The organism is Candidatus Tectomicrobia bacterium (assembly GCA_016192135.1).
Lineage (GTDB): Bacteria > UBA8248 > UBA8248 > UBA8248 > UBA8248 > 2-12-FULL-69-37.
In genome coordinates this window covers 56,406-281,982 of record JACPUR010000041.1, presented here as the reverse complement: position 1 = coordinate 281,982, position 225,577 = coordinate 56,406, and the positions used below count along the sequence as shown (strand labels likewise).

Sequence of the window (225,577 nt, the reverse complement as noted above, 5' to 3'; positions counted from 1 at the left end):
CTCGTGGCCCCGTGGCGCTTGGAGAGGCGCTTCTTGTCCTCTCCCAGGATCATCGAGATGTGGGCGAACTTGGGCGGCACCTCACCCAGCGCCCGGTAGACCAGCACCTGCTTGGGCGTGTTCGAGAGGTGGTCGTTCCCCCGGATGACGTGGGTGATCCTCATCTCCACGTCGTCCACCGCCACGCAGAAGTTGTAGGTCGGCGTCCCGTCCGTGCGGACGATGACCATGTCGTCGATCTCCGCGTTCGGGAAGCGCACCAGCCCCGCGAGCATGTCCTCCACCTCGGTCTCCCCCTCGTCCGGGGCCAGGAGGCGCAGGCAGTAGGGCCTGTCCGGGGGCTTGCCGTAGCGGCCCCGGCAGGTGCCGTCGTAGCGGGGGGTGCGGCCCTGGGCCCTCGCCCGCTCCCGCATGGCCTCGACCTCCTCGGGGGCGCAGGTGCAGGGGTAGGCCGCCCCCGAGGCGAGGAGGCGCTCCGCCGCCGCCCGGTAGAGCTCCATCCGGTGGGTCTGGCGGTAGGGCCCCTCGTCCCACTCGATTTCCAGCCACTTGAAGGCCTCGAGGATGGCCTCGTAGAACTCCTCGGTCGAGCGCTCCCGGTCCGTGTCCTCCACCCGGAGGATGGCGGTGCCCCCGTGGTGGCGGGCGAAGAACCAGTTGAAGAGCGCCGTCCGCGCCCCCCCGATGTGGAGGTGCCCCGTGTTCGAGGGCGCGAAGCGGACCCGGACCTTCCCGCTCATCGTTTCTCCTTCAACCCTGCGGTGATCCGTCCCGGCCGTCATGGGCGAGGCGGGGGTCCGATTCTAGGGGCGGGGGAGGAGGGAAGCAAGGCGCGCCCGGAAAAATGGGGAACTATCCGTTATTATCGGCAACTAACGGCAACCAAGCGGGAAATGAAGATTCTTAAGCCTCAGCCCTCCCCCCGGACGTCCTGCGCTCGCAAAAAACCGTTAATACCGTTTTTTATCGTTCAATAGCCGCGACGCGCGGCCCGGACGCCGGGAGGCGCCGCAACCCGCCCCCGGGCGGCCCGAAGACAATATACGGCGGGGGGAGGGAAGACGCGCAGCCGCAAATGACAGCAATTTCGTGGCACGCGAAAAATCGCAAAATTCGGCACGTTTTGAGCCGTTTTTGGATAAAAAACGCGCGTTTTGGAATGGGTCTGATTTGGTTTTGGGCGGGCCGGCGGGGGGGGAACGGGCATCGGCGGGATGGGCTAACGAGGACATGCGGCTTGACCAAGTGCTGTCAGATATGACAGCATCTCCCCATGAGCCGCCGGACGCGGGAGATCTCCTGGGTGAAGCAGGCGCGGAAGGCGTTCGAGGCCTTCCCGCTTCGCGCCCAGGACATCGTGCTGGACGCCCTGACCATCGCCGCCGAGGGAGGCAAGGCCGACATCGCCAAGCCGATGACCGGCCTGGGCGCCGGCGTCTTCGAGATCGCCCTGGCCCATCGCGGCGAGGCATACCGTGCCGTCTACGCCCTTTACCTGCATGAGGCCATCTGGGTGGTGCACGCCTTTCAGAAGAAATCGAAGCGGGGCATTCAGACCCCGAGGCAGGAGATTGACCTCATCCGCGAACGCTTGAAGCGCCTGAAGGAGCAGCTGCGATGACCCGAAAGCTCGAAACCGTGCACGGCAGCGGGAACGTCTACCGAGACTTCGGCCGGCCCGACGCCGACATCCGGCAGGCCAAGGCCCTCCTGGCCGCGCAGATCATCAAGATACTCGACGACGAGGGGCTCTCCCTCCGCCAGGCCGAGAAGCGGAGCGGGGTGAGCAACGCCGACTTCTCCCGCATCCGCAACGCCGACCTGGGCCGCTTCACCATCGACCGACTGATGGCGATCCTCAACCGGCTCGACCGCCGCGTCGAGGTGCGGGTGAAGGTGACGGCGGCGGGGTGAGGGGAGTACAGAGGAGGCTGGCGAATGATTGCTCATTCCACCGTAACAATCTCAGGTGACCTAATCAGAGATGCGAAAGAATCCTTTAAATTGTCATTAGATTACGTTCTCAAGGGACAAGGAGTACGGCACGGCACGAATGCATACACTCCCCATGCTTTTACGGCCTATGTGGCCTCCGTTGCGTCTATAGAGGCATTCATAAATGAAACTTTATTAGGAAATTTGCCTCGGACAATTTTTCCCGATTCTTCCCTTTGGATCTTTGGGGATAAGACGCTGGAGAATTTAAATATTCAAGAGAAATTAATAATCGTTCCGAGGCTTCTGTTTGACATTACCTTCTCGCGGGACACTCAACCGTACCAAGATTTCAGCCTTCTGGTGAAGGTACGGAATGCAATTGTGCATTTTAAAATGGGGTTTGATGCACCCAAGTGCCTCCCCCACCTTTCTCAACGCGGTATCGCTTTAACCGCAGAGAACAAAGTCAATGCAGACTACTCGTGGCCTCACAAGCTAAGTTGCACAGAAGGAATTCGCTGGGCACATAACACAGCCTGCAAAGTTGTCCAAAAACTTATTGAATTTGTTCCCGAAGAAAAATTTCCCATTCCCAAAAGTATGGCTGGCAACTTTATTGAAATATCAGATCAGTTTGTCCAAGAGTGGTTCAAAAAGAATGGGCTTATGTGAAAGAAATATCCCCCCCCTCACCTCCCCCCGAACACCCTCCCCAGCAGCAAATGCATCGGCACATAAATGAACAAAGGCACCACGATCAGCCACAAAGCAAGATAGGCCAAGGGGCGGATGGCGGTCTGGGGGCCGGCGGGGCCGAAGACCCAGTTGATGTTCTCCTCGGCGGGGGAGAAGCGGTAGCAGAGGGGCATGACGGCGAGGGCCAGGGCGATCTGGGCGGGGAGCGCCCGGCGGTCGTAGCCGTGGCGCATGAGCATGAGGAGGATGACGGGCGGCAGCGCGAGGTGGAAGAGGGAGAGGGCCCGGAGATAAAGCGGCAGGTTCCCCTTCCCGAACATGTAGGCGGCGATGCCCAGGAGCTTGCCCCCGGCCAGGAAGTCGGCGAGCCAGGCGATCTCCATGGGGAGGACGCCCACGGCCATCATGCTGGCGAGGAGGCGGCTCTCCAGCCAGAGCGCGGCCGCCATGGACAGCAGGGCGATGTCCGAGAACCACAGGAAGTTGACGGGGCCGTAGGCGCGCCAGTAGGCGGGGACGATGACGGCGGTCATGAGGGTGTAGCCGATCTTGAGCCAGAGGGGGATGAGCGCTTCCTTCATCCGCGGGTCCTCCCGCCCGGGCGGCCGTCCCTCCGCGATCGCGCGGCTAGATCTCGATCCCTTCCCGCTCCGCCTCCCGCACGATGGGCGACTCCTCGCGGAGCTTCTGGAACTCCTCGGGGGTGTAGCAGAGGAAGTCGACGGGATGCCTTGTGTCCCAATGGTCGTACATCTTGGCCCCGCGCTTGAAGAAGTTCATCCTGCGGAACGAAGGGCTCACGACGAGGAGATCAACATCGCTGTCGGGATGCGCCTTGCCTTCGGCGTAGGAGCCGAAAAGGAGCATCCTTTCTATGGGGATGTCCTTCGAGATGTTCTCTTTATAGCGCTTCAGCAGCTTCACAATTGCTTTTCGGCCCACTTCAGTACCTCTCCGGCCACTTGGATGAAATTCGAGGACAGCGTTTTCATTTCCCGGACGCTGATGCCGATTGGATATCTGGAATATATGTAGGTCATTGTAAGTTCCTTGGCGGATTCAAGCAGTTCTTCCGGCAGATTGACATCCTTCCCGAGCGCAACCAAATCGTGGATTTTCCGGATGTCCCCCTTTGTCTCCAGCATCACCGCCTTGAGCGCCTTCTCGGCGCATTGCTGGCAGTAAAAGGATGCCTCCATGTAGAACTTGCCATCGAACAGGTACTTCGCCGTCCTCAAGTCGCTCCCGGCTTGGCGCATCCACCGCTGGGTTCCTTCCTTCATCCGGGTTTCCTTGGGATGGGATGCGCCAATGGGGCCGTTCGCGGGCGGTGACGGTGGTTTAGGATATCACATGAAGCCGGCGGCCGGCGGAAGCGGAATCCTCACTCCTCCTCGAAGAAATCCAGATCATCCAGCGGCCGCTCCCGGCCCTCCAGGGCGTCGAGGACGGCCTGGCGCAACGCCCGCACGGCGCGGTCGCGGGCGCGCCGCTCGATCATCTCGTAGACCACGTCGGCCGCGCCGTCGCCCCGGGATTCGATCATGCGGCGCGCGTTCTGCTCGGCCCACTCGCCGGCGAAGCGCTGGAGGATCTGCCGGGCGCCCGCGCCGAAGGTGCGGCTGTCGAGGGCCCGCCCGAGGAGATGGTCGAGGTCGGCGGCGAAGGCCTGGAGGCTCTCCGGCGGGACGTCCGCCCCGCCCAGGCGCACCCGCAGGCGCTCGATGATCTGGTCGCGGAAATTCATGGGCGTGCCTCCGGGCGGGGCGCATCTTGTCTGTAGGGGCGACCGGCCGGCCGCCCCTACGGGAATTTCCACGGACGAAATTCCATCCGTAGGGGCATATCGCAATACGCCCCCACACCACCCACCGTACCTTCTGGTTCAGTCCCCGGCAATGGCTTCTCCGCCCGCCTCCCCGGGCTCGGGCACGGTCCAGAGGAGGGCGCCGCCCGCGAGGAAGAAGAAGAGGACGGAGAGGATGGCGAGCCGCTGGCTCCCGGTCGCGGCCGAGACGCCGCCGAAAGCGAGGGGCCCGAGGATGGAGCTCATCTTCCCGCACACCCCGTAGAAGGAGTAGGTCTGGGCCGTCCCGCCCGGCGGGATGTAGAAGGCGAGGAGGGAGCGGCTCGCGGACTGGCTGGAGCCGAGCGAGATCCCGGCCAGCAGGGAGATGAGGAAGAAGGCGTCCTTCGAGGCGGCGAAATAGGCGAGGATCACCACGAGGCACCAGTTGAAGAGGGTCAGGAGCACGGTCTTGCGCGCGCCCCAGGCGTCGGTCAGGTAGCCGAAGAAAAACGCCCCCGCGCCGGCCGATAGCTGGACGGCGATGAAGAGGTTGAGGGTCTCTCCCATGGTGAAGCCCAGGGTGGTGACGGCGTAGATGGAGCTGAAGGAGATGACCGTCACGATCCCGTCGTTGTAGAGGAGGAAGGCGAGGAGGTAGCGCAGCGCCCCCTCCCGCCGGCGCAGGGCCTGGAGGGTCCCCCACAGCTCGCGGAAGGCGTCGCGCGCCGAGGCCGGGGCGCCCGCGGGTTTCTTCCCCCCGGCGCCGGGCCGCCGGGGCAGGGGAGGCCTCTCGCGCAGCCACAGGACGAGGGGAATCGTGAAGAGGGCGTAGAAGACGGCGGTGGCGGCGAAGCTCAGCCGGAAGCGGGGGAGATTCGCGGGCTCGAGCCCTCCGCTCAGGAGGGGCTTCACGAGGAAGAGGCAGAGGAGGCCCCCCAGGTAGCCCAGCCCCCAGCCCCATCCGCTCACCTTGCCGATGGTCGCCCGGGTCGAGATCTCGGGGAGGAAGGCGTTGTAGAAGACGAGCGAGCCCTCGAACCCGACGACGGCCAGGATGAAGAAGATCATCCCGGCGGCCACCCTCCCGGGCCCCACGCCCGAGAGGAGAGCCGTCGCGGCGACGCACGCGCCGGCGTAGAGGAGGAGCATCCGCTTGCGCGAGCCCTTCCGGTCGGCCCGGGCGCTCAGCGGCGGGGTGATCAGGATGGCGAGGACCATCGCGAGGGAGAGCGAGACGCCCCAGAGGAAGTCCCCGCGCCCCCCGCCCCCGGCCACGGCGTGCTTGAAGTAGACGCTGTAGGCGACCGTCACGATGAGGGTGGGGAAGGCCGAGTTCGCGAAGTCGTAGAGGCACCAGGCGAAAATCTCCCGGCGGCCGGCCGGGGCTGCCGGAGAAGCCGGGGCGGGCGGGGATGTCTCGCGCATGGGCCTCCGCCTGGGCGCGGGCGAAAAATGGGAACTGCGGCCGTCATATTAGCGGAAAACGCGCCCGGGAGAACCGGCGTTGGCCCTCCGGCCGGGAATTCGGTAGAATTTTCGCGGCTCTCACAGCAGACCGCGCCTGATGCGGTTCGTGCGGAAAGGCTCCCCCCATGTACCGGTGGCTGAAGTGGGCGGCCCTCACCCTGGCCGCTCTCGTCCTTCTTGCGGCGGGGGGGGCCCTGGCCGTCCGCTTCTTCCTCTCCTCCGATCAGATGAAGCGCCTCGCCGAGACCCAGGGGCAGATCCTTCTGGGCCGCAAGGTGACGGTCGAGACCCTCTCCATCGGCCTCTTCAGCATCGAGGCGGGCGGCCTCACCGTGGCGGGGGGCCCGGCCGAGCCCGCGCCGCTGCTCAAGGTGGCCCAGGTCCAGGTGCTGCTGAACCCGGCGGCGCTCCTCTACAGGCGGGTGAGCCTCCTCAAGGTGACGCTCGACGGGGTGGCGGCCTCGGCCTACCGCGACTCCGCGGGGAGGTTCAGCTTCCAGGACATCCTGGACCGGCTGGGCGTCCCGCCGGCCGCCCGGGCGCCGGGGAGGGGGGGCGCCCTCGCCCTGCTCTCGGCGGGCGAGGCGGAGGCCCAAGAGCCGAAAGAGGCCCAAGGACCGAAAGGGGAAAGCGCGGGCTTCGACGTGGTGGTCCGCTCGCTCGAGATGCGCTCCGTCCGCCTGACCTTCGCCTCGGCCCCCGTGGGCGGCGCCCCCGCCTACCGCGCGGCGTGCTCGTTCGCCTCGATCCAGGGGGGCGGAATCCGCCTGGGGGCGCCCCTCAACCTGACGGCGGAGGGGAGCTGCACCGAGCCCGGGCTGATCCGTTTCACCGCCGGCCTGTTCGCCGATTTCGCCGGGGGGCAGTACTCGGGCTGGGCCGCCGCCGATCCCTTCGAGGTGTCTCCCTTCTTCCGCCTCGCCCCGGCCCCCGGGGACGTGCGCGCGCTGAAGGGGACGATCGGCGGCAAGGCGGCGGGCTCCTACTCCGGGGGCGTCCTCGAATGGGACGCCAGCCTCCGGGCCAGGGACCTCTCCGGCGAGATGCGCCCCGGCCCGCAGGAGGCTTGGCGGGAGGTTTCCCTGCCCGCCGCCTCCGCCGCCTCCAAGGGCCGCTTCGACTGGAACGCCGGGTCGGGCCAGGTCACCCTGCTGGAGGTGGAGCTCCCCTTCGGCAAGGGCCGGCTGGGCGAGCCCGCGGCGTGGAACGCCGCGGGCCGGGACGAGATCCACCTCCTGGCGGACATCTCCGACGTGGCGGGCGCCTCCCGCTGGGCGGCCGATCTGTTCCGCATGTCTCCGCCGCAGCTCACCCGGACGGGAAAGCTCTCCCTCGACCTCCGCATGTCGCGCGGGCGCGGCCCGGGGCAGGGCCTCGCCGTGCGCGCCGCGGCGGCGTTCGACCCCCTGGACATCGCCCCGCTCGCCGCGTGGGTGGCGGTGCTCGGCACCGCCCCCCTCGAGGGCTTCGAGCCCCAGCGAGGCGTCCTCGGGGGGAAGATCGAGGCATCCTGGTCGGGCGAGAACACCGTCCGCTGGAAGCTCGACCTCAGGGCCGAGGACTTCGGCTTCCGGGTACGGGGCGGGCAGGGCCAGCCCTGGCGCCCCGCGCACATCGCCCGGGCCGGCGTGCGGACGGAGGGCCGGGTGGACATCGCCCGGGAGGAGGCGGAGGTGGAGCGGCTCGAGATCGAGCTCCCCTTCGCCGAGGGCCGCCTCCTGGAGAAGGGCGGGTGGAACCTCGGCGGGCGGGACCACCTCAAGCTGCGCGTCCAGGTGGCGGACTCGGGCGCCCTCTTCCGCCTGGTGCGCGACCTGACGGGGATGCGCGTGGGCGACCCCGGCCAGGGCGGGAAGGCCGAGGCGGAGGTGGCCTTCTCCCGGGCGCGGGCGGAGAAGCGCGTCGCGGCCTCGGTGCAGGGAAGGCTGGACCCGGTGGACCTCTCCATCCTCACCCGGCTGGTGCCCATGCCGGCCATGGTGAAGGGCCTGGGAGGCCTCGCGGGCGGGGTCTTCGAGGTGGACTACGCGACGGGCCGGCCCGTCCGCTGGAAGGCCGACCTCTCGGGCCGCGCCCTCACCGCCCAGATCGAGCCCACCCCCAACAGCACCTGGCGGTGGGTGGAGCTGGCCTCGCTGGGGCTGGCCTCCGAGGGCTGGTACGACCCCGCGGCGGACGCCGCCGAGGTGGCGCGGCTGGAGGCGAGGCTCCCCTTCGGGAGCTTCAAGCTGAACAAGCCGGCCCGCTGGAACGTGAAGGGGACGGACGAGATCGATCTCCGCCTGGCCATCGACGACCTCGGCGCGGCCGAGGTGTGGGTGGGAAGCATCGTCAACCTGCCCGTCCAGGTGAGCCAGCAGAAGGAGACGCTGACCGCCTCCCTCACGGCATCGCGCGCGCGGGCCCGGGAGAAGGAGTTCGGCTGGGCCGTCGACATGCGGTTCGACCCCCTCGAGGCCGCCCCCCTCGTCCAGCTCTGGCTGGAGGCCTCCCCCACCCTCTCGGGCGCGGGCGGCGAGATCGGCGGGAAGCTGTCCGTGACGTATTCGCCCGCCGGCAGCGTCCGCTGGGAGGCCGACCTGAGGGGGGAAGGCGTCTGGGTCACCCCGCGCGCGCCGCGGAAAGAGGACGAGGTGCTCGTCCCGGTGGGGAAGACGGCGCTGCGCTCCCGGGGCGGGTACGACATCCGCCGGGGCTCGGCCGAGGTGGCCGCGCTGGACGCGGAGTTCCCCTTCGGGAGCATCCGGGTGTCCCGGCCCTCCGTCTGGAACCTGAAGGGGCGCGACGAGCTGCACCTCTCGTGGCAGTTCTCGGATCTGGGGCCCGCGCTGGCGGTCGCCGGGGCGGTGGCGGGGGAACCCATCCCGGGGCTCCAGCTCACCGGCGCATCGAGCGGCAGCCTCGCGCTCTCGCGCGACCGGGCGAAGCCGGCCTCCCTCGCCGCCCGGGGCGGGGCCTCCCTCGACGTGCGGAAGGTCCGCCTGGCGGACTACCCGAACCTCGAGACCGAGGTCCGGGGCAAGGCGGACCTGGACGGGAAGGAGGCCCGCCTCGCGCTCGGCCGGGTGCTCGTGCGGGATCTCGCCCGGCCGCAGGACCCCCCCGCCGTGCTCCTGGAGGGGCTCGCCGGGGCCTTCGGCCAGGCCGACCTGATGCTGGGGAGAGTGGCCTCGAGCCGAATCGCGGCGAATTCCCTCACCGTCCACTTCTTCATGGACCCCGAGAACCGGAGCACCTTCGACTCCCTGACCGAGCGGAAGGGGGGGCCGTCCCCGGCGGCCCCCAAGCCCCAGGAGGCGAAGCCGGCGCCTCCTCCCCCGGCGCCTCCAGCCCCGAGGCCGAGGAGGGACCCGGCCCCCTCCAACCCGTACGATGAGAGCGGGATGAGGTCCCCGCAGCCCCCGGCGCCCGCCTCTCGCGCGGACAAGCGGCCCCTCCCCCCCGAGCGCCCGAACGAGGACCTGCCCGACATCCGCGTCGGCCGGCTCGAGATCGAGCGGGTGGGTTTCCACTTCAGGCACGAGGTGGAGAAGGGGAAGCCCCCCGCCGTGGCGGACCGCCGCGGCATGCGCCTCACCGCCGAGAACGTGGACACCCGCATGCCCCCCGGCCGCATGGACACCCGGCTGCGCCTCGAGGAGCCCGGCCAGCCCGCGCCCCTCCTGTTCGAGGGGCGGGCGAACCTGGGGGTGCGGCCCTTCCCGGCGGCGGGGAACCTCACCCTGCGCAAGTACGACCTCAAGCCCCTCTCCCCCTATGCGCGCCAGGTGCGCGGCGCCGAGATCGAGCGGGGCGAAATGGACGTGGACGCCGCCTTCACCCTCCGGCGCGACTACCTCCAGGCCGAGGCCAAGGGAAAGGTGTACAACCTCTCGCTCCGGCCCGTGGGCAAGCGCCACCTCGCCACCAAGGCCCAGGAGGTCGCGGAAGGGGTGGCGCTCGACCTCCTCAAGCGCCGGACGGGCGAGATCCCCATCAGCGTGCGCATCCAGGGCCGCCTGGACGACCCCCGCACCACCATCTACGGCCTGGCGATGGACTCCCTCCTGGTGGGCGTGTTCGCCAAGGTCATCGACCTGGCCGGCGCCCCCATCCGGGGGCTCGGCGGCGGGGTGGCGGACATCCTGCGCGGGGTCATCGAGGGCTTCGGCGTCCCCCTCCCGCCCAAGAGCCCGCCCGCCCCCGAGAGCAAGGCGTCTCCCCCGGCCCCGGCCGCTCCCGCCCCGGCCGAGCCCCAGCCCGCGCCCCCGTCCGAGCCCCCGCGGGAGCAGAAGAAGCCCGACCTCAAGCAGCTCGAGCGCGACCTCAAGAAGGGACTCAAGGACTTCTTGAGGAGGTGAGGGGTTGCTTTCGTTCCCTCCGGAAATATTGTTGATTTTTTCAGATGGGATTGCCAAATTGATTCCTGAGTGAGATATTTAAGCACAAGACCCGCCGCCTGAATTCCCGCCGCCCCAGGAAGACCCGCTCGTTTCCCCCCAGAGACATGGAGCCGCTCCCCAGCGCCGGCGAATGACGCGCTTTCATCCGGTCACATCCGAAGCGCCGACGAAACGAGGGAAGTCGCCATGGGCGGGGAGAAATCGAAAGTCGAGACCATCAAGGAGCAGAGCGGTTTCCTGCGCGGGACCATCCGGGAGACGCTCGGCCAGGACACGGACCACTTCTCCAATGAGGATTATCAGGTCCTGAAGTTTCATGGGATCTACCAGCAGAACGACCGCGACCTGAAGCGCCAGCTGAAGCGCCAGAAGGAGAAGCGCTACATCTTCATGATCCGCTCGAAGGTCCCGGCGGGGCGCCTCACGGCGGAGCAGTACCTGGTCCACGACTGGCTGGCCGATCGCTACGCCAACGGGACCCTCCGCATCACCACGCGGCAGGACTTCCAGCTTCACGGCGTGCTCAAGTCCGGCCTCGAGCCCACGCTGCGCGCCATCAACCGGGCGCTCGTCACCACGCTCGGCGCCTGCGGCGATCTCGAGCGCAACGTCGTGTCCTGCCCCGCCCCCGCGCCGGGCGGCCTGCGGGACGAACTGGCCCGGCACGCCCGGCGGATCTCGGATCATCTCCTCCCCCGCACCCGGGCGTATCACGAGATCTGGCTGGACGGCGAGAAGGTCCACACGACCCAGCAGGACATCGAGCCGCTCTACGGCCCGGGCTACATGCCCCGCAAGTTCAAGACGGGGATCGGCCTGCCCGGGGACAACTGCGTGGACATCTTCACCCACGACATCGGGCTCCTGGCCTTCGCCGAGGGGAACAGGCTCCACGGCTTCAACGTCCTGGCTGGCGGCGGGATGGGCATGACCCACGGGAAGGAGGAGACCTATCCCCGCCTGGCCTCTCCTCTCGCCTTCGTCCCCGCCGGGGAGATTCTCCCCGTCGTCGAGGCCATCCTCACGATCCAGCGCGATCACGGGAACCGCGCCGACCGGAAGACCGCCCGGCTCAAGTACCTCCTCGACGCATGGGGGTTCCCCCGCTTCCGCGAGGAGGTGGAGCGCCGCGCCGGGAGAAAGCTGGCGGCTCCCCTCGCGTTGCCCATCCAAGACGTCCATGATCATCTGGGCTGGAGCGAAGAGGGCGGCGGGCGGTGGTACGTGGGCACCCCCGTGGAGAACGGCCGCATCAAGGACGAGTCCGGCCCGCGTCTCAAGGGCGCTTTGAGAGAGGTCATCGGGCGCTACCGGCCCTCGGTCCGCCTGACGCCCCTGCAGAGCATCCTCCTTTGCGGTATCGGCGAAGGGGACAGGGCGGGGGTGGAGGCGATCCTGCGCGATCACGGGGTGCCCTCTCCCGGGGAGATCTCCCCGGCGAGGCGGTGGGCGATGGCCTGCCCGGCGCTGCCCACCTGCGGCCTGGCGCTCACCGAAGCCGAGCGCGTCATGCCGGATCTGGTGAAGCGCCTGGAAGACGAGCTGCATTCCATCGGGCTCGGGAACGAACGGATCGTCGTCCACATGACGGGCTGCCCCAACGGATGCGCGAGGCCCTACTCGTCCGAGGTGGGCGTCGTGGGCCGGACCGCCGACACCTACAACATCTACCTCGGGGGCGGCTTCGAGGGCACGCGGCTCAATCATCTCTACGCGGAGAAGGTGGCGCTCGACGAGATCGTGCCGGCCTTGTCGCCCCTATTGGCGGGATACGCGACGAACCGGCGCCCGGGCGAGCGGTTCGGCGACTTCTGCCACCGCCTGGGAATGGAGAACCTGAGGCGGATGAGCGGCGCCTACCGGATGACGGGCGTGGGATGCTGAGCGGGCCTTTCGCCCTGGGCCAAGGAGGTGGCCTTGAGGTAGCTGTACATCGCGCCGAGGGGTTCGCAGGGGCGGCCGGCCGCCCCTGCGGAAAAGCCGCAACGCCGCGGGGATGTCATCCTGAGGGAGCGCAGCGACCGAAGGATACCGGTTTGGCCCTTCCGAACACCGAGATCCTTCGCTTCGCTCAGGATGACAACCAAAGCTTTGGCCCAGCCAACGGCAACGTTTTCTTTACTTTCCCCGGATGATCTGATATGGTTTCGAGGTTTTCTCTCCTCCGCCCGAGGTGAGCCGCCCCGGCCCGCGTTTCCGCGGCCGGGGGCCGCAGAGGTTCCCTATGCCTTCCCGCCGCTCGGGCGCGCCCCCGAAGTTCGCCGTCACCCAGCGCTTGGACGAGATCGTGGGCCTCTTCCTCGTGGCCTTCGGCGTCTTCCTCGCGCTGGCGCTCTGGACCTACCACCCGGACGATCCCTCCTGGAGCCGCAAGGTGAGCGCGGGCTGGGCCGTCCGCAACTACGGCGGCCGGGTGGGGGCCTACCTCGCCGGGGCCTTCGTGCAGCTCGCCGGGAGCTTCTCGGCCCTGCTCCCGCTGGGCTTCGTGGCCTGGGGGGTGACGGCCTTCGCGGGCCTCCGCTCCTGGCGCCCGGGATGGCGGGAGCTGGGGGGGCTCGTCATCCTCCTCAGCGCGGCGGGGATGCTCTACAAGGGCTTCGCGGGAGATCCCCTGTTCGGCCCCGGCGCCCTGGCGGGTGGGGTGATCGGCTACGGCGTGGGCGTCCTCCTCCAGTCCTACCTGGGCGGGGCGGGGAGCTGGGTCATTCTCCTCGCTTCCTTCCTGGCCTCGGTGGTGGCCACCACGGGCATCTCGATCGGCAGGCTGACGGCGCTCGCGCTGCGCGGCTCGGCCTGGGCGGCGGCCCGGCTGGCCTGGCTGGCGGGCTTCGCCGCGGCGGCCGCGGCGGAGAGGGGCGTGCCGGCGGTCCGGCGGTCGGCCTGGGCGGCGCTCTCGGCCGCCGCCGCGTGGCCCGGCCGGCTGGGCGGCCGGAGATCCGCCAGCGGGGCGAACGGCGCCGGGCACGAGGACGCCATCGGGCTCCTGGAGGCCGAAAGAAGCGGGCCGCCCCTCCTGCCGGGCCCGGCGGAGAACGGCGGCTCCGGGCGGAGGCCCAAGCCCCTGCCCGCGGGGCCGGTGCTCCCGATGGGCGCGGAGGAGGAGGAGACGAGTGGCGAAGGCCCCTCGCTCTTTGGGGGGCGGAAGGCGCCGGAGGCTCCCTTCGTCCTCTCGGGCCCGGCGGCGGAGGCGGAGGAGCCGAAGGGCGCGGCGCCCGGCCTCCCGCCCCGGCTGAACGGCCGGCACGGCGCGGATGAAAACGGCGGCGGCGGGCCGGGGGACGGCCCGGTCCTGTTCTTTCAGAGAGAGAGTCAGAGAGACGGCGCGCCCGAGGGCCCGGCGCCGCGGCTGCTTCCTTCCGCCCCTTCGGGGGAAAAGCGCCCCGCGGGGGGGCTCCGGATCGGGCGCGGCCGCATGATCGGGAGCGAGCCCTCGGTCGCGCCCATGCCCGCGGCCTCCCCCGCCAATGGGAAGGCCGGGGCTCCCGCCCTTTCCGGCACGGGAGACAAGGGCGCGGGGGATAAGGGAAAGGAGGCTCCGGCCGGGCCGGAAGTTCCGGCGGCCGCGAAGGAAACCGGGACGCTCGAGGCGTCCGGGGTGGTGGTCCGCCGGGCGGGGGTGGACGGGGAACCCGAGATCGTCCGGATCGAGGACGACGCCCTGGTGCCGGAGGCGATCGCGGCGCCCGTCCCCGGCCCGGAGAGGCGCCGCCCGCGCGCCCGGGCGGGCTACGCCCTCCCCGGGCTGGACATGTTCGCCGACTCGCCGGGCGGGGCCATCATCGTGGACGAGGAGGCGATCCGGGCCAAGTCGCGCCTTCTCGAGCAGACCCTGCGGGAGTTCGGCGTCGAGGGCGGCATCACCGAGGTCAAGACCGGCCCCGTCATCACCATCTACGAGTTCTCGCCCGCGGCGGGCGTGAAGGTGTCGAAGATCGCGGGCCTCTCGGACGATCTCGCCCGGGCCCTCTCGGCCCTCAGCGTGCGCATCGTGGCGCCCATCCCGGGCCGCTCGGTGGTGGGCATCGAGGTGCCCAACCTCAGGCGCAACGCCGTCTACGCGAAGGAGATCCTCGCCTCGCCGGAGTTCCAGCAGGCGCGGGAGAAGCTCACCATCGGCCTGGGGAAGGACATCCTCGGCCGGACGGCGCTGACCGACCTCGCGAAGATCCCGCACCTCCTCATCGCGGGCACCACGGGCTCGGGCAAGAGCGTGGCCCTCAACATGATGATCTGCAGCCTCCTCCTGCGGTGCCACCCGCGCGAGGTGCGCCTGCTGATGATCGACCCGAAGATGCTGGAGCTCTCCATCTACGAGGGGGTGCCGCACCTCCTCGTCCCGGTAGTCACGGACCCCAAGAAGGCCGCCTCCGCCCTGCGCGGGGTGCTCGTCGAGATGGAGCGCCGCTACAAGATGATGAGCGAGGCGGGGGTGCGGAACATCGAAGCCTACAACCAGCTCGTGATGGAAGGCCTGGGGGCGAAGGAGGCCGAGCGGCGGCTGCGCCGGCCCCTGGGCGGCGAGGAGGAGTTCCCGGGGGGCGGCCCCGACTTCATGCCCTACATCGTGGTGGTGATCGACGAGCTGGCCGACCTGATGATGGTCTCCTCGCGCGACGTGGAGGAGTCCATGATCCGCCTGGCCCAGATGGCGCGGGCGGCGGGCATCCACCTCCTCGTGGCCACCCAGCGGCCCTCGGTGGACGTGCTGACCGGCCTCATCAAGGCGAACTTCCCCTCCCGCGTGGCGCTCCGGGTCGCCACCCGCACCGACTCGCGCACCATCCTGGACGCCAACGGGGCCGAGCGCCTGCTGGGGAAAGGCGACATGCTCTTCATCCCGCCGGGCGGGGGCGCCACCGTCCGCATCCACGGCGCCTACGTCTCGGACAAGGAGATCGCCTACCTCGTCGCCCACTGGAAGGGGCAGGGGCCCGCGGCCTACCAGGAGGAGATCTTCGTCGAGAAGGAGGAGCCCTCGGGCGCCTTCCCCGGCGAGGAGGACGAGCCCGACGACCGCTACGACGACGCCGTGGCCCTCGTCGTCCGCACGGGCGAGGCCTCCATCTCCCTCATCCAGCGCCACCTGCGCATCGGCTACAACCGCGCCGCGCGCATGATCGAGCGCATGGAGCAGGAGGGCGTCATCGGCCCCTCCGACGGCATCAAGCGCCGCCAGGTCCTGCTCCGGGGGATCCCGGGGGAGGAGTAGGGGAGGGAGAGCGGCTCCGGGGCCCTAATCTTTCCAGGGATTCATGAGCAGGACCCCCGCGGGCTCGAAATCGGCGTCGTTGCGGGTCATCACCCGTAGGCCGTGCCGCAGGGCCGTCGCCGCTATCAGGCCGTCGACGGCGGAAATGGTCTTGCCCCTCTTCTGCGCCGAAGCCGTCAGCTCCCCCCATATCTGCGCCGTTTCCAGGTCGACGGGCAGGAGCTGTTCGGTGTAATGGCGCTCAAGCGCCTGCACCCAGCTTTGAAGCTCGCGCTTCCGCCGTCCATCCTTGAGAAGCGCGATTCCTTTGACAATCTCGCCTATCGAGACGACGCTGAGATACAGGTTTTCGCTGGGGATTTCCTCGACGGCCCGGCGCACCCCGGCGTGCCCGTCCGGCTTCCGCAGTTCGGACAGGACGCAGGTGTCCAGCAGGACCCTCACAGCCTGACGCTCCGCATGCCCGAGCGGTCGCGGGCGAGGTCGAGCCCTTCAAAGCTCGGGCCGCCTTTCATGAGAAAATCCTTGAAGCTCGGGCGCTTCCCCGACAGCTTTTCATAATCGCGCTGCGCCAGGACGACGACGGCGTCATCCCGCCTCCGAACGCGCTGCGGTCCTTCCTCCAGGGCGCGGGTCACGAGCTCGCTGAATTTGTTCTTCGCGTCCGCCAGCCGCCATTCCATCTCCAGCCTCCTTTTGTCTAGCCAATCTAGCTAAATTATGGCACAAAAAATGACACGTGCCAAGCATCCGCGCCGGGATGGAGCAGGAGGGCGTCATCGGCCCCTCCGGCGGCGTCGAGCGCCGGCAGGTCTTCATCCGGGAGATCCCGGGGGAGGCGGGCGCCGAGGCATAATACGCGCCGTGGCCCGCCCGGGAGCATGGGGGTGGTTTCGGCTAATACCCCATGTCCTTGGCGGGCACGTCCGAGGCCGCTTGGATGACGATCCCCTCGGTCTCCGAGGGGTCGAGGAAGATGATCTCGTAGCCCCGGGGGGTGTAGGTCCCGGGGCCGAATCCATCGAGGAACTTCACCCCCTTGTCCGCGAAATGCTTCCCGGCGGCGCCGGTGTCGGGCACGGAGAGGGCGATGTGGGAGAGGCAGGGGCCCCCGTTGCGCTGAAGCATCTTGGTGTAGTGGTTGTTCGGGTCGTAGGGCTGCATGATCTCGATCTCGACGTCTCCCATGCGGAGGAACGTGGCGTGCGCCCAGCCCGTGTCGGCCACCTGGACGCGGTTGGGTTCGCAGCCCAATTTCTCGGTGAAGAGCTTCACCGTGCGCTCCATGTCATCCGTGATCAAGCCGACATGATGGATCTTCTTGAACATTTTCCACCTCCCTTGGATGAAGAAGCCGATCGAGGCATTCGCGTGTATCCGGCCCGAGCCGGCGCGGATGCGCCCGCCATCTATAATGACCGGCAGGTCCCCGATATTCCTTCGCGGAGCCGATCTGCCCGGAAAGGCCGCGCGTGCCGCGCGCTGGGAAAAGAGGTGTAAGAGGGGTTGCGCCGGACTCAGGAGCCGTTGGTGAGCGATCGAGCGCGCCTGTTGGCGGGGCCGGGCGCCTCACCTCTCCCACGGCTTCAGGGCCAGCTCGCTCCGGGCGCGGGTGAACTCGCGCTCGAGGGATTCGACCAGGGCGGGCGCCTCGCCGAGCTCGCCCCCGACCCCCAGCTTCTCCAGCCGGTCGCAGAGGTCCCCCATCTTCCAGGCCCCCATCGCGTAGCAGGAGCTCTTGAGGGCGTGGGCCAGCTCCTCGGCGGCCTTGCCGTCGCTCCGGCCCACGGCGTCGCGGAGGGAGGAGAGCTTCGGGGGAGTGAGGGAGAGGAAGAGCTTGACCATGTTCTCGATGACGCCGCCTTCCCCGGGCTCGCCTTCCATCCCGATGAAGGAGACCAGCGTCTCGAGGCGCAGGACCGGCTCCTCCCGGGGAGGAGGGGCCGGGGGGACGGGCGGCGGGGGCGCGCCCGCCGCGCTGAGCCAGCGGGAGAGGACGGCCCCCACCGCCTCGGCGGTGATGGGCTTGGGCAGGAAGTCGTCCATCCCCGCCTCGAGGCACCAGCGGCGCTCGTCCAGGGTGGTCTCGGCCGTGAGCGCCACGATGGGGGTGCGGCGGGCCTCCCCGCCCTCCCGCTCGCGGATGGCCCGCGCCACCTCGTAGCCGTCCATGCCGGGCATGCGGCAGTCGAGGAAGACGAGGTCGAAGGCGCCGCCTTCCCAGAGGACCAGGGCGTCCTCCCCGCTCTCGGCCACCTCCACCTCGCAGCCGAAGATCCCCAGGAGCTTCCTGGCCACCATCTGGTTGACCGGGGAATCCTCGGCCAGGAGGACCCGGCCGCGGTAGCTGGGGAGGGCGGGCCTCCCCTTGCCGGGGGCCGGGCCGGGCTTCGGCTGGCGTGGTTCGTCCATGGGAGAATCCCGTTTCCTGGAATCGGATGGGGCGCGCCGCCCCCGCGCTCGCCGTTGAATCTGAACGTCTTTCCGGCGCGCACGCTATCGAATCCGCATGGGGAATGCAAACGGAATCTCCCGCGGCGGGATCTCCGCCGCGCCCGGTTGAAGCGGCCGCCGAATCCGGGGGATGATTCGGGCCGGCCCGCTGGCGGGACGGAGGGGGCATGGAAGCGCGGGAGCGGGGGAACCATTTGATCTCCGATCTCATCCGCCGCGCGGATGAGGACGCGGAGCTCTTCGAGCGCCTGAGGGCCCTCTGCCAGGAGGAGATGGGCTGCCTCGCCCGGCCCGGGCTGGCGGGCATGGACGCCGTCCTCGCCGGGAAGGAGAGCCTCATTCGCCTCATCGACGCGCGGGCGGCCCAGGCGGCCCCGCTGTGGGACCGCCTCTGGGGCGGCGGGGGAGAGGAAGCGCGGAAGCCGGAGCTCCTGGAGCGCGTGGAGGGCATCCGCCGGAAAATTGAGGAGATCCAGCGCCTCGAGGCCGAGATCGCGCGCGCCGTCGCCGGCCGCAGGAAGGGGGCGCGCGAGTCCGTCTCCTCCCTCGGGCGGCTCGGGCAGGCGATGGACGCCTACCGGCCCGCCCGTGTCTACGACCCCCGGTTCGTGGACCGGAAGGAGTAGGCGCGAGCCCCCCGCGCACTTGTTCCCGGGTCCCGGCTGTAGAACAATGGGGCTCTCGCGGGCGCTTCCGCGAGTGGAGTTGCCGCCCCGGTCCCTGTCGTCGGAGGAATGCGAATGGCGGGCAAGGTACTGGAATTCAGCGATCAATCCTTCGAGAGCGACGTCCTCGGCTCGGACGTCCCCACCCTGGTGGACTTCTGGGCCGAGTGGTGCGCCCCCTGCAAGATGATCGCCCCGACCGTGGAGGCCCTGGCCTCCGAGTACGAGGGCAAGCTCCGCGTGGGCAAGGTGAACATCGACGACAACCCCTCGACCCCCACCAAGTACGGCATCCGCGGCATCCCCACCCTGATCCTCTTCAAGGGCGGCAAGCCGGTCGAGCAGATCGTGGGCGTGCGCTCCAAGGCCGACCTCAAGGCCGCCATCGACCGCTCGCTCTAGCGAATCTCGCAGTTCCGGAGCGGCCCCGCCAAGATAATGTTTCCCCCCTGCCGGACAGTCACGTCTCCCCCTCCCCCCGGGAGGGGGTTGGGGGCCACCCCAAAAATCGGAAGGTTTTTGGGGTGGCGGTGCCCGCCACCGCCCGGGGGGAGGGAAGGCGTTGCATAGGAGCCCAACCCTCTCCCGGTGGGGGAGGGAGAAAAACGCGGAGCTTCCGGTTGATACTTGGCCGGAATGTTCGGGGAGCGACTCCTGTCGCCCGAGAGGGCGTTCGGCTTGAACCGGGCGGCCGATGGAGCGGTGGAGGCGGCGGGGCGGCGTCTGACATTCACGGAGGATGGCCCGCCCCAGGCATCCCCGCCGGTGGTCTTCGTCCACGGCGCCGGGGGCACCCGCGGCGTCTGGGCCCGCCTGGGGCATCATCTCGCGCGCAAGGGCCGGCGCTCGCTCGCCCTGGACCTCCCCGGCCACGGCGGCTCGGAGGGCCCGGGCTGCGGCCGCATCGAGGCGTACGCCGGCTGGGCGCTCCGCTTCCTGGAGGCCCGGGGCCTCCGGCGGCCCGTGCTGGCGGGCCACTCCATGGGGGGAGGAATCGCCCTGGCCTGCGCCTTGGCCGCCCCCGGCGGGCTGGGCGGGCTGATCCTCCTCGGGACGGGCGCCCGGCTCCGGGTACTCGACTCCATCCTCCAGGGCATCCGCACCGATTTCGAGAAGACGGTGGACGCCATCGTGGGCTACGCCTTCGCCCCCGGGGCGCCGCCCGCCATGGCGGAGGAGAGCCGGCGGGAGCTGCGGGCCTGCCCGCCCGAGGTCCTGGAGGGGGATTTCCGGGCCTGCGACGCCTTCGACGTGATGGAGCGGCTCGGGGAGATCTCCCTGCCCACTCTCGTCCTCTGCGGCGAGGACGACGCGCTGACCCCGCCCAAGTACGCCCGTTTCCTGGCCGGGCGCATCCCCGGCGCGCGCCTGGAGCCGATCGCGGGGGCGGGCCACATGCTCATGCTCGAGCGCGCGGCTCCCGTGGGGGAGGCCATCGCGGCCTTCCTGGACTCTCTCCCGTGAGAGGGGACGCGGGCGGCCCCTCGCCGCCGCGGGTCTACGGCTGCCTGGCGGCGGGGGTCCTGGTCCTGGGCTGGTCGGCCGTCCTGATCCGCCTGGCCGAGGCGCCGCCCCTCTCCATCGCCGCCTGGCGCATGGCGGGCGGGGCGGCCTGCCTGCTCCCCTTCGCGGCGGGCGCCCTGCGCGCGGAGTGGGGGCGCCTCGGGCCGCCCGAGCGCGCCCTCTGGCTCGCCTCGGCGGTCTTCCTGGCCCTGCACTTCGCGCTCTGGATCGAGTCGCTGCGCCACACCTCGGTGGCGAGCTCGGTGGTGCTGGTCACGACCAACCCCATCTTCGCCGGCCTGGGGGGCTGGCTCCTCCTGGGAGAAAAGGAGCGCCCCGCCTTCTGGGCCGGGGCGGCCTGCGCCCTGGCGGGGGGCCTCCTCCTGGCCTGGTCGGACGCCCGGGCCTGGGAGGGCAGCGCCTGGGGGAACCTCCTGGCGCTCGGGGGCGCCGTCCTCGCCTCGGCCTACCTCCTCTGCGGCCGCAGGCTGAGGGGAAAGGTGCCGCTCCTTCCCTACGTGACCCTCTGCTATGGCCTGAGCGGGGCCCTCCTGACGGGATGGGCCTGGCTGGCGGGCCAGCCCCTGGCGGGATTTTCCCTGGAAACCTGGCTTCTTTTGGCCGCCATGGCGGCCGGGCCCACCCTCGTCGGCCACACGGCGGTCAACTTCGCCCTGGCCCACCTGCCGCCGGGCCGGGTGGCCCTGGCCATCCTGGGGGAACCCGTGGCGGCGGCGGCCCTGGCCTGGTGGCTCCTGGCCGAGCCCCCGACCCCCGCCCGGGCGGCCGCCGGGGGCCTGATCCTGGCCGGGATCGCCTGGGGCTCCCGGGCCCGGGCGGAGGGGGGGAGGCCCTCGCGAAAGGTTCATTGACGGGCGCCCCCCGCTTCCGATACCTTCTAGTGCGATAATTTTGTCGCCCCTCCGGATCGTGCGTCCCCGAGCACCATTCCGCCCGTGCGCCGGGAGAGGGGCCGGAAGCGCCCAGGTTGGAGGTCCACCCGATGAACGACATCCCCATCACCTCCGCTGACCGGTACTCCTCCGAGGAGGACCGCCTGACGCAGCTCATCGCGGCCTCGGCCGAGGAGCGCCAGCGGCTGGAGAAGCTGGTGGAGTTCGTGAGCCTGAAGATGGACGAAGTGGCCTCCAAGCGGAACGCCCTGGAGGACGTGGAGGGCCGCCTCGCCTCGCTCGAGGGCAAGGTGGCCCAGGCGGAACGCCAGTCGGACGCCGCGGCCAAGCTGGACGGGCGCATCGCGGAGTCCGAGCGCCACCTGCACCAGTTCGAGGACTTCATCCGCAAGACGAAGATGGACATCGACTCCCTCAACGTGCTCTCCGAGCACGTGATGGCGAAGACGCGGAGCCTGCAGCAGCAGCGCGAGATCGTCGAGAAGTCGAACGAGGAGGCCGGCAAGCTCAACGTCCTCCTGTGGGAGATGGAGTCGAAGATCAAGAACCTCCAGGAGGAGAACAAGCTCGTCAAGCGCACCGAGAAGAGCGTCGCCAAGCTCGAGAGCCTCTACGAAGGCGTGCGCGCGAACATCCAGGAGGCCTTCCGGCTGCGCGAGATCATCGACGACGCCAACGCCAAGGTGGCCCAGCTCGCCGATTTCTCGCGCGACTTCGACGAGAAGCTCCAGCAGGTGGACCGCGAGAAGGTCATCTTCGAGAACTTCGCCAAGCGCAGCACCAACTTCCGCCGCTCGTTGAACGAGATGGAGCAAGCCCTCAACGCCCTGATGGAGCGGGTGGCCCAGGTGGAGGCCCTGCGCGGGGAGCTCGACCAGGTGAAGCCGGCCCTAGAGAGCGTCCGCATCGAGAGCCAGAACATCCTGGCCAAGAACGAGGCCCTGCGCCGCACGAGCGAGCGCATCCGCAGCCTGGAGGATCAGACCTCGAAGCTCGACCGCGAGATCGACCGGGTGCGGGGCGAGCGCCGCGAGGTGGGCGAGGTGTGGGAGCAGGTGCAGTCCCTGCGGGACTACCTCGCCAACGAGGTCGAGCGGCGGGCCGAGCGGCTCAAGCGCGAGCTGGACGAGTCGGCTTCCCTCCGGCGCATGATCCAGGAGTCGCAGACCATGGCCCGGGAGCTCGAGGAGCGGCTGAACCGCATCCCCGAGGGCCTGAAAGCCGCCGCGCAGGCCGAGGAGCGGTCGGCCCAGATCCGCGCCATCTCGGAGGATCTCGACCGCAAGCTCGAGGATGTGGAGAAGCGCCAGCGCCTGGTGGACCACGTCGAGGACCGCATCCGCGACCTCACCTCCAACATCGTCCAGCTCGACGACCGCATCGAGAAGCAGCTCGAGCGCCGGGGCGAGGTGGAGCGCATGGAGAAGCGCCTCGAGGCGCTCCAGTACTTCATCGAGGAGGCCGACCTCAAGATCGACAAGCTCCAGCGCCGCGGAGAGTACGTGGACCGCGTCGAGGGGCGCCTCGACCAGCTCCACAACCTCGTGGACCATGTGGAGGAGCGCATCCTGGACGTCACCAAGGAGCGGGCCGGCATCGAGGCGCAGGAGAAGCGCCTGCAGCACCTCATCGCCCAGTTCAGCGAGTCCCACGAGCAGGGGCAGGCCCACCTGGCCAGCGTGCGGGAGGCCCACCGCACCATGGAGGAGGTGAAGGGCTTCCTCACGAAGATGGACGAGAGCCTGCGGGAGCTCAAGGTGGGCGAAGCGCGGATGGACGTCATCCGGGGGCGCATGCGGGAGATCGAGGACGAGGTGGATCACATCCGCGTCATGGCGGTCCAGGTCCAGCAGCACGCCGACCACCTGGCGCAGGAGGAGGAGCAGGTTTCCCAGGCGGAGAAGCGCCTCTCCGTGCTCGAGCACCAGGCGGAGGGCCTCGAGGCCAGCATCCATCAGCTCATCCGGAACAAGTCCGAGGTCGCGGCCGCGCACGAGGAGCTGAGCGCCCTCAAGCTCTCGGTCAAGGAGATCCACACCCACATCCGCGACCTGGTGAGCGACCGCCAGACGCTCAAGGACATCGAGCTCCAGATCGACGAATTGCGGGAGATCTTCCAGGAAGTCGAGGAGCGCGGCGGCAAGGTGGCCGAACAGCTCGACAAGGTGGTCCACGTCGAGGCCCGCGTGAAGGACCTCGGCCTCCTCGTCGAGGACGTGCGGGCCAAGTACGAGGCCCTCTCGGGAGAGCGGGAGGTGCTCGACCGCGCCAACGCCCGGATCAACGAGTTGCGGTCCGTCCTCCATGAAGCCGAGCGCCGCCTGGAGCGAAGCAGCAGCTAGCGGGCGCATCGGCGGGGAGCCAGGATGCCGGGGAAGCGCCGCCCTTCCTCCGCCTACGCCTTCTTCGTCGGCTCCACGCTGCGGAAGAAGGTTTCCCGCGTCGTCCGGCTCGCCTGGACGGCCTTCGTCCTCTTCGGCCTCCCGCTCATCGGCGCATTCGCCGTCCTCGTGTGGGTCAGCGACGACATCCCCCGATCGGCCGCCATCCTGGACCACCGGCCCAGCCTGACCACCTTCGTCCACGACGCCGGCGGCCGCCTGGTCGGCAGCTTCGCCGCCGAGCAGCGGAAGCTCCTGCCCCTGGCCGAGATATCCCCGGCCATGCGGCACGCCGCCGTCTCGGTCGAGGACGAGCGCTTCTACCGGCACTGGGGCGTCGACCCCTGGGGCATCCTGCGGGCGGCGGTGAACAATCTGCGCTCGGGGGGCATCTCCGAGGGTGCCTCCACCATCACCCAGCAGCTGGTGCGCCTGCTCACCCTCCAGCGCGAGAAGAGCCTGAAGCGCAAGGTGGTCGAGGCCATCGCCGCCGTCCGGCTCGAGATGTCCCTCACGAAAGACCAGATTCTCGAGCGCTACCTCAACCAGGTGTATTTCGGCCAGGGCGCCTACGGGGTGGCGGCCGCGGCCCGCACCTACTTCAACAAGGAGGCCTCGGAGCTCACCGTCCCCGAGGCGGCGCTCCTGGCCGGGCTCATCCAGGCGCCGGGGCGCTTCCGCCCCTTCGACAATCCCGGCCCCGCCCTCGAGCGGCGGGCGCACGTGCTGTGGCGCATGGAGGTCGCGGGCTACCTGAAGCCGGGCGAGGGCGGGCGCCTCGCCCGCAGCCCCCTGGAGCTGCGCGCGCCCGAGCCCATCCGGGTGGGCGGGCACTTCCTCGAGCACGTGCGGCGGCAGCTCGAGGAGATGTACGGTTCCGAGACCCTCTACCGCGGCGGCCTGCGCGTGCACACCACGCTGCGCCTCGACGCCCAGGAGGCGGCCGAGAACGCCGTCCGGGAGGGAGTCCGCAAGCTGGTGGAGCGGCGCTGGCCCCAGCGCTCGAAGGAGCCCGGGTGGCGCTCTCCCGAGGCGGCCCTCCTGGCCCTGGACGTCCGCTCGGGCGCCATCCGCGCCATGGCCGGCGGGACGGACTTCGGCCAGAGCAAGTTCAACCGCACGGTGCAGGCCCTGCGCCAGCCGGGGAGCTCCTTCAAGCCCATCGTGTACGCCGCGGCGGTGGACATGGGCTTCACCCCCGTCGACTCCGTCCTGGACGCCCCCATCGTCATGGAGGGCGGGGGCGGGGGCCTCTGGAAGCCCGAGAACTACAGCCGCAACTTCTCCGGCCGGCTGAGCCTGCGCGAGGCCCTGGCCGAGAGCCGCAACACGGCGAGCATCCGCCTCGTGGGGGCGCTGGGCATGGGCCGGCTCATCCGGTTCGCCCGCAGCCTGGGCATCCGGAGCGAGATTTCGCCCACGCTCTCGAGCGCCCTGGGGGCCTCGGCCGTCACCTTGCAGGAGATGGTCTCGGCCTACTCGGTGTTCGCCAGCGGCGGGATACACCGGACGCCCTACGCCATCGAGCGCATCGAGGACGGGGAGGGGCGCGTCATCTACCGCCACGAGGACCGCCCCGAGCCGGCCATCCGGCCCGAGGTGGCCTATGTCCTCACCCACATGCTCAAGACGGTGGTCGAGGCCGGGACCGCCCGGGGCGCCGCCGTGCTGGGACGTCCCCTGGCCGGCAAGACGGGCACCACCAACGAGTTCCGCGACAACTGGTTCATCGGTTTCACCCCCGACCTCGCGGCGGGCGTCTGGGTGGGCTTCGACCTGCCCCAGCCGCTCGGCCCGGGGGAGACGGGGGGCCGGAACGCCGTTCCGATCTTCGTCGATTTCTTCCGGGCGTCGGGCCTGGAGGCTCCCATGAGGGACTTCATCCCCCCGCCTGGGGTAGAATTCGTGCGGGTGGACAAGGAAACGGGTCTTCTCGCCACGCGCGCCACCCGCAAGACGGGCTTCGAGGTGTTCGTCCGCGGGACGGCCCCCACCCAGTACGCCGACGCCGGGCAGAGGGGAACGGATGCGTTTTTCCGGGAGGAAGGCCTGCCTCAGCGCATGGCGCCGGCTTCCGCGCGCTGAGGCGGGGGAGGGAAGGGACCGGGTGAAGACCGCCGGGGGGTTGGGCGCCTGGCTCCCGGCCGCCCTGGCGCTGTGGGCCGCGCTCTCGGCCGCCGGGTGCGCGGCCCGGGGGGGAGAGGCGAAGTTCGTCTCCTTCCGCCACGCCTTCCAGGTGACGCCCGTCCCGGACGATCCGTGGCGCCGGACGCCCGACGTGGCGAACATCCTGGCCCTGAACGACCCCTCCACCTCGGTCCTCTACTACGACAATCCCTATACCGGCGGCGTCATCTCGCTCCAGGTCGTCCCGCGCCACTACGGCGAGGAGGCCACCTTCCTCGACGAGGTCCGCTACATCTACCGCCGCATGCTGGCGACGCCCCACACCGACATCCGGGTCGTCTCCGGGGGGAGCTTCATCCCCCTGGATCGGGCGGTCCGCCTCGGGCGGGAGAAGGACGCCGAGCGGGCGGAGTTTCACCTGAGCGGCAGCATGGGGCGGCGGCCCTCGGCCCGGGCGCGCGAGATCGAGCGCGATCTCCTCGATGAGCGGCAGCCCTTCGCGGGCCCGAGGACGCGGGAGGAGGTGCGCGATGAGAGGCAGTACCGCGCCGAGCGCCTCACCCCCGCCTTTACGGGCAACTACCGCGGGAAGGTCGTCGTCTTCCTCCGGGGCGGGAAGCTCTACGAGTTCTACTACGTCGATCACGCCCTGGCCTTCGAGGCCGGGCTGCCCTACTTCGACGCCTTCGTCGCCAGCCTGGAGTTCCTGCCGCTGGGGCTCTTCCCGCGCGCCGCCGCCGTCCTCGGCGGAGGCAAGGACCGCTGAGGCCTGGTTCCGGCATCATCGCGCTCATTCCCCCCCGCCTCCATTCCATCTCCGCCGGCCGGATTGCATGATCCCCCTGGGAGAGAACCGGGGCAGGGTCGAGCCTTGTGTTCCCGAATGGCATCGCCCGCCGGTTGAGGTAACATGGAGCCCCTGTCGAATTCCGGGAGAGGGACGCGATGAGCGATCCGGCCTTGAGCAAGCCGCGCACCCGGGGCGAGGTGCTCTGCCGCGAGGTGGACGACGGCTTCATCCTCTACGATCCCCGGACGCACAAGGTCCACTCGCTGAACGCCTCCGCGGCCTACGTCTGGGACTGCCTGGACGGAAGGCAGGCCCTCGCCGATATCGCCGAGGGCCTGAGGGAATTCCCGGGCGCCGGGGGCCGGGACCTGCTGAGGGACGTCCTGGACGCGGTGGAGGGCTTCCGCCGGGAGGGCCTTCTTCTCCCGGAGGGGGAAGGCGGCGGATGACTCCCGAGCCCCTTGTTGTGGAATCCACACACGTTGTTCACTCTTTGGAGCGATCTTTCCCTCTCCCCTCGGGAGAGGGCGGAGCATCCAGGCGGCTTGCCGCCTGAATGCTCCGGGTGAGGGAGGCCTTTGCGCCTTCGCCCCCCTCACCCCCTCCCCTCACCCCCCTCCCGAACCGGCGGGCCGGTTCGGGGACCCAAAAAGACAGGGAGAGGGGAGCAGAACCTGCCGAGAGCACGCTGAGGAACAGGCACATGGGCGAACAACCTGTTCAGACTTCACCCCTCGCGGCCCTCCAGGTCCGGCTCTACGGATACCGCCTCCGCGTCGCCGGCGCCGCCCCGGATGTCGATCCCCTGCGCCCCCTTTTCTTCTCCCGGTGCCAGGAGCCCCCCGCCGCCCCTCCCGACGACCTCATGGAGATCCGCCGCGCCGATTCCGCCTACGAGGTGCACCGCGAGGGGGAGGGCAAGGCCTTCGAGGGGGAGGAGTGGAGCGATGTGTTCTGGTGGCTGGACGAGTGGTTCTTCGAGAAGGCGCTGGCGCGCGCTGACGCCTGCCTCCACATCCACGCCGCGGCCGTCGCGCGGGAGGGCAGGGCCATCCTCCTCATCGGGGACTCCCACGCCGGCAAGTCCACCCTCGCGCTGCACCTCCTGCTCCGGGGCTGGCGGTTCCTGACGGACGAGACGGTGCTGGTGGACCCGGCGAGCCTCTCGCTCCGGCCCTTCCCGCGCAACCTCGTGGTGCGGGAGGACACGGTGACGGAAGATCCCTCCGCCGCCCGCCTCCGCCGGGGCTGGGATGCGTGCCGCCTCGAGGGCAGCGGCTACGCCCCCCGGTGGTTCGTGGACCCCGCCCTCCTCGGCTCTCCCGACATCCCGGAGACGGCCGAGGTCGAGCGGATCGTCTGCCTCCGGAGGAAAGAGAGCGGCCCGGCCGTCATCGAGGAGGTGGGGGCCCGGGCGGCGGTGGAGGACATGGTGCGGCAGCAGAGCAACCTCCGGTGGTACGGCGCGGCCGCCGGGGTGGACACGATGATCCGCCTGGCGGGGCTGGGGCGGAACTTGCGCCTGAGCGCCCTCCATCCGGGCGAGGCGTGGGAGGCGCTGCGCGGCGAGCTCGGCTTGGCCCGGGCGGCGGGCGTGGAGGCCGCCCGGTGAAGCTGACCGAGTATGCCTGGATGCTCGAGGACGCGGACCGCATCCGCGCCTTCCGGCGCGCGATCCTCCAATGCGTGAAGCCGGGGCAGGTGGCCGCCGAGGTGGGGGCGGGGCTCGGCACCTACAGCTTCTTCGCCTGCCAGGCCGGCGCCGCCCGCGTCTACGCCATCGAGGACTCGGCGGCCGGCGCCCTGGAGGAGCTCGCCCGCCGCCAGGGGTTCGGGGACCGCCTCCGGGTCATCCGGGGGAACTCTCTCGGCGCCGTCTTGCCCGAGCGGGCGGACTGGATCATCTTCGAGGACTTCAACAGCGCCTTCCTGGGCGGAGGCCTCGCCCCCGTGCTCCGCGACGCGCGGGAGCGCCTCCTGGCGCCGGGAGGGGGGTGGATACCCGCCGCCGTGGAGGTCTGGGCGGCCCTGCTGGAGGTCCCCGAGAGCTGGGGGAACCTCGCCCGCTGGCGCCGGGAGGCCGAGCACCTGAAGGGGCTCGACTACGGGCCGCTCTCCGGCTGGATCCTTAACTCCGCCCACAAGGGGCGCTGCGCGCCCGAGTCGCTCATCACCGCGCCGCGCCTCTTGCGCCGCTACCGGCTGGGCGATCCGGCCGAGGCCTACGACCTGAGCTGCGAATGGGAGGACGCGGCCCGGCGCGCGGGCCAAGTCCACGCCCTGTGCGCGTGGTTCCGGCTGGAGCTGGCCGGGGGCGTGTGGCTGGACAACGGCCCCGGCGCGGACGAGACGGTCTACGAGCAGCAGATGTTCCCCTTGCCGGAGGCCCTGCCGGTCGAGGCGGGGGGGGCCGTGCGGGGGTCGCTCCAGTGCATCCCCGAGGGCGGGGGCGGGGAGGTGTGGTGGAAGTGGTCGGCGGAGGCGGGCGGCCGGGCCTGCGAGGGCAACACCTTCGCGGGCATTCCGCTGAGGCAGGAGTCGCTCGCGGAGCGATCGGCCGAGAGAATCCCCCGGCCGGGCCGGAGGCAGGAGATCATGCGTTTCGTGCTGGACTGCGCGGACGGGCGGAGGACGCAGGGCGAGATCGCCCGGAAGCTGCTCGCCGCCTACCCCGGGGACTTCGGGACCGAGCGGCAGGCGCTGCGCTATGTCGCGGGGATCCTTGGGGGTTGAAAAGAAAACGCCGCCCGAGGCGGCGCGGCGAAGCGGAGAGAGGAAACCGAAACGGCCAGGCTACTTCCACATGTTGCCGGAGTTGCCCATCCGCATCATTTCATTCATCGCCATCGGGCTCATCATCCGCATGGGGCTCATCGGGCTCATGGGGCTTCCCGTCATTTTCGCCTGGCCGGGAGGAGTGCCTCCGCTGCTTCCCGGGTCGGCGGGGGTGCCGGAGGCGACGCCGCTGATCGAAAGTGAGACGATGGCGGGGGCCGCGTAGGCCGTGGTGAGGAGGACGCGGCGGATGAACTCGCGGCGCGTATGGAGCACGGGCTGGCCCGCATCGCCTTCGGGTGCCATCGGCTTCTCGCTCATTTCGCCGCTCCAGGTTTTCCCTTAGCAGCTTAAAATATCTTGCATTAAAGATACGCCATTCCCACGCCGCCTGACAACTTCCTATAATGCCGAAGCCGGTATGAAATGAGGATTTTTGGGGCAATCTATGATCTGGGTCACACTTTGAGAGAAGCTTCGGCTGGACGGGCCGGAACATCGTGCGGCGGTGAAAAATCCAACAGTGTGCGCTCAAAACGGACACGCCGGGTGAAAGAATGGCGCTAGAAGCCAAGGAAATCCGAGAGGCGGGGCTCGATCCCGTAGCCATCCTCCTTTCGCTGGCCTCCCGCCACCGGCTCGCCCCGGAGGAGCGGGACATCCTGGCTTGGGCGGCCCGGGCGGCCTCCCCCGCCCAATGGGAGGCCGTCGCCGGGGAAACCCTCTTCCGGTGGACGGCAGGAGTCCTCTGCCACCATCTCCGGAGCGCGGGGGTGGAGCCTCCCCGCAAGCTCCAGGAGGAGTACCGCCGCGTCGCGATGCGGGCCGTCCAGGACGAGGCCGAGCTGCGGCGCCTGGCCCCGCCGCTCCGCGAGGCCGGGGTGGAGGTCCTCCTGATCAAGGGGGCGGCCCTCAAGGGCCTGATCTATCCGAATCCGGGCCTCCGCCCGGCGGATGACTCGGACTGGGTGGTCCACTCGCCCGGAGACTGGGAGGAGGCCTGCCGCGTCCTGGCGCGCGAGGGCTACCAGGGGGCGGAGGGAGAAGGCGGGGCCGCCTGGGAGCGGGGAGAGTCCGTGGTGGAGCTGCACCGGAACGTGCTCGGGGACGAGCGCGTCCTGGCCCGCCTCCCGGCGGCGGACGAGGCGGAAACCGATGCGGCCGTCTGGGCCCGCTCCCATCCCTCGCCGCTCGGCCCCCCTTTCCGGGTTCCCGCGCCCGGGGACCATCTCATCATCCTCTGCACCCACCTGATGAAGCACAATTTCGAGCCGGGCATCTGGTTCACCGACATCGAGGGGCTGCTCCTCTCGGAGCCGGGCCTGGACTGGGAGGCGGTGCTCTCCCGGGCGCGCGCGTGGGGGCTCGCCCGGCCGTTGGCGTACGCGCTGCGGAGTCTGGGCCTGCTCGGCGAAGGGAGGTTCGGCGCCCCCGCGCTCGCGCTTCCGCCGGGCGTCCGGGCCGCGCTGGCGGAGATGCGCCCTTCCTTCCTGGAGCGCCTGCTTCTCTCTCTCGCGCACACGCGGCTGAGCGGGGAGAAGGAGGAGTGGGAGCGCCCGCCCGTGGGGAACCTCCTCTGGCTCTCGAGCCGGCAGGGGGCGGGGGCCAAGCTCGCTCTGCTGAGGGAGGCGGCCTTCCCCCGGCACGAGGTGATGGCCCAGATCTATCCCGGCTACCGGCCCGCCCTGCGCGGGTGGTACCTCCTGCGCCGCGGGGCGGACCTGCTCCGCCTGGCCCTGCGCCTGGCGGCCCGCCTGGGCCGGAGAAGCTAGCTTGGCCCGGTTCAGGGCTGTGATCCTATCCGACACCCACGGGCGGCTCCCAGAGGAGGTGCTGCGCGCCTGCCGGAGGGCGGACCGCATCATCCACGCGGGAGACGTGGGCTCGGACGCCATCATCCCGGAGCTCGGGGCGCTGGCGCCCCTCACCGTGGTGGCGGGGAACGTGGACCCGCCGGGCCTGGCGCCGGAGCGGGCGCGCGCCGAGGTGGGCGGCTGGCGCCTCCTCGTGCAGCACATCGTGTGGGAGCGGGGAGGGCCCTCGCGCGAGGCGCGGGACCTCCTCGCCCGGCAGGCGGCGGACCTGGTGGTCTTCGGCCACACCCACGAGCCGCTGTGCGTGGAGAGGGAGGGCGTCGTCTTCCTCAATCCCGGGAGCTGCGGCGCGCGGCGCTTCTCCTTTCCCCGTTCCTACGCCGAGGCGGTGGCGGGCCGCCGGGGGCTGGGAATCCGCATCCTGGACCTAGACCGGCCGGGGGCGGCCATCGCGGAGGTGCGGTTTCCGCCCCGCCCGGGAGCAGAGAGCTAGCGCGGAGCCCAGCGTGCGTTGCTCACCCAGGGATGCGGGGCCATTCTCCCTCCCCGCCGGGGGAGGGGGCCAGGGAGCCGCCCGGACGCTTGACCACGATGGGATTTTCCCACTGAACAATCTGCCTCGGTTTCACACCCGGCGGATTTTGAGTCCGCCGGGCCTTGGGGTCGGGTCCGATATGGCGCGGTCCGTTGCGGAGGCCACGCGGGGAGGTTAGACTCCCGGCCTGGGTATGGAATTCCGCCCCGCCTGGCCCCCGCGTCCGGCCGAGCCTCCAAGGAGCTGAAATTTGAGGGTGAAACTCGCCAAAACCGCCGGCTTCTGCTGGGGTGTCGAGCGCGCGCTCGACATCGCCCTCGACACGGCCAACGAGGCCTCCGGGCCCGTCTTCACCCATGGGCCCCTCATCCACAACCCCCAGACCGTCGAGTTGCTGAAAGAGAAGAACGTCCACGTCTCGGACCCCGCCGGCACCCCCGGGAGCGGCGGCCTGCTCGTCATCCGGGCCCACGGCATCTCGCCCCAGGTGCGCGAGCGGCTGCGCGGATCGGGCGCCGCCATCCGCGACGCCACCTGCCCCCTGGTGGCCAAGGTGCACGGCATCATCCGGAAGCACTCCCGCCAGGGCGCCTTCACGGTCATCATCGGCGAGAGGGGCCATCCCGAGGTCGAGGGCCACACGGGCTACGCCGAGGCGGGGAGCCGCCTGGTGACCTGCCTGGAGGACGTGGAGGAGCTCCCGCCCTTCGGCGGGGAGGTGGTGGTCGTCGCCCAGACCACGATCAACATGGGCGAGTGGGGCCACGTGGTGGACGCCATTCAGGCGAAGTACCCCCAGGCCCAGATGTTCAACACCATCTGCGATGCCACCGAGGTGCGCCAGGAGGAGGTGCGCAAGCTGGCCCCCGATGTGGACCTCATGGTGGTGGTCGGCGGGCGAAACAGCGGCAACACCAACCGGCTGGCCGAGGTGGCCCGCGAGGCGGGGGCGGAGGCGGTCCTGATCGAGACCGAGGCGGAGATCGACCCCGGCTTCATCCAGCGCTTCAAGCGCATCGGGGTGACGGCGGGGGCCTCGACGCCGGACTGGATGATCCGCCGGGTGGTGAACCGCATCGAGGCGATCCCCGACCCGCGCGCGAGCCTGCGGGACCGGCTCTCCCAGGGGCTCAAGGTCCTCTCTCGCGCGAACGTGCTGCTCATGCTGACGGCGGGGCTGGGGGCGGTCGCGGCCCAGGCGCTCGGCGGCTTCCCGCGGAGCGGCGCCCTGGTGGCGGTGGCCGCGCTCTATCTCTTCTGCCTGCACACCCTGAACCGCTGCACGAGCTACGAGGCGGACCGCTACAACGAGCCCAACCGGTCCATGTTCTACGAGCGCCACCGCGGGCTCCTGATCGGGGCCAGCGCCCTGGCGGGCGCGGCGGCCCTGGGGCTGGCGGCGTGGGTCTCCCCGCCGGCGGCGGCGCTCCTGGCGGCGGGGCTCGTGCTGGGTCTCTTCTTCAGCCTCCGCCTCGAGCCCCGGGCGCTCAAGATGGGCCGGGTGCTGAACTTCCCGGCCTCGAAGACGATGGTGGTGACGGCCGGCTGGACGGTGACGCTGGCGCTCCTGCCCGCCGCCGCCTTCCCGGACCGGGCGGGCCCCGGCGCGGCGGTGGCGGCGCTGTTCGTGTTCGGCCTCGTCCTCTTCCGCGCCGGGCTGGTCGAGCTGCGCGACATCCAGGGGGACCGCATCGTCGGCAAGCGCACCCTCCCCATCGTGCTGGGCAAGGAGCAGACCGAGGCTTTCTTGGGGGCCGTCTGCGCGGCGCTGGCCGTGCTGCTGTGGGCGGGGGCGGCGAACGGGCACGTCGCGGCGCCCGTCGGGTGGGCCATGCTGGCCCCGGTGGCCTACTCGGGGCTCTCCCTGTGGCTCTTCAAGCGGCGGATCCTCGGGCACGGGGGCCTGACCGAGGCGGCGGTGGACCTCCACCTGGTCCTGGCGGGACTACTGGCCCTCGCGATCGCCTGGTAGCGGGGCGGAAATGAAAAAGGCCCGGGGAAACCCCCGGGCCTCTCGTTTTTGGAACTGGGGGATCAGCCGCCGCGGGCGGCGCGCTTCGAGGCCTTGAGCGGGTTGAGCTTCTTCTCGAGGGGCGCCTCGAAGTCCACCTTCAGGTGGGTGGCCAGGGGGCAGCGGCCCCGCTCCCAGCGGCTCGCCGGGTTGGGGAACTTGCCGCAGAACTTGCCCTTCGGCATCTCGATGATATGGGTGCAGGCCTTGCCGTCGTCCCCGTTCAGGCACTCGTCCACCACGGAGACGCAACTCGAGTCGTTGTAGCCGCAGCCGTTCTGGCCGGCTTTGCCGTTCCCCAACTTGAAGGCGAAGTGGCAATCGATCGGTGATCCCAGGATGGTGCATCGCATGGCGAAAAAGCCTCGCTGAGTGATTTCCGGGGCCCGGGGCGGCTCCTCTCGGCCGTGCCTTCCCCGCGCGGACGGGCAAGTCTAGGAGATCGCCGCGCCGGATGCAAGCGCGGGCGGGAGAAGCTCAAGACCTTGAATTAATGGCCAAGAAACAATCGCGTAACAACCACGAAACAATGCGCGGGTACAAGACAAGAGCCGCTTCTGGGGGCGAGGGCCCCTGATTGACCTGGGTCGGCGGCGTGCTATAGTCGGACCCGGACTCCATCCATCCCGGATGCAAACTTCGTTACGGGAGAAACGCGCATGCGACTGATCGTGGCCATCATCAAGCCCTTCAAGATGGACGAGGTGAAGGAGGCGCTGGGAGCCGTCGGGGTCGCCGGAATGACGGTGTCCGAGGTCAAGGGCTTCGGCCGCCAGAAGGGCCACACCGAGCTCTACCGGGGCAGCGAGTACGTCGTGGATTTCCTGCCGAAGATCAAGCTCGAGATCCTGGCCGAGGACGGCAAGGTGCGGGGCATCGTGGACACCATCATGAAGGCGGCGAGGACGGAGAAGATCGGCGACGGCAAGATTTTCGTCCTGCCCGTGGAAGACGTCATCCGGATCCGGACCGGAGAGCGCGGCGAGGAAGCTATCTAGCTGCTTTTCCGATGACTCAATCTCTTCATCTCCTTGGTCAGTTGACCCGCGATCTGCACGAGACGGTGCCTGCGGTGGGCCGGTGGGAGCGGGGGGCCTTCCTCCGCCAGCTGAAGGACCAGCACGCGGCGGGGAACTCCCTCATCGTCCAGTCCCACCGCGAGGGGGCGGGCGGGCTCTCCCTGTGCGCCGCGCGCGCTTCCTTGATGGACGCCATTCTCAAGCAGGTATGGGAGCACGCCGTCCGGGCGGAGGCTCCCTCCGCGGGGGGCGAGGGGCCCTCGTGCGCCCTGCTCGCCATCGGCGGCTACGGGCGGGCGGAGCTGTCCCCCGCCTCCGACATCGACCTTTTGTTCGTCCTGCCGAAGCGGTCGGCCGGGGTGAGCCGGTTCGTGCGCGCGGTGCTGTACCTGCTGTGGGACGCCGGCCTGATCATCGGCCACAGCGCCCGGACCATCGCCGAGTGCCTGCGCATCGCCCGGGACGACTACCAGAGCGAGACGTCGATGCTCGAGCACAGGCTCGTCGCGGGGAGCGAGGCCGTCCACGCGGATTTCTCGCGCCGCTTCGCCTCCCATCTCGAGCGGGTGGGGAAGACCTCCCACCTCAAGCGCCGGTTGGTCGAGCGGACGGAGCGCTACCGCTCCTGGGACCCTTCCGTCTACGTCCAGGAGCCCAACGTGAAGGAGAACGCGGGGGGGCTGCGGGACTTCCACGCCGTCCTGTGGCTGAGCCGGGTCTTCGGGGCGAAGGGCTTCGGCGAACTCCGGGAGCGCGGCTGGATCCCCGAGGAGGAGTGCAGGTCGGCCCGCGACGCCTACGATTTCCTCCTCCGGCTGCGCGCCCAGCTCCATATCCAGGCCGGATCGAAGAACGACATGCTCACCTTCGCCGCGCAGACCGAGGCCGCGCCGGCGCTGGGGTACGAGGACACCGAGAGCGCGATGGCGGGGGAGAGCCTCATGCGCGACTATTTCATGCGCGCCCGCGCCCTGCACACCTTCTGCCGGGACTTCTTCGAGGTGCTCGAGGAGCAGATCCGCCAGCGCCGCTGGGTGAACCGCCGCCCCCGGATCGAGCCCATCGAGGGCGGGCTCGCCCTCCAGGAGTACCATACCCTGGTGCTCCAGAACGGCGGCAAGGACGTGCTCGCCCGGCCCCAGGGGCTCATGGGGGTGTTCGAAGCCCAGTACCGCTTCGGCTGCCGCCTCTCGCCCGAGCTGCGGGCCTTCGTGCGGCGAAATCTGGACACGGTGGACGAGCGCTTCCGTACCTCCCCCGAGGTGCGCGAGAGCTTCTTCCGTATCCTGGACGGCAAGGCGGGCGTGGCCCGCGTCGTCCACGAGATGCACGCCCTGGGCTTCCTCGGGCGCTACATCCCGGAGTTCGAGCCCCTGACCTGCTTCGTCCAGTACGACCACTACCACCGCTACACCGCCGACGAGCATACGCTGCTCACGCTGGCCAACCTCGACGGCCTCGCCTACACCAAGGAGCTTCCGCTCCAGAACCTGGCGCACATCCACCGCGAGATGGAGCGCACGCACATCCTGCGGCTCGCGCTCCTCTTCCACGACATCGGCAAGGCCCGGGGCCCGCGTCACGTCCACAAGAGCGCCGCGGCGCTGCCCGAGATCATCCCCCGGCTGGGGATCCCGGCCGACGAGGGAAGGGTCATCGAGTTCCTTGTGGTCAACCACATGGAGATGTGCTACACGGCGGAGCGCCGGGACATCGAGGACCCCGCCCTGATTCAGCGCTTCGCCGAGAAGATGGGGACCGTCGAGCAGCTCCGGATGCTCTACCTGCTCACCTACGCCGACGTGTCCTCGGTGGCGCCGGGCATCTGGAACGAGTGGCGGGGCACGCTCCACCACGACCTCTACCGCAAGACGCTCCGGCTGCTGGAGTCGGGCGAGGAGCTTCACCGCAAGCGCCAGGCCGACGAGGTGGGCGAGCAGGTGGTGCTCGAGGCGCGGGCGGCGGCCATCCGGGTGGCGCCGGCCGTCATCCGCCAGCACGTGGAGGGGATGCCCGAGCGCTACCGCGCGGGCACGCCCCCGCAGGAGATCCTCCGCCACATCCAGCTCGCCCAGCGGCTGGGGAGCGAGGCCGTCTCGTGCGTGGTGGACGTCACCCACCGCCGCCGCCTGGGGAACACCCTGCTCACCATCGTCTGCCGCGACCGGCTGGGGCTCTTCGCCATGATCGCGGGCACCCTGGCCGGCTTCGACCTGAGCATCCTCGACGCTAAGGTTTACACCCGGGCGGACGGCCTCGTGGTGGACAGCTTCCAGGTGGTGGACGCGGAGGGGAAGGTGGTGGCGGATCCGGCCCTTTGGCAGCGCTTCGGCGAGGTGATGGATGACCTGCTGGCGGGCCGCACGACGCTGGACGAGGTGCTGGACAAGAACCGCCGCTTCCTGCGGCTCAAGCAGCGCGTCCACTTCGACCTGCCCACCGTCGTCGGCTTCGACCTCATGGCCAGCGAGGACGCCACCGTGCTCGAGGTCATCACGCCGGACCGGCACGGGCTGCTGGCGCGGATCGCGCGCCTGCTCGCCGCCGAGGGGGTGTCGATCTCGCGGGCGAAGATCTCGACGGAGGGCCCGCGCGCGGTGGACGCCTTCTACGTCACCGACGCCGAGGGGCGCAAGGTCGAGGACACGGAGCGGCTTCGGGAGCTTTGCGATTTGCTCACCTCGCTCCTGAGCGAGGATCGCTCACGGGCGGCCGTGGCCTGAGAGGGCCGCGGCGCGGTTTCCATTTCAAGCGGGCCGAAAGGCATTTTTTCCAGGGGGGCAGCAACATGGCGAGTGGAGCGAAGAAGAAGACGGCAACGAACGGGGCCGCCGCGACGAAGACGCCCGCGGACGTCCTCAAGCTGGCGAAGGACACCGGGGCCAAGATGGTGGACTACCGCTTCTGCGACATGCCCGGCATGTGGCAGCACTTCACGTCGCTGATCCACACCCTCGAGGAGGATACCTTCAAGGAGGGCGTCGGCTTCGACGGCTCCAGCATCCGCGGGTTCCAGGCCATCCAGGAGAGCGACATGCTCCTGATGCCGGACCCGAAGACGGCCTTCATCGACCCCTTCCTCGAGGTTCCGACCCTGATCCTGCTCTGCGACGTGAAGGACCCGGTCACGCTCCAGCTCTACAGCCGCGACCCGCGCCACGTGGCCATCAAGGCCGAGCGCTACCTCAAGTCCACCGGGATCGGAGACACAGCCTACTTCGGTCCCGAGGCCGAGTTCTTCATCTTCGACAGCGTCCGCTACAACCAGGCCGAGAACCACGCCTTCTATGAGGTGGACTCCTCCGAGGCCGCCTGGAACACCGGCAGCGAGGACGGCGGCCCCAACCTCGGCTACAAGGTGCGCTACAAGGAGGGCTACTTCCCCGTCCCGCCCACCGACACCCTCCAGGACATCCGCTCCGAGATGGCCATGCTGATGGAGGACATGGGCGTCAGCGTCGAGGTGCACCACCACGAGGTGGCCACGGCCGGCCAGTGCGAGATCGACATGCGGTTCGACTCGATGGTGGTCATGGCCGACAAGCTCCTCAAGTACAAGTACGTCGTCAAGAACGTGGCCCGGCGCCACGGCAAGACGGCCACCTTCATGCCCAAGCCCATCTTCAAGGACAACGGCTCGGGCATGCACGTGCACCAGAGCATCTGGAAAGGCGGCAAGAACCAGTTCTTCCACGCGGGCTCCTACGGCGACCTGAGCCAGACGGCGCTCTACTACATCGGCGGCCTCCTGCACCACGCCCCCGCGCTGCTTGCCCTCACCAACCCGACGACGAACAGCTACCGGCGGCTCGTGCCGGGCTACGAGGCCCCCATCAACCTCATGTACAGCTGCCGCAACCGCAGCGCCTGCGTCCGCATCCCCATGTACTCCCACAGCGAGAAGTCCAAGCGCATCGAGCTGCGCTGCCCGGACGCCACCTGCAACCCCTACCTGGCCTTCGCCGCCATGCTCATGGCCGGCATCGACGGCATCCAGAACAAGATCCTGCCGCCCAGCCCCATCGACAAGAACCTCTACGACCTCGCCCCCGAGGAAAAGGCCAAGGTCCAGCAGACGCCGGGCAGCCTCGACGCCGTGCTCGACCGCCTCGAGGCCGATCACGACTGGCTGCTCAAGGGCGACGTCTTCACCAAGGACGTGATCGAGACCTGGATTGCCTACAAGCGCGAGATGGAGGTGGACGCTATCCGGCTCAGGCCGCACCCCCACGAGTTCGCCCTCTACTACGACATCTAGCCTTCCGCCGAGCGGAAGCGGCGCCCCCGGGCTCAGGCCCGGGGGCGCTTTTTTTGTGGGGGATTGGCAAGAATCTCATGCAGGGGCATTCAATTGAACGCCTCTGTGCATATCTCTGGCCGGCCACGTCTGTAGGGGCGGGTCTAAACCGCCCCTACGGATGCACGCGGCACAGGTGGCGTACATCCCGCCCCTAAGGATTTAGTCTAGCCGTTTTTCTATGCCACGCCCCGCGGCAGCAGGATGGCGTAGACCTCCCGGGGGCCGTGGACGCCCCGGATAAGGGTGAGGGCGATGTCGGCCGAGCGGCTGGGCCCGGTGATGAGGGAGACGCAGCTCGCCCCGGCGCCCCCCACGATGGCTCCCTGGATGCGCGGCCCGAGCGCCGAGAGGTGGGGGACGATGTCTTCCTCGCGGACGAGGGCCAGGTGGGCCTCCGGCAGGAGCGAATGCAGGCGGGGGCGGCCCGCGCCGCTCGGCAGGACGAGGGTGCCCGTCTCGGCCACGGCCCAGGCGCAGCCCGTCACCCCGAGCCCCGCGGCATCGAGGCGCCCGCGGTCGTCCCCTTCGGCGGATTCCAGCACCTCGTGCCCCGCCTCCCGCAGCCACCCGGCGGCGGGCAGGGGGAGACCCCCGCTCACCGCCACGGGGCGGTCCTTCCAGCGCGAGGCCAGCTCCAGGAGCCGCGCCTTGGCCTCCTCGATGGAGGCGGCCCGGAAGAAGCCTCCTCCCACCGCCTCGAACTCCCGCCGGAAGCGCTCCGCCGGATCGGGAATCTCCACCTCGGGCAGGGCGCCCGAGGGCGATGGGACGTGGCCGTGCGCCAGCCCCTCGCCGAGCGCCGCCTGGCGCCTGATGTGGTCCAGCATCCCCTCGGGCGTCCGCTCCTGGGACGCGGCCGGGGGGACGGCGGAGAGGGCCTTGCCGGCCCCGCGCTGGCGCTCGCGCCAGCGGTCGCGGAAGCTCCGGCGGGCCGGGAAGGGCAGCTCCCGCCCCCTCGCCCAGGCCCCGGCCGCCCCGGGCAGCCACCCCGCCTTGAGGCGCGGGCCAAGGACCCGCCCCAGCAGGGAGAGCCCCCGGAAGGAGAGCGCCCAGGCGGCCGGCCGGCGCATGGCCCAGGCCGCCGCGCGGAAGAGGAGCCGCTCCGTCCGCGAGATGTTCCGCTGGGCCACCCGCGCCCCGCGCATCTCGATGAGCATCCGGGGAATGTCCACCAGCACGGGGCAGGCCTCCTGGCAGGCCCCGCACAGGCTCGAGGCGGCGGCCAGCTCGCCCGAGGCCTCGAGCCCCCGGAACATGGGGCTCAGGATGGACCCGATGGGCCCGCCGTAGACAGAGTCGTAGGTGTGGCCCCCGACCGTCTGGAAGACCGGGCAGGCGTTCTGGCAAGCCCCGCAGCGGATGCAGTGGAAGGCTTCCTGGAAGGGCCCCCCGAGGTGGCGCGAGCGCCCGTTGTCGAGGAGCACGAGGTGCACCTCGTCGGGGCCGTCCGCCTCCCCGGGCCGCCGGGGGCCGGTCAGCATGGTGAAGTAGGTGGTGAGCTTCTGGCCCGTGGCGCTGCGGGGGAGGACGGCGAGCAGGGTCAGGGCCTCCTCCACCGTCGGCACCACCTTCTCGAAGCCCATGAGGGCGATGTGCACCTTGGGGAGCGCGGTGACGAGCCGGCCGTTCCCCTCGTTCGTCACGAGGCAGAGGGTGCCCGTCTCGGCGATGGCGAAGTTCACCCCGCTGATCCCGATGCCGGCGGCGAGGAACTCCCGGCGCAGCGCCTTGCGCGCGAGGGCGGTGAGGGCCTCCGGGTCGGAGGGGGCGCCCGGGTCCACCTTGCGGCGGAAGAGGTCTACCACCTGTTCCAGCGTCTTGTGGAGGGCCGGGGCCACGAGGTGGCTCGGCGTCTCCTCGGCGAGCTGGAGGATCCACTCCCCCAGGTCGGTCTCGACCGGGCGCACCCCCGCCCGCTCGAGCGCCGCGTTCAGGTGGATCTCCTCCGAGGCCATGGATTTGCTCTTGACCGCGAGGGTGGCCCCGCGGCGCCGGGCGATGTCCAGGATGACGCGGTGCGCCGCCCCGGCGTCGGGCGCGGCGTGCACCTCGACCCCCGCGCGGCGAAGGCTCGCCAGGAGGGTCTCCAGGTGGCGGCCGAGGTCGTCGAAGGTGCGGCGGCGGATCTCCCGCGCCCGGGCGCGCAGGGCGAGGGGCGCGGCCGCCGACTCGAAGGCCTTGAGACGCATCTCCCCCATGCGGCCCGTGCCCGTTCGCAGGGCCTGCCGGAGCTGGGGGTCGGCCAGGGCGAGGCCGGCCCGGCGGTTGAAGGGGGATTTCACGCCTTGGCCTCCTCGGGCCAGCCGGGGGCTCCCGGCCCGGCGAGGGCCTGGGCCAGGTGCAGGAGCCGCACCCGCGAGCCCCGGCGGGCGAGCCCGCCCCCGATCTGGAGCATGCAGCCCGCGTCCGCCGCGACGAGCCAGTCCGCCTCCGCGCCCTCGGCGGCGTCGAGCTTCTGCTCCAGCATGGCGCAGGAGACCTCGGGGAACTTGACCGCGAAGGAGCCCCCGAAGCCGCAGCAGCGGTCGCAGCCGGGCAGCTCCTCGCGCCGCCCTGCGGCCTGGTCCAGGAGGCGGCGGGGCGCCTCCCGCTCGCCGAGGCCCCGGAGCAGATGGCAGGAGTCGTGATAGACGGTCTTGCCGGGCAGGACGGGGTTTTGCGCCGCGGGAGCATGCCTGCCGAGGTACTGGGAGAGCTCCAGGACGCGCGAGGAGACAGCCTCGGCCCGCTCGCGCTTCCAAGGGTCGTCCGGGAAGAGGGTGGGGAGGACGCACTTGAGCATCCAGCCGCAGGAGCCGGAGGGGACGACGATGGGGGCGTCCCCTTCCAGCAGCCTGAGCTGGGGCTCGAGCACCTTGCGGGCCTCTTCGCGGAAGCCGTTATTGAAGTGAGGGAGGCCGCAGCAGGTGAGGCCCTCGGGGAAGTCCACCTCGGCGCCGGAGCGCTCCAGGAGGTGCACCGCCGCCTCGCCCACCTCCGGGAAGAAGTGGTCCACGAGGCAGGTGGCGAAGAGGATGACGCGGCGCGGCGCGGGGCCGCTGGAAGGCGGGGCGGAATCCCTCATGCGATCTCCTGTTCAATGGGCCTGCGGCATCTTATCATTTGCGGGACGGAAGGGTGGACCGTGCTGCACCAAGGTGGTAGTGGGTCAGTTTGTGGTAACGGGTGCCGATACTCCCCCTCACCCCGGCCCTCTCCCAAAGGGAGAGGGAGAAGCGCCCCATTCATCCAAGACAAAGGTTCTCGCGGCTCCGCGCCCCTCTCCCCTTGGGAAAGGGGATGGGGGTGAGGGAACGCCGCGTTCGGAATGAAGGCAGAATCATCAAACTGGCCCACCATCCGCCAGGTTTGCGGCCCCCGGGCGATGTGCTAGCCTCGCTCCTGTCCGTTTCCATTGTCTTCATTTTGGGAAGGGAGCCCCAGCATGTTCCGGAAGAAACGCTACCTGCTCGTGTGCCAGAACCGGCGGGAGCCCGGCCACCCGAAGGGATGCTGCTCGGACTGCGGCTCCGAGGAGCTCCGGGAGCGGCTCAAGGCGCTCGTCGAGGAGAAGGGCCTGAAGGGGAGGTCGCGGGTGCTGGGCACCACCTGCCTGGACGTCTGCGAGCACGGCGCCGCCGTGTGCGTCATGCCGGATAACGTCTGGTACGGGGGCGTGCGGCCCGAGGACGCGGATGAGATCGTGGAGTCGCACTTGGCGGCGGGGAAGCCCGTGAAGCGGCTTCTCATCCCCGAGGCGCCGAAGGGGCTCTCGCTGATGTAGCGCGCCGCCTGGGAGCGGGGACCTTGGGGATTTACGGAGACTGCCTGTTCCCCTGGCTGATGGACTGGTCGGTGAGGGGGAAGAAGTTCCAGCGGGAGCGCGAGGCGGCCCTCGCCGAGGCGGAGGGGGATGTCCTCGAGTTGGGCTTCGGAACCGGCCTGAACCTCGCCCACTACCCTCCCGCCGTCCGCACGATCACGGCGGCCGACCCCGTCCGGATGCTCCCGCGGCGGGTGGCCCGGCGCGTGGCGGCCTCCCGGGCCGAGGTGAGGCGGGTGCTCTGCGTGGCCGAGGCGCTCCCGTTCGGGGACGGGCGCTTCGACTGCGCGGTCTCCACCTGGACTCTGTGCACGGTTTTCGATCCGCTGGCCGCCCTGCGCGAGATCGCCCGGGTGCTGCGGCCGGGGGGCGGCTTCTTCTTCCTCGAGCACGGCCGGAGCGGCCACCCGGGCGTCAGCCGCTGGCAGGACCGCCTGAACCCGCTGCAGAACCGCGTCGGGCGCGGGTGCAACCTGAACCGCCGGATCGACGAGCTCATCCTCCAGGCGGGGCTGGACTTGGTGCGCCTCGAGCGCTTCCGGCTGGAGGGCGTCCCCCGGCTGGTGGGGGAGATGTACCGGGGGATGGCACGCCCGGCGTAGGCGGCCCGGAGGCGGAGGAGGAGCGGGAATGGACGGTCAGCTCACCGAGTTCCAGCGGGCGCTCCAGGCCGGGGTGCGCCAGTTCGTGCAGCAGGAGGTCATTCCCGCCGCCAGCCGCTACGACCACGCGGACGAGTACCCCCAGCCCCTCGTGGACCGGATGAAGGAGCTCGGCTACTTCGGCGCGGTCATCCCCGAGGCGTACGGCGGGGCCGGGATGGACGCGGTGAGCTTCGTCGTCCTCACCGAGGAGCTGGCGCGGGGCTGGATGAGCCTGACCGGGACGCTCGGCGGCCACTCGATGGTCGCGTGGATGATCCACCGCTACGGCACGGAGGAGCAGCGGCGGGAGTGGCTCCCCCGGATGGCGCGCGGGGAGGTGCGCTGCGGAATCGGCATCACCGAGGCGGACGGGGGCTCGGACGTGGCGGCCCTGCGCACCTCGGCCCGCCGCGAGGGGACGGACTACATCGTCAACGGCTCCAAGATGTTCATCACCAACAGCGAGCGGGGCACCCACTTCGGCGTGATGGTCCGCACCAACCCCGCGGCCGACAAGCCCCACCGGGGCATCAGCTGCCTGCTGATGAACCGCGACCTGCCGGGCTTCCGGGTGAGCCGCCACCTGGACAAGATGGGCTACCGGGGGATCCGCACGGGGGAGCTCGTCTTCGAGGAGTGCCGGGTGCCCGCGGCCTGCCTCATCGGGGAGGAGAACCGGGGGTTCCAGCAGCTCATGGCGGGGCTCGAGCTGGGGCGCATCCAGGTGGCGGCCCGGGCACTGGGCATCCACCGGGCCTGCCTGGAGGACTCCCTCCGCTACGCCCAGCAGCGGCGCACGATGGGCAAGCCCATCGCCGAGCACCAGGCCATCCAGATCAAGCTCGCCGACATGGCCACCTCGCTCGAGGCGGCCCGCCAGCTCACCTACCACGCGGCGCGCCTCAAGGACGCCGGCCGGCGCTGCGACCTTGAGGCGGGGATGGCCAAGCTCTTCGCCTCCGACGCCGCCCAGCGCGCCACGGAGGCGGCCATCCACATCCACGGGGGCTATGGCTACATCAAGGAGCTGCCCGTCGAGCGCTACTACCGCGACGCGCCCGTGCTCCAGGTGGGGGAGGGCACGAACGACATCCAGCGCATCGTGATCGCCCGCCGGCTGGTGGAGAAGTACCCGGCGGAGTGAGCTCGCATGCACCATCTGGTTCCGGAATTGTCATCCTGAGCCCTTCGCTTTCGCTCAGGACAGGCTCCGCGAAGGATATCGGTGGTTAGAACCGAGATTCCTCGCTTCACTTCGTTCCGCTCAGAATGACATCTTTTGCACCGGATTGTTATGTGTAGGGGCGTGCGGCCGTACGCCCCTACAAGTGCATGAGGCGCGGCTATTCACAGGTGGCTGCCGCCGCTAGACGATGTTGATCAGCGACTCCAGCACGTCGTTCGCGGCCGTGATGACGCGGGAGTTCGCCTGGAAGATCTGCTGCTGGAAGATCATCTCGCCGAACTGCTCGGCGCTCTCGACGTTGGAGCGCTCGAGGCTCCTCGCCAGGAGGCGGCCCGCCCCGTTCACGAGAGGGGCGGTGACGACGGCCGTCCCGGCCGCGTCCGTGCGCCGGAAGAGGTTGTTCGAGATGGCGGTGAGTTCGTCCTCGGCCGGGAAGAGGGCGAGCGGCAGCAGGGCGATGGCCTCGTCGCGCCCGTTGGAGAAATCCACCCGGATGAACCCGTCGTCGCCGATCCGGAAGCCGGTGAAGGAGCCGCCGGGTTCTCCGTCGGAGATGACGGTGGTCAGGGTGAGGACGTTCGCGCCCCGCCCCCCCTGGGAGGCAGGGAGGATGGAGGATTCATACTGGGAGATGCCGGCCAGGCCCGTCCCGCCCGCCTGGATGGCGTCGCCGAAATCGAAGGTGATGAGCTGGTTGGGCGCCGGGACCGCCCCTCCGCTCACGGCGCCGAAATTGAATACGCCCGCGCCCGGGGTGATGGTTTCGCTGAGGAGCTTTCCCAGCGTGTCGAAGCGGACGCGGCCGCTGGCCACCTGCTCGAAGAAGCCGTCCGGCGTGGGCCCCGTCAGGCTCTCCCCCTTCAAGGCCGCGTGCCAGTCCCAGGCGTTGTCGCCGATCTTGCGGATGAAGATGGTGAGGGGGTGCTGGTTGCCCAGCCTGTCCACGATCTGCACCACCGTGCTGGAAGAGCTGGTCGCGAAGGGATCGGCGATGTCGAAGAAGCCGGTCCCGTCCGCGGCCGTGCCGGCGGCCAGGCCCGTCGTCTGGGCGAGGGTGCCGCCGGTCACGGAGATCTGGGCGGCGGCGACGGAGATGGACGGATTCGCCGTGTTCGAGGGCTGGTTGATGGTGTGCGCGCCGCCGGTGACCGGCCCCTTGATGACGAACTGGTTGAAAGCGTTGCCCACGCTGTACGTGACCTGAATACCCACGTTCTGCGCCGAGGCGGCCCGCAGGGCGGCCTCCATCGCGAAAGCCAGCTCCTGGCCCGTGTAGTTGTCGGCGGCGATGGTGACGCTCGTCGCCGCCCCGTCGATGAGGACGGAGAGGGTGTCGTTCACGCCCGCGACCACGTTGAAGGCCACCCCGAGGTCGCTCTCCTCCCGGCTGTTCGGGGCGATGGGCTCTGAGTTCGAGGCGGCGAAGCCGAGCAGGGCGGATGCCGTCGAGGCCGCGTCGCCGTGCCGGAAGGCGATGGTGTTCGTGTTGGATTGCAGGTTCGTGATGCTGAAGAGATCCGTGGCCTGATCGTAGGCGACGCCGTAGGTGTCGCCCGTGCCGTTCTGGGTTTCCAAGGCCTGCTTGAGGGCGGCCGCGAGGGCGGCTCCGGTGGCCGGCGCGCCCGAGACGAGGCCGCCGTCCGTCACGAGGCTCGCGGTGATGGCCGTTCCGTTCTGGTTCATCTCGAAGACGATCTGATCGTTGACGCCCTGGACGACGGTGAACTCGTCCATCTTGGCCGCCGATGTGAAGGCGGGCGGGACGCCCAGGACCGAGGCCGAGGAATTGAGGTTCCCCTTGAGCTGCACGAGAGTGGTGGGCGCCCCGAGCGAGCTCAGCGAGGTCACTGCGATGTCGCCCAGGGCATTGCCGGTCACGCCATTGGTGACGGCGAAACCCTGGACCCGTTTCCCGTCGGGCTCCACCAGGAAGCGGTTCTCGTCGAGGCGGAAGTTGCCCGCCCGGGTGTAGAGGAGCTCGGTGCTGGCGGGGGCCTTGACGATGAACCAGCCGTTCCCGTCAACGGCCACGTCGGTGTCGATGCCGGTCCGCTCGTTCGCGCCCTGGGAGGTGATCCGCTGGGACTGGATGCCCAGGGCGCCGTGGCCGATCTGGTTCCCGGGAGAGCCGCCCGTCAGGAGAGAAGAGAACGCGGTGGACTGCACTCCGCGGCTCCGCTTGAAGCCGGACGTGCTCAGGTTGGCGAGGTTGTTCCCGACGATCTGGAGCGCGTTCGCCGCGTTCTCCATGGAGGAGGCGCCGATCGAAAGCCCCGGGAATACGCTCATGATGCGCTCCTCGCCAAAGAGGCCGGCATTGCCCCGCCGCCCGGATGGGCAGCGCCCGAAAGGATCGAAGCAAGCTCCGTGCCGATGCGGGACGTTCCGCCTACCGCGTTGAATTATATTGACTTATCAGAAAGATCGCTTCGCCCGAGGTGACTTCGGACCGGGGACGGGGGAAGAAATTTCCCGGAAGACGGGGAAACAAGAACCGGGGCGGGCGAGGCCGGGCGCCGTGAGGAAAGGGAGGGTGAGGAGGCGCGCCGGGAGGCGCTTCATTGGCTCCAGGTCCGGTAAGTGCGCTCCCTGACGAGGTACTCGAGGATGCGGTGGTTGTTCGTGTCCACCATGAAGACGCGCTCCGGAGTGTCCACGGCCGCCCCCGCGGGCTCCCCCGCCGGGAGGCAGACGGGGTCGGCGCAGTCGAAGCCGTCGTCCAGGTCGCTCGCCCACTGCCGCCGCAGGTCCACGACGCGCAGCGCGCCGTTATAGCTGTCCGCGACGAGGAGCCGTCCGCCCCCGCCCTCGAGCCAGGCGATCCCCAGAGGGTGCTGGAAGAGCGCCCGGTCGAGCGGGCCGTTCTCGTGGCCGAAGTCGAAGAGGCCCTTCCCCGCCAGGGTATGCACCTCGGGCCTCCCGTTCAGGGAGACATAGCGGACGGAGGAGGTCTCGCTGTCCACGAAGTAGAGCCTCTCCCCGTGCGGGTCCAGCGCCAGGCCGCTCGGCTGGGCCAGCGCGGCCTCGGCGGCCGGACCGTCCACCAGGGCCTCCGCCCCCGAGCCGGCCAGCCGCTCCGCCGTCCCCCGGGCGAGGTCCACGACGCCGAGCTGGTGGGTGCCCGCGTTGGCGAAGAAGAGCCGTGTCCCGCGCACTTCGAGGTCCCAGGGGGAGGCGAGCGCGGTCTGGAGGCCGGGCGCGGGGCCGCCGAGCGCGAGGCCGCGGGCGCCCGTCCCCGCCAGGGTGGTGACCCGGCCGCTCTCCCGGTCGATGCGGCGGATGCGGTGGTTCCAGGTGTCGGCGACGTAGATCGCGGCGTCATCCGCCGCGAGGCCCTGGGGGCTCTGGAACCGCGCCTCCCCCATCTCCCCGTCCCGCCAGCCCGGCTCGCCGCTGCCGGCGCGGCCCCGGTCGCGGCCGGCGTCGTCGAGGACGGCGATCTGGTGATGGCCCGAGTCGCAGAGGGCCCAGGCCTTCTCACCCCCGCGCAGGGGCCTGAGCTTGCCGGGGAAGGCGAACCTCCCCCCGGCCGGGGGGACCGGCGCGAGCGGGAGCGCGCCGGGCGCGGCGTGCCCCGCGCTCCGCATCTGGTCCACCACCTGGGAAAGCCCCCGCAGGAGGGCGTCCGGGTCGGGTTCGCCCGAGTGGGCGCCCAGGACGTAGCCGTCCGGCGAGACGAACACAAGGGTGGGCCAGGCGCGCACGGCGTAGCTCCGCCAGATGCGGCACTCGGGGTCGTGCACCACCGGATGGACGATGCCGTAGCGGGCGATGGCCCGGGCCACGTTGTCCGGGTCCTTCTCGGCCGCGAATTTGGGCGAGTGGACGCCGATGACCGCCACCTCGCGCGGGAAGGCTTCCTCCACCCGCCGGAGGATGGGCAGGATGTGCATGCAGTTGATGCAGCAGAAGGTCCAGAAGTCCAGGATCACCAGCCGCCCCGCGAGATCGCGCAGGGAGAGCGGGGCCGGCACGTTGAACCACCGGAGCCCCGGATGGGCGACATCGGGGGCGCGCACCTGTTTTTCCATGCGGGCCCTCCCAGGCGCCGGGACGGCGCCGCCTCACGGAGAGAAGACGCTCAGGAACCCGCCGCGATCTCGGCCAAAAGCCCGCTCAGGGCGATCAGCAGCTCGTCCCGCTCGCCCTCCTCGAATTGGATGGCCAAGCCGGCGGCCCATGTGCGGGGTGGGCTCGCCTCCTCGCGCGTCCAGGCCACCCGCGCCGAGATGCCGCTCAGGGTGACGCCCCCGATGTGGAGGGTGCACGAAACCGTGGTGCCCAGGAGGGGGCACCGGGACAGCTTGAGCCCGAAACCGCCCGAGCTGAAATCCACCGGCTCGATGGGACCCTCCGATAATTCGGGCGCAATGATGAAAACGGAGGAAGCCGTCCGCTTGTGGTGGCGCGGGTCCTGCCGCTTCTCTTCCATGATCCCCTCATCATCGCCCGTTCCCGGCGGTTCCCTCGGCGCCAGGATGGGAAGAAGCCCTGGAGGCGCGCGGGAATGCCTACCAGAGCGCTTTGAGCCTGCCCCCGTCGAGGTTGAGGGAAACGCCCGTGATGTAGCTCGCGCGCTCGGAGCACAGGAAGACGATGGCGTCCGCCAGCTCCTCGGGCCTCCCAAAGCGGTTGAGGGCGTTCCGGCGGGCGGCCAGGCGGCGCGCCTCATCCTCGCTCTGGGCCCCGAGCTCGGCGGCGAGGCCCCGGGCGTTCCGGCGCCAGAGGGCGGTGTCCACCCAGCCCGGGCAGACGGCGTTGACGTGGATGCCTTCCTCCCCGAACTCGGCCGAGAGGGACTTCGTCAGGTTCAGAAGGGCGCTGTTCGTCATCCCGCTCCCGAACATGTAGGGGTCGGGCTCCTTTCCGGCCCCGCCGATGATGTTGACGATGCGCCCCCACCCCTTGGCCCGCATGTGGGGGACCGCCTCCCGGATGAGGCGCAGGAAGCCGAAGAGCTTGGTGTCGAGCTGGAGCTGGAGGGCCTCGTCCGTCAAGGCATTGAAGCGGCCCGAGCTCATGGTGCCTGCGTTGTTCACCAGGATGTCCAGCCCCCCGAAGCGCTCCACGACGCCCCGGACGAGCCGGGGGATGTCCTCCGGCCGCGACGTGTCCGCCTGGACGGCCAGCACCTCGCCCCCCGTGCGCTTCGCCAGGTCCTCCCGGGCCTCTTCGATGGTCTCCTTCGTCCGGCCGCAGATGGCCACCCGGGCGCCCTCTTCCATGAAGCGCAGGGCGGTCATCCGCCCGATCCCCCGGCTGCCGCCCGTCACGAGTGCCGTCCGCCCCCGGATTCCCAGATCCATTTCATCCCCTCATCCGAGCCAAACGGGGCCGCCTCACGAACCGCCGAGAGTCCCGGCCTTTCATTTCGGCTCGAAGAACATGGTGAGAAGGAACACGAGTCCCTTCCCCCCCGGCTCGGCCCGGACGGCGTGGGGCAGGCGGGCCGGCATGTGGAATAGGGCGCCGGGCGCGGCGGGATGGACCCCGCCCTCCATCTCGAACGTGCCGGAGCCTTCGAGGATGTGCACCGCGGCCGGATGGGCCGCCGTGTGTTCGAGGAGCTCCTCCCCCGGCGCCATGCAGAACAGGATGGCCTGGCCGCGCTCGTCCTTGAAGACGGTCCGGCTGGAGATGCCTCCCGGAATGAGATGGATCATCTCGCCGAGATTCACGGCGAGGGCGCGTCTTCCCTCCGGGGCTCCTTTCGCGCCCATGGCCTCACCCCCGCCTGCGGCTCCGCCAGGCCTCGGGGTTCACGAGGCAGGGGGGCCTCTTGCCCGCCAGGGCGGCGAGGCAGTTCTTCGCCGCGAGCAGGCCCATGGCCGTCCGCGTCTCGAGGGTGGCGCTCCCCAAGTGGGGCAGCAGCACCACGTTCTCGAGCTCGAGGAGATCGGGATGCACCGAGGGCTCCTTCTCGTGGACGTCCAGCCCCGCCGCCGCGATCTGGCCCGAGCGCAGGGCGGCCGCCAGGGCTTTCTCGTCCACGATCGGGCCCCGGGCCGCGTTCACCAGGATGGCCGTCCGCTTCATCCGCCGCAGCACCGAGGCGTTGATGAGGTGATGGGTCTCCGGCATGAGGGGGGCGTGCACGGTGACGATGTCCGCCTGCCGGAGCAGGGACGCCATGGGCACGTACCTCACTCCCAGCTCGCGCTCGAGCCTGGCTGGGGCGCGCCGCGCATCGGTGTAGAGGGCTTTCATGGAGAAGCCGCGCGCGCGCCGGGCGACGGCCTGTCCGATGCGGCCCAAGCCGATGATGCCGAGCGTCTTGCCGTACACGTCCCAGCCCAGGAGTTGGGTGGGCTTCCACCCCGTCCACCGGCCGGCCCGCACATAGCGCTCCCCTTCGCCCAGGCGGCGGCTCGCCGCGAGGATGAGCGAAAAGGCCAGATCGGCCGTCGCCTCGGTGAGCACCTCGGGCGTGTTGGTCACGGGGAGGCCGCGTCCGGTCGCCGCCTCGACGTCGATGTTGTTGTAGCCCACCCCGTAGTTGGCGATGACCCGGAGATTCGGGGCGGCGTCCATCACCTCGGCGTCGATCCGCTCCGTGACGGTGGGGATGAGGCCATCCACCTCCCGCACGGCCCGCAGCAGCTCCTCGCGGCTGATGAGGTCCTCCCCGGGATACACCTCCAGCCGGGTGCGGGCGCGGAGGTAGCGCTCCGCCTCGTCCGGAATCCGGCTGCAGAGAAAGACGCGGGGCTTGGCCGTCATCTCGGGTCCTCCGCTGTGAAGTCGAGCCGATGGGATGCTCACGGGGTGCTTGAAATTATCATCAAAGCCTCCCCTCCGCCACAGCGAAGCGTGCGGGACGGGCGAAGGCAAGAGCCTCTAATCCGCCGAGACGAGTGTCAGGATGAGAGTGCGCGCCGGGAGCGCAGCGTTTTCAATGTCCTGGGCGCGCGCCCCTCCGCCCCCCTTGGCGCGCGGACCTCCGCCCTGCTATAAATCGGGGGTCCGCCTACCCTCCTCTTCCGTCTTGAGAGCGCCGAGCCCCCATGGAGCACCGGACGATCCTCTTCATCGCCGCCCATCCCGACGACCTCGAGTTCCGCAGCGCGGGCTCCGCCGCCGTCTGGGCGGGCCAGGGGCGCCGCGTGGAGTACTGCCTCTGCACCAGCGGCGAAAAAGGCTTCAACGGGAACGGCTCCCGCGGGCTCTCCCTCGAGGAGCGCTGGACCATCCGAGAGGCCGAGCAGCGGGCCGCCGCCGAGGTGCTCGGGGTGGCGGACGTGCATTTCCTCCGCCATCCCGACGGGGAGCTGGAGAACACTCCCGACCTCCGCCGCGATCTGGTGAGGATGATGCGCCGGGTGAAGCCCGACCTCGTGGTGAGCGGCGACCCCGCCATGGCCTCCTTCGACAGCTTCTACGGCTACCACCGCGACCACCGCAGTGCGAACCAGGCCATCTTCGACGCCCTCTACCCGGCGGTGGGGAACCCCAACTTCTTCCCCGAGCTCTTGGCCGAGGGGCTGGAGCCCCACCACCCCAAGGAAGTCTACTTCAGCCATCCCGCCAAGCCGGACGTTTGGGTGGACATCGCCCCCGTCTTCGAGATCAAGATGCGCGCTCTCGCCTGCCACAAGAGCCAGATCGGGGACGTCGAGGAGCTCATCTCCCACATGCGCGACTGGAGCAAGCGGATGGCCGAGGGAAGCGGCCTAGAATGCGCCGAGTCCTACCGGCGGCTGGAAGTGCCGGGCTAGTCCCCGCCCCGCAAAGGCCTGCCCGCCGAGGCCTTTCGGGCCAGGCCTGAGCGCCTTTTCAAGGCCGCCGAATCCGATATAATCGCAGCGGACTGGCTCGTCTCTTTTCTCATCGCGATGGATAGGGAGCACCCATGCTCGGATACCAAGGCAAGATTCTGCACATCGACCTGGCGGCCCGGACAGCCCGCGCCGAGGAATTCGGCGAGGCCTTCGCCCGGAACTACCTGGGCGGCAACGGCTTCGGCGCGCGCCTCCTCTTCGACCTCCTGCGCCCGGGGGTGGACCCCCTCTCCTCCGAGAACGTCATCGCCTTCGCCGTGGGTCCCTATACCGACACGGCCGTCCCCAGCGCGAGCCGGGCCTGCATCGCGGCCAAGAGCCCCCTCACCGGCCTCTTCTTCGACAGTACCTTCGGCGGCGCCTGGCCCACCACCCTCAAGCGCACGGGCCACGACGCCATTGTCCTGCACGGCACGGCCAGCGGGCCGGTCTATCTCGTGATCTCCGAGGAGGGGGCGGTCTTCCGGGACGCCTCGGGCCTCAAGGGAAAGTGGATCCGCGAGACCTGCGAGACCGTCTCCTCGCGCGAGGGGGGCGCCGACGTCATCGCCATCGGGCCGGCGGGGGAGAATCGTGTCCGTTTCGCCGCCATGACCCACACCTGGCGCAAGAGCCGCGACGGCATCAGCGGGCGGGGCGGCATGGCCGCCGTCCTCGGGAGCAAGAACGTCAAGGCCATCGCCGTGAAGGGCAAGGCCAAGACGGAGGTGGCCGACGCCAAGGCGCTGCGCGATTACGTCAACGCCACGGCCGAGGGGGTCCGCAAGGGCACGGCGGCGCTGAACAAGTACGGCACCCCCATCCTCGTCAACATGATCAACAAGATGGGCGCCCTGGGCACCCGGAACTTGATGACCGAGGTGTTCGAGAGCTGCGAGCCCATCAGCGGCGAGTACATGCTCGAGCACTACCTGGACAAGGACACCACCTGCCTCAAGTGCCCCGTCGCCTGCGGCAAGGACTACCTGATGAAGGGCGGGGAGTTCGACGGCCTGAAGTGGAAGATGCCCGAGTACGAGAGCATCTTCGCCCTGGGCACCATGCTCGGCGTCGGGGACGCCGGCGCCCTGATGCGCGGCAACATGCTCTGCGACGAGCTGGGCCTCGACACCGTCTCGGCGGGCGTCACCCTCTCGCTCGCCTTCGAGTGCTACGAGCGGGGCCTCCTCAAGAAGTCCGACACGGGCGTCGAGCTGCGCTGGGGCGACGCCAAGACCATGCTCCAGCTCCTCGAGGACATGGCCCACCGGCGCGGCTTCGGCGCCCGGCTGGCCGAGGGCGGGCAGCGTCTCGCCGAGGAGATCGGGGGGGACGCCCCCAAGTTCCTCTACGCGGCGCGCGGGCTCGAGCTCCCGGCGCACAGCGCCCGGGCGCTCAAGGGCATGTCCATCGGCTACGCGACTGGCACCCGGGGCGGCAGCCACCACGACACCCGGCCTACCCTCCAGTACGCCGCCGACCACGACAACACCAGCCCCGAGGGCAAGCCTCTCTTCGCCATCAAGACCCAGAACTTCACCGCGATGGGCGACTCCATCACCCAGTGCCGCTTCACCGCCGAGCGCGGCTACGGCGCGATGATCAACGAGAAGTACGCCGAGATGCTCAACATGATCACCGGCTGGGACACCACGGCCGAGGAGCTGGAGCGGACAGGCGAGCGCATCGTCAACCTCGAGCGGGCCTTCCAGGTGCGCGAGGGAGTGGACCGCTCGCGCGACATGCTGCCCCACCGCGTCATGCACGAGCCCATCCCGGAGGGCCCCCACAAGGGGATGCACTGCCCGCCGGCCGAGCTCGAGGCCATGAAGGACGAGTACTACCGGCTGCGGGGCTGGAGCCCGGAGGGCGTGCCCACGGCGGCCGCCCTTAAGCGGCTGGGATTGGAAGACGTGGCGGCGAAGGCCGGCGCCAACGGCGCCCGTTAAGCGGCATCCGGCACATAAAACCGGTGCGGGCCTCCCGGCCCGCCGGATTGGAGCGGTAGGGGCGGTGGAAACCGTCCCGAGGCGAGGCTGCGCCAGGCCGCCCCGCACATCGAGCTGCCGCGCCGGATGCGCTTCAAGGAAGCCCCGCGCGCCTTCTCTCCCGCGTGGTGCGCCGCTTTCACGCCGAGTGTCTGAGCCCTGCCGGACGGAGGGCCGATCGGCGGGACCGCGCTTCATCCTTCTGATATGCTGGCGCCTCGCAGTCCCATATGTCCTCATTCCGCTTGGAGGCACCCATGGCCGTCAAGGCAATCCGCAAGCGCCCCTGGTTCGCCATGTTCCCGAACGACTACCGCTGGTCCTTCATCGTCTCGATCGCCTTCCGGCGCACATTGATGGGGGCGGCGGATCCGGCCGAGATCTGGGAGGTGTGCAGCCGCCTGGAGAAGAGCGTGGGGGACGACAAGGCGTGGACGCGTGAGTGGAAGGCCATGGGAGAGCGGGTCTACGCCATGGGCCAGGCCGAGGAGCGCGCCTGCCACAAGCTCTCGGCCTCGGGCCACTACAACCGCGCCACCCACTACCTCCAGATGGCGGACCGCTTCGACTTCCCGAAGACGGCGGCCTCCAAGGCCTACTACAAGAAGTCCATCGACAGCTTTGGCCGCTATCTGAAGTTCACGGACTGGCCCCGGGTCGAGCGGGTCGAGATCCCCTTCGAGAAGGGGAAATCGCTGCCCGCCTACTTCATCCCGGCCATGAACACGAAGAAGGCCAAGCCGCCGGTCGCGCTCTCCTACACCGGCTTCGACGGGACGAAGGAGACCTCCTTCCTCCTCTCGGGCATCGCCCTCGCCCAGCGGGGGATGAGCGTGGTCGTGCCTGATTGCCCGGGGGTGGGGGAATCCATCCGCTTCCGGGGCATCCACCTGCGGCACGACTACGAAGTGGCCGCCACGGCCATCATCGACTGGCTCGAGAAGCGCAAGGATGTGGACGCCAAGAGAGTCGGCCTTCTGGCGTCGAGCCTGGGCGGCTACTACGCCCCGCGCTCGGCCAGCATGGAGCCGCGCATCAAGGCCTGCGTCGCCTGGGGGGCGCAGTGGGACTACTACGCCATCTGGAAGCGGCGCATCGAGGCGGCCTTCCGGATCGCGCTCCCCTCGCCGGGCCACCACCTGGCCTGGAGCTTTGGTGTCAAGACCGCCGAGCAGGGCCTGAAGAAGCTCGAGGGCTTCCGCCTCGACGGGGTGGTGCAGAAGATGAAGTGCCCCTTCCTCATCGTGCACGGAGAGGACGACCAGCAGATCCCCCTCTCGGACGCCAAGAAGCTCTACAAGGCGGCGGGCTCGAAGGACAAGGCCCTTCGCGTCTACACCGGAAAAGACGGCGGTGCCCAGCACTGCCACATGGACTACCTTTCCCCGGTCATCCCCCACATGACGGACTGGATGGCCGAGAAGCTGGGGGCGTAGGGGGAGGGAAGGTGTCATTCCGAGCGAAGCGAGGAATCTGCTTTTATTTTTGAAAATTCGAAGCAGATTCCTCAGTCGCTATGCTCCTTCGGAATGACAGCGCGAACCATGTCCGGGGGATTTGGCTCATCCTCACCCCAGCCCTCCCCCAGGGGGAGAGGGAGCATCGAGCGATTCCTCGGAGGCGGGAGGCATGAATCCTTTGGTCTTCCGGCTCACTTTGGATTGGGAGCGCTGGCCATGAAAGAGCTCCTCGCCCTCGCCGGCCTCCTCCTCGCCTCGGCCCTCGCCGCCGAGGGGGCGCAGGAGGGCGGGGAGGACGCCCTCGCGCGCATCGGGCGGGCGGACCCCCTGCTCGCCGCCATGCTCGAGCTCATCGCCGTCCCCAGCCCCTCGGGGCAGGAGGAGAAAATCGGGGAGCTCATCCTCTCCAGGCTCCGCGCCCTGGGGCTCGAGGCCCGGAGGGACGAGGCGGGCAACGTCACGGCCCGCATCCCCGCCAGCCCGGGGATGGAGAGCGTCCCCGCCCTCCTGATGACCGCCCACATGGACATGGTGCCGGGGGACAAGAAGGAGCCCCTGCGGCCGGTGCGCCCCCGCGCCGCCATGATCGGCGGCAAGGAGTGGATCGCCACGGACGGCACGACCACCCTCGGGGCGGACGACAAGGCGGGCGTGGCCGTCATCCTGGATGTGGCGGCCCGGCTCATGGGCAAGCGGGGCGCGCCCGTCCCCCACGGCCCGGTCGAGATCGCCATCACGGTGGAGGAGGAGACCTCCATGCGCGGGGCGTACTCCCTGCGCACCGAGGAGTTCCAGGCGAAGTTCGCCCTGGTGATCGACGGGGAGAACCTCTACGAGGTGGTGTGGGAGCTGGCGGGGGGCGCGGAGGTCGTCATCCGCGCCCACGGGGCGAGGGGAGGGCACTCAGGCCTCGACATCCACCGCCCCGACAACGTGAACGCCATCAAGGCGCTGACCGAGATCGACCGGGAGATTCCCCAGGGGGTGGTCGAGAAAAACGAACGGGGCGTCGTCCTCTCCATCAACGCGGGGCTCATCGAGGGCGGCACGGCCCGGAACGCCATCGCCTCCGAGGCCAGGGTCACCTACCTCCTGCGCAGCACCGACCCCGAGGCGGAGAAGCGGCTCATCGAGCGCATCCGGGCCATCGCCGCGGCGGCGGAGAAAAAGCATCAAGCCCTCCAGCCGGACTTCCGCGCCGAGGTGAAGGCGGATTCCTTCCTGCCTCCCTGGAAGGCGGCCACGGACTCGCCGCTCATCCGGTGGGTCCAGAAGGCGGGCGAGCGGGTGGGCGCGAAGGAAGTCCGCCCCATCTCCATGCACGCGGGGGCCGAGTCCAACGTCTTCGCCAGCAAGAAGAACGCGAAGGGCGAGACCCTCCTGCCGCTGCTTATCGGGGCCGCCAACCTCCACGGTATCCACACCACCGCCGAGCGCCTGGACTGGCGCTCTCTAATCCAGGGCCGGGACTGGGTGCTCGAGATCATCCGGGTGATGGCCGAGGAGAGGAGATAGGGGGAGAAGGGATTGTTTCCGGGGCTATTTCGATACGCCTATTCTTTGCCGTCATTCTGAGCGAAGCGAAGAATCTGCTTTTTATTTTTTCCAACGAGAAGCAGATTCTTCGGTCGCCCTCTTTCAGGGTCCTCAGGCGGCAAGCCACCTGGACGGGCTCCCTCAGAATGACGGCCAATCACGATGGCTCCGCCTCCCCCTCCCTCGTCACGATGCTGATCTCGCTCTCCAGGGTCCGGTGGACGGGGCACTTTTCGGCGATCTCGATGAGGCGCTTGCGCTGCTCGCCGTCGAGATCGCCGGAGAGGGCGATCTCGCGCTCGATGCGGTCCACCTTCCCCTCCTTCGTCTCGCACGTCTCGCAGTCCTCGGCGTGGATCTTGGCGTGCCGCAGGACCACCCGCACCCCTTCGAGAGGCCACTTCTTCCGATCGGCGTACATGCGGATGGTCATCGAGGTGCAGGCGCCCAGCCCCGCGAGGAGGAAGTCGTAGGGCGAGGGGCCCGCGTCGTCCCCGCCCGAGGAGCGGGGCTCGTCCGCCCGGAGGGAGTGCTTCCCCGCGCGCACGCTCTGGGTGAACTTCCCCTCCCCGGTCTCGGCCACGATGACGACGCCCTCCCCGGCGGGCGGGGCCTCCTCCTCGGGAATTTCTTTCCTGCCGCCCACGAAGCGCCCCGCCCAGGCGGCCAGGACCGAGGCGGCGTAGTCCGCGTCCTCGCGCCGGAGGAGGAGGTGGTCCGCCCCGTCCAGGGAGACGAAGCTCTTGGGGTGCCGGGCGGCGGCGAAGATGCGCCCGGCGTGCTCGATGGGCACCACGTCGTCCTGGGGGGAGTGGAGGACGAGCAGGGCCGCGGCCAGCCTGCGGATGGCCTCCTCCAGCCGGTGGGAGGCGATGTCCTCGAGGAATTCCCGCCGGACGCGGAAGGGCTGGCCTGCGATGCTGACCTCGGTCTCGCCCCTCCGCTCGACCTCCGCGAGGTCCCCCTCCAGGGCTCCGCGCACGAAGGCGGGCTCGGCCGGGGCGGCGATGGCCGCGACGGCCTTCACCTCGGGGATGCGCCCCGCCGCGGCCAGCACGGCCGCCCCTCCCAGGCTGTGCCCCACGAGGAGAGAAGGGGCGGCGCCGCGCCCGCGCAGCCAGGCCGCCGCGGCGACGAGGTCCTCGATGTTCGAGGAGAAATCGGTGTGGGCGAAGTCCCCCCCGCTCTCCCCCAAGCCGGTGAAGTCGAAGCGCAGGACGGCGAACCCCCGGGCGGCCAGGGCGCGGCTCAGCCGGGCGGCGGCCAGGGACTGCTTGGAGCAGGTGAAGCAGTGGGCGAAGAGGACGTGGGCGAGGGGAGGGCCGCCGGGCAGCTCGAGCCGCCCCGCGAGCTGGGCTCCCTGGGAGCCGGGAAAGGTGGCCTTCTCGAAGGTCGGGGGCATGGGGTTCCTCCTCGGCGGTCTGTTCGCCCTCCCGTTGTTGTATAGTGCCCGGATGATTTTGTCCTCCCTCGGCCCCGGCGAGCTGTTCGCCATCGGCACGTCCCTGACCTACTCGGGCACCCTCATCTGCGTCCGGCAGGGGATGCGGAACGCCACCCCGGCCGCCGGGCTCCTCGTGATCGGGGTGGTGGTCTCCGCCGCCGGCCTCGCCGCCTCGGCCCTCCAGGGCCACCTCTGGAACCTCTCCTGGAAGGCGTTCCTCTGGTTCGTCGCGACGGGCACCCTGGGGATGGGGATGGGCAATCTGTTGGCCTTCATGGGCGTCCAGCGGATGGGGGTGAGCCGCGCCACCCCGGTGGCGGACTCCGCTCTGGGGCGCCGTCTTCGCCGTGACCTTCCTCGGCGAGCGGCCGGGGCCGCCCGTCATCGGGGGGACGGTGCTCATCGTGGCGGGCGTGGCGCTCCTCTCCCTGGCCCGGGAGGAGCGCGCGCGGGAGAACTGGTTCCCGGGTGCGCTCGTCTTTCCTCTCTCGGCCTCCTTCATCCTGGCCTTCTCCCCCATCCTGGCGAAGTGGGACTACGCGCACCATCCCCACGCGATGACCGCGATGGCGGTGGCCTTCGCCGCGGGGACGGTGACCATCCTCGCCGGCCGGCCCCTGCTCGGCGTCTCGGGAAGGCTCTCCCTCGACCGCCGGGCGCTGGGCTGGTTCCTGGCGGCGGCCGCCTTCAACCTCCTGGTCTCGATCTGCATCTGGAATTCCTTCCTCCTCGGGGAGATCAGCAGGGTGCTGCCGCTGAGTCGGCTCACCCCGGTCTGGGTGGTGGTCTGGATCTATCTCTTCCTGGGGACGCTCGAGCGCGTCACTTGGCGGGTGGTGCTGGCGGCCGCCCTGGTGGTGGGCGGGGGCGTGCTGGTGACGGCGTTCCGGTAGATTCGGCACTGTCATTTCTCTATGAAGGCCCGGGGAATCTACGGGTGGTGCAAAAGCAGATTCTTCGCTGCGCTCCGAATGACGTCCAGGATACGTCCTCTGCCTTGACAGGGGCGGCCGGCGGGCCGCCCCTAACCGGATTCCGGGGAGGAGCCTCCGGCTCTTTCTTACCTTCCCGGCCGGGGCTATAGTCCCGGCCGATGAGCGGCCTCCTCTCCCCCCTCGGATGGGGAATCGTCCTCCCCATCTTCACCTCCATGGCCTATGCCTGCACCCTGGTGTGCATGCGCCAGGCTCTGCGCTCCGGAACGCCCGTGGCCGGGCTGGTCGTCCTCAACCTGATCATCGCGGCGGCGGGCTTCGCGATCTCCTTCCTACGGGGGACGCACCTCACCACGACGTGGGAGGCCCCGCTCTACTTCATGGCCGCGGGGGCGATGGGCCAGGGCCTGGGCCAGATCGCCTTCTACCTCGGCATCGAGCGCATGGGGGTGAGCCGGGCCACCCCGATCCAGTCCTCGACCCCCATCTGGGCGGCGCTCTTCGCCGCGGTCTTCCTGGCGGAGCGGCCGACCCTCGCGGTGTGGGCGGGCACGCTGCTGATCGTGTTCGGCGTCTCCCTCCTCTCGCTGGCCGAGGTGAAGGAGCGGAGCCGCCCCGGAGGCGGGGGGCGCGGCGCCCTCGTCTATCCGGTCCTCTCAAGCGTTCTCTACGCCCTGGTGCCCATCTTCATGAAGCAGGGCTTCGCCATCCAGAAGACGCCCTTCCTGGGGATCGGCTGCGCCTTCCTGATGGGGACGCTGGTCGTCCTCGCCGGGCGGTCGATCCTGCCGGGCGGGGGCCCCATCCGGGCGGACGGGCGGGCGCTGGGTTTCCTCCTCGTCGCCGCCTTCGCGAACACCCTGGCGGCGTTCGGCTTCTGGACGGCCCTCACCTTCGCCGACGTCTCCTTGGTGTTGCCCCTGAGCCGCCTGGTGCCCCTCTGGGTGGTGGTGCTGAGCTACTTCTTCCTGGGCCACCTCGAGCGCCTCACCTGGCGCGTCGTCTTCTCGGCGGCCCTGGTGGTGGCCGGGGGAGTGCTGGTGTCGGCGTTCCGGTAGGGCGCGCCATGCGCCTTGGCGGGGGCGACCGGCCGGCCTTCGCCGGACGAAAGTCGGCTTCGGCCGACTGAAGGCCGGTCGCCCCTACGGAGAATCGGACCGCAGCGGCGGTCCCCCTCCCGTCCTTCCCACCCTTCCCGGTGAGGGGCTATAGTCCCGGCCGATGAGCGGCCTCCTCACCCCCCTCGGATGGGGGATCGTCCTCCCCATCTTCACCTCCATGGCCTATGCCTGCACCCTGGTGTGCATGCGCCAGGGCATGCGCTCCGGCACGCCCCTGGCCGGGGTCGTCACCCTCAACCTGATTACATCGGCGATGGGTTTCACGGTCGCCTGGCTGCGGGGGACGCTCTCCGCCACGACGTGGGAGGCCCCTCTCTACTTCATGGCGGCCGGGGCGGTGGCGCAGGGGATGGGCCAGCTCGCCTTCTACATGGGCATCGAGCGCATGGGGGTGAGCCGGGCTACCCCGATCCAGTCCTCGACCCCCATCTGGGCGGCGCTCTTCGCCGTCCTCTTCCTGATGGAGCGGCCCACCCTCGCGGTATGGGCGGGGACGCTGCTGATCGTGTTCGGCGTCTCCCTCCTCTCGCTGGCCGAGGTGAAGGAGCGGGGCCGTCCCGGGGGCGGGGGGCGCGGCGTGCTGCTCTACCCGGTCCTCTCGAGCGTTCTCTACGCTCTGATGCCCATTTTCATGAAGCAGGGCTTCGCCATCCAGAAGACGCCCTTCCTGGGGATCGGCTGCGCCTACCTCGCCGGGACCCTCGTGGTCCTGGCCGGGAGGCCCCTCGTGCCGGGCGGGGGCCGCATCCAAGCCGACCGGAGGGCGATGGGCATCTTCCTCGCCGCCTCGGTGACCAACATCCTGGCGGCAAGTCTCTTCTGGACGGCGCTCACCTTCGCCGACGTCTCCTTGGTGCTCCCCCTGAGCCGCCTCGCGCCCCTGTGGGTGGTGGTGCTGAGCTACTTCTTCCTGGGCCACCTCGAGCGCCTCACCTGGCGCGTCGTCTTCTCGGCCGCCCTGGTGGTGGCGGGGGGCGTGCTGGTTTCGGCCCTCCGGTGAGGGAGTGGTGAGCGCCGTCGGCTGGCCCGAGCTGTTCGCGCTGATTTCATCGGCCGCTTACTCGGTGACGCTCGTGGTCCTGGCGGCGGGGATGATCGTGGCGGGCGGGGTGATGATCACCTTGCTGCGGTGAGGGATCAGGCTGTCACGTTGACGTTCTGCCCCCGCAGGGCGATGACGGCGGGGGTTTCTCTTTCCGCCTGATCGATGAAGTTGCTGGGCGGCAGCGAGAGCTGGATGAGGGGGGGCCGGAAGAGGCCCAGCCCGGCCGGATGGGGGAAGCGGAAGCTGCCGTCGCCCGTGACGCTTGGCGCGGGGAGGGGGCGCGGCTGGGCGCTGGCGCGCTCCACGCTCGGCGGGGGGGCCGGGCGCCCACCGAAGGAGGGGGGCAGAGTCCCCCCGATGGACAGGGAGGGGCCGAACTGGACGCTCACGGCCATCGCGGCCTCCGGCGAGGGGACGGGGAGAGCAGGATAGCCTCTTCTTCATCTTTTCTCCAATATCGCTCCCTTTCCCTTCGATTTCCTCGGAGAAATCGGAAAAAATCACCCTGCCATGAAAGTGCGTGAAATTGGTGCAATGAGCGCCGTCGGTTATGGCATTACATTGACTCCCGCCGGGGGGCCGGTCCCCGGAGCCGCCGCCGTAACCATCCGGAAACCCGTTTCGGCTAAAATCCGTGGGAATTTCGTCTTTTCCCGCGGCGCGGGAGCCATTTTGGGAGGTTTTCTGATGCCGGTTCGTCCTTCCGCTCCCGCCTGGGCCGTGCCGGCCGGGGCGCTACTCGCGGCCCTGCTCGCGGCCTGGCTGGGCGCGACGGTGATGGTCTGGTGGTCGGCCGCCGGAACCTTCCAGGCGCTCTCGCCCGCGCGCAACCCCGGGCTTGCCCAGCGGCTCGCGCCCCTCGAGCCCGCCCGGCGGGAGGCCTTCCTCCGCTTCGCGGCCGGGGAGGTGAACCGCCGCATGTTCCGGGGATGGGCGCGGGCCCAGGCGGTCCTGGCCGCTCTCGCACTCGCCGCCGCATGGGCGGCGCCCCGGCTCGCGGGAGGAGGGACGGGGCTTCGGATTTGCCTGGCCCTCCTGGCCCTTACGGCGGCCCTCCAGGCCCTCTGGCTCTCCCCCGAGATCGAGCGGCTGGGGCTTGAGCTGGACCGGGCGCGGGAGGAGGCGGCGCTCCGGCGGTTCGGGCTTCTGCACGCGGCCTTCTCTGTGACGGATCTGGTCAAGGCGGCGCTGCTCGCCGCGGGGATCTGGATGAGCCGGAAAAGAGAGAGTCCCATCGGAATTTCGGCATGAGGGCAAGGAACGAAAAGGTGAATGGTCTTGTTTGAACCCAATGGGAGCATGGTTTCCCGGCGCGGCTCTCCGGGGTAGAATGGGCGCCCTCGAAAGCCGCCAAATCATGGGGTCCGTTGTGCGGCAGCCACCGCGCTTCCCGAAGCCGGCCGTGATCGAAGCCGCGCCCCCCTGGCGGACGAGGGGGGAATTGCGTTTGGCGCCGGCTTTTTTTCTGTTTTTCCTCTTCGCTTTCCTCTGGGTCCCATTCGCCGCGAAAGCCGCCTCCACCCTGTGCAGGCCCGGCATGGTGCACCGGGACGGGAGCGTCACCCCTGTCGCCTGGGCTTCCCCCCTGGCTCAGGGCGGGGCGCCGTCCGGCCGGGCGGTCCGGCTGCGCTACGTCGCCCACTCGAGCTTCCTCATCACCTCGCCCTCGGGGGCGAGGGTTTTGACCGATCCCTACGCGAACCCGCCCATCGTGCCGGTGCCGGACGCCGTGACGGTGAGCAATTTCCACGTGACGCACTCGGTGACGGGCCCCTACGAGGGAAAGACCACCATCCTCTACGGGCTGACGCACGACGGGAGGCCCACCGTCCTCGACCGCATGATCCGGGACATCCGGGTCACCAATTTCGCCCAGGTGCCGGACGGGACCTCCGCCGTCGTCAACACACTGTTCGTCTTCCAGGTGGAGGGTGTCTGCATCGCGCACTTCGGCAACACGCGCTTCGGCCCCTCGCCGCAGCAGTTCGCCTCCCTGGGGAAGGTGCACGTCCTCCTGCTCCCTATAGACGGGATGGGAAACGTGCCCCATGAGATTGCGGCCCAGATCGTGAAGCGCCTGGGGCCGAACATCGTCATCCCCATGCACTATTTCGGGCCGGAGCTGCTCATGCAGTTCGCCGAGGCCCTGCGGATCGAGGGCATCACGCGGATGGAGCGGGCGCCCTCGGCCGAAATCGAGCTTTCGGCGCGCCGGATGCCGGCCCCCACGGTTTACATGGTGATGCCCAGTGAAGAAATCCCCTAAGAGCACCCTGAGCCGGCGTGCCTTGCTGCGCTGGACGGCCGGCGCGGCGGCGGCGAGCGTCCTCGGCGCGGCGGCGGGCGCCCGGGCCCAGGGGCCGCCTCCGGACGGCCCGGCGGCGCCTCCCGATTTCACACCAGGGCACCTCCGCTACGCGGGCGGGCGCTGGCAGGAATACCCCACCGCTCTTTCTTCCCTCCTGGATGAGGTGCGCAAGCGCACGAGCATCGAGGGGGCCCAGGACGGGCAGACCGTGGATCTCGCCTCGGACCAGATATTCGAGCACCCCTTCCTCTACCTCTCGGGCCGGTACGAGTTCGAGATGCCCCCGCCCCCCGCGATCGAGCGGCTGAGGCGCCACCTGACCTACGGCGGCTTCATGCTGATCGACGACGGGCTGGGCTCGAACGAGGACGGCTTCGGGCGCGTGGCCCGCGCCCTGATCGAGCGGCTCTTCCCGCGTCATCCGCTGGAGCCGCTCTCCCGGGAACACCCCGTCTTCCGGAGCTACTACCTGATCCGGTCGGTCGGGGGCCGGCAGGCGGTGAGCCAGGACATCGAGGGGATCCAGATGGGCATCTTCACGCCCGTCGTCTACTGCCGGAACGACCTGGGCGGCGCCTGGGCCGTCCGCCCGGACGGGGGTTGGGTGGAGGAGTGCTGGCCGGGCGGGGAGCCCCAGCGTCGCAGCGCGTTCCAGCTGGGCGTCAACATCGCCCTGTATTCCATGACCGGGAACTACAAGCAGGACCTGATTCACCATCCCTTCATTCAACGCCGCCTGAACCAGAGCTGAGCGATGGACTGGAGCAGCCTGCATTGGCCGGGCGGGGCCCCCTGGTGGGTGCTCGTGCCGGTGGCCTTGCTCCTCGCGGATTCCCTCCGCCGGCGCCGGCGCGCGCTGCTCGAGCGGCTCTCCCCCCTGCGCGTGAACGTCCTCACCGCCCTGCGCGGCCTGCTCTACGCCGCCATCGTCTTCTTCCTCTCGGGACCCACGCTGATCCAGCGGACAGAGCGGAACCTCCCGCCGCGGCTCCTCGTCCTGGTGGACGGCTCGGCGAGCATGGGCGTGAAGGACGGCGCGAAGGGCGCCACCCGTCTCGGGCAGGCGGTGGAGTTCCTCCTCGGGAAGCTTTCGGCGCGGCCCAAGCCGGGGGGGGAAGCCCCCCAGGCCTTCCTGGACCGGCTGTATCAGTCCTATGACGTCCAGCTCATGTCCTATGACGCCGCCTCATCGCTGCTCTCGCGCGAGGCGCTCTACGGCCTGGAGGCGAAGGGCCTGGGGAGCGATCCCCTGCGCACCATCCGCGCCGTCTCCGGCGAGCCCGGGAAGGCGGGCGTGGCCGCCGCTGGCAGGATGGTCCTGCGCGACGACCGGCCGGCGGGCATCCTCCTCCTCTCGGACGGGGGCGACACCACCGATGGCGCCTGGCCGCCCGTGGACGCCCGCAACTTCCCGCCTGTCGTCTCGGTCGGCTTCGGGAACCCCCGGGACTTCCGCGACGTGTCGCTGCACGAGGTGCGGGCTCCGCGCATCGCCTTCCAGGACAAGGAGGTGCAGCTCGAGGCCACCCTCTCCGTGCGCGGGTACTCCGGGGTAAGGCTCCCGGTGGCGCTCACGCGGGAGGGCCGGGTGGTGCGGACGCAGACCGTGGACATCCAGGGCGATCCGGCGGCCCAGAAGATCGAGTTCCGCTTCACACCCAGCGAAGTGGGCAGCCTCCGCCTCTCCATCGAGACGCCGGTCCAGCGCGGGGAGCTGGTGGAATCGAACAATCGGGTGGAGATCCCCCTCGAGGTGCGCCGGGACAAGATCCGCGTCCTTACCATCTCCGGCGCGCCCTCCTGGAACTACAGCTTCCTGCGGGCCGCCCTGAAGCGCGACCCGGCCATCGATCTCGTCTCCTTCGTCTTCCTGCGCACCTCCGAGGACGACCCGGGCGTCCCCACGCAGGAGCTGAGCCTCGTTCCCTTCCCGGTGGACCGGCTGTTCCTGGAGGAGCTCAAGAATTTCGAGATCGTCGTCTTCGACAACTTCTCGGCCCAGGAATACTTCAGCAACTACTACCTGGAGCGGGTGAAGGACTACGTCCGCAAGGGCGGCGCCTTCTGGATCTTCGGCGGGCGCGGCTCGTTCGGCGCGGGCGGCTACGCCCGCTCCCCCATCGAGGAGCTGTTGCCCGTCCGCATCTCCACGAGCAGCGACTACGCCGGGTCCGTCCGCGCGCCGAGCCGGCTGACCGAGGCGGGAGCGCGCCATCCGGTCACCCGCCTCTCCCCCGACGCCGAGACGAACGCCCGGATGTGGGAGAGCCTCCCCCCCCTCCGGCGGCTGAACCTCACCGCTCCGAGCGAGGACGGCCAGACCCTCCTCGCCGCGGAGGGGCCGTCGGGAGGGGTTCCCCTCATCGCGGCGCGGCGGATGGGCGAGGGCAGGATTCTCTCCGTGCTCAGCGACGACATCTGGCGGTGGAATTTCGGGATGGTGGCGGCAGAGAAGAGCAACCAGCTCTACACCCAGCTCATCGCCCAGATGACCCGCTGGCTCTCGGGCGACGCGGCCAGCTCCCAGGTCCAGATCCTCCCGGACGCCGAGCCGGGCCGGGACGGCCTCTACGTCGCGCGGGTCCAGGTGCTCGACGACGACTACAAGCCCGCCCAGGGGGCCGCCGTTCGGGTGACCCTCCGGGATCCCTACGGCGCGGTCCAGACCCTCACGGCGGAGTACCGGCCCGACACGGGTGAGTTCGAGGCCCGCTTCCGCCCCAGCGGGCGGGGCGGCTACCGCGCCGAGGTGAACGCCATGCTGGGCCAGCGGCACCTGGGCCGGGCCGTGCGGACGCTGAGCGTGGGCGGCGGCGCGGGCGGGGCGGAGTGGACCGACGTCAGCCCGCGGTGGGACCGCCTGCGCGGGCTCTCCGCGACGACGGGCGGCGTCTTCCTCGAGGCGGGGGAGGAGGACTCCCGGAGGCTGGAGAAGAGGGTGCTGGACGCCCTCCAGGGGAAGGTGCCCTCCAAGATCCTCGAGATCCGCGACGTCCGCCTCTGGAGCATTCCCTGGGTGGGTTTCGTGCTGATCCTGCTACCGGCCTGCGAATGGACGCTCAGGCGGCTGTGGGGGCTGGCATGATCCTCGCGCGCCTGCTGCTCTGCCTCCTGGCGCTGGCGGCGGCGTGGACCTGGCCGGGGAGGGCCGAGGGGCGGTGCAATCCAGAGGTGGTGCGGGGCGGCCGAGGGGTCCGCCTGGTTTCGCTTCTCGCGGTTGGGAAGAAGAAGCCGCGCCCCCTAGCCGTCGAGTGGTACGGCCATTCGGCCTTCCAGATCATCTCGCCGGGCGGCACCCGGATATTCACGGACCCCTTCGGGCCGGGGCTCGGGCTGCCCATTCCACCGGCCCGGCCCCATGCCGTGACCATCGGGCGGGAGCATCCGCACCACAACTCGGCCTGGACCCTCCAGGGGAAGCCGCAGGTTATCCGGGGCCTGCGCGAGGACGGGATGGAGTGGGCGGAAGTGCGCAAGACCGTGGGGGATGTTTTGATTTACAATGTCCCCGTGACCCAGCGCACCTTCGAGGTGCGCACCAAAGGGTCCGCTTTCGTCTTCGAGATGGGGGGGCTGTGCGTCGCCCATCTGGGAGACGTTGCCGAGCCCTTCACCCCTTCGCAGTTGCGCCGCCTGGGAAAGGTCCACGTCGCCATGGTTCCCATCGGTGGAACCTTCACGGTGGACGGGAAGGGCGCGCTCGAAATCGTGCGCCAGCTCCGGCCCAACATCGCCATCCCCATGCACTACTGGGACGATGAAGAGCGCCTCAACCGCTTCCTGAGCGGTGCGCGGGACGTGCGCCGGATGGAAGAGGGCGAGCTGTTCGTGACCGCGGAGAAGCTCCCCCGGCCGACGAGGGTGGTGGTGATAGGGCGCAAGCGCATCGAGTAAGGCAGAGCGAGGCGAGGGGCGGTCCCTCGGCCTTTTTCCCCCGTAGCGGGCGAGGCTCAGATGGCGGATATCTCCTACCAAAGAATCCTGGATTTCCTCGGGCGGGTGCTCGAAGGACGCCTGAAGGTCCGCCGGCTGGAGGCGGTTCTCGGCCTCGTCCTCTCGCTGCTGGGGATTTTGCTGCTGGCTCCCGCGGCCGTCGCCCTGCAGCCCCTGTTCGGCTACGCGGCCCTCCTGTACCTGGTCCTGAGCGTGGCCCTGCTCGGAGGCGGGATCGCGTGGGCCTTCATCCGGCTGCGCCGGCGCGTCGGGCGCGAGAGCCTGGCCCTGGAGATCGAGGGGGAGCGCCCGGACCTGGGCAGCAACCTCATCAGCTCGCTCCAGCTCTTCCCGCGCAAGGGAAGGCTCGGGGCCGACGACCCCACCTCGCCCGAGCTGATCGATGCCCTGGTGGAGGAGACGAGCGCCCAGGTCAGGAACCTCCGTCCTGAAACCTTCATCTCCTACGAGGCGCCGCGCGGGATGGGGCGCCTGGGGGGCTGGCTTGCCGCGGCCGCCGTGGCGTGCGCCCTGCTGTGGCCGGGCCTCTACCCGCGAGCCGGTTTCCTGCTGGCCAACGCCTTCGACCTGATGCCATCCCGCATCACTCATGTGTACCTCACCGCGTCGGCTGGCCGCGTGCTGCCGGGCTCCCCGGTCGCGTTCGAGGTCCGCACCGAGGGCCGCCGGCCGGGCGAGGTGACGCTCGAGTTCACCCCGCCGGGCGGGGGCCGGAATTCCGCCGGGCGCCTGCCGATGGAGAAGGCGGAGGAAGATCGCTACCGCGCCACCTGGGCGGGCGGGGAAAGCGACGTGTGGGTGACGGCCTGGGCGGGGCGCTTCCGGTCGGTGCCGGTCGAAGTGAAGGTGATCCAGCCGCCCCAGGTGGAGTCGGTGGACGTGGTCCTCTTCCCGCCCGAGTACACCGGCCTGAAGCCCAGCCGGGGCGAGGACGGGGGCCACATCCGCGGCTACCTGGGGTCGTCGGTGCAAGTCCGCATCCGCGCCGACCGGCCGCTGACCGAAGCCGTCCTCGCCATGGCGGACGGGTGGCGGGTGCCCCTGAAGCAGGCCCCGGACGGCGCCCTGGAGGGCGTGCTCCTCCTGTCTGGCCCGGGCTCCTACCAGGTGCGGCTCAAGGACACCAACGGCTTCGCGAACTCGGCGCCCTCGCGCTACCGGATCGACATCATCCAGGACGCCCCGCCCCAGGTCGAGGTGACGGAGCCGGGCAAGGACCTCACCGTGGAGGCGGACGAGCAGGTGGGCGTGCGCTTCCGCGCGTCGGACGACTTCGGCGTCCGCGGCGTGATGCTGGAGGTGCGGGCGGGGAATTCGCCTCCCCGCCAGGTCCGCGTCTGGGGGGGCGAGGCGCCCCAGAAGGCCGTGGACGGGAGCCATGTGTTCGACATGCGCACCATGGGCCTCCGGCCCGGCAGCGTCCTCACCTACCGGTTCATCGCCGAGGACACCGACACGGTCAGCGGCCCCAAGAAGGGCTTCAGCGCCTCCTACACCATCCGCATCCGCGACCGCGAGGCGGCGATCGCCAAGCTCGACGAGGACCTGGGCAAGATCTCTTCCCAGATCCTGGACCTCCTGGGGGACTTCCTTGAGAGGACCGGCCGCGAGGAGGAGGAGAAGGAGAAGAAGCCGGCCGGCAAGCAGCAGGCCCAGAAGGGCAAGGAGGGAGGGAAGGAGCCCCAGGCGAAGGAGGGCCAGCGGCGCCGCGAGGAGGCCCGCCAGGCGCGCCGGCCGGAGGAGTCCATGACCCGGAAGGCGGAGCGCATCCTGGAGGCCGTCCAGAGGGCCCGCACCCAGCTCCGCCCCCAGAACCCGCGCGAGTCCCTGGCCAACATGGATCTGGACGCCCTCCAGCGGCAGCTCCAGGACACGCTGGACCGCTTCTTGAGGCCCTCCGAGCAGCCGGCCGCTCCGCGGGGCGAAACTCCCGAGCAGCGGCAGCGCCGGGAGGAGGACCTCGCCTCCCGCCAGGAGGAGGCCACCGAGACCCTCGAGCGGCTCGCCTCCATGGGTGAGGACATCCAGCGCAACGTCCGCATGGACCGCGTGGGCCGCTCGGCGGATTCCCTGTTCCAGCGCCAGCAGGCTCTCGAGCGCGCCATGGAGAAGCTCCGCCAGGACGGGAGCATGAGCGATGAGGCCCGGCGGCGCCTGGAGCAGGAGATGGCCGAGCTCCAGAAGGAGATGAGCAAGCTGATGCAGGAGCTCGCGGGCCTCGCCCAGCGCATGCCGGCCGAGTTCATGAACCAGCGGGGCATGCGCAACCTGCCCATGCAGGACATGATGAAGGGCTTCGACCGCATCCGCGACATGATGCGCAAGGGCGACATGCGCGGGGCGCTTGAGGCGCTCCGGCAGATGATGGGCCAGATGCAGCGGATGCGGGCGGCTCTCCGGGGGATGCAGCAGCAGCAGATGATGGCCCAGCGCGGCGGCGGCCCAATGCGCAACCAGCAGAACGAGCTCTCCGCCATCGTGGAGGAGCAGCAGGCCATCCTCGGCGAGACGGTGAGCGTCCTCGACAACGCGGTGGATCGGCTCAAGAAGTCGGCCTCCCCCCGCCTCAAGGGCCTCGCCGAGCAGCTCGGCCGCGAGCGCAAGGAGGAGCAGTCGCTCGCGGAGAAGGCGGGCGGCGTCCTTTGCGTCCAGGGCAAGCCCAGGCCGGCCAAGCCCGCCGCGGGGCCGGCGGCCCCCCAAGGCGAGGCCGAGGCCAAGGCCGACGAGGAGAAGGCCAAGGCCATCGAGCAAGCGGGGCGGACGCGCCAGCAGGCCATGGAGGAGATGGATCAGCTCCTCCAGCGCGGCGACTGGGGCGGGATTTACCACCGCATGAGCGAATGGTGGGCCGCCCTGCGCGGGCCGGAGTGTGACGAAGACAAGATGGCCGTCCAGCGCAAGGAGAAATGGGAAGAGGCCCGCAAGCAGATCGAGTCGCTCCTCCAGGGCGCCGAGCGCGGCATGTCGGGCGAGGAACGGGGCGGCATGGCGGGCCTGAGGCACCGCCAGGAGATTCTGCGGAAACGGCTCTCCACCTTCGAGGAGCGGCTGCGCCAGTTCATGCAGGTCTTCCCGTTTATCGACCCCGCCATCCTCCGCCGCATCATGGAGGCGGGAGATGCCATGAAGCGGGCGGGGACCTCGCTCGAGAAGCGGAGCCCTTCGCAGGCCGTCCCCCCCGAGGAGGAGGCCATCCAGCGCCTGGCCCAAGGGCAGAACGCGATGCAGCAAGCCATGCAACAGATGGCCCAGCGCGGGAACATGGGCATGGGGACGCCCCAGGGCTTCGGCATGTACCGCTCCCCGGGCACGGGGTGGTGGGCGCGCAACCCCGAGGTCCAGGGGGCGGAGGATTTCCGCCCGCAGCAACGCGAAGGCGAGGAGGGCCAGCTCGGCACCCAATTCAGCGAGGTGCTCATCCCGGACCGCGACCAGTACCGCGTGCCGCCGCAGTTCCGCGAGGATGTCATGGAAGCCCTGAAGGACGGCATGCCGGGCGGGCTGCGCGGCGAGATTGAAGACTATTTCGATAGGCTGACCAAATGACGAGATTCCGCAACTGGCGCCTCGCGGCGGCGGCCCTCGCGCTTGCCCTCGGCTTTGCGGCGTGGGGAGCCGCCCCTGCCGCCGCCCATACCCTCTCCCGGCCGGTGCGGCCTTCCCAGGAGGTCGCCCGCCCGGAGGGTTACGCCCAGGTGGTGGACGAGCTCCGCGCCTGGAACCTGGAAGAGGCCGGGCGAATCCTCGCGCGCCTCAAGGCGGAGAAACCCGGCCTGCCCGAGTGGGAAGGCCTCGAGGGCGCGATCTTCTACCTGAAGGGGGACTTCACGAGATCCATCGAGCGGTTGGACTCGGCCCTCCGCAAGCGCGCGGGCGACAGCGAATGGCTTGAGCTCCGCTTCCACGTGCGCCAGTCTCAGGCCGCGGTCGAGGGCTTCAAGGTCCACCGGACGGCCCACTTCGAGATTTGGCACGACCCGGGCGACGCCGTCCTCATGCCCTACCTGGGGGAGGCCCTTGAGATCTCTTACAAGGTCCTCGGGGACGAGCTCGGGGTGCACCCGAAGCGCCCCGTCCGGGTCGAGCTATTCACCGACTCGGCCCGCTTCAACAAGGCCTCGACCCTCTCCCAGGCCGAGATCGAGTCGAAGGGGGCGGTGGGCATCTGCAAGTTCAACAAGATCATGATGCTCTCTCCCGGCGCCCTGCTCCGGGGCTATCGCTGGCTCGACACCGCCTCGCACGAGTACGTCCACTACCTCATCGTGCTGGGCACCAAGAACCGCACCCCGATCTGGCTCCACGAGGGAATCGCCAAGTACCTCGAGAGGCGATGGCGCGGGCTGGGTGATGGTTTCCTGAACCCGGGCGAGGAGATGCTCCTCTCAAAGGCTCGGGAGAGCGACGGCTTCGTCCCCTTCCAGCGGATGGAGCCGAGCCTCATCTACCTGGACACGCCCGAGGACGTGCAGCTCGCCTACGCCGAGGCCGCGACCGCCGCCGACTTCATCCGGCGCCGGGGCGGCAAGCGGGGCATGGCGGACATGCTCCGGGCTATCGGCGGGGCCAAGGGGGCTCCGGCCCCCGCGAAGGCCTCCGGGGAGGCGCCTCCCAAGACGGCCGAGAAAGTGCCGGACGCGGCCCAAGCCCCCGCTCCTCCCAAGAAGGAGGACGGGCCGGAGGCCAAGCCGCAGGAAGAGGCGCCCTCCCGGCGCCGGGCCAGCCTGGTCGAGCTCGAATCCACCGGGCCGCCCCAGAGCGCCGAGCCGGGGCTCCAGAAGGTATTCGGGGTGGACCTGGCGGGCTTCGAGAAGAAATGGAAGGACGATCTCAAGCGCCGGCCGCTTCGTCCGCATCCGGGCGCCCAGGTGCAGCGCTTCCGCCTCAAGCCGACGGGCCCCGTGGACGAGAGCGCGGCCGACCTGGAGGCCCTCAAGAGCGCCGTCGCGCGGCGCCGGATGCGCCTGGGGGACCGCCTCTCGCTGGCGGGCCGGCTGGAGGCCGCGCTCATCGAGTACAGGCGCGCCCTCCGGGACGAACCCTATTCCCAGGCGCTGCTCAACCGGGTCGCCCAGCTTCAGGTCCAGGCCGGCCAGCCCGAGGAGGCCCTGCGCCACGTCCAGCGGGCGATAGAGGTGGACCCCGACTACGCCACTTCCTACATCCACCAGGCAATGGCCTACGAACTGACGGGCAAGCCGGCCGAAGCGCGCCGGGCATGGGAAGAGGTTCTTCACATCAACCCGTTCATTCCCCTGGTCCACGAGCGCCTGGCGGCGATCTACGAGAAGGCCGGGGACAGGCAAAAGGCCCAGCGCGAGCGCGAAGCGCTCCGGGCCCTTCGAGGACGCTGAGAGGTGGAGCGAATGAGCGAGACACGCGAGCAGGCGATGGCGCAGCGGCCGATGGGCGCCGTGGACGTGGAGGTCGCCCGCGAGATTGGCCGCAAGCGGGACCAGATCATCGAGCAGGTGCGGAAGGTGATCGTCGGGCAGGGCTCCGTCATCGAGTTGGTGATGATCGCCCTTCTCGCGCGGGGCCACTGCCTCCTGATGGGGGTTCCGGGCCTGGCCAAGACCCTCCTGATCCGGACCCTCGCCCAGGTGCTCCAGCTCGACTTCAACCGCATCCAGTTCACGCCCGACCTCATGCCCTCGGACATCACGGGCACCGACATCCTGGACGAGTCGGCCGAGGGGCGGCGCATTTTCCGCTTCATCAAGGGCCCCGTCTTCACGCAGATCCTGCTGGCCGACGAGATCAACCGGACGCCGCCCAAGACCCAGGCGGCCCTCCTCCAAGCCATGCAGGAGCAGCGGGTGACGGCGGGCGGCCAGACCCACGCGCTCCCGCCGCCCTTCTTTGTCCTCGCCACCCAGAACCCCGTCGAGCAGGAGGGGACCTATCCGCTGCCCGAGGCCCAGCTCGACCGCTTCATGTTCGAGATCGGGGTGGACTATCCGACCTTCGAGGAAGAGGCCTCCATCGTGGCCCAGACGACCTCGGACTACGACCCGGTCCTGGAGAAGGTTCTCGAGGCCGGCCAGATTCTCGCCTTCCAGGACCTGGTCCGCCGCGTCCCGGCCGCGCCCTACGTGGTGGAGTACGCTGTCTCGCTGGCGAGGGCCTCCCGCCCCACCGACGAGGCCGCGCCATCTTTCGTGCGCGAGTTCGTCGAGTGGGGGGCCGGCCCCCGGGCCAGCCAGTACCTCATGCTGGGGGCGCGGGCCCGTGCCCTGCTGCGGGGCCGCTACGCCGCCTCCATCGAGGATGTGCGGGCGCTCGCCCAGCCGGTGCTTCGGCACCGCATCTTGGTCAACTTCCGCGGCCAGGCCGAGGGCATGAGCCCGGTGAACCTCATCGGAAGGCTCCTTGAGACGGTGAAACCCCCGGCCGAGGCGGAGGGCGAGTGAGCGCGTTCTTCTCCTCCAAGGAGGATACCCGCGGGGGCGTCTCCCCCTATTTCGACCCCTCGGTCGTGGCGCGCATCTCGAGCTTGGAGCTGCGCGCGCGCCACGTGGTGGAAGGCCTGATGAGCGGCATCCACCGCAGCCGCGCCCGCGGCTTCAGCGTGGAGTTCGAGGAGCACCGGGCCTACTCCCCGGGCGACGAGCTCCGGCACATCGACTGGAAGGCCTTCGGCAAGTTCGACCGCTATCTCGTCAAGCAGTACGAGGACGAGACCAACCTCCGCGCCCACCTGGTGGTGGACGCCAGCGGCTCGATGGACTACGGCGAGGGCGCCCTGACCAAGTGGGGCTACGCTGCCACCCTCGCGGCCTCGCTGGCCCACCTCCTGCTCCGGCAGTCCGACGCGGTGGGACTCATGCTGAGCCATGAGAAGGAGGAGCGGATGCTGCCGGCGAAAGCCGTCCGGGGCCACCTCTCCGGCCTCCTGGCGGGGCTGGATGCCGGGCGCCCCGCCGGAGGGACGGGCATCGCCCGCTCCCTGGAGCGGCTGGCGGAGGGTATCCGGCGGCGGGGCATGGTCGTCGTCATCTCGGATCTGCTCGACGATCCCGCGGTGGTGGCCCGGGGCCTGAGCCTGCTCCGGCTGAAGGGGAACGACGTCATCATCTTCCACATCCTGGACGAGGCCGAGCTGGAGTTTCCCTTCGAGGGGCTGGCCCGCATGGAGGACGTGGAGACGGATCGCAACATCACGGTGGAGTGCGAGGTGGTGAAGGACCCCTATCTCGGCATCCTCCGGGAGTTCCTGGACGGGACCCGGGAGCGCTGCCGCTCCCAGGGCATCGACTACGTGCTTCTCTCCACTGCAGAGCCGCTGGATCGGGGTCTAGTCCGCTTCCTGGCCTGGCGGGCCAAGGCGAGATAGGGGAGGGCCATGGGCTTTCAGTTCTTCCACAGCCTGCTGCTATGGGGCTTGGGGCTGGTGCTCCTGCCTATCCTCATCCATCTGCTGCGTAGGCGGCTCGTCCGCCGGCACAAGCTGCCGACGTTCGAGTTCCTCCTGCGTACCCAGCGCCGGATGACGACGCGGAGCCGGCTGCGCAACTGGATTCTCCTTGCGCTGCGGGTGTCGGCGGTGGCGGTGGTGGTTCTCCTCTCGGCGAGGCCGCTCCTGCAGATGGCCGGCGGGGAGTCCGGGAGCGCGTGGTCCCCGCTCCACCTGGTCATCGTGCTGGACAACTCCGGGAGCATGGCCTACCGGACGGCGAGCGGGACCCGGCTGGAGGTGGCCCGGAAGGCCGCCGAGGGGTTGATCCGGGATCTCTCGTCCTCGGATCGGGTGACGATCCTGGCGACGGTGGGCGAGCAGGGGGAAGGGCCGCCTCCGCCCCTCCTGCGGGACCAGGCTCTCGCGCGCCTGGCCTCCATCGGCCAGACGGACGCGGCGGGCGACACCGCCCTGGCCATCCGGCGGGCGCTCGAGAGCCTGAGCATCCCGGCCGACCGCCGGACGGTGATGGTCTTCAGCGACTTCGCCCGGGGCGACTGGGACAAGGTGCGGGTCCAGGGGCTGCGCCGGCTGACGCCTCATACCCAGCTCCAGATGGTCCGGGTGGCGCCCGAGGCGGGGACCGAGGACGTTCTTATTGGGGGTGTCACCCTGCGCCCCTGGCCTCCGCGCGCGGGCGCGCCCTTCAGCGTATCGGTCCGGGTGGTGAACCGGGGCGGCGCGGCCAAGGAGAGGGTGCCGGTTTCACTCTACCTGGGGGACGATCGAATCGCCTCCTCGGAGCTGAGCCTGCAGCCCGGGGGCGACGGCGGCACGAGCTTCCGCGTGCGCGCGCCGGAGAAAGGTGTCCTGCTCGGCCGGGTCGAGCTGGGTCCGGACGCCCTGGAAACCACCAACCGGCATCACTTCGCCGCGACCATGGGGCAGCAGCTCCGTGTCCTGCTCGTGGACGGCGACCCCCAGCGCGGGCTCCTCGACAGCGACACGTTCTACCTGGCCTCCGCCCTGCGCGCGGCGCCGCCGGGCGGGGATTCCCCCATGCTGGTGGACGTGGTGGCCCATTATGAGATCGAGAAGGTGAAGTGGGAGGATTACGACTTCGTCGCCTCCTGCAACGTGGGGAACTGGCCTCCCGAGGCGGCCTCCTCGCTCCAGCGCTTCATCGAGAGCGGTGGAGGTTTTCTGATGGCGGGGGGGGACCTCGCGGCGCGCTCCCTGCCGGGTGGCGGATGGCTGCCGGCCGTGGCGGGGCAGCCGCGCCCGCTGAGCCCGCCGGGGCATCCGGCGGTCCCGGTGAACCTGCAGGAGCATCCCGTTTTCGCGGCCCTGGGGCAGAATCCGGGGAGGTTCTTCTCCCGGGTGCGGATCGGCAAGATCCTCCCCTTGTCGCCTTCGGGCCAGGCGGTGCCCCTGCTCACCCTGACCGACGGCACCCCTCTCCTGGTGGCCGGGCCCGTGGGCAGCGGGCGGGCGGCCATCTGGGCCGCGACCTGCGACCGGGACTGGGGCGACCTCCCCGTGCATCCGGTCTTCGTGCCCTTCGCCCGGGGGCTGGTGGATTTCCTCGGGGGGCGCGCGAAGGGGAGGGGCTCCTCGTTCCAGGACGCGGGGCTGCCCCTGGAAGTGCGGCCATCGGGTGCGCAGGAGGAGTCGGTGCGGATCCGGAACCCCCGTGGTGAGGAGATCGCCCTCCGGCTGGAGACCCCCCGGGCGCCGGCGCGGCCCGGCCCCCCGGCCGCTCCGGAGCGGCCCTCCCCCCCGCCGGCCCGGCAGGGCAGCTTCACGCGCACCGAGCAGGCGGGCTTCTACCAGGTCCTGTTCGCCGGGGAGGCCCCTCAGATCATCGCCGTGAATCCGCCCGCCTCCGAGGGGGAGCTGGATCCCCTCAGCGAGTCCGCCCTTCGGGAGCGCCTCCCGGGAGTCCGGATCGCCTTCAGCTCCATCCGCGCCGGTGAGGGCAATCCGGCCCGCATGGTCGAGGGGCGGACCGACCTGGGCCCGCTCCTCTTCCTCCTCCTCGCCGGCCTGCTGGTGGTGGAGGGGAGGCTGGCCGATCACAGCTAGGTCCCCTTTCGCCGATTACCTCCGGTATGGTAGGGATAAAGAAACCCGGCCGCGCTGGCCGGCCGCCCCGGGGGGCGCCTGAAAGGATGAAAATGGCGGAACGGAGCGAGGAAATCGCCCTTTACATCGATTTCGAGAACCTCGCGCATGGCTTTCGGACGGCGCAGGAGGAGTTCGACATCGATCGGGTGCTGGCCCGGCTCGTGGAAAAGGGCAAGGTGGTGATGAAGCGGGCCTACTGCGACTGGTCCCGCTACGCGAAGTTCAAGGCGCCTCTCCACGAGGCTGGAATCGAGCTGGTGGAGATCCCCCGGCGGTCCATGACCGGCAAGAACTCGGCCGACATCCGGCTCGTCGTGGACGCGATGGACCTGTGCTTCTCGAAGGAGCACATCGGGACCTTCGTCATCGCCTCGGGCGACAGCGACTTCTCCCCCCTCGTCTCGAAGCTCAAGGAGAACGGCAAGCACGTCATCGGGCTCGGGATGAAGAACTCGACCTCGGAGCTCCTGGTTTCGAATTGCGACGAATTCATCTTCTATGAGCACCTGGAGACGCCGGAGGCGACCCATCCCCGCATCTCCCCCGATTTGCCCAAGCAGAAGCGCGAGGCGTTCGGGCTGCTGCTCGATTCGGTGGACGCCCTCCAGCGCGAGAACGTGGGTATTCTCTGGTCTTCCATGGTCAAGGAGACGATGAAGCGCAAGCGGCCCTCCTTCACCGAGCGGAGCCACGGCTACCGGACATTCAGCGACCTGCTCGAGGACGCCCAGCGCCACGGCCTGGTATCCCTGCGCAAGGACGAGCGGAGCGGGAGCTACGTCGTCACGGGCCTGGGAGGCGCGCGCTCCAACGGCCACGGAGCGGCCGGCCGGGAGGAGGCCCCTCCTCCCCCTGCGGCACCGGCCAAGCGGTCTCCGGCCCGGCGGCGCAGCCGGAGAAAAGCCTCCGAGAAGGGCGAGGCTCCGGCCGCCGAGGCCCCGATGCCCGAAGCGCCGGCGGACGAGGACGCCTAGGCGGCAGCCAGGGGCCGGCCCGGGGAGACGAGAGTGGCCCCGTGCCGCCCCGCCCTGCGAAGGGCGGAGCGGCTCGGGCGGAAACGGGGCCACAAGAGGAATGACATACGGCGAAATGAAACGAGCCTCGTTGCAGAGGCAGACGATAATTTTCCCATAACGGCCCTCTTGCCTGCAACTATTCCATCCCGCAAAGGGGGTATCGGTGGGAAGGTCATGCTAGAATTAACTTTAGGTTTTTACTAATAATCCAAATGATTTCAGCTATTTATATGCTTGATATTCACCTGATGTATCAGTTGCGGCTCCGTCGGCCCGGGCCGTTGGTGAAGGTCGGGCGAAGCCATCCGGGAGGGGGGAGCCATGGCGGGGAATTTCACGCGGGAAGAGGTGGTCGCGCGGCTTCATGCGGAGCGGCGGTCGGGGCGGGCCGTCTACGACGCCCTCTGCGGCAGCGGCATCACGGCCAAGTTCGCCGCCCGGGGCGGCGCCGATCTCGTGAGCACCTTCAACCTCGCCTATTTCCGGATGCAGGGTCTGAGCTCCATGGCGGGCTATCTCCCCATCGGGGACGCCAACGCCATCACTCTCGAGCTGGGCGAGCGCTCCATCCTGAACGTGGTGAAAGAGTGCCCGGTCGTGGCCGGAGTGCTGGGGGCCGACCCGACCCGGAACATGGAGCGCTTCGTGGACCGGCTGGCCGGGGCGGGCTTCCACGGTGTGATGAACTGTCCAACGGTCGCCCTCATCGACGGCAAGTTCCGCAGCGATCTCGAGGAAACCGGGATGGGCTACGCGAGGGAGGTGGAGGTCCTGGCCTACGCCCACCGCCGAGGGCTCTTCACAAAGGCCTTCTGCACCACCCCCGAGGAAGCCCTCGCCATGGCCGAGGCCGGGGTGGACAACATCATCGTCCACTTCGGGAATAGCTCCGGCGGCTCCATCGGATCGAAGACCGTCATGGGGCTGGAGCCTGCCGCCCAACGGGCGGCGTCCCTCCTCGACGCCCTGGCTCCCCGGCACGCGGACCGCATCGTCACCTGCCACGGCGGGACGCTGGAGCGCCCGGCCGACTTCGAGGCGTTGCTCGCGCTGGAAGGAAGGCTCGACGGCTACGTCGGGGGCTCCTCCGCCGAGCGCTTCCCGATCGAGGAGGCCGTCCCCAAGGCCACCCAGGCCTTCAAGGCCATCCGGACCCGGAGGGAGGGGGTCCTCTCCCGCTAGTCCACAGGCGGAGAACCGCCCGCATGCCCGATCCCATCGTGACCGTCCTGGCCACCTTGGACAGCAAGGGGGAGGAAGCGCGGTGCGCCTGCGAGGCGCTCCGGCGCGCCGGGGCCGTTCCGCGCCTGGTGGACACCTCTTGCCGGCCGCATGCCGCCCCGGGAGATTATCTCCCCGCCGGGCGGCTGGCCGAAGAGGCGGGCCGGCGCTGGGAGGAGCTGGCCCCGATGGAGCGCGGCGCCGCGGCCGACGTGATCGTCGCCGGGGGGCGGAAGGTGCTTTCCGCCTGGCTCCGGGAGGGGGAGCTGGCGGGGGTCCTGGGGCTGGGCGGGGCGAATGGCGCCAACATCGCCTGCGGCATCATGCGGGCGCTGCCCCCCCTCCTGCCCAAGGTCATGGTCAGCCCGGTGGCCGCCACCGCGGCGGTGCAGTGGTTCGTGGCCGAGAGCGACATCGCCATGTTCCCCTCCATTGGGGACTTCTCCCTCAACCGGTTCACCCGGGCCATCATCGGGAGCGCCTCCCTGGCGGCGGCCGCGATGGCCCGGGGGTGGGCCACTCGGAGTGGCGCGGCGGAGAAGAAAATTCCGCTGGTCGGCGTCTCCTCCTTCGGGGGGACGGCGGCCTGCGTGAACCGGGTGGAGGCCAGGCTCCGGGAGGCGGGCTTCGAGGTCATCCTGTTTCACGCCTCGGGCCCGGGGGGCCGGGCGCTGGAGTCCCTCGCGCGGCTGGGCGAGCTGGCCGGGGTGGTGGACGTGACCACCCATGAGATGACGGACCTCCTGGTGGGCGGCGTCTACAGCGCCGGCGAGGGCCGCCTGCGGGGGGCCGGGGAGGCGGGAATCCCCCAGGTGGTTGTGCCGGGGGCGCTCGATCACGCGAACTTCTGGGCGGGCCAGGTGCCCGAGGCCTACCGGGGCCGGGCCTTCTTCCGCTATAACCCGCAAAACCTGCTGATGCGCACCAATGAGGAGGAATTCGAGGCCCTGGGGCGGATGGTGGCCGAGCGCCTGAACGCGGCCAAGGGGCCCTTCGCGGTTCTCATCCCCAAGCGGGGCTACAGCGAGCACACGAAGCGCGCGGCCCACGACCTCGAGGGGCGGCCCGTGGGCCCCTGGCTCCAGCCCGAGGCGGACGCCGCCTTCGCCCGCTCCCTGCGGGCGCACCTGAAGAGGGGAAGGGCCGAGGAGCTGGACCTGCACATCAACGACCCGGCCTTCGCGGACGCCTGCGCCGACGCCTTCCTGGAGATGGCGCGCGCAGGGGCGGGGGCCCCGGCCGGAGGAGAGGGCGGTTGAGCATACCGGTGGAGCTTCACGAGACGGACGTCCTCATCGCCGGCGGGGGGGCGGCGGGCACCCTGGCCGCCTTCGAGTGCGCCGAGGCGGGGGTGCGCGTCATCCAGGCCACCAAGGGCCGCGCCACCAGCGGGACGACCACGGTCGCCCGGGGGGGCTTCGCCGCCGCCCTGGCGCCCGGCGACAGCCCGGAGCTGCACCTCAAGGAGATCCTCGAGCACGGGGGCGAGCTGATCGACCCCGGGCTGGCCCGCGTCTGGGTGTACGGCATCATCGACGTGGTGCGCGACCTGGCGAGCTGGGGCGCCGAGTTTATCCGGGACGAAAACGAGCGGCTCGACCTCAAGATGTTCCCGACCCACAGCCATCCCCGCGCCCTCCACCACTACGACACGACGGGAAACATGGTGACGAAGGTGCTCTCCCGGCGCCTCCGGGGGGACGCCCGCATCGCGCAACACCCCCACACCGCCATCGTGGACCTCGTGACGGAGGGCGGGCGGATCGCGGGCGCCTGGGGGGTGGACTACTCCCGGGGCCGGCTCGTGACCTACGCGGCGCGCGAGATCATTCTCTGCACGGGTGGGGGAAGCGGGCTCTTTTTCGTGAACGACAATCCGCCCCAGGTGACGGGGGACGGCTACGTCCTGGGCTTCCGCGCGGGGGCGCCCCTCCTGGGCATCGAGTTGATCGACTTCCAGGCCATGTGCTGCGCGCCGGAGGAGCTCTTCGGCTTCGCGCCGCACCCGACAGGGTTCATCAACGCGGGCGCCATCTTCCGCAACCGGGACGGGGAGGCCTTCCTCAAGCGCTACTTCCCCGAGACGGCCGAGCAGAGCACCCGTAGCGAGGTCATCCTGGCCATGGCCCAGGAGATCCACGCGGGCCGCGCCGGGAAGACGGGGGGCATCTTCATGGACGCCACCCGCGTGCCCATGGAGGTCATCCAGAAGCAGATCCCCCACGTCTACAAGACCTGCCTCTCGCGCGGCATCGACATCACCAAGACTCCCCTGGAAGTCGCCCCGGGCAGCCACACCTGGCTGGGGGGGCTCCAGATCGACGCGGACGGCCGCACCCCCGTCCCCGGTCTCTGGGCCGCGGGGGAGACGGCGGGGGGCATCCACGGCGGGAACCGCATCGGAGGCTCCGCCCTCTCGGCCGCCCTCGTGTTCGGGCGCCGGGCGGGCCGGGCGGCCTCGGCGGCGGCCCGGAGCGGGGCCGGCAAGGCCCCGGGGAGGATCGCCCTCCCTGAGGCGGAGCGCGCCTGGGTGGAGGAGCTGATCGACCGGAGGGAGGGTCCGCTCCAGGCGGATGTCCGGCTGCGCTGCCGGATGCTGGCCCACGAGAAGCTCGGGCCCATCCGGGACGCCCGGGGCTGCGCCGAGGCCTTGGAGGAGTATGAGCGCATCGAGCGCGAGGAGATGCCCCGGATGCGCCTGGCGGATGAGGCCCATGCCTCCGACAAGGCGCAGGGACAGGAGCTGGAGAGCGCCCTCTCGGTTCGGAACTTGGCCCTCCTGGGGCGCCTCCTGGCCACGGCCTCCCTGCGGAGGGAGGAAAGCCGGGGGGCCCACTTCAGGCTCGACTTCCCAGAGCGGGACGACGCGCGTTGGCGGGTGGTCACCCGGCTGGAGCGGGGGCCGGTCGGGGAGATCTGGTTTTCGACCGAGCCAGTGAAAGAACATCAACCAATTGCCTGATTTCAGTTATTTAGGTGGAGATGCTAATGAAAAACATGAAGACAGGCGTGGTGGGCCTCGGGAACATGGGCGGGGGGATCGCGCGCAACTTCGCCAAGGCGCGGGTCCCTCTCGTGGTGTGGGACATCTCCCCGGCCGCCCGCAGGAAGTTCGAGGGGATGAAGGGGGTCGAAGTCGCGGCGCCGGGCGAGATGGTCAAGGCCTGCGACCTGATCATCTTCGTCGTCCCCAGTTCCAAGGAGGTGGCCCAGTGCCTCCGGGGCGGGAAGGGCATCCTCGCGAACGGCCAGCCCGGCACCGTCCTCTGCGACTTCACTACCTCCGACCCCGCCGCCACTTTGAAGCTGGCCAGGCTGGCGGCGAAGAAGGGAATGGCCTATTTGGACGCCGGCATGAGCGGGGGAGCCACCGGCGCCGAGGCCGGCACACTGACTCTGATGATGGGGGGCGACAAGAAAGCCTTCGCCCGCATCGAGAAACGTCTCGCGCCCATCGCCTCCAAGCTCTTCCTCCTCGGCCCCGCAGGCTCGGGGCACACCCTCAAGCTCGTCCACAACCTCGTGACCCACTCCATCTTCATGGCCACCTGCGAGGGGTGCCGCATGGCCGAGCGGTCGGGCATCCGGCTCCAGGACGTGATCGAGGTCTTCAACGTGGCCAACGCCCGCAGCTACGCCAGCCAGTTCCGCTTCCCCAGGCACATCCTCTCCAAGAAGTGGGACGCGAAATCCCGAGTCTACAACCTGCTCAAGGACCTTACGATGGCGGTCGGCATGGGGAAGCGCCTGGGCGCGGACACCTCCTACGGCACCGTGACCCGCAACTTCCTCCAGAAGGCCGCCGCGCTTGGGATGCTGGAGAAGGACTACTCGCTCCTCTACCGGGACTTCGAGAAAATCCGGAAGAACCGCTCCCGCCGGGCGCTGAAGGTCTCCTAGCCCCCGCCCGCGGGACGAGGTAAGATAAGTCATCACTTTTACAATAAGGGAATGACGCATGAAGCTCGTGGTCGGGATTACCGGTGCCTCGGGGGCCCTCTACGGGGTCCGCTTCATGGAGGTGCTCCGCGAGGCCTACCCGGACGTGGAGACCCACCTGGTGATCTCGAAGGCCGGCCTCCGGGTGCTCCAGCACGAGACGGGCCTCGACCTCAAGGACCTGGGGGCCTGGGCGAGCGTCGTCCACCCGGAGGGAGACATCGGGGCGCGGCCCGCGAGCGGAAGCGCCGGCTTCGACGCCATGGCCGTCATCCCGTGCTCCATGAAGACGCTGGGCCAGATTGCCGCAGGGACGGGAGACAATCTCGTGGGCCGGGCGGCGGACGTGATCCTGAAGGAGGGCCGCAGGCTCGTGCTCGTCCCGCGGGAGATGCCGCTCTCGGCCATCCACCTGGAGAACATGCTCAAGCTCTCCCGGCTAGGGGTGATGATCCTGCCCGCCTCGCCGGGCTTTTACTTCGGCCCGAAGACGCTGGACGACTTGGTGAACCACGTGGTGGGGAAGACCTTGGATTCGCTGGGCCTCGAGCAGAAGCTCTTCGAGCGCTGGAAGGGCCAGTTCCCCGAGCGCAGGGGCGGGGCGGTGCCCGAGCGCCGGGCGGAGACGAACTGAGGAGGACGCATGGACCGGCAGGAGAGCGAGCGGGAGGTGGCGGAGCGCATCGAGGCGGCGGCCCAGGCTGTCTTCGGCCTGCCCCGGGACGATCGCTCCCGGAAGGCCGCCCAGGAGATGGCGGGCATGCTGGCGCGGATCGACGCCGCCGCACTCGCCAAGGAGGAAGAGCCCATCATGCCCGCCTACCGCCGGGAGAAGGAGGGGGGGGATCGCTGAGTGGCGCTCCGGAGCATCGTCCTCCCATCGTTCTACCAGGACTCGGTGGCGCTCATGCGGGTCGCCCAGGCCCTCCGGGGTGGGGAGGGGGTGCGGGAAGCGGCCGCCCTCATGGGCACTCCCTCCAACCACGGCATCCTCGCGCAGGCCGGTCTCGCCTCGGTCGTCATCGAAAAGGCGGGCCCCAATGATCTGATCCTGGCCGTCCTGGCCGACAGTGGTTCCATCGCGGAAGAGGCGCTGGCCGAGGCGCAGGAGCTTCTCTTCCGGCGCCGCGCTCCCGCGGTCCCTGGGACGGCCGCTTCCCCCCGGTCCCTCGACGCCGCCCTGCGGCTCCTGCCTGGAGCGAACCTGGCCGCCATCTCCGTCCCGGGCCCCTTCGCCAAGCGGGAGGCCATGCGTGCCCTGCGGAGCGGGCTGAACGTCTTTCTCTTCAGCGACAACGTGCCCGTCGAGGCCGAGGTGGAGCTCAAGCGCGAGGCCCTCGCACGGGGGCTCCTCTGCATGGGCCCGGACTGCGGGACGGCCTACCTGAACGGGACGCCCGTCGGTTTCGCCAACGTGGTGCCCCGAGGCCGGGTGGGCATCGTGGCCGCCTCGGGCACGGGCCTTCAGGCGGTGGCATGCCGCCTGGCGGGGCTGGGGGAGGGCATCTCGCACGGGATCGGGGTCGGCGGCCGGGACCTGACGGCGAGGGTGGGCGGTGCGATGACCTTCCTGGTCCTGGATCTCCTCAAGCGCGATCCAAGGACCGAGATCATTGTGCTCATCTCGAAGCCCCCGGAGGCGGAAGTGCTCGCCCCTCTCGAACGGGCGCTGGCGGAGATGGGAAAGCCCGCCGTTGTCTGCTGCCTGGGCGCGAAGCCTCCGGCCAAGAGCACAGCGCGGTGGGTGGAAACCCTGGAGGACGCCGCCCAGGCCGCCGCCGCGCTGCTGAAAAGGGCGCCTTGGGCGCCCCGGCCCTTCTCCGACCCGGAGGATGTCCGTTCGCGCCTCGCGCGCCTGCAAGGCGGAGCCCGCCTCGGGAGCCTCCTGGGTCTCTACACGGGCGGAACGCTGGCCCACGAGGCCCACCTTCTCCTCGAACCTCTCCTGGGGAGGATTCCGTACAACGAAGAACGAGGGGATTCCCCCCACCGCATCGTGGACCTGGGGGACGATGCCTACACCGTCGGCAAACCGCATCCCATGCTCGACCCGGGGGCACGGGCCGAATGGGTGCGCCGGGCGGGCGGGGCCGGGGAGGCGGGGGTGCTGCTCCTCGACCTGGTGCTGGGCAAGGCGGCCCATGCGGATCCCGCGAAGGCCCTCTCGGAGGCGGTGCGCGCCGCCCGGGCCGACGCCGCGAAAGGGGGAAGGGTCCTGCACGCGGTGGCATCGGTGGTGGGCACCGAACGCGACCCACAGGGGATGGCGGGCCAAATCCGGCGGTTGGAGGAGGCGGGGGTGGAGGTGCTCCCCTCAAACGCGGAGGCCTGCCGGTTATTGGCGCTGCTCCTCAAGCCCGGGCTGGCCGGGCGAATGCCGGAGGAGGCCTCGTGAGCCTGGAAAGCCTGATGGGCGGCCCGCTCCGGGTGGTGAACCTGGGGCTCGAGCTCTTCGCCGAAGAGCTGCGCGCGGAGGGAGCCGAGGTGGTCCATGTGGACTGGCGGCCCCCGGCGGGCGGGAATCCGCGTCTGGCCCGGCTGCTGGAGGGCCTGGAGGAACTGGACCGGCGGGAGGATTGAGGCTTCGTTCGCTACGACGGGAGGTGAAAAGTGGCGGGAGAGGCATGGCGGCTGACGTTGAGCGAGGGCCTGCGGCGGCTGGATGAGGGGACGCTCACGGCGGCCGAGTGGACGCGCTCGCTCCTGGAGCGGATCGAGGCCTGCGAGGATCGGGTCAAGGCCTGGGTCCAGGTGGACCGCGAGGGCGCGCTCGCCGCAGCCCGGGCGGCGGACGAGCGGCGCAAGGCGGGAGGCGCCCACGCGCTGGCGGGGGCGCCCGTGGCCTTCAAGGACATCATCGACGTCCGGGGTATGCTCCGGGAGGCCAACTCCCCGCTCTACAAGGGCTACGTCCCGAAGAAAGACGCCGCGGCCGCCGCGCGCCTGCGGGCCGCCGGCGCCGTCCTTCTGGGCAAGACGGTGACCACCCAGTTCGCCACCTCCGACCCCGCCGAGACGCGGAATCCCTGGAACCCGGTCCACAGCCCGGGCGGATCGAGCAGCGGCTCGGCCGCCGCGGTGGCGGCGGGCATGGCGCCCGCCGCGCTGGGGAGCCAGACGGGCGGCTCGGTCCTCCGGCCCTCGACCTTCTGCGGAGTGGTGGGTTTCAAGCCCACCTACGGGCGCATCCCCCGGACGGGAATGGTGACGGTGTCCTGGTCGCTCGACCATGTCGGCATCATCTGCCGCGCCGCGGAAGACGCCGCCCGCCTCCTCACGGCGCTGGCGGGGCCGGACGCGGAGGACGACGGCTCGCTCGAGGCGCCGGCGGAGGACTTTGCCGCCGCCTCCGCGCCCCGGAAGCCGGGCCGGGTGTGCTTTCTCAAGGAGGACTTTCTCCCGCGCTCCAGCCGGGAAGTGGCGGAGTGGACGGAGCGGGGGGCGGCCCGGCTGAAGGAGAAGGGGGTCGCGGTGGAGGAGGGAAGGCTCCCGGTGGACTTCGACCAGCTCCATGCGGCCCACCGCATCATCATGCGGGTCGAGGCGGCGGCTTACCACGGCCGCATGTTCCGGGAGAACATGGACGCCTATTCGCCGGAAATCAGGCACAACATCTCGAGCGGCCTGATGGTGCCGGCCGTGCACTACGTGCAGGCCCAGCGCCTGCGCGCCCGTCTCGCCCGCGAGATGGGCCGCCTCCTCGGGCGCTGCGACCTGGTGATGTTTCCCTCGATGGTGGAGGCGCCTCCCATCCGGGAAAAATCCACCGGCAACGCGCTCTTCCAGGAACCCCTCACCCAGGCGGGGCTCCCCGCGATTGCCCTGCCGTTGGGGCGGGGGGAGGGGAACCTCCCCGTAGGGATCCAGCTGGGGGCGGGCCGGCTGCGCGAGGCCGGCCTCTTGAGCGCCGCGCGCTGGTGCGAGGCGGAGCTGGGGTGGAGGTCCGAAATCGCTCCCGCCTAGACGCCGGTTCCTTGCCTGCGTGGACTGCCTCCGATATAGTCAGGCATCATACTCACGTGCGGGTTCGATCCAGTTTCGGCCTGTCGGACTTTGTGCGGAAAGCCGGTTCGTGCCAGCACTCAACCGGAGGAGAGAAGGCAATGGGTTCTTTGGGAGGGTGGGTGAAAAGGGCCGCGCTCGCGGCGGCCGTTCTCGGGTTCGCGTGGACGGGGGCGGATGCCGCCACTCGAGTCACGATCGTCGGCGCCGGGAAGGGGGCGGGGGCGTTCCGCCAGGCGGGCGCCATCGCCGAGGCGGTGAACAAGGAGAGCAAGACGGTCAACATGACCAACCAGGAGACGGGCGGCTTCGTGGCGAACACCCGGATGCTCGCCAACGGCCGCGTCGAATTCGCGCTGACCAACGGCGTGTTCGTCGATGCCATCCAGCGCAAGCAGCATCCCTACGACAAGGAGCGCCAGGCGGCCAAGAACCTGCGCGGCGTCGGGCCGGTGGCGGGGGCATGGCTCCAGATCGCCGTTTTGCAGGACAGCGGAATCAAGACGGTGGAGGACTTGAAGGGCAAGCGCATCAGCATGGGCCCGAAGGGCAGCAACACCGTCTACATGCAGGAGATCGTCTTCAAGACGATGGGAATCTATGATTCCCTGCGGAAGGACTACCTGAAGTGGGAGGACGCGGCGACCTACATGGTGGATGGGAAGCTGGACTCCTTCGGCATCCCAAACCCGATCCCCGGTCCCGCGCTTCTCCAGGCCGCCCAGAGCCGCCCCATCCGAATGCTCGATATCCCGGAGAAGGCGCTGGACGCCTTCATGAATATCAGCAAGGCTTACTACAAGACCGAAGCGGACATGAGCGTCTACCGGGGCATGGAAGGGAAGAAGATCCGGACGATCGCCTACAGCGTGTACATGCTCGCCCACGACAAGGTGCCCGCCGATGTCGTGTACGATGTAGCCAAGCATTTCTACGCTCCCAAGAACCGCGACTTCATCCTGAACGTTTACCGGCCGCTCAGGGACGGGCTCGACGCCGCTCAGAACGATAAGTTCATCGGCGTGATGAAGTCCTTCGACCTGAAGCTTCATCCAGGGGCCCAGAGGTACTGGAAAGAGCGCAACTACAACGTCAACTAAACGGACAAACCGGGGGGCCGCCGCCCAGGGCCGGCGGCCCCTCTTTTTTTCTTTTTTCTTCTCGCCGGCCACTGGAAGGTCTCCGTTTTCCTGGTGCCAGCCGCCCCCGGCATGTCCCGATAAGCCTATGAAAATCCGCGAAATTACGTCTTGATCTGCCCCCATACCTTCCGATAGAGTGCTTTCGGCCACGCATCCTAATCAGCGGCAGGTCAGCCTCCAGTTTTCTCCAAAGGAGGGTGATTTTATATCTTTCTGCGCTTTCCTTTGTTTTGCTCCAAGAATACATCGTCTCTGCAGTGCCTCGGCCAAACATGAAAAGGAGAAGGAAAATGCGAACCGTACGGCGTTGTGCAAGCATGGCCGCCATTGCGCTCCTGGCGGGAATGGTCTTGGGGCCGGGCGCCCAGGCCGCCATGACCCAGGCGACAATCGTGGGGGCGGGCAAGGGGGCGGGGGCGTTCCGCCAGGCGGGCGCCATCGCCGAGGTGGTGAACAAGGAGAGCAAGGCAGTCAAGATGACCAACCAGGAAACCGCCGGTTTCGTGGCGAACACCCGGATGCTTGCCAATAGCCGGGTGGAGTTCGCCCTGACGAACGGGGTCTTCGTCGATTCCATCCAGCGGAAGATCGCCCCCTTCGCCAAGGACAAGGAGGCCACCAATCTCCGCGGTGTCGGCCCCATGACGAGTTCCTGGTTCCAGATGGCGGTGCTCGCTGACGGCCCCATCAAGTCCTACATGGATTTGAAGGGCAAACGCGTCAGCATGGGCCCCAAGGGCAGCAATACCGTCTACATGACCGAGGTCATCCTGGAGACGCTGGGGATATTGGGAAGCGTACGGAAGGACTATCTGAAGTGGGATGACGCGGCGACCTACGTGGTGGACGGCAAGCTGGACGCCTTCGGAATCCCGAATCCGCTTCCCAGTCCCTCGATTCTCCAGGCGGCCCAAAGCCGGCCAGTCCGGATTCTCGACCTGCCGGATAAGGTCATCAACAAGTTCATCTCGATCAGCAAGGGGTACTACAAGGACACCGTGGACGTAAGCGTGTATCAGGGCATGGAGAAGAAGAAGATCGCCACGGTGGCCTATGGCGTCTTCTTGACGGCGCACGACAAGGTGCCCGCGGAGGTCGTCTACGAGGTGACGAGGCATTTCTATGACCCCAAGAACCGCGACTTCATCGTGAACGCGTACAAGCCGCTCCGGGAGGCGCTGGACAACGCCAAGAACGACAGGTTCCTCGCCAACATGAAGGCCTTCGGCCTGAAGCTTCACCCGGGAGCCGCGCGCTATTGGAAGGAAAAGAATTTCAACGTGAACTAGCGCGAATTTGAAGGGCCGGACGAGAAGGCCCGGCAGCCCTAGCGTGCGCTCCGGAGCCCGGTTCGCCGGGCTCCGGAGCGCCGCTTCTTGATGGCGCCGCAAGAAGGGGTGCCCCATCCGCAGGAGAGGAACCCGTGCGCGACATGATGTGGAAGTGGCTGCTCGTCATCTTCTCTCCCGAGAGCCTCGGCCGGCGCCAGCTGGCGCGGGGACTCCAGCGGGAGAGCCTTCCGGTCTGGGGCGCGGCGACTTTTCTTCTCCTGCTGTACGTGACGCTCCTCGCCGGCGGGACGTTCAACCTCTTCCTGCCGGCGGACGATGTCTGGGCTTGGCAGGAGGTGACTTTCCCCCTCCTCGGGCCCGTGGTGGGGCTGGGCGGGTTCCTGGTGGCCAGCGCCCTTTGCCTGTTCCCGAGGGCCACCATCTACGTCAGCGCCCTCATGTTCGGCATCTACTTCCTGTACGGGGCCGCGAACGACGCCCCGGTGGACTTCCTGCTCGGTTTCGCGGAACCCCTGGGAATGGCTCTTGGCCTCGTGCTCCCGGCCTCCGCGATCCGGGCCATGTCGTTCCTCTGGGACTCGGTTCACTTCCCCGTGGTCAAGTTCTACGCGTTTCATTTTTACCTGCCCATATACGTCTTCTTCACCGCCATCCTGGCCTTTGTCTATTATCCGGCCCGCAAGAATTCCCCCCGGGACCGCCCCTCGAACGTGGATCTCGCGCTCTGCATCGTCACGCTCGTGTTCACGATAGAGTACATCGTCAATTTCGGGGACCGGGGCGATCGGGCGGGCAGCATCCAGTGGCCCGACGTGGTGATGGGCACGCTGGCCGTCCTGGTCTCGATCGAGATGTGCCGCCGGATACTCGGGTGGATCCTGCCGATCCTGGGGATCATGTTTTTCCTGTACGACATGTATGGGAACTACTTTCCCGAGCGGATCATGCACAAGGGCTTCTCCTACAACGAGGTCGTGACCTTCACCTACAGCAACGACGGCATCTTCGGCGTCATCGCCAACGTCTACGCGAGCTACGTCTTCCTGTTCATCCTCTTCGGAGTGATCTTGGAGATGACGAAGGTGGGGGACGTCTTCGTCAACCTCGCCTTTTCCCTGGTGGGACGGCTCCGGGGCGGGCCCGCGAAGGCGGCCGTCGTGTCGAGCGGCTTGGTGGGGACCGTGGTCGGGAGCGGGGCGGCCAACATCGTCATCACGGGGACGTTCACCATCCCCCTGATGAAGCGGATCGGCTTCCCCGCCCACTACGCCGGCGCGGTCGAGGCCGTGGCCTCCCTGGGGGGGCAGCTGATGCCCCCCGTCATGGGCTCGGCGGCCTTCCTTGTCGCGGCCTTCACGGAGACTTCCTACAACTACATCGCCCTCATCTCGTTCGTCCCGGCGCTGATGTACTACTACGCCGTCTACAGTTCGGTCCATAACCAATCCGGCAAGTTGGGGATTTTCGGCATGGCGGAGAAGGACATCCCCAACCTGTGGGAGCTGATGAAGAAGGAGGGCTACCTTCTCATCCCCATCCCCGTCCTCATCTTCCGCCTCGTGATCGGCCGCTCCCCCTTCGACGCCGCGCTGTGGGCCATCTGCACGGCGATATTCCTGAGCTTCTTCCGGAAGGACACGCGCCTTGTCGCCCTTCCCCCGGCAATCGCACGCTGGCTGGGCCGTCCCGATTGGGGGACGGACCATGACTGGATGGAGGTCCGGGCCGATCAGGCTTCGCTCTCCACGATCCGCTCGGGGGGGACCAAGGAGGAAGGCCAGGCGGCCAGGGAAAAGGTGTTCGCGGCAGGGGTGGGCGCTCAGTGGGGCATCCTTCGCGAGAACTGGATGATCTGGATCGCGGCCGCCTTGTTCGTGGTTTTGATGGCGCTTCAATTGCCCTTCGGTCACGTCCTGTTCTGGTCGCTGGCCGCCATGTTCCTCTTCGCGTCCCCCAAGGTAATGGCGGGCCTCGAGAGCGCGGCGATCAATTCGCTCACCATCGGCGTGACGGCGGGTGTCATGGGCTTGATTCTGGCGGGGGTTTCCCTCCCCGGCTTGGCGCTTAAGTTCTCGTCGGTGGTCCTGGGCTACTCCAGCCTGCTCGTGGACTGGTTCGGCTGGCAAGGCACCGAGCTGCCGATGGTCATCATCATGTCCGGCGTGGCGAGTTACATCCTGGGCATGGGGATGACGATCACGGCGGCCTACGTCTTTCTCTCCATCCTGGTGGTCCCCGCCCTGGTGAAGCTGGGCGTGCCGGAGCTCAACGCCCACCTGATCGTCCTCTGGCAATGCCAGTACGCCTCGCTGACGCCTCCCTTCGCCCTGGGAGCCTTCGTGGCGGCGGGGATCGCGGGCGCGGATCCCATGCGGACCGGGTTCTCCTCCCTGCGCATGGCCTATCCGCTTTATGCCGTGCCCTTCTTGATGGCCTATTCGCCGCTTCTGATGGACCCGGGTTCGTCCTGGGCCGAAGTGGCCATGGTTTGGATCACGGGCTTCATGGGCCTCTACAGCTTCTCGGCGGGGCTCGAGGGATTCCTGCGGCGGAACCTGTCCTGGACGGAGCGCGTCAACTTCATGGCGGCGGGCGTGCTGCTCTACGTCCATCACCTGGGCCTGAACGTGATCGGCGCCGTCATGATGGGGGTCGGCATCTTCTTCCACTTCAAGAGCGGGAAGCTCCTGGAGAAGGCTCCGATCCCGGCGCAACTCCCCAAGTAGCGCCTATTTCGCCGGTGCGGCGGGAGGGGAGGGCTTTGGCCCTCCCCTCCGCGCGCCAAATGCCTTTATCCCAGGAAAAAACCTCCGTTCACGTCGATCGTCACCCCCGTCACGTGCCGCGCGTCGTCCGAGAGCAGGAAGGCGACCACGCCCGCCACGTCGTCGGGGACGCCCAGCCGCCTCAGCGGCGTGGCGGCCTCGGCGCGCTGCCTCTGATCCGTGCTCATCTGGGCCGCGATGCGCGGGGAGAGGATGACGCCGGGCGCCACCGCGTTCACGTTGATGTTGTGGGGCCCGAACTCCCGGGCCAGGTGGCGGGTGAGGCCGATGACGGCCGCTTTCGAGCTACTGTAGTGCGGACCCTGGAGGACGCTGGCCGACCGGCCGGCCACGGAGGAGAAGTTCACGATGCGGCCCGAGCGCCTCTCCATCATGTGGGGCAGGAGAGCCCAGCAGCACCGGTAGACGCTCTTCACGTTGAGGTCGAACATCCGCTCGAAGGCGGCTTCGTCGATCTCCAGGGCCTTGAGCGGGAGCCCGCCACCCACACAGTTGACGAGCCCGTCGACGGGACCGAAGGCCGCGATGGCTTCCCGCATGGCCCGTTTCACCCCCTCCGGGTCGGTCACGTCGAGGTGGGCCGCCGCGCCGCGCCCGCCCGACACGGCGCCTTTCCCGGTGGCCAGGCTTGCCGTCTCCTCCCGGCTGGCGGAGATGTCCATGCAGACGACGCGAGCGCCCTCGGAGGCCAGACGAAGGCACGTCGCGCGGCCGATGCCGTCCCCGGCCCCCGTGACAATGACGGTGCGGCCCTCAAACCGGTTCATGTCCAATCCTCCGGAGGAGACTCGTGCCGGGGGGAGGGCGGAATCATCCTAGGCCAGGGGCGGACTTTTGTCTCCCCGGCCGGCGGGTACGCTCGCGGCCGGGAACGGGCCGGGCGGCCCGGGATGATCGAAGAAGGACTTACGGCTTCTCTTCGGGGATGAGGTCCAAGCGCTGCACCCAGTAATAGCGGGAGAGGTAGCGCACGTTCGACGCGCTCACGGTGTAGAGCTTGGCGCTGTTGCCCTCGACGCCCCGCATGTTGCCGATCTTCTGATAGATGCGGATGTGGAACTCCTCGGGAGGAAAAGGGGTGGTGACCAGGATGTCCAGGGTGGCCGGGTTGCGGGCGAGGCGCTCGCCGAGGCGGGAGGTCAGGCGCCCCGAGGCGGTGGCGTAACCGTAGCCCACGTAGAGAGCGATAATCACGAGGCACACGAACAGGAAGCGGACCGTGGGATGCCGCCGCAGCCCGCTCAGGCTCGCCCCTCCCGCCACTGCTCCGGTCACGACGGCCTCCAAACCAGGCCCCACCTCTCGATCGTCCATTTCTCTAGCGGCACCAGAATGGTCCTGTCGGTGATCATCCAGATGATCCCGATGAAAAGGACGCCAAGGAAGACCTCCTCCACCTTATATTCCCCCGCCGACACGAAGATCATGAAGCCCAGCCCCTTGTTGCCGCCGATCATCTCGGCGGCGATGAGGGCCCGCCAGCCAAATCCCATGCTCATGCGCACGCCCGTCACGATGCTGGGCAGGGCGCCCGGAAGGTAGACCTGGAAGATGACGTGGCGGCGGCCACCCCCCAGGGTGAGGACGCTGTTCTCGAAGGTGCGCGGGACGCCCCGCACCCCGAGCAGCGTATTGAAGAAGACCAGCCAGAACACAGTGTTCAGGAGGATGAAAAGCGTGGTCATCCAGCCGACGCCGAACCAGACGATGGCGAGGGGCACCCAGGCGATGCCGGAGATGGCGTTGGCGAAGACGCCCAGAGGTTCCATCGCATTGCCAAGGCGGCGGCTCATTCCCGCCAGCAGGCCCAGGCCGATCCCGAGAGGCACCCCTACCGCCAGGCCCAGCCCCACCCGGCCCATGCTGGAGAGGACGTGGCTCGTGAAAAGACAGCTCTCATTCATCGTGAGGACAGCCCAGAGGCCGGGGCATCCTTCCTGGAGGGTGAAGATGGCGCTCACCACGGATCCGAGGGGAGGGATGTAGATGGGTTTCAGCCATCCCATGTAGGTATTGAGCTGCCACAGGCTCAAGAGCAGGAAGAACGGAATGGCGCCCAGGCCAATCCTGCGCAGGCGCCTCCGGTCGAGGCCCACTCTCTCCAGCGCGAGTGCGGATGCGGCTGCATTCATCGCTGCACGAGCCCCCAGCGCTGGATGGTGTCCACCTCCAGGGGGCGGAGGAGGTAACGATCCAGCACGATCCACAGGACGCCAATCATGGCCATCCCCAGGATGACCTGCGCGGTCAGGTCCACCTGCTGGGCCGTGAAGATCATCCAGCCGAGCCCCTGCTGTCCCGCCAGCATCTCGCCCGCGATCACCGCCCGCCAAGCGAAGCCGATGCCGAGGCGGAGCCCCGTCGCGATGGACGGCAGCGCCCCAGGAAGGATGACGTCCCGGACGATGCGCAGCCGGGAGGCTCCCAGGGTGCGCAAGGCGTTCACATAGATGCGCGGGATGCTTCGCACCCCGACCAGGACGTTGAACGCGATGGGGAAGAGGCAGGTGTAGAGGATGACGAAAATGACGGTCTGCTCGCTGCTCCCCCACCAGATCATCACGACGGGGAGGAGCGCGATGCCCGCGATGGATTGGAAGAAGTTCAGGATGGGGTAGAACATGTCCGACACCATGCGGTTCAGGCCCAGGAGGATGCCGAACGGAATGCCGACCAGGATGCCCAAGCCGCTTCCGATGAGGAGGCGCCAGATGGTGTTCCAGATGAACTCAGGCAACAGCCCCTTCCACAGCATATCGAAGGAGGAGTAGACCACCGTCCCGGGGGAGGGGAGGTAGCGATCGGGGCGGGGGATGACGTGGGAAACCAGGGCCCACAGGGCCAGCCCCCCCAGCAGGACGCAGGCCAGCTCAAGGCCTCCCTTGTGTAAAAAGCGGTGGAGGCGGGGGAAGCGGAGCGTCCTCGGCCCCTGGCGGGAGGAGGCGGCCGGGGCGCTAGCCGTCGCCATCGCGCACCTCCTCGCGGACCATTGCGAGAATCTCGTCCCGCGCCCGGTTGAAGGTCGGGTCGGCCGCCGCGTTCTTCCACTGGCGGGCCTCCCGGGGCAGATTGATCTTCACGGTGGCCTTCAGCCGGCCGGGCCGCCGGGTGAAGATAAAGCAGCGGTCCCCGAGAAAGGCGGCCTCGTCCACGTTGTGGGTGATGAAAAGGATGGTCTTGCGGGTGGCGATGGCGATGCGGTTCAGCTCCTCCTGGAGGGTGATCCGCGTCTGGGCGTCCACGGCGGCGAAGGGCTCGTCCATGAGCATGACGACGGGGTTGGCGCAGAGCGTGCGCGCGAGCGCGACGCGCTGCTTCATGCCGCCCGAGAGCTCGTGGGGGTAGCGCCCCTCGAAGCCTGTCAGTCCGACCATATCCACGAATTCCTGCACCCGGCGGTTGCGCTCGGCGGCCGGCACCCCCTGGATCTCCAAGCCGTGCCCGATGTTCCGCGAAACCGTCCGCCAGGGAAGGATGGCGTGCTCCTGGAAGACCACCCCCCGGTCCGGCCCCGGCCCCTTCACTTCCGTGCCGTCCACTCGCACGCTCCCCACCTTGTGGGGGAGCAGGCCCGCGAGGATGTTCAGAAGGGTGGACTTGCCGCAGCCGCTCGGCCCGACGACGGCGGCGAATTCGCCCTCATGAACCTTAAAGCTCACGTTGTCGAGGGCGTGGACGTCCATCCCGGTGTACTCGTCCGGATAGTGGTGGCTCAGGCCTTCGACGATCAGCTTCTCACGCATCCTTCCCTTGCCCCCGGCGAAAATCCTTTCGCTCCGAACAAGAAGCCCGGCGAATAATATTCCGCAGCGAAAGGACAGATTATCCCTCCAAACCCCCTCCGGAAAGAACGATTCACGCTAGGAGCCCGGAGGAAGGTCCTTGAACCATTCGGGGTGCCGTTTCACGGTGCTGTCGATAAACGAAGTGTCATAATAGCGTTTTGGGTCGTACGCCGTCTTCATCTTCTTCTGGGATATGAGAAGCCTCACCGTTTGCTCGAAAGAGCGGAAAGTATTCTGCCCGATGCGGGGATCATAAATGAAATGGGGGAGCGTGCGCTTAATGAGATCGGGGCTCATCCCACGGATATAGCGTACGCCGATGGCCGCCACTTCATCCCGGTTCTTGGGGTCACGTACGAAATGAGCGGATTCCGAGACGGCGTCCACGAAGCGCTGGACGAGCTCCTTATTGCCGTAGACCCGTGAAGGAGGGCCGTGCATGGTGGCACAAAAGCACACATGACCTCCGCCACGCACTATCACCTTCGATCCCTTGACCTTGTCGACCATCGCGGTGAGAAAATGTTCCCACGCCACCATGGCCTCTATTCCACCCGTGTCGAAGAGCGAAACGATATTGGCGGGCAAGACGTTGATGCGCTGGAGCGCTGAAGGCTCGATGCCGTTCTGCTTGAGGAGGACGAGCAAGTAGGCGTCAGCCGTCGTGCCGAAAGTGACGCCGATGCGCTTGCCCTTGAGGTCCGCGACGGAGTTGATGGCCGACCCGGGCCGGGCGGCGATCCCTACCGTGGCGTCATCGTTCACTTTGCTGTAGGGGGAGCCCAGCATGTTCACAAAGGCGCGCACGTCCATCCCCCGTTCCAGTGCGACGGGGAGGTTGGACATGGCGGCGGGCGCGAAGTCGATCTCGCCCGCCTGGAGCGACTTGCTGAGCTCGGGGCCCGTATTGCGGACGAACAAGCTTGCGTTTATCCCGTGCTTGGTGAAGATGCCCTTGTCCACTCCGATAAACATGATAAGGTTGCCCGTGTTGCCTCCCGCTCCGATCCGGACAAGGTCGGCGGCGGCCGATTCCCCGGCCGCCAGCACCGCCAAGGCCGCGGCTGCGAGAATCACCTTGATGGCCTTCAACATGCACCCTCCCTCTTCCGCTGAAAAACGCCGGCTCCACGAAGCGCCTAGGACTCCCCGGGCAAATCCTTGAACCATTCAGGGTGAAGCTCCATCGTCCTCTTGATGAAGGTTATGTCGTAGTACCTCGCCGGGTCGAAGGGCTTCTTCATCTTCTTCTGGGCGATCAACTGCTTCACCGAAGCATTGAACGCCACAAAGGTGTTCTTCCCGATCCGCATGTCATAGACCCAATACTTGTGAGTGCGTTTGATGAGCTCGGCGTCCATGCCGCGGACGTAGCGTGCGCCGATGCGCCCAACTTCGTCGAGATTCTTGGGATCTCGCACGAAGGCGGCGGCCTCGGACATGGCATGCACGACGCGCTGGGTGAGATCCGGATCCTTATAGATATTGCTGGGGATGGCGTGCATGGAGGCGCAGAAGCATACGTGGTCGCCACCCCGCAGAATGATCTTGGAGCCCTTCACTTTGTCTAGGATGCTCGTCAGGTAGGGCTCCCAGATCACCATCGCCTCGGCCCCCCCGCCGTCGAACAAGCTGAGGGCGGTGAGGGGCGGCACGTTCATGCGGGTGAGGGCGCTCAGGGGGAGTTTGTTCTTCTTCAGGATCTCCTGAAAGTAGAAATCGGCGCTGGTGCCGAAGGTGATGCCCACCTTTTTACCCTTGAGGTCCGCGATGGAATTGATGGCCGAGCCGGGCTGGACAACGATGCCCAGCATATTGTCGTCGGTCGGCTTGATGTAGGAGGAGCCCACGAAGCCGACGATTGAACGCACGTTCAGGCCCCGCTCCAGGGCGACGGGCACGATTGCCAGGGCGGTGGGGGCGAAGTCGATCTCGCCCGCGTTCAGGGATTTGCTGAGCTCCGGCCCCGTGTTGCGAACCACCACCTTCCCGTCGATCCCGTGCTTGGCGAAGAAACCCTTATCGACCCCGACGAACGCGACCAGGCTGCCGGTGTTGCTCGCGGCCCCGATTCGGACCACACCGGCTGCGTCCGATATCTCCGCCGCGGATAAAATGAGCACCGATGCCGCAAGAATCGCCCTCACGCCCTTCCGCATTATTTTCCCCTTGAAACAGGAAGTAATGGCTTTTCGAACGTAAACATTTCGGACGAACAAAAATTCCTTTCGGGACAAACATTCCTGGCCGAGGGCAGGCCTAGGACCCGCCGGGAAGATCCTTGAACCATTCGGGGTGGCGCTCCATCGTCCGGCGGATGAAGGTGGTATCATAGTACTTTTCGGGATCGAATGGCGCCTTCATCTTTTTCTGGGCGATCAGCTGCTGCACAGCGACGTTGAACGCCTTGTAGGTGTTCTTGCCGATGCGGGTGTCGAAGCCCCAGAACTTGTGGGTCCGCTTGACAATATCCGGATCGAGTCCCCGAATGTAACGAGAGGCGATTTGGCTGATCTCGTCGAGGTTTCTGGGGTCCCGGACGAAGTAGGCGGCCTCGGACGTGGCGTCCACCACCCGCTGGGTAACGCCCCGGTCCTTGTAGATCCGTTCAGGCAGGCCGTGCAGCGCCGAGCAGAAGCAGACGTGGCCGCCGCCGCGCACAATCACTTTGGAGCCCTTCACCTTATCCAGCATCATGGTGTTGAAGGGCTCAAACATCACGATGGCGCCTACTCCGCCCACGTCGAAGAGGGAGACCGCGTTGGAGGTTGTGACGTTGACGCGGTCGAGTACCGAGAGGGGGATATTGTGCTTCTTCAGGACTTCCTGGAGATAAAAATCGTTCATTGCTCCAAAGATGACTCCGACCTTCTTCCCTTTCAGGTCCGCAAGGGAATTGATGCCCGAGCCGGGCCGGACGACAATGGCCAGCATGCCGTCGTCAGCCGACTGGGTGTACGCCGCGCCCGTGTAGCCCACGACGGCCCGGGCTTTCAGGCCGCGTTCGAGCGCCACGGGGATGTTCGCCATGGCGGCGACGGAAAGGTCGAGTTCGCCCGCCTGCAGCGATTTGCTCAGCGCCAAGCCTGTGTCGCGGAGCATGACTTTGGCATCGATGCCGTGCTTGGTGAAAAAACCCTTGTCCAGGGCGACGAACATGATCATGTTGCCCGTGTTGGGGACAGCGCCCATCGAGTATTTGGCAATTGGGGTGGCCGCTTCGGCCGAGAGGATTCCGCTCCAGAGAATCGCAGCCACGCCCAAGAGCTTCCGCATCGGTTTTCCTCCCCGTGGTCCCGCCGCCCGGCATGATGGCGCCTCATGCCTTTGATTGATCAGCTTTCCTGCGCGACCTCACTCTCACTCGTTGAAGAAAGACCCGCGGTGGTCACTCTGAAACAGCGGGCAGATCCTTGAACCACTCCGGATGCCGCTTGACGGTGTTATCGATGAAGGTGGGGTCGTAGTACTTCATGGGGTCGAAAGGCGCCTTCATCTTCTTCTGAGCGATCAACTGCTGCACGGACATGTTGAACGCCTTGTAGGTGTTCTTGCCGATGCGGGGGTCGAAGCTGGTGTACTTGAAGATCCGCTTCGCGATGGTGGCGTCGAGGCCTCGGATGTAGCGCGAGGCGATCTGCGCCACCTCGTCTAGGTTCTTCGGGTCCCGCAGCCAGGCGCCGGTCTCCGCGACGGCGTCCGCGATCTTTTGGGTAAGGGCGCGGTCCTTGTAGACCCGTCCTTCCAGGCCGTGAACCTGGGAGCAGAAACAGACGTAGCCGCCTCCCCGGAGGAGGATGCGGGCGCCCTTTACCTTGTCGAGCATCATGGTGTTCTGGGGCTCGAACATCACCATGGCCGCGACCCCGCCGGTGTCGAACAAGCCCACGGGAGTGGCGAGGGGGACATTGATCCGGTTGAGGGCCGACAGCGGAATGTTGTGCTTCTTCAGGACCTCCTGGAGATAGAGGTCGTTGGTGGCGCCGAAAGTCACGCCGACCTTCTTCCCTCGGAGGTCCGCCAAGGTCTTGATCTCCGAGTCGGGCCGGACCACGATGGCCAATAGATTATCGTCGGCCGGGTTGGTGTACGCGGAGCCGGTGAATGAGACGAAGGCACGGGCCTTCAGGCCGCGCTCGAGCGCCACGGGAATGTTGGACATGGCGGCGACTGTAATGTCGAGCTGGCCGGAGTTCAGCGCCGTGCTCATCTCGGCGCCCGAGGCGTAGAGCTGGAGCTTGGGGTCGATGCCGTGCTTGGCGAGGAATCCCTTGTCCACCGCCGCATAGAAGGGCAGATTGCCGATGTTGATCGCCGCCCCGAGATTCAGGGTGGTGCGCTCGGGAGCCGCATGCGCGGCGGAGAATCCCAGCGTCACGGCCGCGATCCAGACGAAACATAGGAATTTCCGCATGACCGTCCCCCTCAGAATGAAATCCGCATACGTTCCCATACGTCAATGGCGCTCCGGCCGACGAGGCTTCGAAACGAACAATCCGTGTGAAAAGTATTATAATGAAAGCCCGGGCGATTCACAATGGAAAGGACCGGGGGCGGCAGATGCCGGGGGCGGCGCGCCGGCCTGGGGAGCGGAGGCCCCTCCTCCGACGCGGGCGCCGGCCCGAATCAACAAAAGGGGAGAGCACGATGGCTGTGGTGGTCAGGAATGCGAACCAAGACCCGGATTTGGTCTACGAGCCCGGCTTCGAGATGCACTACGGGCTGACCGAGGAAACCTGCGGCGTGAAGAGCGTCACGCTCTACCGCACCATCTTCCCCCCGGCCAAGAAGAGCCGGCCCCACTACCATGCCAACGGCGACCTCATCTGGTATCACCTCTCCGGGCCGAAGGCGCTCTGGTACATCGGGGAGGAGAGGCGGACGTTCGAAACCGTGCCGGGGGATTTCATCTCCATTCCCCGCGGGGAGATCCACTCCACGGTCAACACTTCCGACACCGAGCCCATCCACGGCGTGGGCGGCTACGGAGGGTGCGGCGGGCCGTACCAGAGCGGGAAAGTGTTCGTGGACTGACGGGGCGGGCGCCCTGGGACGAACCGGCCGGCCGGGGCCTCCCCGGCCGGCCGGCAAAGCTTCGGGCCTAGGACTCCCCCGGGAGATCCTTGAACCACTCGGGGTGGCGCTTCATCGTGTTCTCGATGAAACTGGTGTCATAGTATTTCGCCGGGTCGAAGGGCTTCTTCATCTTCTTCTGATCGATCAGAATCTTCACCGATTCGTTGAAGGCCTTGTGGGAGTTCTTGCCCAGACGCATGTCGTAGATCCAGAACTTGTGCGTGCTCTTGATCAGGTCGGCGTCCATGCCGCGGATGTAGCGCGAGCCGATCTGCCCAATCTCATTCAGGTTCTTGGGGTCGCGCACGAAGGCCGCGGCCTCGGACATCGCGTCCACGAACTTCTGGGTGGCGCTCCGGTCCTTGTAGACCGTCTGCGGTTTGCCGTGCAAGGCGGTGCAGAAGCACACGAGGTCCCCGCCCCGGCTGATGAGCTTGGCTCCCTTCACCTTCTTGAGCATGTTGGTGACGTAGGGCTCCCAAGCCGCCATCGCGTGGATGCCGCCGCTGTCGAAGAGCGCGGCCATCGAAGGATTGGAGGCGTTGACGCGGTTGACGGCCCCTTCCGTCAGGCCGTTCTTCCGGATCATCTGCACGAGATAGACGTCGTTGATCGAGCCGAAGGTGGTGCCCACCTTCTTTCCCTTGAGGTCGGCGATGGAATTGATGCCCGAGTCGGGGCGGACGACGATGCCTAGCATGTTATCGTCCGTCGATTTGGAATAGGAGCCACCCACGTAGCCCACCACGGCCTTCACGTTGAGCCCGCGCTCCAGGGCGGCCGGGATGTTGGCGATGTTGGCGGCGCCGTAGTCGACCTCGCCGGTGTCCACGGCCTTGCTGAGCTCGGGGCCCGTGTTGCGCACGATGGCCTTGCCATCCAGGCCGTGCTTGGCGAAGAAGCCCTTGTCCGCCGCGACGAAGACCACCATGGCGCCCGTGTTGCTGACGGCCCCCACGTTGAGCTTAGGCTGGGCCGCCTGGGCCGCCGTGGCGAGCGCGAGCGCGAATCCGGCCGAAAGGGACAACAAACCGATGCCGGGTTTTTTCATTCCAGATCCTCCCCCTGGCGCCTAATGACGGACCTGCAATGCCTCCCGCGTACCCGAGGAGCGGGTGGACGGGAGGGCAGGCGATTAAAAGACATGAGCAGTGGCGAAATTCTAGGGAATGCCGGGACTTTTGTCGAGGATTCTTTTTGCCGTGTCAAGGGTATCAGGCCCCGAGGATCTCGACGGGGAGGTCCGGGCGGTTCCCCCACTCGTTCCAGGAGCCCACATAGTTCCGAACGTGGGTATAGCCCAGGAGCCGGAGGGCCAGGTAACCGTGCGCCGCACGGTAGCCCGTCTGTCAGTAGGCGGTGACTTCCTTCTCGGGCGTCACCCCGATCGCCTCGAACTGCGCCCGCAGCTCGGCGGCGGGTTTCATCTCCCCCTCCGGCGTGAGATGGTGGACCCACTCCTGCCAGACCGCGCCGGGCAGGGCGCCTCCCCGGCCGGCGCGCTTGGAGGTGCCCCGCCATTCGCCCTCGGAGCGGGTGTCGAGGAGCAGGTGATTCCCGTCCCCGATGGCCGCCAGCACGTCCTTATAGGTCGCGAGGCAATGCCGGTTCAGGGTGTACTCGAACCTGGCCGCCTGGGGCACCTCGGCGTCCCGCGCCGTAGGGAGGCCCGCGCGCTCCCAGGCCTTGTATCCCCCGTCCAGGACATGCACGTCCGGGTGGCCGAAGAGCTCCAGGAACCAGAAGCCCCGCACGCAGGTGTTCCCGGTGATGTCGTCATAGAAAACGATGGTGTTGCCGAAGGAGACGCCGCGGTTCCCGAGCAGGAAAGCCCACATCCGCAGGAAGGACTGGAGTGGCGCCTCGTCCGTGTCGTCGCAGTTGATCCCGTACACGTCGAAGTGCCGGGCGCCGGGGATGTGGCCCATGGCGAAGCGCTCGCCGGGCCGCGTGTCGATGATGCGCAGGTTCGGGTCGCCGAGCCGCGCGTGGAGCCGGGCGGGAGTCCAGAGCAGGCCCGGGTTCGCGTACCCTTTGGGATTGTCGGTTGCCATGGCGTTTCTCTCCTGCAGAATGGTCAGTCCGTCCAGAATCCGCCGTTCACGTCCAGGGCCTCGCCGTTGATGTGGGCCGCCTCCTCGCTGGCGAGGAAGAGGACCGCCTGCCAGACGTCGTCCGGCGTGGTGAGGCGTCCCATGGGGTGGGCCTGCCGCGCCTTGGCGAGCATCTCGGGCGGGGACTCGAAATGGAGGCCGGTGTCGGCCGGGCCGGGGAGGATGCAGTTGACCGTCACGCCTGTCTTGGCCAGCTCGCGCGCCAGGTTGTAGGTCATGGCCAGGAGGCCCGCCTTGGCCGCCGCGTAGGGGAGGTTGGGGCCGATCCCACCCATCTTCCCGGCGATCGAGGCGAAGCTGATGATGCGCCCCGAGCCCGAGGCCTTGAGCGCCTCGGCCGTCTCCTGGATGCAGTAGTAGGGGGCGAGCAGGTTGACGCCCAGGATGGCCGCCCAGTCGCTCTCCTTGAGCTCCAGGGGCGGGCGGATAGGCATATAGCCCGCGACGTTCACCAGCACGTCCAGGCCGCCCAGCCAGCCCAGCGCCTCCCGCATCGCGCGCCGGATGTCCGGCACGTTCGTCAGGTCGCAGGCGCCTTTCTTCGATTGGCCGGAGGGGCCCTCGAGGGCGTCGAGGCGGGGACCCTCCCGGTCGGTGGCGTAGACGCGGGCCCCGGCTTCGAGGAAGCCCCTGAGGATGCGCCGGCCCATGTCCCCGGCCGCCCCGGTGAGGATGACCTTGCGCCCATTGAACTCGAAGCGAATCGGCATGGAGGGATCCTTTAAAATATCGGCGGAAGGATGAAGTCAAGCCCTTGTAGCATGCGCCCCGCCGCGCCTCAACGCTCCGGCGTTTGCACGCCCGAAGCACGCTCCAGCCCGCCCAGGGCCGCCATCACCCGGCGGGTCATCTCCTCCCGGCCCTCCCGGCCCCGCCGCTCCGGCACGGTGATGGGAGGGCCCACCCGGAAGACGAGCCGGGGGGAATCCGAAATCGCCTCGCGCCAGCTGAACAAGGTATTCGATCCCGCCAGGTAAACGGGCAGCACGGGGGCGCCGCTCATGGAGGCGAGGGCACCCATTCCCGCCTTCAGTTCTTCCCCCATCTTGGCGACGATGCCCCCCTCGGGGAAGACGACCACGGTCCCCCCCAGGCGGAGCAGCCGAAGCGCCACACGAAAGGTGCTTCCGCGGGCGGCTCCCCGGTCCACGGGGAACGACCCGAAGAAGCGGACGGGGAAGCCCAGGAGCGGGTGCGCGAACAGCTCCCGCTTCGCCATGCAGTAGATGACGCGGGGCAGGAAGGCGCTCAGGATGATCGGGTCCAGATAGCTGCGGTGGGTGGGGGCGATGATGAGGGGTCCCTGTCGGGGGACGTGCTCCAGCCCGGCCACCTCCGCCCCCCCGTACGCCAGTCGGATGAGCCCCCGCACCAGGAACTTCGCCCAGCGCGGCTGGTGCCCCGCGGGCAGCCGGTCTTCTTCCCTCTTGTCCGTCATTTCGTCCGCCGCTCCGCTCATTCGTAGAGCTCGGCCAGGTCGATTGTCCGGTTCTCCCGGGCGGAAACGGTGATTCCCTCGAGGATGGCGCTGGCCCGAAGCCCCGCCGCGCCGTCCACCTCGGGCGCTCGGTTCTCCCGGATAGCGGCGGCGAACTCGGCCTGCCCCTCGGCCAGCGGATGGGTCACCGGGTCCCCCTCCACCGGGTAGCGCGTGACCTCGGGCTCCTTCGCGTCCTTAAGATGCAGGGTCAGGATCGTCCCCTCGCTCTCGGCCCAGGCGTTTCCCCCGGTGCCGTGGAGACGGATGTAAAAGACCTTGGGGGTGAGCATGTTGGTGCCGAGGTAGCCGACCGGCCCGCTCTCGAACTCGAGCAGGACGCCCGTCACGTCGTCCAGGGGGGTGCGGGGGTGGACGGATCGGCTCAGGGCGGAGAGGCGCTTCACCGGCTCCAAGAGGTACTGGAGCGTGTCGGCGTGGTGGATGCCCAGCCCCGTCATGCTCCCGGCCGGGCTCTCGGCGGGGTCGGCCCGCCAGCTTGCGAGGTCGAGCCGGAAGCCGAAGTCGTAGGAGAAGTTCCCTTCGATCTGGACGATCTGCCCGAGCTTTCCGCTCTCGATGAGGCGCTTGAGCTCGCGGTGGGCGGGCTGGCAGCGGCGCTGGTGGCCCACCGCCAGGCGGACGCCCGCGCGCTCGCAGGCGGCGATGGCGCGCTGCCCGTCGGGGACGTGGAGGACGAAGGGCTTCTCGACGAGGACGTGCTTCCCGGCCGAGGCCGCCTCCTCGACGAATCGGGCGTGGGTGGAGTGCGGCGTGGCGAGGATGAGGGCCTCGATCCCGGAATCGCGGAGGACGGCCTCCCAGCTCTCCATCGTGCGGCAGCCGTGCTCACGGGCGAAGGCCGCGCGTTTGCCGGAATCCCGGGCGAAGCAAGCGGTGACCCGCAGGTTCTCCACCCGGCGGGCGGCCTTGGCGTGCTCGCCCCCCCACCACCCCAGGCCGACGATGCAGGTGCTCACAGGCCCATTCGGCATCTTCAAATCCCCTTCGTCCAGGATACGGGTTTCGCCGGATCGGTCAGGAAGGCTGGCTCTCCTCCCCCGCCATCCTCTCGTGGCGTGTCTTGCCGAACGCCGAGATGACGTCCTCGGCGGTGATGATGCCCAGGAGCCGGGTGGGGTCCTCGCGGCTCACGACGGGCAGGCGCGAGATGCGCCGCGAGCCGAGCTTCGCCATGACGGAATCGAGCGACTGGTCCGGATGGGCGTGAAGGATGTAGTTGCGGGTGGCGACGGCGGCGAGCGGGACATCGAGGCTCTGCTTGGCCCGGGCCTGGTTGAAGTCGTACTGGCTTACCATGCCGGCGAGCTTGCCCTTCTCGTCCAGCACGGGGTACCCGCTGAAGGGGAGATCGCGTGTCCGCTCGATGGCCTCCCGGACGGTCATGCGGGAGGGCAGGGAGAAGACGTCGGTCACCATCGCATCGGCGACGTGGATCTCGTGGAGCAGGTGCTCCGTCTCATGGTCGGGCAGGGCGACCCCATCCTGCAGGGAAAGAGAGGGATAGATGGACTGGGGGTGGAGACGCTTCGCCAGCCCGAAGGCGACGGCGTTCGCCACCATCAGGGCGAGGATGGTGTTGTAGTCCTGGGTGAGCTCGAAAATGATGAGCACCGACGTCATCGGCGTCCGGATGACGGCGGCGAAGGAGGCCCCCATCCCCACCAGCGCGAAGCTGCCCGGGTGCGAGATGAGGCCCGGCACGAGGAAGTTCGCGGTCTCGGCGACAAGCCCTCCCGAGACGGCGCCCAGGCAGAGGACCGGAAAGAAGATTCCGCCCGCCGACCCGGTGCCGTAGGATACGGCGGTCGACACCAGCTTGAACACGAGCAACATGGCCAGGAACCCGGGCGCGTAGCCGGCCGCCAGGGCCTTGTTCAGCGCGCTGTAGCCCGCGCCCAGCACCTCGGGCACGGCCAGCGCCATGAGCCCGACGGCGAGCCCGCCCAGGGCGGTGGCCAGGACGGAGAGCCAGCCGCCGCCCAGCTTCTTCCACTGGCCGCGGATGAAGAGGAGCGTCCGCATGAAGGCGACTCCCGCCAGGGCGCTGGCGATTCCGACCACTGCGTAGAGAAAAAGCTCCCAGGGGCTTCCCAGCGAATAGATCGGCACGATGAAGATGGGATCGCCTCCCAGGAGGGCGCGCTCCACCACGGCCGCCGAGACCGAGGCCAGGACGATGGACCCCAGGACGCGGGCGTTCAGGTCGCCCACCATCTCCTCGAGCGTGAAGGTCACGGCCGCGATGGGGGTGTTGAAGGCCGCCGCTAGGCCGGCCGCCGCCCCCACCGGGACCAGCGCCTGGATGCGCTCCCGGCGAAGGGAGAACAGCCGGCCGATGGAGCTGGCCAGCCCGCCGCATATCTGGACGGTGGGGCCCTCGCGGCCCAGGCTGGAGCCCGAGCCGATGTTCAAGGCGCCGATGAAAAACTTGCCGATCCATACCCGCGCGGGGATGTAGCCGTTGTTGGCGACGTAGGCGATCTTGGTGTAGGGGATGCCGCTGCCGCGCGCCTCGGGCACGAACAGCTTCATCAGGATCGCCGCGATCAGCGCGCCGCCCGCCGGAATGAGGGGAAGAAGATACCAGGGGCGTGTAATTTCGATGACGTTGCGGGCCCCGAGCAGGAGAAGCTGGACTTGATCCATCGCCATATGGAACCCGACCGCCGTCAGCCCGGCCAGGAGCCCCACCAGGATGGTAAGGACGTAGAACACCGCATCCGCGCCGAAGCCGAAGTGCATCAGCCAGCCGAGGATCCGGATCTGGAGGTTTTTCCAGGTCATGTGCGGTGGCTCATTTTGTCCTCCGCCATGCGGAGGCGGAAGCCGGACGGAAGCGTGTCAGGGCGCGACAGGCCGAAAGGGAGGAGCGGGCGGAAACCGGGAGGGATCCTGGCCGTCCTGGCGGAGGCGCTCGGCGTACCAGCGGGGGTCGATTCCGTTGGTGCGGGGATCCATTTCGGCCATCTCACAGAAGATCTCGATGCGGTGCCCGTCGGGGTCGCAGAAGTAGAGGGCGCGGTTCTCGCCCCAGGTGCCGTCCCCCTCGGGATGGGTGGGGCTGTGGACCACGGGGCCGCGCACGATGGCGATGCCGTTCTCCCGCAGCCAGGCCTCCCAGCCGTTGAACTCCGCCCTGTCCCGGACCCGGAGGGCGAAGTGATGGATGCCCAGGTCTTTCGTGGTCCCCTGGTCGATCTTGGGAAGCGCCTCAAGCTCGGGGTCCCTGCCGCGGCGGAAGACGAGGTTGATGTCGTGGTGCAGGCCGGTGCACCGGATGAAGCAGAGCCCCACATCGGGGAGGACCGGGTGCTCCCCCGGCTGGCGAATCTCCGAAACCGAAAATCCCAGCACCTCGGTGTAGAATCGGAGCGAGCGTTCGATATCCGACACCTTGATGGCGACGTGCTGGATGCCTTCAAAGGGGCGGGCGGGCCTGGCCATTTTCGCTCCCTCCTGGCTTGCGTCCGGCCCGGCAATCTTAGCGCATCTTCACCTGAGGAGAAACCGGCATGGCAAGGCTCGACGGCAGGCGGGCGATCGTCACGGGGGCCTCGCGGGGGATCGGGCGGGCCATCGCGCTCCGGCTGGCCCGGGAGGGGGCGGCGGTGTACCTGGCGGCGGATGGGACGGAGGCCGAGTTGAAGGAGGCGGCCTCGGAGGCCGGGGCGGATTCGGCCTGGGGCATGTTCGATCTCGCGCGAAAGGAAGCCCCCGAGGCCATGGTGGCCGCCGCAAAGGAGGCTCTCGGGGGCGTGGACATCCTCGTCAACAACGCCGGCATCCGTGCGCGGCAGGCTTTCGGGGATTTCTCTCAAGAGGAATTCGAGCGCGTGGTGGGGGTCAATCTCCGCTGCCCCTTCTTCGCCAGCCAGGCCGTGCTGCCCCTCATGCGCGCCCAGGGGGGAGGCTGCATCGTTCACATCGCGAGCCAGCTCGGCATGGTCGCCTCCCGCTACGGCGCCATCTATAACCTGACGAAGGCCGCCCTCATCCAGCTCACGCGATCCATGGCCCTGGAGCTGGCGGCCGAGGGCATCCGGGTGAACGCGGTGAGCCCGGGCCCCATCGGCACCGAGGGCTTCCTGGCGGGCCGCCGGCCGGGGGAGTTGGAGCAGCGCCTGCGGGACGTGCCGGCGGGGCGGTTCGGGACGCCGGAGGAGATTGCCTCCGCCGTGGCGTATCTTGTCTCGGGCGAGGCGGATTACGTCCACGGCCATAACCTCGTGGTGGACGGGGGCTACATCGTCCATTAAGGAACGCCCTTTACCCGGCGGAGCGCGTGGTCTAGATTCGGTTCGTCATGGCGGCCCGGAATCTTCCGTCTTATCCAGGAGGAGCGCATCCGTGAGCATCAAGGTCGGGGTTGTGGGCTTGGGCGTGATGGGAGGGGCCTTCGCGGGCCATCTGCTGGACGCGGGATATGAGGTGGCGGGCTATGATCCCGCCGAGGCGATGTACGGAAAGTTCCAGGGCAAGAAGCTCCGCCGCGCGGCCTCCCCGGCGGATGCGGCCCGGGGCGCGGACCTGGTGATGACCTCCCTGCCCAACTATACCTACGTCGAGAAGGCGGTGGAGGGGCCGGGCGGGGTGCTGGAGGGCATCGGCCGGGAGGCCGTCATCGCCGACATGAGCACGGTGCCGCCCAAGTTCGCCCGGGCGATGGCCGAGAAGGCGCAGGGGAAAGGCGTCGCTTGGCTCGACTGCCCGGTGAGCGGGGTGGGGAAGCAGGCGGCGGTGAAGGATCTGGTGGTCATGTCCTCGGGCCCGAAGGCGGCCTTCGAGAAGGTCAAGCCGGCCTTCGACGCCATCGGGAAAAAGACGGTCTACGTGGGCGAGCGGAACGGCATGGCCGCCCAGCTCAAGCTGGTGGTGAACCTCGTCCTGTTCATCAACATGGCGGGTGCCGCCGAGGGGCTCACCCTGGGCCTCAAGGCGGGCCTCCCCGCCGACGTCATGCTCGACACCCTCTGCTCCGGGGCGGCGGCCTCGAACGTGCTGCAGGTGCGGGGGAAGGACATGCTGGCAGGCAACTTCCCCCCTTCGGGCCCCATCACGATTGTGATGAAGGACATCGATTGCATCATCGGCTCGGCGAAGGATGCCAACTCCCCGACCCCCCTGATCGGGCTCCTGGAGCATCTCTACATGTCCCAGCGGAGCAAGGGCCGGGAGATGGAAGATGGAAGCTCCATCTTTCGCATTTACAAGGAGTTGGCGAACCTGTCTTGAGTAGGTTTATGAGGCTCTGACGGGGGCGGATCAAGCACGGCCGAAACCGATTCCTCGCCGGGCGGGGCCTCTTCCGGAAGAAAGCCTTCCAACAGCTTGGCGAGGTCGCCCTCCATCTTCCGGTGCTCTTCGGCCGCCGAGGAGGCGAGGGCCCGCATCCGGCGGATGAGGGAAGCCCTCTCCAACGGCCACTCGGCCCCATCCTCCCCCGTGGCGAGCCGCCGCTGCGCTCCGTCCAGGAGCTGGGCCCCTTCCGCGAGGAAGCGGGTCATCCTTCCTAACGCATCCCGGAGATCGAGAGTCTCGGCGGCGGCGCCGGATTCCTGCCCCGCCTTCAGCGAGCGGGTGAGGACGAGGGCGGCCTGGAGCGCCTCCTCCATCGCCGCGGCCGCGCGGGCCAGCGTGTCCTCCATTCCCCCAGGCCCGGGACCCGAGGCGTGCTCCTGCGCGAGCCAAGAGAGCTGCTCATGCAGGGAATCCCATTCCTGGCCCTGCTTCTGGGTCCAGGCCCTCATCCATTGGATCTGATGCGAGTGGCGGCGGGCCCAGGCCATCAGATCGGCGGGGAGGGCCCGGGCGGAGGCGGTGCGGGCGCCGGCGATATAAGGAAGGGTGCCGCCCGCCTTGGTCGCTTCGCGGAGGGCAGAGACCATGTCCCGCAGATCGGCCCGCTGGCGGGCAAGCTTCCAGGCCAGGACGGGGGCCAGAATCGCGGCAAATGCGAGGACGCCCCAGGCGATCAGGCGGGCATCGTGCGCGCCGAGGCGATCAAGCCCGAGGAGAAGGGAATCCACGGGAGGCGGGTTCTCCCGGGCGGCTCGGATAGGCGCGGCGGCGCGCACCACGGATTGGAACCGGACGCTGCGGTGAGGCGTTCATCGGCCTGCCGCGGCCTGGCGGATGATCTGGCGGAGTTCCTCGTCGTTCATGAGGCGGAGCTGATCGAAGGTGATGATGACGGAGGAGTCCTCGTCACCCCGCTCCCCCCACCACAGGCGGAAGCTGTCCTCGACATAGGTGAAGCGGATGTCCAGGTCGATGCCGGGAATGCTGCCAGACAGGATCTGGCTCAGCCTCTCGGCCAGCAAGCGGCCTTCCTGCCGGCGCCGCTGAACGTCGCTCAAACCCAAGGAAAACTCCTTCCGCCCAGGCAGCGGAACCTCACCCGCGCGATCCATCCGCGGTCAGGTTAGTGATCCATCCGGGGGGTGTCAAGAAGATGCGAGTCAAGGCCGGCTAGAGCGCCTGGAGCGCCTGGTTCAGCTTGCCCTCGATGAATTTCCGGTAGGCCAGATAGTGCGTCCCCTTTGCCCCCTGGGGGCAGAACCTTTCCCGGAAGGAGGCGGGAAGGAGGCAATCGCCGACGAATATGTAGTTCTTCGATTTCCGGCCGCGGGCCTCGTAGATGTAGGCGGCCGCATTGCGAAATAGGTCGGCGCCGTGGTCCGAGCTCGAGAAAGCGGCGCCCTCCATCTGGATGACGATGGCCTTCTTCCCGCCGGCGGTTTCCTCGGCCACGCAGCGGATCTCGGCGGGGTTCGTATCCTGGGCCAGTACCGTCTGGGTCATGTCTTCCACGCGGTAGCCTTCCCGGTTGGCTCCCCGGGGGCCGATGTAGCAGACGCCGAAGCCGGGAGGAGGGAGTCGCAGCTCGGCCCGGGCCGGTTCGCCAGCCAGGCGCTTGGCGGCGTTCTGCAGGAAGGCCGCCGCCTTGACGGCGTAAGGAAGCCACGATTTGGAGCTGAGGGCGACGAACATCGTCCCGCCCATCTCGTCCGAGACGTAGAGCCGGGCCTTGATGCCGTCGTCGCAGACGATGATCTGAATCGTATTGGGCTTCAGGTTCGCCGCCATGAGCTGCTGGGGGACGAGTTTCGACGGCGAGGAAGCCACCTTCATCTCGAAGCCCTGAAACTTCCCCGTCTCCCGCTTCTGATAGAAATCGTCGAAGGTGGGGAAGAACTCCGAGTGGATCTTCCCGCCGCCCCACGAGACGACGGAAACCATTCTCTCGCTCTGGAAGACGAACGAGCGCACCGTCCGCGGCGGGAGCGGCGTGCCGTAGAAGAACTCGGCCGCCTCGTGCACGAGCTGCTCGAAATCCACGAACATGGCGCGGTTGGAGACACCGGCCTTGCCGGAGGGAATCAGGACCTTGAAAGCCTCCCGGTAGTTGACTCCCTCGCGGGGAAGCGCCCGGAGGCAGATGCAGAGGGAGGAGGTCATGTCCGCCGGGTCGTGCGCCTCGCCGAAAACCTCGCCCCATGTCGTCTCATAGAGCACATTGAGGCGTACGATGCGCTCGCTCAGTTTCGGCTCGCAGAGGTTCAGGATGGCGAAGACCTTCTCGACCTGGGCCTCTCCGAGGAGCTGGGTGTTGGAGAGATGGCCCACGTCGATCCTGGGCAGGAAATCCCGCATCCCTCCCAGCATGTCCTGGAGATCCGCCACCGTCAGGGGGGCTTCCTTCGAAGCCAGGCTCACGTGGGTGCTGCGCGTCCATATCCCGTTGACCACGAGCCAGGCCAGCAGCGAGGCGAGGTTCTGCGACTGACGCAGGCGCTTCGCCGCGGAGGTGGGGCTGGAGAGTTCGGTGGGGGAGACGGCATCCCGGTACACCCGCCAGGTGGGGGACGTCCCCGGGGCACCCGCCGAAAAGCCGAACGTGAGATGGTCCTGATGCAGGCTGTCGTCGAAGATGCGCGGCAGGAAGTCGACCTTGTTTTCTTTCTTGGAGTAGAAGGTGAAAAGCTTTCGGCCCAGGACGGTGAGGTCGGTGGGATTGATCTGCACCTGGGACGTGGCGCCGGCCTGGGAAAGCCGCTTGTAGGAGTCGATGATGAAGCTGTTTACTTCCTTGCCCAGCGTGACGGACTGATCGAAAGGCCACTCCTTGAACTTGTTGAGGTGGAGAATTTTCTCATTCTCCCACCCCCAGCCCTCCACCAGGATGCCGAGCATGTCCTTCTTGGGCGACTTGGCCCGGGCGGGGTCGTTGACGCCGGCGATCTTCTCGCCGACCTTGAGATAGAAGCATTTCCGCAGAATGTCCTCGAGGTCCTCTTTCCCCTTCCTTCGGTAGTAGCCGAGGATGCGGTGGAACATGAGGAGGTAGCCGTCCAGTTCGAAGCGCTTCGGGTGTTCGTCCAGCAGGCAGTCGCCGCCGAGGCTGTCCAAGTCCCCCCTTTGCATGGGCTTGGAGGCGATCTCACCGATAGCCTCCTTCAGGCGGTCGCACAGCAGGACAGGATCCGTCTCCGGGTCCATGTAGTCCTCGATCAGCCCCATCTTCATGGCCGACTTGAACGGGCTGCCAAGTGCCTTGTTGAGCTGCCACAGCGCCGCCCCGAAGGCTTCCTCCATCGAGATCCGCTGGGCATTGCCGAGATCGATGTATTTCCGGGTTTCGAGCTGGTAATCCTTCTTGGCCAGATCGCGCAGCCGCTCGTATTCCTCGTCCGAGACCTGGGGCGGCATGAGGACCCACAGGGGCGGATACCCGGCGAGGACGGTGTGCGTGCGGAAGAACTCCTCCTTGAGGAGCTTCCCCAGTGCGGAGCCCGCGCTCTCGGAGTCGGACGCGCCGAAGTGATTGTTGCGTGCCTCTGTGATGTCGGTGATGAAGAAGTGGGACTCGAAATGGTTCTTCTTCTCGGCCCACTCCTCGATCTCCTTCAGCCTGAAGGCGAGGGCCTCCAGGGCCTCAGGCGTGAATTCGGGCTTGTTCACGCACACCCAGATGTCGAAGTCGCTCTTGGGCGTGTGGGCGATGGTGGCAAGGCTGCCCATGGAGGCGAGCGAATAGATGATCCGCTCCTTGGCCTGCCGGGGACGAACGGCCTGGGGGGTCAGCTTGGAGCTGGGGAAGTGCCGCTGAAGAAGCCGGAAGACCTCGGCGCCGATCTGGTAGTCGGCGATGCCGCCGTGGTGACGCTCATCCTCAGGGACGAAGCCGGGGAGCCCTTCCACGTTCAGGTGGACGAGGGCGGGGAGTATCTGGAAGATTTCCTGGTCCAGATCGCGGATCTTGGCGAGGATGGTGGCGATCTTGCGCTTATTGAAGTCCGCGAAACCCTTGGCGCGGATCTTCATCGCCTGGACGATCAGCTGATCGGGCCCCTTGATTTCGGAGGATGGCTGACCGCTGTCCTCGACCTCGTAGCCCACGAGGTCTTCTTCCTCGCGCTTTCCAAAGAGGTTCTTGAAGATCACGATCGCCTCTTCCGCGCGGGGCGAGCCCATGATGGGCACCGGCCTGAAATTGCCCGCTCCGCCCGCTATCCCCGGGGCGAAGCCGATAGGTGGCGACTCATCACCTCCAAGGGAGGACGTTTCCGGCGAAGGGGATGGTCCGGCACGCACATCCGGCGGTCAGCCTCCCCCGCATTTGCGACTGAGCCTAATTCTTACCACAAATTCTGAAAAAATAAAAGCGGACCAATCCCTAGATGGCTTCCCAGCGGCCGCTCTTGGCACGCCTCCGGCGGCCGAAATCCTCCATCTCCCGGACCCAAGCGCCCGGAAATACAGGGCCATCCACGCACACCCGCCAGCCAGAACAGGTGCACTGGCCGCAGAGACCGACGGCGCATTTCATGTAGCGCTCGATCGCGAGGTAGGTCCGTTCGGGGGGCAGGAGGTCCAGGCAGGCGGCCATCATCCGCTCGGGGCCGCAGATGGCGTAGGCGGAGGCCTCGACGGGCAGGAGCGCGGTGACGAGGCCGCGGGTGCCGAGCGAGCCGTCCTCGGTGGCGACGTGGACGGGCCCCAGCCGGCGGAACTCCTCAAGGAAAAGGATCTCCTCGGCCGTGCGGCCGCCCAGGATGAAGGTGGGTTTCTCGCAGGCGAGAGCCAGGAGCCTCAGTTCCGCAATTCCCACGCCCCCCCCGATCAGGGCCGGGCGCTCCAGGGGAGGGTAGCCCTTCCCGAGGGGCCCTCGGAGGCCCACCGAATCCCCTGGCTCAAGGGCTGTCAGGCGTTCGGTGAAAACGCCCGCCCGCTTCACCGTGATCGCGTTGGGATAGGAAAGGGTGAAGGGCTTCTCCCCCACCCGGGGCAGCCAGACCATCATGAACTGGCCGGGCGCGCAGGGGATCTCCTTGTCGAAGAAGAGCGTGCGGGTCCAGGGGCTCTCCCGGCGGTTCTCCAGGATGCGGACCATCTCAGGCATGGGTGAGGTCCGGGGCGGAAAGGCCGTGGGCGGCGCCCACCAGGTCGGGGAAGGAAAGGCCGTCCAGATAGGCCAGAACGCCCTCCCAGATGGCGCGGGTCAGCGCGGCGGATTCATGGGTACCCTTTCCCAGGAACGCGGTGCCGATGCCGAGCACGCAGGCGCCCGCCATCGTGTACTCGACGGCGTCCCGCCAGGCGGCGATGCCGCCGTAGGCGATGATGGGGCACTGGAAGCGCGCGTAGGCCTCGTAGGTCATCCGCAGGTTGATGGGCTTGAGGGCGGGGCCGCTCACCCCTCCGGTCGTGCCCGCCAGGATGGGCTGGCGGGAGGTGAGGTCGATGGCGAGGCCGGGCCCCAGGGTATTGCCGCAGCCGAGGGCGTCCGCCCCGGCGGCGAGGCAGGCCTCGGCCACGGCCAGATAGTCGCTGTTGGGGGAGAGCTTGGCGACGATAGGCTTCTCGCACGCGGCCCGCACGAGACGGATCACTTCCCCCGAGAGCGAGGGAACCTGGCCGATACTCTCCATGATGGTGCGCTCGCCGGGCACCTTGTTCGGGCAGCCGAGGTTCACCTCGAGGGCGTCGGCGAAGGGCGCCATCCGCTCCGCCACCTGAGCGAACTCCTCGGGCGTGCCTCCGTAGATGGAGACGATGAGGCGCGAGCGCTCCAGGCGCAGGGTGGAGAGGTCCTTCTCCCAGTCATCGGGGCTCTGGGTGGGAAGCGCCAGGGAATTGAGGACCGGCGCATCCTTCTCCTCGCTGTACACCACGACCGGGTTCTCGTTCCCCGCCTTCTCCACCGGCCCGACGGACTTGGTGACGTAGCCCCCGAGGCAGGCCCCGGCCTTCTCGAACGCCCGAAACACCTCGGGATAGCTCAAAATGCCGCTCGCATTGACCAGCGGCGGGTGGATGGGGGGAAGCGGTTTCAAGCTGGAAAACCTCACCATGGGGCGAGCCTTCGCTTCAGTATACGGGTCCCGCCCTTCGCGTGCCAAGGCGGTCCCGCATGCATCGGGTCTTAAATACCCTCTGAAATCAATAAGATCAATCCGCCGCTCATCCAATCGTTCCTTGAAATAAGACCCGGGCCGGAGTATTTTGCAGGCGGTGGCGGCAAGGCAAGATAGAAATTGTTAAGATTCAGGCGCAGTGCAGGGAAGTCGGGGTTCGGATGGTGGATGCTGATTTTTTTGACAGCCATATCCCTTCGCAGCAAGAGCGGCGCCCGGCGGGGCGCCCGGAGAGCCGCGGCCGGTGATTGAAGTTTCGGTCATTGCCTACCTGATTTCCGCAATCGCCCACCTGTACAACCTTCTCACGGCGGGCAAACTGCCCGGCTGGGCCGCCGTCGGTCCCCTGCTCATCGGCTTCGTCTTCCACACTGTGATGCTGGGCTACAGCGGGATGGCCGGGCAATCGCGGGGCCTGTGGGTATGGCTGAACGCCGCCGCCTGGTTCCTCGCGCTGCTCTACCTCTTTGTGTACGCCCGCTACCGGGAGATGGCCTTGGGCGGGTTCGCCGTGCCGGCCGTCTTCGTGCTGGCCGGCTACTCCGCCGCCCTGTGGGAGGTTTCGGGGACGGGCTCTCTCGAGATGCAGGGCTTCCTCCTCAAGAGCCACGCCTTCCTGGCCCTGCTGAGCGCGTGCTGCTTCTTTTTGCTGTTCGCCTCCGCCTTGATGTACGTCGTCCAGGCCCGCCAGCTGAAGTCGCGGCGGCCGGGAGCGTGGCTCCACCGGCTCCCCCCCCTCGATGTGCTGGACGACCTCAACCACAAGATTCTCTATTTCGGCTTCACCTTCCTGACCGCGAGCCTGCTGCTGGGCTCGATGTGGGCGCAGTCCAAGCACGACGCCTTCTGGGCGTTCGACCCGCTGAAGACCTGGCCGCTCGTCCTCATCTGGCTCGGGTACGGCCTGCTGCTCGTGTGCCGCATGACCCGGAGCTGGAAGGGCAAGCGCTCCGCCTTTTTCTCGATGGGAGCCTTCGTAGCCGTGGTGCTCGCCATCGTCATCCACCTCTGAGGGCTCGCCCGATGCCTATCATCCTGGCCGGCGTGAGCCACCACCGCACTCCCCTGGAGGTGCGCGAGCGGTTCTTCTTCGCCCCGGAGGCCGTGCCTCAGTGGCTCGACCACCTGGCCGGCTACAACAGCCTCCAGGAGCGCCTCATCCTCTCCACGTGCAACCGCGTCGAGGTCTATAGCTGCGCCGACAGCTTCGAGGATGGGGTGGGCGCCATCCGCAGCTTCCTCGCCGAGACGCGCGACATCGGCGCCGACATCCTCGGGAGCCATCTCTACGTCCTGCGCGACGAGGAGGCCATGCGGCATCTTTTCCTCGTCGCCTCCAGCCTGGATTCCATGGTGGTGGGCGAGCCCCAGATCCTGGGGCAGGTGAAGGAGGCCTACCGCCTCGCCCAGGAGAGCGGCCACGCCGGCAAGAACCTCGCCAGCCTCTTCTCGCGCGCCTTCCAGGTGGCAAAGAGGGTGCGCGAGCGCACGGCCATCGGAGAGTCGCCGGTTTCGGTCAGCTCGGTGGCCGTGGACTTGGCGAAGAAAATCTTCGGCGCACTGGAGGGCCGCACCGTGCTCGTCATCGGCGCGGGGGAGATGGCCGAGCTGGCCGCGCGCCACCTCTCGGCCCAAGGCGCCGCTTCCATCCTCGTCGCCAACCGCACCTTCGCCCGCGCCCAGGAGCTCGCGCAGTCCCTCGGCGGACGGGCGGTGGACTACCGGAACCTGACCGAGGAGCTCGCCTCCGCCGACATCGTCGTCGCCTCGACGGGCGCCCCGCACGCCGTCCTCGATCGCGAGCGGGTGGCCGCGGTGCTCGATCGGCGGAAGGACCGGCCCATGTTCCTCATCGACATCGCCGTCCCGCGCGACGTGGAACCGCAGGTGAACGACCTCGAGAACGTCTACGTCTACGACATCGACGACCTGCAGGCGGTGGTTTCGGCGAACATGAAGGGCCGCGAGGCGGAGGCCGAGCAGGCCCGCCTCATCGTGGAGGACGAGCTCAACGCCTTCCTCCGGCGCCGGAAGGCGGAGGAGCTCTCCTGCACCTTCGCCGCCATCCGCGTCCAGGCCGAGGCCTTCCGCGAGGGGGAGCTGGCCAAGACCCTGGGCCGGCTGCCCGCGCTGGACGAGAAGCAGCGCCAGGCCCTGGACGCCATGACCCGGGCCATCGTGAACAAGCTCCTCCACCATCCCTTCGCCCACTTGCGGGAGCTGTCCGCCGGGCCGGTGGACGAGAAAACGGTCGAGCTCATCCGGCGCCTCTTCGGCGTAAGGGTCGAGGAGCCGGAACTTCCTCCTCCCGGCAAGGACGACGAGGCGTGACGGCGCGTTTGTCTTCCCTCCGCCTGGGGACGCGGGGCAGCACCCTGGCCCTCGCCCAGGCCCGCCAGATGGCCGCCCGCCTGCGGGAGCTTCACCCCGGCTTGGAGGTCGAGGAGATCATCATCCGCACCAAGGGAGACGAGGTGCTGGATTCCCCCCTCTACCAGGTGGGCGGGAAAGGGCTCTTCGTGAAGGAGATCGAGGAGGCCCTCCTCGACGGGCGCATCGACCTCGCCGTCCATAGCCTGAAGGATCTGCCCAGCGAGCTTCCGCCGGGGCTCGTCCTGGGCGTGGTCCCCGAGCGGGAGGAGCCCTGGGACGTGCTGATCTCGCGCGGCGGAGAGTCCATACGAAACCTCGCCCCCGGCAGCAAGGTCGGCACGAGCAGCCTCCGGCGCAGGGCGCAGCTCCTCCGCTACCGGAAGGACCTCCAGATCCTCGACATGCGCGGCAACGTGGACACCCGCCTCCGCAAGGTGGAGCAGGGGGTGGTGGACGCCGCCATCCTGGCCGCCGCAGGCCTGAACCGGCTGGGCCGGGGGGACCGGGCCACCGAGGTGCTCGCACCCGAGCTCATGCTCCCGGCCGTCGCGCAGGGGGCGCTCGGGATCGAGGCCCGGGAGGGCGACGCCCGAACCCTGGGCCTCCTCGCCCCCCTGGAGCACCTCCCAACGCGCCAAGCCGTCGAGGCCGAGCGGGCGGTCATGGCCCGTCTGGAGGGAGGCTGCAAGGTGCCCCTCGCCGCCTTCGCCGAGCCCCGCCGGGGCCGGCTGCACCTCCGGGCTCTGGTCGCGAGCCTGGACGGCACGCGCATCGCCGAGGCCGAAGGCGAGGGCGGCCCGGAGGAGGCCGTCGCTCTCGGCGACGAGGTGGCGCGCCGAATCGTGGCCTCCGGGGGCCGGGAGATTCTCGATGAAATCCGCGTTGCCTGAGGCCGGCAAGCGGCCCCTCGCGGGGCGGCGCATCGTCGTCACCCGGCCCGCCGGGCAGGCGGGCTCCTTCGCCTCCCTCCTGGAAGAGATGGGGGCCGAGCCGGTGGTCGCGCCCCTGGTCGAGATCGGCCCGCCCGAGGACTGGGCGCCCCTGGACGCCGCCATCGGCCGCCTGAATTGCTACCACTGGGTCATCTTCACGAGCGCCAATGGTGTGATCTATTTCGCGGAGCGCCTCGCCGCGGCGGGGAAGGACGCGGGCGCCGTGCCCTCCCGAAGCCGCATCATGGCCATAGGGCCCGCCACGGCGAAGGCGGTGGAGGCCTCCCTCTGCCGCCGGGCGGACGCCATGCCCGCCCAGTTCGTGGCCGAGGGCATCCTGGCGCTCCTGAACGGGGAGGACATGCGCGGGAAGCGCGTCCTCATCCCCCGGGCGGCCGAGGCGCGCGAGATTCTTCCCGACACCCTCAGGGAGCGGGGGGCAGAAGTGGACGTGGTCCACGCCTACCGGACTCTCCCGGCGCCCCCCGAGGCCTCCGAATCCCTGCGCCGCGAGCTGGCCGGGGGCCGGATCGACATGGTGGCCTTCACCAGCTCCTCCACCGTCTGGAGCTTCGCCCGGGCCCTCGGGAGCGCCTTCCTGCGCGAGCACCGGGGGCGCTTCAAGGTCGCCTCCATCGGCCCCGTCACGACCGGGACGGCACGGGAGTTGGGCCTCGATCCCGAGGTGGAGGCTGGGGAGTCCACGACGCCCGGGCTGGCCGGGGCCATCGCCGCCTTCTACGCGGGGGGCACCGCCAGGTAGCGGAAATCGAGTAAAATGGGGCCAGGCCCTCGGAGCCCTTTGAAGGAGGCAGGGAAATGAAGCCAGGCAACGTGCTGCTGGCCCAGGTGCGCGAGGACGTGACCGGCCGCACCCGGCGTACCCGGGAGACGGCCACCCTGCGCCGGATGGTGCGCGAGACGCGCCTCTCGGCGGACAACCTGGTCTATCCCATGTTCGTGGTCGAGGGCCGGGGGGTGAAGCAGGAGATATCCTCCATGCCGGGGCAGTACCAGCTCTCAGTGGACAAGCTGGTGGAGGAGTGCCGCGAAGTGGCCTCGCTCGGCATCCCGGGGATCATCCTCTTCGGCATCCCCGCCCACAAGGACGACGCGGCCTCGGAGGCCTACGCCGAGAAGGGGGTGATCCAGCAGGCGGTGCGCGCGGTGAAGGACGCCCTGCCCGATCTCTGCGTCATCACCGATGTGTGCCTGTGCGAGTACATGGACCACGGCCACTGCGGCGTGGTGGAGGAAGGGAGGGTGCTGAACGACCCGACCCTCGAGCTCCTCGAGCGCACCGCGGTGAGCCACGCCCAGGCGGGGGCCGACATGATAGCCCCCTCGGACATGATGGACGGCCGCGTGGGGGCCATCCGCCGGGCCCTCGACCGGGCGGGCTTCACCCAGACCCCCGTCATGGCTTACTCGGCCAAGTTCGCGAGCGCCTTCTACGGGCCCTTCCGGGTGGCGGCCGAGAGCGCCCCCGCCTTCGGGGACCGCAGCTCCTATCAGATGGACCCCGCGAACGGGCGCGAGGCCCAGCGCGAGATCGACCTCGACATCGCCGAAGGCGCCGACATCGTCATGGTGAAGCCGGCGCTGGTCTATCTCGACGTGCTTGCCCGGGCCCGGGACCGCGTGGACCTCCCCTTGGCCGCTTACAACGTCTCGGGCGAGTACGCCATGCTCGTGGCCGCCTGCCGGAACGGCTGGCTGGACCCCGAGCGGGCCTTCATGGAGACGCTGACCGCCATCCGGCGCGCGGGGGCCGACCTCATCCTCACCTACTACGCCAAGGACGCTGCCCGGCGCTTGCGGGGGGATATGAAGACGCCCCTGTCCTTCATGTGAGGGATGTCCGCCGGATGAGGCGGCGCTTGCGGCCCGCCCGGGGCGAAGGTATCGTCTTTTCTTAGCAGAGCGTCTCCAACCCTTTCTCACGACCCGGAATAGAGGGAATTTGCCATGCCTTCCGACGAGATCGTCTTCCTGGGCGGGGCGCGGACCCCGTTCGGCACCTTCCTGGGCACCCTGCGCGAGCTGACGGCCACCGAGCTGGGGGCGCTCGCCGGCCGGGAGGCCATGAAGCGCGCGGGCGTCGAGCCCGGGATGATCGACCACACCATCGTGGGGAACGTCATCCAGTCGGCGGCGGACGGGATCTACATCGGTCGCCACGTGGCCCTTTCGGCGGGCGTCCCGGTCGAGAAGCCCGGCTACTGCGTGAACCGGATGTGCGCCTCGGGCTTCCAGGCGGTGGTGAGCGGGGCAAAGGAGATCCTGACGGGGGACGCCCAGTTCGTCCTGGCCGTGGGGACCGAGAACATGAGCCTGACCCCGCACCTCATCCGCAACAGCCGGACGGGCATCGGGCTCTTTCAGGCCCCGATGGAGGACGGCCTCTACAACGCCCTCACCGACCGTCGCGCCAACGTGCCCATGGGAATCACGGCGGAAAACCTGGCGGAAAAGTATGACCTCCACCGGGAGGCCATCGACGCCTTCGCCGCCCTCAGCCAGAAGCGGGCCATGGAGGCCTGGGAGAGCGGACGGCTTGCGGAGGAGTGCTTCCCGGTCGAGGTGAAGCAGAAGCGCAAGGCCGTCCTCTTCGAGCGGGACGAGCACATCCGGGCGGACAGCACGGAGGAGTCCCTCGCCAAGCTCCGCCCCGTCTTCAAGGAGGGGGGCGTCGTGACCGCCGGGAACGCGAGCGGGATTAACGACGGCGCCGCCGCGCTCGTGGTCGCCTCCCGGGGAGCGGCCGAGAAGCGGGGCTTGAAGCCCATCGGGCGGCTCGTCGCATGGGGCGTCTCGGGCTGCCAGCCCGAGATCATGGGCATCGGACCGGCCGAGAGCAGCCGCATCGCGCTTCGTAAGGCGGGCCTCACGCTCCAGGACATGGACCTGGTCGAGATCAACGAGGCCTTCTCGGCCCAGTATCTGGCCGTGGAGAAGGAGCTGGGTCTCGATCGCTCCAAGACCAACGTGAACGGCGGGGCCATCGCCATCGGCCACCCGGTCGGGGCGAGCGGAGCGCGGCTGACCCTGACGCTGCTCCATGAGCTCCGCCGCCGGAAGGCCCGGTACGGCTTGGCCGGGGCCTGCATCGGGGGCGGGATGGGACTCTCGATCATCGTCGAGGCCCTCAAAAACTAGCGGAAAATGCGATTATTGTTCCATCTGACATTTTCCTGATTAACCCATTGCGTAATGGGCATTTCTTTCTCTTGGCCTCCGGGGCGGAATCTGAAACTTAAAGTAAAGGTTGAGGATCGCCGATGAGCTTCGAGTGCATTCTCTACGAGGTCGAGGGCGGGGTAGCCACCCTGACCTTCAGCCGGCCCGAGGTCCTGAACGCCTTGAACGCCCAGGCGGTGGAGGAGCTGGGGAAGGCCGTCGCCCAGGCGGGCGCCGACCCGAAGGTGAAGGCGCTCATTCTGACCGGGGCCGGGACCAAGGCCTTCGTCGCGGGGGCGGACATCCGCCTCCTCGCCCAGCAGGATGTCCCGGGCGGGCGCGCTCTCTCCCAGAAGGGCCAGGGGGTGCTCCGGCGCCTGGAGACCTTGGGGAAGCCCTCCATCGCCGCCGTGAACGGCTTCGCCCTGGGTGGGGGCTGCGAGGTGGCCCTGGCCTGCACCATCCGCTATGCCGCGGCCAGTGCCCGCTTCGGGCAGCCCGAGATTAACTTGGGCATCATGCCGGGCTACGGGGCCACCCAGCGCCTCGCCCGGCTCGCGGGGCTGGGCCGGGCGCTCGAGATCATCCTGACGGGGGACATGATTCCGGCCGAGGAGGCCCTGCGCATCGGCCTCGTGAACAAGGTGGTCCCGGATGACAAGCTGATGGACGAGGTGCGTGCCCTGGCGCGGAAGATCGCCCAGAAGAGCGCTCCGGCGGTGGAGCTCATCCTTCGTGCCGTCCACGGCGGGCTGGAGGGGGGGATGGAAGCGGGCCTCGCGCTCGAGAGCGATCTCTTCGGCCTTTGCTTTACCCGCCACGACGCCAAGGAGGGCCTCCGGGCCTTTTTGGAGAAACGGAATGCCCGCTTCGAGGACCGCTAGAGAGAAAGGAATGGCGTCCGGCGCGAAGGCGAGGACGAACGGCCGGAGCCTTCCGGGATCGAGCGTCCCCCTCAAGCTCCACAAGACGCGGAAGGAGGCGGAACTCGAGCGCATCCACCGGTGGATGGAGAAGAACCTCCCTCCTCCCGGCACGCCGGAGTGGGAGGCCCTGTGCACCCACTGCGGCAAGTGCTGTTACGACAAGGTATGGAAGGGCAAGCGCCTGCTCCTTCTCAAGAGCCCCTGCGGCTTCCTGGACACCGGGAACAACCGCTGCACCTGCTATCCGGACCGCTTCGAGCGCGAGCCTCTCTGCATGCCCATCGGTCCCGAGATTATCGAGATGGGCGGCCTGCCCGAGGACTGCCCCTACGTGCAGGGCCTGCCGGGCTACCGGGGCCCCATCGAAGTGAACAAGACCCTCGACGAGTGCTAATCCTCCACACCGGCTTCCTCCGTCCCCTGTTCCCCCCGAAGCCCGCCGCGGCGGGCGCGCCGGCATCGGACTGGCTCCGCGCGCTCTCGGAGGCGCAGGCCGGGGCACTCCTGCTCGACCGCGAGATTCCCGCCTGGGCCTGGCCCGGGATCGAGAACGCCCTCAGGCCCCCCGGCGGCTCTTTTCTGGCCTGGGCGATGCACCCGCCCGCCTTCCGCCTGCCCGGCGCCCCTGCCGCCCCGCCAGAAGGGTATCCGCTCGCCTCCCTGGACAAGGAGGCGCGCCAGACGGCCCTGCGCGCCCACCTCGATTGCCTTCCTTTGGCCGAGCGCCTGGAGTGCCGCCTGTGGGTGCTCCGCCTCGGCCGGGTCGAGATGGATGACCCCATGCCGGAGCTGGCCGATCTCTTCCGGCGGGAGCGGCTCCCGGAGAGCGAGGAGGGCATCGAGCGGGGGAAGGCGATTCTGGCCGATCGCGCCGCCCGGGCGGGGAAGATCGCCGGCGCCGCCCGCTGGAGCCTGGAAAAGCTCTTCAAGCCCGCCGAGCGCCAGGGCCTTGCGCTGTGCCTGGAAACCGCCTGGGACGTGAGGGGCTATCCCACGTATCGGGAAGCGCGGGAGCTTCTGGAGGAATTCGCCGGGGCCCCCCTCGGCTGGTGGCACAACGCGGGGCACGCCTCGGCTCACGCCCAGCTCGGTCTCGCCCAGGAATCCACCATCCTCGAACGCCTCGGGCCCTGGATGAGGGGTGGCACCTTCCACGGCGCGCGGGGGGCGCTCGACCACCTGCCGCCGGAGGAGGGGGTTGGCGATCTGCGCTCCCTCGCCGGGAAAACCCCGGCGGGTCTCCCCTGGGCCGTGGACGTGCGCCGGCGCCGCGCCGGGGGCCGCCCCTCCGCCGGGCAGGCGGACCGCGAGGCCTGGGCTCGCGAGAAGGAGCGGCAAGGCCGGAAGGGCCTCTCGGCCTCCCCGGCCCCGGAAGAGGAGGAAACCCTCCCGGCCGCGCCGGGCCTGGTGCGCGAGGTGATGGAAGGCTTGGCCGGGATGGGGTTCTGAAAACGGCGCAGGCGGGGGAATAATTCTTTCTCTCATTTTGCTATAATGAATATCTGAACGTCCGCCAAAGCGGCGGAGAAGGGAGGATCATGCGTCCAGCCAACGAGTTCCTGAGAAAACCGCCCGGCCCCATGTTCGGCTTCTGGTCGTGGCGGTACCTGAACCTGATCAAGACGATCAAGCTGGTGAGGAGCAAGCGGGTGAAGGAGTTCTATGAAAAATTTCCCTCCGTCTTCCCGCCGGGGGAGCGCTTCCCCGACTTCGCACTGAGGGACATCCACGGCAACACGCACCGGATGGCGGATTACCTGGGGAAGAAATACCTCGTCATCACGACCGGGGCCATCACCTGACCGCCCTACCGGCGGCAGGTGCCGTTCTACGAGCGAATCCAGGAGAAATACGCGGACCGGGACGTGATGGTGTTCAACCTCTACGTGCGGGAGCCTCACGCGGGCGAGCGCGGCTTCCCCGATATCCGGAACCACGAGAGCTACGAGCACAAGCTGGGCTACGCCCGCGAGCTGGCCCGCATCAAGAAAATGCAGACCGCCGTCCTGGTGGACGAGATGGACCAGAAGGTCCACGGGATGCTCGGGAACCTGCCCAACTTCGTCTATGTCGTCGGGAAGGACGGCCGGGTCGCCTATAAGGCCACTTGGTCCGACGCGGAAGCGGTGGACGAGTATCTTGCCTGCTTGGTGAACCAGGATCCCGCCTTCGCCGGAAAGCCCAAGATGGAACCCACCATCTTCACCGCCCACGCCGGGACGCAGATCTGAACCCGCAGGGGCGCCTCCTTTTCATGGAGGCGCCCCCAAAGGGCTCCGGATATTCCCCGCCGTGCGGACCTGACGAAACGCACAGTCGGCGGCGGCAGCTTTATGGCTAGCCTCGTTCTCCCCTTTGGATGACCGAATTGGCCAGATCAAGGCAGGCCTTATAATCGTGCCGGCTCCGCGCAACCTCCGCCTGGACGATGGCATTGACCGCTGCTTTCCGTTCCGATTCGCCGGCGATGCCGCTCAGGCTCGCTTTCGCCTCACGAATCCTCTCCCAGCAGCCTGTCCGCTCCGGACCGGCGGCTCCGAAAGTGATGGCCGGAGAGAGAGCTAGCATCACCACCGCGAGGCTGAATAATCTTTTCCGCATGTTTGTGTCTCCTCTTGAAAGTTGTCCGGCGATCCCTTCTGTTCCCTAGGGGCGTCCGCCGCGGTTCATATAGTGATGAACATCGATATCTTACGAGCGATTCCCGTCCATCCCCCGTCGATGCAACCTTCCTGGGTACAGGAAAGTTCTCATGGGGCTGGCGGCCTATGGAGGTTTTGCTGGAATATTTTTTTACTTCCAATGTTCCAGGGATGCCGTTGTGAGTTCCTAGGAAGCCCCGAGCTCTGGCTTCCTTGAAAATTGAATAAGGGGCCGGTAGCGCACCGGCCCCCTAGGGCATAGGAAAGGCCGTGTGGGGCCACACCTCCGCACGGCCTTTCCTTTTGCCCGCTAGAGAGGAGGTGTCGGTTTCCGCGTAAGCAAAGACGCGTGGATCTTGGGGAAATTAAGGATGATATCGAGGGTGAGCCGTGTGGGGCTTCTGCTCCGCACGGATTTTTTTAGGGCAAAAGAGCGCCTTGCAGCCGGCTCTCAGGGCGATTTCAGCCTGTACGGGTTGCTGCCGGAGGAGGAAAAGGGGATGTGGCTGGCTCTGTTGATTCTCGGGAGCGCCTTCGCCGTTTTTTTGGCCGCCTTCCTGTCTGTCAGGTGGGGCGGGCTGGTGCGCAATCCCGAGCGAAGAAATCCTTGGGTTTTCCTCGATCCCGGAGGCGGAGGCTCCTGATGCAGTCTTCGCGCATTCTCCCGCCCCCCGTGTTTTCCCGTGACCCTTTTTCGTGAGAGTTCGCCTGTCCGAAGGATTTTGCCGCGTTCCCTATGGGAATATTTTGTTCACCGCCGCGTTTCCCGTGCGTAACCGTGATTTTCAGGGAAAGCCGCATGGCGGCTTTCCCCAAAATTCAATAGGGGATCGGTGGCGCGCCGATCCCCAGGGCATGGGCAAGGCCGTGTGGGGCCACACCTCCGCACGGCCTTGCCTTTTGTCCGTCAACCAGAGGAGGGTGAATGACAGAGAAACTCTATCGCTAGAAACGGAGTGAAAGGCAAGGCTGGCATGGGTGAGCCGTGTGGGGTTGCCGTCCCGCGCGGTTTTTTTGTCCTCGAAACCGGGAAGCGGAGCGGCGCCGCACGGGCCACTAGGGCAATTCCCGAAATTCAAGCGGAAATACAGGAGGCAACATCCATGCAAATGCGTCGAATCGCCGCAAGTCTCGCCGGGGCAATGCTCGCCGCCCTGCTGCTGGCTCCGCAGGCCGGGGCCGCCGACTTCAAGTACACGGGTCTCTTCCGGATCCGGGGTATCACCACGGAGGACCTGGACCGCAACGAGAATACCCACGATGGCATCCAGGCCTACGACACCACCATCCGCCCCCGCTTCACCGCCACCTCCGAGGGCGGGAGAATCTTCGCCATCTACGAGCTCGACTACAACGACGGATCTCAAGGCGGCGCCAACAATATCTTCGGCGGCAACAACGCCGACGAAAATGTGGGCATCAACCGGTGGGTGATCGACTTCGCCGTGCCGGGCACCACGCTTCGGACGCGGATCGGCCGCACCGACTACACCTCGCCGGACACCGAGATCTTCGACTCTCCGGGCATCCACCGGCAGGACGGCATCGCGCTCTACGGCCGGCTCTTCGGCCCCGTGAGCCTGAGCGCCTTCACCACCAAGATCAACGAGGGTTTCCAGGCGGCCAGCGACGCCGACAACTACTACATCGCGCTCAAGTGGCAGGCGGCCCCCCAGATCGCCATCACCCCCTGGGTCGGCCTCTCGCGCCAGAACGCGAATAACGCGACCGCCACCACCGGTTACGAGATGTACTATCTTGCCCTGCACGGCCAAGCCAAGATTGGCATCCTGGACGTCGACATCACGGGCATCTATGAGACGGGCGACGCGGCCCAACCCACCTCGGCCGCACGCGCCGCGGGGGCCCGCGACATCGACATCGAGGCGTACGGCTTGCTGCTTCGCAGCTGGCTGACCTTCGGCAAGGCGAAGGTCGGGTTCAACTTCACCTATTTGTCGGGGGACGACGATACGATCGTCTCCGGCTCGGGCAGCACCGCACAGCAGCCGGACCGCGAGCTGAGCCGTTTCGTCTTCCCGGCCTCCTCGGGCTGGCTCGAGGGGCCGAGCATCTTCACCGGCCGCGAAACCTCCATCTACCCGGCCCGCACCGCGGGCGGCGGCGTGACCAACAACCTCTCGACCCGGACGGGCGTCGGCGTCGCCCCCAACACCCCCGGCATCGCCAGCGGCGACCCGAGGGTGCCGAACGGGCTGATCATGCCCGAGGTTCGCGTGCTCTATCAGGCGACCCCGGTCCTCAGGCTCGATGGGCGGGTTGCCTTCATCCGCTCGGCGGAGAGGGCGACGAGTGTTGCGGGTACGAACTTCGTCAGTGACAAGGACTTCGGCACGGCGATCGAGGTCGGGTTCAAGTGGGACATCTACAAGCAGCTCTACCTGCAGACGTGGGCCTCCTACGTCGTCGCGGGCGACTACGGCCAGACGCGAGGCGGCCCGGACAAGGACGACTCGTGGGGCCTCGTCTATGAGCTGCGCCACACCTGGTAGGCGAAAGAACACGTAATACGGCCCGGGGGGCTCAGGCCCCCCGGGCTTCTTTTTTTTATGATTTCCGCCGGTGTGGCGGATCGTGTGGAGTGGGGTCGCCGGCCGTGGATGAGCGCCAGCGTTTACGTCCGGGATCGCGCTCCTATTTGGAGCTCTCGGCGGAGAACACCTCGCTCTTGGGATAATAGTCCTTCCATCCGAACCAGAACGACTGGGTGCTGGTCAGCTGGGCGAGGCGCCTGCCCTTCATGGGACCCTCGACGGCCGCGCCCGTCAGGCGCTGCCAGCGGGAGCCGGTTTCCTTGTCTCGCATGAAGCGGCAGGAGGCCTCTTCCGCCGGGTCCGGCCCGAAGGTGAGGGTCTTCTCCTCCAGGTGGCGGTCGAAGACCGCTCCGGAGCGGGCCTCCTTGCAATAGGTCACCGCCAGCTCCCGCCCCCCGAAGCGGTCGTTCAGCACCCCGGTCCGGTCCAGCGCCGGGAAAGGATAGGCCTTGGCCCGCCCGTCGAGGACGAGGCCGACGATCCAGGTCTTGGGATGGAGACGGCTGTCGCGGTGCTTCTCGGGGATGATTCCCGTGCGCGCGCTGTAGTAGTAGTCCTCGTAGGGGTCGCGCATCCCGCGGCCGCCGGCCGGCTTCTCCAGAACGAGGGTTTGGGGGTGAAGGCTCCGCCATTCCGACCAAGTCATCATCGCGGCTGGATAGGTCTTCAGGCGCTGCCCGGTGAGCGGCCCCACAACCGCCTCGCCCGTCAGATGGCTCCACAGGGAGCCCGTCTGCCGGTCGTACATGACGAGGACGTTCTTCCAGAGCTTGCCGGAGACGCCGAAGGTCAGCTTCCTATCGTCCAGGGTCCGGTCATACACGATGGCCGTATAACAGAGCGGTCACCACGTGACCGCGATGTCGCGGCCCCGGAGCCTGTCGTTCACGATCTCGTGGGTGCTGAGCAGGGGGACGGAGTAGGCCCGGGCCTCGCCCTCCATCTCGAGGCCGATCACCATCTCGCCGGCCGCCATGAACTTCTGGGCTTCGCGGGCGGGGACGAAACGCGGCGCATCGATGGAGGGGATGGCGTCCCGGGGGAGGACCGTGACGATCTCCTCCGCCGGCGAGGCCCAGGCGGCTTGCGCCCCTCCAATTGCGGCCAGCGTCCCCGCGAGCAGTGACCATGCGGCAAGACGAAGAAACATGGGATAATCCTCTCATCCAGCGGAAATTTTGGGTTCAACGCCTCAATTCCTTGAACAGCGGTTGATTTCGAAACATTCCCCCGCCATCTTGCCGAATATCCCCGCTCCAGGCCGGGGGAATGATTTGGGAAGCGAAATGTTATGCCCAGGGACGAGCACGAAAAGGGACCCAATGGCCGGAAAATCACCGGTCCGCAAAGGAGATTCAGATATTTGCCTTAGAGGTGGCCCCCGTGGGGGGCGGCTTCCCGGGGAGGAGCCCGGCGGCCGTTCCGTGGGGGTTTTGAGCTGGCGGCGGAGGTGAAATGGTCGCGTTTTTGAATTGGGTCGTGTTGTTTGTTTACGGGCTGGCGATGTTCGTCATTTCGCCCACGGCCAGGGGATGGAACCGCGAGGAGCAATTCTTCCAAGGCAGGACTCGGGACAGCCGGGAGACGAGCATCCTGTTCCTCACCTCGAGCGTGCTGATCGGGTGGATCTTCGCGAAGTCCGTTCAGAACGCGGCGGACCTCGGCCAGGCCTACGGCCTGCCGGGCGGGGTCGCCTACGCGGCCTATTGGCTCGCCTTCCCGGTCGCGGGGGTGTTGCTCTACCGCCTGCGCGGACAGGGGTACCGGAGCATCCACGATTTCCTCGAGGACCGGTTCGGGCGGGAGGCGATCTGGCTCTTCTCGCTCATCATCGGTATCCGCCTCTGGAACGAGATATGGAGCAACACCATCGTCGTGGCGCAGTACTTCGGGCCGCACGGGAGCCCGGGTTACTTCGCCGCCACCTGGGCCGCGACGGGGCTGGTCCTGCTGTATGTCCTGAAGGGAGGCGTGAGGAGCAGCATCGTCACGGACGTGGTGCAAATGATGCTCGCCGCGGCCATCCTCGTGATCATCATGGCGGTGATCCTGCCGCAAGGGCGCGTGAGAGAGATGGCTGCCAGCGGCACGTGGACGCTCTCGGGCGGGGTGGACCTGATTCTGGTGGCCCTGCTCCAGGTGTGGAGTTACCCGTTCCATGACCCGGTCATGACTGACCGGGCGTTCATCACGGACCGGAAGGTGATGCTCAAGGCCTTTGCCCTGGCCGGATTTTTCGGCGTCCTTTTCATCTTGCTGTTCAGCTTCGTCGGGATTTACAACAGGGCCGCGGGAATCGGGGGCAACTCCACGCTCGCCACCGCGGCGGCGCTCGGGCTTCCGGTCATGATCATCATGAACCTCATGATGATCACGAGCGCCACGTCCACGATGGATTCCGCCTTCGCTTCCAGCGGAAAGCTCATCTCGGTCGATTTGTTTCCCGGCACGCGCTTGGACAGGATATGCCTCGCCCGCTGGGCGATGGTCGCGCTGGGCATCGTCGGGAACGCCATGGTCCACGCGGGGCCGTCGATTCTCAGCGCGACGACCGTGAGCGGCACGATGGTGATCGGCTTCACCCCTGTCTTTCTTCTGGCCGGCTGGAAGCGGCCGGGGCCTTGGTCCTACTACGTGAGCGTCGGCACTGGTCTAGCGATGGGACTGTCGCTGGCCCTGGGGCTCGTGCCCTACCGGATCGGCCCGGGGAAATACGGGCCGCTGCTCTGGGTGAATCTCGTAGGGGTGGGGCTCTGCTTCGCGGGCTACCTCCTCATGGCTGCCCTGAAGCCATCCCAGGAAGTGAAGGCCGTTCCGCGGGGCTTACCGGCTTCACAGGGCGTCTAGGCGATGGAGAGGGTGACATCGGCCGGTTCGAGAGGAATCCCCCGCCGGCCAGTCTCTTCAGGCGGAAGAATCTCACAACCGGGCCACAGGCCGGAGATGAGGGTTTCGGCGTAGCTTTTGGGCAATCCCTCCCCGGTCATCCTTCCGGACGCCTCCTGGAAATCATAGTCCACCGGGAAGGTCCTGAGCCGCAGTTCGCCGCCGGCGGCCGAGACGAGGAGCGCCCACACGCGCGGGGTCCCGTCGTTCGCGGGCATCCCGATCGCTCCCGCGTTCGCCCACACCTTGCCGTTTTCCGCATGGATGAACGGAAGTCCGCAATGCCCGCCGATGACGACGTCCGCACCCGCCAACTCGATCTCCCGGTGTTTCACGTCCCATTCGGTGGAACGGAAGACGTACCGGGCCGTTTCGGAGCGTGTCCCGTGCACCACGGCGAAGCGGCGGCCCTTGGACGTGAATTCGAGAGACCGGGGCAGGGCGCCCATCCAATGGATGTGCTCTTTCCGGAGACGGGAACGAACGTATGCGTACCAATGCTGCGAAAGAGAATCGCAGACCGACCCCTTCTGGAAGTTGCATCCGCAGTCATCTTTTTCGGCGGCGAGCTGGATTTCGACGTTGCCCGAGATGACATGAGTCCCCCACTCCCGGATGGCCGCGACAGTCTCGTTCGGCTGGGCGCAGTAGGCCACCGTGTCTCCCGTGCAGATCGTCCGGGAGCCCGGTATTCCCAGCGCATCGGCCGTTTCCTTCAGCCGCGAAACCGCCTGATAGTTGCCGTAAGGACCGCCGAAGACGAGGACGGGGAGGGCCATTTCCTGGAGATCGCGGGCATCTATGCTTGAAGAGGAGGTTTGCTCCATCATTCCCGCCCATTGAGTTTGGGTACGGCTTGACCTGTCCGGCGGGCAGAAGCTTAGCGCCGCGAGACGCCCTCTTTCAAGTCATCGAACATGGAGGCGGGCGGAAAATTCCCAGCCGCGCGGCTCCGGTCAGTAGATGGGCCCGGGCGCGAGGGCGCCGAAGATCCATTCCATCAGGCTGGGTTCGCTCGCCGGGAGAAGGGGGAGGAAGGGAGATGCATCCTCGCCGTCTTTCAGCTCCATCGTCACATGTCGCATCCCGCCGATCCGCACCAGGGTCATCGTGGCCACGGGCCGGAAACCCGCCTTTTCAACGGAGCGGCGGGACGGGTGGTTCGTCTCCTCGATTTTGACGACGATGGCCTTGACGCCCTCGCGCGCAAGGCTGTCCGCTATCGCCGAATACGATATCGGGGCGAAGCCGCGCCCCCGGTACGGCGGGGCGGTCACCAAATCCTCCAGGCAGACGATGCCCTCGGGAAGATCGAGCCAGCCTTCGGGAGCCGCCACTGCGGGCGTCCGGCGGCGGAAAATCCAGCCGGCGAAGACGGGGTTCGCGCCATGCCGGACGAGCCAAAGGTCGGCGTCGCCATCGAGCCTCCGCCGCGCTTCGACATAGCCCACGTTCCCCAGCTTCTCAACCAGGGGCAGTTCGCCCACTCCTCCGCGGACGATCTCGAAGCCCGGCGGCAGATCTCCCCGCTTCCACCCGCGTTCAAGATCAAGCCTGTACCAAACATGGCACTCGCGCAGATACGGCAGGCGGCACGCCATCCTTCCCGAGGCCGCCATGGCGCGCCGGAGGGTGCCGGAGAGGCCGTGGCGGCAAACGCTGATTCGCACCAGATCGCGGACGCCCGAGGCGCTTCGAACCATCTTTTTCCCCTTCGGCGAAAGATTCATAAAGGTAAACGCAAGGTAAATCATGCACGATTTCAGACGCTCCTCCTCCCGGGCCATCGCCTGAAATGGCATTCTGGATTGCTTGATATTCAGTTCATGTGATTGGTGGAGAGGGCCATCCGGCATTCACGCACTCCGCCCCAGGGAGGGAAGGGGGGACGGAGGGCGGAAAGGAGGTTACCGCATGATCCTGGTGCGGGGGGAAAGCCGCGGCGGGAGAGGCATTCTCGGTTAATTCATCGACTCTTCTCCGATCTCCGCCAGGACCAGCCGCTCCTGGGCCACCTTGGCGCGGACGGCCAGGACAGGGCAGGGAGCCCGGCGGATCACCTGATCAGTGATGCTGCCGAGGAAGAAGCGGCTCAACCCGCCGCGGCCGTGGGTGGCCATGATAATCAGATCGTAATCGTCCTTTTCCGCCGCGCGGAGGATGCCCCGCAGCGTCTCGTCCCAGACCACCTTCGCCTCGACCTTGGAGCCGCCATTGGCCTTCTCCACGAGGTCCTCGATTCGTGCCTCGAGCTGCAAGCGGGCATCGTCTAGGATTTTCTTCCGGTCGGGAAAATGGACGAAGGGGGTCGTGGGATCGTCGAAAGGCGCGGCGGCTCCGTGGGGGACCGCGGGCAGGAGGAAATCCGTCTCGCGGGCGACATGGAAGACGGTCGTCCGGGCGTCCCACCGCTCGGCGATCTCGATGGCCGCCTGGAGGACGCCCATGGTGTGTTCGGAAAAATCCACCGGAACCAAGATCTTCTTCGGATCATAGATTTTCATGCCGCCGTCTCCGAGAGGGACTGGCAACGCTCATGTCAATCTTATCCTCCTGGCCGTCATAGCCAATCGGGTAAGCTACGATTACATCTTCCAAGGATTTCCCCGAAATCCGCCGGGAAATTAATGAATTTGCGGTATTTGTGGGGCGGATTGGCCGCCTTCCAAAAAAGGCGGACGCCGGGCCGATGTCCTAGCGGGGCGCGGAGCGCCCCTCGTCCCTGGCCGTCCCCTCCACCCCGAGAATCTCCTCGCGGATGGCCATCACGGCGCACGGCGCGCGGCGGATGACCTCCTCCGTCACGCTTCCGCGAAGTACGCGGCTCAGCCCCCTCCGGCCGCGCGTGGCCATGATGATGAGCCCGTAGTCGCCGCCCTCCGCCGCCCGGACGATCTCCTCCGCCGGGTCGCCCCACACCACTTCAGCCTGAGCCTCCGGCCCCGCCTCCCCCCGCCGCATGATCTCCTCGAGGCGCGCCACGATCTGCAGCCGAGCGTCCTCCCGGGCGCGCGCCGGCTCGGCGGGATACTTCAGTGCGTCCGGGGCGCGGATGTCTTCCGGGACCGGGGCGGCGGAGGGGCTCTCTGGATATCCGGGGATGGGCCCCCGGCTCCGGACGGAGAGGAGCCTCCCGAGCGAGTAAGGGCCGCGGATGAACGGGAGATTGCGGTAGCCCTCGTATCCCGCGGCGCGGTCGGGCACGGCGTGGGGCGCCTTCCCCACGTTCAGCACGACCATCTCGGCCTCCCACCGCTTGGCCAGGCGGGAGGCAGCACGGATGAGGCCGACGGCCCGGTCCGACATCTCGACCGGGACGAGAATCTTTCTGGCCCGGTTCATGCCGCCCTCTCATGCCACTGCGTCACGCGGGGCGGCTCATGCAATGTCGGCTTCGGGGGGAGAAGCACGCAAGTAGGTGCGCACCTGCAATCGAAGGCCATCCGCCCATCAGGCGCAAAGGGGGAACGGGCCCCCGCGCCCGATGGGCGGAGGAGGAAAAAGTTCTTGCGGGGGATTCCTTGCCTATTTCGCGGCCCGGCCATCCCCAGCCAGCACCGCCTCGCCGGCCTCCTGCGCCACCTTATCGCGCATGACCAGCACAGGGCAGGGGGCGCGGCGGATGACGTCCTCGGTCACGCTGCCCAGGAACATGCGGCTCAGGCCTCTGCGGCCGTGGGTGGCCATGATGATGAGGTCGTGGCCGCCGTGCTCGGCCGTCCGGAGAATCTCCTCCTCCGGCTCCCCCCACATCACCTCCGCGTGGGCCTTCGGCCCCGCGGCGCCGGCCTGCTGCAGGAGCTGCTCGAGCCGGGACTGCAGGTGAAGGCGGGCGTCCTCGAGCAGCTTGCTGCGGTCGGCGATGCCCATGGCGTAGCCGCCCCTGGGGCCGTCATAGACGCCCATGGCGCGAGGCACGTGGTCGCTTTCCTTGGCGATGTGGAGCACGTGCATCTCGGCGCCCCACCGGCGGGCGATCTCCGCCGCCGCCCGGAGCACGCCGGGGGTGTAGTCGGAGAAATCGGCGGGTATCAGGATTCTCTTCGGCTGATAGATGTTCATGGCCACTCCTCCCTGCGCGCGCAGGAAACTCGGCGACATGCGGCTAACTAAGAATATGGGTGCGCGGAGGGCCGGCGGGCCACCGGGAAGAAGCCCGCCGAACAAAAGCCAAAAAAAAGAGCTTTCGTGCAGTCCGAAAGGAGCTTCCTCGCGCCGAAAGGTTTCGGCCGTTTTTTGTTCGGGGGATGCGGGAAAAACGAGGTTTCCCCCCGGAGCCGCCTCCGCCTATGCTTGGGAGGGAGGTCCGCCTGAGAGCCGGGGAGAGCCCCAATGTCCTACATGAAGGAGACGCTCCAGGAAGGGGAGGAGGTCCTGGCGCAGGGGCGCATGTCATACAAGCCCGTCCTGGCCGGGCTCGCGGCGGCCGAGATCGTCTACCTGGGGGTCTGGATTTTCCTGCGGACCGGCTTCGCGCGGGCCTTGGGTGTCCCCGAGGTGCCGGTGCTCTCCGGGCTCGCGCTGAACCTGGTGCTCATCGTCCCGATTGGCCTCGTGGCCGCGCTCCGGGTCTTCATCGACCGGCTGCGGAACGAGATCGTGGTCACCGACCGGCGCGTCGTCCACCGGCAGGGCATCGTCTCCCGGGTGACCGAGGAGATCGACCGGGGGGCCGTGGAGAGCGTCGTGCTCTCCCAGGGCGTCCTGGGGCGCATCCTCGGCTACGGGGACGTGACCGTGCGGGGCCGGGGCATGGGGGACATCGAGGTGCGCCGTATCGACCGCCCCGTCCAGTTCCGGAACTCCATCCAGGGGAGGTGAGGGCGCCTCCCCTCACGCCACCTCGTAGGCGTCCCGCTTGACCCGCTCCATGTTCATGCCTTCCATGCGGATGAGGCGCGCGTCCTTCTCCCGGTGGGGCGAGTGGAGCTGCCCCGGCGCGTAGGCCACGGCCATGCCCGGCGCGAGGTCGTAGCTCTTGACCGGCGCCGCCTTGCCCGGCCGCCCGTCCGAGGGCTCGGCCACCTTGCGGTACTCCGTCATCCGCGTGACTCCCTCCACCTGGCCGTAGATGGCCCAGGAGGGCCCGTGGTCGTGGGGGCCGCTCCCGGTGCCTCCCTTGTAGGCGTGGGCGAGGACGCAGAAGCCCAGCTCCGGGTCCTCGTAGAGCACCCGCCGGGGGGCGTCCTTCCCGGGCCCGAAGTGCTCCCGCACGAACGATTCATCCTTCAGCAGCCCCTCCAGGCGCTTGCACACCCGGTCGAGCCCGCCCTGGCCCGAATCGTTTTTCAGGATGGCGCGGCACTCCGCCGCGAACGCTTCGAGGCTCTTGTCCATGGGCTCCTCCCCCGACGGCGGCGGAACGGATTTCAGACCGATGGGAGATGGTAGCCGGGAGGGGAGGCGGGGGGCAAGGTATCGCTTCCGAGGTCATTCTGAGCGCAGCGAAAAATTCCGCTTCTTCTTGAAGCAAAAGCAGATTCTTCGATCGCTGCGCTCCCTCAGAATGACGTCTCTCCAACCATCGGCTTCCCCCATCCCACACTCCCTCCCATCTGCGCTATCATCCCCCTCGTGCCCTTTTTCCCCTCTTTTTGAGGAGGTTCCATGCCGCAGCCGGTGGAGGTAGGCCTCATCCTGGCCCTGACGCTGAGGGGCCTGTTCATCGAGGATTTCGGCAAGATGAAGGAAATCGCGCGGGAGGCCGAGCGGCTGGGCTTCGGCTCGCTGTGGCACTGCGACCACTTCATCTCCCTGGACCCGAACGCCTACGGGGCGCAGTCGGGCTTCGGCTCCCAGGCGGGGGGGGAGGGCCCGCCCTCGCGCCCCATGCTGGAGGCCTGGACGGCGCTGACGGCCCTGGCGGGGGCGACGAAGACCATCCGGCTGGGGACGCTGGTCTCCTGCGTGCATTACCGGCCGCCGGCGCTCCTGGCCAAGATCGCGGCCTCGCTCGACGCGGTGAGCGGGGGCCGGGTGGAGCTGGGGCTGGGCGCGGGGTGGGTGGGGACGGAGTACACCGCCTTCGGCTACCCCTTCCCCAAGGCCTCGGTGCGCATCGCCATGCTGGAGGAGGCCATCCAGCTCATCCGGGCCATGTGGAGCCAGCCGAACCCCGCTTACGAGGGGGGCTACTACCAGATCGCCGGGGCGGTCTGCGACCCGAAGCCCCTCCAGAAGCCCATGCCCCCCATCTTCACCGGGGGGGAGGGGGCGAAGCTTCTGGGGGTGGCGGCGCGCCAGGCGGACGGCTACAACTGCCGCTGGTGGCCGCCCGAGCGCTTCCTGGAGCGCCGCCCCATCCTCGAGGCGGAGTGCAAGAAAGCGGGCCGCGACCCGGAGAAGCTCCGGGCCTCCCTCATGGTGATGGTGATTCCTGAAAAGGACCGCGCCAAGGCCCGGGCTGCGCGGGAGAAGCTGAAAGTCATCCCCGAGACGGGAGCCATCTACGGCCCCCCGGAGGAGTGCGTGAAGCGGCTCGCGGCCTACGTGAAGGCGGGGGTGCGGCACCTTCTTCTCACGGTGCCGGACCTGGAGGAGCACCCGGAGCGCCTTGGGCTCCTGGGCGAGGAGGTCCTCCCCGCGCTGAAGGGGATGTAGGGGGGGGGGGGCGCCACCCGGAACGGCGATTCGTAGGGGCGAGGCATGCCTCGCCCCTACGGAGGCGCACCGGCCGCGATGTTTTTCCCTCCCCCAGAGGGGGAGGGCAGGGTGAGGGGAAGGATGCACGTTGTAGGGGCGGTTCGCGAACCGCCCCTACGAAAATCGGGGCGCCGAATCTGTTCATGTAATTTGTTGAAATATTACGTTAAGGATTTGTTTTCATGCCTATTTCCACCGCCGATGAGATTGCTCCCATCCTGGCGGGCGACATCCGCGCGGCGGCCCGGCTCATCACCCGCATCGAGGACGGCGACCCCTCCGTCCGGCCCCTCCTCCAGGCCCTCTATCCGCTCGGCGGCAAGGCCCGGATCGTCGGGGTGACGGGCCCCCCGGGGACGGGGAAGAGCACCCTCGTGGACCAGCTCGTGGCGGCCTACCGCGCCCGGGGCGTGAAGGTGGGGGTGGTGGCGGTGGACCCTTCGAGCCCCTTCACCGGGGGGGCCATCCTGGGGGACCGCATCCGGATGAGCCGCCACTACACCGACGCCGGGGTCTTCATCCGCAGCATGGCCGCCCGGGGCCACCTGGGCGGGCTCGCCCGGGCCACGGGGGAGGCGGCGCTCGTGCTGGACGCCATGGGCTGCGGGATGGTCTTCGTCGAGACGGTCGGGGTGGGCCAGGGGGAGGTGGACGTGGTGCGCATCGCCCATGCGGTGGTGCTGGTCCAGGCGCCGGGGGGCGGGGACGACGTCCAGGCGGCCAAGGCGGGCATCATGGAGATCGGCGACGTTTTCGCGGTGAACAAGGCCAGGCGGGAGGGCTCGGACCGGACGGTGCGGGAGATCGAGGAGATGCTCGACTTGCGCCAGTCCCCGGCCGGGCACCCGGGCGCCGGGGAGGGCTGGCGGCCCCCGGTCCTCAAGACGGAGGCGGCCGAGGGCGAGGGAATCGAGGAGCTGGCGCGGGCCATCGACGCCCGCTGCGCCTTCCTGGAAAAGCACCCGGCCGAGGGGGCTCGGCTCCGCCGGGAGCAGGCGCGGCACCTCTTGACCGAGGTGCTCCGCGACCTGGCGGCGGAGCGGGTGCTGGGAGCGGCCGGCGGGACCGCGCGCTTCGAGGAGCTGCTGGACGCCATCGCCGGCCGGAGGGAGGACCCTTACTCGGTGGCGCTCGGCATCCTGGGGAAGGGCTAGTCCTCGAGGCTTCTCCGCCCCCTCTGGAACGGGCGCTTGCGGAGCTTGGCCTTGATGGGCCGCGTCACCTCTTCCCTGCGGCTGCGGAGGGAGGGGGGCAGGTAGTGCTCGTAGTCCTCCTCCGTCTCTTCGCCCTCTTCTTCCTCGTCCGGGTCTTCCTCCCACTCGTCCTTTTCCTCGAGGTCTTCGTCGCCCTCCTCGGGCTCCTCGTCGTGGAGGGGGCGGCGGGAGGCGCGGACGTGGTCGTTCTCCGGCCAGGAGTTGCGGGGCCGGAGGGGGGCGTGTGCCTTCGGCCGGCCTTTCGCCTCCGCCCGGGCGGGGGAGGCCGCGGAAGGGGAACGGGGCTCGTGTTGGGGGGTGGGCATGATACGCTGGCTCTCCTCGTGAAGGTTCATTCCGGCGCCCCCCGGCGGGAGGGCGGTGAAAGTGTCTAAAAATTTTGCCCGCCGGGAAATGCGGGGACAATCGGGTGTTGACCCCATTATTGGGAGGGGTACGAAATGAGGGAAGGTGCCGGGTTCAGGCTGGTGCTGGTGACGGCGGGGACGGAGGAGGAGGGGGCCCGGATTGCCCGGGCCCTGGTGAAAGAGGGCTTGGCGGCCTGCGCGAACATCGTGCCGCGCATCCGGAGCATCTACCGCTGGAAGGGCGAGGTGCAGGACGAGCCCGAATGCCTCCTCTTCATCAAGACCACGGCCGCCCGCCAGGAGGCCCTCACCGAGCGGGTGGGGGAGCTGCACAGCTACTCGGTGCCCGAGACGATCTCCTTGCCCCTCGACCGGGGGCGGGAAAGTTACCTCGACTGGGTGGCGGCGGCCTGCGGAGGGGGCAGTTGAACCCGCCCCCCCTTTAGGCGGAGGATGGAGGGAGAGGCCGGAGGGACAGCCCCGGAGCAGGACCTTGAACACGCCGCCGACTCAGGTGTCCACCCCCATGCCACAGGAAATGAAGCTGGGAATCCTCACCGGTGGGGGCGACTGCCCCGGCCTCAACTGCGTCATCCGGGCCGTGACCGTCGTGAACGTCAACCGGGGCACCCGGACCATCGGGGTCCGGCGGGGATGGAAGGGCTTCATCGACGGCGACTTCTGCGAGGTCACCCCCCAGATGGTGGCGGGCATCCACTCCATCGGCGGCACCATCCTGGGCAGCTCTCGGGCCAACCCGGCCCGGGATCCCGGGCTCATGGCCCGGCTCAGCCAGACCTGGCACGAGGCCGGGCTCGACGGCCTCATCGCCATCGGGGGCGACGACACCCTGAGCGTGGCCGAGGCCGTCCGCCAGATGGGCCTGAAGGTCATCAGCGTCCCCAAGACCATCGACAACGACATCGGCCGCACGGATTACTCCTTCGGTTTCCACACCGCGGCGAGCGTCATCGTGGACGCCATGGACCGCCTCCGCACCACCGCCGAGGCCCACGACCGGATCATCGTCCTCGAGGTGATGGGGCGGCACTCCGGCTGGCTGGCCACCTACGCCGGGCTGGCGGGCGGGGCCGACCTCATCCTCGTCCCCGAGAAGCCCTTCGACCTCGACGAGGTGGTGTCGGTGCTCCAGAGGCGCTTCGAGCGGGGGCGCTTCTTCGCCTGCGTCGTGGTGGCGGAGGGGGCCAAGCCCAAGGGCTTCGACAAGTTCGTCACGCGCTCCAAGGAGGTGGACGAGTTCGGCCACGTCCAGCTCGGCGGCGTCGGCGAATGGCTTGCGCAAGAGATCAACTCCCGCATGGGCAAGGAGACGCGCGCTGTCATCCTCGGGCACATCCAGCGGGGGGGGTCGCCCGTACCCTTCGACCGGGTGCTCGCCACGCGCCTGGGGGTGCGGGCCGCCGAGCTCGCCCACGAGGGCGTCTGGGGGGTGATGGTGGCGCTGCGCGGGCTCGACATCGTCACCATCCCGCTGCGGGAGGTGAAGGGGCGGGTGAACGAGCTGAGAGAGGACTTCTACCAGGCCGCCCAGCTCTTCTTCGGGTAGGGGGCTGCCACTGGTGGCAGGGGCGGTTTTTGTAGGGGCGGTTCGCGAACCGCCCCTACGGGTGCTGGTGCCCAGCCGTTGTCACAGCAGCGGCAGGTAGGCGCCCAGCTCGTAGTCCGTGACGTGGGCGCGGTAGCGCTCCCACTCGAGCTTCTTGTTCTCGATGAACTTGCCGAAGAGCGGCTCGCCGAAGACCCGGCGCAGCAGCTCGCTCCGCTCGGCCAGCTTGATGGCCTCGTTCAGATCCCCCGGCAGCGCCTGGATGCCCCGCCTCTCCCGCTCGGAGGGGCTCAGCTTGAAGACGTTCTCCTCCACCGGGGGCACCGGCGGGTAGCCCATCTCGATCCCCTCCATGCCGGCCGCGAGAATGCAGGCGAAGGCCAGGTAGGGGTTGCAGGCCGGGTCGGGCGAGCGCAGCTCGAGGCGGGTGTCCTGGGTTCGGCCCTTGCGGTTGCTGGGGATGCGGATGAGGTCGCTGCGGTTCTTGTGGGCCCACGAGAGGTAGACCGGGGCCTCGTAGCCGGGCACGAGGCGCTTGTAGCTGTTCACCCACTGGTTGAGCACCAGGGTGATCTCGGGCACGTGCTTCAGCATGCCGGCGATGAAGGAGAGGCACTGGTCCGAGAGGCCGTCCTTTTTCTTGGCGTCGTAGAAGAGGTTCTCCCGCCCCTGGAAGAGGGAGAGGTGGGTGTGCATGCCGCTCCCGTTCGCGTCGGGGAGGGGCTTGGGCATGAAGGTCGCGTAGACGCCGTGGCGGATCGCCACCTCCTTCACGACGAGGCGGTAGGTCATGGCGTTGTCCGCCATGGTGAGGGCGTCGCCGTAGCGGAGGTCGATCTCGTGCTGGCTCGGCCCCGCCTCGTGATGGCTGTACTCGACGCCGATGCCCATGGCCTCGAGGGTGAGGACGGTGTCGCGGCGCATGTCGCTGGCAACGTCGAGAGGCGTGAGATCGAAGTAGGTGCCCCGGTCGAGCTTCTTGAGGGGCGTCTCGCTGGACTGGAAATAGTAATGCTCGAACTCGAGCCCCACGTAGAAGGTGTAGCCCTTGGCGGCGGCGCCCTCCAGCGTGCGCCGCAGGACGTAGCGGGGCTCCCCGGGGTAGGGCGTGCCGTCGGGCAGGTTGATGTGGCAGAACATGCGGGCCACGGCGCCTCCGTCGCGGGGGCGCCAGGGAAGGACGCAGAAGGTGGTGGGATCGGGGACGGCGAACATGTCGCTTTCCTCGATCCGGGCGAAGCCCTCGATGGCGGAGCCGTCGAAGAGGTGGCCCTCGTACAGCGCCGTCTCGAGCTCCTCGATGGTGATGGCGAAGCTCTTGAGGAAGCCCAGGATGTCGGTGAACCACATGCGGATGAAGCGCACGTCGAGCTCGCGCGCTTGGTTGAGGACGAACTCCTTGTCCCGGTCCTGCAGGCCGTCGGTCACGATGCTCTCCGCCGCGGGGGCGGTCCGGAGTTCCCCGAAAGCGCCAAGCGAGGGGGCCCCTCTCGGGAACCCCCTCGGCTCGGCACGGCGTCCGCCGCTTGAAGCGTCCGCCCCGGATTACCGCACCAGTTGTTCGGCCGGATAGGCCTCCATGCCGTGCTCGGCGAGGTCGAGGCCGCTCAGCTCGGCTTCCGGCTCCACGCGCAGCCCGGTCACGGCCCGCACGATATACCACAGAATCAGGCTCAGGAGAAACGCGAAGACGCCGACGGCCACCACGCCCGTGATCTGCTTGATGAGGAGGGTGAGCCCGCCGCCCCACAGGAGGCCCGCCGCCTTGCCGGGGGCGAATTCGGGGTTCGCCCAGATGCCCACCGCCAGGGTCCCAAAGATGCCGCAGACCAGGTGGACCGAGAGGGCGCCGACCGGGTCGTCGATCTTGATCTTGTCGAAGAAGGGCACCGCGAAGCAGACCAGCACGCCCGCGATGGCGCCGATGACGACCGAGGCCACGGGAGTCACAAAGGCGCAGGGGGCGGTGATGGCCACCAGGCCGGCCAGGGCGCCGTTCACGCACATCGAGAAATCGGCCTTGCCGAACGCATAGCGGGAGGTGATGCTCGAGGTGATGATCGCGGTCGCCGCCGCCATGTTCGTCGTCAGGGCGATGCGGGCGATGTCGGCCGGAACGGCGGCCATGGTGCTGCCCGGGTTGAAGCCGAACCAGCCGAGCCAGAGGATGAGGCCGCCCAGGGCGACGTAGCCCATCTGGTGGCCGGGGATGGGGTTGATCTTGCCGCCGGGGCCGTACTTCCCCATGCGCGGGCCGAGCACGATGATTCCCGCGAGCCCGGCCCAGCCGCCGATCGAGTGCACGACGGTCGAGCCCGCGAAGTCCAGCATGCCCATGGTGCCCAGCCAGCCCCCGCCCCAGATCCAGTGCCCCCCGACGGGGTAGACGATGGCCACGAGGAGGAACGAGAAAAGCATGAAGGCCGCGAAATGGATGCGCTCGGCCACGCAGCCGGAAACGATGGTGGCGGCGGTGCCGGCGAAGACGAGCTGGAAGAAGAACTTGGCGTAGAGAGGTACGCCCGTCCAGTTCAGGGAGGCGAAGATGCCCTTATACGCCTCGCCCATCGCGGGGCTGTTGTCGGCCCCTCCGAGGAACCAGCCCGAGAGGCCGAAGATCGGAGTGCCGTCGCCGAACATGACGGCGAAGCCGACGGCCCAGAAGGCCAGCGAGGAAGCGGCAAAGACGGCGAAGTTCTTGTAGAGGACCGCCACGGCGTTCTTCGCGCGGCAAAGCCCGGTTTCCACCATCGCGAATCCGGCGTTCATCCAGAAGACCAAGAACGCCGTGACCAGAACCCAGACGGTGTCGACCGCGACCCTCAGGTCGCCCGCCGAGGCCTGGAGCGCGTCAAGGGTCTTCTTGAGGGCCGCCGCGTCTTGGGCCCAGGCCGCTCCGGCCAGGCCCACACCGGCCCCCACCGCGGCGAGTTGCAGGGCTCCCCATGAAAATCTGCGCATTGTGCTCCCTCCGATGAAGTCGGCAGGCTGTGGAATGCTGGGTCTCCGCCCCGACCGCCGCGAGGGATGCTAGGGGGAGGATGTTTCGGGCAAATTACGCGAGCATTTCGGCAGGATTAAAAACGGAGGCGTGGGGGAGAGGAGAAGGGGGGGAGAAATCCTCGCCGCCGGGGCCATACCCGGCCCTTGCGCCGCGACCCGGAAGACACCGCATATTTCCGCAGGGGGCGGTCCGCGAACCGCCCCTGCCCACCCCCACAGGCGCGCGGGGGCGGCCGCAGGGACAAGTAAAGTTGTGAGATTTCGCGCTACCCACCATCTCCGGTGAACTTGTAGCCCACGCCCCGTATGGTGGTGATGAAGGTGCGCCCCCCGACCTCGATCTTGGCCCGGATGCGCCGGATGTGGACATCCACCGTCCTGGGCCCGCCGATGTAGTCCACGCCCCACACGAGGTTCAGGAGCTGCTCCCGGTCGAAGACGCGGCCGGGATTGTTCATCAGGTGCTTGAGGAGCTCGAACTCACGGTAGGTGAGGTCGATGAGGTTGCCGTCGAGGCGGATCTCGTAGCGTTCCTCGTCCAGCGCGAGGCCCTGCGCGCGCACGGTGCCCCCGGCATCGGCTCCCGCCGCGGAGGCGGGGCGCTGATCGCACAGATTGCGGACGCGGAAGAGAATCTCCTCCTCGCGGACGGGCTTGACGAGGATATCGTCCGCCTCAAGAGGAGCCGGGAGCTGGGCGAGCCGGCTCGGGTCCACCAGGAGGAGGATGGGAAGGGGCGTCCACTCCCGCAGGTCCTTGACGGAGGGAAGGGCGGGGGCGTCGTCCAGCAGGACGAGGGAGAGGCCCCGGGCGCGCAGCTCCTGGAGGGCCGCGACCTCGTCCTCGACGACCTTGCAGAAGTGGCCTTCCCGCCGGAGCGACCGGCCGAGGGCGTCGGCGAAGCCGTCGTCGGCGGTGAAAATCAACAGCTTGGCCATCCGCGCGGCCTCCGCCAGTCCGGGATGCGCGGGCCGGGGACCCGCGACGGGCGGGAGTATATAGCCTGGGAAGCGTTTTTGGGAAAGGGGCTCAGATGCGGGCGATCTTGTCCGTCATCTCGACCAGGCTGTCGAGGTTGTGCGCCGACATGAACTCATCGCAGTAGGGCAGGGCGGTCCGCATGCCGCGGTCGATGGGCCGGTAGCCGGGGCTCCCGAGCAGCGGGTTGAGCCAGATCAGCCGGTAGCACTTGCGCCGGAGCCGTTCCATCTCCTCGGAGAGCACCTCGGTGTCGCCGCGGTCCCAGCCGTCCGAGATGATGATGACGATGGTGCGGCTGTTCAGGATGGTGCGGCCGTAGTGGAAGTTGAACGTCCGCAGGCAGTTGCCGATCTGGGTGCCGCCGCTCCAGTCGTGCACCTCCTGGGCGAGGCGCCGCAGGGCCTGGCTCACGTCCTTGTGGCGGAGGTAGGGCGTGGCGTCGGTCAGGCGCGTGCTAAACACGAAGGTGCGCAGCGACTTGATCTCGTTCTGCAGGCTGTAGAGGAACTGGATGAGGAACTGGCTGTAGCTGTCCATCGAGCCCGAGACGTCGCAGAGGAGGATGATCTGCGTCTTCTGGATGCGCCGCTTGCGGCGGAAGAGGTTCATCACCTCGCCCCCGGTGCGGATGCTCCGCTTGACGCTCCGCCGCATGTCCACTTCCTGGGCGCGCATGTCGGGCCGCTTGCGCCGGCTGATCTTGGTGGCGAGCTTGGGGACGAGCTTGGCGATGATGCGCCGCAGCTCGGCCACTTGGTCCGCCTCGAAGGTGGAGAAGTCCTTTTGCGCCAGTATCTCGGCCGGGCTGTAGGAGGGGCTGCCCTCCTCCTCATCGCTCGGGTCGCCCGGCTCGGCGCCCGCGTCGGTCTCCTCGTCCGAGGGGAGCCCCGGCTGGTCCTTGCCGTCTCCCTGCTTGTCTCCCTCGTCCGAGGGCTTGCCGCCCTCCTGCGCCGAGCCCTCCTCGCCCTCGTCGCCGAAGGGGGCCTCCATGTCCACCGAGTCGTCCGCCTCGGAGCGGTTCGCCCGTTCGTCGAACCAGTACCGGCGGAAGATGGCGTCGTAGAGCGCCTCCTCTTCCTTGCTACACACGAGATTCGACTTGCCGGCGATATAGAGGTTCTGGAGGTCGGTGATGTCGAGGACGTCGAGGCTGCGGAAGAGGTCGATGATGCGGCCGGAGGTGATCTTCAGCCCCGCCCGGCGCAGCGAGCGGCAGAAGCCGACCACTTCCCCCTGGAGGCCCTTGCCCGGCACCCGGATGCGGCGCTGGGGGAGGGTGCCGCCGACGATGGGGCGCATCACCATCTCAAGGCTCCGCGCGCGCTCACACCTCGGGCGAGGTGTGGGCGGTGGCGACGAGGCGGTCGAGGCCGTCCTCTTCGACCCGCTTGATGTCGTCCTGGTACTTCAGGATGCAGCCGATGGTCTCGCGCACGGACTGCGGGTCGAGCTCCTGGCGGTGGAGGGCCAGGAGGGCCTGCGCCCAGTCGAGCGTCTCGGCGACGCCCGGGCGCTTGTAGAAGTCCATGGTCCGCGCCTGGCCCATGAAGCGCGTGATCTGCTCGGCCAGCCGCCGGGGGGCGGCGGGCACCTTGGTGAGGATGATCTCCACCTCCTTCTCGAAGGAGGGGTAGTCCACCCACAGGTAAAGGCAGCGGCGCTTCAGGGCGTCGTGGATCTCGCGGGTGCGGTTCGAGGTGAGGATGACCACCGGCCGCCGCCCCGCCTTGATGGTGCCCATCTCGGGGATGGTGATCTGGAAGTCCGAGAGGATCTCGAGCAGGAAGGCCTCGAACTCCTCGTCCGAGCGGTCGATCTTGTCGATGAGGAGGACGGCCGGTCGGTCCTTCGAGCGGACGAGCGCGCGCAGCAGGGGCCGCTCGATCAGGTAATCCGAGCTGAAGATGTCGCGCTCGACCTTCTTGGTGTCGCTCTGGCCCTCCTCCATCTTGATGTGGAGGAGCTGCTTGGCGTAGTTCCATTCGTACAGCGCCGAGTTCGAGTCCAGGCCCTCGTAGCACTGCAGCCGGATGAGCTCGGTGTCGAGCGCGCTGGCGAGGACCTTGGCCAGCTCCGTCTTGCCGACGCCGGCCTCTCCCTCGAGGAAGAGGGGCTTCTCCAGCTTCGTGGCGAGGAAGAGCGTGGTGGCAAGGGTGCGGTCGGCGATGTAGTCCTGGCTCCTGAGCGTCTCCTGCACCGACTCGACGGAGGAGAAATCCGCGTCGGACTTCTTGCGCCGGGAGGTGCCCGCTTGGCTTGAGGTCACGATTTCCTTCCCTTGGCGGAAGCCATCTCGCCGCCGGCGGCCTCGATGGCGTCGATGATTTTCACGTAGCCCGTGCAGCGGCACAGGTTCCCGGCGATGCCCGCCTTGATCTCCTCGCGCGTGGGGCGCGGCTTCTTCTCCAGCAGCTCGTAGGCCGCCACGATCATGCCGGGCGTGCAGAAGCCGCACTGGATGGCGCCGTGCTCGATGAACTTCTTCTGGATCGGATGGAGGTTGTCCACCGTCCCGATTCCCTTGACGGTCGTGATCTCGCGGCCGTCCGCCTGCACGCCCAGGGCGCAGCAGGCGTTCACGGCGACGCCGTCGAGGAGGACGGTGCAGGCCCCGCAGTCGCCGGCCTCGCAGCCGTTCTTCACCTCGGTGAAGCCCAGGTCGCGGAGGAGGTAGAGAAGCGAAGTGTGGGCCGGCGCCTCCGCGCGGACCTCCTGCCCGTTGACGGTGAAGGAGATCGGGAACTTCGGCGGAGGCGTGTAGGCCGCGGCCCTCGGGGCCGCCTTGCGCGCGGCCGTCTTCCCCTTGGCGTTACCTGATGCTTTTTTCTTCTTCGTCGCGGTGGCCATGGAAATCGTATCTCCCGTGAATGCGAGAGCGGTGAGCGCGCGGTCAGTCCAGCGGGATGTTGAGCGCCTGGCAGATGAGCCGGCGGGGCAGAACCTCGCACATGAGCTTGCGGTACTCGGCCGAGGCCCGGATGTCGTCGATCGGGGCGGACGCCGCGCGGCACGCCTCGGCGGCCTTCTGGGCGAGGGCAAGGTCCACGGGCTTGCCCTCCAGTATCTTCTCGGCCGCGTTGCAGCGGATGGGGGCGGGGTTGACCGAGCCCAGGGAGATGCCCGCCTCCTGGCAGACGTTCCCCTTCATCTTGAGCACGACGGCCGTCCCCACCACGGTGATGGCCATGGCGTTCCGCCGGGCGAGCTTGTAGTAGCCCCACTTGTGGCTCTTCCCGGGGGCCGGGAAGGCGATCTCGGTGATGATCTCGCCGGGCTTGATGGCGGTCTTGCGGTAGCCGGTGAGGAACTTATCGAGCGGCACGGCGCGCTTGCCGGCCGGGCCCGCCAGCCGGACGACGGCCTTGAGGGCCAGGAGCGGGGGCGCCGCGTCCGCCGCCGGGCCGCCGTCGATGAGGTTGCCCGCCACGCTGGCGCGGTTGCGGATGATGGGCCCGGCGAACTTGGCCGCCATCGCGGGGAGGATGGGCGCCTCGCGGGCGACGATCTTGTTCTCAAGCAGGTCGGTCATGGTGGTCAGGGCGCCGAGCCGGACCTCGCCCTTCGCCAGGGCGATGCCCCGGAGGGCGTCCACCCGGGAGATGTCGATGACGAGTTGGGGGAGGCCGTCGTGGGCGTGGCGGAGGTCGGGCAGGAAGTTCGTCCCTCCGGCGATGAACTTGTACTTCTTGCCCTTGGCCGCCTTGAGGATGCCCTGGATGGTCGTGGGAGCCGCGAAGTCGAAGCCACGCATACCCGTCCGTCCCCCTGAATGGCCGTAAGGCCGCTGTCCGACGTTCGGCCGATCCGCCCCGATGAATCCAGACGACGTTCGCTCAGCCGTGGATGAGGATACGCCCTCGATAGGCCGAGGGGAGGATGGCACCGTCCCCGAAGAGGGGCAAACGGGCGAGATTCCCCCTCTCTGTCTCGGGCGCGGCTACCCTATCAATCCGCTGGGGGTTGGTCAAGCGCGGCGGCCCTTGCGCCGCGGGGGAAGGAGCCATAAGATTTAAGGACTTTCCGGGTTTCCTCTCGCCTTGAATCCTTTGCATTCCCGGAGGTGGATCATCGGCTCGCAGGCCAGCTTTTCCTCCCGCCGCCCCCGCCTGGCCCTCCTCAGCCTGGGCTGCAAGCTGAACCAGGCCGAGGGCGACGCCATGCGTCACCGGTGCGCGAGCGCGGGCTACGATCTGGTTTCCTTCGAGGAGGAGGCCGACGTGTACGTGGTGAACACCTGCACGGTGACGTCCGGGGCCGATCGGGAGGGCCAGCGCCTCGCCCGCTCCGCCCGCCGCCGCGCCCCCCGCGGCCGGGTCGTCCTGGCGGGCTGCTCCGTCCAGGCCGGGCGGGAGAGGATGCGCATCCCGGAAGCCGACCTCCTTCTCGGGAACGCCGAGAAAATGCGCCTCGACGAGCACCTTTCCCTCCCGCTGGCGAGGGGAGAAGGGGGGCTTCCCGAGGTGCGGGCCGGGGCGCCGGAGGAGGCGCCGCTCCTCGACGCCTCGTTCGTCCCCGCCTTCCGGGAGCGGACGCGCGGCTTTCTTAAGGTGCAGGATGGCTGCGACTTCTCCTGCACGTTCTGCGCGACCACCCTGGCTCGGGGCCGCAGCCGCTCCCTCCCTCCGGAGGCTTGCGCGGAGCAGGCCGGCCGCCTGGCCGGAGCGGGCCACCGGGAGCTCGTCCTGACCGGGGTGCACCTCGGCGCCTACGGGCGCGACCTCACGCCCCCCTCGACCCTCAGCCGCCTGGCCGAGCGGCTCCTCCGCGTGGAGGCCGTGGCGCGGCTGCGCCTCTCCTCGATCGAACCCGGGGAGCTCACCCGGGAGCTCATCCGCGCGGCCGGCCGGAACGCCCCCGGCGCCGCGCCGGGCGCCTGCCTCTGCCGCCATTTCCACATCCCCGTCCAGAGCGGGGACGACGGCGTCCTCGCCGCCATGGGCCGCAACTACCGCGCCGGGGCCTGCGCCCGGCGCTTCCGGCTCCTGGCGGATGCGGTCCCGGGCACCTGCCTGGGGGCGGATTTCATCGCGGGCTTCCCGGGGGAGAGCGCCCAAGCCTTCGAGCGGACCCTCGAATGGGTGCGCGAGGCGCCTCTCGCCTATCTCCATGTCTTCCCGTACTCTGCCCGCGAGGGCACGCGGGCCGCCTCCTTGGAGGGCCGTCTGCCGCCGGACGAGCTGCGCCGCCGTGCCCGGGCGCTCCAGGAGCTGGGGCGCCGCAAGTGGGCGGCCTTCGCCGCCGGGCAGGCCGGGTCGCGGGCGGAGGTGCTCGTGGAGCGCGCCCGCCGGCCGGACGGCCTGCTCACCGGCCTCGCCGACAACTACCTCCGGGTGGCGCTGGAGGGGCCGGACGCGTGGCGGGGCCGGATCGTGCCGGTCCGCCTCGAGCCTCTCCCGGCGGGGCGGGAGCCGCGGGGCCGTGCCGCCCGCGCGGAATGCCTATGGGGGGTACCCCTGACATGAGCGACATCCAAGACCGGCCCGATTCCTTCGAGGAAGGCGGCCCGGAGATCCACGACGAGGCGCCTCCCCGGCCGGTGATCACCCTGGTGACGGATTTCGGCTTGGAGGATCACTACGTCGGGGTGATGAAGGGCGTGATCCTGGCCACGAACCCCGACGTCCAGATCGTGGATATCAGCCATTCCATCCCTCCCTTCGATGTCTCCGCCGGCGCCCTCGTGCTGGCGACCTCCTATCACTACTTTCCCAACGGGACCATCCACGTCGCCGTGGTGGACCCAGGGGTGGGCGGCGACCGGCGCAGCATCATCGCCGCCACGGACCACTATCTCTTCGTCGGCCCGGACAACGGCTGCTTCACCCACATCTTCGACGATCCCACCTTCCGCTGGGTGCGCCATCTGCGGACGGTGGAGTTCTTCCTGGAGAAGGTGAGCTCCACCTTCCACGGGCGCGACGTCTATGCCCCCGTGGCGGGCCACCTCTCCCTGGGCGAGCCGGCCGAGAACTTCGGGCCGCTGATCGGCGATCCCATCCGGCTCGCCAACGCCAAGCCCCAGGTGGGGGAGGACGGCTGCATCCGGGGCGAGGTCATCTACGTGGACCGGTTCGGCAACCTGATCACGAATATCGACACCGTCGCCTTCTGGGAGGGGGAGAGCCGGGCGGGCGAGGCGGACGAGAATCTCATCCCCGTCATCGAGGCGTGCGGGAAGCGCATCCGCGGGATGAGCGAGTTCTACGGCGCCGTCCGCCCCGGCGAGGTCGGGGCGCAGCTCAACAGCTGGTCGCGCATGGAGATTTTCATTCCGGAGGGGAACGCCGCCCGGGAGCTCGGGGCCGGCAAGGGAGTGCCCGTCCATGTCCGCTTCGAGCGGGCGGGGGGGGCGGACGCGCCATCCATCGGAGGTGGGCTATGAGCGGGCCGGTGCGGTTCACGGTGTACAGCGATTTCCTCTGACCCTGGTGCTTCAATTCGGCCGTGCGCCTGAAGAAGATCAAGGAAGAGTACGGCGACAAGGTGGACATCCAGTACCGGGTGTTCATGCTCCGGCCCGAGCCCGACCCCTCCGCCGTCTTCAACGACTACCGGCGCGCCGGCTGGACGCGCGCGGGCGCCGGCCCCGACTCGGGCGATTTCCACCTCTGGGAGAGCGGTGATCCTTTCCCGAACTGCTCACTCCCCTCGGCCGAGGCCGGCATCGCCGTGCGCAACCAGGGCCCGGAGGCGTGGGAGCGCTTCCACCTGAGCCTTCTGCGCGCGTTTTTCACCGAGAACCGCAACATCTCGGACAAGGCCGTCATCCTCGACGTGGCCGAAAAGAGCGGGGTGGACGCCGACCTCGTCCGCGACGCCCTGGAGAGCGGCACCTACCGCCGGCAGGCCTTCGACGAGTACACGCAGGCGGTGCAGCAGGGCATCTCGGGCATCCCCTCCGTCGTGGTGAACGATCAGGCGGTGCTCGTGGGCGCCGTGCCCCCCGAGCAGTACCGCTACGTCATCGACAGCATCCTCAAGACCGGCGAGCTTCCGGGCCGGGGATCAGGGGAGCTTCCGGTCCTCTGACGATTCCTTCCGCTCGAGGGGAGGCTCCGCCCTGGCGCCCCAAGGCCTCAGCGGCTGCATCACCGACGTGCCCGGCTTCCGGCTGGGCCACGCGCAGGATATCCGCGCCCTCACCGGCGTGAGCGTCGTGCTCTGCCCACCCGGGACGGTCGGAGCCTGCGACCTGCGGGGCACCGCCACCGCCACCCGCCACGTGGACGCCCTCCGGGCCGAGCACCTGGTGGGGAACGTGGACGCCGTCCTCCTGACCGGCGGCAGCGCCTTCGGGCTGGCCTCGGCCGACGGAGTGGCCGAGTTCCTCGAGGCGCAGGGGCGGGGGTTCCCGGCGGCGGGCTACACCGTGCCCACCGTGGCGGCGGGAGTGCTCTTCGACCTGAGGCTCGGGGACGGCCGGGTCCGCCCCGGCCCCCGCATGGGCCGGGAGGCCTGCGAGGCCGCCCGGGAGGGCGAGGGCCTCCAGGGGAGCGTGGGCGCGGGCACTGGCGCGACGGTCGGGAAACTCCTCGGCTTCGGCCAAGCGATGAAGGGCGGCCTCGGCACGGCGAGCCTCCCGCTCCCCGGTGGCGGCCGGGTGGGGGCCCTGGCGGTGGTGAACGCCTTCGGCGGGGTCCATGACCCCGACACCGGGGAGATCCTCGCGGGCCCGCGCGCCCTCCCTCCCGCCGAGGGCCTCATCGACACCGAAGCCTATCTCCGGGAGCGGGGCCGGCCCGCCCGGGGGTTCGCCTCCCCGGGGGAGAACACCACCCTGGCCGTCGTGGCCACCGACGTGCGGCTCACCAAGCCCGAGGCCCACAAGCTCGCCCAGATGGCGGCGAACGGCCTCATCCGCGCCGTGCGGCCCTCCTACACCACCGTGGACGGGGACATGGTCTTCGCCCTCTCCCAAGGCGATCGCTCCGCCAACCTAGACGACGTGGGCGCGGCGGCGGCGGCGGCCGTCTCCCGCGCCATCTGCCGGGCGGTGAGGGAGGCGGACGGCTTCGGGCAGGTCCCCGCCTGGCGGGACCTGCGGTGAGCCGCGCGCCGGGGGCGGGGAGCATGGCCCGGGTCCCCTGGCGGCGCGGCGACTACCTCGACCTCGGCGTCATCAGCATCACCCACGGCCTGAGCGACGGCTTCAACAACATGCTGGTGCCCGTCCTCGCCCTCATCGTGGCGGACCTGCGCCTTTCGCCGATCGAGGCGGGGGGGCTCCTGAGCGCGTTCAGCCTGGCCGTGCTGCTCTTCCAGTACCCGCTCTCGCTCCTGGCCGACGCCACCGGGCGGAAGAAGACCGTCCTGATCGCCGGGATGGGAGTCGCCACCGCCGCCTTCGTGGCGATGGGGTGGACCAGCTCCTACCATTCGCTGCTCGCCCTCGCCTTCGTCGCGGGGGCGGGGAACACCGTCTACCACCCCTGCGGCACGGCCCTCACCGCCGAGCGCTTCGCGTCGAGCCGGGCCTTCGCGCTCTCCTACCAGAGCCTGGGCGGCAACGTGGGGACCGGGATCATGCCCGTGGGGCTGGCGACGCTGGCCACCTTCGCGGGCTGGCGGGCGGCGGTCGCGGCCTTCGCCCTCCCGGCCCTGGCGCTGCTCCCCCTCGTGGGGGCGCGGTTCCCGGACCGCCCGCGCCCGAGGGGCCCGGGCGGCGCCGGAGGCGGGCGGGAGGGCACCTGGGCGCTGACCCGCCGGGTGATCTCCAACCGCAGCGTCATCCTCCTCGCGATGCTCTACAGCCTGCGGAGCATGGGGACGAAGGGGATGATCGGCTTCCTGCCCCTCCTGGGGGCTCAGGCGGCGGGGATGAGCACCCCGACCATCGGCTTCGCGGTCTCGCTCTACTTCGGGATGGGCGCCGTGACCAAGCCGGTGATGGGCTACCTCTACGACCGCTTCGGGGCGCGCTCGGCCCTGGTGATCCCCCTGGCGCTCACTGGGGCGATCGGCCTCGCCATGCCCTTCGCCCCGTGGGAGACCGCCCTCATCGCCCTGGCGGCGCTCTTGGGGCTGGTCAGCTTCGTGGCTCCCATCGTGCTGACGGCGACGGCGGACTACTGCGACCAGGACGTGCTGGCCACCTCGGTGGGCGTCATCTACGCCGTCGAAGGGCTGTCTTTCATCGCGCCCCTGGCCGGGGGCTGGCTGGCCGAGCACTATGGCCTGGGCGCGAGCTACGTTTTCTTCACCATTGCCGTGTGGGCGGGAGTGGCGGTCTCGGCGATGCTGCCCCGGGGGAAGAAGTGATCGCAGGAACGAAATTTCCGAGAATCAAGCCGAGGCTGAGAGAGAATGATTTACGGTAGCGTCCCTAATTTCACGGCTTTTGAAAATGTGGTTGCATAAACAACTAGAGCCCCAAAAATGATTTGCCAACCATTTGTTTTGCTGGAGTGGAAGATGCCTGAAGGCATACCGCCTGATCTTGAAGGCCTCAGGCACTTTGACGATCCAGCAATCCGCCGCATGGCGGCCAAAACCGCCATTCGCACCAAAGTGCTCACCATAGGTCAGTTTGTGGATATGATCTTTGATGATTGCAATTCAGAGAAGGATTTTGACGAGCGCGCGCAAAAATGGATTGAAGCGATCAACGGGGTGGTTGACCCACCTTGGAGCACGAATGAGCTAAAAAATTGGGCGATGAATCGAAGAGGCTTACGACGCTAAGGATTGCGTCTTTCTCCGTAGATCCTCTGCACATTCGGGAAAAATCTTGATCACGTCTTCGATACGTTCGCCGGCCTTTACGTGGAGATACGCCTCTTCAAGTTTTTCTGCGTATGAAAGGTTCTCCCGCAGAAACTCGACGAGTCTAGCTTCAGCAGAAGCCTTTGGAATCTGGTTACTTCCCATGATATTTCCCTCCTTGCTACCTTTCAAATGTAAAACATGATTGATTGTTAATCAAGTTCTACTTATAGCCTGGAAATACGCAAATAACAAAAATTAACTTCGTGAGACTGCAAACAACCCAAAGGCAAGCTGGAAACGGACCCACAAGGAGGGACGACGCATGGCCCGCGAATACCTGAAGGGGACCTGGCAGGAGAACCGCGCCTTCTCGCCCGCCGTCGTCACGCGCGGGGGGAAGGCCGTCTGGCTGGCGGGGGTGGGGGCGCGGGCGGACGAGGACGGCAAATCCCTCGCCGGGAACTTCGAGGCCCAGGCCCACGCCACCTTCCGCGCCATCGGGAAGACCCTCGAGCGGGCGGGCGGCAAGCTCCAGGACATCGTGACGATGACGGTTTTCATCCTCGACGTGAGGCACGGCGACCGCTTCGTCGAGCTGCGCAAGCAGTATTTCCCGGGAGGGTTCCCGGCGAGCGCCCTCATCACCGTCGCGGGCTTCGCACACCCCGACATGATGATCGAGATCCAGGCGGTCGCGGTGGTGGGGGAGGAGTAGGAGGAGCCGCCGGAAATTTCCCCTCGCCCCGGCCTTGCCGTTAGATGTCTGCAGGGGCGGTGCGCGTCATGGCCCTTTCTCCCTGGCCTGGCCCCGCCAAGGCGGGGTTCGTCTCTGCGGAAAGGATGCGGAGGGCCGCGGGACGTTTCGCGAGACCCCCTGATCCAGGGGTTGCCTTCGGGCGGGGGCGGGTGAATAATGAAGCCTTCGTCCCGTGACGACCGCGGCTCCGGAAGGGCTTGAGCCGGAATACTCCCGCCGCGGCGGTTGTTCAATGGTTTCGCGGTCCCGCCTCGCCTCGCCTCCCGCCCGGCTTGGCCACCGCTTCGGAGAATCTCTTGAACCGGACGCCAGCCGCGGGGGATCGCGGGGTGAGCCTCTCCCTGCGGGGTCTTCACAAGCGCTACGGCAGCCTGCACGTCCTCGACGGCATCGATCTCGACGTGGGCCACCAGGAGATCGTGACCATCCTGGGCCCCAGCGGGTGCGGCAAGACCACCCTTCTGCGCATCGTGAACGGGCTGATCCCGCACGAGGAGGGGGAGGTCATCTTCCGCTCCGAGCGCGTGACCGCCCCTCGGCCTGAGATGGCCATGGTGTTCCAGCATTTCGGACTTTTCCCCTGGAAGCGCCTGTACCAGAACATCTCCTACGGCCTGCGCATCCAGGGCCGCCCGGCCGGGGAGACGGACCGGCTCGTCCGCCGCTACATCGGCCTGGTGGGGCTGGAGGGCTTCGAGGAGCACTACCCCTCGGAGCTCTCCGGCGGGATGCAGCAGCGGGCCGGCCTGGCGCGCGCGCTGGCCACCCAGGCGGCGGTGCTCCTGCTGGACGAGCCCTTCGGCGCCCTGGACGCCCTGACGCGCGAACAGCTCCAGGAGGAGCTTCTCCGGATCATCGACGTGGAGCCCAAGTCCATGCTCTTCATCACGCACAGCATCGACGAGGCGCTCCTGCTGGGGGACCGTGTGGTGGTGATGAGCCCGCGGCCGGGGCGCATCCGCTTCGAGCTGGAGACCGGGTTCGGCCGGGGCAGGGAGATCGAATCGCTGCGCGCGAGCGACCGGTTCCAGGCCCTGCGCCACTACCTGTGGGAGGCCCTGCGGCGCCCAGACGCGGACCCCGGGCCGCTCCCCGACGGGGTGGCCCTCCGGATGGAGGCCAAGCCATGACGACCGAGACGAAGCCCCTCGCGGCGGCGAAGGCGAAGGAGGCCGAGGCGGAATCCACCGGGCTGTGGATCCAGGAGCCCCGCATCTACATCCGGGCACTCTCGCTGCTCGCGGTGGTCGGGGGCTGGGAGGCGCTCGGCTGGACCGGCGTCATCCGGCCCTCCGTGTTCAGCTACCCGAGCGCCATCGTGAGCGCGTTCTTCGCCCTCTTGTTCAGCGGCGAGATGCTGACGGCCGCCTACGAGAGCTCCCAGATCCTGGGCGCGGGGCTGGCCATGGCCATCCCCACGGGCATCGTGATCGGGGTGCTCATGGGCCGCTCGAAGAACTTCGAGTACGCGGTGGACACCTTCGTGTACGCCCTCTACGCGACGCCCGTGGTGGCGCTGGCGTTTCCCATCGCCATGGTGCTGGGGGTGGACTTCGCCGGGAAGACGACCATCGTGGTCTTCTTCGCCATCATGCCCGTCATCGTGAACGTCTATCACGGGGTGCGAAACGTGGACCCCATGCTCCTGGAGGTCACGCGATCCTTCTGCTCGAGCGAGTGGCAGCGCTGGCGCGATCTGATCTTCCCCTCGGTGGTGCCCTATCTGGTGGCCGGCCTCGGGCTCGCCTCCGGGCGCGCGCTGGTGGGGATGGTGGTGGCGGAGTTCCTCATGAGCATCTCGGGGCTGGGCGCCCTGAGCCAGGACTACGTCGGAAATCTCGAGATGGACAAGGGCCTCGCGCCCGTCGTCTTTCTCATGATCGTCGGCATCGTCCTGACGAAGCTGGTGAACTTCTTCGAGGGCCGGTTCGCGTCATGGCGGACGGGGAGCAGGCACTAGCGGGCGGAATTTCCTCTATGGCAAGGAGGGTTGAACGATGAAACGGTGCGCATTCTGGATGGCGGCCGCCTTCCTGGCGGCACTTCTCGGGCCGGCCTCCCAGCCCGCCTGGGCCGCCAAGATCGTGGTGGCGATGCCCACCAGCCCGCCCAACGTGATCCACCTGCCGGTGCTCTATGCCATCGACAAGGGCATCTACAAGAAGCACGGGATCGAGGTGGAGGTGAAGTACTTCCGCGGGGGCGTGGCCGTGCAGCGCGCCGCGGTGAGCGCCCAGAGCGGGGTGGACGCGGGGAACATCCCGGGGGCGCTGGCCATGAGCGGCATCGCAGGGGGCAGCGGTCACAAGTTCTTCCACTCCTTCGCCCACCTGAACGAGGCGCAGGCGGCGACCGCGCCGGACATCGATACGCCCGCCAAGCTCAAGGGCCGCATGATCGGCATCGAGGGCCGCGGCGGCTACAGCCACCTGGGCATCCTGCGGGTGCTGGAGATGGCGGGGCTCAAGGACGAGGACGTGAAGTACATTGTGACGGCGCCCCCCGCGCGGGTGCCCTACTTGGTCGAAGGCAAGGCCGACGCCGTCGTCATCCATGTTGAACAGGTCTTCATGGCGCGGCAGAAGAAGCCGGATATCAAGGTCATCGCCAACCTGTGGAAGGCCGATCCCCTGCAGCTCTACGCCGCCATGACGGCCTCCGAGGAGAAGCTGAAGAGCCGGAAGAACGAGTTCGTCGCCTTCGCGGCGAGCCTGATGGAGGCGACCCGGGCGATCTACAAGGACAAGGCGGGCCTCCGGCAGACGGCCATCAAGCACTCCTTCCCCGCCTTCAAGAAGAACCCGGAGATCTTCGACCAGACCTACGACATCCTCGTGAAGGAGCGCCTCTGGACGGTGAACAACGGCATGCCCCGGAAGGTGATGGAGGCGACGAACGAACTCAACGTGCGGCTGAAGAAGTACAAGGGCGCTCCCCCAAAGTACGAGGACATGATGGCCTTTGACGTGATGGAGGCCGCGCTCAAGAAGGTGGGCGAGGCCGCGCCCAACAACGAGAAGTAGGCAGGGGCGGCGCCCGCCGCTCCCGCCTCCGCGATCGAAACAGACATGCCCGCCGCGGGGCCCCGCCCCGCGGCGGGCGCTTTTCGCAGGAAGGAGGAGAGATGAGCGCAGCCCCGGCGGGTGGAGACCGGCTGACCCAGGAGGCCATGGCCCACTGGTACGTCCGCCTCCTCGCGAACGGCATCTCCTACCACGACGCCTCCGACGTCATCCCCCGCGTCACCTCCTGGCGCGAGTGGTGCCGGCTCTGGATCGAGCGCGGCGACCTGCGGCGGGAGGAGGCCGAGGCCATCGCCCGGGAGGGCCGCCGGCTGAGCGCCGCGGAGGCCTGCGTCCGGGCGGCCCTGGCCTACCACTTCGCCCAGTTCGTCTATCACGAGGACGCGGCTCTCAAGCGCGAGGCCCAGGAGAAGAAAGTCGCCTGCCACACGAAAGCCCTGCCGGACCTACGGCCGCCGGGCGAGCGGGTCTCCATCCCCTACGAGGGAGGCGCGCTGCCGGGCGTCCTGCGGGTCCCGGGGGGAGGGAAGGGGAAGCCTCCCTGCGTCCTCCTGATCGCGGGCCTCGACTCCACCAAGGAGGAGTTCTTCACCCTGGAGGAGGTCTTGCACGACCGGGGGCTCGCCACCCTCGCCTTCGACGGCCCGGCCCAGGGAGAGCGGGCGGATTTGCCCCTGCGGCCCGACTACGAGCGCGTTGTCTCGGCCGTGGTGGATTTCGTCGTAAGGGACGGCCGGGTGGACGCTTCCCGCCTGGGCGCCCTGGGGGTGAGCCTGGGAGGCTACTACTGCCCGCGCGCCCTGGCGGCGGAGAAGCGGCTCAAGGCCGGGGTGGCGGCCGGGGGCTTCTACGACATGGCGGGCTTCTGGGCGGCGCTCCCGGCCCTGACCCGGCAGGGCCTCCAGCACGCCTTCCAGGTTTCCTCCGAGAAGGAGGCGGGCGAGCGGGCGAAGGCACTCTCGCTGCGGGGCAAGCTGGCGGGCCTGGACCGGTCCCTCCTCGTCATCGGAGGCGGACAGGACCGGCTCTGCCCGCCCGAGGACTCGCGGCGCGTGGCCGAGGAGGCGGGGAAGGCGGCGGATCTGGTCATCTTTCCGGAGGGCGGTCACGTCTGCAACAACATCCCCTTCCGCTGGCGCCCTCTGGCCGCCGACTGGCTGGCGGAGAAGCTGAGGTAGATTCCCGGCTTGACTCTCGGCCGCCCTCGGGTATCTTAAGGGCGCCCGCCGGACAGGGGCTTCGGGGTCAAAAGATGCGGGAATAGCTCAGCGGTAGAGCACTGCCTTGCCAAGGCAGGGGTCGCGGGTTCAAATCCCGTTTCCCGCTCCAGAAAAAATCCCTAATTCATTAGGTTTTGGCGGCCTTCTCCCTCAGCTTGGGGGAGAAGTGCCGCTATCGTGCCGTTCCCATCCAAAAGTTTCACGGCTTCCCGCCGCGCATCGGGGCTCAGATGCGCGTAGCGCATCGTCATCTTGATGTCCGCATGGCCCAGGAGTTCCTGCACAGCCTTCAGGGTTGCCCCCTTCATCACAAGGTGAGAGGCGAAGCTGTGCCGGAGGGTGTGCCATCCAAGGTGGGGAAGCCCGGCCCTCCGCCTTGCCCGCCAGAGGGGATGCTTGCAGGATGGGATGGAGCGCATTTCCCCGTCTTGGGCGCAGAAAACGAATTCGCCTTTCAAGTGCCGGTGCCCTCTCAGTGTTGCAATTGCCTGATCGCAGAGAGGGACCTCCCGCGCATGGCCGCTCTTCGGGGTGCCGATGGTGTTCCGCCATGCGGCCCGGCGCACCATGAGCCGCCCGCCCTTGAGGTCCACGTCCTCCCACTTAAGCGCCCGGAGTTCCCCCAGCCGGAGGCCCGTCCGGAGAGCCAGCGTGATCATCGGCTTCCAATCCGGATCGGTTGCCTCGATTAGCCGGTCGGCCTCCTCGGAGTCCAGGAACCTGAATTCCTGCGGGGGGAGCTTGAGAGGGGCAATGTCCGGCACCCTTTCCGTCAGTTCCCAGCGGCGGGCGATGCGGAGCATCCTCCCGAGGACGGCGAGGTGATTGTTCACCGTCTTGGGGGAGAGGCCTTCTTTCAGCTTCAGGGCCTTGTATGCCTCCACGTCCCGGCTCCCGATTCCGTCTAGCCTCGCCTGGTCGAAGAATGGGACAAGGTGTTTCTCCAGTGTCGTTTTTTTTCCTGCTACTTCGCTCGGTTTGTTGTTCGCTTCCGCGTATGTTGTAAGAAAATCCTTTGAGAACTCGCTGAATCTCGGGCTTTCCCTTTTCTCCGGCGCCTCCTCTCTCCCGTACCGGCCCGCAAGCAACGCTCCCCGCAATTCCCGCTCGTAGCTTTCGGCCCCCCGCTTCGTCTGTACGGGGGACACCCTGCGGATGCGCTGTCTTCGGCCCTCCGGGTGCCTGAAATCCACGTCCACCATCCACACAATGCTTTCCCTGCCCGTCGCCGGGTCGCGGTACTGCCTCCGCCTCACGCTCACTTTCTTCCCCTCTCGGAGCGCGGGGCGTGGCCTTTCCCTCGGACCCAGTCTAGCATGGCGTCCCGGCTGATTCGGATGGTGCGGCCGATTCGGCAGGCGCCCGGTATCTCTCCCTTTGCGATGGCCTGATATACCGTATCCCTACCCACACGGAGAAATTCGGCCAGTTCGTCCACGGTCAGGACGGCAGGAAGGTCGCCGTGAGGATCGGCCTGGGGGGGCAGGGCTTCGTTCATGCGGCCCGCCTCCGCTTGGCATTTGCCGCCAGGGGCTGCACCTCGGCCACCCGGCCGTTGAACTCCGCCTTGACTCGGGCGAGGTCCAGCTTCTCCTCCGGCTTCAATCCAGCCAGTTTCCGGGCCTCCTCCAGGGTCCAGATCATCCCGGGGGCGATCCCATCCCCTTCCAGGTCGGCGGCTTCCTCGTGCGTACGAAGGACATAGAAGGGCGGGCCGGGCCACCAGGAGGGCTGAACTACCAGGACGAACCCGGACGGCCAGGAAAGGCGGGAGACGGATGAGGGCTGGAATCCGCATACATGCCCCTTTAGGCCAAAATCCTCAAAATCCTCAGAATCACCGTCTGCGGATGGGTTTTGGGGATTTTGAGGATTTTGGCGTGTAGGGGAGATTTCGCGATTGCGGGTCCCGATGATGTCCCGCCAGCTCATGCCCATTCCTCCGTCAGGGCCGGGTTGACGGTGTAGGTTTTGCTCGGCCGCCCCGGGACGTTGCACTTCTCTCGGGGGGCTTCGGCGATGTAGGCCCGCTCCACGAGTACGGCTAGGGCGGGCTGTAGTTCGCCCATCCGCCCGAAGGTGCCCTTGAGCGCCTGGAAGCATTCGCGCGCCGTGAAGCTCTTCACCCGGCTTGTCTTTATCCATCGCCAGACTCGTTTGGCCCCCTCGATGGCCGGGTCCGCCCCCATAAGACCGAAGGCGGCGAGGGCGTGTTTGCTGAGGATGGCGGCGATCTCCAGGGCGCTCTGCACGGTGTCGCGGGATATGGCGGTCGGAAATGAAACCGCCCCGGCGTGTTGGACGCAGTGAAGGAGGCCAGCAATTCTCGCGGCGGCGCCGGGGAGCTTCCCCGCCCAATCGGTGATCTGCGCGTACTCCCCATCCTCTCGCAGTTCGCGCTCGGTCGCCGCGCTGAACTCCCGCCACTCGCTGAAAGCATCATCAGAAAACTCAAAAACCACCGGCACGGGCTCCCCGTCCTCGCCGATGACAGAGGGGGTGTCCAGGAGCGCCCGGAGGCCCCGGGCGTAGGCGTCTCGCACAGATTGGGGGGTGGGCTTGCTGGTGAGCTTTCGCCAGCCGAGAGGGGAAGGTGGAAGGGCATACAGGAAGCGGGCCAGGAGGCCCCGCCCCCGGAAGCCGGGCTTGAGCGCCAACCCCCGAATCACTTCGGGCTGGGGGCTGAGGGCGAGGGTGAGGCAAGGGCTCTGGAGATAGACGGCTTTGCGGCTCCCCCGGTCCACCCGGACGGGCGCTCCGGCGTGCCCTTGCAGGAATAGATCCAGGTTCGGGATTCCGCCGCTGTAACGACCTTCCAGGATTTCAAAAATTCCGGCTTCGTCGCTGATGAGTGCAATCCGCTCTTGGTTCTCGGCCATGAGGGCACCCAGGCGTTCGGGCGTCACGTCTTGTGCCCAGAGGCGGGGCAGGACGGGAATCTCGGGTATCTTGCGCTCCACCTCCTCGATCTCGACCGTGAGGTTTTCAAGTTCCAGGCTCTCGGCTTTCGCCGCCTGCTTCCGCAGATAATCCGCGCGAGCCTCCAGCGTCTTGCGCATACTCGCGGCCTTGTCCGCCTCGGGCTGGATTTCATCGGCGCGCTTGCGCTCCCACTCGCGCAGGGGGCGAGTCATTTCCATGAGTACCGAGGTCTTCCGGTTGCCCGAGTCGAGGGCGGGCGCGACGTAGAGGCACAGGGGCTCCCGATAGTCGGGCGAGGGGCAGACTACGGCCTTGCCTTGCACGCAGGCAGCGACGGCGGCGAGGCCCAAAAGGCCGGCCAGTTCGGGGGGCGTTTCAGTCGCCTGCGCCGTTGCCTTGATCATTCCGCCAAGGAAGCCAGGGAACAGCTCAGGGCACAGAGGGGGGAGGTCGGGCGCGTCGAGCGGGACAGGAGGGCCTTCAAACAGGATGGAGGGCTCATCGGGGATGCCGGGAACCAGGTCCACCGGCCCCGGGTCGGTAGGGTCGGCGGCGGGAGGCCCGGGCCACCCGTTCCGGGCCGGGCGCTTCTCCCGGACCGTCGCCCTCTTTGTTTCAAGCTCCATTCGGTAGGCGGTCATGATGGGATCAACAGCGGCCCGCCATTCGTCATGCAGTTTCAACGCGGTCTTGAGCCAGGCGTTGGGATCGGGAGGTTTTTCAGCTTCCAGGTCTGCCGCGTCCCATCCCTTCGGAGCGTCAGCGGGTGGCAGCACGAAGCTCCTTTCGCAAAAGGGGGCGTGTTCCATGTAGATTTCATTCATGCACTCGATGCCCGGCCCGTCTGCGTCGGGCCAATAGATCACCCGACGCCTGTAAAGTGGGCCAAAGTCCACCTGGGCGCGGCTGTTCGTTCCACCCGGCCAGCAAGTGCAGATGTAGCCCGGGAAAAGCCTCTGCGCCGCGAACATGGCCTTGGGACCTTCGCAGACAATGATCGTTTTGTCGGGCTCAGTCGATATGCGGTCCAGGTTGGCAAGGGGCCGCTTGTCCGGCTGCCAAAAGGCGCGCCATTCGCCCGTGGGGGTAAGAGGAAGGATTCGCTTGCCAGGGAATCGGACCTCGTAGCCGATGAGCGTCCCGTCCGGCTGGACGAAGGGGCAGACCATCTCTGGCTTGCCGAGGGTGGGATGGTGGAATCGGAGAGCGGGCGCCGTCGTTGTCATTGACTGGAGCCCTCCTCGCCCTGGGGCGGAAGGTCTCCTGTTCCCTTGCGGGAAATCTCAGTCGCGGTTACCACCCTTCGCGCCTCCCGGGCGGAGCGGAACTTCCTCCTCGGACAACAAAAAAAGCGCGCCCAAAACGAAGGGGCCGCCCCGTAGGGCTACCCGCTCTCGTCATGAGCGCGCCGTTCGGCTTTTGTTTTGAGGGGGGAGTGACGCGTGTTGCTGCCCCCTCGCCGGGTGATTCCGGGTTTTTGGGACCCGCTACCCGCGCGGGAGTCCGGCCCCGCGATACCGAAGTCTCCGCGGCTGGGTTCAACCGCTTCGGTATTCTCCCCATATATAGGGAAGCGCTTTTCAAAATGTCAACAAGAATCTGGTTCAAGCTACTGCGGACTTCCTGTCCAGAGCAGTGAATCACGCTCACGACTCGCTCCCCCTCTGACCCGTCCCCCCTGGGGCCGAAGGCGGGGGACGGGCTCAGCGTTATAGGACGGGGGGATTTCCCAGGGCCTTGGTCTAGAACGGGAACTATTATTGGCACCCTTCGGTCGCTTTCCCGGGCAGGAGGCGGGGGCAGGGGTTTTGGTGCGGGAGGGCGTCGATGCGCTCCCGCCGTCGGGATGCAATGTAATGATTCGGGGCGAGGGGACGCCAAAACTGAAATCGGTGCCTAATCAAGAATAAAAACAAAGGATTGCAGGAGTGAGTGGGATGAATTTACTTTCTAAGCTTCCTGGACCGGGTGCCTTTGATGGTGGGAGAAAGTTTGCGGGTGCGAGGCTGGACCCACTGTCTAATTTCATCAGGAACAGGAGCCCTCGAAAGAAGAGATGGCAAAGACTCTGGCTCAATTCCTAATTCTAGGTCTTCGATAATTTCTGCATACGCCAATGTTGAAGGATTTTCCAAAAGGTCCATTGGAAACCTCTCTCTCCTCACGTGAGGGAGGTAGTGATATCGCTCCCGTAGAATTGTGATTGCCGCTTCTCTGTTAAGATTCTTGTCCATAATGGTATCGAACTCACCTTTCAGGACAACCCACGGAAATTCGTGCTCGGCAATCATGCGATGGAGTCTTTGCGGGCGATCCCACGGACTGCCGCCGACGCGGTCATAGAGGCTCTTGCGGCTCGACCGCGCATAACGACGGGTTTTTGAGGGCCGGGCAGTGGCCGCACGTAAGAAACGATTAATTCCAGCCTGAACGGCTCGGCTGGCATATTCTTTCAGCCAACCCTGATATTTTTCCTCGGACAGCAACACAGTGCCATGCTCCCTCCGTTCGCACCGGCATATGTAGTCGTAGATTCTAGAAGGGGTCCAATCCGAAGGGTCGTAACGTGCGCCCGTTCGTTCGTCCGGATTGTCGCCTTGAGAGATTGGATTCATAGCCCCTCCGTGGGGCACCCGAGAATCAGGCGCGGGGCAGGCCGCTCGGGAGAGCGGATCTTGGAGTGCGAAGCCTAGCCCCGGCCGGAAGCGATATCGCTAAAACCAGCCCTCATCAAAAAATCGGCGCCCATTGATGTCCGGCCGCTGGCGAAGGGACCGTATTTCGCTGCCCCTGGCCCCTCTGGCAATTCGGCGGAAGCATTTGCCCCTAAAGTGAAACGTTGGGACCCCTACGCGATTGCCCCCGGCGGGGGGTGTGCCAAGGCCCCCGGGGGATGATATCGGCCCGCTCCTGGCCTTCCGGCATAGCCAGACCGGCCGGAGTATATCGCTTGCGGGAAGGGGACTTATCGCTAACTAACTCCTCGCTCATGGTTTGTGGCAGGGGTGTCTTTTTTGGGGGCGGGAGAGCGGCCAACGGGTCTATGTGTCACCGTTAATGTAATTCTTTGCGACAATATCAAGCAAGAGTGAGCGGGCAACGGGTTCCATTCTCCGTTCTCCTATCACCCGGCTCCCTTTTCCGTTTCGTCAATAACCGCCCCTGGCAGGCCCTGAAGCCGCTTTTATACGGCGCGCCGGTAAAAACGGGATAGAGCATTCGCGAGGGGGGTGCCCTGGACCCATGCCCCTCGGGGGGGGAGGGCAGGGGTGCGGGCCAAAGTCCCGCCAGGAAAGCGCGCGCGCTTTGGGGGATGCCCTTTGGTGAAGGGCAGGGCCGCCTATCCCTTCCCCTTCCGCTTCTCCTCCCCGGCCAGCCCTCGGAGGATGTAGGCGCGGGCGAGTTCACTTGCGCCGATGCCCCGGCTTCGGGCGGCCTTCTCCAGCCGCTCCCGGTCACTTGGGGCCATCAGCACCTTGAGCAAGCTGGAGAGTTTTTCCGGCCCCTTGGGCTTCCGCCCCGCCCCTTCCCTGGCCCCGCCGCGCGCATTCATAAAAGCACTCTACAGACTTTTTGATAGCATGTCCATATTTTCGATTGACAAAATGATTGCATGGCCCTAGATTCATTTTTGGTTGCGATAATCCCTGCTTCCCGCAACCAAAAAAGCGGGCCTCAGAGGGGCGCCAACCCCAAAGAGGCCCTATCCCGAATCCCTGGTAGGAGGGAAACGAGAATGGCCCAGCCTAGTAAGTCTCAGCTTCACGCGCAAGATGCCCTGAATGGAATCGTCGCAGCGTTCGCCCGGGGCGAGGTCCCGGCCATCCTGGCCCGGACCCTCATCAAAGACCCCGGCATCCCCTCCGCCAAGTGGTCCCTCTGCAATCAAATCCTCTGCGCCCTGGCGGGAACGGAGGACGCCCGGGGCTTCCGGCAATGGAAGGCGGCCGGGCGGCACGTCAAGAAAGGGGCCAAGGCCTTCCACATCCTGGCCCCCCGCATGGTGAAGGTGCCGGTCAAGAGCGGCGGGCATTTTTCCCACGATGGCCCGGACGGCTTCCCCGCCGATGACGCCGAGTTCATCGAAACCGGACCGGCGGAGTACCGGGAGGCCTTCGCGGGGCGCTTCTTCGCCGCCCCTGTGTTCCGTCTAGAGGATACCGAAGGCGAACCGCTCGCCTATCTGCCCCCCGTTGCGCCTCCCCTGGCCGAAGTCGCGGAAGCCTGGGGGGTACGGGTTTCCTACCTGGGTTGCATGGAAGGCGCGGCGGGTTCCTGCACCGTGGACGGCCGGGAGATCCGGCTGGCGACCCAAGATGAGGACGTTTTCTTCCACGAACTGGCCCACGCGGCGGACGCCCGGCTCCGGGGCCGCCTCACGCCCGGCCAGCACGTCGATCAAGAGGTAGCGGCGGAAATGGCGGCGGCGGTCCTTTCGCGCCTGTACGGGGTCCAGCTGGGGAACGAGGGGCGGGCCTATGACTACATCGCGAAGTACGCCGGGGGCAAGAAGGCGGTGGTCCCCACCATCTTCCGGGCCATGAAGCGGATTCGGGCGATCCTCGGGGAAATCCTCGCGGCGGCGGAGGCGGTAGCGGCCTAGTTCCACCATCGAAAGGCCGACCGGGACCCGGGCCATCGGCAACCGGACGGGGGTAAAACCCCGGCGCTGAACGGCGGTCAGAGTCGGCGCCCCGGACGCGGGGCATCGCGCCCGGCCCCCATCGGAGGGGCCGGGCATGGGAGGGATGAAAGATGGACGGCTTGCAGAAAGTGGAAACCGGCGAGGCCCTGGCGCTTGCCGATGCCGAGTCCTCCCGGCGGTACGCGGAGGCCTCCCGCGCGGAGTCCACGAAGCGGGCCTACCGGGCGGACTGGCGCGCGTTCGCGGCCTGGGCCGAGGCCCGGGGCCTCTCCCCCCTCCCGGCCTCCCCCGGGGCCGTCTGCGCCTTCCTGGCGCACGAGGCGGAGCGGGGCCGGAAAGTGTCCACCATCGAGCGCCGCTTGGCGGCCATCGCCCTGGCTCATCGAGCGGCGGGCTTGGAGTCCCCCACCCGGGATGAAGCCGTGCGGACCACCTTGAAGGGCATCCGCCGGGAGAAGGGAGCCGCGCCCCGCCAGAAGCGGGCCGCCGATGCGGACGTGATCCGGGAGTTGGTCCGGCTGTGCGATACAAGTACCCTCCGGGGCCTCCGGGACCGGGCGCTCTTGCTCCTGGGCTTCGCGGGGGCCTTCCGGCGCTCCGAGCTTGCGGGCCTTGAGGCCGGGGACGTGGAATTCCGGGAGGACGGGAACCTTTGGGTCCACCTTCGGCGCTCCAAGACGGACCAAGAGGGCCAGGGGCGGGGCGTCCCCATCGTGCGCGGGAGGTTCTTCTGCCCGGTCGGGGCGCTTCGGGCTTGGCTGGCCGGGGCGGGCATCGCGAGCGGCCCCGTGTTCCGGCGCCTGGGGAAGGGGGGCAAGGTCCAGGCCGGGGCCTTGAGCGGCCACAGCATCGGGAAGGCGGTCAAGCGGTACGCGGAGCGGGCGGGCCTCCGGGCGGAGGACTTCGGCGGGCACTCCCTCCGCGCGGGTTTCGTCACGGCGGCGGCCGAGGCGGGGAAGGACGTATGGGCCATCATGGACGTGTCCCGCCACCGGAGCGTCCAGACCGTCCGGGCCTACGTCCGCCGGGCGGACGCCTTCAAGGGCCACGCGGGGGAGGGATTGCTGTAGGTGACAGGCCACTGCGGACGAAGAATTTCTTTTCTCCGGACTGGGGGAATACGAGCAAAAAAAGGCGCCTCAGGAGGCGCCTCGGGGTGCCCCTCGCGGGGCAGAGCCCGGCGGACGAAAGCCCTTGCTGTAACTTGCAAGCAATCGCCGCTCAGGTACAATCACATGAAATAATATCCTTCCAGAAAATTTTGTCAAGAGGAGAGGCGAGATGAACCCGCCCACGCCCGCTCCAGAAACTCTCCTTGGCCTCGACATCGGCGCCAACTCGGTCGGCTGGGCCCTCATCAAGCTTGGAAATGCCAAGCCAGTAGGCTTCCTCCGCGCGGGGGTGCGCGTCTACCCCGCCGGGGTGGAGGGGGACATCGAGTCGGGAGGGGATGAATCGCGGGCCAAGGATCGCCGCGAGGCCCGCCTTCGGAGGCGGATGCTCGCCCGCCGCGCCCGCCGCCTCAAGGGCCTCGCCCTCATCCTTCAGGAGGTCGGCCTCCTGCCGCCGGGCGATTTGAGTTTGCCCGAGGCCCGGGATGCGTTCTTCAAGGCGCTCGACCGGGGCCTCTTTTCCGACGAGGAGAGAAAGGCCCATCCCCACGTCCTCCCCTACCGCCTCCGAGCACGGGCCCTTGATGAAAAGCTCGAACCCTTCGAACTGGGCCGTGCCATCTACCACTTGGCCCACCGGCGCGGCTTCCTTTCGAACCGGAGGGCTCTCAGGAAAGCCGAGAAGGGAAAAGGAGATCAGGGCGAGGTCAAGAAGAAGAAGGGCGAGGTCAAGAAGAAGATCGGCGAACTGGCGCAGAACATCGAAAATTCAGGGACGCGCACGCTCGGCGAATACTTCTCCCGCCTCGACCCCGAGGAGGAGCGCATCCGCGCCCGCTGGACGGCAAGGGAGATGTATCAGGGGGAGTTCGAGAAAATATGGGCCGCTCAGGTTCCCTACCATCCAGGCGCCCTGGCCGAGGAACTCAAACGAAAGGTCCACCGGGCCATCTTCCGCCAGCGGCCTCTCAAGAGCGCGAAGCACCTGATCGGCGAGTGCGAATTGGAGCCGGGCCAAAAGCGCGCCCCCCTCGCCCTCCTTCCCGCCCAACGTTTCCGCCTCCTCCAGAAGGTGAACGACCTGAAAGTGATCACGCCGGATGGGGAAATCCGGAATCTGGAGCCCGAGGAGCGCACAAAGCTACTGGATGCTCTTGAGTCTCAAGGGGATCTCACATTCCCTAAAATTCGTACCCTCCTCAAGCTCAAGGGCCACCGATTCAACTTCGAGACCGAGGCCGAGAAGAAGCTCGCCGGGAACCGCACGGCGGCCAAGCTCATCGAGGTGTTCGGCCAAGAACGGTGGGCAGGGTTTTCCTCGGAGGAGAAGGATCGGATCGTCTGGTACGTCCGAAGCATCCGGAGGGAGGAGACGCTCCGGAAACTCGGAAGGGACAAGTGGGGGCTCGATGAGGAGGCGGCGAAGAAATTCGGCGAGATTGGATTGGAAGAGGGCCACCTCTCCTTGTCGCTCGATGCGGTGAACAGGCTCCTCCCCCTCATAGAAGGGGGCGTCCCCTACGCTACGGCGCGGAAGCAGGTCTATGGGGACCTGTCTCTCCCGGAGCCGGAGGAGTCGCTGCCTCCCCTGGCGGACGCGCTGGAGGTCCGCAACCCGGCCGTCCAGCGGACCCTCACGGAAGTGCGGAAGATCGTCAACGCCATCGTGCGCGAATACGGCAAGCCCAGCCTCGTCCGGGTCGAGCTGGCCCGCGATCTCAAGAAGTCGCGCGAGGACCGCAAGGCGATCTCAAGGCGCAACTATGAAAACCGCCTCAGGCGAGAAGATGCCGCTCAAAAAATTATCAAGGCTCAAAAAATTATCAAGGAGACCGGGGCAGAGCCCCGGGGTCATGACATTGAGAAATGGCTCCTCGCCGAGGAATGCGGCTGGAAGTGCCCGTACACCAACCGGACAATCAACGCTGCCTCACTCATCGGGCCGAGCCCCCAGTTCGACGTGGAGCACATCATCCCCCTCGACCGCTCCCTCGACAATTCCTTCATGAACAAGACCCTCTGCCACCACGAGGAGAACCGCAACCGGAAGCGGAACCAGACGCCCTGGGAAGCCTATGGCGGTACATCTGAATGGGAAGAAATCATCCAGCGCGTCAAGCAGTTCAAGGGAGACGCCGCCCGCGTCAAGCTGGAGCGCTTCCAACTCAAGGACCTGGAGAGCATCGAAGACTTCACGGCCCGCCAGCTCAACGACACGCGCTACGCCGCGAGGTTGGCGAGGAGGTATCTGGGCCTCCTATATGGAGCGAACGAACATGGGGCCGATCCGGAGGGCAAAATCCGCGTCCAGGCTACACGGGGCCAGGTGACCCATTTCCTGCGGGGCGAGTGGGGGCTGAACCGCATCCTCAACGGCGGGCCGCAGAAATCACGCGAGGATCACCGCCACCACGCGGTTGACGCTGTCGCCATCGCCCTCACGACCCCGGCGGCGGTCAAGGCGCTCAGCGACGCGGCGAAGCGGGCCACCCGGGAGCGCCGGAGGCTCTTCGGAAAAGTGGAGCCGCCCTGGTCCGGATTCCTCGATGATGTACGGCGCGTTATCGCGTGCCTGAAGGTCTCCCACCGGGTTTCCTGCAAGGTGCGCGGGGCGCTCCACAACGCAACCATCCACAGCAGACCGCGCACGGATGAGAAAGGCAAGGTATACGCGCTCGTCCGGAAGCCTCTTGGCGCCCTCTCCGCTTCCGAGGTCGAGAACATCCAGGACCGGACCATCAAGCGAATCGTCAAGGAAAGGCTGAACGGGGAGGAGCCGAAGAAAGTCTTCAAGGATCCGAAGGATCATCCCTGCCTGAAGGCGAAGGACGGCCGGGAGATCCCAATCCACAAGGTTCGCATCCGCAAGTATGAACGGGTGATGCAGGTGGACGAGACCCGCCACGTTATGCCGGGTTCCAACCATTACGTTGCAATTTTTGAGACGCAGGACGGCCAAGGGCTTCCGAGATGGGAGGGCGAGGTCGTCAGTACCTACGAAGCCATGCGGCGGCTAGAAGAGACCATACGCAGGTTCCGGGAGGGGGTGCCTCTCCCGGAAGGAGCAGTTGTCAGGAATGCTCGTGGGGATGGAAGTGGGCTAAGGCGAGGGCGTGGGAAGTCGTTCTCAGTATGGGGAGCGATCGTAAAGAAAGACCGTGGAGATGGGAGTGAGTTTAAGTTCTCCCTGGCTCCTGGCGAGACCATTCAGCTGACAGATGGTGATGGTTCAATGTGGCTGTATCTCGTCAAAACAGTCGTTCATCGAAAAGATGGGCGGAAGACAATCGAATACCAGCGGACCAACGACGCCCGGAAAGTGTCCGACATTAAAAAAGCGGGCGACCGGAAAGAAGCGCCGATAGATAAATTGCGGGAGATGAATTGCAGAAAAGTTGTTGTCACACCCTTGGGCGAGGTGCGCCTGGCCAGTGATTGAGCGGGTCATTGACATATCCGAAGCGCCCGCGCGCTTAAGCGTCCGGAACTCCCTTCTGGTCATCCAGTTGGAGAGCGGGGAGAACGCGATTCCTCTGGCCGAGGTCGCTGCTCTGGTCGTCTCGAACCCCGGCGTGACCTTCACCCATGCGGTACTGAGCGGCCTTGCGGCGGCGGGAGGCATATTCGTGGCCTGCGACGGCCGCCACATGCCCTCGGCCATGCTCCTCCCCCTGGAGGGCCACTCGACACAGGGGGAGCGCTTCGCCCTTCAGGCGGGAGTATCCCTGCCTGTCCTAAAGCGCCTGTGGCGGGATTTGGTCCGGGCCAAAGTACGGGCTCAGGGAAAGGTGCTGGCCGAGCTTCGGGGAAACGACGAAGGCCTCCTCCAAATGGCCGGGCGGGTCCTCACGGGCAACGCGGCCAGCATCGAGGCTCAGGCCTCGCGGAGGTATTGGCGCGAACTCTTTGGAGATCCCGATTTCCGGAGAAACCGGGAGGCGGAGGATCAAAACCGGTTTCTCAACTACGGCTATGCGGTCCTCCGGGCCATCGTGGCGCGGGCTATTTGCGGGGCTGGTCTCCATCCCTCCTTTGGCCTCCACCACCACAACCGCTACGACGCCTTCCGGCTCGCCGACGACCTGATGGAGCCCTTCCGGCCCGTCGTGGACCGGGCGGTCGCGCGCAACTGCGAGGAAGAAGGGGCAGACGCGCCCCTCGACAAGGAGGCCAAGAAGGCGCTCATCGGGGCACTGACGGGGAGATTTGAAGCCGAGGGAGAGTCGCGCACCCTCTTCGACATCGCGGCGCGCATGGCGGCGAGCCTCGCAGCCGTGTACGCCGGAAAGCGGAAGAGCCTCGTCCTGCCGGAGGTGTGACCATTCCCAGCGGGCGCCTCAATCTCTCGGAGTACCGCGCCATCTGGCTCTTCGCCATGTTCGACCTGCCCGTGGACAGCAAGGAGGCGCGGCGGGAGTACGTCCGCTTCCGGAACGCCCTCTTGGGCGAGGGGTTCACGATGCTCCAGTTCTCGGTCTACGCCCGCTACTGCGCGAGCGAGGAAGCCGCGGCCGCCTACCGGCGGCGGGTTCGTGGGGCGCTCCCCCCGGGCGGGCAGGTGCGGATCCTTGGCGTCACGGACCGCCAGTTCGGGAAGATGGAGGTTTTCCAAGGGAAAAAGCGGAAAGGGGCCGAAGAACCACCCCCTCAACTCATGCTTTTCTAGGCCTCAAATGGAATCAACCCCCCATAACTCAGTCGGTTACGGGGGGTTAATTGTACCTGAGCGGCGATTCTCGACAAGCTACAGTAGGCGGTGTGGTTGTGAGTCATGCCGTTAGATTGTACCTGAGCGGCGATTCTCGACAAGCTACAGTCCTATGAAGAAGGACTCCATCGGATGATCTATTGTACCTGAGCGGCGATTCTCGACAAGCTACAGTACACGCGTGTCCGAGCCGTCCCCCGTGGGGATTGTACCTGAGCGGCGATTCTCGACAAGCTACAGTCGCCTGCTACGCGGGCCGCAAGATGTGGTGATTGTACCTGAGCGGCGATTCTCGACAAGCTACAGTCGATGCGGCTGCTTTACGGATGCGCGAAATATTGTACCTGAGCGGCGATTCTCGACAAGCTACAGTGTTGATGAGGGTGTAGCCGAGGCGGCAGTTATTGTACCTGAGCGGCGATTCTCGACAAGCTACAGTTGATATCCAGGCGCATCTTCCGGGCCAGCCATTGTACCTGAGCGGCGATTCTCGACAAGCTACAGTAGAACGCGATGGGGGCCCACGAGGCGCCCCATTGTACCTGAGCGGCGATTCTCGACAAGCTACAGTTCCCCCATGCGACTCGCACGCCAAGCCTTGATTGTACCTGAGCGGCGATTCTCGACAAGCTACAGTACACCAGCCTGCGCACCATCCAGCGGATCGATTGTACCTGAGCGGCGATTCTCGACAAGCTACAGTATGAGCGAAGCGATCACGCGCACAGCCCGCATTGTACCTGAGCGGCGATTCTCGACAAGCTACAGTGGCTGGATATCTGCCACCGCCAGAAGGTTTATTGTACCTGAGCGGCGATTCTCGACAAGCTACAGTACATCCTGGCCGTGGAAATCGGGGAGCGGGATTGTACCTGAGCGGCGATTCTCGACAAGCTACAGTGGTTCGAGGTATTGGGTGCACACAGCGTCGATTGTACCTGAGCGGCGATTCTCGACAAGCTACAGTGCATGGCCTCGTCAGTCGGCATCAGGACCTATTGTACCTGAGCGGCGATTCTCGACAAGCTACAGTACTCGCGCAAGGCCCGACGCCAGGGGTGGGATTGTACCTGAGCGGCGATTCTCGACAAGCTACAGTCCCGGGTAGAAGTCATCCTCGAAGGTGAAGATTGTACCTGAGCGGCGATTCTCGACAAGCTACAGTCGTCTCAATGAGACACCCAAACCGGACCTGATTGTACCTGAGCGGTGATTCTCGACAAGCTACAGTGTCTTGCAGAGGCGGTCGATCTGCGCGGCGATTGTACCTGAGCGGCGATTCTCGACAAGCTACAGTGTGGAGGATGATGGGCTTGCGGGGCATCCCGGGAAGGGGCTAGGCCCCCGCCTCGTCCCGCGCCCGCTCTCCCGCGCCGGTGGCCTCCCTTGCCTTTTCTGGCTCTCTCTTCGCCATATTCTCCCGGTTGACCGCCTCCACCACGGCCCGGAGCGAGAAATTGGCGGTGGACTCCCCGCCCTCCAGCCGCCGGGCTTGGTGGATTTGGGTGAAGGCGTAGGCCACGTTGCCGAGGGTGGCTTTTTCGCGCTTCGACCGGTTGCCAAAAAGCTCCAGCAGGTCCGCCTCCACGCCGCTCAGGAGCTTGGCCCGGTTCGCCTCATACGCCTCCAGGCGCTCCGGATCGAGAAGTTCCCAAAGCCCCTTGACTTTCTGCGTGATGGCCTGTCTGGAGACGCCGTAAAGGTCCGCGACCTTCTGGTGCGTCCAGCCCTTGAGTAGAAGGGAGATGACCCCTTGGAGGGAGTAAGGGGGGAGGTCAGGTTTGGCAAGCTGTTTGGCAATTTTCGGGCGGGGCATTTCAGTTCAATCCCACGCATGGCTCCCGTGCCGCTATCGTGCCGCAACTCTGCACGATGAAGCCGGATAAGAGACGACGCGGACCGACAGGACCGGATGAAGCCATTCCCTAAGCGGTTGATAGTTGAGGAAAAGACCACGCCCCGCTTGGGTTTTTGGGTTGGCGGGCTCTACGGTTCAAATCCCGTTTCCCGCTCCATGAATCTCAGGGGCTCCGGCGGAAGCCGGGGCCCTTTTTCCCTGAGCCACCGCTTGCCCGCCCCTTCCCGTTCCGGCATCATTCCGCCCGTTGAGGTGATTTTCCGGAGCCGCCCTGTGAGGACGCCGGCAGAGATCAGGGCAGGATGGGAGGCGGGTCATGGCCCTCGACTCCAAGGACCCCGAAACCGATCGGCTTGCGCGTGAAGTGGCGCAGCTCACCGGGGAGAGCCCGGGCGAGGCCGTCCGCAAGGCCCTCGCCGAGCGCCTCGAGCGCGAGCGGCGAAAGTGCGCCGCCGCCGGGCTCGCCGAGCAGCTCGATGAGATCGCCCGGCGCTGCGCGGCCCTGCCGGACCAGGACACCCGTACGCCCGACGAGATCATCGGCTACGGCGAATCCGGCCTGCCCCGCTGATGGTGATCGACACATCGGCGATTCTCACCATCTTGTTCGATGAACCCGAGCGCCACGCGTTTAGCCGCCTGGTCGCGGCCGATCCGGTGCGCCTCCTTTCGGCGGCGAACCGCGTCGAGGTGGCCATCGTGGTCGAAGCGCGCAAGGGGGCGGCGGGCCGGACGGCCCTGGAGCGCTCCTGGCCGTGGCGGAGATCGAAATCGCCCCCCTGACGGCGGGGCAGGCCGAGCTCGCCTGCGAGGGCTTCCGCCGCTACGGCAGGGGCCGCCACCCGGCGGGTCTCAATCTCGGCGACGCTTTCGCCTACGCCCTGGCCAAGGCGACCGGCGAGCCTCTTCTGTTCAAGGGCGGAGATTTCGCACAGACCGACGTCGCCCGGGCCGGCTGAGGCGCCAAGCTGCGCTCTCTGAGGCGGCTTGGCCGCCCCTTCCCGCTCCAAGAAAAAAACAGGGGATTGGCGAGAGCCCATCGCTTTGCCGTGCCTTTATCGGCCATGAGATCGCGGGCTCAAGCCTAAGCGTCGGCGGCTGTGAAACCCCGTCTCATGTCCCCGCTGGGGCGGCGGGCCTCCGGCATCGGCCTCTCAGGCAGGAGAGGATCCGGAATTTGATCTGGTGGAGCATCCTGCCGCGGAGCGATTTTGAAAACACGTAAAGCCATGAGTGCGGCCGGCTCAGACGCGTCCACCGGAGCTTCCATTTGTCGTCTACGCCGGCGAAATCGAATTCGCTCAGCCCCCGCTCGAACGCTTCCTTCAGAGTATAAAGGCAGAGGAGATGGCCCGGCGAATAGGCGGAGTAGGCCGGGTCGTAGCCCAGCTTGAGCCCGTACTGCTTGTTGCCGTATCGGATGGAATAGTCGAAGGCGATCCGGCGCTGGTTCGAGGCGAGGAAGTGGAGGCGGAGCCAGCCCCGCCTCGCGGCCCGCGCCGCGAAGCCCATGTAGAACCGCCGGGTCGCTTCGTCGCTGGTGATGGCCGTTCCGTTCTTTCCCTTCCACGATGCCGCCTCGAGCTGGAATCCGTCATGAAGTGCCTGCCCGATCTCGCCTTCGGCCGAGATTTCCTCGAAGCGGACCCGGCCGAGTCCGGCGAGACGGTTATGGCTGCTCTTCAGGTTTCCCCGGTGCTTTCTGGACAGGCCGCCGTGATAGTCGTCCCAGGCCCCGATTCGTACATAAGGCGACGGCCGTGACTCTCGAATTTCCGGACAGAATCCGTCGTCATACGCGAGCACCCGAATCGCTTGAAGGCTCTCTGAATCGGCCGGCATCTGGCAGAAGTCGAGAAAGTCCCAGAGGGTCATGTTCTCCTTGAGGTATTTCCAGATCGGCCGGCAGGCTTCCTTCGCGTCCCGAGCCGTGAGAAAATCGCACCGGGGGGTATGATAATTGTAGAGAAAGCCGAGGCGCCGCACCCGCATGCCATGTATTTTCTCCCAGCTCAGCATCAGCGGCACGATGGCTTTCAGTTCCTCCCCTTGCTTCACGAGCAGGACATGGAGTTCTTTCCCCGCCCCGAAGCTCTCCCACCACGTGCGCGTCCACGCATGGCTCAGGAATGGAAGGCTCGCATCCAGCCCCTCCGCCAGCCGGTCCCAGGCCGGTTGCAGCCAGAGCAAGGCTTCGTAATCGGTCACGGTTTCCACCTTCCATTCGGACGCCTTGGCGTCATGCGAAACCGGACCGGACGGGCGGGATTTTTTTTCCGGAAGCTCCAGGATTATCGCCATGACCACTCCGCGGGACGAAATACGAGTAAATGCAAATGGTACAAAAAAGACAGACAGAATTTACCTGGGGGAAAGGCGCTGGACCATAGGGCCAGCTTAGGAGAATGCGCGCAGGAAATACCGGAATTCCATGAGGACAGGCCTCCGATTTAACCGGGGGGCAGGGTCCGGTAAGGCCGGGGGCATCGCGAGGGCTGAACTGTGAAGGCTGGCGGCCCGCCGGGTCATGCCGCGCGGGCGCCGCCCGCGTTTATTCCTCGGGGCGCAGGAGGTGGAAAGAGTCCCGCATCGCGCCCCGGAAGCGACTGAGCAGCCCCTCGGGAATGGAGATGCGCAGCCCGAGGGTCCAGGGCGCCTCGCCCTTGCCCCCGGCCGCCCAGGGGATCTCCGCCGCGCATCCCGGGAAGGGGTGGCTCATGACCTCCAGGTCGCACATCACGCTCATACCCGCCTGGGGAGAGCGGATGGGGTCGGGCAGGCTGAGCTTCACGCCCAGCTGGTCCACGGCCCTCTCGGGAGTTTCATAACCGCCCCAGCTGAGGTTCCCCGGCTCCAGCATGACGAGGGACAGGTCCGGGATCTCGATCAGGATGGGCGACTCCACGAACTCGTACCGCGTGAAGTGCCGCTGCTGAACCGGAGGATTCATGAGGCCGTCCTTCCCATCTGGCTGACGAGAGAGAATCGCGTCCGCGGAATTGTAACGTATTTTATAATTCGGAATCCCCTATGTATGAAATTTTATCATTTTGAGACGGCGGGGCGAAATCGCGGTCCATGGCGGGAATCTTCTTGGCGGGTGGATTTCGGAGGCGAGGGAACACAGGGGAGGGGCGCGAAATTCCTCACGTCAGGTTGCTTCCCCCGCTGATGATCAGGGTCTGGCCGGTGATGTAGCCGTTGCGGACAAGCATCATCACGGCGTCGGCCACCTCCTCGGAAGTCCCGAAGCGCCCCACCGGCGAGCGGGCGGCGGTCACGCCGAGGTCCTTCATGAGCATCTCGGTCTCGATGGCGCCCGGGGCGACCGCGTTCACGGTGATGCCCTCCCGCGCGAAGGCCATGGCGTAGGCGCGGGAGAGGCCAAGCATCCCGGCCTTGGAGGCCACGTAGTGGGGCCCCACGATGCCGGTGGTGTAGGCGGCGTTCGAGGAGACGTTGACGATCCGCCCCCAGCGCATCTCGCGCATGCCGGGCAGCACCTCCCGGCTGGCCAGGAAGGCGGACTTGAGGTTGACCGTCATGGCCTCGTCCCAATCCTCCTCGGTGATTTCGAGCGGGGCGCGCTTGCGCGCGACGCCGGCGTTGTTGACGAGGATCGAGACGGGGCCGAGCCGCGAGCGCACGGCCTCCACGAGCCCCCGGACCTCGCCGGAGCGGGAGACGTCCGCCCGGAAGGGGAGGGCTTGTCCGCCCAGCCCGGCGATCAGCGCGCAGGTTTCCTCAGCCTCCGCGTCCCGGCTCCGGTAGTTCACCGCGACGGGGCAGCCCGCCCGCGCCAGCGCGAGGGCGCAGGCCCGGCCGATGCCCCGGCTGGCCCCCGTCACCAGGGCGGTCCTTCCTTCCAGGGGCTCCATCCTCGCCTCCCAATTCAAGATGCCGGACCAGTTCAGGTGAAGGCTACAATATCAGAAGATGGTCAGGCTGCGCGCCGGACCGGGGGACATGGGGCGTATCGCATACGTCCCTTGGGGTCGAAACCGCGGCGGGTTTTCCGAAGGGCGCCCGGCGGCCAAAGGCCTTGCGTAGGGGCGGTTCGCGAACCGCCCCTACGGAACCCCGACAACACGGGGCGGGTTTGAAATCCGCCACGGCGGATGTCACATCGTCTCCGAACGCGTCCACAGGGGCGAGGCATGCCTCGCCCCTGCACACGCCGATGAAGGAGGGGAGCCCAGCCGGGGGCCTAGCCGAGCATGTCGATGATCTTGGTCATCACCACCATGTTCAGGTAGGTGAAGTCGATGGGCTTGGTGATGTAGTCGTGGGCGCCGAGGGCGATGGCGCTCCGGGCGATCTCCTCCTCGTGCACCGCCGTCACCATGATGACGCCGATCCTGGGATCGAGCTGCTTGGCCTGGCGGAGGGTCTCGATGCCGCCCATGCCCGGCATGCGGACGTCGAGCAGCATGAGGTGGGGGCGGTTCTCCTTGATCTTTTCGATGGCCTCCTCGCCGGAGAGGGCGGTATCCACCTCGAAATCCCGCCTGGACAGCTCCATGGCCAGGAACTCGACGATGTCCTTCTCGTCATCCACGATCAGGATGCGCGGAAGCGGCTTCTCCATTCTCTTTCTCCTTTACCGGAAGCCGGACGATGAATGTGGCACCCTTGTCGGGATTGTTCTCGGCCCAGATGCGCCCCCCGTGGGATTCGACGATCCCGTAGGAGACGGAGAGGCCGAGGCCGGTGCCCTTGTCCTCGGGCTTGGTGGTGAAGAAGGGGTCGAAGATGCGCGAGAGATGCTCGGGGGGAATGCCCGTGCCGGTGTCGCTGACCCGGGTTTCCCACCACTTGCGTTCGTCCTCGGCGGCCTCCCGGGAGGCGACCGTCAGGGTGCCTCCCTCCGGCATGGCGTCCATGGCGTTGCGCAGGAGGTTGAAGAAGACCTGCTGGATCTGGCTCTTTTCACCGAGGACGAGGGAGGCCTCCCCGGCGAGGCGGTAGCTCACCTCGACACTCGCCAGCCGGAACTCGGGCTCCAGGGGGCGGATGCACTGCCGCAGGGCGTCGTCGGGGTCGAAGGGCTCCTCCTTCGCGGCCTCGTCGCGGGAAAAGCGGCGCAGGTCGTCGCAGATGCGGCTGATGCGCTCGACGTTCCGGAGGATGACCTGGGCCGACTGGTGTGGGCTCGTCCCCTCCTCGTTCTCCCACATCAGGCGCTGGGCGTGCAGGCCGATGATGTTGGCCGGGTTGAGTATCTCGTGGGCGGCGCCGGCGGTGAGGGTGCCGATGGAGGAGAGCTTCTCCGCCCGGATGAGCATGGCTTGGCTCTGCTGGAGCTTGCGGAAAGCATCCTGAAGCTGGGCGTGGGTCTGGGCGTTGGCGATGGCGGTGGCGGCGCCGCTGGCGAGCGCGGCGGCCAGGTTGATCTCCTCTTGCGTGAATTCCCGCACGCCCTTGTTCAGGCAGCTGATCACGCCGATCACCTTGCCCCCCACCTTGAGGGGGACCCCCAGGTACGAGCCGATCCCGTGCTCCTTGGCCTCGTCCTTGAATATGAACTCCGGCGCCTCGGCCACGTCCCGGACGTAGTAGGGTTCGCCCCGCCGGGCGACCACGCCCCCGGAGCCGCTTTCCACCGGGAAACGGCTTCTTTCCCTCGCGCTGTAGAACCCTCCGACCTCCGCCTTGGCGACCAGGAAGCCTTCCTCGATGACAAAGAGGATAATGCAGGAGATATTCAACAATTCCGCCGCCGATCGGACGACGAAGTCGAGCACCTCGTCCAACTTGAGGCTGGAGGATATCTGGGCGATGAGGGTGTTCAAGGTCTTCAAGCGCTCGATGTAGGCCTCCCGCTCCTGCTCGGCTTTCTTCTGCTCGGTCAGGTCGCGGAAGATGACGGTCCGCGCGACCACGTTGCCGGCGGGATCCTGGATGGGGGAGCCGGTGATGCGGACGGGGACGAGAGTGCCGTCCTTCCGGCGGCGGTAGCCCTCGTGATCGACCCGATTGCCTCCCATGACGCGGCCGATGAACTCTCCTTTCGCGGCCCGGTCCTCGCTGGGGAGGAGCGCCCGGACGCCCTTCTCGTTGATCTCCTCCGCCGTGTAGCCGAACAGCTCCTCCGCCGCGCGGTTCCAGAAGAGAGTCCTGTCCTTCAGGTCCGCGACCATGACGGGATCGGAGCTGGCGTGGAGGACGCTCCGGAGGAAATCGAGCCCCTTCTGGGAATTCAAGAGAAGGCTAGCCTTCTCGATGGCGATGGCCGCGTGGTTCCCGAGGAGGGAGAGCAGGTCGATGTCCTCGCTCGAGAACTTGCGGACCCCCCGGCACAGGGTGGCCAGGACGCCGGCCACGCGCTCGCCGATCTTGAGCGGGATCCCCAGGAAGGACTTGATCCCCTGCTCGGCGATCCACGGGTGAGGCTCCCAGCCGGGCACCTGGGCCATGTCCTCGGCGTACAGGGGCTTGCCGGTCCGGAAAACTTCATGGGCTTCCGTCCCGGGCCGGACTCCCGCCGACTTGCGGAGCTTCAGCCACCCGCCGTGATCGGCGCGGTAGGCGAGCTCCCCGTTCTCCACGGTGAAGAGGACGGCGAAGTCGACCCCCAGGAAATCCGCCGTGACCCGGACGACGAGCCGGAATACCTCGTCCAAGTCGGTGCCGGAGGAGATTTGGGCGATGAGGCCGTTCAATGCCTTCAAGCGCTCGATGTAAGCCTCGCGCTCCCGCTCGGCTATCTTCTGCTGGGTCAGATCCTGGAAGATGACCGTCCGGGCGACGACCTTCCCCCCGGCGTCCCTCACCGGGGAAGACGTGAGGCGAACCGGGACGAGGGAGCCGTCCTTCCGGCGGCGGACGGTCTCCCGGACGTGCTGGGCCCCCGCCATGACCTCCACGACCGCCTTGTCCCGCGCCGCCTTGTCTTCCTCGACCATGATGGTTTCGTCCGTCGTCTTCCCGATGGCCTCCTCCGCCGTGTAGCCGAACATGGCCTCCGCCGCCCGGTTCCACGACTTGACCCGGTTCTCGAAATCGAAGACCACGATGGCGTCCACACTGGAGGCGAGGATGCTCTGCAAGAAATCGAGGTTCGCCCGCACTTCCTGGTGCAGGCCCGCTTTCTCGATGGCGGCGGCGGCGTGGCTCCCGAGGAGGGAGAGGAGGTCGATGTCCTCCTGCGTGTACTCCCGGACTTCCTTGCAGAGATAGTTGAGAACGCCGATCATCCGGCCCTGCACCTGCAGCGGAACCCCCAGGTAGGAGCGGAGCCCGTACTCCCTGGCTTTCTCCTTGTTCCCGAAATCGGGCCGCTCCGCCACCTCCGGAACGTAGACCGGCTTTCCGTGGAGGGCGGCCCTTCCCACGAGGCCCACGCCCACGGGGAAGCGCCTCCGGGTCAAGCTCGTCCCCCACTCCCCGTGCCACGCCCGCAGGCACAGCTCCCCGCTCTCGTCCATGATGAAGAGGGTCACGTCGTCGATCTGGAGGAGGTCCGCCGCCGAGCCGACGACGAGGCGGAACACCTCGTCCAGGTCGAGGCTGGCGGAGATGTCGCGGTCGAGCTGGAGGAGCCTCTGCAGGCGGGTCGTGTAGCGCTCGAGCTGGCGTTGGGACTCCATGAACTCGGTGATGTCCTCCTGGACCCCGACGAAGTGGGTGATGGTCCCGCCCTCGTCCAGGACGGGGGCCATGCTGACCCCTGAGATGTACTCGCCGCCGTCCTTCTTCTTGTTGATGAACTGGCCCTGGTACGTTTCGCCGGCGAGGATGGTTTTCCACAGCTTTTCGTACATCGCGGGCGGGTGCTTCCCCGACTTGAGGACGCGGGGGGTCTTCCCCTTGAGCTCATCGAGGGTGTAGCCCGTCGTCCGGGTGAATGCGGGGTTGACGTACTCGATGATTCCGTTCGGGTCGGTGATGAGGATGCCCGAGGCGCTCTGCTCCACGGCCTGGGCGAGCTTGCGGTTCTCCTCGAACTGCCGCCGCCGCTCCCGCTCGGTGCGCAGGGAGCGGAGGCCGAAGGCGATGTCGGCGGCGAGCTCCCGGAACATCTCGGCGTCCGAGGCGGTGAAACCGTGCGGCTGGCCCGCGTGGAGCGTCAGGGCGCCGAAAACATCCCCCTGCTCATCCAGCAGGGGAGCGGCGAGGGAGGAGGCGAAGCCGGCTGTCCTTGCGTTGTCGAGCCATGGGCCGGGGCTCGAATCCTGGCTGGCGTCGGCGATTGTGATCACGGTCCGGCCCCGGATGGCCCGTCCCGTGGGGCCCCGGCCGGATTCATCCGGACCCCAGGAGATGCGGGTGCGCCCGATGAGGTCGGTGTGGTCCCCCCAGGCGGCGGCGGGGCGCACGGTCTTATCCGGGTCGTCCTCGGCCCAGCCGATCCAGGCCATGCGGTAGTTCCCGATCTCGACGATGGTCCGGCACATGCCGGTGAGGAGGTCTTCCTCCGTCCTGGCGTGGACGAGGATCTGGTTGCACTCGCTCAGGATGCGGAGGCTGCGGTTCGCCTGGCGGAGCTCCGTCTCCCGGTGAAGGTCCGATTGCCGCTGATGCAGATGAGCGGCCTCCAGTTTCCGGAAGTAACGCGCGAACAGGAGAAAAAAGAGGGGCGCGATGAGAATCCCGGATAGCATGAGTCCTTCTAGGAACTCATCATAGGGATATGGGACCTTGAAAAAATCCACAACCCAGTCGGCGAAATACGCGGCGGCCATGACGACTGGGGTGAGCGCGGCGAGGACGAGCAGCAGCTTCCGCGGCGAGGGATAGGAGGGCGGCTTGGAAGGAGCGGACATGCGCGGCCTCATTTGGGAGGGTCAGCTCCCGCTCGTGCTCCGGTACTGGTTCAGCATTCCCTTCACCGTGTGCCTGTGGCGCACGAATATCCCCAGGACGGCCGGGTCGAAGTGCACGTCCGCCTCGGCCTGCATGATGTCCAGGGTCTCCTGGAACGAGTACGCCTTCTTGTAGGGCCGCTCGCTGGTGAGGGCGTCGAAGACGTCGGCCACGGCGATGATGCGGCCCGCCGCCGGTATGTCCCTCTCGGAGATGCCCTTGGGGTAGCCGCTGCCGTCCCACTTCTCGTGGTGGGAGAGGGCGATGATCTCCCCCATCTGGAGGAGCTTCGAGCTCGAGCCGCCCAGGATGCTGCCCCCCGCCACCGTATGCTGTTGCATGACTTTCCACTCCTCGTGCGTCAGCTTCTCGGGCTTGAGGAGGATGGTCTCGGGGACGATGATCTTGCCCACGTCGTGCATGGGGGCGGCGTGCTGGATCATCTCCACCTCGCCGGGCGGAAGCCCCATGCCCTGCGCGAGGAGGAAGGCGTATTCCCGCACCCGCTGGATGTGCTGGGCGGTGTCCGGGTCCTTGTACTCGGCCACCACGGCCAGGCGGCGGATGGTTTCGAGGTGGGCCTCGTAGGTGTCGCGCTGGGCCGTGGCCACCTCATCGAGCGCGCTCCGCAGGCTCCGGGTGCGGTCCGTCACGGCGATCTCGAGCTCGTCATGGCGCCTGCGCAACTGGTCCCGCGCCTCCTTGAGCTTGAGGAGGGAGCGGGTGCGGACGTGGAGCTCGACCAGGTCCACGGGCTTCGAGATGAAGTCGTTGGCTCCGGCCTCGACGGCGCGCAGGCGGTCGTCCTTGTTGCCGAGGACGGTGACCATGATGATGGGCAGGTCCAGGAAGGCGGGGTCCGCGCGGATCTGCCGGGCCACCTCGAAGCCGTCCATCCGCGGCATCCGCACGTCGAGGAGGACGAGGTCCACCCCGAGCTTCACCCGGGCCATCGCCTCGAACCCGTCCTGGGCGGTCTCGATGTGGTGGCCCATGCCGTGGAGGTGGCGCTCCAGGAACTGGACGTGCTCGAGCTCGTCGTCGACGATGAGGATGCGCTTGGGGGATTCCACGGGCGGGGCGCCGGGGGGGATCATTGTCCGCCCGCCTGTGTCCCCTCGGCGGGACGGGGGATGAGGACCATGATCTGGCGCTGCTGGTCGCCCGCGACCACGGCGTTCTTCAGCTTCTCCAGCAGGGCGCGGCTGACCTCCTGGCCCTTGCGGGCGAGGAGGATGCCGCGCTCCCCCCGCGAGAGGAGGTCCTCGCCCAGGATCATCTCCGGCGCCAGGTCGGACAGCTTGACCCTGCGGGGCTCCAGGTCGATGGGGTTCCCGGATTCGTCCACGATGATGCTCTGGAGGGCGGACAGGATGGCCGGGTCGTTGCGCTCCTCGGCCCTCCGGAGCGCCGTCAGGGCGTCGCGGTGGCCGAGGCCCTGGGAGAGGAGCAGGTCGTAATGCACCACGGCGCGCAGGATGAGCGAGCCGATGGTCGCGGGGTCCCGCAGCCTGAGGTCGCCCGAGTAGAACTCCCTTAGGTGGGACTTGGGCTGGTTGCGGATCATCTCCGCGGCGAAGCCCAGGCGGGGGATCTTGGCCAGGAGGACCGCCGCGGTCTCGGTGTGGCCCTCCACCATCTTCTGCTCGTCGGGGGAGAGGGGCTTGCCGGTGAAATGCTTCTCGGTCACCTCGAGAGGAATCGCCACCCAGCCCACTTGGGAGAGCATGGCCGCGAACTCGTACTGCCAGGCGTTGGGGAGGTCGAGGTTCATGCAGAGCTGGCGCACCAGCCGGCGGATGCGCCCGACGCGGCTGAACACGAGGGGGCTCACCAGACCAAGGATGTCCACCAGGGCGCGGACGCTGCCCTGGAGGGTCTTCTCCAGCAGCTCCTTCTCGGCCGCGTAGGAGCGCTGCAGCTCGGCCCGCTGGCGCTTGATCTCGTCCAGGGACTCCTTGAGCCGGAGCTGGCTCTCGGCCCGGACCCTCAGCTCGATGGCGTCCACGGGCTTGTGGATGAAGTCGTTGGCGCCCGCCTTCACGGCCTTCAGGCGGTCGTCGCGGCTGCCCAGGGCGGTCACCATGATGATGGGGATGTCGCGCGTGGCGGGCGTCTTCCGGATGCGCTGGACCACCTGGTAGCCGTCCATGCCCGGCATTCTCACGTCGAGGAGCACGAGGTCGATCTGGGAGGTGAGCTTGGCCAGGGCCTCGTCGCCGCTCGACGCGGTTTCGGCCTGGTAACCCATGGAGGAGAGGATTTCCCCCAGGACCTGGAGGATCTCCGGCTCGTCATCCACCAGCAGGATTCGTTTGGGCGAAACCGCCATCGGGTTGCGGGCCCCCGAGCCATGGCCACCAAAAAAAACCGGTATTTCCGCGTTTTTCTATTCAATCAAGTATTGTCCGAATTTCATCCCAATTTATTCCGATTTTGAAAAATTGGGAATAGCGGCCATCCGAAAAATAATGAAAGAACTCTCTTTTGGGCGCTTTGCGCGCATTCTGAGGCATTTTTCAGTGCATGGGCGAGTAGGGCGCCGGGAGCCAGGCCTCGGCGGTCTGGCTCACGATAAAAGGATGGAGGCTCTCCCTCCAGCCGGGCAGGGCCGCCTCCCTCTCGCGCACCTCGGCCCAGTGGGCCAGATCTCGGTAGGGCCAGATGTGGACGAATTCGTTCAGGATTCCGGATTCGAACTCCCCGGCCGGGTTCCCGAAAGCCCCCGCCAGGGGCGAGAGCCGCTCGCGCTCCGGCAGGAGCTTCTTCCAGGCCTCCCCGGCCTCCTTGAACGCGCCCGTCTTGAGGAAATCGCTGTGGATGACATAGATGCCCCCCATCGCCCCCGTCAGCGGCCGGGGCCGGCAGGAAGAGGGCCGCATGAGGCGGGTGACCTGCTTGTGGATGTGCTCGCGCTTGAGGGGGGGCCACCAGGGCTGGCGCAGCGTCTCGGCGCGCACGCTCTCGCGGTGGGCGGTGCTCTCGTACTCCCAGATGTGGAGGATGCGGTTCATCTCCCCCATGGCGCACTGGAAGAACCCCACCAGCGGCGAGAGCCGGACGCGCCTCTCGATGATGCGGCCGAAGTCCTCGACGGCCTCCTCCACGTGCCCCGGCGTGATGGTGTAGGCGCGGACCTCATAGAGCACTCGGGCGTCTCCTCATGGCCTCCCGCTCTCGCGGGGGCGCCCGCCGGCCGGCGGGCGCAAGTTGAGCTCGCCCAGGCTCTCGAACGGGATGGAATCCCCCAGCATGGCGCCCGCCCCCAGCGCGCCGCCCGTGAAGGCCACGCCCGACAGCTTGTAGCGGATCGGGCGGTCCGGGCTGAGCTCGAATATCTGGTTGAGGAGGGTGATGGTGGAGGCCGAGCCCTCCGCCCGCATCAGGGCGCTCCCCAGGCGGGGCACCTCCACCCGCTGGTTGCTCAGCCCGCGCAGGATGGGCCGGCCGTTCAGGTCGAGGTCGAAGCGGGCGCCGGTGAGGACCAGGGGATAGTTGTTGGGGTTGCGGACGCGGAGCGAAACCTCCATGACCTGCTCGAGCGGGGAGATCTCCCGGGGCACCAGGTTCACCAGGGTGACGTCCAGCGCGGGGCGCTCGCCCATCAGGGCGCCGCACCCCGCCAGGGAGAAGGCGAGGAGAGCCGCTCCGAGGGCCCGAACCGGCGGGGCCGTACCCTTTTCGATCATCCGATCCATCCCCCGTTCCCGGTATAATGTCCGGCGTTTCCCGCCCATGTTACACGGTCCGGCCGGTGGACCCAAACCCTTGGGGAGGACGCTCCGCATGAATCCCTTCGCCCGGCGCCTGGCGGCGGCCGGTCTTCTTCTCGCGGCATGGCTGGCGGGTTCCGGCCCGGCGGAGGGGGCGGCCCCCCCGGCGGGCGCCCGGGGCGGGATGATCCTCATCCCGGCCGGCTCCTTCCTCATGGGCCGTAACGGCGGCCCCCAGGAGGAGGCCCCGGCCCACGAGGTGCACCTGCCGGCCTTCCACATCGACCGCAACCTGGTGACCTGGCGCGAGTACGCCCGCTTCATCCAGGCCAAGGGCCCGGCCGGCCCCAAGGGGGAGATGTACCTGGACCTGGAGGACCCGGACAACCGCATCCACCTCAGGGATGGGGTGTGGGCGGCCGAGCCCGCCTTCGCCGATCACCCGGCGGGGGAGCTCGCCTGGCACGGCGCCGTGGCCTACTGCGCCTGGGCGGGCAAGAAGCTCCCCAGCGAGGCCGAATGGGAGAAGGCCGCCCGGGGCACGGACGGGCGCCTCTATCCCTGGGGGAACCAGAAGCCCACGAAGGAGCTGGCCTTCCTGGGCTTCCGGGGGGAAACGGGGCCCGTCGGGCGCCATCCCAAGGGGGCGAGCCCCTACGGCGTCCTCGACATGGCGGGGCAGGTGTGGGAGTGGACCCGCTCCCTCGCCAGGCCCTATCCCTACAACCCACGGGACGGCCGGGAGGATCTCTCCGCCGACGCGCCCCGCGTCATCCGGGGCGGGATGGCCGGGAGCGACGAGGAGGGCTTGACCTCCACCAGCCGCGAGGTGGTCTTCCCTCCGCGCCAGGCCACCGGCCACGCCTACATCGGCTTTAGGTGCGCGCGGGCGGACGAGGCGGTGAACTAGCCCGCACGTCAGCTGGAAGGCGAAAGCCGTCCGTAGGGGCGAGGCATGCCTCGCCCCTACGGATGCGGCCGTCGAATAGGTTTGTAGGGGCGAACCTTGTGTTCGCCCCCCATCGTGGCGCGGAATCCGAAGGGGCGAATACGAGATTTGCCCCTACAGACTTCCGCGGCGATGGGACCCTGCCTTGCTAAAACCCCTTGTTCAGCACGAGCCCGAAGAAGATGGCGAGGAGGCCGAGGAGGAGGTTGACGAGGTTGGTCTTCTCCAGGGCGCCGATGACGGCCAGGCGCTCTTCGATCCCCGCCGCGAGGGGGCGGCCGTTGCCGGCGGGGCCCGTGCCCCGGGTGAGGCGGAGCCCCAGGGCGAAGAACTGGAAGCTCATGGCCATCACCATGAGGAACACGGTGGCGAGCTTGAGCCCCAGGGGGACGAAGATGAGCACAAACCTCTCCCCCATGGCCGTCTTGAGGCCGGTCAGGTACCAGGCCCCGGTGAGGATCAGGGCGCCCATGCAGACCAGGATGAAGGGGTGGTAGAAGCGGATGATGGCCGCGACCTCGCCCGCGAACTCCCCGGGCTCCAGCCGCCGGCGCAGGATCGGCAGGAAGATCGAGACGAAGGCCGCGGCCCCCGTGTAGAGGCTGGCGGCCAGGATGTGGACGTAGAGAATCCAGAAGTAGCCGCGAGACATCCGGTCACCTTCTGAGGGCGAAGCGGGCCCTCGGCGGCGCCGCGTCGCCGTGGACGGGACGGATCGCGGAGGGCGGGATGTGGCTGGGAAATCCGAACAGGTGGCTCAATGGGGAAGCCCGTCCGCGCCCTCTCCCCCCGGGTGAGGGTGAATTCGGCGGCGAGGTTTCCCTCACCCCAACCCTCTCCCAAAGGGAGAGGGGGCAAGGCCTGACGGGAAACGATGTTCCTCGTGAGCAACCTGGTGGGGCTTCGCCCCTAGCGCGCCGCCTCCCTGGGGAAGAACTTCCCGTACATCTCGGGGCGCTGCCACTGGCTCAGGACGCCCGCCTTGGCGCCGTTCTCCCGCGAGGAGCTCACCTGGTCGCGCTGGCCGCGCAGATCGCGCACCCGATCGAGGTCCACGTCCACGACGAAGAGGCCGGGCTTGGTGCTCTCGAAAATGACCTCCTCGGGCGTGGCCACCATGGCGAGCCCCCGCTCGGAGGCGTCGAAGAGGTTCTGGGTGGTGATCACGATGGCCAGGTTCTCGATGGCGCGGGCCCAGATGAGCTGGCGCCAGGTCGTCCAGAGCTTGCGCTTGTCGGCCCCGCCCGGGAGGAAGATGAGCTCCGCCCCCCGCAGGGCGAGGGCGCGGGGCACCTCGGGCATGTAGACCTCGCTGCACATGGCGAGGCCCACCTGGGCGTAGGGGGTCTCGAAGACCGGGAACTCGTCGCCCGCGACGTACTGGAACTCCCAGAGGCCGCCGCCGGTGTAGATCCAGGGGCCGGGCGGATGGGTGCGGCGGTACTTGCCGGGGGCGCCCCCGCCCGGGCGGGCGAGCATGAGCAGGTTGTGGGCCGTCCGGGCCTTCTCGTCGATGGGCTCGAGGGTGCCGTACTGGACGTAGACGCCGCAGCGCTTGGCCGCGTCCACCAGGGCCCCGGTCGGGTCGAAATGGGCGGGCATGCGCCAGGGGCCGGGGTAGCTCTCCGGGAAGGCGACGAACTGCGCCCCCTGGGCGGCCGCCTGCTCGACGTAGCGGACGGCGTCCGCCACGTTCTTCTCATCCTCGGGCGGCCTGTGGCTCATCGGCTGGACGAGCGCGATGCGGAAGCTCTGGGGCATCTCGAATAATCCTCAGCGGCCTTGCAACAATGCTGGATCGCCGTCCATCAGCGGGGGCGGGATTCCGTAGGGGCGATGCTTGTCATCGCCCTCTCCGATCCAGCGCCCGCCTGGGCGAACACAAGGTTCGCCCCTACGGATGGGGGTAAGGGACCGGGCGCGGCAGGGAATCTCAACGGGCCGTCTTCCTACTTCTTCACCCGGTCCGAGAAGAGCACCCCGGCGGACGCCCAGGAGTCGCCGTCGATGTCGTGGAAGACGACGGTGATGGCCTCCTTGGGGGCGCCCGAGTGCTTGTGGACGGATTCGGTCACCTCCTGCGCGATGGCCTTCTTCGCCTCCTTGCTGCGCCCCTTGATGAGGCTGATGTGAACGACGGGCATTGGGCTCTCCTTCGGGATGGGGAGAATCCCCCGCTAGGACTCCTTCGGGGCGGCCGCCTTGACCCCGGCCGGCACGCGGTCCTCGAACTGCTTGAAGTTCTTGCGGAACTCGCCCGCGAGCTCGCGCACTTTCTCCTGGTACCTTTTCCCGTCCTTCCACATCATCTTGGGGTTCAGGAGCTCGGCCGGCACGTCCGGGCAGCTCGCCGGCGCGTGGAGGCCGAACTCGGCGATGTGCTGGGTGGGCACCTGGGCCAGCTTGCCCTCCGACGCGGCGGTGAGGAGCGCCCGGGTGTGCTTGAGGGGGACGCGGGGCACGTCGCCGGCCAGGCCGCCGACGCAGCCCGTGTTCACAAGCCACACCTGCGCCTTGTGCTTGGATATCTTCTCCTTCAGCAGCTCCCCGTACTGGGCCGGGTGGAGGGCCATGAAGGGCGCGCCGAAGCAGGTGCTGAAGGTGGCCTCGGGCAGGATGACGCCCGCCTCGGTGCCCGCCACCTTGGCCGTGTAGCCCGAGAGGAAGTGGTAGACGGCCTGCTCGGGCGTCAGCTTGCTGATGGGGGGCAGCACCCCGAAGGAGTCGTAGGTCAGGAAGAACACGTTCTCCGGGTGGCCGCCCATCCCCGAGAGGACGCAGTTGTCGATGAAGGTGGTGGGGTAGGTGGCGCGGGTGTTCTCGGTGATGGAGCCGTCGTCGAAGTCGATCTCCCGGGTGTCCGGATGGACGACCACGTTCTCGAGCACCGAGCCGAAGCGGATGGCGTCCCAGATCTGGGGCTCCTTCTCCCGCGACAGGTTGATGGTCTTGGCGTAGCAGCCGCCCTCGAAGTTGAAGACGCCCTGGTCGGTCCAGCCGTGCTCGTCGTCCCCGATGAGGCGGCGCTTCGGGTCGGCCGAGAGGGTGGTCTTGCCCGTGCCCGAGAGGCCGAAGAAGAGGGCCGTCTTGCCGTCGTGCCCCATGTTGGCGGAGCAGTGCATGGGGAAGACGCCCTGGATGGGAAGCAGGTAGTTCATGATGAAGAAGGCGGACTTCTTCATCTCTCCGGCGTACTCGGAGCCACCGACCAGGCCCATCCCCTTCTCGAAGTTCACCAGGGTGAAGTTCTCCTGGCGGAGTCCCTCGGCCGGGCCCGCTCCCAGGAAGCGGCCGGCGGTGATGACGGTGAACTTGGGCTCGTGCTCGCGGAGTTCCTCGGGCGTGGGCCGGATGAAAAGAGTGTGGCAGAAGAGGGCATGCCAGGCCTGCTCGCAGATGACGCGGACGGGCAGCCTGTAGCGGTGGTCGGCGCCCACGAAGCCGTCGAAGATGAAGACGTCGCGGCGCTGCATGTAGCTGAAGACCTTCTCGCGGACCTTCTCCCAGTTCTCCGCCGAGATCTTCTGGTTGATCGGCCCCCACCAGATGTTCTTGTTCGAGGGCTCCTGGTCCACGGTGAACTTGTCCTTGGGGGAGCGCCCGGAGAACTTGCCGGTGTGCACCACCAGGGCGCCGTTGGGGGCGAGGTAGCCCTCGCCGCGCGCCACGGCCGCCTCCACCAGGCTCGGCATGGGCAGGTTGCGGTGCACGCGGCCGAGGTTCTTGAGGCCGATCCTCTCGGTGCCGCAGGTCTCACCGGCGAGCGAGGCCTGGGATTGTTCTCCTCGCGCGGCCATAGCCATTCGCGTTCCTCCATTGAAGTTCGAGCGGAGCTTCGCCCGGCGGGAAGGCCATGCCGGGATTATGCGCCGGGACGCCGGGAGGGCACAGTGTTCCCCGAAGCGGGAGCAATATGCCCCCAAGAGGATGCGGGGGTCAACTTTCGGGGGGCCTCGCGAGCGGGTCCTCGATGGGCTTCCTTCCCGCGAAACCGGTCTCGATCTCGTGCCAGTGGGCGACGGTTTCCTCCTCCATCCGCCAGCAGAGGTAGACGAGCCGGCCCTCCCGCAGGGTAGGGAAGTCCACCAGCCCCGCGGACAGGTCCTTGAGAATTACGCCCGTCCGGCGAAGGAACTCTAGATAGGTGTTAAGGGATTGAATGTGGCGCAGATACTCCCCCGCGCCCGGGAACGTGCCCCCGCCCCGCTGGGAGCCCTCGGTGAGGGCCTTCATCTCCACCCGGAAGGGGAGGAGGCGCTCCCGCAGGCGGGCCATCTCCTGGAGCCGGGGCCGGAGCGCGGGGACGAGGGCCCGCGCCTCCTCCAGCGTGAAGACCCGCTGGGCGGCCACCCCTAGCTCCTTCCGCCGTCCCGCCGGTAGAAGGGGAGGGCTGCCACCCGGCCGCGCGCCTCGCCCCCCTCCCAGCGCACCCGGACCTCCGTGCCCGGCTCCATCGCCTTGCGGTGGAGATAGGCGAGGGCGATGCCCCTCCCGAGGGAGGGAGAGAGCGCGGCGCGTGTCACCTCGCCCGCTTCCTCGCCCTCCTTGAGCACGGCCGCCCCGGCGGGGGGCGCCTCTTCCCCCTCCAGGCGGATGCCCGCGAGCCCCCGGTTCACCTGGCCCAGGTACTTGATCTTGGCGATGACCTCCTGGCCGATGTAGCAGCCCTTCTGGAAGTCGAGGGCGCGGGTCTCGAGGCCCGCCTGCATGGGGTTGACCTCGGGGCCCATGTCCTTTCCGAACAGGGGCACCCCCGCCTCCAGGGTGAGCGTCTCGAAGGCCCCGAGCCCCGCCGGGCGCGCCCCCGCCGAGGCGAGCCGCTCCCAGGCGCCCCCGGCCAGGTCGCGGGGGACGAGGAGGATGCAGCCCTCCTCCCCCGTCCAGAGCTCCCGCGCGGCCATGATCTCGTCCCTCACCACGTGACGGTGCTCGCCTCCCTCGGGCCAGGGGAGCCCCGCCCGGGCCGCGATGTCCGGCGCTCCGGGGCCGAAGAGGCCCAGGGCGCAGAGCGCCTCGGTCCGCTCCGCCACCTCCACCTGATCCATGATGATGAAGTGGTCGAGCGCCCCGGCGAGGGGACCGCTCATCCCCGGCGGGACGAGGGCCAGCAGGTCCTCCGCCCGGCGGTAGAGGTGGAGGTCCGAGACGAACTTGCCCTGCCGGGTGAGGAAGGCGGCGTAGACCCCCTCGCCCGCCTTCAGGTCCTGGACGCCGTTCGTGAGCATCCCGTGGAGGAAGGGGACGGCGTCCGGTCCCGAGAAGGCGAGCTTGCCCCAGTGGGAGAGGTCCATCACAATGGCCCCTTCCCGGCAGGCGCGGTGCTCGGCTTCAGGGTCCCCGAAATCGCGGGGCATCCGCCAGCCGGCCTCCTCCGCGAGGCGGGCGCCGGCTTTTTCATGTCGGGCAAGGAGAGGAGTCTCGGGCACGTAGAGAGCCTCCAGTGGCCGGAGGGCGGGCTTGCCACGTCATTCTATGGCTTCCGGGCGCGGGCGGAAAGGGCGGGGAGGGGCACACCGCGCGTAGGGGCGGCCCCCCGTGGCCGCCCTTCCGAAGGGCAGGTGCGCGGGCGGGGCAGGCACGGGGGCCTGCCCCTACGTACATGAAGGCATCGTTCATCTATCGGTGCGAAACACGACAAGGAGCCACGCATGGGCGAGCGCCTCGGGTTCATCGGCCTCGGCAAGATGGGCACCCCCCTGACCCGCAACCTGATGCAGGACGGCCACACCGTCTGCGGCTACGACATCGACCCGGAGAGGATGCGCCAGCTCGAGGAGGCGGGGGGCGCGCCCTGCGCCTCCGCCCGGGAGGTGGCCGAGCGCTCCGACATCACCTTCACCATGCTCCTCAAGCCCGGGCACATCGAGGAGAACACGATAGGCCCCAAGGGGGTCGCCGCCGCGGGCAAGCGCGGCCTCATCCACGTCGAGATGAGCACCATGTACCCCACCTGGTCCGAGGGCCTGGCCGGGAAGCTCGCCGCGCGCGGCGTCGAGATGCTGGACGCCCCCGTCTCGGGCTCGGTGGACCAGGTGCACCAGCGCACCCTGGCCTTCATGGCGGGGGGCAGGCGCGAGGTCTTCGAGCGGGTGCGGCCCGTCATCGAGCCCCTGGGGCGCAAGACCGTCTACACCGGGGCGAGCGGCACCGGCGCCACCATGAAGCTCGCCACCAACCTCTTCGTGAACGCCGGCATCGCCCTCCTCTCCGAGTCCATGCTCCTCGCCCAGCGCTCGGGGGTGCCCGACGAGATCATCCTGGAGGTGCTCCGCGCGGGCACCGTGGGCGGGAACCTCCTCGAGGTGGCCGGGCCGCGCATCCTCAAGCGCGACTTCGCCCCCCAGGGCGCGGTCGAGATCTTCGTCAAGGACATGGGCATGGCCATCGAGCTCGCCCGCGAGCGCGGCTTCGAGCTCCGGGTGGTGCCCGCCGCGCGCGAGATGTTCCTCAAGGCCCAGGCCGCCGGCTGGGACAAGGACGACGCCATCCGCGTCGTCGAGGTGTACGAGGGGAAGGCGGGGTAGGGGTTCATCCCGGATTTCGAATACCGAGAGATGACCATGGAAGTCCTTGGCAGGTTCGTTCTTGCCGCGCCCGTGGCGGTTTTGTCGTGGCTCGGCCGGCAAGGTACGCGCGCCGTCGCCGCGCTCGTCGTCATCGGCATCGCCACGCCATCGATCGGCTCCTTTCTCAAGCCGTTCGTCACCGAGGCGGTTTTCGCGCTGTTGTGCATTGCCTTCCTTCGCGTGGACGCCGCCGCGTTTCGAATCTACGTAGGACGCCCCGCGATCGTGCTCGCGGCAACGGCATGGACATCCTTGGCGATCCCAATCTTGTTTGGCACCGGCTATCTGGCGCTCGGCCTCAAAGATCGGTCGCCCGATCTCTTCCTCGCCCTCGTGCTGCAGGCGATTGCCCCGCCCCTGATGGCGGCCCCGGCGTTCGCCGCCATGATGGGGCTGGATGCCACGCTTGTGCTCTGTGCCATGGTAGCGAGCACGGCGCTGTTGCCTCTTACGGCGATCTTGTTCGCCCATGTCTTCATGGGGCCCGCGCTCACACTCTCTCCATTGGCACTCGGGTTTAAGTTGTTCGCGATCCTCGCGGGCTCCGCTCTTGTCGGCTTCACCATGCGCCGGATCGCGGGTCTCCCCGCCATCGAGCGGCATGAGGATGGGATCGACGGCTTGAACATTCTCGTCCTTTTCGTCTTCATCGTACCCGTCATGGAAGGAGTCGCCCCCCGCTTTCTCGGCGCGCCCATGTTCACAATCGGCATCGCCGCGCTCGCCTTCGCGGTGTTCTTTGTGGTGCTTTGCCTGACCGCCCTCCTCTTCGCGTCCACGGGCGGGGAGCGCGCCCTTACCCTCGGGTTCATGGCCGCGCAGCGCAACGTGGGGCTGATGCTGGCGGCGGCCGGCGGGGCCTTGCCCGACCTCGCTTGGCTCTATTTCGCCTTTGCCTACTTCCCCATCTATCTATCGCCCCTGCTGCTTCAGCCGCTTGTGCGCCGGCTAAAGTAATCCTGGAGGACATGGAACCGGACTTCAGGACCAGGAGGCGGCCTGAGCCCTGAGCAGGGAGTGAATCCCTCGCCCGCGAGCGCAGTTTTGAATTCCAGGTGGCGCGCACGGCGCCCGGAATGATGCCGTAGAAACAGGGCCTTTTTCCTAATTCCGCCGATTTCCGCTCTGTGCACGAACCTGCACGAAATTGCTGTCATTTGCGGTAACCGGCTTTCCCCCGGCAAGCCCTACATTCCCGATCCGGCCCCAGGGGCCGGGGCTTGGGCGGGCGGGTGCGCCCGGCGTAAGGGGAAGGTGTGTCCCACGGGCACTCAGCGAAGGCGTACCGGATAGTTGCGGGAATACCGGATAGTTGCCGCTAATACCGGGTACTTCCCCGATAAAGGGGGGATGGGTTGTCACGGCCGGTCCATGCGGGGCGTGCGGGAGGGAGGAGAGGCTTCAGGGATATTACGGGATATTCAGGGATGTTCAGGCTTATTCAGGCATTTTTTTACGCGCGCGCGAGGCCCCCATTCCTTGACACCCCCGCGGCCGCCCGGTAGCGTCGGGTCCTCATTCCATCCACCATCGAAAAGGGGCGCGGCATGGCGGTCGGCGATCCGGCGGAGTCCAGGAATTTCAAGCTGCTGGGGCATGATCCCAAGGCGGCGTGGGGCGGGGGGAGCCTGGTCGAGGTGAAAAAGGGCTTCGCCTACGTGGGGGCGGTGGGGACCTCGGGCTACGATGGCCCGGAGGGCTTCACGGTGCACGACGTGTCGGACCCCCGCAAGCCCCGCACCATCCTGGAGGTGAAGGCGCCCCCGGGGGTGCACATGCACAAGGTGCGCATCGTGGGGGAGGACCTCCTCTACGTGAACGCCGAGTGCCTGAAGACCGAGGAGGGGAAGCGGGCCCGGGCGGGCATCCACATCTACGACATCCGCAAGCCCGCCGACATCAAGGAGGTGGGCTTCTATCCCCTGCCGGGGAACGGCCCCCACCGCTTCGGGGTGGACAACGAGAAAAAGCTCGCCTTTTTTCCGAACGCGGCCGAGGGCTGGCGCAACCGGGTGATCTGGACGGTGGACATCCGCGACCCCCTGAAGCCCGAGGTGGTGAGCATCTGGGGCCCCCCGGCCATGGACCTGAAGCAAAACCTCCCCTGGAAGGAGCCGGACCACCCGGACCGGGCGTGGCAGGCCCACGGGCCCCCGGCCATCCGGGGGAACCGGATGTACTGCGGCTACTGGGGGGGCGGGATGGTCATCTCGGACGTGACGGACCTCGCCCGCCCCAGGTTCGTGAGCCAGCTCACCTGGGCGCCCCCCTTCCAGGGCTCGACCCATACGGTGTGGCCCATCGGGGACATGCCCTACGCCGTGGTGACGGACGAGGGCCGGGACCGCCAGAACTTCCCGGACAGCCAGTTCATGTGGGTGATGGACATCCGGGAGGAGACGAAGCCACTGCCGGTGGCGACCTTCATGCCGGACCGGGAGCGCTTCCTCAGCCGGGGCCAGCGCTACGGCGCCCACAACATCCTGGAGGACATCCCGGCCAAGGGCCCCTGGGCGAACCTCGTGTTCCTCACCTACTTCAACGCGGGGCTCAGGGCGGTGGACGTGTCGGACCCCTTCCACCCCCGGGAGGTGGGGCATTACGTGCCGGAGTGCAACTTCGGCAAGGCCGTGGTCCAGTCGAACGACATCGGCAAGGACGAGCGGGGCCTCCTCTACCTCATCGACCGCAACGGCGCCGGGATGCACATCCTGGAGTACGGGGGGTAGGGGGGACATGGAGGGGAAAAAGCTCCCCTCGCGGGTTTGGCCAGACGATTCTGCAGGGCGGGTTTGACACCCGCCCCTACGGACGCAAATGGCCGCCGGGGGGTTTTCACCTCACCCCTTCACCGCCCCCATGGTGAAGCCGGCGATGAAGCGGTCCACGAAGAAGTTGTAGAGGAGGGCGACGGGGACGCTCGAGATGAAGCACCCGGCCATCAGGGAGCCCCAGAAGTAGACGTCCCCGTGCACCAGGAAGGTGGGCACCCCCACGCTCACGGTGAAGTTCCGGGCCGCGGTGATGAAGGTGACGGCGTAGACGAACTCCTGCATGACGAGGGTCAAGGTGAAGATGACGGTCGTCAGGATGCCCGCCACCGAGATGGGGATGACCACCTTCACGAAGGCGCCGAAGCGGCTCAGGCCGTCGATCATGGCGGCTTCTTCCAGGTCCTTGGGGATGGCCTTGAAGAAGCCCATCAGCAGCCAGGTGGAGAAGGGGATGGTGAAGGAGGGGTAGACCAGCACCAGGGACCAGAGCGAATCCTGGAGCCCCAGGTCGCCGATGATTCGCGACATCGGGATGAAGAGCAGGGTGGGGGGCACGAGATAGGTCAGGAAGATCGCGATGCCCAGCTTCTCGCCGGCCGGGCCCATCATCCGCGCCAGGGCGTACCCGGCCGGGACGGCCAGGACCAGGGTGATGGCCACCACGATCGCTCCCACGAAGAACGTGTTCCACAGCCACTGGCCGTAGAGGGTGTCGTAGAAGAGCACCTTCAGGTGCTCGAGGGTGGGCGCCTCGTTCAGGATGAAGGGATTGTTCCCCCGCTTGAGGAGGTCGGGGGTGCTCTTGAAGGTGGTGATCAGCATCCAGTAGAACGGGAACGCGCTGAAAATGGTGAAGAGGGCGATGACGCCGTAGTGCCCCCCCCGCGCCGCCCGGCCCCTGAGTGTCTTCTCCGCCGCGGCCATCTCAGACCACCTCCGTGCGCCGCGCCACCCGCAGGAACCCGATGGCCACGGCCAGCAGCATGGGGAACAGGAAGAGCGCGATCGCGGCGCCCTCGGCGATGTCCCCTCCCTGGATGCCGGTGAAGAAGGCCAGGGTCGCCAGCACCTGGGTGGTGTCGTAGGGGCCGCCCCGGGTCAGGACGAAGATCACGATCATGTCGGTGAAGGCGAACACGAGCCCGAAGAGCCCAGCCACCAGCATGATGGGCCGGATGAGGGGGACGGTGATCTCGAACAGGTGGCGCCAGTAGCCGGCCCCGTCCACCCGGGCGGCGTCGTGGATGTCGTGCGGGATGGAGCTCAGCCCGGCCAGGAGGATGACGGTGGCCAAGGGCAGGATGCGCCAGACGTGCACGGCGATGACCGAGCCCATGGCCAGGTGGGGGATGCCGAGCCACATGTACCAGTCGTTGGGGGAGATGAAGCGGAGGGTCTCCAGGGTCCAGTTGAGGACGCTGTAGGTCGAGTCGAAGATCCAGAGCCACCCGATGGTGCCGAGCGAGATGGGGGCCACCCAGGGGAGGAGGAGGAGGAAGCGGATGAGCCACTTCCCCCGGAAGTCGCGCAGCAGCGCCAGCGCCAGGGCGGTGCCCAGCACGATGACGAGGATCTGGGAGACGATGGCGAAGACGAAGGTGTTCCAGATGGCCGTCTGGAAGTTCGTGGTGCCCCAGATGGCGATGAAGTTGCGGAGCCCCACGAAACGCATCGTGCGGTCGCCCATCGAGATGTCGCTGACGCTGTAGAAGAGGGCCAGGAGGAAGGGGATGCCCACCACCAGGACGATGAAGAGCACCGCCGGGCCGATCATCAGCGGCCCCAGCCATTCCGGCCGGTCGAGGAAGCCCCCCGCCGGCCTGGGCGGGGCTTGGCGGGTTTCCAGGCCGCGCTCCAGGGTCGCCATGGCCCGCCTCACAGGGCCCGCGGCGCGGCCTTCAGGCCGGTGCGGGGATCGAAGAACTTGAGGTCTCCCTCGGGCGTGGCGAACTCGTGCCGCTCGCCGGTCTGGATGGGCGCCGAGATGTTGGAGGGGAGCTTGGAGATGACGCGGTGACCCTCGAACTTCCCCTCCGTCGTGCCGTAGACCAGCCGGTCCGAGCCCAGGTACTCGAGCCTCGTGACGCGGCAGGGGATGTTCAGGAGTGCCCCGTTCGCGCCGAAGACCTCCTTCGGCAGGAAATTCTCGGGCCGGAAGCCCAGGATGTAGCCCGGCGTCTCGATGAGGTTCATGGGGGGCGAGCCCAGGAAGGCGGCCACGAAGGTGTCGGCCGGGTCGTGGTAGACCTCCTGGGGGGTGCCGAGCTGGCGCACCTTGCCGCCGCTCATCACGGCGATGCGGTGGCCCAGCCCCATGGCTTCCACCTGATCGTGGGTGACGTAGATGGTGGTGGTGGCCACCTGGCGCTGGAACTGCTGCAGCTCGTCGCGGGCCGAGGTCCTGAGCTTGGCGTCGAGGTTGGAGAGCGGCTCGTCCAGGAGGAAGACGGCCGGCTCCCGGACCAGGGCCCGGGCGAGGGCCACCCGCTGGCGCTCCCCGCCCGAGAGCTCGCGGGGCTTGCGGTGCAGCAGGTGGCCGATGCCGAGCATCGAGGCGGAGCGCTCCACGCGCTTCTGCCGCTCATCCCTCGCCATGCCCTGCGCCTTCAGGGGGAAGGCGATGTTCTTGGCGACGGTCATGTGGGGATAGAGCGCGTAGCTCTGGAAGACCATGGCGATCTTCCGGGCGCGGGGGGGGAGGGCGGTGACGACCTGCCCTCCGATGACGATGTCGCCCGAGCTGGGCTGCTCGAGCCCGGCGATCATGCGGAGGAGAGTCGTCTTTCCGCAGCCCGAGGGGCCGAGCATGACGAGGAACTCGCTCTCGCGGGTCGCGAGGCTCACGCCGTCCACGGCTTTCACGTCGCCGAAAAGTTTGATGACGTCCTGCGTTTCAACGATAGCCATGTCGTTCCCGATGTGGGCCGCGCCGGCATGGGCGCGTCCGGCGGGCGTTCAACAGGCGGGGAGGCCCTGGAGCCCCAGGGCCTCCCCGCGGTGAGAGCTACGGTGACCGATGCGTCGCGCTTCGCGTCAGATGAGACCCTTCTGCTTCCACTTGGCGAAGATTCGCTTGGCGGCGGCGTCCGCCTCCTTGAGCGCCTGCTCGGGCGTGGCCTTGCCGGCGGCGGTCTTCGCGAACATGACGTTGAGGACCCAGGTGCCGAAGAGCTCGTCGATGGCGGCGGTGGAGTAGCCCGGGTAGCCCACGTTCGTGGCCCAGTTGAGCACGTCGTCGAGCACCTTGTACTTGTCGGGCGGGTGGGCCTTGGGATCGTTCGAGATGAGCTTCGTGAGGTCGGGCACCGTCTTGGGGAAGCAGGGGAAGTCGTAGAACTCGCCCGCCACGAAGGCGTCCCGGAAGCCGGTCGTGTAGTCGACGAGGAACTTCTTGGCGCCGTCGATGTTCTGGGCGAACTTCCACACGACGTAGCACTGCATGACGTGCTCGAGCCCGATGGCCCGCGTCGGCCCCTGGAGGGCCTTGGTGAGCTGGATGAGCTTCGAGATCTCGGGGCGGTCTTTCTCCGCCGTCCGGGTGATGGAGATGGCGTTGAGGGCCAGCGAAACCTTGCCCGCGATCATGGCCCGGTTGTTGGAGGCGGCGTCCCAGGTGAACACCTCGGCCGTCATGGCCTCCTGGTAGAGCGCCTTGACGAACTTGAGGGCTTCGAGCGTGTTCTTGGAGTTGAGGGTGAGGTTGCCGTTCGCGTCCTGCTCGTGGGCGCCGAAGGCGTACATGATGGTGCGCATGGCCATGCCGGTGTCGATCTCGTTGGCGAGGCCGATGCCGATCGGGTTGTTGTGCTCCTTCTTGAGCCGGGCGCCGGCCTTGCGAACGTCGTCCCAGGTCTTGGGGCCGTTGGGCATGCCGACCTTCCCGAACAGGTCCTGCCGGTAGTTCACCGGGTCGGGGGTGAAGGACGGCGAGAAAGCGAAGTACTTCTTGGTCTTGGGGTTGTAGGTGCTCTTGACCGCCAGGTCGATGGGTTTCCCGGCCTTCCCCTCGAGCTCGGTGTAGACGTCCTTGAGGTCGACGGTCTGCTCCTCGAAGGTCGGGGGCGGCCAGTTGAAGAGGAACAGGTCGTGGCCCTTCTGGGCCGAGACCTCGGCGGCGGCCCGGGCGTTGATGCCCGCGACGCCGATGTTGTCCACCGTCACCTCGGTGTCGTTCTTCTTCCCCCACTCCACGGCGAACTTCTTGTTGAACCATGTGTCGTAGGGGGGCACGAAGTGGACCCACTGCAGGATCCGGAGCTTCTTCGACGCCGCACGCGCCCGCCCCGGGATGATGATGTTCGCCCCGATGCCGGTCGCGGCCGCCGCGGCGCCCGCCGCCTTGAGCAACTGCCGCCTGCTGACATTTCGGCTTGCCATCGGAATCCCTCCTTTTTCCCCGTTGCCTCGCCTGTTCCGCCTTGGGCCGAAGGCCGCGGCGCAGGCGTTACATCCTCTTCGCGGAGCGGAGGCGGGTGTCCCGCCGCTGCGTCCGGAAACAAGACTTGGTCCGGCGGCCTCCCAGGAACTGGATGAGATTGGATGACAGTATACCCGGCGCCCGGTCCCGTCAAATCGGCCGGAGGCGGCCCCCGGCTACCGTTTCTTGCGCGGTTTTCCGGGCTTCGCCGCGGGCCGGGCGGCCGGCTTGGACTGGCCCGCCCAGTGCCGCGCCACCTCGGCCTGGGAGGCGAACCAGACGTCCCCCTTGTCCAGCATGTGGCGCACGAGGCGCTCCAGCATCCGCATCCGGTGGCGCTGCCCGATGGCCTGGGGATGGCACATGAAGTTGATGTAGCCGCCCTCCTCGTAGGTCCCCTCGAACTCCTCCACCCAGATGGAATAGACCGACTCGGCGTCCCGGATGCCGTGCCCGAAGGGCGGGTTGCCGCTGTAGCCGAAGAAGATGAAGTCGTCGAGGGACCATTTGGTGGGAAGCTCGATGAGGCCGCAAGGATGGTAATAGGGCCAGTCGTCGTCCATCAGGTTCGAGTGGTACATGAGGCCGTGCTTCTTGAGCAGCTCCATGGTGTGGGCGCTGGGGTCGCAGGAGGGGGTGCGCGAGCCCACGGGCCTGCGGCCCATGAAGCGCTCAAGGATCTCCAGGGCCTTCACCAGCAGCTCCTCTTCCCGCTCCCGGTCGGCGAGGAGGTAGGGCTTCTCGTGCAGGTGGCCGTGGTGGCCGATCTCGTGATCGGCGCGGAGGATGGACTCCGTCATCTTCGGCCAGCGCTCCGCCGTCCAGCTCGGCACGTAGAAGGTGCCGGGGAGGCCGTATTTCTTCAGCAGGGCGAGGATGCGGGGCACCCCTACCTTGGGCCCGTACGCCCCCATCGAGGCGTGGATCGGGCGGTGCGCCAGGGAGGGGTCGCGCGCGATCCAGAGGCTCTCGCCGTCCACGTCGAAGGTGAGGCACACGGCGCACCGGGCCCCGTTCTTCCAGCGGATCTTTTGCATGGTTCTCCTCTCGGTCCGGCCGGCCCTATGCGGCCCTCCCGGCCAGTGTGATGAGCGCGCGGGCGAGGACGTCGCCCCCCCGCGCCACGTCCTCCCACGATGCATCCTCGAGCTCCGTATGGCTCTTCCCGCCCGCGCAGGGGATGAAGATCATGGCCGCCGGCCCCAGCTCCGCCAGGTAGCGCGCGTCGTGGCCGGCCGCGCTCCACATGCGGCGGCAGGTGTAGCCCGCCTCGCGGCAGGCGCCCGCCACCGCCCCCACCGCCTCGGGATGGAAGGGCAAGGCGGTGGAGCGGCTCACCTCCTCCACCGAGACCTCCAGGCCCTCCCCCCGCGCGGCGGCCTCGATGGCCTCGATCACCATCTCCCGGGCACGCTGGACGAGAACCTCGTCGCTGTGGCGGAAGTCCACCGAGAAGGCGGCGCGCTCGGGAATGACGTTGATGGCGTTGGGGGAGACGGACATCTCCCCGACCGTGGCCACCATGTCGGGATGGAGCTTGCCGGGGACCTCCCGGATGGCCGCGACGGCGCGGGCCGCCCCCACGAGGGCGTCCCGCCGCATGGACATGGGCGTGGGCCCGGCGTGGTCGCGCTCGCCTTTCATCGCGGCGCGCAGCCAGGTGATCCCGACAATCCCCTCCACCGCCCCTATCTGGACGCCTTCCTTCTCCAGAACGGGGCCCTGCTCGATGTGGAGCTCCAGGTAGCACCCCACCGGGCGGGGCCGGCAGGGCGCCGGTCCCCGGTAGCCGATGCGCGCCAGCTCCTCGCCGAAGCGCTTGCCTTCGCCGTCCCGGAGGCCGTAGGCCCACTCGACGCCGTACTTCCCGCAGAACGCGCCGCTGCCCAGCATCGAGGGCGGGAAGCGAGGGCCTTCCTCGTTGGTCCAGTTCACCACTTCCACCGGCCGGCGCGTGCGGATGCCCCTGTCGCTGAGGCTGCGCACCACCTCCAGGGCGGCGAGGACGCCGAGCGAGCCGTCGAAGCGGCCCCCGTAGGGGACGGAATCCAGGTGGCTCCCCATCATGGCGGGCGGGGCGGAATCGTCCGCGCCGGGGCGGCGGGCGAACATGTTGCCCATCTCGTCCACCGTCACCGCGAGTCCCGCCTCGCGGCACCAGGCCGCGAAAAGATCGCGCGCCTCGCGGTCCGCGTCGGTGAGGGTCGGGCGGTGGACCCCGCCGCCGGGGGTGGCGCCGATGCGGGCCATCTCCTCAAGGCTCCGCCGGAGACGGCCGGGGTCGATGATCAAGGGGATGGCTCCTTTTTTCGCGATGATTGCGCGGCCATTGGTAGCCCGGGACCGCGCCCGAGTCAAGGAAAAGAGGCCGATTCAGGCGCGCTTCTTCAAGCCGAGCCGCTCCCGGTAGATGGCCCGCACGCGCTGGGTGTGCCGCTCGTAGTCGGCGAGGAGCTTGGCGCGGGAGCTTCCCTCCTCGTCGTCGGAGTAGCCCAGCCGGCGGGCGAGCATCTCCATTCCCTCCGGGGTGGCGGGGAAAGTGTGCAGGGGCTGGGCCCGGGCGATGCGCAGCCGGTTCTCCACCTGCCGGAGGAAGCGGTATGTGTCCAGCAGGGTGTCCGCGTCCTCCTCGTTCAGCAGGCCCGCGGCCCGCAGGGCGCGCAAGGCCTCGGCGGTCTCGGGACGGCGGATGGCGGGCTTTTCCCGGCCGTGGGAGATCAACAGGTACTGGACGAGGAACTCGATGTCCGTCAGCCCGCCGTGGCCCAGCTTGAGGTCGATCTCGCCTTCGGCCTCGTGGGTCAGCTCCCGCTCCATGCGGAGCCGCACGTGGTCTATCCCGGCCGCGAGGTTGGGCGGGAGAGGCCGCTCGTACACGAATTCGGCCGCCAGCCCCATGAAGCGGCGGGAGAGGGCGGGGGAGCCGGCGACGGGCCGGGCGCGGCAGAGCGCCTGCCGCTCCCAGAGCTCCGCGCGATCGCGAAAATAGTCCTCGAAGGTCTGGAGGGGAACGGCGATGGCGCCTTTCTGGCCCTCGGGGCGGAGCCGCAAATCGATTTCGTAGGCCCGCTCCCCCGAGGCCGGCGCCGAAAGCCCGTCGCGCAGGGCGGTGGCGAGCCGCAGGAAGAACTGGTGGTTGGAGGCGCTCCCCCAGGCCGCGCCCTTTCCGTTGATTTTTCCGTCCGTTCCGCCCGGTCCGCTGTAGACGAAGACGAGATCGAGGTCGGAGCCGAAGTTCATCTCCCGGCTGCCCAGCTTCCCCAGCCCGATGATGGAGAAGCCGGCCGGCTGGCCCGTTTCCGCCTCGATGGGGCTTCCGTGGAGGCCCCGCACCTCCTCCTCGGCGACTCGGAGCCCCACCGCGAGGACGGCCTCGGCCAGCGAGGTCAGGTCGCTCATGGTCTGGAAGATATCTGCTTCCCCCAGGATGCTCCGCAGGCCGATGGCCAGCTCTTCGCCGCGCTTGGCCGCGCAGAGGCGGGCGAAGCGCTGGGCGGCGTCCGAGCCCTTGAGCGCCTCCGCGGAAAGCTCTTTCTGGAGGGTCCCGGCAGCCTTCGAGGAGGTGAGCGCCTCGGCCTGGAAGAGGGAGTCGAGGAGGCCCGGCTGGGAGAGGAGGCTCTCGGAGAGATAATCGCTCGAGCCGAACAGCCGGAGAAGCGCCTCGAGGACGTTCTCTTGCTCGCTCAGCAGCGTGAAGGCGCCTTCGCGTCCGCCGCTTCGCTCCACGAAACGGCTGAGGTTCACCACCGCCTGGTCCGGATCCGGGAGATCGAGGGTCAGGAAGAGGAGGCGGGGCAGGAGGTTGTCGAAGAGGCGCTTCGCCCGGGCGCTCACGCGCTCGAACGGCTCGCCGTTCCGCAGGAGGCGCAGGCGGGCGCTGGCACTCTCCGGATCGGCGAAATTGTAGGGGGCCAGGTCTGCGGGCGCGAGGGAATCCTCCAGGGTCTCGGCGGCGGCGGGGGCCTCCTCCTCCGCCGGCCGTCCGGCTTCCTCGGAGTCGCCCTTGCGGAAGAGGTTCTGGAAGACGCGGGAGACCTGATCCTGATGGTTCTGGAGGGCGGCGAGGAAACCAGTGCGCTCGCTCATGCCGCCGGTCCGGTGGAATCCCATCTTGCGGGCGAGCACGGTGAGGGCATGGGCGTCGGCGGGCAGGTCGTGTGTCTGGAGCCCTTGGGTCATCTGGACGCGATGCTCAATGTCCCGCAGGAAAATGTAGGCCGAGGAGAGGGCGGCGCAGTCGTCCATCGGAAGGAGGCCCAGGGCCTGGATGACCGACAGGGCCTCCAGCGTGCTGGGGGTGCGCAGGAACTTCTCCTTGCCGCCGTAGATGAGTTGGAAGGACTGGACGATGAACTCAATCTCCCGGATGCCGCCCTCGCCGAGCTTGATGTTGGAGGCTTTCCGGCCGCTGGCGGCGATCTGGGCGTTGATGCGATCCTTGATGTGGCCGATCTCGTCGAGGGCGCTGAGGTCCAGGGTCCGGCGGTAGATGAAGGGCCGGATCATGTCGAGGAAGGCCTTGCCGAGGGCGGCGGAGCCGGCGGCCAGGCGCGCCTTGATGAGGGCCTGGCGCTCCCATGTCTCCCCCCAGGATTCGTAGTAAACCTCGCAGCTTCGCAAGGAATAGGCCAGGGCTCCCTGATCGCCCTCGGGGCGGAGGCGGGTATCCACGCGGAAGACGTGCCCCTCCTCCGTATTCTCGGCCATGAGGGCGATCACCCGGCGCGCGAGGCGGGCGTGGAACTCATGGTTCGAGATGTGGTCCCGGCCGGTTGCGCCGCGGGTGCCCCCTTCGTCGGACGAGTAGATGAAGATGAGGTCGATGTCGGAGCTGAAATTGAGCTCGAGGCCGCCCAGCTTGCCGAGCGCGATGACGGCGAACTCGCACGGGAGCGAACGTCCCTCCTTGCTCCGGTAGAGAGGCTTCCCGTAGCGGGCCTCGAGCTCGGCCCGGGCGACGCGGACCGCCGCCTCCAGGGTGGCGTCGGCCAAGTGAGAGAGCGCGAGCACCGTCTGCGGCATGTCCGCCAGCCGCATCAGGTCCCGCAGGCCGATCCGCAGGTACTCCCGCTGCCGGAAGCGCCGGAGGGCGTTCGAGGGGCCGTTCGGCTGGGTCCGCAGCCGCTGGACCCAGCGCCAAAGCTCGGCCTCCATGCGCGATTCGCTCCGCTCCCCCTGGAGGGCGGAGGGGCGGAGGAGCCAGTCGAGGAATTCCGGATGCCGCAGGACCGTATCGGTGAGGAACTGGCTCCCTCCCGCGAGGGTGAAGAGGGCGGCGCGGCGCTCGGGATAGCGGCGGAGCAGGCGGAGGAGGGCGTCCGGGTCCTCCCGGGTCGCCATGATCCGCTCGAAGTTGGAGAGCGCTCGTTCCGGCTCGAAGGTTTCGCTCAGGGCCGCGAGAAGCTGGACGAGGAAGTCCCGATCATTGCGCGGGAAGGCCGGGTGAAGCGCCAGCGACTGGAGGTTACGGCAGGCACGGGCCGGATCGATTACGCCGATGGAGTCCAGGAGATCGGCGGCCATCGGAGACGGCGCCCCCCCAGCGAGCAGCCTCTCGATGTGCTCGACGCCGGGGTGGTCCTGGATGGCCACGGTCATGACGGCTCCGGAGCGTTAAGGCGAGGGGGCTGCGGGGCCGGCCTCGGGGGCGGCGGGGCCCACGGCCACCTCGGGCGGGATTTTCCAGAGCAGGAGGTTGACGGGCATGAAGAGGAGGATCAGGCCGCCGATGAACCAGAAGATGGCCTTCGGGCCGAACAGGTCCGCCAGGATGCCCCCGGCCAAGGCGCCCGCCCCGACGAATATCTGGTTGGTCATGAAGATGATGCCGACCACGCTGCCGCCGAGGTTGGGCGGGGAAATTTCGATTCCCGCCGCGAAGATGACCGATCTCATGGAGATGAACAGTCCCCCGAGGAGAGCCAGGAGGACGGGAAGAACCGGACTGCCGCCCCAGGCGGGGATGAGGAAGAGCAGCAGGGCGCCCACCCCCATTCCCGAGAAGAGGATGTTCTGGCGCGGGATCCGGTCGGAGAGATAGCCCATCAGCGTCTCCGGCAGGATGCACGCCGCGATGAAGACGGACAGCGCGAACCCGACCCAGCTGGCCTCGGCCCCGAATTCGCGGACCAGGAGGAAGGGGAGGAATGTGCTGACGGCATGCTGGGAGAGCGTCCGGACCCCGGAGGCGCAGCAGATGGCCACAAAGCGGGGATTCTGGATGAGCGACTGGCGTACCTGGCCCAGCCAGCCCCCGAACGAGGCGCCGGACGCGCCTTTTTCCGCCGCCGGCTGGAAGGGGGGGAGCCAGGCGGCGAGCATGGCGGCGACCGCGAACATGGGAAGCGTGTTCCAGAGAATCACCTGGCGCCAGTCCACCAGGAGCAGCATGTACCCGGCCACGAGGGGGGCGATGGATTGGCCCACGGTGGCTCCGGTGCCGTGGATTCCGAAGGCGAATCCCTTGCGCTCCCGGAACTGCTCCCCCAGTAGGCCCATCGCCGGGGGATGCCAAGTCTGGCCCGAGAGCCCGCTCGCCCAGAAGATGAGGGCGAGGATGGCGAATCCGGGAGCCATGGCGATCCCGCAGTAGAGGAGGGCGGTGGCGACGAGACAGAAGACGAGCATCCCGCGGCCGCTGCCGAGGCGGTCGGCGGCCCAGCCCGAGGCGGCGCTGCTGAAAGCGCCGAAGAAGGCGCGCCCGGTCACTAGGATGCCCACCTGGGTCAGGTTGAAATTCAGGTCCTGCGCCACGAAAGGCATGAGCGGGCCCATGAGGCCCAGGTACCAATGCTCGAGAGCGTGACCTGTCGTCAGGAGGGCCAGGACCCCGCCGCGCTTCACTTTTCGGGTCTCCTCGTGACAGCCGCTTCCCAGGCTTGGGGAGGGGAACGCCAATCCTACCATGCCAGCACAAAGGGCTGAAAATGCGGAAAGTGCCCCCAAATAATATCAATAATTCTACCTCGGATAAGCGTCCAATGGCTTACATTCAGGTAAATTCAGTCGTATTTTCAGGCGAATCCTGGTTGATTTTGCACTCACTCAACTGGTAGGATAAGCCTATAAGCCGACAATCCTCTCTGGAGGAGAGCGGGATGACAATCCGGGATCGGCTCCAGACGGTCAAGAAGACGCGGCTCTACGAGGGAATCGTCTCGCAGATCACCACGCTCATCATCGAGGGAAACCTTCAGATGGGCGACCGGCTTCCCTCGGAGCGCGAGCTCTGCGAGCGCTTCGGTGTCGGGCGCAATTCCGTGCGCGAGGCGGTGCGGGCGCTCGAGTCGGCGAACCTCGTCGCGACGCGTCACGGCGACGGCACCTTCGTGGTGGCGAGCCCGGAGTCCCTCATTCCGGTCCTTTTGGAAAAAACGTCCTCCGAGGGCGAATCCGGCCTGCGCCAGATCTTCGAGGCGCGCCGGCTGCTGGAGCCCCAGATCGCGGCCCTCGCGGCCGACCGCGCCACCTCCGCCGAATTGGACAAGCTGACGGACATCCTGGAGCGCCAGCGGGCTGAGATTCAGCAGGGCGGATCCGGGATGGACGAGGATACGGCGTTTCATCTGGGGCTGGCCGAGGCGGCCAAGAACGAATTCCTGCTCCGGCTGGTCGGCATGCTGCTCCATTCGCTGAAGGAGCTGCGCGAGCGCTCCATCCGGGAGAAGGTCGGACGACTTCGCTCCCTGCAGGGCCACGAGGAGATATTCGAGGCGGTGAGGGCCCGCGAGAGCAAAAAGGCGGTTTCCCGGATGCTCAGCCATCTCCTTGAGATCGAAGGGCGGGAGATGGGCGGTATTTTCGCGGAGGAGACGGAGGACGCCGAGACGGCGGAGCCGGCCGGAGTGGCCGGCGCGCCTCCTGAAAAAATATCCGCCGCACAGAGCGCGGCGGACGGCTTGGGCGTCCAGCCCTAAAAGGGAGGCTCAACCGGCACCATCGAGCGGATTCCGCGCCCGCGGCTGCGTGCCCGGGCGAGCTCGGAGGGAACTGTGGTGAAGGATGGGGCAGGGGCACTGTTCCCCGTCCCCATGGACTGAAACCCCATTTGGGAGGCAGCGGATGTGAGCGTCATATCTTTCGAGATCGTCTACCGCGGCATTTACCAGAAGACGCTGGCCAACAAGATATCGCGCACGCTCGTGCTGGCGGCGGTGAAGGAGGGGAAGCAGGGCATCTCCTTCGGCCGCTACAGCGACTCGCCCGAGCGGAACGGGATACCGGCGAAGCTCTTCGGCTACATCGCGGACAACAGCGAGGAGCTGCAGGCGGTCGCCGCGAAGTACGAGCCGAAGCAGGTGGACGTCTCCATCTGCGTGGACGACACCCTGTGCAAAGGCGTCGAGTCCTGGGCATGGTACGGGCTCCAGCCCATCAACGCCGTCACCAAGCCGGGCGGCACCCTCATTGTCACCTCGAATCAAAAGACGGCCGCGCTGGTCAAGCACATCCACCGCCGCGACACGCCCTACAAGATCGCCATCGTCCCCGGCGGGGCCAGCATGGCCGGGCTGTGGGTGTACAAGAACGACGGCACCGACGCCCGCTGCCTGGGCGCGGCACTCAAGGCGGAGCCGGGCATCTGCTCGATGGCCTCCCTGGAGCAGGCCATCCGCGAGAACATCGGCGGCGACGCTCACGTGGAGGCCGCGCGGGCGAGCTTCGAGGACACCCGCCCCGACGAGATCAAGCCGGGCGAGGGCAACACCGAGGTGCCCTTCACCTTCCAGCTCCTCAAGTGGACCGAGATGCGCGAGGGCGTCGTCATCGACGGCGTCGGCGGGCACAACGACTACCGCGACATGGACGGCGGCTACCAGCCTGGCCGGAACGAGTACTTCAAGAAGTGGTCCACCCGGACGATGCGGCCGGTGGTGGCCTTCGACAAGTGCACCAAGTGCACCCTCTGCTGGATCGCCTGCCCGGACACGGTCTTCGACGTCACGCCTGACGGCTACTTCGACGCCAATATGGAGGCCTGCTGCGGCTGCGGCGTGTGCGAGGCCATCTGCCCCGTCGCCGACTGCATCACCATGGTGAACGAGGTGATCTTCGAGGACCGCGACAGCCAGTATCTCATGTGGAAGAAGGACGCCAAGAATTACCAGGGCTACGTGACAGAGAAGCGGAAGGCGGGAAAAGTCGAGCATCGCTTCCCCATCACCGGCTTGGCGGCGGCTTTCTCCGGCGTCGGTCTCGATGGCGGCCACAACCAGGCGAACGCAAAGGCCAAGTCCGTGAAGGATTTCAAATAGGAGCCCACAGATGGCAACGGTAGCGCAGGAAAAAGGGGCGGGCATACAGCTGCTCACCGGAAGCGAGGTGATGGCGAACATCGTCCGCCTCGCGGACGTGGACGTCATCACGGCCTATCCGATCCGGCCGTACGACACCGTCATGCAGTACGTCTCCCGGTTCATCGCGAACGGGGAGTTCGACGCCGACTACATCCCGGCCGAGAGCGAGCACGGGCAGTTCGAGATCGTCAAGCACGCCAGCGCCTGCGGCGCCCGCGTGTTCACCGGCTCGAGCGGCGTGGGCTGGCTCTACGCCATGGAGCCCTTGGCCGTGACCGCGGGGCTCCGGCTGCCGATGGTGGCCCTGGTGGGCTGCCGGGCGCTGGACGACCCGGGCGCCTTCGGCACTGAGCACAACGACGCCATGCTCGTCCGCGACCTGGGCTGGCTCATCACGTTCCCCGACAACGCCCAGGAAGTCGTCGAGCTGGGCCTGCTGGCTTACCGCGTGGCGGAGGATCCGAAGGTGTTCCTCCCCTGCGCCATCGCCATGGACGGCGCCTTCCTCACCCACAGCCAGGCCACGGTGAAGCTGCCGACCCAGGAGCAGGTCAACAAATTCCTCCCCGCCTACGACCGCGGGGACCTGCTGCTCCACCCGGACAACCCCGTCACCATCGCCCCCCAGGCGAACGAGGACTGGCTGATGGAGGTCCGCCGCCAGAGCAGCGAGGCGGCCAAGCGCGCCTACACCGTGCTCAAGGATGCGCACAAGGACTTCTGCAGGATCTTCGGCGAGAGCACCAACCCCTTCCTCGACGAGTACATGACCGAGGACGCCGACGTCGTGCTGTGCGGCCTGGGTACCCTCAGCCTTCCCGTGAAGGTGGCCATCCGCGAGATGCGCAAGGAGGGCAAGAAGGTCGGTCTCGTGCGCCTGAAGTGGTTCCGCCCCTTCCCGACCGAGGAGCTCCGGGCCTCGCTCTCGCGCTTCAAGGCGGTGGGCGTGGTGGACCGCGACTACTCCTTCGGCTCGCCGTTCCACGGCGGCATCCTGTTCAACGAGGTGAAGGCGGCTCTTTACGGCTCGCCGAAGCAGCCCCTGATGAAAGGCTTCGTCTGCGGCCTGGGCGGCCGCGAGGTTCTGCTCGAGAACGTCAAACACATGGCCGATCAGATGTTCGCCATCGCCAAGAGCGGCAAGGCGGACAACCAGGTCGAGTGGATCGGCGTGAGGGGGTGATCAGACATGAGTGAGACCCTGTATCAGATCGGCACGCAGCAGCTTCCCCTCATGGGGAAGGTGAACGCGATTCCCCAGAAGGCGGTCGAAGAGTACTACACCAGCGGCCATCGCACCTGCCAGGGCTGCGAGAGCGCCCTCATCATGCGCCTCATGGCCAAGGCGGCCGGGCCGCGCACCATCATCCTGGGCAGCACCGGGTGCATGTACGTGGCCAACACCACCTACTACAGCACTCCCTGGGTGGTGCCCTGGATGCACACCCAGCTCGGCTCCTGCGGTCCGGCGGCCACGGGGACCGCGGCGGCGCTCCGGGCGCTCATGCGCAAGGGCAAGATGAAGCAGGAGCCCATCAACGTCATCTCCTTCTGCGGGGACGGCGGGGGCATCGACATGGGCGTGGCGGGCATCTCGGCCTCGCTCATGCACGCCGAGTACAACCACCTGATCATCTGCTACGACAACGAGTCGTACGCGAACACCGACATCCAGATCTCCGGGGCCTCGCCCTGGGGCGCGAACACCACCTTCACCCCTCCGGGCAAGAAGTTCCGCATCATGCACACCCGGTGGAAGAAGAACGCCGCCGCCCTCTACGCGGTGGGCCATACGAAGTGCAACTACGTGGCCACGGGCGACGCTTCCTATCCGGCCGACCTCATCGACAAGGTCCGCAAGGGCTTGGCCACGTCCGGGCCGGCGTTCGTCCACACCCTCGACCCCTGCCCGAAGGGCTGGGACTACGACCCCTTCTATTCCCACAAGCTGGGGGAGCTGGCGGTCGAGACGGGCATCTTCCCGCTGTGGGAGATGACGAACGGCAGGCTGACCTACACCGGCATCTCCGCGCGCCAGGTGTACGGCAACCGCAAGCGCCGCCCCGTGCGCGAGTATCTCGAGGCGCAGGGCCGCTTCCACCACTTCATCGAAGAGGATTACGCCTACTTCCAGGCGGAAGTGGACAAGATGTGGAACGACTGGGCCATGCCCGGCGTCATCCCCTTCAAGCTGGGCGAGGATCCGGCCAAGAAGAAGTAAGTGCGGCGTCCCTCCTGACGGCGCAAGGACGGGGCCCGGAAGGGCCCCGTCTTTTTTCGTGACGCCGCGAAGGATGAGAGGACATGGAAGAGGCGATGAGCGGACAAATTAAGGAAGAGCGGCGGGGGCGCGACGGCGCGGCGATGGTGCTCGTCCCGGCCGGCGTGTTCCTCATGGGCTCGGACGCGGGCAACCAGGACGAGCGCCCCCAGCGCGAAGTCAGGCTGCCCGCCTTCTGGATCGACAAGTATTGCGTCACCAACGAGCAGTACCGCCGCTTCCTGGAGGAGATGGAGGGCGCGGTGAAGCCGCCTCCGTCCTTCTCCCGGGACGACTATGTGGGGCCCAGGCAGCCCGTCGTCAGCGTGAGCTGGGAGGACGCCTCGGCCTATGCCCGCTGGGCCGGAAAGCGCCTCCCGACCGAGGCGGAGTGGGAGAAGGCCGCCCGGGGGGCCGACGGCCGGGCCTATCCCTGGGGAGACGCGCTCCCCACGCATGAGATTGCCCACTACGCCGGAGCGGAGCTCCAGTGCCCGCTCGATGTGGACGCCCACGCGGGGGCGGCCTCGCCCTTCGGCTGCGTCCAGATGGCCGGCAACGTCTTCGAGTGGACGGCGGACTGGTTCGACGCCTTCTACTACCGCTATGCCCCGGCGAGTGATCCGAAGGGGCCCGAGTTCCCCGCGTTCGAGGTGGCCGTCCCCCTCATCGCGGTGTTCGCGGTTCCCGGCGGGGGCAGCCTGACCCTGGGGGAGGCGAAGAAGGGCGAGCGGTTCGAGATTCTGGGGCGCGAAAAGGATGTCTACAAGATCCGGTTCGGGGGCGGCGAGGGATGGCTCCCGCGGAAGTCGGGCTACGCCTGGACGGCCCGCGCCGTGCGGGGCTGCGGCTGGGACTACATCGAGGACAACCTCCGGTGCTCCGCGCGGGAGGGCTTCGAGCCCTGGTACAAGAACTTCAACTTGGGCTTCCGCTGCGCGGCCGGCGCCTGACCGGCGGGCGAGTTCGCCGAGGCGCGGCGCCCCCGGGCGCCGCGCTTTTTTCGTCCGCTTCGGGTCGTTCCGGCCCCCTGCCTGGGCTCGGCTCCTCGAACGCCGCGCCAAGGAATCCGGCCGCATCCGCAGATTGCATATTGATCCTGATTCGGTGACCATTCGCTCGCCCGGAAGCGGTGATGCGGGAGGCGGAAAGCGGGAAGGACCTGTAAAAATGGGCTCGGCCCTCAAATTCTCCGGCCTGAACTGGCTGCTGGCCTTCCTTCCGATTCTCGCCCTCATGCTCGCGATGCTCGTCCTCCGGTGGGGCGGGAAGAAAGCCGGGCCCTTCGGCCTGGCGGTGGGGCTCCTCGCCGCCTGGGCCCGTTTCGGCGCCGGGCCCGACGTGCTGGCTGTCGCTCTCCTCCGGGGCTTCCTCCTCAGCATCCCCGTCCTGTACATCATCATCCCGGCGCTCATTCTCTATCACGTGGCCGACGCCGCGGGAGGCATCCGCAACATCGGCTGGAGCGTGTCGGACATGACGAAGAACCACATCCTCCAGCTCATGATCCTGGCCTTCGGCTTCACGACCTTCCTGCAAGGGGTGGCCGGTTTCGGGGTGCCCGTGGCCGTGGTGGCCCCGTTGCTTGTGGGCATCGGGTATCCCCCGGTCGAGGCGGTGGCGGCGGCGCTCATCGGCCATGCCTGGTCGGTGAGCATGGGGGACATGGCCAGCAGCTTTCAGGCCCTGCTCTCGGTGACCCGCCTGCCGCCCCACGAGCTCGGGGTGCACATCGCCCTGCTGCTCGCCTCGGCGGGTTTGGCCGCCGCCGTCTCCATCGCCCACCAGCACGCCGGGTGGAGCGCCGTGAGGCGCTGGCCGGCCGTGGTGACCGCCCTGGCGGCCGTGGCCACGGGCGCCCAGGTCCTCCTCGCCTGGCTGGACCTGTGGATCATCGCTTCCTTCGGGGCGGGCATGCTCTGCCTGCTCGTGGGCTTCGGGATGGCGCGCCTGCCGCGCTACCAGGGCCCCTCGCGTCCTCCGTCCATGGTGCCCAAGCCCGAGGCGCGGCGGGTGCGCTCCGTGCTCCCCCCCGAGGGAGCCCGCCGGATGAGCTTCCATCTCGCCTTCGCCCCTTACTATTCGCTGATCGCGGTGGTGAGCCTGGTGACCTTCGTCCCCGCCTTCCACGACGCCCTCCACGCCTGGAAGTTCAGGGTGCCCATCGACGAGACGATCACGGACCTGGGCGTGGTGACGGCCCGGCAGATGTGGAGCATCGCTCCCTTCGGCCATCCGGGGGCGCTCCTGCTCTACACGTCGTTCCTGGGATGGGCGTTCTACCGGATGAACGGCCGCTGGCCGGGCCGCCAGGCCGCCCTGTTCCGCCGGACGTTCAAGGACGCCTATCCGACCGCGGTTGGCATCGTTTCCATGGTCGCCCTCGCCTCGGTGATGACCGCATCGGGCATGGTGGTCGTCCTCGCGGACGGCGCCGCGGAGGCGACGGGGCGGCTCTTCCCCCTCGTCTCGCCGCTCGTGGGGCTCCTGGGGTGCTTCGTGACGGGAAGCAACACCAACTCCAACATCCTGTTCGGGGCTTTTCAGGTCGAGGTGGGGGAGCTCACCGGGGTGCAGCCCGTCATTCTCGCGGCGGCGCAGAGCGCGGGAGGCTCGCTGGGCAGCATGATCGCCCCGGCGAAGGTGCTTGTGGGATGCGCGACGGCGGGGCTGAGCGGGCGGGAAGCGGAGGTGTTCAAGCGTGTGGCGGGCTATTGTGCCGTCCAGGTGCTCATCGTCGGGGCGCTCGCCTGGTGGCTGGCGCAGTAGGCGTCACTCCGGCGCGATCGAGCTGTTTCCCTCGAACTCCCGCACGGCCCGGCGAAGGTAGGACGGCACGCGGACCGGCTCGCCGGTCTTCTCCTGGACAATGACGTAGATGGTGCGGGCCGAGGCCACGAGGCGGCCGCTCCCCCGCTCGTAGAGCTCGAATTCCATGCGAACGCTCGTGTTCCCGATCTCCGGGACGCGGACGTAGGCGTCGATGATCTCATCGAAGCGGGCCGGTGATTTGAACTGGAGGTTGGCCTCCACGATCACGATATCGTGCCCTTCGCTCCGCATGAGGGAATAGGGGACGCCCACATCGCGCAAGTAGTCCATCTGCGCGGTGTCCACGTAGAGCAGATAGTTGGCGTTAAAGACCACTCCCTGGAGGTCCGTCTCACCGAAGCGGACGCGGAACTCGGCCTTGTAGCGGAATTCTTCGCGGGGCACGGGAGGCCTCCCGGTGAGCGTGGTTTTTCCCTCGCCAAGGGGTCCGTTATAATGCCAAAAGGACTGGGTGCAAATCCATGGCCGAATCGGCCGCCAGCGAGAGGCCCTGCATGATCAGCGTCGAGGAAGCACAGCAGGCCATCCTTTTCCGAATCCAGCCCCTGGGCCGGGCGCGCGTGCCGATCCTGGAGGCGCTGGGGCGCGTTCTGGCGGAGGACGTCCATTCGCCCCGGGACATCCCCCCCTGGCCGAACTCCGCGATGGACGGCTACGCCGTCCGCTCCCAGGACGTGGCGCAGGCCTCGAGGGAGCGCCCGGAGACTCTCCGGGTGGTGGACGAGGTGCGGGCGGGGATTGAGTCCACCCGCACCCTTGGCCCGGGCGAGGCCATCCGCATCATGACCGGGGCGCCCATCCCCCGGGGGGCCGACGCCGTCGTCCTGGTCGAGGAGACCGAGAAGGCGGGAAAGGACGAAGTGCGGATTTTCCTCGCGGTGCCTTCGGGCGAGGCCGTCCGCGTGGCGGGCGAGGACGTGAAGAGGGGGACGAAAGTCTTTTCCGCGGGCGTCCGCGTCAACGCCGCGGCGGTCGGCATGCTGGCGAACCTGGGGCGGCCGGCCGTCTATGTCTATCAGAAGCCCCGCGTGGCCATCCTCTCGACCGGGGATGAGCTGCTGGACCTGGGGGAGGTCCCGGCGGCGGGACAGATCTTCAACTCGAATTCCTACGCGCTGGCCGCCCAGGTGCTGGAGGCGGGGGGGGAGCCGATTCAGCTCGGCATCGCCCGAGACACTGCGGCGGACCTCGAGCGCCACCTGCGGGACGGCCTGGGCGCCGACCTGGTGCTGACGAGCGGTGGGGTGTCGGTGGGGGATTTCGATCTTGTGAAGGGCATCCTCGGGGGCCTCGGCAGCGAAATGCATTTCTGGCGGGTGCGGATGAAGCCTGGGAAGCCGATGGCGTTCGGTACCCTCCAGGGGAAGCCCGTCTTCGGCCTCCCGGGCAACCCCGTCTCCACCATGGTGAGCTTCGAGTTGTTCGTCCGTCCCTCCCTCCTCAAGATGCAGGGCCACCGGCGGCTTTTCCGGCCGCGGGTGGAAGCCCGGCTGCTCCATCCGCTGAGCAAGACGCCCGAGCGGCGTCATTACGTCCGGGCCGTGGCCACGCGAACGGAGGAGGAGTGGACGGTCCAGGCGGTCGAGGCCCAGGGATCCAACATCCTCCACTCGATGGTGCGGGCGAACGCATTGGTCGTTTTCCGGGAGTTCGAGACCGACCTTGCGGCCGGTTCCAAGGTTCAGACGCTCCTGATCGAAGAGAGCTCTGCCCTCGCGGACGAGCCCGAGCAGGTGACGGGAGCGGGGGCCCTGGTTTCGGCCGGATGATGGAACCGTCACAGGCGGAGGAGCGATTCGCGTTCCCGGCGGCCATCCTGACCGGCGGCCGGAGCCGGCGGATGGGGCGCAATAAGTTCCTTCTCCCGCTGGGTTCCGAGCCGGTGATCCGCCGGGTGGCGCGCATCCTGGAAAGCATCTTCTCGCGGGTGTTCGCCGTGGGGGGGGATGCACCCTCGCTCGAGCCCTTCGGCCTTCCAGTGGTCGGGGACGTGCTGCCGGGGAACGATTCCCTCGGCGGCCTCCATGCGGCGATCTCCTGCGCCGGGGCGCCCCACGTCTTCGTCGCCGGTTGCGATATGCCCTTTCTCCAGCCTCAGCTCCTTCGGGGCCTGGCGGCCCGGGCGGGCGAGGCGGACGTGGTAATCCCCATCCTGGAGGGATTTCCCGAACCGCTGTGCGCGGTCTATGGCCAGGCCTGCGAGCCCGCGATCCGGCGCCGGATCGCGGAGGGGCGTCTGAAGATGATCGGTTTTCACGAGGAAATGCGCGTGCTTCGGGTGGAGGAGGCGGAATGGAGGGCGTGGGACCCGGAGGGCCTCTCGTTCCGGAATCTGAATACGCAGCAGGATTACGAATGGGCGTTGGCCGAGGTGGCCTCGAAGGAGGACATGAATGCCGGTTGAGGATCAGTTGAAGAAGCTCGGGCTTGCGCTGCCCGCCGCCCCCGCGCCGGTGGGCGCCTATGTTCCCTGCGTGGTGGCTCAGGGGCTGTTGTTCATCTCGGGGCAGCTCCCGCTGCGGGAGGGGAAGCTGCTCCACCGGGGGAAGGTAGGGGCTGAGGTGGCACTCCCGGAGGCCCAGGATTGCGCCCGGGTTTGTTTCCTGAACGCCTTGGCCCAGGCCAAGGCGGCCCTGGGGAGCCTCGACCGGGTGAAGCGGGTGGTTCGGATGACGGGATTCGTGGCCTCGGCGCCGGATTTCACCGATCAAGCTTCCGTGATGAACGGCGCCTCGGAGTGCGCCGTCGGCGTCTTCGGCGACGCGGGAAAGCATGCGCGCCTGGCCATCGGGGTGGCGGAGCTTCCCTTGGCTGTCCCGATCGAGCTTGAAGTGATTATCGAAGTCATGTAGGGCAACATATTGCAGGATGGAAGTATCCGGGAACATAAGCATTGCTGGAGCCGTGCCGGCGGATTCCCCATCCGGGTGGTTACGCCGGTTGCCGGCCCGGTGGGGATGGGACAGCTCCTTCCTCCTGCCCCGGAGGATGGATATAATGGCCGCGGTGATTTGGAATCCCTCCGATAATCCGCTCGCCGCTTAAAAGAGAAGAGAGGAACGGATGGCACATCGAAAGCTCCTGCTGCTCTTGGTTTTGATTCCTTTCTTGGCGGGAGCGGCGCCCAGCCCCGAGACGGAGCTCTCGCTTCTTCGCCGCATCGAAGAAGTCTTCTCCTCGGTGGCGGAGCGGGTGAAGCCGGCCGTGGTGAGCATCCGGGCCGAGCGCCTGAGGGTCGCCGCGTCGGCTCCGCGGGAGGGAGAGGGCGAGACGCCGCCCCACCCGGAGATCCCGCGGTTCGCCACCGGCTCGGGCGTCATCATTGATCCGAGGGGTTATATCCTGACCAACAACCATGTCGTGGCGGACGCCGAGACCCTCATCGTCCGCCTGTCCGACAACACGCCCTATCGGGCTGCTGTCGTGGGAACCGATCCTTATACCGACCTCGCGCTCCTTAAGATCGACGTCAACCGGAACCTCCCGGCGGCCACGCTGGGCAACAGCGACAAGGTGAGGGTGGGGCAGTGGGCCATCGCCGTAGGCGATCCATTCGGCATCACCCGGACCTTCACCGTGGGCGTGGTGAGCGGTATCGGCCGGACGGGCGTGGGGGTGGCCCGTTACGAATACTTCATCCAGACCGACGCGGCCATCAACCGGGGGAACAGCGGCGGGCCTCTTTTAAACATCGACGGAGAGGTGATCGGCATCAACACGGCCATCCCCTCGCCTGGAAGCGGCTTGGGCTTCTCTATCCCGATCAACATGGCCAAGGACGTGATCACGCACCTGCGGGACTCGGGCCAGTTCGTGCGGGGCTACCTGGGGGTGACGATCCAGCCCGTGGCAGACGATATGGTACATATTCTCGGTCTTCCGCGCGCTCAGGGCGCCCTGGTGGGCTCGCTCCTGCCTGACGGGCCCGCGAAGAAGGCGGGCATCGAAGTGGGCGACGTTATCGTGGGCCTGGACGGGAAAGAGATCCACGACACTGCCCATCTGCAGCGGCTGGTCGGCTGGACCCCTCCCGGCAAAGCCGTGAAGGTGGATGTGGTCCGAAGCGGCCGGCGCAAGACCATGGATATCACTGTCACCGTCCTGCCCGGGGAGGGCCGTCCCAAACCCGCCGACATCGGCCCGAAAAGCCAGCAGAACGGGGCCTATGGAATGAAGCTGGAGAACCTGACGCCCGAGCTCATGAAGCAGAACCAGCTTGGGTCGCCAGAGGGAGTCCTGGTCCGGGAAGTGGAGTCTGGAAGCCGGGCCTTCCACGACGGGCTCCGGCCCGGAATGGTCATCCGGGAGCTCATCTACCGCTCTCCCCAGGAGGGCGCGCCGCCTGTCCGCTCGGGGGTCCGGAATCTGGAGGATTTGGAGAACTTGCTCCGCCGGCTTCCTGCTGGTGCCGATGTGATCGCGCGCCTAGTGCGCGGCTCCACCCAGGGCGAGCGCTCCTTTTTCACGGTGCTGCATAGCCTTCGCGGCAAATAAAGCCGATATAACCGATTTTTTGCCTGGGCGAGCGCATGTTCCTTGAATTTGAGGCGACGGCTTCTTACATTTGATGCATCGGCCCAGGCATTTTCGGAATCGCGAGTGAAGTTTGCTTTTTCTCATTCGCGAGGGTTTTCGATGGGCCAAAGCGGATTGTTCTGGGCCGCGCTTCTCTCGGCGGGCTTGGTCGGGGCGGCAACCGGCACGGGTGCCTACGTGTTCCTGTATGCGAAAGGCGCCTCCTACCTCACGAACGATCCGGCGGCATGCGCCAACTGCCATGTCATGGCGGAGCAATATTCCGGCTGGCTCGCCTCGAGCCACCGCGCCGTCGCCGTCTGCAACGACTGCCATACGCCGCCGGACCTGGTCGGCAAGTACCAGACCAAGATGCTGAACGGCTGGAATCATTCGGTCGCCTTCACCACCGGCCGCTTCCATGAGCCCATCCAGATCAACGCCCGCAACCTGGACGTGACGGAGAGGGCCTGCCGGAGCTGCCATCAGGAAATCGTGAACGCCATCGCCCACGGCCAGGAGGGGGCGCCCGCCACCGATTGCGTCCGTTGCCACCGGTCGGTGGGGCACCTGCACTAGGCGGGGCGGGAGCCAGAAAAACGAGGGGAGCAAGTCATGCGCGGCAAGCGGCTCGGTTTCATCGTCCTGGCGGTTGTCGTCGCGGCGGCCGCGATGATGGGAGGCCTCGCGCTCCTGGTCAACATCATGGAGCGGAAACAGGAGGCGAGGAATCCCTTCTACCGGGTGGTCGATCTGAACGACACTATTGAGGACCCCGCGGTCTGGGGCAAGAATTTCCCCCTCCAGTACGACCGCTACCTCCGGACCGTGGACCAAGTGCGCACCCGCTACGGGGGCAGCGAGGCGCTGCCGCGTACCCCGTCGAAGGCCGACCCCCGCTCGGTCGTCTCGCAATCCAAGATCGAGGAGGACCCCCGGCTGAAGACCATGTGGGCCGGCTACGCCTTCTCGAGAGATTTCCGGGAGGAGCGCGGCCATGCCTACATGCTCGAGGATCAGACTTTCACCGAGCGCCAGATCGTGGCGAAGCAGCCGGGCGCCTGCGCGCACTGCCACGCCTCGGTCTACGTCCCGTACAAGAAGCTGGGGAACGGGGACCTGATCAAGGGCTTCGAGAAGATGAACCAGATGCCCTACATGGAGGCCCGGAAGCTCCTCAATCACCCCGTGGCCTGCATCGATTGCCACGCTCCCGACACCATGCAGCTCCGCGTTACGCGGCCGGGCTTCATCGAGGGAATCCGCGACCTCAAGGCTTCGCAGGGGATCAAGGACTACGACGTGAACAAGATGGCCACCCGCCAGGAGATGCGCGCCTATGTCTGCGGGCAGTGCCACGTCGAATATTACTTCAAGGGCGCCGAGAAGCGGCTGGTCTATCCCTGGGCGAAAGGCCTGAAAGTCGAAAATATCCAGGCCTACTACGACGAAGCCAAGTTCCGGGACTGGACCCACGCCGACACGGGTGCCCCCACCCTGAAGGCCCAGCACCCCGAGTTCGAGATGTGGAGCCAGGGCATCCATGCCCGCTCGGGTGTAGCCTGCGCCGATTGCCACATGCCCTACGAGCGGGTGGGCGCCCTCAAGATAAGCGACCACCACGTGCGCAGCCCTCTCCTCAACATCAACCGCGCGTGCCAGACCTGCCACAAGTGGTCCGAGAGCGAGCTGAAGAGCCGGGTGGAAGAGATCCAGCAGCGGACCTTCAAGCTCCGGAACATTGCCATGGACGCCCTGATGGCGCTGATCGCGGACATCAAAGCGGCGCGGGCCGGGGGTTTCCAGGGTCCGGCGCTGGCCGAGGCGCAGGATTTCCAGCGCAAGGCCCAGTTCTACCTAGATTTCGTCGAGGCCGAGAATTCCACCGGCTTCCACGCCCCCCAGGAGGCGGCCCGCATCCTGGGCGAGTCCATCGATTTCGCGCGGAAGGGGCAGCTTGCGCTGCGGAAAGGGCCGCAGGCGGCGTCCTCCAACGGCCGGTGACGCGGGAAAGGCGGAGAGCGTGGCACTCGCCTTCCAGGTGGGGTAAGGTAGCCAGCGACCGGTTCCCCCACACAGTCCGCCGCCGAGGAAGCCTTTGAGCCCGACCATCGTCCAAATCGGCCCCTTCGCGCTCCGCTGGTACGGGTTGATGTACGTTCTCGCCGTCGTGGCCGGCGCATGGCTCGTCCACCGCGAGGCCCAGCGCACTCGGCTCCCGATCATCTTCGACGAGATCATGAACTTCGGAATCCTCGTGATGTTCGCCGGCATCGTGGGCGGCCGCATCTACTACGTGGCCTTCAACTGGGATTTCTACGGCCGTCACCCTTGGGAGATCATCCAGATCTGGCACGGCGGCCTCGCCATCCACGGCGGGCTCATCGGCGGAATCCTGGCGGGCTGGCTCTACCTCAGGCGCCGTCCGATCCACATTTGGAAATTCGCCGACGCGGTGGCGCCGGCGATCATGCTCGGGCAGGTGTTCGGCCGCTTCGGCAACTTCATGAACGGGGATGCCCACGGCGTGCCGACCGGCAAGCCGTGGGGCGTGATATTTCCCCCCACGAGCCTCGCGGGGCGGCAGTTCCCAGGCCAGCCCATTCACCCCGTCATGCTCTACGAGCTGGTGCTGAACCTGTTCTTCTTCTTCGTGATGATGCGCCTTCGGTTCAGGCCGCACCGCCCGGGCTTCATTTTCTGCCTCTATTTCATCTTCTACGCGATCAGCCGCGCCGCCGTCACCGGCTTCCGCGCCGACGATCTTTGGCTCGGGCCGGTCCGCGCCCCCTATGTCGCGAGCGCCGTCATGGCCGCCGTCTTCGGCCTCGTCATCTGGCGCTGGCGGCTTTGGGAGGACCCGGAGAAAGCCTAGCCGCGGCACCCGCCGTTCGGCGTTTTATGTAATTTCGGGCGAGCAGCTGAAATCCTCGAGAAGTTTCACGAAAGAGACTTTCCGGTCCATCCGGCCCTCGCCGGGTCCGAGCGGATTGCAATTCCAGCCCTGCTTCCTGAGGGCATCGATCAACAGATGTTGGACGGAGTTGATCCGGATGGCCCATCCGATGCGCGTGGTGCCGATGGTGGCATGGGAAATGCCCACCAGCTCGAGCTTCCCGTCGCGTATGGCGACCACCGGCGTTCCGCTGTCGCCGGGGACAAGCCCGTTGCTCAGCATGAAGGCGTCCACGTCCGCCGGCGCCGTTGCGGAGATGTCGGGGGGCGGCGACAGAGCGCTCACGATGCCCTCCCGGACGTTGACGCCGGAGTTCAGGGGATTTCCGATGACATACACGAAGTTGCCCACCTGCAGCTCGTCGCTGTCGCCGATGGGGAAGGGAAAGGAAGGAAGATCCAGGTTCTTCGGGACCTTGAGCAGCGCCACGTCATGCTTCTTGTCCTTCAGGATGAGCTTGAGCGGATAGGACTTTCCCTGCCACTCCAGGAAAGTCTTCTCCGATACCTTGTCCGGCGCGGGCATCTCGA

General features: G+C 67.9%; 204 protein-coding genes, 1 tRNA gene, 1 pseudogene and 1 CRISPR repeat array (2 of these 207 only partly in view). Of the genes and pseudogenes, 113 read left to right on the top strand and 93 right to left on the bottom strand.

Annotated features, from left to right (window positions below; all coding sequences use genetic code 11):
- Positions 1–740, bottom strand: partial view of a glutamate--tRNA ligase gene (gene gltX, locus HYZ11_18765; GenBank protein MBI3129657.1) — the 5' portion only. Its footprint begins 691 nt before the window's first position; the window shows 740 of its 1,431 coding nt (coding positions 1–740); the start codon lies at positions 738–740; the stop codon falls past the left edge of the window.
- Between the two features lie 533 nt (positions 741–1,273).
- Here gltX and HYZ11_18760 point away from each other — a divergent pair.
- From HYZ11_18760 to HYZ11_18750, 3 genes are read left to right on the top strand one after another with little or no spacing between them, the layout of a single operon-like run.
- Entirely contained in the window at positions 1,274–1,621 is a 348-nt protein-coding gene (locus HYZ11_18760; protein MBI3129656.1) for a type II toxin-antitoxin system RelE/ParE family toxin, read from the top strand.
- Complete coding sequence (locus HYZ11_18755) at positions 1,618–1,914, top strand: XRE family transcriptional regulator (GenBank protein MBI3129655.1); 297 nt, start codon at positions 1,618–1,620, stop codon at positions 1,912–1,914. Before HYZ11_18760 ends, HYZ11_18755 begins: the two co-directional genes overlap by 4 nt.
- A gap of 24 nt (positions 1,915–1,938) precedes the next feature.
- Positions 1,939–2,610, top strand: a complete 672-nt coding sequence (locus HYZ11_18750; protein MBI3129654.1) for a hypothetical protein — start codon at positions 1,939–1,941, stop codon at positions 2,608–2,610.
- Between the two features lie 17 nt (positions 2,611–2,627).
- Here the strand turns inward: HYZ11_18750 and HYZ11_18745 are convergent, their stop codons facing one another.
- From HYZ11_18745 to HYZ11_18725, 5 genes are all read right to left on the bottom strand, one after another.
- A complete protein-coding gene (locus tag HYZ11_18745) occupies positions 2,628–3,215 on the bottom strand; it encodes a membrane-associated protein (protein ID MBI3129653.1) in 588 nt (195 codons plus the stop codon).
- A gap of 46 nt (positions 3,216–3,261) precedes the next feature.
- Positions 3,262–3,576, bottom strand: a complete 315-nt coding sequence (locus HYZ11_18740) for a nucleotidyltransferase domain-containing protein (GenBank protein ID MBI3129652.1) — start codon at positions 3,574–3,576, stop codon at positions 3,262–3,264.
- Positions 3,555–3,917, bottom strand: a complete 363-nt coding sequence (locus HYZ11_18735) for a HEPN domain-containing protein (GenBank protein MBI3129651.1) — start codon at positions 3,915–3,917, stop codon at positions 3,555–3,557. The genes HYZ11_18740 and HYZ11_18735 overlap by 22 nt, the downstream gene beginning before the upstream one ends.
- 101 nt (positions 3,918–4,018) lie before the next feature.
- Entirely contained in the window at positions 4,019–4,381 is a 363-nt protein-coding gene (locus HYZ11_18730; protein ID MBI3129650.1) for a hypothetical protein, read from the bottom strand.
- Between the two features lie 138 nt (positions 4,382–4,519).
- The gene (locus tag HYZ11_18725; protein MBI3129649.1) at positions 4,520–5,848 is read right to left on the bottom strand and encodes an MFS transporter; all 1,329 of its coding nucleotides are present in this window, start codon (positions 5,846–5,848) and stop codon (positions 4,520–4,522) included.
- A gap of 167 nt (positions 5,849–6,015) precedes the next feature.
- Between HYZ11_18725 and HYZ11_18720 the strand changes: the two genes are divergently transcribed.
- The 3 genes from HYZ11_18720 (at position 6,016) to HYZ11_18710 (ending at position 15,481) form a co-directional block, all read left to right on the top strand.
- Positions 6,016–10,230, top strand: a complete 4,215-nt coding sequence (locus tag HYZ11_18720) for a DUF748 domain-containing protein (GenBank protein MBI3129648.1) — start codon at positions 6,016–6,018, stop codon at positions 10,228–10,230.
- A 228-nt stretch (positions 10,231–10,458) separates the two neighbouring features.
- Positions 10,459–12,156: an NADPH-dependent assimilatory sulfite reductase hemoprotein subunit gene (locus HYZ11_18715; GenBank protein ID MBI3129647.1), complete on the top strand. Its 1,698-nt coding sequence runs from the start codon at positions 10,459–10,461 to the stop codon at positions 12,154–12,156.
- A gap of 340 nt (positions 12,157–12,496) precedes the next feature.
- Complete coding sequence (locus HYZ11_18710; GenBank protein MBI3129646.1) at positions 12,497–15,481, top strand: DNA translocase FtsK 4TM domain-containing protein; 2,985 nt, start codon at positions 12,497–12,499, stop codon at positions 15,479–15,481.
- Between the two features lie 24 nt (positions 15,482–15,505).
- On the opposite strand, the gene HYZ11_18705 is transcribed toward HYZ11_18710, so the two are convergent.
- The 4 genes from HYZ11_18705 to HYZ11_18690 form a co-directional block, all read right to left on the bottom strand.
- The gene (locus HYZ11_18705; GenBank protein MBI3129645.1) at positions 15,506–15,925 is read right to left on the bottom strand and encodes a type II toxin-antitoxin system VapC family toxin; all 420 of its coding nucleotides are present in this window, start codon (positions 15,923–15,925) and stop codon (positions 15,506–15,508) included.
- Positions 15,922–16,164, bottom strand: a complete 243-nt coding sequence (locus tag HYZ11_18700) for a type II toxin-antitoxin system prevent-host-death family antitoxin (GenBank protein MBI3129644.1) — start codon at positions 16,162–16,164, stop codon at positions 15,922–15,924. Before HYZ11_18700 ends, HYZ11_18705 begins: the two co-directional genes overlap by 4 nt.
- A 214-nt stretch (positions 16,165–16,378) precedes the next feature.
- A complete protein-coding gene (locus tag HYZ11_18695; protein ID MBI3129643.1) occupies positions 16,379–16,810 on the bottom strand; it encodes a VOC family protein in 432 nt (143 codons plus the stop codon).
- A gap of 240 nt (positions 16,811–17,050) precedes the next feature.
- Entirely contained in the window at positions 17,051–17,893 is an 843-nt protein-coding gene (locus HYZ11_18690) for a response regulator (GenBank protein MBI3129642.1), read from the bottom strand.
- 209 nt (positions 17,894–18,102) lie between these two features.
- On the opposite strand from HYZ11_18690, the gene HYZ11_18685 reads away from it, so the two are divergent.
- The 10 genes from HYZ11_18685 (at position 18,103) to HYZ11_18640 (ending at position 29,048) form a co-directional block, all read left to right on the top strand.
- On the top strand, positions 18,103–18,561 hold the full coding sequence (locus HYZ11_18685) for a hypothetical protein (GenBank protein MBI3129641.1): 459 nt from the start codon (positions 18,103–18,105) through the stop codon (positions 18,559–18,561).
- 114 nt (positions 18,562–18,675) lie between these two features.
- On the top strand, positions 18,676–19,002 hold the full coding sequence (trxA, locus tag HYZ11_18680) for a thioredoxin (protein MBI3129640.1): 327 nt from the start codon (positions 18,676–18,678) through the stop codon (positions 19,000–19,002).
- Positions 19,003–19,236: 234 nt separating this feature from the next.
- Entirely contained in the window at positions 19,237–20,064 is an 828-nt protein-coding gene (locus HYZ11_18675) for an alpha/beta hydrolase (GenBank protein ID MBI3129639.1), read from the top strand.
- On the top strand, positions 20,061–20,975 hold the full coding sequence (locus HYZ11_18670; protein ID MBI3129638.1) for a DMT family transporter: 915 nt from the start codon (positions 20,061–20,063) through the stop codon (positions 20,973–20,975). The genes HYZ11_18675 and HYZ11_18670 overlap by 4 nt, the downstream gene beginning before the upstream one ends.
- A 131-nt stretch (positions 20,976–21,106) precedes the next feature.
- Positions 21,107–23,359 carry a hypothetical protein gene (locus HYZ11_18665; protein MBI3129637.1) on the top strand — a complete coding sequence of 751 codons (2,253 nt, stop codon included), beginning with the start codon at positions 21,107–21,109 and terminating at the stop codon, positions 23,357–23,359.
- A gap of 24 nt (positions 23,360–23,383) precedes the next feature.
- Positions 23,384–25,483, top strand: a complete 2,100-nt coding sequence (locus HYZ11_18660; GenBank protein ID MBI3129636.1) for a PBP1A family penicillin-binding protein — start codon at positions 23,384–23,386, stop codon at positions 25,481–25,483.
- Positions 25,484–25,505: 22 nt separating this feature from the next.
- Positions 25,506–26,291, top strand: coding sequence for a hypothetical protein (locus HYZ11_18655; protein ID MBI3129635.1), 786 nt, complete (start codon positions 25,506–25,508; stop codon positions 26,289–26,291).
- Between the two features lie 179 nt (positions 26,292–26,470).
- Complete coding sequence (locus HYZ11_18650; GenBank protein ID MBI3129634.1) at positions 26,471–26,764, top strand: PqqD family protein; 294 nt, start codon at positions 26,471–26,473, stop codon at positions 26,762–26,764.
- A 254-nt stretch (positions 26,765–27,018) separates the two neighbouring features.
- Positions 27,019–27,927, top strand: a complete 909-nt coding sequence (locus tag HYZ11_18645; protein ID MBI3129633.1) for a hypothetical protein — start codon at positions 27,019–27,021, stop codon at positions 27,925–27,927.
- Complete coding sequence (locus HYZ11_18640) at positions 27,924–29,048, top strand: hypothetical protein (GenBank protein ID MBI3129632.1); 1,125 nt, start codon at positions 27,924–27,926, stop codon at positions 29,046–29,048. The genes HYZ11_18645 and HYZ11_18640 overlap by 4 nt, the downstream gene beginning before the upstream one ends.
- 60 nt (positions 29,049–29,108) lie before the next feature.
- On the opposite strand, the gene HYZ11_18635 is transcribed toward HYZ11_18640, so the two are convergent.
- Positions 29,109–29,411: a hypothetical protein gene (locus tag HYZ11_18635; GenBank protein MBI3129631.1), complete on the bottom strand. Its 303-nt coding sequence runs from the start codon at positions 29,409–29,411 to the stop codon at positions 29,109–29,111.
- A gap of 236 nt (positions 29,412–29,647) precedes the next feature.
- Here HYZ11_18635 and HYZ11_18630 point away from each other — a divergent pair, with 236 nt between their 5' ends.
- From HYZ11_18630 to ispH, 3 genes are all read left to right on the top strand, one after another.
- Complete coding sequence (locus HYZ11_18630) at positions 29,648–30,862, top strand: nucleotidyltransferase family protein (GenBank protein ID MBI3129630.1); 1,215 nt, start codon at positions 29,648–29,650, stop codon at positions 30,860–30,862.
- A gap of 1 nt (position 30,863) precedes the next feature.
- A complete protein-coding gene (locus tag HYZ11_18625; protein ID MBI3129629.1) occupies positions 30,864–31,397 on the top strand; it encodes a metallophosphoesterase family protein in 534 nt (177 codons plus the stop codon).
- Between the two features lie 298 nt (positions 31,398–31,695).
- A complete protein-coding gene (ispH, locus tag HYZ11_18620) occupies positions 31,696–33,411 on the top strand; it encodes a 4-hydroxy-3-methylbut-2-enyl diphosphate reductase (protein MBI3129628.1) in 1,716 nt (571 codons plus the stop codon).
- Between the two features lie 62 nt (positions 33,412–33,473).
- Here ispH and HYZ11_18615 read toward each other — a convergent pair whose 3' ends face one another.
- Positions 33,474–33,776: a hypothetical protein gene (locus HYZ11_18615; GenBank protein MBI3129627.1), complete on the bottom strand. Its 303-nt coding sequence runs from the start codon at positions 33,774–33,776 to the stop codon at positions 33,474–33,476.
- Between the two features lie 333 nt (positions 33,777–34,109).
- Between HYZ11_18615 and HYZ11_18610 the strand changes: the two genes are divergently transcribed.
- The 3 genes from HYZ11_18610 to glnA all read left to right on the top strand — a co-directional run bounded on the left by HYZ11_18610 (position 34,110) and on the right by glnA (position 38,727).
- Positions 34,110–34,448 carry a P-II family nitrogen regulator gene (locus HYZ11_18610; protein ID MBI3129626.1) on the top strand — a complete coding sequence of 113 codons (339 nt, stop codon included), beginning with the start codon at positions 34,110–34,112 and terminating at the stop codon, positions 34,446–34,448.
- 65 nt (positions 34,449–34,513) lie between these two features.
- On the top strand, positions 34,514–37,192 hold the full coding sequence (glnD, locus tag HYZ11_18605; protein ID MBI3129625.1) for a [protein-PII] uridylyltransferase: 2,679 nt from the start codon (positions 34,514–34,516) through the stop codon (positions 37,190–37,192).
- Positions 37,193–37,257: 65 nt separating this feature from the next.
- Positions 37,258–38,727 carry a type I glutamate--ammonia ligase gene (gene glnA, locus HYZ11_18600; GenBank protein MBI3129624.1) on the top strand — a complete coding sequence of 490 codons (1,470 nt, stop codon included), beginning with the start codon at positions 37,258–37,260 and terminating at the stop codon, positions 38,725–38,727.
- A gap of 218 nt (positions 38,728–38,945) precedes the next feature.
- Here glnA and HYZ11_18595 read toward each other — a convergent pair whose 3' ends face one another.
- Together HYZ11_18595 and HYZ11_18590 are read right to left on the bottom strand one after the other, a co-directional pair.
- A complete protein-coding gene (locus HYZ11_18595; GenBank protein MBI3129623.1) occupies positions 38,946–41,051 on the bottom strand; it encodes an iron-sulfur cluster-binding protein in 2,106 nt (701 codons plus the stop codon).
- The gene (locus HYZ11_18590) at positions 41,048–41,833 is read right to left on the bottom strand and encodes a (Fe-S)-binding protein (protein MBI3129622.1); all 786 of its coding nucleotides are present in this window, start codon (positions 41,831–41,833) and stop codon (positions 41,048–41,050) included. Before HYZ11_18590 ends, HYZ11_18595 begins: the two co-directional genes overlap by 4 nt.
- A 360-nt stretch (positions 41,834–42,193) precedes the next feature.
- Between HYZ11_18590 and HYZ11_18585 the strand changes: the two genes are divergently transcribed.
- The 3 genes from HYZ11_18585 to HYZ11_18575 are packed head-to-tail and all read left to right on the top strand — an operon-like array spanning position 42,194 to position 44,359.
- Positions 42,194–42,532: a (2Fe-2S) ferredoxin domain-containing protein gene (locus HYZ11_18585; GenBank protein MBI3129621.1), complete on the top strand. Its 339-nt coding sequence runs from the start codon at positions 42,194–42,196 to the stop codon at positions 42,530–42,532.
- Positions 42,533–42,555: 23 nt separating this feature from the next.
- Positions 42,556–43,173: a class I SAM-dependent methyltransferase gene (locus tag HYZ11_18580; GenBank protein ID MBI3129620.1), complete on the top strand. Its 618-nt coding sequence runs from the start codon at positions 42,556–42,558 to the stop codon at positions 43,171–43,173.
- 28 nt (positions 43,174–43,201) lie between these two features.
- Positions 43,202–44,359, top strand: a complete 1,158-nt coding sequence (locus HYZ11_18575; protein MBI3129619.1) for an acyl-CoA dehydrogenase family protein — start codon at positions 43,202–43,204, stop codon at positions 44,357–44,359.
- 222 nt (positions 44,360–44,581) lie between these two features.
- Here the strand turns inward: HYZ11_18575 and HYZ11_18570 are convergent, their stop codons facing one another.
- From HYZ11_18570 to HYZ11_18545, 6 genes are all read right to left on the bottom strand, one after another.
- Positions 44,582–46,690 carry a flagellar hook-basal body complex protein gene (locus HYZ11_18570; protein ID MBI3129618.1) on the bottom strand — a complete coding sequence of 703 codons (2,109 nt, stop codon included), beginning with the start codon at positions 46,688–46,690 and terminating at the stop codon, positions 44,582–44,584.
- A gap of 269 nt (positions 46,691–46,959) precedes the next feature.
- On the bottom strand, positions 46,960–48,432 hold the full coding sequence (locus HYZ11_18565) for a redoxin domain-containing protein (protein MBI3129617.1): 1,473 nt from the start codon (positions 48,430–48,432) through the stop codon (positions 46,960–46,962).
- A gap of 50 nt (positions 48,433–48,482) precedes the next feature.
- Positions 48,483–48,833, bottom strand: coding sequence for a PilZ domain-containing protein (locus HYZ11_18560; GenBank protein ID MBI3129616.1), 351 nt, complete (start codon positions 48,831–48,833; stop codon positions 48,483–48,485).
- Between the two features lie 79 nt (positions 48,834–48,912).
- Positions 48,913–49,707, bottom strand: coding sequence for an SDR family oxidoreductase (locus tag HYZ11_18555; protein ID MBI3129615.1), 795 nt, complete (start codon positions 49,705–49,707; stop codon positions 48,913–48,915).
- 60 nt (positions 49,708–49,767) lie between these two features.
- Positions 49,768–50,121, bottom strand: a complete 354-nt coding sequence (locus HYZ11_18550; protein ID MBI3129614.1) for a cupin domain-containing protein — start codon at positions 50,119–50,121, stop codon at positions 49,768–49,770.
- Between the two features lie 4 nt (positions 50,122–50,125).
- Positions 50,126–51,121 carry a D-glycerate dehydrogenase gene (locus HYZ11_18545; GenBank protein ID MBI3129613.1) on the bottom strand — a complete coding sequence of 332 codons (996 nt, stop codon included), beginning with the start codon at positions 51,119–51,121 and terminating at the stop codon, positions 50,126–50,128.
- Positions 51,122–51,405: 284 nt separating this feature from the next.
- Between HYZ11_18545 and HYZ11_18540 the strand changes: the two genes are divergently transcribed.
- From HYZ11_18540 to HYZ11_18525, 4 genes are all read left to right on the top strand, one after another.
- Positions 51,406–52,116, top strand: a complete 711-nt coding sequence (locus HYZ11_18540) for a PIG-L family deacetylase (GenBank protein MBI3129612.1) — start codon at positions 51,406–51,408, stop codon at positions 52,114–52,116.
- Positions 52,117–52,250: 134 nt separating this feature from the next.
- Positions 52,251–54,107 carry an aldehyde ferredoxin oxidoreductase family protein gene (locus tag HYZ11_18535; GenBank protein MBI3129611.1) on the top strand — a complete coding sequence of 619 codons (1,857 nt, stop codon included), beginning with the start codon at positions 52,251–52,253 and terminating at the stop codon, positions 54,105–54,107.
- A gap of 296 nt (positions 54,108–54,403) precedes the next feature.
- Entirely contained in the window at positions 54,404–55,582 is a 1,179-nt protein-coding gene (locus HYZ11_18530) for an alpha/beta fold hydrolase (GenBank protein ID MBI3129610.1), read from the top strand.
- 240 nt (positions 55,583–55,822) lie between these two features.
- Positions 55,823–57,121, top strand: coding sequence for a M20/M25/M40 family metallo-hydrolase (locus tag HYZ11_18525; GenBank protein MBI3129609.1), 1,299 nt, complete (start codon positions 55,823–55,825; stop codon positions 57,119–57,121).
- A 178-nt stretch (positions 57,122–57,299) separates the two neighbouring features.
- Here HYZ11_18525 and HYZ11_18520 read toward each other — a convergent pair whose 3' ends face one another.
- The gene (locus HYZ11_18520; GenBank protein MBI3129608.1) at positions 57,300–58,544 is read right to left on the bottom strand and encodes an alpha/beta fold hydrolase; all 1,245 of its coding nucleotides are present in this window, start codon (positions 58,542–58,544) and stop codon (positions 57,300–57,302) included.
- Here HYZ11_18520 and HYZ11_18515 point away from each other — a divergent pair.
- From HYZ11_18515 to HYZ11_18505, 3 genes are all read left to right on the top strand, one after another.
- Positions 58,543–59,670 (top strand): DMT family transporter, encoded by a 1,128-nt coding sequence (locus HYZ11_18515; GenBank protein ID MBI3129607.1) that lies wholly within the window; start codon positions 58,543–58,545, stop codon positions 59,668–59,670. The genes HYZ11_18520 and HYZ11_18515 overlap by 2 nt on opposite strands.
- 9 nt (positions 59,671–59,679) lie before the next feature.
- Entirely contained in the window at positions 59,680–60,579 is a 900-nt protein-coding gene (locus tag HYZ11_18510) for a DMT family transporter (protein ID MBI3129606.1), read from the top strand.
- 163 nt (positions 60,580–60,742) lie between these two features.
- Positions 60,743–61,642 carry a DMT family transporter gene (locus HYZ11_18505; protein ID MBI3129605.1) on the top strand — a complete coding sequence of 300 codons (900 nt, stop codon included), beginning with the start codon at positions 60,743–60,745 and terminating at the stop codon, positions 61,640–61,642.
- 137 nt (positions 61,643–61,779) lie between these two features.
- Here HYZ11_18505 and HYZ11_18500 read toward each other — a convergent pair whose 3' ends face one another.
- Positions 61,780–62,082: a hypothetical protein gene (locus HYZ11_18500; protein MBI3129604.1), complete on the bottom strand. Its 303-nt coding sequence runs from the start codon at positions 62,080–62,082 to the stop codon at positions 61,780–61,782.
- A 292-nt stretch (positions 62,083–62,374) separates the two neighbouring features.
- On the opposite strand from HYZ11_18500, the gene HYZ11_18495 reads away from it, so the two are divergent.
- The 23 genes from HYZ11_18495 to HYZ11_18385 all read left to right on the top strand — a co-directional run bounded on the left by HYZ11_18495 (position 62,375) and on the right by HYZ11_18385 (position 92,813).
- Positions 62,375–62,938: a hypothetical protein gene (locus tag HYZ11_18495; protein MBI3129603.1), complete on the top strand. Its 564-nt coding sequence runs from the start codon at positions 62,375–62,377 to the stop codon at positions 62,936–62,938.
- Between the two features lie 196 nt (positions 62,939–63,134).
- Positions 63,135–63,953 carry an MBL fold metallo-hydrolase gene (locus HYZ11_18490; GenBank protein MBI3129602.1) on the top strand — a complete coding sequence of 273 codons (819 nt, stop codon included), beginning with the start codon at positions 63,135–63,137 and terminating at the stop codon, positions 63,951–63,953.
- The gene (locus HYZ11_18485; protein ID MBI3129601.1) at positions 63,937–64,746 is read left to right on the top strand and encodes a DUF4159 domain-containing protein; all 810 of its coding nucleotides are present in this window, start codon (positions 63,937–63,939) and stop codon (positions 64,744–64,746) included. The genes HYZ11_18490 and HYZ11_18485 overlap by 17 nt, the downstream gene beginning before the upstream one ends.
- Before the next feature lie 3 nt (positions 64,747–64,749).
- The gene (locus tag HYZ11_18480) at positions 64,750–67,080 is read left to right on the top strand and encodes a hypothetical protein (GenBank protein MBI3129600.1); all 2,331 of its coding nucleotides are present in this window, start codon (positions 64,750–64,752) and stop codon (positions 67,078–67,080) included.
- Complete coding sequence (locus HYZ11_18475; protein ID MBI3129599.1) at positions 67,077–67,889, top strand: MBL fold metallo-hydrolase; 813 nt, start codon at positions 67,077–67,079, stop codon at positions 67,887–67,889. The genes HYZ11_18480 and HYZ11_18475 overlap by 4 nt, the downstream gene beginning before the upstream one ends.
- A gap of 60 nt (positions 67,890–67,949) precedes the next feature.
- Entirely contained in the window at positions 67,950–71,495 is a 3,546-nt protein-coding gene (locus HYZ11_18470) for a DUF4175 family protein (GenBank protein MBI3129598.1), read from the top strand.
- Entirely contained in the window at positions 71,492–73,303 is a 1,812-nt protein-coding gene (locus HYZ11_18465; GenBank protein MBI3129597.1) for a tetratricopeptide repeat protein, read from the top strand. The genes HYZ11_18470 and HYZ11_18465 overlap by 4 nt, the downstream gene beginning before the upstream one ends.
- 12 nt (positions 73,304–73,315) lie before the next feature.
- A complete protein-coding gene (locus tag HYZ11_18460; GenBank protein MBI3129596.1) occupies positions 73,316–74,362 on the top strand; it encodes a MoxR family ATPase in 1,047 nt (348 codons plus the stop codon).
- A complete protein-coding gene (locus tag HYZ11_18455; GenBank protein MBI3129595.1) occupies positions 74,359–75,285 on the top strand; it encodes a DUF58 domain-containing protein in 927 nt (308 codons plus the stop codon). The genes HYZ11_18460 and HYZ11_18455 overlap by 4 nt, the downstream gene beginning before the upstream one ends.
- 9 nt (positions 75,286–75,294) lie before the next feature.
- On the top strand, positions 75,295–77,433 hold the full coding sequence (locus tag HYZ11_18450) for a BatA domain-containing protein (protein MBI3129594.1): 2,139 nt from the start codon (positions 75,295–75,297) through the stop codon (positions 77,431–77,433).
- Positions 77,434–77,519: 86 nt separating this feature from the next.
- Positions 77,520–78,449: an NYN domain-containing protein gene (locus HYZ11_18445; GenBank protein ID MBI3129593.1), complete on the top strand. Its 930-nt coding sequence runs from the start codon at positions 77,520–77,522 to the stop codon at positions 78,447–78,449.
- 363 nt (positions 78,450–78,812) lie between these two features.
- On the top strand, positions 78,813–79,673 hold the full coding sequence (locus tag HYZ11_18440) for a phosphoenolpyruvate hydrolase family protein (GenBank protein ID MBI3129592.1): 861 nt from the start codon (positions 78,813–78,815) through the stop codon (positions 79,671–79,673).
- A 23-nt stretch (positions 79,674–79,696) separates the two neighbouring features.
- Entirely contained in the window at positions 79,697–80,971 is a 1,275-nt protein-coding gene (locus HYZ11_18435) for a Tm-1-like ATP-binding domain-containing protein (protein MBI3129591.1), read from the top strand.
- A complete protein-coding gene (locus HYZ11_18430; protein MBI3129590.1) occupies positions 80,968–82,674 on the top strand; it encodes an FAD-dependent oxidoreductase in 1,707 nt (568 codons plus the stop codon). The genes HYZ11_18435 and HYZ11_18430 overlap by 4 nt, the downstream gene beginning before the upstream one ends.
- 26 nt (positions 82,675–82,700) lie before the next feature.
- Positions 82,701–83,612, top strand: coding sequence for an NAD(P)-dependent oxidoreductase (locus HYZ11_18425; GenBank protein MBI3129589.1), 912 nt, complete (start codon positions 82,701–82,703; stop codon positions 83,610–83,612).
- A 58-nt stretch (positions 83,613–83,670) separates the two neighbouring features.
- Positions 83,671–84,285 carry a UbiX family flavin prenyltransferase gene (locus HYZ11_18420; GenBank protein MBI3129588.1) on the top strand — a complete coding sequence of 205 codons (615 nt, stop codon included), beginning with the start codon at positions 83,671–83,673 and terminating at the stop codon, positions 84,283–84,285.
- A gap of 9 nt (positions 84,286–84,294) precedes the next feature.
- Positions 84,295–84,504, top strand: a complete 210-nt coding sequence (locus HYZ11_18415) for a hypothetical protein (protein ID MBI3129587.1) — start codon at positions 84,295–84,297, stop codon at positions 84,502–84,504.
- Entirely contained in the window at positions 84,505–86,046 is a 1,542-nt protein-coding gene (gene fdrA, locus HYZ11_18410; GenBank protein ID MBI3129586.1) for an acyl-CoA synthetase FdrA, read from the top strand.
- Positions 86,043–86,231 (top strand): fdrA domain protein, encoded by a 189-nt coding sequence (locus HYZ11_18405; GenBank protein ID MBI3129585.1) that lies wholly within the window; start codon positions 86,043–86,045, stop codon positions 86,229–86,231. Before fdrA ends, HYZ11_18405 begins: the two co-directional genes overlap by 4 nt.
- Positions 86,232–86,261: 30 nt before the next feature.
- Complete coding sequence (locus HYZ11_18400; GenBank protein ID MBI3129584.1) at positions 86,262–87,614, top strand: amidase; 1,353 nt, start codon at positions 86,262–86,264, stop codon at positions 87,612–87,614.
- Between the two features lie 161 nt (positions 87,615–87,775).
- Positions 87,776–88,753 carry a TAXI family TRAP transporter solute-binding subunit gene (locus HYZ11_18395; GenBank protein ID MBI3129583.1) on the top strand — a complete coding sequence of 326 codons (978 nt, stop codon included), beginning with the start codon at positions 87,776–87,778 and terminating at the stop codon, positions 88,751–88,753.
- 332 nt (positions 88,754–89,085) lie between these two features.
- Entirely contained in the window at positions 89,086–90,084 is a 999-nt protein-coding gene (locus HYZ11_18390; protein MBI3129582.1) for a TAXI family TRAP transporter solute-binding subunit, read from the top strand.
- 134 nt (positions 90,085–90,218) lie between these two features.
- Positions 90,219–92,813 (top strand): TRAP transporter fused permease subunit, encoded by a 2,595-nt coding sequence (locus HYZ11_18385; protein ID MBI3129581.1) that lies wholly within the window; start codon positions 90,219–90,221, stop codon positions 92,811–92,813.
- 65 nt (positions 92,814–92,878) lie between these two features.
- Here HYZ11_18385 and HYZ11_18380 read toward each other — a convergent pair whose 3' ends face one another.
- The 9 genes from HYZ11_18380 to HYZ11_18340 form a co-directional block, all read right to left on the bottom strand.
- Positions 92,879–93,640 (bottom strand): SDR family oxidoreductase, encoded by a 762-nt coding sequence (locus HYZ11_18380; GenBank protein ID MBI3129580.1) that lies wholly within the window; start codon positions 93,638–93,640, stop codon positions 92,879–92,881.
- A gap of 139 nt (positions 93,641–93,779) precedes the next feature.
- Positions 93,780–94,148 (bottom strand): hypothetical protein, encoded by a 369-nt coding sequence (locus tag HYZ11_18375; protein MBI3129579.1) that lies wholly within the window; start codon positions 94,146–94,148, stop codon positions 93,780–93,782.
- Positions 94,145–94,969: an ABC transporter permease gene (locus tag HYZ11_18370; protein MBI3129578.1), complete on the bottom strand. Its 825-nt coding sequence runs from the start codon at positions 94,967–94,969 to the stop codon at positions 94,145–94,147. Before HYZ11_18370 ends, HYZ11_18375 begins: the two co-directional genes overlap by 4 nt.
- A 32-nt stretch (positions 94,970–95,001) precedes the next feature.
- Positions 95,002–95,841, bottom strand: coding sequence for an ABC transporter permease (locus HYZ11_18365; GenBank protein ID MBI3129577.1), 840 nt, complete (start codon positions 95,839–95,841; stop codon positions 95,002–95,004).
- Entirely contained in the window at positions 95,828–96,616 is a 789-nt protein-coding gene (locus HYZ11_18360; GenBank protein MBI3129576.1) for an ABC transporter ATP-binding protein, read from the bottom strand. Before HYZ11_18360 ends, HYZ11_18365 begins: the two co-directional genes overlap by 14 nt.
- Positions 96,617–96,733: 117 nt before the next feature.
- A complete protein-coding gene (locus HYZ11_18355; GenBank protein ID MBI3129575.1) occupies positions 96,734–97,753 on the bottom strand; it encodes an ABC transporter substrate-binding protein in 1,020 nt (339 codons plus the stop codon).
- A gap of 44 nt (positions 97,754–97,797) precedes the next feature.
- Entirely contained in the window at positions 97,798–98,739 is a 942-nt protein-coding gene (locus HYZ11_18350; protein MBI3129574.1) for an ABC transporter substrate-binding protein, read from the bottom strand.
- A gap of 178 nt (positions 98,740–98,917) precedes the next feature.
- A complete protein-coding gene (locus HYZ11_18345) occupies positions 98,918–99,934 on the bottom strand; it encodes an ABC transporter substrate-binding protein (protein MBI3129573.1) in 1,017 nt (338 codons plus the stop codon).
- A gap of 112 nt (positions 99,935–100,046) precedes the next feature.
- Complete coding sequence (locus HYZ11_18340; GenBank protein MBI3129572.1) at positions 100,047–101,072, bottom strand: ABC transporter substrate-binding protein; 1,026 nt, start codon at positions 101,070–101,072, stop codon at positions 100,047–100,049.
- A gap of 233 nt (positions 101,073–101,305) precedes the next feature.
- On the opposite strand from HYZ11_18340, the gene HYZ11_18335 reads away from it, so the two are divergent.
- Positions 101,306–101,692: a cupin domain-containing protein gene (locus tag HYZ11_18335; GenBank protein ID MBI3129571.1), complete on the top strand. Its 387-nt coding sequence runs from the start codon at positions 101,306–101,308 to the stop codon at positions 101,690–101,692.
- Between the two features lie 67 nt (positions 101,693–101,759).
- On the opposite strand, the gene HYZ11_18330 is transcribed toward HYZ11_18335, so the two are convergent.
- The 7 genes from HYZ11_18330 to HYZ11_18300 form a co-directional block, all read right to left on the bottom strand.
- Positions 101,760–102,785, bottom strand: coding sequence for an ABC transporter substrate-binding protein (locus HYZ11_18330; GenBank protein MBI3129570.1), 1,026 nt, complete (start codon positions 102,783–102,785; stop codon positions 101,760–101,762).
- Positions 102,786–103,083: 298 nt separating this feature from the next.
- Positions 103,084–103,788 carry a sulfurtransferase gene (locus tag HYZ11_18325; protein ID MBI3129569.1) on the bottom strand — a complete coding sequence of 235 codons (705 nt, stop codon included), beginning with the start codon at positions 103,786–103,788 and terminating at the stop codon, positions 103,084–103,086.
- A 23-nt stretch (positions 103,789–103,811) separates the two neighbouring features.
- The gene (locus HYZ11_18320; GenBank protein ID MBI3129568.1) at positions 103,812–104,558 is read right to left on the bottom strand and encodes an SDR family oxidoreductase; all 747 of its coding nucleotides are present in this window, start codon (positions 104,556–104,558) and stop codon (positions 103,812–103,814) included.
- A gap of 68 nt (positions 104,559–104,626) precedes the next feature.
- Positions 104,627–105,286 carry a 1-acyl-sn-glycerol-3-phosphate acyltransferase gene (locus HYZ11_18315; protein MBI3129567.1) on the bottom strand — a complete coding sequence of 220 codons (660 nt, stop codon included), beginning with the start codon at positions 105,284–105,286 and terminating at the stop codon, positions 104,627–104,629.
- 17 nt (positions 105,287–105,303) lie between these two features.
- The gene (locus HYZ11_18310) at positions 105,304–106,320 is read right to left on the bottom strand and encodes a Gfo/Idh/MocA family oxidoreductase (protein MBI3129566.1); all 1,017 of its coding nucleotides are present in this window, start codon (positions 106,318–106,320) and stop codon (positions 105,304–105,306) included.
- Between the two features lie 43 nt (positions 106,321–106,363).
- Positions 106,364–108,133, bottom strand: coding sequence for a chloride channel protein (locus tag HYZ11_18305; protein MBI3129565.1), 1,770 nt, complete (start codon positions 108,131–108,133; stop codon positions 106,364–106,366).
- A 57-nt stretch (positions 108,134–108,190) separates the two neighbouring features.
- Positions 108,191–108,793, bottom strand: a complete 603-nt coding sequence (locus tag HYZ11_18300; GenBank protein MBI3129564.1) for a VOC family protein — start codon at positions 108,791–108,793, stop codon at positions 108,191–108,193.
- A 68-nt stretch (positions 108,794–108,861) separates the two neighbouring features.
- On the opposite strand from HYZ11_18300, the gene HYZ11_18295 reads away from it, so the two are divergent.
- On the top strand, positions 108,862–109,605 hold the full coding sequence (locus tag HYZ11_18295; GenBank protein MBI3129563.1) for a glucose 1-dehydrogenase: 744 nt from the start codon (positions 108,862–108,864) through the stop codon (positions 109,603–109,605).
- A gap of 91 nt (positions 109,606–109,696) precedes the next feature.
- Positions 109,697–110,581 (top strand): NAD(P)-dependent oxidoreductase, encoded by an 885-nt coding sequence (locus HYZ11_18290; GenBank protein MBI3129562.1) that lies wholly within the window; start codon positions 109,697–109,699, stop codon positions 110,579–110,581.
- Here the strand turns inward: HYZ11_18290 and HYZ11_18285 are convergent.
- From HYZ11_18285 to HYZ11_18265, 5 genes are all read right to left on the bottom strand, one after another.
- Positions 110,554–111,375 carry a hypothetical protein gene (locus HYZ11_18285; GenBank protein ID MBI3129561.1) on the bottom strand — a complete coding sequence of 274 codons (822 nt, stop codon included), beginning with the start codon at positions 111,373–111,375 and terminating at the stop codon, positions 110,554–110,556. The two genes, HYZ11_18290 and HYZ11_18285, sit on opposite strands and share 28 nt — an antisense overlap.
- 81 nt (positions 111,376–111,456) lie before the next feature.
- Complete coding sequence (locus tag HYZ11_18280) at positions 111,457–111,705, bottom strand: hypothetical protein (protein ID MBI3129560.1); 249 nt, start codon at positions 111,703–111,705, stop codon at positions 111,457–111,459.
- 112 nt (positions 111,706–111,817) lie between these two features.
- Entirely contained in the window at positions 111,818–114,793 is a 2,976-nt protein-coding gene (locus tag HYZ11_18275; protein ID MBI3129559.1) for a class I adenylate cyclase, read from the bottom strand.
- 232 nt (positions 114,794–115,025) lie between these two features.
- Positions 115,026–115,751 (bottom strand): dihydroorotate dehydrogenase electron transfer subunit, encoded by a 726-nt coding sequence (locus HYZ11_18270; GenBank protein ID MBI3129558.1) that lies wholly within the window; start codon positions 115,749–115,751, stop codon positions 115,026–115,028.
- Positions 115,744–116,685, bottom strand: coding sequence for a tRNA-dihydrouridine synthase (locus HYZ11_18265; protein MBI3129557.1), 942 nt, complete (start codon positions 116,683–116,685; stop codon positions 115,744–115,746). The genes HYZ11_18270 and HYZ11_18265 overlap by 8 nt, the downstream gene beginning before the upstream one ends.
- A 325-nt stretch (positions 116,686–117,010) precedes the next feature.
- Between HYZ11_18265 and ccsA the strand changes: the two genes are divergently transcribed.
- The 11 genes from ccsA (at position 117,011) to HYZ11_18210 (ending at position 126,408) form a co-directional block, all read left to right on the top strand.
- A complete protein-coding gene (gene ccsA, locus HYZ11_18260) occupies positions 117,011–117,778 on the top strand; it encodes a cytochrome c biogenesis protein CcsA (GenBank protein ID MBI3129556.1) in 768 nt (255 codons plus the stop codon).
- 11 nt (positions 117,779–117,789) lie between these two features.
- Positions 117,790–119,097, top strand: a complete 1,308-nt coding sequence (locus HYZ11_18255; GenBank protein MBI3129555.1) for a glutamyl-tRNA reductase — start codon at positions 117,790–117,792, stop codon at positions 119,095–119,097.
- Between the two features lie 8 nt (positions 119,098–119,105).
- Positions 119,106–120,029, top strand: coding sequence for a hydroxymethylbilane synthase (gene hemC / locus HYZ11_18250; GenBank protein ID MBI3129554.1), 924 nt, complete (start codon positions 119,106–119,108; stop codon positions 120,027–120,029).
- Complete coding sequence (locus HYZ11_18245) at positions 120,010–120,834, top strand: uroporphyrinogen-III synthase (GenBank protein MBI3129553.1); 825 nt, start codon at positions 120,010–120,012, stop codon at positions 120,832–120,834. The genes hemC and HYZ11_18245 overlap by 20 nt, the downstream gene beginning before the upstream one ends.
- A gap of 56 nt (positions 120,835–120,890) precedes the next feature.
- Positions 120,891–121,925, top strand: coding sequence for a porphobilinogen synthase (hemB, locus tag HYZ11_18240; protein ID MBI3129552.1), 1,035 nt, complete (start codon positions 120,891–120,893; stop codon positions 121,923–121,925).
- A gap of 114 nt (positions 121,926–122,039) precedes the next feature.
- Positions 122,040–123,230, top strand: a complete 1,191-nt coding sequence (locus tag HYZ11_18235) for an acetyl-CoA C-acetyltransferase (protein MBI3129551.1) — start codon at positions 122,040–122,042, stop codon at positions 123,228–123,230.
- Positions 123,231–123,352: 122 nt separating this feature from the next.
- On the top strand, positions 123,353–124,135 hold the full coding sequence (locus tag HYZ11_18230) for an enoyl-CoA hydratase/isomerase family protein (protein MBI3129550.1): 783 nt from the start codon (positions 123,353–123,355) through the stop codon (positions 124,133–124,135).
- Positions 124,136–124,145: 10 nt separating this feature from the next.
- Positions 124,146–124,571 (top strand): hypothetical protein, encoded by a 426-nt coding sequence (locus tag HYZ11_18225; protein MBI3129549.1) that lies wholly within the window; start codon positions 124,146–124,148, stop codon positions 124,569–124,571.
- Entirely contained in the window at positions 124,565–125,626 is a 1,062-nt protein-coding gene (locus HYZ11_18220) for a hypothetical protein (protein MBI3129548.1), read from the top strand. The genes HYZ11_18225 and HYZ11_18220 overlap by 7 nt, the downstream gene beginning before the upstream one ends.
- 89 nt (positions 125,627–125,715) lie before the next feature.
- On the top strand, positions 125,716–125,979 hold the full coding sequence (locus HYZ11_18215) for a hypothetical protein (protein ID MBI3129547.1): 264 nt from the start codon (positions 125,716–125,718) through the stop codon (positions 125,977–125,979).
- An 18-nt stretch (positions 125,980–125,997) separates the two neighbouring features.
- Positions 125,998–126,408 carry a hypothetical protein gene (locus tag HYZ11_18210; protein MBI3129546.1) on the top strand — a complete coding sequence of 137 codons (411 nt, stop codon included), beginning with the start codon at positions 125,998–126,000 and terminating at the stop codon, positions 126,406–126,408.
- 106 nt (positions 126,409–126,514) lie between these two features.
- Here HYZ11_18210 and HYZ11_18205 read toward each other — a convergent pair whose 3' ends face one another.
- Positions 126,515–126,778, bottom strand: a complete 264-nt coding sequence (locus HYZ11_18205; GenBank protein MBI3129545.1) for a hypothetical protein — start codon at positions 126,776–126,778, stop codon at positions 126,515–126,517.
- A 412-nt stretch (positions 126,779–127,190) separates the two neighbouring features.
- Here HYZ11_18205 and HYZ11_18200 point away from each other — a divergent pair, with 412 nt between their 5' ends.
- A complete protein-coding gene (locus HYZ11_18200; protein ID MBI3129544.1) occupies positions 127,191–127,463 on the top strand; it encodes a hypothetical protein in 273 nt (90 codons plus the stop codon).
- Between the two features lie 459 nt (positions 127,464–127,922).
- A complete protein-coding gene (locus HYZ11_18195) occupies positions 127,923–129,332 on the top strand; it encodes a hypothetical protein (GenBank protein ID MBI3129543.1) in 1,410 nt (469 codons plus the stop codon).
- 142 nt (positions 129,333–129,474) lie between these two features.
- On the opposite strand, the gene HYZ11_18190 is transcribed toward HYZ11_18195, so the two are convergent.
- Together HYZ11_18190 and HYZ11_18185 are read right to left on the bottom strand one after the other, a co-directional pair.
- Positions 129,475–130,197 (bottom strand): DUF3179 domain-containing protein, encoded by a 723-nt coding sequence (locus tag HYZ11_18190; GenBank protein ID MBI3129542.1) that lies wholly within the window; start codon positions 130,195–130,197, stop codon positions 129,475–129,477.
- Between the two features lie 21 nt (positions 130,198–130,218).
- Entirely contained in the window at positions 130,219–130,524 is a 306-nt protein-coding gene (locus HYZ11_18185) for a DUF3179 domain-containing protein (protein ID MBI3129541.1), read from the bottom strand.
- Between the two features lie 305 nt (positions 130,525–130,829).
- Here HYZ11_18185 and HYZ11_18180 point away from each other — a divergent pair, with 305 nt between their 5' ends.
- A complete protein-coding gene (locus tag HYZ11_18180; GenBank protein MBI3129540.1) occupies positions 130,830–132,221 on the top strand; it encodes a sodium:solute symporter in 1,392 nt (463 codons plus the stop codon).
- Here HYZ11_18180 and HYZ11_18175 read toward each other — a convergent pair.
- The 5 genes from HYZ11_18175 to HYZ11_18155 all read right to left on the bottom strand — a co-directional run bounded on the left by HYZ11_18175 (position 132,218) and on the right by HYZ11_18155 (position 136,322).
- Positions 132,218–133,039, bottom strand: a complete 822-nt coding sequence (locus tag HYZ11_18175; GenBank protein MBI3129539.1) for a metallophosphoesterase family protein — start codon at positions 133,037–133,039, stop codon at positions 132,218–132,220. The two genes, HYZ11_18180 and HYZ11_18175, sit on opposite strands and share 4 nt — an antisense overlap.
- Before the next feature lie 177 nt (positions 133,040–133,216).
- Positions 133,217–133,963 carry a GNAT family N-acetyltransferase gene (locus HYZ11_18170; protein ID MBI3129538.1) on the bottom strand — a complete coding sequence of 249 codons (747 nt, stop codon included), beginning with the start codon at positions 133,961–133,963 and terminating at the stop codon, positions 133,217–133,219.
- Positions 133,964–134,221: 258 nt separating this feature from the next.
- Positions 134,222–134,764, bottom strand: coding sequence for a universal stress protein (locus tag HYZ11_18165; protein MBI3129537.1), 543 nt, complete (start codon positions 134,762–134,764; stop codon positions 134,222–134,224).
- A 190-nt stretch (positions 134,765–134,954) separates the two neighbouring features.
- Complete coding sequence (locus HYZ11_18160; protein ID MBI3129536.1) at positions 134,955–135,602, bottom strand: universal stress protein; 648 nt, start codon at positions 135,600–135,602, stop codon at positions 134,955–134,957.
- A gap of 183 nt (positions 135,603–135,785) precedes the next feature.
- Positions 135,786–136,322, bottom strand: a complete 537-nt coding sequence (locus HYZ11_18155) for a universal stress protein (protein ID MBI3129535.1) — start codon at positions 136,320–136,322, stop codon at positions 135,786–135,788.
- A gap of 270 nt (positions 136,323–136,592) precedes the next feature.
- Here HYZ11_18155 and HYZ11_18150 point away from each other — a divergent pair, with 270 nt between their 5' ends.
- On the top strand, positions 136,593–137,081 hold the full coding sequence (locus HYZ11_18150) for a PH domain-containing protein (GenBank protein ID MBI3129534.1): 489 nt from the start codon (positions 136,593–136,595) through the stop codon (positions 137,079–137,081).
- Between the two features lie 12 nt (positions 137,082–137,093).
- On the opposite strand, the gene HYZ11_18145 is transcribed toward HYZ11_18150, so the two are convergent.
- Positions 137,094–137,597 carry a hypothetical protein gene (locus HYZ11_18145; GenBank protein MBI3129533.1) on the bottom strand — a complete coding sequence of 168 codons (504 nt, stop codon included), beginning with the start codon at positions 137,595–137,597 and terminating at the stop codon, positions 137,094–137,096.
- 270 nt (positions 137,598–137,867) lie between these two features.
- Here HYZ11_18145 and HYZ11_18140 point away from each other — a divergent pair, with 270 nt between their 5' ends.
- Together HYZ11_18140 and meaB are read left to right on the top strand one after the other, a co-directional pair.
- Positions 137,868–138,860: an LLM class flavin-dependent oxidoreductase gene (locus HYZ11_18140; protein MBI3129532.1), complete on the top strand. Its 993-nt coding sequence runs from the start codon at positions 137,868–137,870 to the stop codon at positions 138,858–138,860.
- Positions 138,861–139,084: 224 nt separating this feature from the next.
- Complete coding sequence (gene meaB / locus HYZ11_18135; GenBank protein MBI3129531.1) at positions 139,085–140,056, top strand: methylmalonyl Co-A mutase-associated GTPase MeaB; 972 nt, start codon at positions 139,085–139,087, stop codon at positions 140,054–140,056.
- On the opposite strand, the gene HYZ11_18130 is transcribed toward meaB, so the two are convergent.
- Complete coding sequence (locus HYZ11_18130; protein MBI3129530.1) at positions 140,053–140,421, bottom strand: hypothetical protein; 369 nt, start codon at positions 140,419–140,421, stop codon at positions 140,053–140,055. The two genes, meaB and HYZ11_18130, sit on opposite strands and share 4 nt — an antisense overlap.
- A 135-nt stretch (positions 140,422–140,556) precedes the next feature.
- On the opposite strand from HYZ11_18130, the gene HYZ11_18125 reads away from it, so the two are divergent.
- A complete protein-coding gene (locus HYZ11_18125) occupies positions 140,557–140,892 on the top strand; it encodes a divalent-cation tolerance protein CutA (GenBank protein MBI3129529.1) in 336 nt (111 codons plus the stop codon).
- Between the two features lie 109 nt (positions 140,893–141,001).
- The gene (locus HYZ11_18120; GenBank protein MBI3129528.1) at positions 141,002–142,030 is read left to right on the top strand and encodes an ATP-dependent 6-phosphofructokinase; all 1,029 of its coding nucleotides are present in this window, start codon (positions 141,002–141,004) and stop codon (positions 142,028–142,030) included.
- Positions 142,031–142,111: 81 nt separating this feature from the next.
- Here the strand turns inward: HYZ11_18120 and HYZ11_18115 are convergent, their stop codons facing one another.
- The 7 genes from HYZ11_18115 to HYZ11_18085 all read right to left on the bottom strand — a co-directional run bounded on the left by HYZ11_18115 (position 142,112) and on the right by HYZ11_18085 (position 149,765).
- Positions 142,112–143,446: a glutamine synthetase gene (locus HYZ11_18115; protein ID MBI3129527.1), complete on the bottom strand. Its 1,335-nt coding sequence runs from the start codon at positions 143,444–143,446 to the stop codon at positions 142,112–142,114.
- A gap of 129 nt (positions 143,447–143,575) precedes the next feature.
- On the bottom strand, positions 143,576–144,991 hold the full coding sequence (amt, locus tag HYZ11_18110; protein ID MBI3129526.1) for an ammonium transporter: 1,416 nt from the start codon (positions 144,989–144,991) through the stop codon (positions 143,576–143,578).
- Positions 144,992–145,299: 308 nt separating this feature from the next.
- Entirely contained in the window at positions 145,300–145,971 is a 672-nt protein-coding gene (locus HYZ11_18105) for a response regulator transcription factor (GenBank protein MBI3129525.1), read from the bottom strand.
- A gap of 91 nt (positions 145,972–146,062) precedes the next feature.
- Positions 146,063–147,313, bottom strand: a complete 1,251-nt coding sequence (locus HYZ11_18100; protein ID MBI3129524.1) for a VWA domain-containing protein — start codon at positions 147,311–147,313, stop codon at positions 146,063–146,065.
- Between the two features lie 25 nt (positions 147,314–147,338).
- The gene (locus tag HYZ11_18095) at positions 147,339–148,280 is read right to left on the bottom strand and encodes a MoxR family ATPase (GenBank protein ID MBI3129523.1); all 942 of its coding nucleotides are present in this window, start codon (positions 148,278–148,280) and stop codon (positions 147,339–147,341) included.
- The gene (locus HYZ11_18090) at positions 148,277–148,861 is read right to left on the bottom strand and encodes a (2Fe-2S)-binding protein (protein MBI3129522.1); all 585 of its coding nucleotides are present in this window, start codon (positions 148,859–148,861) and stop codon (positions 148,277–148,279) included. Before HYZ11_18090 ends, HYZ11_18095 begins: the two co-directional genes overlap by 4 nt.
- A 43-nt stretch (positions 148,862–148,904) precedes the next feature.
- Positions 148,905–149,765 carry an FAD binding domain-containing protein gene (locus HYZ11_18085; protein ID MBI3129521.1) on the bottom strand — a complete coding sequence of 287 codons (861 nt, stop codon included), beginning with the start codon at positions 149,763–149,765 and terminating at the stop codon, positions 148,905–148,907.
- Between the two features lie 286 nt (positions 149,766–150,051).
- Between HYZ11_18085 and mtaB the strand changes: the two genes are divergently transcribed.
- From mtaB to HYZ11_18055, 6 genes are all read left to right on the top strand, one after another.
- The gene (mtaB, locus tag HYZ11_18080; GenBank protein ID MBI3129520.1) at positions 150,052–151,476 is read left to right on the top strand and encodes a tRNA (N(6)-L-threonylcarbamoyladenosine(37)-C(2))-methylthiotransferase MtaB; all 1,425 of its coding nucleotides are present in this window, start codon (positions 150,052–150,054) and stop codon (positions 151,474–151,476) included.
- Entirely contained in the window at positions 151,473–152,396 is a 924-nt protein-coding gene (locus HYZ11_18075) for an SAM-dependent chlorinase/fluorinase (GenBank protein MBI3129519.1), read from the top strand. The genes mtaB and HYZ11_18075 overlap by 4 nt, the downstream gene beginning before the upstream one ends.
- 62 nt (positions 152,397–152,458) lie before the next feature.
- The gene (locus HYZ11_18070) at positions 152,459–153,043 is read left to right on the top strand and encodes a DsbA family protein (protein MBI3129518.1); all 585 of its coding nucleotides are present in this window, start codon (positions 152,459–152,461) and stop codon (positions 153,041–153,043) included.
- A gap of 31 nt (positions 153,044–153,074) precedes the next feature.
- Entirely contained in the window at positions 153,075–154,061 is a 987-nt protein-coding gene (locus HYZ11_18065; protein ID MBI3129517.1) for a P1 family peptidase, read from the top strand.
- A complete protein-coding gene (locus tag HYZ11_18060) occupies positions 154,058–155,272 on the top strand; it encodes an MFS transporter (protein ID MBI3129516.1) in 1,215 nt (404 codons plus the stop codon). The genes HYZ11_18065 and HYZ11_18060 overlap by 4 nt, the downstream gene beginning before the upstream one ends.
- Positions 155,273–155,425: 153 nt before the next feature.
- Entirely contained in the window at positions 155,426–155,695 is a 270-nt protein-coding gene (locus HYZ11_18055) for a hypothetical protein (protein ID MBI3129515.1), read from the top strand.
- Here the strand turns inward: HYZ11_18055 and HYZ11_18050 are convergent.
- A complete protein-coding gene (locus HYZ11_18050; GenBank protein MBI3129514.1) occupies positions 155,684–155,881 on the bottom strand; it encodes a hypothetical protein in 198 nt (65 codons plus the stop codon). The two genes, HYZ11_18055 and HYZ11_18050, sit on opposite strands and share 12 nt — an antisense overlap.
- Positions 155,882–156,041: 160 nt before the next feature.
- Between HYZ11_18050 and HYZ11_18045 the strand changes: the two genes are divergently transcribed.
- The 6 genes from HYZ11_18045 to HYZ11_18020 all read left to right on the top strand — a co-directional run bounded on the left by HYZ11_18045 (position 156,042) and on the right by HYZ11_18020 (position 160,828).
- The gene (locus HYZ11_18045; protein ID MBI3129513.1) at positions 156,042–156,434 is read left to right on the top strand and encodes a RidA family protein; all 393 of its coding nucleotides are present in this window, start codon (positions 156,042–156,044) and stop codon (positions 156,432–156,434) included.
- A gap of 371 nt (positions 156,435–156,805) precedes the next feature.
- Positions 156,806–157,606 carry an ABC transporter ATP-binding protein gene (locus tag HYZ11_18040; GenBank protein MBI3129512.1) on the top strand — a complete coding sequence of 267 codons (801 nt, stop codon included), beginning with the start codon at positions 156,806–156,808 and terminating at the stop codon, positions 157,604–157,606.
- Complete coding sequence (locus HYZ11_18035; GenBank protein MBI3129511.1) at positions 157,603–158,436, top strand: ABC transporter permease; 834 nt, start codon at positions 157,603–157,605, stop codon at positions 158,434–158,436. Before HYZ11_18040 ends, HYZ11_18035 begins: the two co-directional genes overlap by 4 nt.
- Before the next feature lie 37 nt (positions 158,437–158,473).
- On the top strand, positions 158,474–159,499 hold the full coding sequence (locus HYZ11_18030; GenBank protein ID MBI3129510.1) for an ABC transporter substrate-binding protein: 1,026 nt from the start codon (positions 158,474–158,476) through the stop codon (positions 159,497–159,499).
- A gap of 101 nt (positions 159,500–159,600) precedes the next feature.
- Positions 159,601–160,677 carry an alpha/beta fold hydrolase gene (locus HYZ11_18025; GenBank protein MBI3129509.1) on the top strand — a complete coding sequence of 359 codons (1,077 nt, stop codon included), beginning with the start codon at positions 159,601–159,603 and terminating at the stop codon, positions 160,675–160,677.
- A gap of 76 nt (positions 160,678–160,753) precedes the next feature.
- A tRNA-Gly gene (locus HYZ11_18020) sits at positions 160,754–160,828 on the top strand.
- A 10-nt stretch (positions 160,829–160,838) separates the two neighbouring features.
- On the opposite strand, the gene HYZ11_18015 is transcribed toward HYZ11_18020, so the two are convergent.
- The 6 genes from HYZ11_18015 to HYZ11_17990 form a co-directional block, all read right to left on the bottom strand.
- Complete coding sequence (locus tag HYZ11_18015) at positions 160,839–161,981, bottom strand: site-specific integrase (protein MBI3129508.1); 1,143 nt, start codon at positions 161,979–161,981, stop codon at positions 160,839–160,841.
- Positions 161,978–162,217 carry a helix-turn-helix domain-containing protein gene (locus HYZ11_18010; protein ID MBI3129507.1) on the bottom strand — a complete coding sequence of 80 codons (240 nt, stop codon included), beginning with the start codon at positions 162,215–162,217 and terminating at the stop codon, positions 161,978–161,980. The genes HYZ11_18015 and HYZ11_18010 overlap by 4 nt, the downstream gene beginning before the upstream one ends.
- Positions 162,214–162,363 (bottom strand): hypothetical protein, encoded by a 150-nt coding sequence (locus HYZ11_18005; GenBank protein ID MBI3129506.1) that lies wholly within the window; start codon positions 162,361–162,363, stop codon positions 162,214–162,216. The genes HYZ11_18010 and HYZ11_18005 overlap by 4 nt, the downstream gene beginning before the upstream one ends.
- Positions 162,364–162,647: 284 nt before the next feature.
- Entirely contained in the window at positions 162,648–164,267 is a 1,620-nt protein-coding gene (locus HYZ11_18000; protein MBI3129505.1) for a DUF3987 domain-containing protein, read from the bottom strand.
- A 1,317-nt stretch (positions 164,268–165,584) separates the two neighbouring features.
- Entirely contained in the window at positions 165,585–166,130 is a 546-nt protein-coding gene (locus HYZ11_17995) for a hypothetical protein (GenBank protein ID MBI3129504.1), read from the bottom strand.
- 851 nt (positions 166,131–166,981) lie between these two features.
- Positions 166,982–167,194, bottom strand: a complete 213-nt coding sequence (locus HYZ11_17990) for a hypothetical protein (protein MBI3129503.1) — start codon at positions 167,192–167,194, stop codon at positions 166,982–166,984.
- Positions 167,195–167,377: 183 nt separating this feature from the next.
- On the opposite strand from HYZ11_17990, the gene HYZ11_17985 reads away from it, so the two are divergent.
- The 5 genes from HYZ11_17985 (at position 167,378) to cas2 (ending at position 174,064) form a co-directional block, all read left to right on the top strand.
- Positions 167,378–168,244 carry a M48 family peptidase gene (locus HYZ11_17985; GenBank protein MBI3129502.1) on the top strand — a complete coding sequence of 289 codons (867 nt, stop codon included), beginning with the start codon at positions 167,378–167,380 and terminating at the stop codon, positions 168,242–168,244.
- A gap of 152 nt (positions 168,245–168,396) precedes the next feature.
- On the top strand, positions 168,397–169,356 hold the full coding sequence (locus tag HYZ11_17980) for a site-specific integrase (GenBank protein ID MBI3129501.1): 960 nt from the start codon (positions 168,397–168,399) through the stop codon (positions 169,354–169,356).
- Positions 169,357–169,567: 211 nt separating this feature from the next.
- Complete coding sequence (cas9, locus tag HYZ11_17975) at positions 169,568–172,837, top strand: type II CRISPR RNA-guided endonuclease Cas9 (protein MBI3129500.1); 3,270 nt, start codon at positions 169,568–169,570, stop codon at positions 172,835–172,837.
- Entirely contained in the window at positions 172,830–173,717 is an 888-nt protein-coding gene (cas1, locus tag HYZ11_17970; protein ID MBI3129499.1) for a type II CRISPR-associated endonuclease Cas1, read from the top strand. Before cas9 ends, cas1 begins: the two co-directional genes overlap by 8 nt.
- 56 nt (positions 173,718–173,773) lie before the next feature.
- Positions 173,774–174,064 (top strand): CRISPR-associated endonuclease Cas2, encoded by a 291-nt coding sequence (gene cas2, locus HYZ11_17965; protein ID MBI3129498.1) that lies wholly within the window; start codon positions 173,774–173,776, stop codon positions 174,062–174,064.
- A 49-nt stretch (positions 174,065–174,113) separates the two neighbouring features.
- A CRISPR array of direct repeats spans positions 174,114–175,403; the repeat unit is 36 nt; unit sequence ATTGTACCTGAGCGGCGATTCTCGACAAGCTACAGT.
- Positions 175,404–175,442: 39 nt separating this feature from the next.
- Here the strand turns inward: cas2 and HYZ11_17960 are convergent.
- A complete protein-coding gene (locus HYZ11_17960) occupies positions 175,443–175,922 on the bottom strand; it encodes a hypothetical protein (GenBank protein ID MBI3129497.1) in 480 nt (159 codons plus the stop codon).
- 358 nt (positions 175,923–176,280) lie between these two features.
- Between HYZ11_17960 and HYZ11_17955 the strand changes: the two genes are divergently transcribed.
- A complete protein-coding gene (locus tag HYZ11_17955; protein MBI3129496.1) occupies positions 176,281–176,535 on the top strand; it encodes a type II toxin-antitoxin system VapB family antitoxin in 255 nt (84 codons plus the stop codon).
- Positions 176,535–176,923: pseudogene (locus tag HYZ11_17950) on the top strand (type II toxin-antitoxin system VapC family toxin). Before HYZ11_17955 ends, HYZ11_17950 begins: the two are co-directional and overlap by 1 nt.
- Before the next feature lie 154 nt (positions 176,924–177,077).
- Here the strand turns inward: HYZ11_17950 and HYZ11_17945 are convergent.
- The 9 genes from HYZ11_17945 to HYZ11_17905 form a co-directional block, all read right to left on the bottom strand.
- Positions 177,078–178,265: a GNAT family N-acetyltransferase gene (locus tag HYZ11_17945; GenBank protein MBI3129495.1), complete on the bottom strand. Its 1,188-nt coding sequence runs from the start codon at positions 178,263–178,265 to the stop codon at positions 177,078–177,080.
- Between the two features lie 250 nt (positions 178,266–178,515).
- Positions 178,516–178,914: a hypothetical protein gene (locus HYZ11_17940; protein MBI3129494.1), complete on the bottom strand. Its 399-nt coding sequence runs from the start codon at positions 178,912–178,914 to the stop codon at positions 178,516–178,518.
- A 196-nt stretch (positions 178,915–179,110) separates the two neighbouring features.
- Positions 179,111–179,842: an SDR family oxidoreductase gene (locus tag HYZ11_17935; GenBank protein MBI3129493.1), complete on the bottom strand. Its 732-nt coding sequence runs from the start codon at positions 179,840–179,842 to the stop codon at positions 179,111–179,113.
- A gap of 329 nt (positions 179,843–180,171) precedes the next feature.
- Positions 180,172–180,552, bottom strand: a complete 381-nt coding sequence (locus HYZ11_17930) for a response regulator (GenBank protein ID MBI3129492.1) — start codon at positions 180,550–180,552, stop codon at positions 180,172–180,174.
- Positions 180,515–184,729: a GAF domain-containing protein gene (locus tag HYZ11_17925; protein ID MBI3129491.1), complete on the bottom strand. Its 4,215-nt coding sequence runs from the start codon at positions 184,727–184,729 to the stop codon at positions 180,515–180,517. The genes HYZ11_17930 and HYZ11_17925 overlap by 38 nt, the downstream gene beginning before the upstream one ends.
- Before the next feature lie 21 nt (positions 184,730–184,750).
- Positions 184,751–185,866, bottom strand: coding sequence for a response regulator (locus tag HYZ11_17920; protein ID MBI3129490.1), 1,116 nt, complete (start codon positions 185,864–185,866; stop codon positions 184,751–184,753).
- Positions 185,863–187,101 (bottom strand): response regulator, encoded by a 1,239-nt coding sequence (locus HYZ11_17915; protein MBI3129489.1) that lies wholly within the window; start codon positions 187,099–187,101, stop codon positions 185,863–185,865. The genes HYZ11_17920 and HYZ11_17915 overlap by 4 nt, the downstream gene beginning before the upstream one ends.
- A 187-nt stretch (positions 187,102–187,288) precedes the next feature.
- Positions 187,289–187,918, bottom strand: coding sequence for an NIPSNAP family protein (locus tag HYZ11_17910; GenBank protein ID MBI3129488.1), 630 nt, complete (start codon positions 187,916–187,918; stop codon positions 187,289–187,291).
- Between the two features lie 12 nt (positions 187,919–187,930).
- The gene (locus HYZ11_17905) at positions 187,931–188,458 is read right to left on the bottom strand and encodes an LEA type 2 family protein (protein ID MBI3129487.1); all 528 of its coding nucleotides are present in this window, start codon (positions 188,456–188,458) and stop codon (positions 187,931–187,933) included.
- Positions 188,459–188,555: 97 nt separating this feature from the next.
- Between HYZ11_17905 and HYZ11_17900 the strand changes: the two genes are divergently transcribed.
- On the top strand, positions 188,556–189,392 hold the full coding sequence (locus HYZ11_17900) for an SUMF1/EgtB/PvdO family nonheme iron enzyme (GenBank protein ID MBI3129486.1): 837 nt from the start codon (positions 188,556–188,558) through the stop codon (positions 189,390–189,392).
- Between the two features lie 187 nt (positions 189,393–189,579).
- Here the strand turns inward: HYZ11_17900 and HYZ11_17895 are convergent, their stop codons facing one another.
- The 6 genes from HYZ11_17895 to HYZ11_17870 all read right to left on the bottom strand — a co-directional run bounded on the left by HYZ11_17895 (position 189,580) and on the right by HYZ11_17870 (position 194,857).
- The gene (locus tag HYZ11_17895; GenBank protein MBI3129485.1) at positions 189,580–190,083 is read right to left on the bottom strand and encodes a hypothetical protein; all 504 of its coding nucleotides are present in this window, start codon (positions 190,081–190,083) and stop codon (positions 189,580–189,582) included.
- A 257-nt stretch (positions 190,084–190,340) separates the two neighbouring features.
- Positions 190,341–191,192, bottom strand: a complete 852-nt coding sequence (locus HYZ11_17890; GenBank protein MBI3129484.1) for a carbon-nitrogen hydrolase family protein — start codon at positions 191,190–191,192, stop codon at positions 190,341–190,343.
- Positions 191,193–191,380: 188 nt separating this feature from the next.
- Positions 191,381–191,575, bottom strand: coding sequence for a tautomerase family protein (locus tag HYZ11_17885; protein MBI3129483.1), 195 nt, complete (start codon positions 191,573–191,575; stop codon positions 191,381–191,383).
- A gap of 33 nt (positions 191,576–191,608) precedes the next feature.
- Positions 191,609–193,228: a phosphoenolpyruvate carboxykinase (ATP) gene (gene pckA, locus HYZ11_17880; protein MBI3129482.1), complete on the bottom strand. Its 1,620-nt coding sequence runs from the start codon at positions 193,226–193,228 to the stop codon at positions 191,609–191,611.
- A 139-nt stretch (positions 193,229–193,367) separates the two neighbouring features.
- Positions 193,368–193,781: a DUF2203 domain-containing protein gene (locus HYZ11_17875; GenBank protein MBI3129481.1), complete on the bottom strand. Its 414-nt coding sequence runs from the start codon at positions 193,779–193,781 to the stop codon at positions 193,368–193,370.
- 2 nt (positions 193,782–193,783) lie between these two features.
- The gene (locus tag HYZ11_17870) at positions 193,784–194,857 is read right to left on the bottom strand and encodes a hypothetical protein (protein MBI3129480.1); all 1,074 of its coding nucleotides are present in this window, start codon (positions 194,855–194,857) and stop codon (positions 193,784–193,786) included.
- Positions 194,858–195,079: 222 nt separating this feature from the next.
- Here HYZ11_17870 and HYZ11_17865 point away from each other — a divergent pair, with 222 nt between their 5' ends.
- From HYZ11_17865 to HYZ11_17855, 3 genes are all read left to right on the top strand, one after another.
- On the top strand, positions 195,080–195,955 hold the full coding sequence (locus HYZ11_17865) for an NAD(P)-dependent oxidoreductase (GenBank protein ID MBI3129479.1): 876 nt from the start codon (positions 195,080–195,082) through the stop codon (positions 195,953–195,955).
- 30 nt (positions 195,956–195,985) lie between these two features.
- Entirely contained in the window at positions 195,986–196,954 is a 969-nt protein-coding gene (locus tag HYZ11_17860; protein MBI3129478.1) for a Na+-dependent transporter, read from the top strand.
- Positions 196,955–197,544: 590 nt separating this feature from the next.
- Positions 197,545–198,726 (top strand): hypothetical protein, encoded by a 1,182-nt coding sequence (locus HYZ11_17855; protein MBI3129477.1) that lies wholly within the window; start codon positions 197,545–197,547, stop codon positions 198,724–198,726.
- A 111-nt stretch (positions 198,727–198,837) separates the two neighbouring features.
- Here HYZ11_17855 and HYZ11_17850 read toward each other — a convergent pair whose 3' ends face one another.
- The 8 genes from HYZ11_17850 to HYZ11_17815 all read right to left on the bottom strand — a co-directional run bounded on the left by HYZ11_17850 (position 198,838) and on the right by HYZ11_17815 (position 210,031).
- Positions 198,838–199,695 carry a carbohydrate ABC transporter permease gene (locus HYZ11_17850; GenBank protein MBI3129476.1) on the bottom strand — a complete coding sequence of 286 codons (858 nt, stop codon included), beginning with the start codon at positions 199,693–199,695 and terminating at the stop codon, positions 198,838–198,840.
- A 1-nt stretch (position 199,696) separates the two neighbouring features.
- Positions 199,697–200,545: a sugar ABC transporter permease gene (locus tag HYZ11_17845; protein ID MBI3129475.1), complete on the bottom strand. Its 849-nt coding sequence runs from the start codon at positions 200,543–200,545 to the stop codon at positions 199,697–199,699.
- Positions 200,546–200,646: 101 nt separating this feature from the next.
- Positions 200,647–201,678 carry an ABC transporter ATP-binding protein gene (locus tag HYZ11_17840; GenBank protein ID MBI3129474.1) on the bottom strand — a complete coding sequence of 344 codons (1,032 nt, stop codon included), beginning with the start codon at positions 201,676–201,678 and terminating at the stop codon, positions 200,647–200,649.
- 126 nt (positions 201,679–201,804) lie between these two features.
- The gene (locus HYZ11_17835) at positions 201,805–203,148 is read right to left on the bottom strand and encodes an extracellular solute-binding protein (GenBank protein MBI3129473.1); all 1,344 of its coding nucleotides are present in this window, start codon (positions 203,146–203,148) and stop codon (positions 201,805–201,807) included.
- A gap of 216 nt (positions 203,149–203,364) precedes the next feature.
- A complete protein-coding gene (locus HYZ11_17830; protein ID MBI3129472.1) occupies positions 203,365–204,225 on the bottom strand; it encodes a polysaccharide deacetylase in 861 nt (286 codons plus the stop codon).
- A gap of 25 nt (positions 204,226–204,250) precedes the next feature.
- The gene (locus HYZ11_17825) at positions 204,251–205,486 is read right to left on the bottom strand and encodes a Zn-dependent hydrolase (GenBank protein ID MBI3129471.1); all 1,236 of its coding nucleotides are present in this window, start codon (positions 205,484–205,486) and stop codon (positions 204,251–204,253) included.
- Between the two features lie 75 nt (positions 205,487–205,561).
- Positions 205,562–208,786, bottom strand: coding sequence for a bifunctional [glutamate--ammonia ligase]-adenylyl-L-tyrosine phosphorylase/[glutamate--ammonia-ligase] adenylyltransferase (gene glnE, locus HYZ11_17820; GenBank protein ID MBI3129470.1), 3,225 nt, complete (start codon positions 208,784–208,786; stop codon positions 205,562–205,564).
- Between the two features lie 15 nt (positions 208,787–208,801).
- On the bottom strand, positions 208,802–210,031 hold the full coding sequence (locus tag HYZ11_17815; GenBank protein ID MBI3129469.1) for an MFS transporter: 1,230 nt from the start codon (positions 210,029–210,031) through the stop codon (positions 208,802–208,804).
- A 254-nt stretch (positions 210,032–210,285) separates the two neighbouring features.
- Between HYZ11_17815 and HYZ11_17810 the strand changes: the two genes are divergently transcribed.
- The 6 genes from HYZ11_17810 to HYZ11_17785 all read left to right on the top strand — a co-directional run bounded on the left by HYZ11_17810 (position 210,286) and on the right by HYZ11_17785 (position 217,513).
- Positions 210,286–211,104, top strand: a complete 819-nt coding sequence (locus HYZ11_17810; protein ID MBI3129468.1) for a FadR family transcriptional regulator — start codon at positions 210,286–210,288, stop codon at positions 211,102–211,104.
- 147 nt (positions 211,105–211,251) lie between these two features.
- Positions 211,252–212,442, top strand: a complete 1,191-nt coding sequence (locus HYZ11_17805; GenBank protein MBI3129467.1) for a (4Fe-4S)-binding protein — start codon at positions 211,252–211,254, stop codon at positions 212,440–212,442.
- Between the two features lie 10 nt (positions 212,443–212,452).
- Positions 212,453–213,667, top strand: a complete 1,215-nt coding sequence (locus HYZ11_17800) for a pyruvate ferredoxin oxidoreductase (protein ID MBI3129466.1) — start codon at positions 212,453–212,455, stop codon at positions 213,665–213,667.
- Between the two features lie 51 nt (positions 213,668–213,718).
- Positions 213,719–214,705 (top strand): pyruvate synthase, encoded by a 987-nt coding sequence (locus HYZ11_17795; protein ID MBI3129465.1) that lies wholly within the window; start codon positions 213,719–213,721, stop codon positions 214,703–214,705.
- A gap of 95 nt (positions 214,706–214,800) precedes the next feature.
- Complete coding sequence (locus tag HYZ11_17790; GenBank protein ID MBI3129464.1) at positions 214,801–215,697, top strand: SUMF1/EgtB/PvdO family nonheme iron enzyme; 897 nt, start codon at positions 214,801–214,803, stop codon at positions 215,695–215,697.
- Positions 215,698–215,914: 217 nt separating this feature from the next.
- Positions 215,915–217,513 (top strand): L-lactate permease, encoded by a 1,599-nt coding sequence (locus HYZ11_17785; protein MBI3129463.1) that lies wholly within the window; start codon positions 215,915–215,917, stop codon positions 217,511–217,513.
- Between the two features lie 3 nt (positions 217,514–217,516).
- On the opposite strand, the gene HYZ11_17780 is transcribed toward HYZ11_17785, so the two are convergent.
- Entirely contained in the window at positions 217,517–217,960 is a 444-nt protein-coding gene (locus HYZ11_17780; protein ID MBI3129462.1) for an acyl-CoA thioesterase, read from the bottom strand.
- A gap of 77 nt (positions 217,961–218,037) precedes the next feature.
- Between HYZ11_17780 and HYZ11_17775 the strand changes: the two genes are divergently transcribed.
- The 7 genes from HYZ11_17775 to lgt all read left to right on the top strand — a co-directional run bounded on the left by HYZ11_17775 (position 218,038) and on the right by lgt (position 224,966).
- On the top strand, positions 218,038–219,345 hold the full coding sequence (locus HYZ11_17775) for a molybdopterin molybdotransferase MoeA (protein MBI3129461.1): 1,308 nt from the start codon (positions 218,038–218,040) through the stop codon (positions 219,343–219,345).
- The gene (locus tag HYZ11_17770; protein MBI3129460.1) at positions 219,345–219,980 is read left to right on the top strand and encodes a molybdenum cofactor guanylyltransferase; all 636 of its coding nucleotides are present in this window, start codon (positions 219,345–219,347) and stop codon (positions 219,978–219,980) included. Before HYZ11_17775 ends, HYZ11_17770 begins: the two co-directional genes overlap by 1 nt.
- Positions 219,970–220,428 (top strand): RidA family protein, encoded by a 459-nt coding sequence (locus tag HYZ11_17765; GenBank protein ID MBI3129459.1) that lies wholly within the window; start codon positions 219,970–219,972, stop codon positions 220,426–220,428. The genes HYZ11_17770 and HYZ11_17765 overlap by 11 nt, the downstream gene beginning before the upstream one ends.
- A 211-nt stretch (positions 220,429–220,639) precedes the next feature.
- Positions 220,640–222,070: a trypsin-like peptidase domain-containing protein gene (locus HYZ11_17760; protein MBI3129458.1), complete on the top strand. Its 1,431-nt coding sequence runs from the start codon at positions 220,640–220,642 to the stop codon at positions 222,068–222,070.
- A 141-nt stretch (positions 222,071–222,211) separates the two neighbouring features.
- Positions 222,212–222,670, top strand: a complete 459-nt coding sequence (nrfH, locus tag HYZ11_17755) for a cytochrome c nitrite reductase small subunit (GenBank protein ID MBI3129457.1) — start codon at positions 222,212–222,214, stop codon at positions 222,668–222,670.
- A 36-nt stretch (positions 222,671–222,706) separates the two neighbouring features.
- Positions 222,707–224,095, top strand: coding sequence for an ammonia-forming cytochrome c nitrite reductase subunit c552 (locus HYZ11_17750; protein ID MBI3129456.1), 1,389 nt, complete (start codon positions 222,707–222,709; stop codon positions 224,093–224,095).
- Between the two features lie 94 nt (positions 224,096–224,189).
- Positions 224,190–224,966 (top strand): prolipoprotein diacylglyceryl transferase, encoded by a 777-nt coding sequence (lgt, locus tag HYZ11_17745; GenBank protein MBI3129455.1) that lies wholly within the window; start codon positions 224,190–224,192, stop codon positions 224,964–224,966.
- A 24-nt stretch (positions 224,967–224,990) separates the two neighbouring features.
- Here lgt and HYZ11_17740 read toward each other — a convergent pair whose 3' ends face one another.
- On the bottom strand, positions 224,991–225,577 hold the 3' portion of the coding sequence (locus HYZ11_17740; protein MBI3129454.1) for a trypsin-like peptidase domain-containing protein. It continues 568 nt past the right edge of the window; only the last 587 of its 1,155 coding nucleotides appear in the window; its start codon lies off the right edge, out of view — the gene reads right to left on this strand; its stop codon occupies positions 224,991–224,993.

What these genes read in the sequence shown, in the direction of transcription:
- HYZ11_18760 (MBI3129656.1), top strand. Translation starts at nt 1,274, where the DNA reads ATGAGCCGCCGGACGCGGGAGATCTCCTGGGTGAAGCAGGCGCGGAAG.
- HYZ11_18755 (MBI3129655.1), top strand. Translation starts at nt 1,618, where the DNA reads ATGACCCGAAAGCTCGAAACCGTGCACGGCAGCGGGAACGTCTACCGA.
- HYZ11_18750 (MBI3129654.1), top strand. Translation starts at nt 1,939, where the DNA reads ATGATTGCTCATTCCACCGTAACAATCTCAGGTGACCTAATCAGAGAT.
- HYZ11_18745 (MBI3129653.1), bottom strand. Translation starts at nt 3,215, where the DNA reads ATGAAGGAAGCGCTCATCCCCCTCTGGCTCAAGATCGGCTACACCCTC.
- HYZ11_18735 (MBI3129651.1), bottom strand. Translation starts at nt 3,917, where the DNA reads ATGAAGGAAGGAACCCAGCGGTGGATGCGCCAAGCCGGGAGCGACTTG.
- HYZ11_18730 (MBI3129650.1), bottom strand. Translation starts at nt 4,381, where the DNA reads ATGAATTTCCGCGACCAGATCATCGAGCGCCTGCGGGTGCGCCTGGGC.
- HYZ11_18725 (MBI3129649.1), bottom strand. Translation starts at nt 5,848, where the DNA reads ATGCGCGAGACATCCCCGCCCGCCCCGGCTTCTCCGGCAGCCCCGGCC.
- HYZ11_18720 (MBI3129648.1), top strand. Translation starts at nt 6,016, where the DNA reads ATGTACCGGTGGCTGAAGTGGGCGGCCCTCACCCTGGCCGCTCTCGTC.
- HYZ11_18715 (MBI3129647.1), top strand. Translation starts at nt 10,459, where the DNA reads ATGGGCGGGGAGAAATCGAAAGTCGAGACCATCAAGGAGCAGAGCGGT.
- HYZ11_18710 (MBI3129646.1), top strand. Translation starts at nt 12,497, where the DNA reads ATGCCTTCCCGCCGCTCGGGCGCGCCCCCGAAGTTCGCCGTCACCCAG.
- HYZ11_18700 (MBI3129644.1), bottom strand. Translation starts at nt 16,164, where the DNA reads ATGGAATGGCGGCTGGCGGACGCGAAGAACAAATTCAGCGAGCTCGTG.
- HYZ11_18695 (MBI3129643.1), bottom strand. Translation starts at nt 16,810, where the DNA reads ATGTTCAAGAAGATCCATCATGTCGGCTTGATCACGGATGACATGGAG.
- HYZ11_18690 (MBI3129642.1), bottom strand. Translation starts at nt 17,893, where the DNA reads ATGGACGAACCACGCCAGCCGAAGCCCGGCCCGGCCCCCGGCAAGGGG.
- HYZ11_18685 (MBI3129641.1), top strand. Translation starts at nt 18,103, where the DNA reads ATGGAAGCGCGGGAGCGGGGGAACCATTTGATCTCCGATCTCATCCGC.
- trxA (MBI3129640.1), top strand. Translation starts at nt 18,676, where the DNA reads ATGGCGGGCAAGGTACTGGAATTCAGCGATCAATCCTTCGAGAGCGAC.
- HYZ11_18675 (MBI3129639.1), top strand. Translation starts at nt 19,237, where the DNA reads ATGTTCGGGGAGCGACTCCTGTCGCCCGAGAGGGCGTTCGGCTTGAAC.
- HYZ11_18665 (MBI3129637.1), top strand. Translation starts at nt 21,107, where the DNA reads ATGAACGACATCCCCATCACCTCCGCTGACCGGTACTCCTCCGAGGAG.
- HYZ11_18660 (MBI3129636.1), top strand. Translation starts at nt 23,384, where the DNA reads ATGCCGGGGAAGCGCCGCCCTTCCTCCGCCTACGCCTTCTTCGTCGGC.
- HYZ11_18650 (MBI3129634.1), top strand. Translation starts at nt 26,471, where the DNA reads ATGAGCGATCCGGCCTTGAGCAAGCCGCGCACCCGGGGCGAGGTGCTC.
- HYZ11_18645 (MBI3129633.1), top strand. Translation starts at nt 27,019, where the DNA reads ATGGGCGAACAACCTGTTCAGACTTCACCCCTCGCGGCCCTCCAGGTC.
- HYZ11_18635 (MBI3129631.1), bottom strand. Translation starts at nt 29,411, where the DNA reads ATGAGCGAGAAGCCGATGGCACCCGAAGGCGATGCGGGCCAGCCCGTG.
- HYZ11_18630 (MBI3129630.1), top strand. Translation starts at nt 29,648, where the DNA reads ATGGCGCTAGAAGCCAAGGAAATCCGAGAGGCGGGGCTCGATCCCGTA.
- HYZ11_18610 (MBI3129626.1), top strand. Translation starts at nt 34,110, where the DNA reads ATGCGACTGATCGTGGCCATCATCAAGCCCTTCAAGATGGACGAGGTG.
- glnA (MBI3129624.1), top strand. Translation starts at nt 37,258, where the DNA reads ATGGCGAGTGGAGCGAAGAAGAAGACGGCAACGAACGGGGCCGCCGCG.
- HYZ11_18590 (MBI3129622.1), bottom strand. Translation starts at nt 41,833, where the DNA reads ATGAGGGATTCCGCCCCGCCTTCCAGCGGCCCCGCGCCGCGCCGCGTC.
- HYZ11_18585 (MBI3129621.1), top strand. Translation starts at nt 42,194, where the DNA reads ATGTTCCGGAAGAAACGCTACCTGCTCGTGTGCCAGAACCGGCGGGAG.
- HYZ11_18575 (MBI3129619.1), top strand. Translation starts at nt 43,202, where the DNA reads ATGGACGGTCAGCTCACCGAGTTCCAGCGGGCGCTCCAGGCCGGGGTG.
- HYZ11_18570 (MBI3129618.1), bottom strand. Translation starts at nt 46,690, where the DNA reads ATGAGCGTATTCCCGGGGCTTTCGATCGGCGCCTCCTCCATGGAGAAC.
- HYZ11_18565 (MBI3129617.1), bottom strand. Translation starts at nt 48,432, where the DNA reads ATGGAAAAACAGGTGCGCGCCCCCGATGTCGCCCATCCGGGGCTCCGG.
- HYZ11_18560 (MBI3129616.1), bottom strand. Translation starts at nt 48,833, where the DNA reads ATGGAAGAGAAGCGGCAGGACCCGCGCCACCACAAGCGGACGGCTTCC.
- HYZ11_18555 (MBI3129615.1), bottom strand. Translation starts at nt 49,707, where the DNA reads ATGGATCTGGGAATCCGGGGGCGGACGGCACTCGTGACGGGCGGCAGC.
- HYZ11_18550 (MBI3129614.1), bottom strand. Translation starts at nt 50,121, where the DNA reads ATGGGCGCGAAAGGAGCCCCGGAGGGAAGACGCGCCCTCGCCGTGAAT.
- HYZ11_18545 (MBI3129613.1), bottom strand. Translation starts at nt 51,121, where the DNA reads ATGACGGCCAAGCCCCGCGTCTTTCTCTGCAGCCGGATTCCGGACGAG.
- HYZ11_18540 (MBI3129612.1), top strand. Translation starts at nt 51,406, where the DNA reads ATGGAGCACCGGACGATCCTCTTCATCGCCGCCCATCCCGACGACCTC.
- HYZ11_18535 (MBI3129611.1), top strand. Translation starts at nt 52,251, where the DNA reads ATGCTCGGATACCAAGGCAAGATTCTGCACATCGACCTGGCGGCCCGG.
- HYZ11_18530 (MBI3129610.1), top strand. Translation starts at nt 54,404, where the DNA reads ATGGCCGTCAAGGCAATCCGCAAGCGCCCCTGGTTCGCCATGTTCCCG.
- HYZ11_18525 (MBI3129609.1), top strand. Translation starts at nt 55,823, where the DNA reads ATGAAAGAGCTCCTCGCCCTCGCCGGCCTCCTCCTCGCCTCGGCCCTC.
- HYZ11_18515 (MBI3129607.1), top strand. Translation starts at nt 58,543, where the DNA reads ATGGGGTTCCTCCTCGGCGGTCTGTTCGCCCTCCCGTTGTTGTATAGT.
- HYZ11_18520 (MBI3129608.1), bottom strand. Translation starts at nt 58,544, where the DNA reads ATGCCCCCGACCTTCGAGAAGGCCACCTTTCCCGGCTCCCAGGGAGCC.
- HYZ11_18510 (MBI3129606.1), top strand. Translation starts at nt 59,680, where the DNA reads ATGAGCGGCCTCCTCTCCCCCCTCGGATGGGGAATCGTCCTCCCCATC.
- HYZ11_18505 (MBI3129605.1), top strand. Translation starts at nt 60,743, where the DNA reads ATGAGCGGCCTCCTCACCCCCCTCGGATGGGGGATCGTCCTCCCCATC.
- HYZ11_18500 (MBI3129604.1), bottom strand. Translation starts at nt 62,082, where the DNA reads ATGGCCGTGAGCGTCCAGTTCGGCCCCTCCCTGTCCATCGGGGGGACT.
- HYZ11_18495 (MBI3129603.1), top strand. Translation starts at nt 62,375, where the DNA reads ATGCCGGTTCGTCCTTCCGCTCCCGCCTGGGCCGTGCCGGCCGGGGCG.
- HYZ11_18480 (MBI3129600.1), top strand. Translation starts at nt 64,750, where the DNA reads ATGGACTGGAGCAGCCTGCATTGGCCGGGCGGGGCCCCCTGGTGGGTG.
- HYZ11_18475 (MBI3129599.1), top strand. Translation starts at nt 67,077, where the DNA reads ATGATCCTCGCGCGCCTGCTGCTCTGCCTCCTGGCGCTGGCGGCGGCG.
- HYZ11_18470 (MBI3129598.1), top strand. Translation starts at nt 67,950, where the DNA reads ATGGCGGATATCTCCTACCAAAGAATCCTGGATTTCCTCGGGCGGGTG.
- HYZ11_18465 (MBI3129597.1), top strand. Translation starts at nt 71,492, where the DNA reads ATGACGAGATTCCGCAACTGGCGCCTCGCGGCGGCGGCCCTCGCGCTT.
- HYZ11_18460 (MBI3129596.1), top strand. Translation starts at nt 73,316, where the DNA reads ATGAGCGAGACACGCGAGCAGGCGATGGCGCAGCGGCCGATGGGCGCC.
- HYZ11_18450 (MBI3129594.1), top strand. Translation starts at nt 75,295, where the DNA reads ATGGGCTTTCAGTTCTTCCACAGCCTGCTGCTATGGGGCTTGGGGCTG.
- HYZ11_18445 (MBI3129593.1), top strand. Translation starts at nt 77,520, where the DNA reads ATGAAAATGGCGGAACGGAGCGAGGAAATCGCCCTTTACATCGATTTC.
- HYZ11_18440 (MBI3129592.1), top strand. Translation starts at nt 78,813, where the DNA reads ATGGCGGGGAATTTCACGCGGGAAGAGGTGGTCGCGCGGCTTCATGCG.
- HYZ11_18435 (MBI3129591.1), top strand. Translation starts at nt 79,697, where the DNA reads ATGCCCGATCCCATCGTGACCGTCCTGGCCACCTTGGACAGCAAGGGG.
- HYZ11_18425 (MBI3129589.1), top strand. Translation starts at nt 82,701, where the DNA reads ATGAAAAACATGAAGACAGGCGTGGTGGGCCTCGGGAACATGGGCGGG.
- HYZ11_18420 (MBI3129588.1), top strand. Translation starts at nt 83,671, where the DNA reads ATGAAGCTCGTGGTCGGGATTACCGGTGCCTCGGGGGCCCTCTACGGG.
- HYZ11_18415 (MBI3129587.1), top strand. Translation starts at nt 84,295, where the DNA reads ATGGACCGGCAGGAGAGCGAGCGGGAGGTGGCGGAGCGCATCGAGGCG.
- HYZ11_18390 (MBI3129582.1), top strand. Translation starts at nt 89,086, where the DNA reads ATGCGAACCGTACGGCGTTGTGCAAGCATGGCCGCCATTGCGCTCCTG.
- HYZ11_18380 (MBI3129580.1), bottom strand. Translation starts at nt 93,640, where the DNA reads ATGAACCGGTTTGAGGGCCGCACCGTCATTGTCACGGGGGCCGGGGAC.
- HYZ11_18365 (MBI3129577.1), bottom strand. Translation starts at nt 95,841, where the DNA reads ATGGCGACGGCTAGCGCCCCGGCCGCCTCCTCCCGCCAGGGGCCGAGG.
- HYZ11_18360 (MBI3129576.1), bottom strand. Translation starts at nt 96,616, where the DNA reads ATGCGTGAGAAGCTGATCGTCGAAGGCCTGAGCCACCACTATCCGGAC.
- HYZ11_18355 (MBI3129575.1), bottom strand. Translation starts at nt 97,753, where the DNA reads ATGTTGAAGGCCATCAAGGTGATTCTCGCAGCCGCGGCCTTGGCGGTG.
- HYZ11_18345 (MBI3129573.1), bottom strand. Translation starts at nt 99,934, where the DNA reads ATGCGGAAGCTCTTGGGCGTGGCTGCGATTCTCTGGAGCGGAATCCTC.
- HYZ11_18340 (MBI3129572.1), bottom strand. Translation starts at nt 101,072, where the DNA reads ATGCGGAAATTCCTATGTTTCGTCTGGATCGCGGCCGTGACGCTGGGA.
- HYZ11_18335 (MBI3129571.1), top strand. Translation starts at nt 101,306, where the DNA reads ATGGCTGTGGTGGTCAGGAATGCGAACCAAGACCCGGATTTGGTCTAC.
- HYZ11_18330 (MBI3129570.1), bottom strand. Translation starts at nt 102,785, where the DNA reads ATGAAAAAACCCGGCATCGGTTTGTTGTCCCTTTCGGCCGGATTCGCG.
- HYZ11_18325 (MBI3129569.1), bottom strand. Translation starts at nt 103,788, where the DNA reads ATGGCAACCGACAATCCCAAAGGGTACGCGAACCCGGGCCTGCTCTGG.
- HYZ11_18320 (MBI3129568.1), bottom strand. Translation starts at nt 104,558, where the DNA reads ATGCCGATTCGCTTCGAGTTCAATGGGCGCAAGGTCATCCTCACCGGG.
- HYZ11_18315 (MBI3129567.1), bottom strand. Translation starts at nt 105,286, where the DNA reads ATGACGGACAAGAGGGAAGAAGACCGGCTGCCCGCGGGGCACCAGCCG.
- HYZ11_18310 (MBI3129566.1), bottom strand. Translation starts at nt 106,320, where the DNA reads ATGCCGAATGGGCCTGTGAGCACCTGCATCGTCGGCCTGGGGTGGTGG.
- HYZ11_18305 (MBI3129565.1), bottom strand. Translation starts at nt 108,133, where the DNA reads ATGACCTGGAAAAACCTCCAGATCCGGATCCTCGGCTGGCTGATGCAC.
- HYZ11_18300 (MBI3129564.1), bottom strand. Translation starts at nt 108,793, where the DNA reads ATGGCCAGGCCCGCCCGCCCCTTTGAAGGCATCCAGCACGTCGCCATC.
- HYZ11_18295 (MBI3129563.1), top strand. Translation starts at nt 108,862, where the DNA reads ATGGCAAGGCTCGACGGCAGGCGGGCGATCGTCACGGGGGCCTCGCGG.
- HYZ11_18270 (MBI3129558.1), bottom strand. Translation starts at nt 115,751, where the DNA reads ATGCCTGAGATGGTCCGCATCCTGGAGAACCGCCGGGAGAGCCCCTGG.
- HYZ11_18255 (MBI3129555.1), top strand. Translation starts at nt 117,790, where the DNA reads ATGCCTATCATCCTGGCCGGCGTGAGCCACCACCGCACTCCCCTGGAG.
- HYZ11_18245 (MBI3129553.1), top strand. Translation starts at nt 120,010, where the DNA reads ATGAAATCCGCGTTGCCTGAGGCCGGCAAGCGGCCCCTCGCGGGGCGG.
- hemB (MBI3129552.1), top strand. Translation starts at nt 120,891, where the DNA reads ATGAAGCCAGGCAACGTGCTGCTGGCCCAGGTGCGCGAGGACGTGACC.
- HYZ11_18235 (MBI3129551.1), top strand. Translation starts at nt 122,040, where the DNA reads ATGCCTTCCGACGAGATCGTCTTCCTGGGCGGGGCGCGGACCCCGTTC.
- HYZ11_18230 (MBI3129550.1), top strand. Translation starts at nt 123,353, where the DNA reads ATGAGCTTCGAGTGCATTCTCTACGAGGTCGAGGGCGGGGTAGCCACC.
- HYZ11_18225 (MBI3129549.1), top strand. Translation starts at nt 124,146, where the DNA reads ATGGCGTCCGGCGCGAAGGCGAGGACGAACGGCCGGAGCCTTCCGGGA.
- HYZ11_18215 (MBI3129547.1), top strand. Translation starts at nt 125,716, where the DNA reads ATGCGTCCAGCCAACGAGTTCCTGAGAAAACCGCCCGGCCCCATGTTC.
- HYZ11_18205 (MBI3129545.1), bottom strand. Translation starts at nt 126,778, where the DNA reads ATGCGGAAAAGATTATTCAGCCTCGCGGTGGTGATGCTAGCTCTCTCT.
- HYZ11_18200 (MBI3129544.1), top strand. Translation starts at nt 127,191, where the DNA reads ATGATATCGAGGGTGAGCCGTGTGGGGCTTCTGCTCCGCACGGATTTT.
- HYZ11_18195 (MBI3129543.1), top strand. Translation starts at nt 127,923, where the DNA reads ATGCAAATGCGTCGAATCGCCGCAAGTCTCGCCGGGGCAATGCTCGCC.
- HYZ11_18185 (MBI3129541.1), bottom strand. Translation starts at nt 130,524, where the DNA reads ATGTTTCTTCGTCTTGCCGCATGGTCACTGCTCGCGGGGACGCTGGCC.
- HYZ11_18180 (MBI3129540.1), top strand. Translation starts at nt 130,830, where the DNA reads ATGGTCGCGTTTTTGAATTGGGTCGTGTTGTTTGTTTACGGGCTGGCG.
- HYZ11_18175 (MBI3129539.1), bottom strand. Translation starts at nt 133,039, where the DNA reads ATGGCCCTCCCCGTCCTCGTCTTCGGCGGTCCTTACGGCAACTATCAG.
- HYZ11_18170 (MBI3129538.1), bottom strand. Translation starts at nt 133,963, where the DNA reads ATGGTTCGAAGCGCCTCGGGCGTCCGCGATCTGGTGCGAATCAGCGTT.
- HYZ11_18165 (MBI3129537.1), bottom strand. Translation starts at nt 134,764, where the DNA reads ATGAAAATCTATGATCCGAAGAAGATCTTGGTTCCGGTGGATTTTTCC.
- HYZ11_18160 (MBI3129536.1), bottom strand. Translation starts at nt 135,602, where the DNA reads ATGAACCGGGCCAGAAAGATTCTCGTCCCGGTCGAGATGTCGGACCGG.
- HYZ11_18155 (MBI3129535.1), bottom strand. Translation starts at nt 136,322, where the DNA reads ATGAACATCTATCAGCCGAAGAGAATCCTGATACCCGCCGATTTCTCC.
- HYZ11_18150 (MBI3129534.1), top strand. Translation starts at nt 136,593, where the DNA reads ATGTCCTACATGAAGGAGACGCTCCAGGAAGGGGAGGAGGTCCTGGCG.
- HYZ11_18145 (MBI3129533.1), bottom strand. Translation starts at nt 137,597, where the DNA reads ATGGACAAGAGCCTCGAAGCGTTCGCGGCGGAGTGCCGCGCCATCCTG.
- HYZ11_18140 (MBI3129532.1), top strand. Translation starts at nt 137,868, where the DNA reads ATGCCGCAGCCGGTGGAGGTAGGCCTCATCCTGGCCCTGACGCTGAGG.
- meaB (MBI3129531.1), top strand. Translation starts at nt 139,085, where the DNA reads ATGCCTATTTCCACCGCCGATGAGATTGCTCCCATCCTGGCGGGCGAC.
- HYZ11_18130 (MBI3129530.1), bottom strand. Translation starts at nt 140,421, where the DNA reads ATGCCCACCCCCCAACACGAGCCCCGTTCCCCTTCCGCGGCCTCCCCC.
- HYZ11_18125 (MBI3129529.1), top strand. Translation starts at nt 140,557, where the DNA reads ATGAGGGAAGGTGCCGGGTTCAGGCTGGTGCTGGTGACGGCGGGGACG.
- HYZ11_18120 (MBI3129528.1), top strand. Translation starts at nt 141,002, where the DNA reads ATGAAGCTGGGAATCCTCACCGGTGGGGGCGACTGCCCCGGCCTCAAC.
- amt (MBI3129526.1), bottom strand. Translation starts at nt 144,991, where the DNA reads ATGCGCAGATTTTCATGGGGAGCCCTGCAACTCGCCGCGGTGGGGGCC.
- HYZ11_18105 (MBI3129525.1), bottom strand. Translation starts at nt 145,971, where the DNA reads ATGGCCAAGCTGTTGATTTTCACCGCCGACGACGGCTTCGCCGACGCC.
- HYZ11_18100 (MBI3129524.1), bottom strand. Translation starts at nt 147,313, where the DNA reads ATGCGCCCCATCGTCGGCGGCACCCTCCCCCAGCGCCGCATCCGGGTG.
- HYZ11_18090 (MBI3129522.1), bottom strand. Translation starts at nt 148,861, where the DNA reads ATGGCCACCGCGACGAAGAAGAAAAAAGCATCAGGTAACGCCAAGGGG.
- HYZ11_18085 (MBI3129521.1), bottom strand. Translation starts at nt 149,765, where the DNA reads ATGCGTGGCTTCGACTTCGCGGCTCCCACGACCATCCAGGGCATCCTC.
- HYZ11_18075 (MBI3129519.1), top strand. Translation starts at nt 151,473, where the DNA reads ATGAGCGACATCCAAGACCGGCCCGATTCCTTCGAGGAAGGCGGCCCG.
- HYZ11_18055 (MBI3129515.1), top strand. Translation starts at nt 155,426, where the DNA reads ATGCCTGAAGGCATACCGCCTGATCTTGAAGGCCTCAGGCACTTTGAC.
- HYZ11_18050 (MBI3129514.1), bottom strand. Translation starts at nt 155,881, where the DNA reads ATGGGAAGTAACCAGATTCCAAAGGCTTCTGCTGAAGCTAGACTCGTC.
- HYZ11_18045 (MBI3129513.1), top strand. Translation starts at nt 156,042, where the DNA reads ATGGCCCGCGAATACCTGAAGGGGACCTGGCAGGAGAACCGCGCCTTC.
- HYZ11_18035 (MBI3129511.1), top strand. Translation starts at nt 157,603, where the DNA reads ATGACGACCGAGACGAAGCCCCTCGCGGCGGCGAAGGCGAAGGAGGCC.
- HYZ11_18030 (MBI3129510.1), top strand. Translation starts at nt 158,474, where the DNA reads ATGAAACGGTGCGCATTCTGGATGGCGGCCGCCTTCCTGGCGGCACTT.
- HYZ11_18025 (MBI3129509.1), top strand. Translation starts at nt 159,601, where the DNA reads ATGAGCGCAGCCCCGGCGGGTGGAGACCGGCTGACCCAGGAGGCCATG.
- HYZ11_18010 (MBI3129507.1), bottom strand. Translation starts at nt 162,217, where the DNA reads ATGAACGAAGCCCTGCCCCCCCAGGCCGATCCTCACGGCGACCTTCCT.
- HYZ11_18005 (MBI3129506.1), bottom strand. Translation starts at nt 162,363, where the DNA reads ATGATCTGGACCCTGGAGGAGGCCCGGAAACTGGCTGGATTGAAGCCG.
- HYZ11_18000 (MBI3129505.1), bottom strand. Translation starts at nt 164,267, where the DNA reads ATGGAGCTTGAAACAAAGAGGGCGACGGTCCGGGAGAAGCGCCCGGCC.
- HYZ11_17990 (MBI3129503.1), bottom strand. Translation starts at nt 167,194, where the DNA reads ATGAATGCGCGCGGCGGGGCCAGGGAAGGGGCGGGGCGGAAGCCCAAG.
- HYZ11_17985 (MBI3129502.1), top strand. Translation starts at nt 167,378, where the DNA reads ATGGCCCAGCCTAGTAAGTCTCAGCTTCACGCGCAAGATGCCCTGAAT.
- HYZ11_17980 (MBI3129501.1), top strand. Translation starts at nt 168,397, where the DNA reads ATGGACGGCTTGCAGAAAGTGGAAACCGGCGAGGCCCTGGCGCTTGCC.
- cas9 (MBI3129500.1), top strand. Translation starts at nt 169,568, where the DNA reads ATGAACCCGCCCACGCCCGCTCCAGAAACTCTCCTTGGCCTCGACATC.
- cas2 (MBI3129498.1), top strand. Translation starts at nt 173,774, where the DNA reads ATGTTCGACCTGCCCGTGGACAGCAAGGAGGCGCGGCGGGAGTACGTC.
- HYZ11_17960 (MBI3129497.1), bottom strand. Translation starts at nt 175,922, where the DNA reads ATGCCCCGCCCGAAAATTGCCAAACAGCTTGCCAAACCTGACCTCCCC.
- HYZ11_17955 (MBI3129496.1), top strand. Translation starts at nt 176,281, where the DNA reads ATGGCCCTCGACTCCAAGGACCCCGAAACCGATCGGCTTGCGCGTGAA.
- HYZ11_17945 (MBI3129495.1), bottom strand. Translation starts at nt 178,265, where the DNA reads ATGGCGATAATCCTGGAGCTTCCGGAAAAAAAATCCCGCCCGTCCGGT.
- HYZ11_17940 (MBI3129494.1), bottom strand. Translation starts at nt 178,914, where the DNA reads ATGAATCCTCCGGTTCAGCAGCGGCACTTCACGCGGTACGAGTTCGTG.
- HYZ11_17935 (MBI3129493.1), bottom strand. Translation starts at nt 179,842, where the DNA reads ATGGAGCCCCTGGAAGGAAGGACCGCCCTGGTGACGGGGGCCAGCCGG.
- HYZ11_17930 (MBI3129492.1), bottom strand. Translation starts at nt 180,552, where the DNA reads ATGGAGAAGCCGCTTCCGCGCATCCTGATCGTGGATGACGAGAAGGAC.
- HYZ11_17925 (MBI3129491.1), bottom strand. Translation starts at nt 184,729, where the DNA reads ATGTCCGCTCCTTCCAAGCCGCCCTCCTATCCCTCGCCGCGGAAGCTG.
- HYZ11_17920 (MBI3129490.1), bottom strand. Translation starts at nt 185,866, where the DNA reads ATGATCCCCCCCGGCGCCCCGCCCGTGGAATCCCCCAAGCGCATCCTC.
- HYZ11_17915 (MBI3129489.1), bottom strand. Translation starts at nt 187,101, where the DNA reads ATGGCGGTTTCGCCCAAACGAATCCTGCTGGTGGATGACGAGCCGGAG.
- HYZ11_17905 (MBI3129487.1), bottom strand. Translation starts at nt 188,458, where the DNA reads ATGATCGAAAAGGGTACGGCCCCGCCGGTTCGGGCCCTCGGAGCGGCT.
- HYZ11_17900 (MBI3129486.1), top strand. Translation starts at nt 188,556, where the DNA reads ATGAATCCCTTCGCCCGGCGCCTGGCGGCGGCCGGTCTTCTTCTCGCG.
- HYZ11_17895 (MBI3129485.1), bottom strand. Translation starts at nt 190,083, where the DNA reads ATGTCTCGCGGCTACTTCTGGATTCTCTACGTCCACATCCTGGCCGCC.
- HYZ11_17890 (MBI3129484.1), bottom strand. Translation starts at nt 191,192, where the DNA reads ATGCCCCAGAGCTTCCGCATCGCGCTCGTCCAGCCGATGAGCCACAGG.
- HYZ11_17885 (MBI3129483.1), bottom strand. Translation starts at nt 191,575, where the DNA reads ATGCCCGTCGTTCACATCAGCCTCATCAAGGGGCGCAGCAAGGAGGCG.
- pckA (MBI3129482.1), bottom strand. Translation starts at nt 193,228, where the DNA reads ATGGCCGCGCGAGGAGAACAATCCCAGGCCTCGCTCGCCGGTGAGACC.
- HYZ11_17865 (MBI3129479.1), top strand. Translation starts at nt 195,080, where the DNA reads ATGGGCGAGCGCCTCGGGTTCATCGGCCTCGGCAAGATGGGCACCCCC.
- HYZ11_17860 (MBI3129478.1), top strand. Translation starts at nt 195,986, where the DNA reads ATGACCATGGAAGTCCTTGGCAGGTTCGTTCTTGCCGCGCCCGTGGCG.
- HYZ11_17855 (MBI3129477.1), top strand. Translation starts at nt 197,545, where the DNA reads ATGGCGGTCGGCGATCCGGCGGAGTCCAGGAATTTCAAGCTGCTGGGG.
- HYZ11_17850 (MBI3129476.1), bottom strand. Translation starts at nt 199,695, where the DNA reads ATGGCCGCGGCGGAGAAGACACTCAGGGGCCGGGCGGCGCGGGGGGGG.
- HYZ11_17845 (MBI3129475.1), bottom strand. Translation starts at nt 200,545, where the DNA reads ATGATCGGCCCGGCGGTGCTCTTCATCGTCCTGGTGGTGGGCATCCCC.
- HYZ11_17840 (MBI3129474.1), bottom strand. Translation starts at nt 201,678, where the DNA reads ATGGCTATCGTTGAAACGCAGGACGTCATCAAACTTTTCGGCGACGTG.
- HYZ11_17835 (MBI3129473.1), bottom strand. Translation starts at nt 203,148, where the DNA reads ATGGCAAGCCGAAATGTCAGCAGGCGGCAGTTGCTCAAGGCGGCGGGC.
- HYZ11_17830 (MBI3129472.1), bottom strand. Translation starts at nt 204,225, where the DNA reads ATGCAAAAGATCCGCTGGAAGAACGGGGCCCGGTGCGCCGTGTGCCTC.
- glnE (MBI3129470.1), bottom strand. Translation starts at nt 208,786, where the DNA reads ATGACCGTGGCCATCCAGGACCACCCCGGCGTCGAGCACATCGAGAGG.
- HYZ11_17810 (MBI3129468.1), top strand. Translation starts at nt 210,286, where the DNA reads ATGACAATCCGGGATCGGCTCCAGACGGTCAAGAAGACGCGGCTCTAC.
- HYZ11_17800 (MBI3129466.1), top strand. Translation starts at nt 212,453, where the DNA reads ATGGCAACGGTAGCGCAGGAAAAAGGGGCGGGCATACAGCTGCTCACC.
- HYZ11_17795 (MBI3129465.1), top strand. Translation starts at nt 213,719, where the DNA reads ATGGGGAAGGTGAACGCGATTCCCCAGAAGGCGGTCGAAGAGTACTAC.
- HYZ11_17790 (MBI3129464.1), top strand. Translation starts at nt 214,801, where the DNA reads ATGAGCGGACAAATTAAGGAAGAGCGGCGGGGGCGCGACGGCGCGGCG.
- HYZ11_17785 (MBI3129463.1), top strand. Translation starts at nt 215,915, where the DNA reads ATGGGCTCGGCCCTCAAATTCTCCGGCCTGAACTGGCTGCTGGCCTTC.
- HYZ11_17775 (MBI3129461.1), top strand. Translation starts at nt 218,038, where the DNA reads ATGGCCGAATCGGCCGCCAGCGAGAGGCCCTGCATGATCAGCGTCGAG.
- HYZ11_17770 (MBI3129460.1), top strand. Translation starts at nt 219,345, where the DNA reads ATGGAACCGTCACAGGCGGAGGAGCGATTCGCGTTCCCGGCGGCCATC.
- HYZ11_17765 (MBI3129459.1), top strand. Translation starts at nt 219,970, where the DNA reads ATGCCGGTTGAGGATCAGTTGAAGAAGCTCGGGCTTGCGCTGCCCGCC.
- HYZ11_17760 (MBI3129458.1), top strand. Translation starts at nt 220,640, where the DNA reads ATGGCACATCGAAAGCTCCTGCTGCTCTTGGTTTTGATTCCTTTCTTG.
- nrfH (MBI3129457.1), top strand. Translation starts at nt 222,212, where the DNA reads ATGGGCCAAAGCGGATTGTTCTGGGCCGCGCTTCTCTCGGCGGGCTTG.
- HYZ11_17750 (MBI3129456.1), top strand. Translation starts at nt 222,707, where the DNA reads ATGCGCGGCAAGCGGCTCGGTTTCATCGTCCTGGCGGTTGTCGTCGCG.